Annotated in this window: 149 protein-coding genes, 1 tRNA gene and 4 pseudogenes (2 of these 154 cut by a window edge); 101 read left to right on the top strand and 53 right to left on the bottom strand. The window is 45.6% G+C overall.

From position 1 onward, the window contains the following. Positions 1–129: the 5' portion of a hybrid sensor histidine kinase/response regulator transcription factor gene (locus tag L6475_RS03870; protein WP_237822681.1), read on the bottom strand. 3,846 nt of this gene lie to the left of the window's left edge; only the first 129 of its 3,975 coding nucleotides appear in the window; the start codon lies at positions 127–129; the stop codon falls past the left edge of the window. Between the two features lie 169 nt (positions 130–298). On the opposite strand from L6475_RS03870, the gene L6475_RS03875 reads away from it, so the two are divergent. The 38 genes and pseudogenes from L6475_RS03875 (at position 299) to L6475_RS04060 (ending at position 79,229) form a co-directional block, all read left to right on the top strand. Further along, positions 299–1,435, top strand: a complete 1,137-nt coding sequence (locus tag L6475_RS03875) for a family 43 glycosylhydrolase (RefSeq protein ID WP_237823995.1) — start codon at positions 299–301, stop codon at positions 1,433–1,435. Between the two features lie 140 nt (positions 1,436–1,575). Then, positions 1,576–4,530 (top strand): T9SS type A sorting domain-containing protein, encoded by a 2,955-nt coding sequence (locus tag L6475_RS03880; protein ID WP_237822684.1) that lies wholly within the window; start codon positions 1,576–1,578, stop codon positions 4,528–4,530. A 194-nt stretch (positions 4,531–4,724) separates the two neighbouring features. Beyond that, entirely contained in the window at positions 4,725–9,200 is a 4,476-nt protein-coding gene (locus tag L6475_RS03885; protein WP_237822686.1) for a glutaminase domain-containing protein, read from the top strand. Positions 9,201–9,330: 130 nt separating this feature from the next. Further along, positions 9,331–10,710 carry a glycoside hydrolase family 125 protein gene (locus L6475_RS03890; protein ID WP_237823998.1) on the top strand — a complete coding sequence of 460 codons (1,380 nt, stop codon included), beginning with the start codon at positions 9,331–9,333 and terminating at the stop codon, positions 10,708–10,710. Between the two features lie 660 nt (positions 10,711–11,370). Then, positions 11,371–12,321 (top strand): annotated as a pseudogene (locus L6475_RS03895) (glycoside hydrolase family 76 protein); the annotation flags it as partial. Further along, on the top strand, positions 12,322–13,317 hold the full coding sequence (locus L6475_RS03900; protein WP_370641675.1) for a glycoside hydrolase family 43 protein: 996 nt from the start codon (positions 12,322–12,324) through the stop codon (positions 13,315–13,317). 320 nt (positions 13,318–13,637) lie between these two features. Next, positions 13,638–17,024, top strand: coding sequence for a SusC/RagA family TonB-linked outer membrane protein (locus L6475_RS03905; protein ID WP_370641676.1), 3,387 nt, complete (start codon positions 13,638–13,640; stop codon positions 17,022–17,024). 27 nt (positions 17,025–17,051) lie between these two features. Further along, complete coding sequence (locus L6475_RS03910) at positions 17,052–19,067, top strand: RagB/SusD family nutrient uptake outer membrane protein (RefSeq protein ID WP_237822689.1); 2,016 nt, start codon at positions 17,052–17,054, stop codon at positions 19,065–19,067. Positions 19,068–19,106: 39 nt separating this feature from the next. Then, on the top strand, positions 19,107–20,267 hold the full coding sequence (locus tag L6475_RS03915; protein WP_237822691.1) for a SusE domain-containing protein: 1,161 nt from the start codon (positions 19,107–19,109) through the stop codon (positions 20,265–20,267). 20 nt (positions 20,268–20,287) lie between these two features. Then, positions 20,288–21,544 (top strand): family 43 glycosylhydrolase, encoded by a 1,257-nt coding sequence (locus L6475_RS03920; RefSeq protein ID WP_237822693.1) that lies wholly within the window; start codon positions 20,288–20,290, stop codon positions 21,542–21,544. 168 nt (positions 21,545–21,712) lie between these two features. Continuing rightward, a complete protein-coding gene (locus L6475_RS03925) occupies positions 21,713–23,308 on the top strand; it encodes a DUF6377 domain-containing protein (RefSeq protein WP_237822695.1) in 1,596 nt (531 codons plus the stop codon). Positions 23,309–23,510: 202 nt separating this feature from the next. After that, entirely contained in the window at positions 23,511–25,760 is a 2,250-nt protein-coding gene (locus L6475_RS03930; protein ID WP_237822697.1) for a glycoside hydrolase family 31 protein, read from the top strand. Positions 25,761–25,796: 36 nt separating this feature from the next. Continuing rightward, entirely contained in the window at positions 25,797–26,525 is a 729-nt protein-coding gene (locus tag L6475_RS03935; protein ID WP_237822699.1) for a hypothetical protein, read from the top strand. 36 nt (positions 26,526–26,561) lie between these two features. Next, positions 26,562–29,600 carry a hypothetical protein gene (locus tag L6475_RS03940; protein ID WP_237822701.1) on the top strand — a complete coding sequence of 1,013 codons (3,039 nt, stop codon included), beginning with the start codon at positions 26,562–26,564 and terminating at the stop codon, positions 29,598–29,600. Positions 29,601–29,624: 24 nt separating this feature from the next. Beyond that, positions 29,625–31,775 carry a TIM-barrel domain-containing protein gene (locus L6475_RS03945; protein ID WP_237822704.1) on the top strand — a complete coding sequence of 717 codons (2,151 nt, stop codon included), beginning with the start codon at positions 29,625–29,627 and terminating at the stop codon, positions 31,773–31,775. Positions 31,776–31,818: 43 nt separating this feature from the next. Continuing rightward, complete coding sequence (locus L6475_RS03950) at positions 31,819–34,785, top strand: hypothetical protein (protein ID WP_237822705.1); 2,967 nt, start codon at positions 31,819–31,821, stop codon at positions 34,783–34,785. A gap of 151 nt (positions 34,786–34,936) precedes the next feature. Beyond that, positions 34,937–36,667 (top strand): carbohydrate-binding protein, encoded by a 1,731-nt coding sequence (locus L6475_RS03955; protein WP_237822707.1) that lies wholly within the window; start codon positions 34,937–34,939, stop codon positions 36,665–36,667. 254 nt (positions 36,668–36,921) lie between these two features. Continuing rightward, entirely contained in the window at positions 36,922–39,873 is a 2,952-nt protein-coding gene (locus L6475_RS03960; protein WP_237822710.1) for a hypothetical protein, read from the top strand. 337 nt (positions 39,874–40,210) lie between these two features. Beyond that, a complete protein-coding gene (locus tag L6475_RS03965) occupies positions 40,211–43,372 on the top strand; it encodes a hypothetical protein (RefSeq protein ID WP_237822712.1) in 3,162 nt (1,053 codons plus the stop codon). 54 nt (positions 43,373–43,426) lie between these two features. After that, positions 43,427–43,588 carry a hypothetical protein gene (locus tag L6475_RS03970; RefSeq protein ID WP_237822714.1) on the top strand — a complete coding sequence of 54 codons (162 nt, stop codon included), beginning with the start codon at positions 43,427–43,429 and terminating at the stop codon, positions 43,586–43,588. 597 nt (positions 43,589–44,185) lie between these two features. Then, positions 44,186–48,058 (top strand): hypothetical protein, encoded by a 3,873-nt coding sequence (locus L6475_RS03975; RefSeq protein WP_237822716.1) that lies wholly within the window; start codon positions 44,186–44,188, stop codon positions 48,056–48,058. 33 nt (positions 48,059–48,091) lie between these two features. Further along, positions 48,092–48,265 (top strand): hypothetical protein, encoded by a 174-nt coding sequence (locus tag L6475_RS03980; RefSeq protein ID WP_237822718.1) that lies wholly within the window; start codon positions 48,092–48,094, stop codon positions 48,263–48,265. Between the two features lie 365 nt (positions 48,266–48,630). Beyond that, positions 48,631–51,051 (top strand): glycoside hydrolase family 31 protein, encoded by a 2,421-nt coding sequence (locus L6475_RS03985; protein ID WP_237822720.1) that lies wholly within the window; start codon positions 48,631–48,633, stop codon positions 51,049–51,051. 4 nt (positions 51,052–51,055) lie between these two features. After that, positions 51,056–51,970 (top strand): SusF/SusE family outer membrane protein, encoded by a 915-nt coding sequence (locus L6475_RS03990; protein WP_237822722.1) that lies wholly within the window; start codon positions 51,056–51,058, stop codon positions 51,968–51,970. 124 nt (positions 51,971–52,094) lie between these two features. Next, positions 52,095–53,363 (top strand): hypothetical protein, encoded by a 1,269-nt coding sequence (locus L6475_RS03995; protein WP_237822723.1) that lies wholly within the window; start codon positions 52,095–52,097, stop codon positions 53,361–53,363. Positions 53,364–53,380: 17 nt separating this feature from the next. Next, positions 53,381–56,449 (top strand): C10 family peptidase, encoded by a 3,069-nt coding sequence (locus L6475_RS04000; RefSeq protein WP_237822725.1) that lies wholly within the window; start codon positions 53,381–53,383, stop codon positions 56,447–56,449. Between the two features lie 2 nt (positions 56,450–56,451). Further along, on the top strand, positions 56,452–58,395 hold the full coding sequence (locus tag L6475_RS04005; RefSeq protein ID WP_237822727.1) for a glycoside hydrolase family 97 protein: 1,944 nt from the start codon (positions 56,452–56,454) through the stop codon (positions 58,393–58,395). Between the two features lie 41 nt (positions 58,396–58,436). Then, the gene (locus L6475_RS04010; RefSeq protein ID WP_237824001.1) at positions 58,437–62,039 is read left to right on the top strand and encodes a glycoside hydrolase family 38 C-terminal domain-containing protein; all 3,603 of its coding nucleotides are present in this window, start codon (positions 58,437–58,439) and stop codon (positions 62,037–62,039) included. 16 nt (positions 62,040–62,055) lie between these two features. Continuing rightward, positions 62,056–63,783 (top strand): class I mannose-6-phosphate isomerase, encoded by a 1,728-nt coding sequence (locus L6475_RS04015; protein ID WP_237822729.1) that lies wholly within the window; start codon positions 62,056–62,058, stop codon positions 63,781–63,783. Between the two features lie 48 nt (positions 63,784–63,831). Further along, positions 63,832–64,929, top strand: a complete 1,098-nt coding sequence (locus L6475_RS04020) for an ROK family protein (protein WP_237822730.1) — start codon at positions 63,832–63,834, stop codon at positions 64,927–64,929. A gap of 14 nt (positions 64,930–64,943) precedes the next feature. Further along, complete coding sequence (locus tag L6475_RS04025) at positions 64,944–67,286, top strand: GH92 family glycosyl hydrolase (protein ID WP_237822732.1); 2,343 nt, start codon at positions 64,944–64,946, stop codon at positions 67,284–67,286. An 83-nt stretch (positions 67,287–67,369) separates the two neighbouring features. After that, entirely contained in the window at positions 67,370–69,604 is a 2,235-nt protein-coding gene (locus tag L6475_RS04030; RefSeq protein ID WP_237822734.1) for a GH92 family glycosyl hydrolase, read from the top strand. An 11-nt stretch (positions 69,605–69,615) separates the two neighbouring features. After that, complete coding sequence (locus L6475_RS04035; protein WP_237822736.1) at positions 69,616–71,754, top strand: GH92 family glycosyl hydrolase; 2,139 nt, start codon at positions 69,616–69,618, stop codon at positions 71,752–71,754. A gap of 31 nt (positions 71,755–71,785) precedes the next feature. After that, complete coding sequence (locus L6475_RS04040; protein WP_237822738.1) at positions 71,786–72,889, top strand: glycoside hydrolase family 130 protein; 1,104 nt, start codon at positions 71,786–71,788, stop codon at positions 72,887–72,889. 38 nt (positions 72,890–72,927) lie between these two features. Continuing rightward, positions 72,928–75,051 (top strand): TIM-barrel domain-containing protein, encoded by a 2,124-nt coding sequence (locus L6475_RS04045; protein WP_237822740.1) that lies wholly within the window; start codon positions 72,928–72,930, stop codon positions 75,049–75,051. Positions 75,052–75,197: 146 nt separating this feature from the next. Then, positions 75,198–75,695, top strand: coding sequence for an RNA polymerase sigma-70 factor (locus L6475_RS04050; RefSeq protein WP_237822742.1), 498 nt, complete (start codon positions 75,198–75,200; stop codon positions 75,693–75,695). A 61-nt stretch (positions 75,696–75,756) separates the two neighbouring features. Next, positions 75,757–77,142 carry an SGNH/GDSL hydrolase family protein gene (locus tag L6475_RS04055; protein WP_237822744.1) on the top strand — a complete coding sequence of 462 codons (1,386 nt, stop codon included), beginning with the start codon at positions 75,757–75,759 and terminating at the stop codon, positions 77,140–77,142. Between the two features lie 11 nt (positions 77,143–77,153). Then, entirely contained in the window at positions 77,154–79,229 is a 2,076-nt protein-coding gene (locus tag L6475_RS04060; RefSeq protein ID WP_237822746.1) for a DUF5005 domain-containing protein, read from the top strand. Between the two features lie 7 nt (positions 79,230–79,236). Here the strand turns inward: L6475_RS04060 and L6475_RS04065 are convergent, their stop codons facing one another. The 7 genes from L6475_RS04065 to trpB form a co-directional block, all read right to left on the bottom strand. Next, complete coding sequence (locus L6475_RS04065; RefSeq protein WP_237822748.1) at positions 79,237–79,890, bottom strand: phosphoribosylanthranilate isomerase; 654 nt, start codon at positions 79,888–79,890, stop codon at positions 79,237–79,239. Positions 79,891–80,039: 149 nt separating this feature from the next. Further along, positions 80,040–80,816, bottom strand: a complete 777-nt coding sequence (trpA, locus tag L6475_RS04070; protein ID WP_237822750.1) for a tryptophan synthase subunit alpha — start codon at positions 80,814–80,816, stop codon at positions 80,040–80,042. A gap of 41 nt (positions 80,817–80,857) precedes the next feature. Further along, positions 80,858–81,601 (bottom strand): indole-3-glycerol phosphate synthase TrpC, encoded by a 744-nt coding sequence (trpC, locus tag L6475_RS04075; RefSeq protein ID WP_237822752.1) that lies wholly within the window; start codon positions 81,599–81,601, stop codon positions 80,858–80,860. Between the two features lie 23 nt (positions 81,602–81,624). Then, positions 81,625–82,623, bottom strand: a complete 999-nt coding sequence (gene trpD / locus L6475_RS04080) for an anthranilate phosphoribosyltransferase (protein WP_237824003.1) — start codon at positions 82,621–82,623, stop codon at positions 81,625–81,627. A gap of 65 nt (positions 82,624–82,688) precedes the next feature. Beyond that, complete coding sequence (locus L6475_RS04085) at positions 82,689–83,252, bottom strand: aminodeoxychorismate/anthranilate synthase component II (protein WP_237822754.1); 564 nt, start codon at positions 83,250–83,252, stop codon at positions 82,689–82,691. Positions 83,253–83,288: 36 nt separating this feature from the next. Continuing rightward, complete coding sequence (locus tag L6475_RS04090) at positions 83,289–84,710, bottom strand: anthranilate synthase component I family protein (RefSeq protein ID WP_237822756.1); 1,422 nt, start codon at positions 84,708–84,710, stop codon at positions 83,289–83,291. Between the two features lie 16 nt (positions 84,711–84,726). Further along, positions 84,727–85,929, bottom strand: a complete 1,203-nt coding sequence (gene trpB, locus L6475_RS04095; RefSeq protein ID WP_237822758.1) for a tryptophan synthase subunit beta — start codon at positions 85,927–85,929, stop codon at positions 84,727–84,729. A 345-nt stretch (positions 85,930–86,274) separates the two neighbouring features. On the opposite strand from trpB, the gene L6475_RS04100 reads away from it, so the two are divergent. Beyond that, the gene (locus L6475_RS04100) at positions 86,275–90,012 is read left to right on the top strand and encodes a glycosyl hydrolase (RefSeq protein WP_237822760.1); all 3,738 of its coding nucleotides are present in this window, start codon (positions 86,275–86,277) and stop codon (positions 90,010–90,012) included. A 43-nt stretch (positions 90,013–90,055) separates the two neighbouring features. Then, a complete protein-coding gene (locus L6475_RS04105) occupies positions 90,056–92,770 on the top strand; it encodes a LamG-like jellyroll fold domain-containing protein (RefSeq protein ID WP_237822763.1) in 2,715 nt (904 codons plus the stop codon). Between the two features lie 521 nt (positions 92,771–93,291). On the opposite strand, the pseudogene L6475_RS04110 reads toward L6475_RS04105, so the two are convergent. The 3 genes and pseudogenes from L6475_RS04110 to L6475_RS04120 form a co-directional block, all read right to left on the bottom strand. Next, positions 93,292–94,074, bottom strand: a pseudogene (locus L6475_RS04110) (ABC transporter ATP-binding protein); the annotation flags it as partial. Positions 94,075–94,083: 9 nt separating this feature from the next. Next, entirely contained in the window at positions 94,084–94,713 is a 630-nt protein-coding gene (locus tag L6475_RS04115) for a deoxynucleoside kinase (protein ID WP_237822767.1), read from the bottom strand. A 4-nt stretch (positions 94,714–94,717) separates the two neighbouring features. Continuing rightward, entirely contained in the window at positions 94,718–95,347 is a 630-nt protein-coding gene (locus tag L6475_RS04120; RefSeq protein WP_237822769.1) for a deoxynucleoside kinase, read from the bottom strand. 183 nt (positions 95,348–95,530) lie between these two features. Here L6475_RS04120 and coaW point away from each other — a divergent pair, with 183 nt between their 5' ends. The 4 genes from coaW to L6475_RS04140 are packed head-to-tail and all read left to right on the top strand — an operon-like array spanning position 95,531 to position 102,461. Continuing rightward, complete coding sequence (gene coaW / locus L6475_RS04125; protein ID WP_237822771.1) at positions 95,531–96,361, top strand: type II pantothenate kinase; 831 nt, start codon at positions 95,531–95,533, stop codon at positions 96,359–96,361. Between the two features lie 35 nt (positions 96,362–96,396). Then, positions 96,397–98,889 (top strand): zinc-dependent metalloprotease, encoded by a 2,493-nt coding sequence (locus L6475_RS04130; RefSeq protein ID WP_237822773.1) that lies wholly within the window; start codon positions 96,397–96,399, stop codon positions 98,887–98,889. Positions 98,890–98,932: 43 nt separating this feature from the next. Further along, positions 98,933–102,070 carry a beta-L-arabinofuranosidase domain-containing protein gene (locus tag L6475_RS04135; protein WP_237822775.1) on the top strand — a complete coding sequence of 1,046 codons (3,138 nt, stop codon included), beginning with the start codon at positions 98,933–98,935 and terminating at the stop codon, positions 102,068–102,070. Between the two features lie 10 nt (positions 102,071–102,080). Further along, positions 102,081–102,461 (top strand): hypothetical protein, encoded by a 381-nt coding sequence (locus L6475_RS04140; protein ID WP_237822776.1) that lies wholly within the window; start codon positions 102,081–102,083, stop codon positions 102,459–102,461. Positions 102,462–102,522: 61 nt separating this feature from the next. On the opposite strand, the gene L6475_RS04145 is transcribed toward L6475_RS04140, so the two are convergent. Genes L6475_RS04145 through L6475_RS04155 form a run of 3 tightly spaced genes read right to left on the bottom strand, consistent with a single transcriptional unit; the run spans position 102,523 to position 106,273 of the window. Next, entirely contained in the window at positions 102,523–103,386 is an 864-nt protein-coding gene (locus L6475_RS04145) for a S1 RNA-binding domain-containing protein (protein WP_237822777.1), read from the bottom strand. After that, positions 103,380–104,114, bottom strand: coding sequence for an ABC transporter ATP-binding protein (locus L6475_RS04150; RefSeq protein ID WP_237822778.1), 735 nt, complete (start codon positions 104,112–104,114; stop codon positions 103,380–103,382). Before L6475_RS04150 ends, L6475_RS04145 begins: the two co-directional genes overlap by 7 nt. 29 nt (positions 104,115–104,143) lie before the next feature. After that, entirely contained in the window at positions 104,144–106,273 is a 2,130-nt protein-coding gene (locus L6475_RS04155) for a cation:proton antiporter (RefSeq protein WP_237822780.1), read from the bottom strand. A gap of 137 nt (positions 106,274–106,410) precedes the next feature. Here L6475_RS04155 and L6475_RS04160 point away from each other — a divergent pair, with 137 nt between their 5' ends. The 10 genes from L6475_RS04160 to L6475_RS04205 all read left to right on the top strand — a co-directional run bounded on the left by L6475_RS04160 (position 106,411) and on the right by L6475_RS04205 (position 116,299). Then, entirely contained in the window at positions 106,411–107,424 is a 1,014-nt protein-coding gene (locus tag L6475_RS04160; RefSeq protein ID WP_237822782.1) for an aspartate-semialdehyde dehydrogenase, read from the top strand. Positions 107,425–107,516: 92 nt separating this feature from the next. Further along, positions 107,517–108,581, top strand: a complete 1,065-nt coding sequence (locus L6475_RS04165; protein WP_237822784.1) for a glycoside hydrolase family 43 protein — start codon at positions 107,517–107,519, stop codon at positions 108,579–108,581. A 180-nt stretch (positions 108,582–108,761) separates the two neighbouring features. Then, positions 108,762–110,552, top strand: a complete 1,791-nt coding sequence (locus L6475_RS04170) for a DNA polymerase III subunit gamma/tau (protein ID WP_237822786.1) — start codon at positions 108,762–108,764, stop codon at positions 110,550–110,552. Positions 110,553–110,596: 44 nt separating this feature from the next. Next, the gene (locus L6475_RS04175) at positions 110,597–110,962 is read left to right on the top strand and encodes a septum formation initiator family protein (protein WP_237822788.1); all 366 of its coding nucleotides are present in this window, start codon (positions 110,597–110,599) and stop codon (positions 110,960–110,962) included. Further along, positions 110,946–111,347, top strand: a complete 402-nt coding sequence (locus L6475_RS04180) for a hypothetical protein (RefSeq protein WP_237822790.1) — start codon at positions 110,946–110,948, stop codon at positions 111,345–111,347. The genes L6475_RS04175 and L6475_RS04180 overlap by 17 nt, the downstream gene beginning before the upstream one ends. A gap of 98 nt (positions 111,348–111,445) precedes the next feature. Beyond that, complete coding sequence (locus tag L6475_RS04185) at positions 111,446–112,213, top strand: DUF4369 domain-containing protein (RefSeq protein WP_237822792.1); 768 nt, start codon at positions 111,446–111,448, stop codon at positions 112,211–112,213. After that, on the top strand, positions 112,214–113,557 hold the full coding sequence (locus L6475_RS04190) for a dihydroorotase (protein ID WP_237822794.1): 1,344 nt from the start codon (positions 112,214–112,216) through the stop codon (positions 113,555–113,557). After that, positions 113,554–114,339: a vitamin B12 dependent-methionine synthase activation domain-containing protein gene (locus tag L6475_RS04195; RefSeq protein WP_237822796.1), complete on the top strand. Its 786-nt coding sequence runs from the start codon at positions 113,554–113,556 to the stop codon at positions 114,337–114,339. Before L6475_RS04190 ends, L6475_RS04195 begins: the two co-directional genes overlap by 4 nt. 15 nt (positions 114,340–114,354) lie before the next feature. Next, positions 114,355–115,488 (top strand): metallophosphoesterase, encoded by a 1,134-nt coding sequence (locus tag L6475_RS04200; RefSeq protein ID WP_237822798.1) that lies wholly within the window; start codon positions 114,355–114,357, stop codon positions 115,486–115,488. Positions 115,489–115,540: 52 nt separating this feature from the next. Further along, positions 115,541–116,299 carry a 1-acyl-sn-glycerol-3-phosphate acyltransferase gene (locus L6475_RS04205; protein WP_237822800.1) on the top strand — a complete coding sequence of 253 codons (759 nt, stop codon included), beginning with the start codon at positions 115,541–115,543 and terminating at the stop codon, positions 116,297–116,299. A 69-nt stretch (positions 116,300–116,368) separates the two neighbouring features. Here the strand turns inward: L6475_RS04205 and L6475_RS04210 are convergent. Then, positions 116,369–118,318, bottom strand: a pseudogene (locus tag L6475_RS04210) (glycoside hydrolase family 127 protein); the annotation flags it as partial. A 125-nt stretch (positions 118,319–118,443) separates the two neighbouring features. Between L6475_RS04210 and L6475_RS04215 the strand changes: the two are divergent. After that, positions 118,444–120,873 carry a glycoside hydrolase family 127 protein gene (locus L6475_RS04215; protein ID WP_370641652.1) on the top strand — a complete coding sequence of 810 codons (2,430 nt, stop codon included), beginning with the start codon at positions 118,444–118,446 and terminating at the stop codon, positions 120,871–120,873. Here the strand turns inward: L6475_RS04215 and L6475_RS04220 are convergent. From L6475_RS04220 to L6475_RS04235, 4 genes are all read right to left on the bottom strand, one after another. Then, positions 120,870–121,613: a polyprenol monophosphomannose synthase gene (locus L6475_RS04220; protein ID WP_237822802.1), complete on the bottom strand. Its 744-nt coding sequence runs from the start codon at positions 121,611–121,613 to the stop codon at positions 120,870–120,872. The two genes, L6475_RS04215 and L6475_RS04220, sit on opposite strands and share 4 nt — an antisense overlap. Positions 121,614–121,675: 62 nt before the next feature. Next, positions 121,676–123,187, bottom strand: coding sequence for an alkaline phosphatase family protein (locus tag L6475_RS04225; protein ID WP_237822803.1), 1,512 nt, complete (start codon positions 123,185–123,187; stop codon positions 121,676–121,678). A gap of 53 nt (positions 123,188–123,240) precedes the next feature. Continuing rightward, the gene (locus L6475_RS04230; protein WP_237822805.1) at positions 123,241–123,630 is read right to left on the bottom strand and encodes a DUF1573 domain-containing protein; all 390 of its coding nucleotides are present in this window, start codon (positions 123,628–123,630) and stop codon (positions 123,241–123,243) included. Between the two features lie 77 nt (positions 123,631–123,707). Beyond that, positions 123,708–124,901: a glycoside hydrolase family 88 protein gene (locus L6475_RS04235; protein WP_237822807.1), complete on the bottom strand. Its 1,194-nt coding sequence runs from the start codon at positions 124,899–124,901 to the stop codon at positions 123,708–123,710. A 94-nt stretch (positions 124,902–124,995) separates the two neighbouring features. Between L6475_RS04235 and L6475_RS04240 the strand changes: the two genes are divergently transcribed. The 14 genes from L6475_RS04240 (at position 124,996) to L6475_RS04305 (ending at position 147,404) form a co-directional block, all read left to right on the top strand. Beyond that, positions 124,996–126,681, top strand: a complete 1,686-nt coding sequence (locus L6475_RS04240; RefSeq protein WP_237822809.1) for an NAD(P)/FAD-dependent oxidoreductase — start codon at positions 124,996–124,998, stop codon at positions 126,679–126,681. A 62-nt stretch (positions 126,682–126,743) separates the two neighbouring features. Next, positions 126,744–127,409, top strand: a complete 666-nt coding sequence (locus tag L6475_RS04245) for a LysE family translocator (protein ID WP_237822811.1) — start codon at positions 126,744–126,746, stop codon at positions 127,407–127,409. 18 nt (positions 127,410–127,427) lie between these two features. After that, positions 127,428–127,973 (top strand): DUF4924 family protein, encoded by a 546-nt coding sequence (locus L6475_RS04250; protein ID WP_237822813.1) that lies wholly within the window; start codon positions 127,428–127,430, stop codon positions 127,971–127,973. Position 127,974: 1 nt separating this feature from the next. Then, positions 127,975–128,826: a dTDP-4-dehydrorhamnose reductase gene (gene rfbD / locus L6475_RS04255; protein ID WP_237822815.1), complete on the top strand. Its 852-nt coding sequence runs from the start codon at positions 127,975–127,977 to the stop codon at positions 128,824–128,826. Then, a complete protein-coding gene (locus L6475_RS04260) occupies positions 128,823–129,593 on the top strand; it encodes an EFR1 family ferrodoxin (protein ID WP_237822817.1) in 771 nt (256 codons plus the stop codon). Before rfbD ends, L6475_RS04260 begins: the two co-directional genes overlap by 4 nt. Positions 129,594–129,689: 96 nt before the next feature. After that, on the top strand, positions 129,690–130,493 hold the full coding sequence (locus L6475_RS04265; RefSeq protein WP_237822819.1) for a M15 family metallopeptidase: 804 nt from the start codon (positions 129,690–129,692) through the stop codon (positions 130,491–130,493). A gap of 99 nt (positions 130,494–130,592) precedes the next feature. Continuing rightward, a complete protein-coding gene (locus L6475_RS04270) occupies positions 130,593–132,182 on the top strand; it encodes a peptide chain release factor 3 (RefSeq protein ID WP_237822821.1) in 1,590 nt (529 codons plus the stop codon). 184 nt (positions 132,183–132,366) lie between these two features. Then, positions 132,367–142,248 (top strand): LamG-like jellyroll fold domain-containing protein, encoded by a 9,882-nt coding sequence (locus L6475_RS04275; protein ID WP_237822823.1) that lies wholly within the window; start codon positions 132,367–132,369, stop codon positions 142,246–142,248. A gap of 28 nt (positions 142,249–142,276) precedes the next feature. Then, positions 142,277–142,804: a hypothetical protein gene (locus L6475_RS04280; protein ID WP_237822825.1), complete on the top strand. Its 528-nt coding sequence runs from the start codon at positions 142,277–142,279 to the stop codon at positions 142,802–142,804. 17 nt (positions 142,805–142,821) lie between these two features. Then, the gene (locus L6475_RS04285) at positions 142,822–144,504 is read left to right on the top strand and encodes a DUF4842 domain-containing protein (protein ID WP_237822827.1); all 1,683 of its coding nucleotides are present in this window, start codon (positions 142,822–142,824) and stop codon (positions 144,502–144,504) included. Between the two features lie 21 nt (positions 144,505–144,525). Further along, positions 144,526–145,209 (top strand): SGNH/GDSL hydrolase family protein, encoded by a 684-nt coding sequence (locus L6475_RS04290; RefSeq protein ID WP_237822829.1) that lies wholly within the window; start codon positions 144,526–144,528, stop codon positions 145,207–145,209. Between the two features lie 116 nt (positions 145,210–145,325). Continuing rightward, entirely contained in the window at positions 145,326–145,898 is a 573-nt protein-coding gene (locus L6475_RS04295) for an L-threonylcarbamoyladenylate synthase (RefSeq protein ID WP_237822831.1), read from the top strand. A 39-nt stretch (positions 145,899–145,937) separates the two neighbouring features. Continuing rightward, positions 145,938–146,723 carry a Cof-type HAD-IIB family hydrolase gene (locus L6475_RS04300; protein ID WP_237822833.1) on the top strand — a complete coding sequence of 262 codons (786 nt, stop codon included), beginning with the start codon at positions 145,938–145,940 and terminating at the stop codon, positions 146,721–146,723. 120 nt (positions 146,724–146,843) lie between these two features. Continuing rightward, positions 146,844–147,404 (top strand): hypothetical protein, encoded by a 561-nt coding sequence (locus L6475_RS04305; RefSeq protein WP_237822835.1) that lies wholly within the window; start codon positions 146,844–146,846, stop codon positions 147,402–147,404. Between the two features lie 143 nt (positions 147,405–147,547). Here L6475_RS04305 and L6475_RS04310 read toward each other — a convergent pair whose 3' ends face one another. The 4 genes from L6475_RS04310 to L6475_RS04325 form a co-directional block, all read right to left on the bottom strand. Continuing rightward, complete coding sequence (locus tag L6475_RS04310) at positions 147,548–147,709, bottom strand: hypothetical protein (protein WP_237822837.1); 162 nt, start codon at positions 147,707–147,709, stop codon at positions 147,548–147,550. Between the two features lie 20 nt (positions 147,710–147,729). Further along, entirely contained in the window at positions 147,730–149,817 is a 2,088-nt protein-coding gene (locus tag L6475_RS04315) for a hypothetical protein (protein WP_237822838.1), read from the bottom strand. Between the two features lie 419 nt (positions 149,818–150,236). After that, entirely contained in the window at positions 150,237–152,387 is a 2,151-nt protein-coding gene (locus L6475_RS04320) for a discoidin domain-containing protein (RefSeq protein ID WP_237822840.1), read from the bottom strand. A 33-nt stretch (positions 152,388–152,420) separates the two neighbouring features. Further along, the gene (locus tag L6475_RS04325; protein ID WP_237822842.1) at positions 152,421–152,978 is read right to left on the bottom strand and encodes a hypothetical protein; all 558 of its coding nucleotides are present in this window, start codon (positions 152,976–152,978) and stop codon (positions 152,421–152,423) included. A 291-nt stretch (positions 152,979–153,269) separates the two neighbouring features. Here L6475_RS04325 and L6475_RS04330 point away from each other — a divergent pair, with 291 nt between their 5' ends. The 3 genes from L6475_RS04330 to rpe all read left to right on the top strand — a co-directional run bounded on the left by L6475_RS04330 (position 153,270) and on the right by rpe (position 157,103). Then, positions 153,270–155,075, top strand: coding sequence for a chloride channel protein (locus L6475_RS04330; protein ID WP_237822844.1), 1,806 nt, complete (start codon positions 153,270–153,272; stop codon positions 155,073–155,075). Positions 155,076–155,084: 9 nt separating this feature from the next. Next, positions 155,085–156,146, top strand: a complete 1,062-nt coding sequence (locus L6475_RS04335) for a methionyl-tRNA formyltransferase (RefSeq protein WP_237822846.1) — start codon at positions 155,085–155,087, stop codon at positions 156,144–156,146. Positions 156,147–156,455: 309 nt separating this feature from the next. Continuing rightward, positions 156,456–157,103: a ribulose-phosphate 3-epimerase gene (rpe, locus tag L6475_RS04340; RefSeq protein ID WP_237822848.1), complete on the top strand. Its 648-nt coding sequence runs from the start codon at positions 156,456–156,458 to the stop codon at positions 157,101–157,103. Between the two features lie 72 nt (positions 157,104–157,175). Here the strand turns inward: rpe and L6475_RS04345 are convergent, their stop codons facing one another. After that, the gene (locus L6475_RS04345; protein ID WP_237822850.1) at positions 157,176–157,775 is read right to left on the bottom strand and encodes an RNA polymerase sigma factor; all 600 of its coding nucleotides are present in this window, start codon (positions 157,773–157,775) and stop codon (positions 157,176–157,178) included. Positions 157,776–157,975: 200 nt separating this feature from the next. On the opposite strand from L6475_RS04345, the gene thrS reads away from it, so the two are divergent. The 6 genes from thrS to rplT all read left to right on the top strand — a co-directional run bounded on the left by thrS (position 157,976) and on the right by rplT (position 163,049). After that, entirely contained in the window at positions 157,976–159,922 is a 1,947-nt protein-coding gene (thrS, locus tag L6475_RS04350) for a threonine--tRNA ligase (protein ID WP_237822852.1), read from the top strand. A 153-nt stretch (positions 159,923–160,075) separates the two neighbouring features. Continuing rightward, positions 160,076–160,654, top strand: coding sequence for a manganese efflux pump MntP family protein (locus L6475_RS04355; protein WP_237824008.1), 579 nt, complete (start codon positions 160,076–160,078; stop codon positions 160,652–160,654). Positions 160,655–160,746: 92 nt separating this feature from the next. Then, positions 160,747–161,562: an alpha/beta hydrolase gene (locus L6475_RS04360; RefSeq protein WP_237822854.1), complete on the top strand. Its 816-nt coding sequence runs from the start codon at positions 160,747–160,749 to the stop codon at positions 161,560–161,562. An 88-nt stretch (positions 161,563–161,650) separates the two neighbouring features. Beyond that, on the top strand, positions 161,651–162,361 hold the full coding sequence (gene infC / locus L6475_RS04365; RefSeq protein WP_237822856.1) for a translation initiation factor IF-3: 711 nt from the start codon (positions 161,651–161,653) through the stop codon (positions 162,359–162,361). Positions 162,362–162,471: 110 nt separating this feature from the next. After that, positions 162,472–162,669 (top strand): 50S ribosomal protein L35, encoded by a 198-nt coding sequence (gene rpmI, locus L6475_RS04370; protein WP_237822858.1) that lies wholly within the window; start codon positions 162,472–162,474, stop codon positions 162,667–162,669. Between the two features lie 35 nt (positions 162,670–162,704). Continuing rightward, entirely contained in the window at positions 162,705–163,049 is a 345-nt protein-coding gene (rplT, locus tag L6475_RS04375; RefSeq protein ID WP_237822860.1) for a 50S ribosomal protein L20, read from the top strand. 208 nt (positions 163,050–163,257) lie between these two features. Here rplT and L6475_RS04380 read toward each other — a convergent pair whose 3' ends face one another. Genes L6475_RS04380 through rfbA form a run of 3 tightly spaced genes read right to left on the bottom strand, consistent with a single transcriptional unit; the run spans position 163,258 to position 167,226 of the window. After that, the gene (locus tag L6475_RS04380) at positions 163,258–163,698 is read right to left on the bottom strand and encodes a BT0820 family HAD-type phosphatase (RefSeq protein WP_237822862.1); all 441 of its coding nucleotides are present in this window, start codon (positions 163,696–163,698) and stop codon (positions 163,258–163,260) included. 35 nt (positions 163,699–163,733) lie between these two features. Continuing rightward, positions 163,734–166,295 carry a polysaccharide biosynthesis tyrosine autokinase gene (locus L6475_RS04385; protein WP_237822864.1) on the bottom strand — a complete coding sequence of 854 codons (2,562 nt, stop codon included), beginning with the start codon at positions 166,293–166,295 and terminating at the stop codon, positions 163,734–163,736. 49 nt (positions 166,296–166,344) lie between these two features. Next, on the bottom strand, positions 166,345–167,226 hold the full coding sequence (gene rfbA, locus L6475_RS04390; RefSeq protein WP_237822866.1) for a glucose-1-phosphate thymidylyltransferase RfbA: 882 nt from the start codon (positions 167,224–167,226) through the stop codon (positions 166,345–166,347). 177 nt (positions 167,227–167,403) lie between these two features. Between rfbA and L6475_RS04395 the strand changes: the two genes are divergently transcribed. From L6475_RS04395 to rny, 4 genes are all read left to right on the top strand, one after another. Next, positions 167,404–168,033, top strand: coding sequence for a hypothetical protein (locus L6475_RS04395; RefSeq protein WP_237822868.1), 630 nt, complete (start codon positions 167,404–167,406; stop codon positions 168,031–168,033). Between the two features lie 240 nt (positions 168,034–168,273). Then, positions 168,274–168,570: a hypothetical protein gene (locus L6475_RS04400; protein ID WP_237822870.1), complete on the top strand. Its 297-nt coding sequence runs from the start codon at positions 168,274–168,276 to the stop codon at positions 168,568–168,570. Between the two features lie 12 nt (positions 168,571–168,582). Next, complete coding sequence (locus L6475_RS04405) at positions 168,583–168,894, top strand: cell division protein ZapA (RefSeq protein ID WP_237822872.1); 312 nt, start codon at positions 168,583–168,585, stop codon at positions 168,892–168,894. 49 nt (positions 168,895–168,943) lie between these two features. Beyond that, the gene (gene rny, locus L6475_RS04410; RefSeq protein ID WP_237822874.1) at positions 168,944–170,485 is read left to right on the top strand and encodes a ribonuclease Y; all 1,542 of its coding nucleotides are present in this window, start codon (positions 168,944–168,946) and stop codon (positions 170,483–170,485) included. 108 nt (positions 170,486–170,593) lie between these two features. On the opposite strand, the gene L6475_RS04415 is transcribed toward rny, so the two are convergent. The 6 genes and pseudogenes from L6475_RS04415 to L6475_RS04440 form a co-directional block, all read right to left on the bottom strand. Next, positions 170,594–171,814, bottom strand: a complete 1,221-nt coding sequence (locus tag L6475_RS04415; protein WP_237822876.1) for an ABC transporter permease — start codon at positions 171,812–171,814, stop codon at positions 170,594–170,596. A gap of 6 nt (positions 171,815–171,820) precedes the next feature. Further along, positions 171,821–172,573, bottom strand: a complete 753-nt coding sequence (locus L6475_RS04420) for an ABC transporter ATP-binding protein (RefSeq protein ID WP_237822878.1) — start codon at positions 172,571–172,573, stop codon at positions 171,821–171,823. Positions 172,574–172,579: 6 nt separating this feature from the next. Beyond that, positions 172,580–173,734 (bottom strand): efflux RND transporter periplasmic adaptor subunit, encoded by a 1,155-nt coding sequence (locus tag L6475_RS04425; protein WP_237822879.1) that lies wholly within the window; start codon positions 173,732–173,734, stop codon positions 172,580–172,582. A 28-nt stretch (positions 173,735–173,762) separates the two neighbouring features. After that, complete coding sequence (locus tag L6475_RS04430) at positions 173,763–175,106, bottom strand: TolC family protein (protein WP_237822882.1); 1,344 nt, start codon at positions 175,104–175,106, stop codon at positions 173,763–173,765. A gap of 48 nt (positions 175,107–175,154) precedes the next feature. Further along, positions 175,155–176,540 (bottom strand): glycoside hydrolase family 28 protein, encoded by a 1,386-nt coding sequence (locus tag L6475_RS04435; protein ID WP_237822884.1) that lies wholly within the window; start codon positions 176,538–176,540, stop codon positions 175,155–175,157. Between the two features lie 188 nt (positions 176,541–176,728). Next, positions 176,729–177,131, bottom strand: a pseudogene (locus L6475_RS04440) (hypothetical protein); the annotation flags it as partial. Positions 177,132–177,319: 188 nt separating this feature from the next. Between L6475_RS04440 and L6475_RS04445 the strand changes: the two are divergent. The 3 genes from L6475_RS04445 (at position 177,320) to L6475_RS04455 (ending at position 185,946) form a co-directional block, all read left to right on the top strand. Beyond that, entirely contained in the window at positions 177,320–181,483 is a 4,164-nt protein-coding gene (locus tag L6475_RS04445; protein ID WP_237822886.1) for an RICIN domain-containing protein, read from the top strand. 739 nt (positions 181,484–182,222) lie between these two features. After that, positions 182,223–185,735, top strand: a complete 3,513-nt coding sequence (locus L6475_RS04450) for an InlB B-repeat-containing protein (protein ID WP_237822888.1) — start codon at positions 182,223–182,225, stop codon at positions 185,733–185,735. Between the two features lie 43 nt (positions 185,736–185,778). Then, positions 185,779–185,946 (top strand): hypothetical protein, encoded by a 168-nt coding sequence (locus L6475_RS04455; RefSeq protein WP_237822889.1) that lies wholly within the window; start codon positions 185,779–185,781, stop codon positions 185,944–185,946. 144 nt (positions 185,947–186,090) lie between these two features. Here the strand turns inward: L6475_RS04455 and L6475_RS04460 are convergent. Next, positions 186,091–186,164 (bottom strand) — tRNA-Thr (locus tag L6475_RS04460). A 290-nt stretch (positions 186,165–186,454) separates the two neighbouring features. Between L6475_RS04460 and L6475_RS04465 the strand changes: the two genes are divergently transcribed. The 8 genes from L6475_RS04465 to udk all read left to right on the top strand — a co-directional run bounded on the left by L6475_RS04465 (position 186,455) and on the right by udk (position 192,738). Next, on the top strand, positions 186,455–186,985 hold the full coding sequence (locus L6475_RS04465) for a DUF4199 domain-containing protein (protein ID WP_237822891.1): 531 nt from the start codon (positions 186,455–186,457) through the stop codon (positions 186,983–186,985). Positions 186,986–186,991: 6 nt separating this feature from the next. Further along, a complete protein-coding gene (locus L6475_RS04470; protein ID WP_237822893.1) occupies positions 186,992–187,945 on the top strand; it encodes a glycosyltransferase family 2 protein in 954 nt (317 codons plus the stop codon). Then, entirely contained in the window at positions 187,942–188,445 is a 504-nt protein-coding gene (locus tag L6475_RS04475; protein WP_237822895.1) for a DUF6452 family protein, read from the top strand. The genes L6475_RS04470 and L6475_RS04475 overlap by 4 nt, the downstream gene beginning before the upstream one ends. Beyond that, positions 188,396–189,088, top strand: coding sequence for a DUF6048 family protein (locus L6475_RS04480; protein WP_237822897.1), 693 nt, complete (start codon positions 188,396–188,398; stop codon positions 189,086–189,088). The genes L6475_RS04475 and L6475_RS04480 overlap by 50 nt, the downstream gene beginning before the upstream one ends. Positions 189,089–189,118: 30 nt before the next feature. Then, the gene (locus L6475_RS04485) at positions 189,119–190,207 is read left to right on the top strand and encodes an FAD:protein FMN transferase (RefSeq protein ID WP_237822899.1); all 1,089 of its coding nucleotides are present in this window, start codon (positions 189,119–189,121) and stop codon (positions 190,205–190,207) included. Next, entirely contained in the window at positions 190,200–190,907 is a 708-nt protein-coding gene (locus tag L6475_RS04490) for a Crp/Fnr family transcriptional regulator (protein ID WP_237822901.1), read from the top strand. Before L6475_RS04485 ends, L6475_RS04490 begins: the two co-directional genes overlap by 8 nt. Positions 190,908–191,077: 170 nt before the next feature. Beyond that, on the top strand, positions 191,078–192,127 hold the full coding sequence (locus L6475_RS04495) for an endonuclease/exonuclease/phosphatase family protein (protein WP_237822903.1): 1,050 nt from the start codon (positions 191,078–191,080) through the stop codon (positions 192,125–192,127). After that, on the top strand, positions 192,124–192,738 hold the full coding sequence (gene udk, locus L6475_RS04500) for a uridine kinase (RefSeq protein WP_237822905.1): 615 nt from the start codon (positions 192,124–192,126) through the stop codon (positions 192,736–192,738). The genes L6475_RS04495 and udk overlap by 4 nt, the downstream gene beginning before the upstream one ends. Positions 192,739–192,796: 58 nt before the next feature. Here udk and L6475_RS04505 read toward each other — a convergent pair whose 3' ends face one another. After that, positions 192,797–193,444 carry a DUF308 domain-containing protein gene (locus tag L6475_RS04505; protein WP_237822907.1) on the bottom strand — a complete coding sequence of 216 codons (648 nt, stop codon included), beginning with the start codon at positions 193,442–193,444 and terminating at the stop codon, positions 192,797–192,799. Positions 193,445–193,528: 84 nt separating this feature from the next. Here L6475_RS04505 and L6475_RS04510 point away from each other — a divergent pair, with 84 nt between their 5' ends. After that, positions 193,529–194,035: a histidine phosphatase family protein gene (locus L6475_RS04510; protein ID WP_237822909.1), complete on the top strand. Its 507-nt coding sequence runs from the start codon at positions 193,529–193,531 to the stop codon at positions 194,033–194,035. Positions 194,036–194,044: 9 nt separating this feature from the next. On the opposite strand, the gene trxB is transcribed toward L6475_RS04510, so the two are convergent. The 5 genes from trxB to L6475_RS04535 form a co-directional block, all read right to left on the bottom strand. Further along, positions 194,045–194,974 carry a thioredoxin-disulfide reductase gene (gene trxB, locus L6475_RS04515; protein ID WP_237822911.1) on the bottom strand — a complete coding sequence of 310 codons (930 nt, stop codon included), beginning with the start codon at positions 194,972–194,974 and terminating at the stop codon, positions 194,045–194,047. A 20-nt stretch (positions 194,975–194,994) separates the two neighbouring features. Beyond that, entirely contained in the window at positions 194,995–195,546 is a 552-nt protein-coding gene (locus L6475_RS04520; protein WP_237822913.1) for a glutathione peroxidase, read from the bottom strand. 148 nt (positions 195,547–195,694) lie between these two features. Further along, complete coding sequence (locus tag L6475_RS04525) at positions 195,695–196,621, bottom strand: DNA/RNA non-specific endonuclease (RefSeq protein ID WP_237822916.1); 927 nt, start codon at positions 196,619–196,621, stop codon at positions 195,695–195,697. Positions 196,622–196,709: 88 nt separating this feature from the next. Further along, complete coding sequence (locus L6475_RS04530; protein WP_237822918.1) at positions 196,710–196,964, bottom strand: type B 50S ribosomal protein L31; 255 nt, start codon at positions 196,962–196,964, stop codon at positions 196,710–196,712. Between the two features lie 157 nt (positions 196,965–197,121). After that, positions 197,122–198,426 (bottom strand): DNA/RNA non-specific endonuclease, encoded by a 1,305-nt coding sequence (locus L6475_RS04535; protein WP_237822920.1) that lies wholly within the window; start codon positions 198,424–198,426, stop codon positions 197,122–197,124. An 802-nt stretch (positions 198,427–199,228) separates the two neighbouring features. Between L6475_RS04535 and L6475_RS04540 the strand changes: the two genes are divergently transcribed. Further along, positions 199,229–201,052: an Eco57I restriction-modification methylase domain-containing protein gene (locus L6475_RS04540; RefSeq protein WP_237822922.1), complete on the top strand. Its 1,824-nt coding sequence runs from the start codon at positions 199,229–199,231 to the stop codon at positions 201,050–201,052. Positions 201,053–201,060: 8 nt separating this feature from the next. Here L6475_RS04540 and L6475_RS04545 read toward each other — a convergent pair whose 3' ends face one another. Continuing rightward, the gene (locus tag L6475_RS04545; RefSeq protein ID WP_237822924.1) at positions 201,061–201,333 is read right to left on the bottom strand and encodes a Txe/YoeB family addiction module toxin; all 273 of its coding nucleotides are present in this window, start codon (positions 201,331–201,333) and stop codon (positions 201,061–201,063) included. Positions 201,334–201,338: 5 nt separating this feature from the next. Beyond that, positions 201,339–201,587, bottom strand: a complete 249-nt coding sequence (locus L6475_RS04550; RefSeq protein WP_237822927.1) for a hypothetical protein — start codon at positions 201,585–201,587, stop codon at positions 201,339–201,341. 81 nt (positions 201,588–201,668) lie between these two features. Between L6475_RS04550 and L6475_RS04555 the strand changes: the two genes are divergently transcribed. The 3 genes from L6475_RS04555 to L6475_RS04565 all read left to right on the top strand — a co-directional run bounded on the left by L6475_RS04555 (position 201,669) and on the right by L6475_RS04565 (position 212,589). Continuing rightward, on the top strand, positions 201,669–204,968 hold the full coding sequence (locus tag L6475_RS04555) for a DEAD/DEAH box helicase family protein (protein ID WP_237822929.1): 3,300 nt from the start codon (positions 201,669–201,671) through the stop codon (positions 204,966–204,968). 289 nt (positions 204,969–205,257) lie between these two features. After that, positions 205,258–209,583 (top strand): CotH kinase family protein, encoded by a 4,326-nt coding sequence (locus L6475_RS04560; RefSeq protein ID WP_237822931.1) that lies wholly within the window; start codon positions 205,258–205,260, stop codon positions 209,581–209,583. A gap of 111 nt (positions 209,584–209,694) precedes the next feature. Beyond that, the gene (locus L6475_RS04565) at positions 209,695–212,589 is read left to right on the top strand and encodes a TonB-dependent receptor (RefSeq protein WP_237822934.1); all 2,895 of its coding nucleotides are present in this window, start codon (positions 209,695–209,697) and stop codon (positions 212,587–212,589) included. A 97-nt stretch (positions 212,590–212,686) separates the two neighbouring features. Here the strand turns inward: L6475_RS04565 and L6475_RS04570 are convergent, their stop codons facing one another. The 9 genes from L6475_RS04570 to L6475_RS04610 form a co-directional block, all read right to left on the bottom strand. After that, positions 212,687–214,477: a hypothetical protein gene (locus tag L6475_RS04570; RefSeq protein ID WP_237822936.1), complete on the bottom strand. Its 1,791-nt coding sequence runs from the start codon at positions 214,475–214,477 to the stop codon at positions 212,687–212,689. Between the two features lie 121 nt (positions 214,478–214,598). Next, positions 214,599–215,462 (bottom strand): DUF5689 domain-containing protein, encoded by an 864-nt coding sequence (locus L6475_RS04575; protein WP_237822938.1) that lies wholly within the window; start codon positions 215,460–215,462, stop codon positions 214,599–214,601. A gap of 15 nt (positions 215,463–215,477) precedes the next feature. Next, the gene (locus tag L6475_RS04580) at positions 215,478–218,009 is read right to left on the bottom strand and encodes a TonB-dependent receptor (protein WP_237822940.1); all 2,532 of its coding nucleotides are present in this window, start codon (positions 218,007–218,009) and stop codon (positions 215,478–215,480) included. A 165-nt stretch (positions 218,010–218,174) separates the two neighbouring features. Beyond that, positions 218,175–218,612 (bottom strand): lipocalin-like domain-containing protein, encoded by a 438-nt coding sequence (locus L6475_RS04585; protein WP_237822942.1) that lies wholly within the window; start codon positions 218,610–218,612, stop codon positions 218,175–218,177. Beyond that, entirely contained in the window at positions 218,609–220,183 is a 1,575-nt protein-coding gene (locus L6475_RS04590) for a capsule assembly Wzi family protein (RefSeq protein ID WP_237822945.1), read from the bottom strand. Before L6475_RS04590 ends, L6475_RS04585 begins: the two co-directional genes overlap by 4 nt. 1 nt (position 220,184) lies before the next feature. Continuing rightward, a complete protein-coding gene (locus L6475_RS04595) occupies positions 220,185–221,108 on the bottom strand; it encodes a phosphatase PAP2 family protein (RefSeq protein ID WP_237822946.1) in 924 nt (307 codons plus the stop codon). A gap of 33 nt (positions 221,109–221,141) precedes the next feature. Beyond that, positions 221,142–221,780, bottom strand: coding sequence for a CDP-alcohol phosphatidyltransferase family protein (locus tag L6475_RS04600; RefSeq protein ID WP_237822949.1), 639 nt, complete (start codon positions 221,778–221,780; stop codon positions 221,142–221,144). Between the two features lie 42 nt (positions 221,781–221,822). After that, positions 221,823–222,215, bottom strand: coding sequence for a GtrA family protein (locus L6475_RS04605; protein WP_237822951.1), 393 nt, complete (start codon positions 222,213–222,215; stop codon positions 221,823–221,825). Continuing rightward, on the bottom strand, positions 222,203–222,673 hold the full coding sequence (locus tag L6475_RS04610; protein ID WP_237822953.1) for a phosphatidylglycerophosphatase A: 471 nt from the start codon (positions 222,671–222,673) through the stop codon (positions 222,203–222,205). Before L6475_RS04610 ends, L6475_RS04605 begins: the two co-directional genes overlap by 13 nt. Before the next feature lie 170 nt (positions 222,674–222,843). Here L6475_RS04610 and L6475_RS04615 point away from each other — a divergent pair, with 170 nt between their 5' ends. The 3 genes from L6475_RS04615 (at position 222,844) to L6475_RS04625 (ending at position 228,607) form a co-directional block, all read left to right on the top strand. Continuing rightward, positions 222,844–224,175, top strand: a complete 1,332-nt coding sequence (locus tag L6475_RS04615; protein WP_237822955.1) for an inositol-3-phosphate synthase — start codon at positions 222,844–222,846, stop codon at positions 224,173–224,175. Beyond that, on the top strand, positions 224,176–226,767 hold the full coding sequence (locus tag L6475_RS04620; RefSeq protein WP_237822958.1) for a DUF5686 and carboxypeptidase-like regulatory domain-containing protein: 2,592 nt from the start codon (positions 224,176–224,178) through the stop codon (positions 226,765–226,767). It abuts the gene before it with no gap. Positions 226,768–227,590: 823 nt separating this feature from the next. Continuing rightward, positions 227,591–228,607 (top strand): LacI family DNA-binding transcriptional regulator, encoded by a 1,017-nt coding sequence (locus L6475_RS04625; protein ID WP_237822960.1) that lies wholly within the window; start codon positions 227,591–227,593, stop codon positions 228,605–228,607. A gap of 41 nt (positions 228,608–228,648) precedes the next feature. Here the strand turns inward: L6475_RS04625 and L6475_RS04630 are convergent, their stop codons facing one another. Both L6475_RS04630 and L6475_RS04635 read right to left on the bottom strand, forming a co-directional pair. Further along, positions 228,649–229,593 (bottom strand): hypothetical protein, encoded by a 945-nt coding sequence (locus tag L6475_RS04630; protein ID WP_237822962.1) that lies wholly within the window; start codon positions 229,591–229,593, stop codon positions 228,649–228,651. Between the two features lie 112 nt (positions 229,594–229,705). After that, positions 229,706–230,686 carry the 3' portion of a nucleoside-diphosphate sugar epimerase/dehydratase gene (locus L6475_RS04635; protein ID WP_237822964.1) on the bottom strand. It continues 972 nt past the right edge of the window, so the window shows 981 of its 1,953 coding nt (coding positions 973–1,953); its start codon lies off the right edge, out of view — the gene reads right to left on this strand; the stop codon is at positions 229,706–229,708.

Below are 230,686 nucleotides of genomic sequence, written 5' to 3' on the forward strand. Positions count from 1 at the left end.
GCAGAGAACGTCGTTGTCACTGAGTCCATCGGCTGCTGTGTATTGATAAAAAGCAACAGATTGTGCTTTCAGCATGCCAATGACCATTACATATATATATAATAATGTAAAGAAACGTTGTTTTTTCATGCCGTCAAAGTTAAGCATTTCGTTTTATTCGACAATTCTAGCTTCTGTTAAAATTTACTTCAAAATGGCTGTTTTATCAGTTTTTTCTCATTTTCGAACGATTATTATCCCTTTTTTGCCTGTTTATGATGTAATTTTGCAGATAACTAAACACCTTATTATGCATAAAATGATATCAAAAGTCTTTGGACTGTCCTTATTTTTTGCTGCCTGCACTGTCAATGCGCAGACACAATATAGCAATCCTGTCATAGATGAGAGTCTTCCTGATCCTACTATTATCAAGGCGCCAGATGGATATTTCTATCTGTATGCTACTGAGAATATTCGGAATGTGCCCATCTATCGTTCGAACGATTTGGTGACCTGGCGCTATATGGGAACAGCTTTTACCAATCAGACACGCCCGCAGATGGTGCCAAATGGTAATATCTGGGCACCTGACATCAATATGATTGGTGATAAGTATGTGATGTACTACTCTAAGTCTGCTTGGGGCGGTGAATGGGAATGTGGCATTGGCGTTGCTACTGCCACTAAGCCTCAGGGACCTTTTACTGATGAAGGAAAATTGTTTATTTCGAGCGAGATTGGCGTGCAGAACAGTATCGATCCTTTCTATATTGAAGAAGAGGACGGAAGCAAGTATCTGTTCTGGGGCAGTTTCCGCGGAATCTATGGTATTCAGCTGAGTGATGACGGCTTGAGCGTGAAACAAGGAGCCGAGAAAGTGCAGATAGCAGGAACACTGACCGAGGGCACTTACATCTACAAGCGCAATGGTTATTATTACCTGATAGGTTCGGCCGGAACCTGTTGTGATGGTTTGAACAGTACTTACCGTCTGGTGGTGGCCCGTAGTGAGAATCTGTTGGGCCCTTATGTTGACAAGCAAGGAAAACCTGCTCTTGAAAATAACTTCTCGCCTTTGTTGCAGAAAAGTAATAAAGTGGTGGGCCCAGGCCATAATTCTGAGATTGTTCAAGACGATGCCGGACAGTACTGGGTGCTCTATCACGGTTTTGATGCTGCTGATCCTGATGGCGGCCGTAAGGTTTATATGGATAAGATTACCTGGGGTAATGATGGATGGCCTCAGATTCGTAATCGTATTCCTTCAGTAATCTCGGATGTACCCTTGTTTGGTGAGGCTGCAGATGTGAAGAAGGTAAGCGGTGTGAACCAGTCGGCAGAGGTAAAGGCTGTTTACAACCTGATGGGAATTACTACCTCCGAACAGAAAGGTCAGTGCCTGTCAATTGTGCAGTTTATGGATGGAACGGCGCGAAAAATAGCCCAAAAATAGTGAATTGGTTAGATTTTATCCTTTTCTGAAAAGTTTTTGCTATTATTTTTAGTCAATAAAATGTACTTTTGTGCCGTAAAAACCATTTCTATTAATTAGAATTCAATCAATTTTACAACTATTTTAATAACTAAAAGCTTATGAAAAAGAAACTTTTACTTTTTGCAGGACTTCTGTTGTCTGCCGGTTTGCAGGCCCAGGAGTGGCAAAACAATGAGCTGCCTACAGTGGCAACTGACTTCTATTTCTACAATGTAGCTACTGGTAAGTGGCTGCAGAACAACAACTTCGTGGCTGAGGACTGGACAACTCGTGCTCAGGTAGGCCCTTACGGATTGGATATTGAAGTGATTCCCCTTCCCGAAGGTGGCTATCAGCTGAATCCAAAGTTTGGTCACAACCATAGTATTAATGGTGCGGATGATTTGTTTTATTTGGATACAAACCGTGAGGTGACTTCATGGACAATTCAGAAAAAGGAGAACGGAAACTATAGGATTTTTAGTGGTACTGAGGAATCTGGTAATTTCTTAAATACTAATGATGAAGGTTACCTTGATAGCTTCGGTTTTGACGAAGACTGGATTCTCGTTACCAAAGAGCAGCGTCTGGCCGACCTGGCAACTGCTACCAAGCAGAATCCTAAGGATGCAACATGGCTGATTGGCGGTCACGACTTTGCCAACCAGGACGAGCGTAACAACTGGGATATGATTCAGGAAGGTGATGGTAATGCTGTACAGGGCGGTGACGGAATTGTTCATGCAAACCGCTGCTGGGAATGCTGGAAGAAGACAAACTTCAAACTGTCTAAAACCATTACAGGTATCCCCAATGGTACCTATCAGTTCCAACTTCAGGGATTCTATCGTGACGGCAGCGAGAGCGGTATTGCTGCAAAGCGTGATGCCGGTGAAGAGGAAATACGCGCCACCTATTATATTAATGACGTGACCCGTAAGTTCAAGTCAATCCTTGATAGTGAGGTTACAGAATATGATGAGCAGTCGTATGCTATTCCTTATAATGGCATTTACTATCCTGGCAACTCTGATGGCCACCAGGGTGAATGGTGGGGTAATGCCCACAACCGTGCCTCTAACTGCTTCTTCAAGGGTGGTTACTGGAACGATCCTGTAGAGGTTATCGTAAGTGATGGAACACTGACCATCGGTATGCAGAAGGTAGGCGGTGGCGACGATGACTGGTTGCTGTTCGACTCTTTCAAGCTGACTTATCTTGGTCCGGAGATTGACCTCGGCCCAGTGTTGGCTAACCTGAAAGAGGCTGTTGAGACTGCTGAGGCTTACCAAGGTTTAGAGGTGAAAGCTCTCACCGATGCTATCGCTACTGCAAAGGGTCTGCTGGAAGGTACGGATGCTGCTGCTATCAAGAATGCTACCATGGCATTGCGTGATGCTCTTTCTGCTGCACAGCTCTACACCAATCTGATGAAGGAGGTTGAGGAATTTGATGGTGTATCTACCGACTTCTTTACTACTGCTGTTAATGATGCAAAGACTGCTGCTGAGACCCTGACTGACGTAGCCGAATTTAACGAGGTTCTGAAGGCTCTTCGTAAGGCTATCGATGACGTTCGTAGCGTTCAGGATCCATTGAAGTTTATTGCCGCTACTATCAAGTTTGCTGAGTGGGATAATGTAGATGCTGAGATTATCAACAATGCAAAGGCAGTGTTGGAACACGCTGACTCTGCTGTTGTAATCCGTAACGCTCTGAACGCTCTGCGCGTTGCTCGTAAGATTCAGAATGCTGACAAGCATGCTGACGTATTTGCTGGTGCTGAACCTGCTGATGGTGACTTCTATATTTACAACGTTGGTCAGAAGCGCTTCCTCTGCGGTGGCGGTGACTGGGGCGCACACGCTTTTGTTGGCTTCCCCGGTGTGAAAGTAACCCTGATTGCTGGTACTGAATATCCTGAAGGTCAAGATCCATTCAATGGCTTCAAGATTGATACACACCTGAACAATGGTGGTGAAAACGAATATCTGAACTATGGTGGCTATATGGATACCGGCGCCCAGAACCTCTGGGAGTTTGTTCCCGTAGAAGGAAAAACTGGTGTGTATGTAATTGCACGTGCTAATGGTGAGTCAAATGCTGAAACTGGCGAGCGTATGCTGCTGGGCTATCGTCCTGGAACCTATGGTAATATTGATACCGATATGTATGGTGTTGCTGATGCAAACAACCAGTGGAAACTCGTTACCGAGGAAGAGCGTGACGAACTGCTGAAGAAGGCAACCGTAGAGAATCCTCAGGATGCTACTTATAAGATCGCTTCACCAAACTTCAGCCAGCGTGAAGATATCTCTGGATGGGTTAGCCAGTATGGTACAGGTTCTGTATGGGGCCGTGGCGAGAATCGCTCTGATTTTGCTTTCGAGTGCTGGAATGCTGAATCATTTGACTTGAGTCAGTCTCTCTTTGATTTGTTGCCAGGTTGGTATAGCGTTACTGTTCAGGGCTACTATCGTGATGGTGACCACTGGGATCAGATTCGTCATGAGGCTGCTGGTGATGAACGTGCACAGGCTGCTGTCTTGGTCGATTTTGCAACTGAAACTGAAGTTGCTCTGCCAAATATCCTTGATGAAGCAGATAAGGCTCCTGGTCTGGGAGACCGTCGTACAACTCGCAATCTGATTGAAAAGATTGATCCTGAAACCGGCGAACCTGTTCTTGATGAGAATTTGAATCCTGTGATGATTGAGGATCCAGAGGGTGAACAACTCTATGCAGGCGAGTTCCCCTATGATATTCCACAGGCTTGTGAATACTTCCAGAATGGTCTCTACAAAACTCACCTGCTGACAGAAGTTGGTGCAGGCGGTGACCTGATGATTCTCGTTCAGAAGTTACGTGCTCAAGACCGCGACTGGGTGGTTCTCGATAACTTCCGTCTGACATACTACGGTACTGAGAAACCTTCTGATGACCAAGTTGGCGTAAAGGATGTGAAGAATGCTGTGGCTAACACCATCAAGATTTATAACCTCCAGGGCCAGCAGGTGAAGAACGCCGCTAAGGGCTTCTATATCATCAATGGTAAGAAGTATATCAAGAAATAAACTTAACTTAACTTAGTATCAATTGCCTCCGGCGCTCTTCAATAGAACGTCGGGGGCGTTTTTTATGTTTAAAATACGTGCTTGAACGTATTTTGTTGTTTTTTGCATAATTTCTACTACCTTTTTTTTCTTAATTGTCGTAATTTTGCAATGTATTTATACGATTACTAAAAACCAATTAATCAATAGGAATTATGAAAGTAAGAAAATTGTTTGCCCTCGCAGTGGCTGTTTTCGTTTCAGGAACGATGGCTGCTCAGACAACAGAATTTTTTGTGCCCTACAAGACAAGCGACTTGCGCTTGCCTTCGGTGCCTCTGCTTGTGAATGACCCGTATTTTTCATTCTGGTCACCCTTTGATAAGCTGACTGATGGTACAACCCGTCACTGGACTGACCAGGAGAAACCTATCGACGGTCTGCTACGCGTAGATGGAAAAAGCTATCGATGGATGGGGAATGGTCAGAGTTTTCTGTTGGACCCTATCGCACCTATGTCTGATGCTGGCGATTCATGGACTGGTAGAGTAAATTATACCACGCAAAGCAACGAGAACTGGACTGCCCGCACTTTCAACGATAGCAGTTGGAAACAAGAAAAGGCCGCTTGGGGTACACCGGGGGAATATCCTAATGTGAACAATTCGTGGACTGCTGAGAATAGTGACATTTATGTTCGTCGTAAGGTGACACTTACTGCCGATGATTTACAGAAAGATCTGTGGATTCAGTTCTCACACGATGATATCTTCGACCTATATATTAATGGAACGAAGATTATCGGAACGCCCGAAACTTGGATTCAGGGTGAAACTCATCAATTGACAACTGAGGAAAAGAGTAAGTTGATTGTTGGCGAAAATGTGATTGCTGCTCACTGTCACAATACCTCGGGTGGCGCTTATGTTGACTTTGGACTGTTCGAGAATGTATATCAGTCGAGCGGAAATGTGACCTTTGCTACTCAGAAGAGTGTTGACGTGATGGCCACTTCTACCTATTATACTTTCACTTGTGGTCCTGTGGAACTTGATGTGGTATTTACTGCACCAATGATTATCACTGATCTCGATTTGCTCTCTACACCTATTAACTATATCTCTTATCAGGTGCGTTCAACCGATGGTCAGGAGCATGATGTACAGTTCTATGTGGCTACTACTCCACGTCTCACCGTCAACGAACCTGCTCAGGCTGTTGATGCCAGCATCGTAACAGAGAAAGGCGTGAAATATGCCAAGGCTGGTTCAACAGCTCAGAATATCTTGGGTAGAGCTGGTGACTTGATTTCAATTGACTGGGGCTATCTCTACCTATCGTCAAAGAATGGTGAGGTGAGCGTTGCACCTACGGCTTATACAGAGTCAACGTTCGTCTCAACAGGTTCACTGCCTGCTTATGCAGGTGAAGTGAAGGGTGAGACTCCCTGCTACATGACAACGCTGTCGTATGTACACAACTTCGGTTCTACCTCTCAGGCTTCAAGCTATATGATGGTGGGGTATGATGAAATTCAGGATATCCAGTATTTCAAGAAAAACTATAAGGGTTATTGGGCTCGCAATGGAAAGACGATCTTCCAGGCTTTCGACGAACTGAGCAATGACTACACTACTATCATGGAGCGTTGCCGTGAGCAGGATAAGACCATCTACGATGACGGTTTGGCTGCTGGTAATGTGAAGTATGCCGAATTGCTTGCTGGTTCTTATCGCCAGGTGATGGCTGCTCACAAACTGTTCCAGGATGATGGTGGCCGACTTCTCTACTTCTCTAAAGAGAACAACTCTAACGGTTGCGTGAATACCGTTGACCTTACTTATCCTTCTGCTCCGCTTTTCCTGCTCTATAATACTGATTTGCAGAAAGGCATGATGACTTCTATCTTTGAATATCAGCGTACCGGTAAGTGGAATAAAGACTGGGCAGCACATGACCTGGGTACATATCCCCATGCCAACGGACAGGTGTATGGCGGTGATATGCCTCTTGAGGAAAGTGGTAATATGATTACCTTGGCATACATGATTACAAAGATTGATGGAAATACAGATTGGGTGAAACCCTATTGGAGCATTATTACCCGTTGGGTGAACTACTTGGTGAATAATGGTCAGGATCCTGACACTCAGCTTTGTACCGATGACTTCGCTGGTCACTGGGCACACAATGCCAACCTCTCAATCAAGGCTATCATGGGCGTGGCTGCTTATGCTGAACTGGCCAAGCTGATGGGGCGCAGTGATATGTACACCCGATATATGGATATTGCCAAAAAGATGGCTCAGATATGGGAAATTGACGCCCGTGATGGTGATCACTACAAACTTGCCTTTGACCGTGGAGGCAGCTGGAGCCAGAAGTATAATCTGGTATGGGACAAGATGTGGGGTATCAACATCTTCCCCAAGCAGGTTCGCGAACGTGAAATGAAGTTCTATCTCACTAAACAGAATACTTGGGGATTGCCACTTGACAACCGTGAGCAATATACTAAGAGCGACTGGCTCATCTGGACAGCTTCAATGGCTGACGATACTGACACATTCCTGAAATTTAGCGACCGCCTGTGGAAGTGGGTGAATGAGACTACCGACCGTGTACCTCTCTGTGACTGGTATTGGACAGACAGCAAGCACATGCGCGGATTCCGTGCACGTTCAGTGATTGGAGGACATTGGATGAAAGTGCTGATGGATAAGTATGCTCCAAAGCCTTCTGCCGAAACAAGTTGGGCTCCTCAGGGTTACAAGATTAAGACTAAGTGGGCTGCTGAGGTGAATCCACAGAACCCACTTCCTGAATATCCCCGTCCGCAATTAGTTCGCAGTGATTGGCAGAACCTGAATGGCTTGTGGGATTATGCAATCACACCTCAGACTCAGCGTAGCATTCCTACTTCGTTTGAAGGAAAGATTTTGGTTCCATTCCCTGTTGAGTCAAGTCTCTCTGGCGTTGGACGTATGCTCGATAAGAACAACTATCTTTGGTACCAGCGCGAGTTTACTATTCCCGAAGGATGGGCTGGCCGTAATATTAAGCTGAACTTTGGTGCTGTTGACTATACTGCCCGTGTTTATGTGAATGGTACACTGGTGGGTACACACACAGGTGGCTTCGGTTCTTTCTCATTCGATATCACCAAATATCTGACAGAAGGAAGCAATACGTTGACTGTGATGGCGATTGACAATACTGATGAGGCTACTCAACCTCTCGGTAAGCAGCGTTTCAATCCCGGAGGTGCCGGCAGCATCTGGTACAATCAGGTGTCTGGTATCTGGCAGACTGTTTGGCTTGAGCCTGTGAATGCTCAGTCTATCAGCGATGTGGTTACTACTTCTGATGTTGACAAGAAACAACTTACTGTCAATGTGAAAGCAACCGATACTGGTGCTCAGGCTAAGGTGGTTTTGAAACTTGCAGGTGAGACCGTTGCTGAAGGCAGCGCTGCTGCTGGCGAGAATATCACACTTGATGTGCCTAACGCTAAACTTTGGAGCCCCGCTAATCCTACACTATATGATTTGGAAGTTAGTCTGTTGAGTGGCGGTCAGGAAGTTGACCATGTGAAGAGCTATGCTGCTATGCGCAAGATCTCTAAGCGGCAGCTGCCTAATGGCGAATGGCGCCTGCAGCTGAACAACCGTGATTTGTTCCAGTTCGGTCCTCTTGATCAGGGATATTGGCCTGACGGACTGTACACCGCTCCTACTGACGAGGCTCTTCTCTACGATGTTCAGAAGACAAAGGATTGGGGCTTCAACATGATTCGTAAGCACATGAAGGTTGAACCGGCACGCTGGTACTACCACTGTGACCGTCTGGGTATCCTCGTATGGCAGGATATGCCCGCACTGGGTCGTAGCGATGAAGGCTGGGCTCCCCGTGACTGGAGCACCAAGAATGGTTCTCAGCCTACTGCTGTGGTGAATGCTTTCAAGAACCAGTGGAAGGAAATTATGGAACAGCACTTGAGCGCTCCCTGTATCGTGGTTTGGACTCCGTTCAACGAGAGCTGGGGACAGTTCAAGACTGCCGAGATCGTTGACTATACACGCAGTATCGACAATACTCGCCTGATTAATCCTGCCAGTGGCGGTAACCACTATCAGGGCGTAGGCGATTTCATTGACCTGCACGATTATGACCGTCCTCCCCACATCTATCTCTACGAAGCTAACCGTCCTGTTGTGTTGGGCGAATATGGTGGTCTTGGCCGTCATATTGAAGGCCACCGCTGGTATGAGGCAGGTGCTACCACTTATGTGAATTATAGCACTGAGAAGGAACTCACCGATGCCTATATCTCTACTACTGAAGCTGTTATCTCTATGGCTAAGGACGCTAAGGCTAATGACGATGGTAACGCAGCCTTCTGTGCTGCTGTTTACACTCAGACAACCGATGTTGAAACTGAGGTGAATGGTCTGATGACATACGACCGTGAGGTGATTAAGGTTACTGAAGATCGTGTTCGTGAGGTGAACACACGTTTGAGCAATATCTATGGCGATGAGTCGGCAATCCATGACCAGCGCTATTCAGCTCAGCAAGTTCAGCCTGTTATCTATAATGTATCTGGTATGCAGATAGATAGTATCTCGCGTGGTTTGAACATCGTTCACAACAGCGATGGTAGCGTCAGCAAGATTTACTGTAAGAAATAATAATCTTTTAGATATGAAATCAAGCATATTAATGATCACCACGGCTGCCTTCATGGCAGCCTGTGGCGTTAAAAACACTCAGCAAGTCGAAGCCCAAAAAGAGGAAGGTTTCGGTCAGGCGTACATTCAGATGACGGCCGATACAACTATTCATGTGGGACAGTCGAAACGTCCTGCTGTAGAAGACCGTCTGTTCCGTTCGCAGGTCATCGACCAGCAGATCGAGAAAGTGAAACAGACGCTCAGTGGAAATCCATATCTGGCATGGATGTTTGAGAACTGTTTCCCCAACACGCTTGAAACGACAGTTCACTACAGCGTGATTGATGGTGACGATGACACCTTCGTATATACCGGAGATATCGCTGCTATGTGGCTACGTGATTCAGGCGCACAGGTATGGCCTTATGTGCAATTTGCTAATGATGACCCTGAACTGGCTAAGGTTATCCGTGGCGTTATCTTGCGTCAGCTGAAGAGCATCAATCTCGATCCTTATGCAAATGCGTTCTATCAGGATCCTGAGAAAGTGGGAGAGTGGAAAAGCGATCAGACTGATATGAAGCCTGGTGTGCACGAGCGTAAATACGAGATTGACTCTGAGTGTTATCCTATTCGTTTGGCTTATGAATATTGGAAGGTAACCGGCGATGCTACAATCTTTGGTGAGCAGTGGCTGAAGGCTGTTGATAATATTCTTTCTGTGTTCCGTGAACAGCAGCATAAGGAAGGAACGGGCAGTTACCATTTCAAGCGTAATACCGACCGACAGTTTGATACTGTAGGATGGGACGGTAAGGGTCATCCTGTGAAGCCTGTCGGTTTGATTGCCTCTTTCTTCCGTCCCAGCGATGACGCTACGGTGTTCCCATTCCTGGTTCCTTCAAACTTCATGGCAGTGACAGCACTTCGCAAGGCTGCTGAGATTCTCACAACAGTCAATCACGATGCCAATCGTGCTAATCAGTGCTCTTCTTTGGCTGCCGAGGTGGAGCAGGCCTTAAAGCAATATGCTGTAGTGAACCATCCTAAGTATGGAAAAATCTATGCCTATGAGGTTGATGGATTCGGCAGTGCTCTATTGATGGATGATGCCAACGTGCCTTCATTGTTGGCTATGGGTTATCTGGGTGATGTTCCTATGAATGATCCTATCTATCAGAATACTCGTCGTTTCGTGTGGTCTGAAGATAATCCTGCTTTCTTCCGCGGTAAGGCCGGCGAGGGTATTGGCGGTCCTCATGTTGGTCAGGATATGCCTTGGCCTATGAGTATCATGATGCTCGCCTTCACCAGTCAGGATGATGCTGAGATTAAACACTGCATTGAAATGTTGATGAGTACTGATGCTGGTACTGGCTTTATTCATGAGTCGTTCCATAAGGACGACGCAAAGAACTATACACGTCCTTGGTTTGCTTGGCAGAACACACTCTTTGGCGAGCTGATCCTGAAGCTTATTGCTGACGGAAAGGCTGATTTGCTGAACAGCTGCCAGCGCAAGATTTAAGAATCAATAGTTTATTCATATACCGGCGCCGACTTACATTCCTATGTATGTCGGCGTTTTTTACGTCAAAAAGTGTTTTTTCCTTTGAGATACTCTCGATTTTTCGTACCTTTGCCAAACCTAAAATTAAACAATCATTGACACCTATTAAATAAGTAAGTAATATTAAGGAAAGTAATGAAAAAATTATTCTTAATGCTTTTGTCGGTTGTTGCCGTTTGGGATGGCTTTGCCAAAGTTGTACCTGGCAAGACCTATCGCATTGTGCCTGACACCAATCAGACAAAATCTCTCTTCGTAAAGGATGCTTCTTTCAAATTGAATGCTCCTGTTGTGTTGTGGACAGAAACATGTGTGCCTGCTCAGCAATGGGATGTCGTAGCTGGAACTAATGGAAGTGTTATATTGAGGAATGTTTATACTGGTGGCTGTTTGACAGCTTCTGATCATGGTGACCTCATTGTGACAGACCAGCAGGCACAATGGACGTTGGAAGCTATTGATGCGGCAGAAAACCTATATCGCATCAAACAGCAGAATGGTTATCTGCGTAGTGCTGATACTGCTGATGGAAGTCAGCCGGCTTTAGGAAGTGCTCAAGCATGGCATTTTATAGAGGTAACAGCTGAACGTGAGTTTACTGCGGTGTCGCGTCAGCGTATGATTGACGGTTTCCTTTCACACTTCTTGTTGAACCGAGGTTCGGGCCGCAGCACTTTCAATAATGGTGAATGGGGTGAAGCTGAAACGATGGAGACAATTCTCGATGCTTACGAGGGTACTGGCGAACGCCGACTGCTGGATGTGTTTGAGGATTGTTATGCTAATCTGAAATATAATGTAGGTGATGTTTGGACTGGTGGCGCCAAAACCGGCGACTATAAATGGTATGGCTATAATTACAATGACGATGTGATGTGGATGATTATAGCTGCCGTGAGAGGTTACCGCTTGACAGGAAAACAATTCTACCTGGACGATGCCAAAAGAAATTTCGACCTTATCTGGAAGCGTGCTTATCACGGATTTGTTGGAATGCTGCGTTGGGCTGAGCAGGAAGGCGATCATAATGGAACCAACTCGTGCATCAACGGTCCGGCTGAAGTGGCTGCCTGCTATATAGCCGAAGCAACTGGTGATGAAAGCTATTATGAGAGAGCCCGTGAATTGTATGAGAATCAGCGTAAGTATCTTTTTGTGCCAGAAACTGGTAAGGTGTTCGACTGTGTGGTATTTAATCCTGAAGACCTGACCATAAAATGGCGTAACGACTGGTCGTCAACTTATAATCAGGGAACAATGTTGGGCGCTGCTGTGCTGCTGTATAATCACTATAAAACGCCGCAGTATAAGACAGATGCCGATCGTATCGTTGATTTTGCACGACGTGAATTGTGCGATAGCCGTGGCGTAGTGAAAGTTTGTCAGAATGCCGATGGTGACTTCCAGGGATTCAAGGGAATCTTGATGCGTTATTTAGGCCTGTACGCGCGTGTATATAATAATAAGGTGTGTGAAGAACTGTTGAAAGCAAATGCTTTCCATGCCTATAATAACATGAATAGCCAGTCGTTCGGTCATTCAGCCTGGCAAACAAAAGCCGCTGAAGATATGCATTTCGGAAAAGTGGATTATTCTCGTCCTTCTTCAGCCTTTGGCGCTTCAACTGCTCTTTCAGCAGCATGTGCCGTAAAACTTGAGGCTAAGAAAAGTGGAAATCCTATTGCTGAAGGCTGGTATGCCGACCCAGAGGCTGCTGTCTTTGGAGATAAGTGTTGGGTGTTCCCTACGTATTCAGCGCCTTATGATGAACAATTACACTTCGATGCTTTTTCGTCATCTGATCTTGTAAACTGGCAGAAACATGAGAATATCCTTACCAATAAGGAAGTGAAATGGGCGCGTCGCGCTATGTGGGCACCTGCCATTATTGAAAAGGATGGCCGCTATTATTTCTTCTTCGCTGCCAATGATGTACATGAAGGAGAAGTTGGTGGTATTGGCGTAGCGGTGAGCGATCGTCCTGAAGGACCTTACAAGGATTTGCTGGGTAAACCCCTCATTCAGAAAATTGTGAATGGTGCCCAGCCTATTGACCAGTTTGTATTTCGTGACGATGATGGTCAATACTATATGTATTATGGCGGTTGGGGACACTGCAATATGGTAAAGTTAAATAATGATTTTACTGCTCTGGTTCCGTTTGAAGATGGTACCATCTATAAAGAGGTTACTCCTGAACGATATGTGGAAGGTCCTTTCATGCTGAAACGTCAGGGTAAGTACTACTTCATGTGGAGTGAAGGAGGGTGGGGCGGTCCTGACTATAGTGTCAGCTATGCCATCAGCGATTCTCCTTTCGGCCCATTCAAGCGCATTGGCAAAATTCTGCAGCAGGATGCTTCAGTTGCTACCGGAGCAGGACATCATTCAGTGATGTGTGCAGGCAATGACGAATGGTATATTGTATATCATCGCCGCCCGCTCACAGAGACAGATGCAAACCATCGGGTAACTTGTATCGACCGTTTGCAGTTTGACAAAAATGGTTTCATTCGCCCCGTGAGAATTACGAAGGAAGGCGTGCTGCCAACATCTTTTAAGTAAGTGAAAAAGTACTATAGATATCTTTTTTAACTCCAAATAATGCCTTTTTAGGTACTTTTTTTGATAAACGACCCCAATATTTTTGTTATACAACGATATTGGGGTTGATTTTGTAAATGCTTAATAATCAGTAGTCTAAGTTGTTGTATAAAATAATAGTTGTTATACAATCACGATTTAAATACCAAGTTGAAGATAAAAGCTATAATTTTGCATGCAGATAATATTCATAACTATTAGCTTAAAATCAACTTTAAAAAATGAAAAAACATTTATCAAAAATCTGCCATTGTTTGTTACCGGCAAGTGCTACACTTTTGATGTTAGCTGCTATGTTGGTCGCTTCACCGGCATTGCCCAGAGCAAGTGCTGCTGAGCAACAGTCTACAAAAGAAGCTCAGATTACGGGTATTGTTACAGACCAAGTGACTAAGGAACCGTTGATTGGTGCAACGGTAACTGTTGTTGGTACGAAGACAATGGCCGTAACCGATTTCGACGGAATGTTCCGTATCACCGTACCTAACCGTACATCTTCTGAATTGGAAGTTTCATACCTGTCATATAAGAAAAAGGTGGTGAAGGTGAATGGTGCTAAACTGTTGACCATTGAAATGGAAGAAGAAACCACAGAGTTCAGCGAAGTTGTGGTAACTGGTTATAGCAGCCAGAAGAAAGCATCTATTATTGGATCTATCGAGACCATTAAGCCTGCTGAACTGCAATTCGGTACTACACGTACATTATCTAATAACCTGGCTGGTAAGCTGAGCGGTGTGATTGGTATTCAGCGTTCAGGTGAGCCTGGTTATGATGATTCAAACTTCTGGATTCGTGGTATTTCTACCTTCTCAGGAAGCAACAACCCTCTGATTCTGATTGATGGTGTTGAACGTGACCTGAACAATGTTGATGTAGCTGAAATAGAGTCGTTCTCTGTGCTGAAAGATGCTTCTGCATCTGCCATGTATGGTGTTCGTGGTGCTAATGGTGTTATTGTTATTACCACCAAGCGTGGTAAGATTGGTGCTCCTCAGGTTCGTTTCCATGTAGAGCATTCTATCAATGAACCTACAAAATTGCCCGAATTCCTGAACGCTCCTGACTATATGACACTATTGAATGAGCTGGCTGCCCAGGACGGTATTGCACAGCCTTTCACTCAGCAGCAGATTGACCGCACTCGTTCGGGCTATGATCCTGATCTCTATCCAAATGTGAACTGGGTTGACGAAATCACCAAGGATTATGCTTATACAACCCGTGGCAATGTGGATATCAGTGGCGGTTCTGACTTCCTGCGATATTCAGTTGTGGCTTCATATTTCAATGAGACGGGTATCTTGGCTCAAGACAAGAACCTGATTTTTGATAACGCAACTGATAACCAGCAGTATAACTTGCGTACCAATATTGATATGGATGTAACAAAGACCACTCAGTTGCGTGTGAACATCGGTGGTTATCTGAACCGTTTCAAAAAGCAGCGTTGTAACACTGACGATGCATTCGGTGAAGCTTTCCGTACACTGCCTTTCGTTCATCCCGCTCGTTATAGCGATGGTTCTATTCCTAAGATTTCTAACCGTGCCAACCCTTGGGCTACCGTTACCCAGCAAGGTTATGATTTCATCACTTCTTCAAAACTGCAGACTCTGTTCAGTGTTGAGCAGGACCTGAAACAACTTGTTCCTGGTTTGAAAGTGAAAGGATTGTTCAGCTTTGACCGCTGGAACCGTAGCTCACGTGGCCGTACTGCTAATCCCGGTTCTGTATTCCCTGCTACGGGGCGTGATCCCGAAGGTAACCTGATTTATACTCAGTTTGAGACGGGTGACGAATCTCTGGGAAGCTATAACAATGGTGAATATGGTAACCCTAAGATTTCTAACCGTGCCAACCCTTGGGCTACCGTTACCCAGCAAGGTTATGATTTCATCACTTCTTCAAAACTGCAGACTCTGTTCAGTGTTGAGCAGGACCTGAAACAACTTGTTCCTGGTTTGAAAGTGAAAGGATTGTTCAGCTTTGACCGCTGGAACCGTAGCTCACGTGGCCGTACTGCTAATCCCGGTTCTGTATTCCCTGCTACGGGGCGTGATCCCGAAGGTAACCTGATTTATACTCAGTTTGAGACGGGTGACGAATCTCTGGGAAGCTATAACAATGGTGAATATGGTAACTCACGCGTTTATTTCGAGACCGACGTGATGTACAATCAGCGTTTCGGAAAGATGGATGTTGACGCTTTGTTCCTTTACAACCAGCAGGCTTACGACGATGGTAGTTATCAGGACTATCGTAAGCAAGGTATTGCCGGTCGTCTGTCTGGTACTTGGGACAACCGCTATGTGGCTGAGTTCAACTTCGGTTACAACGGTTCAGAAAACTTCGCTAAAGGCAAGCGCTTCGGTTTCTTCCCCTCGTTTGCCATCGGTTGGCTGCTGAGCGAGGAGCACTTCATGGAGCCTCTGAAGGACACCTTCAGCAAAATCAAGTTCCGTGCCAGCATCGGTCAGGCCGGTGACGACAATATCGGCGGCCGCCGCTTCGCCTACCTCGGCACCCTTCTGACCAAATATCCGGACGATGGTGTAGAAAACTATCGCTGGGGTACCACCGGGCAGCGCTACTATACCGGCATCACCGAGGGTGATATCGGCGTGGAGAATCTGACATGGGAGACCGTGACGAAGAAGAACTTCGGCGTGGAACTGGGCCTGTGGTCGATGCTCGACATCAACTTCGACCTGTTCCAGGAGAAACGTAAAGACATTTTCATGGAGCGTCGCATCATTCCTACTCAGAGCGGTTTCGTAAAGGCTCCTTGGGCTAACTTCGGTAAAGTAACCAATAAGGGTTTTGAGGTAACACTCAACTTCCACAAGCAGTGGAACAAGGACTGGTTCACTTCAGCTTACGGAAACTATACCTATGCTAAGAACCGTGTAGATGAGCGTGACGAGCCAGAAGCTCTGAAAGGCACACACCGTGCTATGACTGGCCGTTCTATGAACGAGCTTTGGGGTCTTACCGCTGAGCGTCTGTTCATGCCTTCTGATTTCAATGAAGACGGAACTTTAAAGGATGGTATTCCTTCTCAGGAAGGCGTTGGTGGTCTTACTCTCCATCCTGGTGATATTAAGTATGTTGACGTGAATGGTGACGGTGTTATCACTGAGGAAGACGAAGGCTATATCGGTGGCACTGAAGATCCTCGTATCGTATATGGTTTCGGTGGCGTAGTTAGCTATAAGAACATCGACGTGAACTTCTTCTTCCAGGGATCAGCTGATATGTATCGTATCATTGGTCAGCAGCCTTACTTCCTCCCTGGTGGCGGTACTACAACCGAAGGTAATGCTTACTCTTATAATATTGATGACCGCTGGACAGAGCAGAACCAGGATCCTTACGCTTTCTGGCCTCGTCTGAGCTATGGTCCTAATGTGAACAACTACCGTCGTTCTACTTGGTGGAAGAAGGATATGAGCTTCCTGCGTCTGAAGACTGTTGAAGTTGGCTACACCCTGCCAAAGGATTGGCTCTCATCTCTCTATGTGAAGAGCTGCCGTGTATTCGTGAGCGGAAACAACTTGGTTTGCTTCTCTAAGTTCAAACTGTGGGATCCTGAGCTTGGTACCAATGATGGTCTGAAGTACCCGATGAACCGTTCAGTAATGTTCGGCATTGATGTGAATTTCTAATATTGATAACTGAATATTATAAGCATTATGAAACATATTAAAATTTCAACATATATGGCGGCCGCTCTGATGAGCGTATCTGTTGCCACCACATCGTGCTCAGACTACCTTGACAAAGAGCCCGATACCGAGCTCACCACCGATATGGTGTTTGAGAACCGCGATAAGGTTTATTCATGGCTGAGCTATGTCTATAACATTATTCATAAGCCCGATAAGTGGTCGCTCACTGCCGATGGCTATGAAATCTTTGCCGACGATATCACTGCTTCTAAACGTTGGGAACAGTGGGACTGGAGTGGAGTGATTCCTAAGATTCACGGTCAGTGGACTATCAACTCTACATGGGGTGGTAATCTTTGGCACATGATGCCTCGTTATATCCGTCATGCCTATATCTTCCGTGATAAAGTCAAGGCTATGCCCGATCATGATCTTCCTCAGTCGGAAATCGACAATATGAAGAACGAAATCAAGTTCCTCTGTGCGTATGCCTGGTGGCAGATGGCCGAGAACTATGGCGGTATTCCCTTTACTCCCGACTATATTGCTCCTACTGATTTCGAAATCGACGATTTGATGGTAGGACAGGCAAAATTCGACGATGTGGTAAACTATTGTGATAAGGAGATGTACGATGCTGCCATGGCTCTTCCCGCAGTCTATGACGATCCTTCAAAGTATGGTCGTATTAACCGTATCATGGCTCTCACCGTTCGTGCTCGCATGTTGCTTTTTGCTGCCAGTCCGCTGGTGAATGGCAATACCATGTATGCTGATTATAAGAATAACAAGGGCGAGCAGATTTTCAATCAGGTCTATGATCACAATAAGTGGATTAAGGCTGCTGAAGCTTGCAAACTTTGTATTGATGAAGCAGAAAATGCTGGTTATGAGCTCTACGTTGAAAAGAATGCTGCCGGTGGCATCGATCCTTTCATGTCAACCTACAATGTTCACATCAAGCGTTGGAGCGAGGGCAACCGTGAGATTACCTTCCCTGTAACCAAAGATAACGACTACCGTGGCACTTTCCTGCGCACTACTTCCGTACGTGAATATGGTGGCGGTAATGGTTTGGGTGTTTATCAGGGATTGGTTGATGCTTTCTTCATGAGCAATGGTCTGCCTATCAGCGATCCGAACTCTGGATATCCTTCAAACCTGTTGAATAAAGCTGATAAGAATCCTGGTCTCCCGGCAACCTATACCTATTCTACATCCGATGCTTCCAACAACATTGATGATCGCTCTGCTATTACTTCTTGGGAATATGGAACTGGTAAACCCGGTGAGATTACTCCTAAGGGAACCTTCAAGATGTACTGCGACCGTGAGCCTCGTTTCTATAATGCTGTTTCTTTTCATGGCTCTTGGTTGGCTGTTGGCAAGCGTAAGTACAACTTCTTTAAGAACGGTCAAGATAATATCCAGACTTCATCACCCCACGATGCTCCTCAGAACGGCTATCTGGCACGTAAGAGTCTGAATGTACTTGACGACTACAAGACAGGTGCTGTTACCGAACGTCAGGGCTTTACCTATCGCCTTGCTTTTACCTATCTGGACTATGCTGAGGCTGTAAATAAGGCTTATGATGATGCTTCAAAGCGTCTCGATGCACTGAAATATCTGAATCGTATTCGTGAGCGTGCCGGTGTTCGTAAATATACTTTCGATGCAGTTCCTGTAAACGATCCTGACTATATTACAATTCCTAATACACAGGCTGATTTGCATAAATACATTATGATGGAGCGTCGTGTAGAGCTCTGCTGCGAGAACAACCGCTGGTATGATATCCGCCGTTATATGCTGGCTGAGAGTATTCCCGAAATGACAGGCGAGTGCTACAGTATGAACTTCCAGGGTGCCAATGCAGCCAATTTCTATAAGGCTACCGTTGCCGACACTCGTGTGTGGAGAAAGCAGTACTATTGGATGCCAATTTACATTGACGAGTACGAGAAGAATCCTAACCTGCGTGAGGCTCCTTTCTGGGTGCTTGAAACTGCTGAAGAAGAATCAGAAGGTGAAGAATAAATTAAAGTATAAGGTAAATAACTAAAGAGTATTATTGTTATGAAAGCAATACAATATATTTTGCGTGCCGGTGTAGCTTGCTTCTGTGCGGCTGTAGCACTCACTTCTTGCAACAAAGATCCAGAGTACTACGAACCAGTCAGCTATCCTGATGAGATGCATGTGGCTTGTTCTGTGACAGATATTACGCTTAACAAAGCTCAGGCTAAAGAAAATGCTATCACCTTGACATGGAGCAGTATCCATAGTCCACTTTCAGCTGATGATTCCATTTCTTATATGGTATGCTTCTATTCAGCTTCCGATAAAGAACAGAAGTCTGACTATATTGAGACAACTGAGACCACTCTCACCTTGACACATGATGAATTGAACTCTATTGTGGCTCGTTGGGTGTTGCCTGGAAATGAAATAAAGGTTACCGCTCAGGTTTTGGGCGTTGTGCACAACGAATACACTTATGTAAAACCCGAAATCTCAACAGTCGATTTCACTGTTGTTGGTTACGAGAAATATCCTCCTTACCTCTATCTTCACATTGTTGAGGATGGTACTGCTAAGCCTGAACTGAAGATGGAACAGCGTCAGCTGGGTACCGGTATCTACGAGGTAACAGTTCCTAACCTCACTATCTGTGACTATTACTTTACCACTGTTTCTCAGGCTGCTTATCCTTCTTATGAGAAGGCTGAGGACGGATCGCTGAAGTATGTTGAATCAGGTGATGCAACCAATCCTAACTATTCTATGTTCACAAATGAAGAGATTGGTAGCCGTACTTTCATTGTTGATGTGAATACTGAATACAATGACTGTCGCGTGCTCGATTTCATTCAATTGCCCACTCCCGGACAAATCTGGATTGTTGGCGATGGTACTTCTGTAGGCTGGAATCCCAACAATGCCAACGGTAAGATGGAAATGGTGGGCTCTGCCCGTGAGCCTTACATCTATGCATGGACAGGCGAATTCGTTGCTGGAAAGGAATTTAAGATTGGTTTGGGTACCGACTATAGTGGTTTGTTCTTCTTCGCTCCTGAGGCAAATCTCGATCCTCTTACTGATCACCGATTGGCTGAGCCACGTCTCCAAGATCAGGGAGGTGATATGAAGTGGGTTCCTTCTGTGTCGGGTAAATATACACTGAAGCTCTATCTGCTACGCAGCGATCTGCACACCTCATTTGAGCCTGCTGAATAAGTGAAACCAAAAAGTTATTTATGAATATTTTCAATAGAATTAGTTTGAGTATAGTCCTTGGCGTATGCACCCTTATGGGTGTGTACGCTCAAGGCGTTACTTATTCCAACCCTGTTATTAAGAAAAGCTTGCCCGATCCTTCTGTCGTTCAGGCTCCAGATGGTTATTTTTATCTGTATGCAACTGAGGATACCCATAATGTACCCATTTACAAGTCTAAAGATTTGGTAAAGTGGCGTTATGCCGGTACTGCATTTACAGATGCTACTCGTCCAATGGATTTTGTGCCAAATGGTGCAATTTGGGCTCCAGACATTAACTATGTAGATGGTAAATATATACTCTATTACTCTAAGTCAGAGTGGGGTAAGACATGGGAGTGCGGCATTGGTGTCGCAGTTTCTGATCGTCCCAATGGCGGCTTTCACGATGCAAAGAAACTGTTCATCTCTTCTGAGATGGATTTGGAAAACTGTATCGACCCCTTCTATATTGAAGATGGTGACAAGAAATATCTTTTCTTTGGTTCATTCCATGATATCTATGGTATTGAGCTTACAGAAGACGGATTGGGTATCAAAGAAGGTGCAACAAAGTTCAAGATTGCCGGAGGACTTATTGAGGCTACTATGATTGTAAAGCACGATAACTGGTTCTATCTCATCGGTTCTGCCGGTTCTTGTTGCGAAGGTGCAAATAGTACTTATCGTCTGGTAGTGGCCCGTTCACGTCGTGTTACAGGTCCTTATCTTGATCGTAATGGAAAAACAGCTATTGGTGATAATATGTCATTGATGCTTGATAAAAGCGATAAAGTATATGGTCCTGGTCACTGTTCTGAGTTTGTTACCGATGAGGCTGGACAGACCTGGGTTCTCTATCATGGCTTCCAAGCCGACAATGTTGATGCAGGTCGAGTAACTTATCTGGATCGTATTATCTGGGATGATAAAGGATGGCCTACTATTAAGAATGGCAAGCCCTCTGTATCTGCTGAGGCTCCTATCTTTGATGGCCGCTCAGGAATTAATGATCAGCGTCAGACAAAAGATAATAGCTATATGATTCTGCCTATTGATGGCAGTAACATGTATCGCATAGATAGTCCCGATGATTCACCTTTTTCATGGTCAGTTTATTCATTGAAAGGCGTGAAGCTGTCCAGCGGCCGATCTAAGGGAACTGCAATCGTTGATGCTTCATCACAAGGAAAAGGTATTTGCATAATAAAGGTAAACGGAGTTTCAGGTTCAATTAGCGAAAAGGTTGTCATGTAATAGATGGCAACCTTTTTACTATCTTTCTGTAAATGTTAAATTTGAATAATATAAAAGGTCTTTTTGTTTCAGAATCGTTTTTTCTTCGTAATTTTGGCCAACCGTAAAACAAAAAGAAACTACATGATACGGCCCTTTCGGGGCTTTTTTCTATTTAACGATATTGATATGAAAGACCTCATATATTTGTTTGTGATGTCTGTATTCTTGTTGCCAATGCAGGTACAGGCAGCTTCTTATGATGTATGGCTTGACAAATTGGATGCAAGTCTTGACAAACGAGATTATTACGATAAACAAAAACAAGAGCGTATTGCCCGTTTAAAAGATGAGATGGAACGGGCAAAAACGGAAGGGCGTCAGTTTGAACAGCTTTACCGGCTCTATGATGAATACAAAAGCTATTGTTTTGATTCAGCCAATCATTATGCCTATGAATGTCTGCATGTTGCCGAGCTTGGGCATAACGAAGAACATCTTTTGAAAGCAAAATTTGCCATTGCTTTCTCTCTTATTTCCGCAGGTATCTTTAATGCTGCTCAAGAAGTGTTAGGGTCTATAGACCGTTCTAAGTTACGTGGAGAGTTACTAACCGAGTATTATGAACGTTATGTATTACTATGGCGTTCCATGGCCGATTTTGTTGGTAGCGAGCCTTATTATACTACTTATATAACCCGTAGTAATGCCTATTTGGATTCACTCATCCATATTACGCCCGAACATACCATTCAGCTCTTGTCTTATAAAGAATCGCTCCTGATGCGTAAAAAAGAGTATCAGGATGTGATGGAGAACTACAATGAACTCCTTGAGATGTCTAGGGATTCAATGGATCTTCACCTTCGGGCAATGACAGCTGCCGAGATGGCCTGGGCAAACCTCTTCCTGGACAATGAAGACAAGGCAATAGAGTATTTCGCACAATCGGCTATTGCTGATAATGAATCGGCAACTCGTGAAATCACAGCCCTTTATCATTTGGCTCGTCTCATTTATAAACGAGGAGATTATGAACGTGCCAGTCGTTATGTGCATCAGGCTTTGGAGGATGTAAATTTCTATAATACTCGTTTGCGTAAGTTGGAAATTAATGGAATTTTGCCTATTATTGAGCAGGATCGATACGATATGATGCGTAGTCAGCGCAACTGGTTTATTGCTGCTTCTGCCTTGTTCGTCATTCTTGTTCTTGTTATCCTTAAAACATACCATTCTGTTCATAAGCGCAACTTAAAACTTACTGAAGCACGAAATACTATTGCAGGACAGTTGGAACAGTTGAAAAAAGCCAATGAACGTTTGGAGGAAGCAGATACAATTAAGAATGCATATATAGGTCGTTCGTTCTCTACGAATGCCGATTACATCGCAAAAGTCGAGAAGATACTGATTTCTATTGAGCGAAAAATAGCCACCCGTCAGTATGACGACTTGCGCAATATGATGCAACTGTCGAAAGTTAATGCTGAACGTGAGGATATGTATGCTTCTTTCGATATGACGTTCCTTAAACTGTTCCCAAATTTTGTTGACCGTTACAACGAACTGTTTGACGAGAAAGACCGCAAGACACCTCCTGAACATTCGCTCACTTCCGAGATGCGTATCTTTGCTTTGATTCGCTTGGGTGTTACTGACCCGGAGCGTATAGCCACTTTCTTAAACTACTCTGTTCATACAGTCAATACTTATAAGACAAGGATAAAAAATCGGTCAATTGTGGATAATGACCAGTTTGAACAGCTTATAATGGAGATTTAAATAGCTCACAGACGGAATATTTTCGTTATACATTGCTATATTTTTATTTAACGCAAACTCTTGATTAGTAAGAGTTTGCGTTTTGTATTATATAAATATTGCTTATACATTCACTTACTTTCTTTAATGTACGTGTAGAATGTGTTAATTTTGCAACAACTAAAAACTCAAAAGTAGTAATGATATGAAACAACTTAACGATATGAAACAACTATTCAAATTCATTTTTCTCTTTGTGGGATTGATGCCAGCTGTTGCTCAGGAATATAATCCAGTGGCAAATCCCCAGGCGATTGTTCAGGAGGGTAGGGCACGTTTTACAGTGCTGACTCCCGAAATGATTCGTATTCAGTATAGCGAAAAGCAAAAGTTTGAAGACCGTGCCACTTTTGCTGTTGTAAACCGCCGCTTGCCGGTTCCTCAGTTCACTACCGAGCGTGAGGACGGCTATCTGGTTTTAAAAACATCTGCTCTCACACTTAAATATAAATTAGGTAGTGAGATCAAAGCCGGTCGTCCAGATGATTCTGTTCTAACCATTTGTTTCAATCTGAATGGACGCAACGTGACGTGGTATCCCGGAAAGGATGATGCACTCAACCTGAAGGGTACTACGCGCACGCTGGATGGTCAGATTGGTGACAACAAACGCGCAGAATTAGAAAATGGTCTGTTGTCACGTGCTGGTTGGAGCATCATCGACGAGTCTCCTAAAACTCGTCGCGGTGATGGTTCAACAACTTTTGCTTTCGACAAGAGCGTTGATGGTATCGAGTGGGTGGCTCAGCCAGTTGACAAGAATGCTATCGACTGGTATTTCCTTGGTTATGGTCATCAGTACAAGAAAGCTCTTGGCGATTACATCAAGGTAGCTGGACGTCAGCCCATGCCTCCTCTCTATGTGCTCGGTTATTGGTATAGTAAGTATCAGCGCTATACCAGCGATGAGTTCATGGAGATTGTAAACGATGTGAAGCGCAACCAGATTCCTATGGATGTGATGATTTTTGATATGGACTGGCATACGCAAGGATGGACAGGTTGGACTTGGGATCGTACGGCTATTCCCGATCCAGAGGGTTTGATAGATTGGATGCATCAGAATGGATTAAAGGTTTCATTGAACCTGCATCCAGCCGATGGCGTTGACGAAGATGAAGACTTCTTTACTGACTTACGTGATGATATGGGTATGGCTGCCGATACAAAGGTTGTTCCTTGGAACCTCAGCGACGGTAAGTTCTATCACAATATGTTCAACCGTATCATCCGTGCCCGTGAAAAGCAGGGCGTTGATTTCTGGTGGCTCGACTGGCAGCAGAATCTTACCAGTAAGTATGTCGATGGTCTGAGTGAGACTTTCTGGTGCAATCATGTGTTCTATAACGATATGCGTTTGAATCGTCCCGATCATCGTCCTTTGATTTTCCATCGTTGGGGTGGACTTGGTAGTCATCGTTATCCTATTGGTTTCTCTGGCGACTCATTCACCACTTATGGAACCCTTGCATGGCAACCCTATTTCACTGCAACTGCTTCAAATGTATGCTTTGGTTATTGGGGACACGATTTGGGTGGACACCAACAGACTGGTCCTAACGATCCTGAAATCTACCTGCGTTGGATGCAGTATGGTGTGTTTACTCCCGTTTTCCGTACCCATGCTACCAACTGGGATGGAATTGAGCGTCGCATCTGGAAGTACGAAAACTTCCCCTTGCTTCTTGAAACCGTAAAACTGCGCTATGCCCTGATGCCATACATCTATACAGCAGCACGTCAGGCTTACGATACAGGCGTTTCGCTCTGTCGTCCTCTCTACTACGAGTGGCCTGAAGAAGGAAAAGCCTATCAGTTTGAAGATGAGTATATGTTCGGTGACGACATTCTTGTAGCTCCTGTCGTAACACCTTCTGGTGCTGATGGAAAAGCTTCACGTCTCACTTGGCTTCCCGAAGGCAAATGGTTCGATGTATGTCGCAATGCTGTAGTTGAAGGAAATCGTACTTTCACCGATAACTATACACAGGAAGAAATTCCTTACTTCTATCGTGCAGGATCTGTTATCGTAAACTATCCTCCTGTAATGAATCTTAACACCCGTCCCGACCGCCTTATCCTGAAGGTGGTGCCTGGTGCCGATGGAACCTCTTCTCTGTATGAGGATGAAGGCGATACTGAAGGTTATAAGAAAGGTGCTTATACCACAACACGTCTTCGTCATGAAGGAAATCAGCTCACCATTGAGCCACGTGTAGGTTCATTCCCTGGAATGCCTGCCACCCGTGCTTATACGGTTGAGTTCCTGGCCACTGAACGTCCTGCTTCTGTACTCGTTAATGGCAAGCAGCAAGCCAGTGGCGTATGGAACTATAATGAGCAGACTAAGGTGACCACAGTCTATGTGCCCATCACTTTATGCGATAAGAAAATTTCTGTCGAGATTCAATAATTATCATTCCCAGACACGCTAAAAAAGCAATTGATTATGAAGAGATTATTATTTCTTTCAATAGCCATTCTGGCCTGCATCGGCCTCTCAGCCCAGCAGTATAAAGAACTTTGGATTTCAGGTTCTGCCGTTCCTGGTGGTGTGCAGAAACTGGAGAAAGTCAGTGACACCGATTTTAAGTACGCTGGTGCCTTGAAGGCAGGCGAACTGTTTGTGACAACTACTAAGAAAGTTGGCAAGGCCACTCGCTTTCTGGCTGCTGGCGTTGCTGATGCCAATATCGTAAACCGTGGAATCGGTTATCGTGAAAAGACAGATAAAGATGGTGCAGCTTGGCAAGTTGTTGTTGCCGACGATCATTATCGCTTTCATGTCTTAGTCTATGAGAAGCGCCTTCAGGGCGAAATCTTCCAACCTTGGGGTGAGCTTTTTATCGCAGGTGGCGCAACTGGTACCAAGTGGCAGAAGGCCGAAGGCCATATGCTTTTGATGAAACAGAATGTTGAGAATCCTTATATTTGGTCATGGGAAGGCGTCCTCAGTCGTCACGATGATGTAGAGGAACCTGCCAGTTTTAAGTTTGAAGGACAGGACCGTTGGCGTCCGAAAGAACTGCATCCTTATGCTGCCGATACCGATATCTTAGTTGATCAGCGTCTGCGCACTTTCGGAAGCGACACCAAGTGGACCATTAGCAAGGAAGGTCGTTACCGTATCGTGGTCGATCTTTTCAAGGAAACGGTGAAGGCTGAACTTTTGAAATAATCATTATACAACCAATATTACTAATTAACTATAAGTATGAAAAAGAATTTACTCATTTCTATGCTGTTGTCCTTCATGGGATGTTGGACCGGCATGTCTGAGGCCAATGCCTTAGAGAAAGTTAATGATGTTTACCAGATCACAAACGGACAGGATTTGGCAGACTTCTCAAATGTGGTTGCCAGTGGCAATGGTAGTGCTAATGCCGTTCTGACTGCCGATATTGACATGACTGGTATTGATTTTGCTCCTATTGGTAGCTTGAGCAGCCCCTATAGTGGAACTTTTGATGGTCAGCAACACTATATCCAGAGTCTTACCTTGGAACTTCCCGAGCAGGAGTATGTTGGTTTGTTCGGTGTTTTGAGCAATGGCGCCTATATTAAGAATGTTATTGTCGATTGGTCTTGCGTAATTTCTGGCTCTGCTTTCGTTGGAGGTATTGCCGGTGGAACTTCAGGCCAGGGTACAGTTACTTTCGAAAATTGTGGTAACGAGGCTGCTGTAGGTGCTACGAATCAAAATGCAGCTGGTATTTGTGGCGTGAGCATGGGCAGTGGTTGCGGTATCGTTATGTTGAACTGTTTCAATACTGGTGGTATTGCCGGTGATCGTGAATGTGCTGCTCTTTGTGGTTGGGTTGGCGATAATGGTAGTTTGATACAGAACTGCTATAATGCTGGTTTTATTGTCGGTATGGATGGTTCCTTCTCTCTCTTTAGAAATCAGAGAGGTAAGGGTACAGGCAACTTCGACACTTATGGAAATCAGGGAACTCTGATCAGCAGTGATGAGTATGATCTTGGTTCTGGTTCTGTTTGCTATCAGATGAACGCTAACAAGACAGAGAATGTTACATGGTATCAGAAGATAGGTGAGGATGCTCATCCCGTACCTTTTGCTTCTCATGGCGTTGTATATGCTGTAGGTGAACTCAACTGTGACGGTACTTCTAAAGGCGGCGATTTGTCTTTCTCAAATACTGATGAGTCTATTCGTGATGCTCACACCTTCGAGAATGGTGTTTGTACCAAATGTGGTGATGTAGATCACAACTTTAAGCAGCCTGTTGATGGTTATTATGAACTGGCTAACGCTATCGACCTGAACTGGTTTGCTGGTATGGTGAATCATGGCGTTAAGAAAATCAATGCCCGCTTGACTGCCGATATCGATTTCACTGAATATACCAAGAAAGACATTATGATTGGCGGTTTCTCAGCAGATGGCAATAAAGAAGATGCTGAAGAGTCAGGATTTGTAGGCATTTTCGATGGTCAGAACCATAAGATCACTATCGACTACAAAGCAACTTATGATGCAGTGGCTCTGTTCAAGGTCGTTTCTGATGCTACTATCCGCAATCTTATTGTTGAAGGAACCATTGAGAGTGACATGCGTTTCATGGGTGGCTTGGGCTTCGTAAGCCGTGGTACCAGTCTCTTTGAAAATATCATCGTTAATGTAAATATTACCGGTAGCTACCCTGGTGATGCAACCGACGGTGGTATCTTTGCCGTATGTCATGAGTATCCTACTTTCCGTAACTGTGCTTTCGTTGGTTCGATGAATATTCCTTCAAGTGAGGGTAGTGCTGCCATTATCGGTTATGCACACGGTCAGGTTGAAACTATCATCGAGAACTGCTATGTTGCTCCTACTTTGCTCAGTTTCACTGGCAACTCAACCGTCATTGCCCGTCACGTAGGCAATATTGACAACTGCTATTATACTGAGAATATTGATATGATCATTGATGAGGCTACTTCTGTACCTGAAACAGCTCTCGCTACTGGCGAACTCTGCTATCTGTTGAACGAAGGTGGTGCCAAGGACGCTTGGCGTCAGAATCTGCCTGGTGATGCTTATCCTGTACCTTTCGCTGACCACAAAATGGTTTATGCTAATGGTTCTTTGAAGTGTGACGGTACCCTTACCGATGATATTCACTATTCTAATGAAGAGAGTGAGGCTCAGCGTCCCGACCATACCTATGTTAATGATATCTGCACTGTTTGTGGCGCCCGTATCATCCGCACTGTTGAGCAGCTGCAGCAGTTGGCTGCTGATGTAAACGACGGAACTATTGACAAGAGCATCATTGTTGACCTCGTAGAGGATTTGGATTTGACTGGTGTAGATTACGTTGCTATTGGTAGCCGCACTAAGAAAATGGTTGATACTGGCGAAGTAGATGATGACCAGCAGCCTATCATGCGTGAAGAAGACATTAAGTGTCCATTCAATGGTACTTTCGATGGCCATGGTCACCGTATCAGTAATATGGTGATTGAGGCTGAATCAAGCAATCAGGGTCTCTTCGGTCTGGTTCAGGCAGGTTCAACCATTAAGAATGTAGTTGTTTCTGGTGAAATTTATTCTATTGGCCATTCTGCCGGTATCGTTGGTACATCTGTTGGCAAGGGTGTTCTTACCATTGAAAACTGCGGTAGTGAAGTGTTGGTTAATGTAGGTGCTGACGGCCCTAATGGTGCAGGTATTCTCGGCGTAAACGATTTGAGTGCTGCTTATGTTCGCATCATTAACTGCTATAGCACTGGTGATATTGTTGGTTCTCGCGAGTGTGGTAATATCTCTGGTTGGCTTGGTGACCGTGCTGAGGTTATCAATACCTGGGCAAGTGGTATTGTAAGCGCCGAAGCTATTGACGGTACTAAATCATTTGCACGTTTCAATGCCAATGGTGCTACCTTCACTAACTGCTATGAGGTGTTGGGTACTCAGGATAACGTTGGTTTTATTGAGTATGATGATCTGGCCAGTGGTAAGCTCTGCTATCTGATTAATAAAGGTTCTGACGAGCCTGTGTTCTATCAGAAACTCGGTACCGATTTGTTCCCTGTATTCGATGCAAGCCATGGTCTTGTTTACTACGATGGCAAGGATACTTACTCAAACGATCCTTCAGTTGACGTGAAGTCTGTAGTTGCAACACAGTCTGGTACTCCTGCCGTTATCTATTCACTCTCTGGTGCTCGTCAGCAGCAGATGCAGCGTGGTATGAACATCGTTCGTATGACTAATGGAACAGTAAAGAAAGTGTTAGTAAAGTAATATTAATAGTAAAGTAGTAATTGTATGACTTTAAGAGTCAGTATGTTTCTTAGTAGTCTGGCCATCACCCAATGGGTGATGGCTCAGGCTTCTTTTGTTACCGACGATCGCGTCGCAGTTTTTTATCCGGCCCAGTATGATGCAAGCCTTCATCAACCTTCGCCCATTTTCGAGCGTGAGCCGGCAGCCATTAACCCTTTACCTTCTGATTGGCAAGTTCGGCCAAAGTTCAGTGAACATGACGGGAAGACTGTCGCAACGATTAATATTGAGGAAGGAACAGACTTGTATGGGACCGGTGAAGTCACGGGTCCCTTGCGTCGTAATGGACGTACCGTTGGCTTGTGGAATATCGATACTCCCGCCTATGGTGTTGATAATGGTACGCATTTGTATCAGAGCCATCCTTGGGTGATGGGTGTCCGTAAAGATGGTAGTGCCTTTGGTATCATTGCCGACAATACCTGGAAGCAGAGTATCAAGACTGCCGACCGTGAGGTAACTTTCGAGAGTGAAGGCCCTGCTTTCCGTGTTGTAGTCATTGAACGTAATGATCCCAAAGAGCTGATGCAGGCCCTTGTTGATCTTACCGGAACTATGGAACTTCCACCGTTGTGGTCACTTGGCTATCAGCAGTGCCGTTTCAGCTATCATCCTGACACCCGTGTTAAGGAGATTGCCGACACCCTTCGCTATCACAAGATTCCTACCGATGTAATCTGGATGGACATCCACTATATGGATAGCTATAAGATTTTTACTTTCCATCCACAGGAATTCCCCAATCCCAAAGAGCTCAACGATTATCTGCATCAGAAAAATCTGAAGGCTGTTTATATGATCGACCCCGGTGTAAAGGTTGAACCTGGCTATTTCGTTGACGATCAGGGTACAGCTGGTGATTTCTGGGTGAAAGATAAGGATGGAAAGCCCTTTGTAGGCAATGTTTGGCCTGGTCCTTGTCATTTCCCCGATTTCACTCGTCCTGAGGTACGCACCTGGTGGGCAACTCTTTACAAGGATTATATGGCCACAGGTATTGATGGCGTATGGAACGATATGAACGAGCCTTCAGTATTTGGTGGACCCGATGGAACTATGCCTGTTGACAACTGGCATAAGGGTGGTGATGGTGTTGCTGCCGGTCCTCACGCACGTTTCCACAATGTGTTTGGCCTGAATATGGTGCGCGCCAGTCGTCAGGGCCTTTTGCTGGCCAATCCACAGAAGCGTCCTTTCATTCTTTCGCGTTCAAACTTCCTGGGTGGTCATCGCTATGCAGCCACTTGGACAGGCGATAACCTGTCTTCTGTCGAGCAGATGAAGCTCAGTGTTCCCATGACGTTAACCCTCGGACTTTCTGGTCAGCCTTTCAACGGTCCTGATATCGGTGGTTTCTGTGAAAGCGCTACTGGCGACTTGGTGGCTCAGTGGACAGCTATGGGTGTATTTTTCCCCTTCGTACGCAACCACACCATTGATGGAAGTGTTAATCAGGAGCCTTGGGCTTTCACTCCCGAAGTGCTTAATGCTTGTCGCACGGCTATTGAGCGCCGCTATATCCTGATGCCCTATATCTATACAGCCTTCCGTGAGGCCAGTGTTGATGGTATGCCTGTGATGCGCCCCTTGTTTATGGCCGATGCCAAAGACCTCTCTCTTCGTGGTGAGGATCAGGCATTCCTGTTGGGTGGCGATCTGATGATTACTCCTCGTTGGGCCGAGAATGTTGCTCAGCCTAATGGCGGAACTTGGCAGATTGTTGATTTGTCCACTCTCAACTCTAAACTTTCAACTCCCAAGTCGGATAAGTATCAGGCAGAGCTCCGTCAGCGTCCCGGTTCAGTGATTCCTGTGGCCAACCTTGCTCAGAGCACCACAGAGATGACTACCGATTCACTCACACTCTTCGTTTGTCTTGATGCTGAGGCCAAAGCCCAAGGTCAGCTTTACGAAGATGAAGGCGATGGATTCTCATACAGAGAAGGCAACTATGCGCTCTCTACACTCAAAGCTTCACTTGATAAGAAGATACTCACCGTATCAGTTTGTCAGACTGAAGGAACGATGTCCAAGCCTGAACGCTCTCTGCGTATTGCCTATGTGAAGAACGGTAAAGTGCAGTACTCTGCATGGCAGAAAGGCAATCAGGCATCCATGAAAGTTAAGAAATAACTTAATAACTATTCATTAATTATTAACCTATAAGAATGTGATTATGAAAACAAACCTGAAACTAATGTTTGCCTTAGCTGCATGTTGGCTAACAGGCGCAAGTGCATGGGCCATTGAACCCGTAAATGGTGTTTATCAAATTGGTACCGCACAAGATTGGGCCGATTTCTGTACTTTGCACAATGAAGGAACAGACCAAAAGCTCAATGCTGAACTGACAGCCGATATTACGGTAGTAGGCAATACCATGATTGGTATCAACGGAAGTGGTAAGCCCTATCGTGGTGTGTTTGACGGTAAGGGACACAAACTGACTATCAGCTATAATCTGAACGAGGCACGAGTAGCACCTTTCCGTCGTATTAATGGCGCTACCATTAAGAACCTGATTGTAGAAGGTACTATCTCTACTACAGCGCAGCTTGCTGCTGGTCTGGTTGGTGGATTGTGGCAGAGCGGTTCTACGATTCAGAACTGTGTAAGCTATGTCGTTATCAACGACGACCAGGGTGGCGATGCTACTCATGGTGGTATCTGTGGTAGCTTTGAGGATGTGAATGGCGCAAATACTATTGAGAACTGTGCCTTCTTGGGTGAAATCAATGCCCCCAATCGCGAAGGATGTGGCGGTATTGTTGGTTGGACAAACAACAACAATAACAACAACATCATCCGTAATTGCCTAGTCAAGGCTGCTGGTTTCAAAGTTAAGACTGGTAGCAACAATGATATTATCTGCCGCAACAACGGTAATGTAGTGAACTGTTATTATATAGGTAGTATAACAGGTATGACAAATATCAAGAATGCTACTGCAGCTACAGATGCTCAGGCAGCGAGTGGTGAAATTTGCTTCTTGCTCAATGGCAGTCAGAGCGTTACGTCCGAATGGTTCCAGTCCATCGGCACCGATGCTGTTCCTTTGCCTCTTGGTACAGCAGTTGTCTATGCCAATGGTTCACTCAATTGCGATGGCACTCCTAAAGGTAATGTAACTTTCAGCAATACTGAGAGTCAGCCTCAACGCGACAACCACCAGTGGAATGAGTGGGGTTTCTGCTCAAATTGTGATGAAATTCAGCCCGACTTCCTGAAGGCTGACGAACAAGGTTTCTATCCTATTGCCGATAAGAAAGGCTACAACTGGTTCATGATGATGATCAATAAGTATGGTGAGCCCAATATGAATGCTAAACTGACACAGGATCTTGATCTGAGCGATTATACCTTCGTTCCCATTGGTGTTGACGGCCGTAACTTTGCCGGTATCTTTGATGGCCAGGGTCACCGTATCAAGAATATGACAATCGACGGCACCAAGAAAGAGCAGGGCTTCTTCAGCACTTGTCAGGGTGGTGCTGTTATCAAGAACCTCATCATCGACAGCAGCTGTAAGATAGTAGGAACTGGCGGTGCAAATGTGGCAGCCCTTATTGGTTGTGTCAACCACAACAATTTCAACAACGATGTGGTTCTTATCCAGAATGTCGGCAATGAGATGTCTTTTAATGTGACAACTACCAACAATGCCGGTTTCATCGCACGTGACTTCAGTAATTTCCTGAAGGTGCAAATAGAGAATTGCTACAACATCGGTAACATTATGGGTGGTATCGAGAACGGTGCTTTCACTGCTTGGACTCCAAATGTTACACTGACCAATTGCTGGAATACCGGTCGTATTGAGAAGACAGGTGGCTATAATGGAAGTAAGTCTCTGGCTCGTGGCAACCAGCCTAAATTCATTAACTCATACGATTTGAATAGTGAAAATACCGACAATGCCGGTGCTCCTGAAGGCTATGCTGCTGAATGGCTTACCAGTGGTAAGTTCGCTTATCTGCTCAATGGCAATCAGAGTGCTGATGTAAACTGGTATCAGGTACTTGGCGAAAACGCCGATGCCTATCCTTATCCTTTTGGTACAGCAGTTGTCTATGCCAATGGTTCATTGCATTGTGATGGCATCACTCCTAAAGAGGGAACTCAAGTGACCTTCTCTAACACTGAGGGCAGCAACATCGATCCTCATCAGTTTGTCAATGGGCTCTGCTCTGTTTGTAAGGGTGTTCAGCCCGATTATCTCACTCCTGTTGAAGGTATATTTGCTATTGCCGATGCCAATCAGCTGAACTGGTTCGCTCATTATACAGGTAAGGTCAATGCAGCCGTTGATGCTATGCTGACTGCCGATATTGATATGAAAGATATCAGTGACTATCCCGGAATAGGTAGCGAGTCAAAGCGTTTCACTGGTGTGTTCGATGGTCAGGGCCATCTGATTAAGAACCTCGTGGTTGATACTCCAAATGATCGTGCTGCTGGTCTTATCCGCTTTGCAAATGCTCCTCTTACTGTACAGAACCTGACAATGGACGCTTCTTGCAGCTTCAAAGCAAAGAACTATGCTGGTGGTATCATTGGCGATCTCAATGGTAGTGGAGCCGTAACCTTGAGCCAGTTAGGTAATGAAGCCACCGTAACTACTGTTGATCAGAATGCCGGTGCTATCGTGGCTTGTAACTTCAGTGGTGAAGCTAAGATTACCCTGACCAACAGCTACAATGCAGGTGCTATCTCTTCTGGATGGGAAGCTGGTGGCATGTCAGGTTGGTTTGGCAATGATGCCGTATTGACAAACTGCTACAACATGGGTACTGTCACCAATGGCGAGTCTTTCGCTCGTGGTAACAACATCCAGCTTACCAATTGCTTCGATTCTGTTTCAGATTGGCCTGCATTGAACAAGGTAGATTTTGCAGCTTTCACCGATGGTACCGTTTATGCTCTGTTGGCTGAAGCTGCAGGTGATGGCATCTGGTTCCTCAGTGCTGAAGAAAATGGTCACCCTGTAGTTTACAATACTGGTATCGTTACCGCTATCCGTGAACATGTTGAAGCCAAGAGCGCTGTTCCTTCAGCTGTTTACAACCTGAATGGTCAGCGTGTGAATGCTCAGCAGGCAAAGGGAATCTTCATCGTGAATGGCAAAAAAGTTGTTATGAAGTAACTCCATTTTGTGAATAAAAATTAAATTTTAAGGAATAGTCATTCTTGAATGGATGGCTATTCCTTTTTTTTGTCTTTTAAAGGTCGCTTATAATAAATAATTTGTACCTTTGTAGCTCCTAAACCTAATTATTCATTACTAATAAACAATTATGAAAACCAAATTTTTAATGGCTGCCTTAATGGCATGCTCATGTTGTGTGTCTAATGCTCAGAGTTTTAATCCGCCAACCATGGGCTGGAGTTCATGGAACACTTTTGCGTTGAACATTAGTGAAGACATCATCAAAAGTCAGGCCGATGCGATGGTAAACACAGGATTGGCCGACGCTGGCTACAAGTACATCAATATCGATGATGGTTTCTGGGATGGTCGTGGCCGTGACGGTAAACTGATTCTGAACACTAAATTGTTTCCCAATGGCATGCGTTTTCTAACCGACTACATTCATGGTAAGGGACTGATGGCTGGTATTTATTCGGATGCAGGCGATAACACCTGTGGCTCTGGAAATACTAAAGCTGATGGACTGAACGTGGGTTTTTACGATCATGAGGATGAAGACTGTCAGTTATATTTCGGTGATTGGAACTTTGATTTCATCAAGGTTGACTATTGTGGTGCTGCCCATTTGAACCTGAATGAGCAAATCCAGTACACCCGTATCAGCGATGCTATCAAGCGTCAGGAACAGGTACTTGGCAAAGATATTGTTTTCAATGTATGCCGTTGGGCTTATCCAGGAACTTGGATAAGTGACATTGCTGATTCATGGCGTACTACCGGCGACATCTGGTGCGACTGGTCGTCGGTTCGTGACCTTGTGAAACAGAATCTTTACATTCAGGCTTATACAGGTGGTGGTCACTATAATGATATTGATATGCTTGAGATCGGTCGTACACTGAGTCATGATGAGGAAGTTACCCATATGGCTTATTGGTGTATCACCAGCTCACCTCTGCTCATTGGTTGCGACATGACAAAGATTCCTGAAGCTTCGCTGAAATTGCTGAAGAACAAAGACCTCATTGCCATGAACCAGGACCATCTTGGTCTCGGCGCACCCGTTGTTCAGCGTCTGGCCGATGTATATGTAGTGGCAAAGGATATGGAGCAGCTTCATGGCAACAAGCGAGCTGTGGTAGTGATGAACTTGAGTGATACTCAGCGCGCAATTCAGTTGGATATCAATGCTCTTGAAATTGGGGGCAATTTCAGACTTCATGACTGTCTGACCGATACCGACACAGAATATGCCGAGGGTCAGAGAGTGACAGTCACCATACCTGCCCACGGCTCGCAGGCCTACTTCATCACAGGTACACGTTTGGATCGTACTCGCTATCAGGGTGAGGAAGCTTGGGCCAATAAGTATCAGGAAATAAATGGCTTCCCCAATGCCCGTCCTATGGAGTCGGCTTCTGCCAATCTTGGCGCTTATATGGGATGGTTGGGCAATCTTACTGGCAACTATATGGAATGGCGTAATGTCTATAGCACCACCGGTGGTCGCTACAAACTGTCTATCCGTTATGGTTCTGCCGAAGACCGTGCACTCCAGATTCATGTGAATGGTGAGGATAAAGGTTTCTACGACAAATTGAACACTGGCGGTTGGGACGATAAGTGGAAGACCCTCGATGTAGAGGTGACACTGAAGCCTGGTTTCAATACCATCCGTTTGGGCCATCCTGTAGTATTCTGTCCAAACATCGACTACATGGATGTTACCCTCATTGAACCTGATCAGTCTCAGGCTGTCAACGCACTAAACATTCAGCCTACTGATTCACGTGTCTATGATTTGAACGGTCGTCAGCGTACTGACAATTTCTCAGGCATCGCTATCGTTGATCACAAAAAGGTGGTGCGCAACTAACCCCTCGCACCTCCTGAGATAACATCACTTAAAACGCCCAAATCTGTTTCGGATTTGGGCGTTTTTCTGTTTTATAATTGTTATACAAAATTAATTGTTGATTTCTTCTAAATGTTTGTATATTAGTTGATTGTGATTGTTTTGTTTCAAAATGGTCTTATACATTTTATATGTATTGTACGCGTGTACGTGAAAAGCCTTAACTTTGTCCGAAGAAAACCTAAACAATTTTTTTTATTACTAATTTCAATCACATGAAAAATTTTACCTCATTACTCATGACGACTGCCCTGTTCTTTATGGGGACAGTATCGTCGCAGCAAGCTTTAGCCATTGAACCCGTTGATGGTGTTTATCAAATTGGTTCTAAGCAAGATTTCAAGGAGTTTGCAGAGATTGTAAACCATGACGGACGTGCCCACCAGTTTCATGCAGTGGTCACTGCAGATTTTACGGTCGATGAACTCGTGATGGTAGGAGCACCGAGCAATGCTTTTGCCGGTTCGTTCGATGGTCAGGGCCATACCATTACCGTTAACTACGACCAGCAGACCGGTGGCTATGATGGAGAGTGCGGACTGTTCCGTCGCATCAACGGCTGTACCATCAGAAATCTTCATGTTACAGGTCAGATTACTACCAAGGGTCTGTGTGCCGGTGGTATGGTTTCTGGCATCTGGCAGAAAGCCCTCATTGAAAACTGTGTTGTGTCAACCACGATTAACGATACCCAGAGTGGCGACGGTACCCATGGCGGTATAGTGGCACGTATCAGCGATAAGAGCGATATTGTGATTCGCAACTGTGTGTTCGATGGCTCAATCCAGGCCCCTCAGCGTGAAGGCAGTGGCGGTATTCTCGGATGGCCCGACAATGCCAGCACTCAGGTGAAGATTGAGAACTGTTTGATGATAGGCCAACTGAACCTCAAGAAGGGTAGTGACAACGACCTGATTGTCCGTAACTCAGCCACTGTCACCAACTGCTATTATGTGGATGCCCAAGGCCTGAACAATTCTAAGAATGCCAATAAAGTTCTTGATGGTCAAATGGCCAGCGGTGAGTTGTGCTTCCTGCTGAACGGTCGTCAGAGTGATACCCCCGCTTGGTTCCAGACCATTGGTACCGATGCTATGCCATCTCCTCTGGCAGAGGGTATTGTCTATGCCAACGGTCAGTTGAAGTGCGACGGTACGCCCAAGGAAGGCAGCACCGTCACCTATAGCAATACCGATGGTGCCGAGCGTGATGACCACAATTTTGAGCATGGTATTTGCACCGTATGCCAATTCGTTGACCGTACCTATCTTACTCCTGCTACAGACGGCTATTATGAGTTGGCTACTCCCACAGACCTGCGTTGGTTTGCCTGTTTTATCAACAGCAGCGACAATCGTGCCGTCAATGCCCGCCTTACTGCCGATATCGACTTCACCGACTATCAGCTAATGATTGGTGATGGCGATGAAGACTATAGTTATCAGGGTATCTTTGACGGTCAGGGACATCGTGTAAAAGTGGCCTATACAGTGAGTCAGAAGAATGTAGCCCTTTTCCGCTATCTGCGTGCAGCAACCATCAAGAATCTCATTACAGAGGGAACCATTCAGAACGAAAGCAACCCATGTTCTGGCGGTATTTTTGCAGGTTCTCGTTCAAATACTGTTGTAGAAAACTGTGTCAGCTACATCATTTTCAACCGCACCACTGACGGTGATGCTACCATCGGTGGTATCGGTGCCTATATGCACGACCACGGAATCATTCGCAACTGTGCTTTCCTTGGTGCCGTCAATGCTCCTTCAGCTACAGGCAATGGCGGTCTGCTCGGCTATGCCAATGGTGCTAATGATGTGCGTATAGAAAACTGTCTGGTCAATGCTTCTCAGTTCATGTTTAGTGGCAACTCCGTTTCTTTGGTACGCAACTGCAGCAATGTTGTCAACTGCTATGTTGCCAGCTGCGGTTCAGCCACTCAGGCTGAGGCCCTTCCTGTTACTGCTTCTCAGCTGGCTTCTGGCGAGCTCTGCTTCCTGCTCAATGGAAAGGTGAGCGGTGGTACTCCTTGGTATCAGCTCATTGGCACCGATGCTACTCCGTTGCCTATTGTGAAGGATGGTGCGTTGGTTTATGCTGTTGGTGATGCTAAGTGCGATGGTACTTTCAAAGGCGATGTGACTTTCTCAAATACTGAGGGTGCAGGATCAACAGATCCTCATACCTTCACCGATGGCATTTGCGAAGTATGCGGTGCTCCTGATACAGAGTATATTCAGGCTGATGGAGAAGGTTTCTATCCACTCGATGAAGCCAAGGACTTGGTATGGTTTGCTGCTATCGTAGGTCAGGTAGATGGTTCTGTGAAAGGCATGCTGACCGCCGATATCGATTTCAAGGACGTTGACTTCACTGGCATTGGTACTCCTGACTCTCCCTATACAGGCACTTTCGATGGTCAGAACCATGTGGTGAGCAACTTGATGCTCGACAATCAGGCAACCGAACAGCCTGCCGGTTTCTTTAATAATGCAAAGGCTGGTGCGGTGATAAAGGGCTTCACCATCGACAACACTTGCTATATCGTGGGTCATCACTATGTGGCAGCCTTTGTAGGTCAGATTTCCGGACCTGGCGAAATCACACTCGAGCGTCTGGGCAATGAGAGCGATGTAACCGCATGGAATCAGAATGCCGGTGGTATTCTGGGCTGCAACACCGATGGAAGTCTGAAAGTGCGGATGATCAACTGCTACAACACGGGTCTCATCAGTTCAAACAATGAGAGCGGCGGCGTCAGTGGCTGGCTGGGCGATAATGCTGTGCTGACCAACTGCTACAACATGGGTACAGTGATGGGTGAGAATAGCAAGTCGTTTGCCCGTGGCAACAATATCACTGTCAACAACTGCTTCGATCCTGTCTCCACTCTGACAGGCCAGTCTTTGCTTACACCTATCGAGGACTTTACCAATGGAAACGTCTATACCAAATTGGCTGAGGCCGCTCCTGGAGTATGGTTCCTCAGTGCCAAGGAAAATGGCTATCCTGTGCTGCGCAACACTGGTATCACCACTGGTATCGAGAGTGTTCAGTCGGCCCGTAATATGAAAAGCGAAGTCTTTGATTTGCAAGGACGCCGCATTGCACCTTCGCAAATGAAGAGCGGACTGTATATCATGAATGGTAAGAAGGTGGTGCTGAAATAGCATCACACCAGCATTGTTCACCTTCCTGTTTTGGAAGGTGAATAATGTTTTCTTATTTTTTTTGAGTGTTTTCTTACTTGATTATTGTTATACAATTGTGCAAACGAAATTTTTATAATTAGCTAAAAATCAATAGATTTGCATTCTGTTGCATTGATTTTTGATTATACAATCTATAATATCTGATTTCTCTATGCACAAAATGCACTATTTTTGTATCTCGAATAGCACTTAAAACTAAAACCTATAAATATAACTAATATGAAAAGACTAAAACAATTACTCATTTCATCCCTAATACTTGGGGGGGGGCATTTTTGGTAATCAGGCCTGGGCGTTGGAACAGGTAAATGGTGTCTATCAGATTGGAACGGCCGATGAACTCATCGAGTTTGCGGGTATTGTCAATGGTGGTGCAACTGGTGCCAATGCCGTACTTACGGTAGACATTGACATGACCGATAAGTCATGGACACCGATAGGTAGTATTTCAAAAGTCTATGAAGGAACTTTTGATGGTCAAGGCTATCGTATCAGTCATCTGACTATTAATACTAGTGATTCATATCAAGGACTTTTTGGCGTAGTTACTGACGGCGTCTATATCAAGAATGTTTTCATTGATAATACCTGTTCAATATCAGGTGGTGATTATACCGCCGGTATTGTTGGTGGCTCAAATGGTGGCAGTAGCAATACAAAGAAGTTAAGAATTGAAAATTGTGGAAATGAGGCTAATATAAACAGTAATGGTGCTAATGCTGCAGGTATTTTCGGATGTAACATAAACGGATCCTCATCTGTTAAAATAAAAAATTGCTACAATACAGGAAATATTTCTGGAGGTCGCGAATGTGGAGCCATTTCTGGCTGGCTTGGTGGTGGCTGGAGTGAAGTTTCTAACACATACAATACTGGAACTGTTAAAAATAATTCAGTAGAATCTAATGAATTTGGAAGGAATAATGGATGTAATTTCGTACGTTGTTATTCGACAGGAACCCCTAATCAAGGGACTTCCGTTACAAGCGATCAAATCGCCAATGGCACACTCTGTGGCAATCTGAATAGTGACCAACCCTATTTTTTTCAGAAAGACGGGAGACCCTTACCTTTGCTTTTTTGTAAGAAAAAGGCAGCTGATGGCTATTATGAGTTAGCGAATGCTGATGACGTGAAGTGGTTCTCTGAACGCGTATGGACTTATCGTTACAATGAACTGGGTGGTAGTGATGTTGGAAATGTTGACTGTAATGCGCCTCTGAATGCACGTCTTACTGCTGATATTGATTTCACCGATGTCAATGACTACCGTCCTATTGGCGGTTTATGGGGGAGTTCTGCAACTCGGTACACAGGCACCTTCGATGGTCAAGGACATAAAATCAGTAATCTTATTATCAACAATGGTTATGATAATCAAGGCTTCTTCGGCGTTATTTCAAACGGTGCCGTCATCAAAAACATGCTTTTAGACAATACGTGCAGTATCAGTGCGAAATCGGCTGTAGGATTTATTGGAAAGGTTTGGAGGTCAACAGGTGGAGATGTTTATATTCAAAACTGTGGCAATGAAGCTACCATTACCTCAAGTGGCAGTAATGCTGGTGGTATTCTTGGCGTCAATCAGAATAACGATGGCTACGTTGTTCTTCACATGGAAAACTGTTTCAATACAGGCAATGTGAGTGGAAATGAAAGTGGGGGCTTAACGGGATGGACAGGCGACAATGCTGTATTAACGAACTGCTACACTGCAGGAAGTTCGTCGGCTACTGATTTCTTTGCAAGGATTGGAAATGGCAGTACCTTGACTAATTGCTATACAACAGGTAGCAAGGATAATGTAACTACCATCACAAGTGAACAAGTGAGTAATGGCAATCTGGCTTATTTGCTAGGCAATACGGTCTGGCACCAGACTATTGGTACCGATAGGCACCCTTATCCGTTCAGCGGTGACCATATGGTGGTATCGAAAGACAACGATGATTACTATAATGGTAGTAACTTATTTTCCATAGCTTCTGGAAGTGAATTGAATACTTTCGCTACCAATTACAATAATGGTATGTATGCTGGAGCATGCAAGGTGAAGTTGACAAGTGATTTGGATATGTATGGTATCAGCTACCCTGGTATTGGTGTTGACAGCCATTATTTTGTGGGTGTCTTAGATGGTCAGGGGTACATCATTAGTAATCTTAGAATGATAGGCATCGATCACGACAATATAGGTTTTATCAATGCGGCTAATGCACCGTCAAGCATCAGAAACTTAACACTCGACAATTCTTGTAGTATCAATGTCTCAGGCATGAAATATGTGGGTGGCATAATGGGCGCTTGTTTTGGAGATGGCATCGTTTCTTTTTATAATTGTGGAAATGAGGCGGCTATAACAGCAAATAAGAATCCTGGCGGTATTTTGGGATGCAATCTTTCAGGTGGTGTTACCATACAGATGAAAAATTGTTACAATACTGGTGCAATCACGGGAGCAAACTTCAATGATAGTGAAGGTGGTGGCATTTCTGGCTGGTTGGGGAACAATTCCGTAATAACCAACTGCTATAGCACAGGTAGTGTAAGCTATGGCGAAGCTTTCGCACGAGGCAACAGTGCTACTGTCACCAATTGTTATGCTCTCGAAGCCAGTGGCGGCGGAAATTGTGTTAATGCAAATTATACCAAGACTGCCGATGAATTTGCAGACGGAACTGTGTTTGCGAAACTCTTTGACTACACCAACGATGATCTTGCTGTAAACGGTAACGTTTGGCGTATGGACTATGATGCTGCTACTCCTCACCCAGTGCTTTATGGTGATGCAATAGCTATGCGTGAGGACTGCACAAACAGAATGATTGAAGGAACATACGATTTGACTCTCTATCGCATCATCAAGCAAGGTGGCTGGAACACGTTCTGCGTGCCATTCGACATGACCAGTGCTCAGATTACCGCCTACTTCGGCGCAGGTACAGAAGTAGCAGTGCTGGATGAAAGCAAGAATGGTCTCAATGATGATGTACTCCACTTCAAGCAGGTTAACGAAATCGAGGCAGGACAGGCCTATCTGGTTTATCCTGGAGTCGCTGCAGACTTTAGCTCCAAGGCAATTGAAGGCGTGACAATCAGCGCAACTTCACCTCAAGATGGTATCACTCAGGCAGGCTTTACCTTCAAGGGCGTTTACGAGCCTACTGCATTGGATGCAGCTGTTGACCGTATTGTTGTTTCTGGCAACAAGATTGTGAAGACAACGGGTGGTAAATTGAATGGCTTCCGTGCTTACTTTAAGCCAACAGGTGCCAATGCTCGTGCTACTCGTTTTGTGATTGACGATGACGATGTGGTAACAGGCATCATCACTGCTGAGGGCGAGGTGATTATGGATCAGCCGGTCTATAACCTTCGCGGACAAAGAGTGCAGGAGGGTAACAGCTCTTCACGCGGACTGCTGATTAAGGGCGGAAAGAAATACGTGAAGATGTAAACCTCGTGTGCGCGTATATATTAATAAGGTATATGTAACAAAAAATGTACAATTATGAAAACAAAGAAACAATATATTTGTCCGGAGCTCCTCGTTGTGAATGTCAAAGCGCAGCTCCTAACCAATGTATCCATTCAGGATACTAAACAAAGACGAATTGATTGGGAAGAGAAATACGAAGAGCAAGAGGACTACGATGCTGGCAATGGCTGGTAGGTCAACATTTTAGAGTCTATAACTGCATTTCTTTAGATTCTATCTACATACTGTTATTTTGAATTTTGGCCATTATTTCTAAAATTTTGGCCAAAATTCTTTTAATAATGGCCAAAATTTATTTTAGTCTTTATTCTGTTGACTCTCGAAAGGCTATCAGTTACTGCGTAAAGTAATATACCTTTCACTTCAATAGAGCAACGGGTAAAATAAATTATAGCTATAATTTTCGGAATTATAGCCATAATCTTCAAAATTATAGCTATAATTTGTTTTAATGGTTTTGCGGAATGGATGAAACAGACGTACTATTAGCATGTAGTTTTTGTTCTTTTGCTTACCTATTCTATCGGTTTTTAAACCTATTTAGTTGTTTTATACTGCGTTTTTACTAATTTTTGAATAAATATTTGTGTTATACAACAAAGATTTTAGTAATATGTTAAGTATTTGATTTATAGATTATTATGTTTTGTATAATACTTTTTTTTATTATACAATTATTTATTTATGTGCGCGTATGAATAATACTCTTTAAATTTGCAGGAGAAAATAATATAACTAAGCTTAAACCAAAATTTATTACAACTATTAATTATGAAGCAGAATCTAAAAACTTTTTTTCTTACTGCCTTGCTAAGTCTAGCAGTAGGAAGTGCGTGGGCCATTGAACCCGTTGATGGTGTTTATAAGATTGGTTCGGCTCAAGATTGGTCTGAGTTCTGTACTTTGCACAATGAAGGTGCGAACCAAAATCTCAATGCTGAACTTACTGCCGATGTTACTGTTGAAGGCAATGCCATGGTTGGTATCAACGGAGGTGGTAAGCCCTATCGTGGCGTGTTTGACGGTAAGGGACACAAACTGACTATCAGCTACAATCTGAACGAAGAGCGTGTTGCACCTTTCCGTCGTATTAATGGCGCTACCATTAAGAACCTGATTGTAGAGGGAACCATCACCACTACTTCGAAACTTGCATCTGGATTGGTCGGTGGATTGTGGCAGAATGGTACCACAATTCAAAATTGTATAAGCTATGTTGTTATCACCGACGATCAGGGTGGTGATGCTACTCATGGTGGTATCTGCGGTAGCTTTGAGGATGTGAATGGCGCAAATACTATTGAGAACTGTGCCTTTTTAGGTGAAATCAATGCCCCCAATCGCGAAGGATGTGGCGGTATTGTTGGTTGGACAAACAACAACAATAGCAACAACATCATTCGTAATTGTCTTGTCAATGCTGCTGGCTTCAATGTGAAGACTGGTAGCAACAATGACATTATCTGCCGCAACAACGGTAATGTTGTAAACTGCTATTACATTGGCAGCATTGATGGGATGCGTAACGACAAAGGTGCTACGGCTGCTACAACCGAACAGGCAGAGAGCGGTGAGCTGTGCTATATTCTGAATGGCAAAACGAGTACTAATGTTGGATGGTTTCAGACAATAGGTGTCGATAATATTCCTTTGCCTATTGGAACAGCCGTTGTCTATGCTAATGGAGAACTAAGATGTGATGGCATAACACCAAAGCCAGGCTCTGAACTGACTTTCTCCAATGTAGATGGCAGTACAATAGATCCTCATGATTATGTTGATGGAATCTGTTCTTTTTGTCATGACTTACAATTAGTAGCAGGTGTATATCAGATTGGTTGCGCAGACGCGCTTATTCGCTTTGCTGAGATTGTTAACAGTGGTAATGGTACTGCCAATGCTGTTCTCACTAAGAATATAGATATGACTGATAAGTCGTGGACTCCTATTGGACAAGATGGTAAAGACTTCGCCGGACATTTTGATGGACAGAACTTCCGTATCCAAAATCTTGTTGTAAATAATCTTGGCGCCTATGATAACCAGGCTCTTTTCGGACAGGTTGTTGGAACAGCTGTGATTGAAAATGTGATAATGGATGCATCGTGCTCTATAAAAGGAAAGGAGCATGTCGCAGGCATTCTTGGACATGTCTGGGGACATGGTGCTATCATCAGAAATTGTGTGAATGAGGCATATGTGGAATCATCAGGTAGTCAAGCTGCAGGTATTGTGGCAACTGCTGAAAGAAAAGTGTTTATCCAGAATTGTGTAAATAAGGGTGCTGTTAAGAGCAACTCCAATTCTGCTGCGGGTATTTTGGCACGTGTCTGGGGCGATGGTACGGATACGGAAGTGACTAATTGTACTAATGAAGGAACTATCACTGGAACCGGTGGGGAAATAGGAGGAATTGTCGCTTCCCTCAATAAAGCTATAACAGTCAGCAATTGTCGTAATACAGGTTCTGTAAACGGAACTGGCAGTTTTACTGGAGGTGTTGTAGGTCGTATTTGGAGTGATAACGTGATTGTCCAAAACTGTGGCAATGAAGGTGCTGTAACAGGTGGTGGTGCCAATGCCGCAGGTATCGTTGGCTGTTCTGGTAATATTGTTAAGATTTTGAATTGTTATAATCTTGGAAATATTATCGGTGGAAATGAAAGTGCTGCCATTTGCGGATGGATGGGTGCAGGTTCGTCTGAGTTAAAAAACTGTTATAGTACTGGAACTGTTACAGGTATTGATGGTACAAACTACTTGATTCGCAAAACGGATATTATTAGAAACAACAACTATCAGCTTGCTGGAATGCCAGGTGATCAAGGAACATCTTTTGCAGCTGCAGACTTAGCAAGTGGCAAACTGGCATATCTGTTGAATGGTAGCAAGAGTACAGACGTGGCTTGGTATCAGAATCTTGGTGCTGAAGCCGATGATTATCCTCTGCCTTGGGGCACTGCTATAGTTTATAAGAATGGTGACCTCTATTGTGATGGAAGTTCAAAAGGTAGCGAATCTTATTCAAATATTGAAGGCTCAAATCGTGATGAGCACCATTTTGTTAATGGCTTCTGCGATAATGTGAATGGTAGTAGTGTTGTTTGCGACGAGTTAGATCTTTCTTTCATGACACCTTCTGAAGGCTATTATCAAGTTTCTACCGCCCGTCAACTTCGTTGGACTGCTGCTGTCTCTCAGGAGTCAGCAAATGCAGGTATCAAAGTTAAACTGTTGAATAATATTGATATGGCTGGTGAGAAGTTTGATGGCTTTGGTTCTAACGATTCAGAGGCAAATCGCTTTAAGGGTGAGATTGATGGCCAGCGTCATATTATTTCTAATCTGAAGATGGACTTTGATCGCAATGGCGTTGGACTCGTGAATACAGCTACAGTTGGTGCTATTATTTCTAATCTGACTATAGCAAGTTCTTGCGAGTTTAAGGGACAGAGTGCAGTTGCAGCCTTTATTGGAGCTGTACGTGGTACTAGTGGTGACCTGTATATTCGCAATTGTGGAAATGAAGGCTTGGTAACAGCGACAGGAGCTAATGGAGCAGGCTTCGTGGGTTGTAAATACGATGATGATGTAATTCCAAACCTCACAAATTGCTATAATGTTGGCGAAATTCATAGCTCAAATGATGGAGGTAGCTTCTCGGGATGGATGCCAAAGGCTGTGTTGACAAACTGCTATAGTATAGTATCACCCGATAATGGCTATGGTTTCCAAGAGGGAAATCAGTTCGGACGAGGATGGAGTCAAGCTATTAATCATTGCTACGATTACGGTACTGGTGATTGGGGACAAAATAATGGTACATGGGGCGCAGCCTTTATTGATGGACGTAAAATCACTGTGGTGGACGAGTCTTCTATGACTACAATGTTTGCTGGCTTGCTTGCTTACAACGAAGGCGGTGTTGATGGTAGCGTTTGGCGTATGGGTGATGATCATCCTGTACTCTATGGTAATCAGATTGCTATGCGTGAGGACTGCACCAATAGAATTGTGGAAGGTAACTTCGACGTGAAACTCTATCGCACACTGAAAGCTGATAAGTGGAACACCTTCGTGGTTCCCTTCGATTTGAGCACTGATGAGCTGAAGGCTGCCTTCGGTGATGGTGTAGAAGTGGCTGAATATAGTGAAACTGCTGATGCTCAGAATGCTGAGAACTCTATTGTGACCTTCAGTTCTATGGCTACTCCTGAAATCACAGCAAATGTGCCTGTAATGCTGAAGAGTGCCAATAGTGGCGTGTTCAGCTTCACTGGACGTACTGTTAAGGCTGGTGATGCTATCGTAGCTGGAAACGCAAACTTCGACTTCGTAGGTTCTTACAACAAGGAGACTGTGGTTGCTGAAAACGACTACTACCTGAGCGATAATAAGATCTTCAAGTCATTGGGTAATGGTTCTACCATTTCTGCTACCCGTGCTTATATCAAGACCAAGGATGGTTCAAATGCCCGTATCGCTTCGTTCTTTATCGATGGCGAAGGACAGACTACTGGTATTGTAAATGCTAAGAAGGTTGATACAAAAGACTATTACAACCTGAACGGTCAGCGTGTGGATAAAGCTCAGATGAGAAAGGGCCTCTACATTCGCGACGGTCGTAAAATGGTGGTGAAGTAAATAATGAATGTTTATCTTTAATAGTTTGAAGTTATGAAAAAGAAATATATTTCTCCAGCACTGTCTTTTGAAGATACCCTGGATTTAGCTGACATAATGACCGCCTCTATTGTTAGTGTAGGAGGTGAAACAGGCATCGAAAAAGGCGGCGATGAAGTTGAACCGAACCAAGGTGATGCTCGTCCCTTCGATGTATGGGATGACTGATATGACGATTAGTTAGTTGTAGTTTTTATATATAGTTTTGATAGATTTGTTAGTTATTTTGTAGTTGTTAGTAAGAATGTTTTACCATTCTGTAAAATGAAATACTGAAGGCTGCGTGATGCAGCTACCAGTCGGAACATATCTCTTTTTGTACAGTCAGGGCAGCACACGGATGCTGCCCTGATTGTATTTTTGATATACATACTTCTGTTATACAAACGGGTGATTGACGAGATGGCTAAGTGGTTGATAGTCAATAAGTATATTATTTTGATAGTATAAATATCGTAATACATTTATTATTATATAATAGGTATAGGAGAAAAATGAGTAATTTTGCAGCAGAATATCACTAACTTATAAACATGAAGAAAATTATTTCATTACTGATGGCTTGGCTGTCGTGCTGTTGTATGGAAACAGCACTTGCAGCTGACACCATGAATCCGCAGGCTGACCCTGCGGCTGTTATCGTTTCAGGAAAGGTCCGATTTACGGTACTCACCCCTGAAATGATTCGTATTCAGTACAGTTCAACCTCGAAGTTTGAGGATCGTGCAACCTTTGCAGTCGTTAACCGCCGACTTCCCGTTCCTGCTTTTACCACCAAAGAGGAAGGCGGCTATCTGTATATTGAGACTGCAGCCCTGAAACTGCGCTATAAGGTGGGAGCGTCTATCAATCCGCAGCTGAAAACACCCTCAGCGCTGAGCATCACTATGAAGGTGAACGATCATGAGGTGGTGTGGTATCCCGGAAAGGAAGATGCCATGAACCTGAAAGGCACTAAACGCACACTGGATACCGGAAGCGGTGACAACCAGCGCCCCGATTTGGAAAATGGCATTATATCACGTGGCGGATGGGCCATCATCGACGAGTCGCCAAAGACCAAACGTGGCGACGGCTCAACAACCTTTGCTTTCGACAAGGTGGTAGATGGTATCGACTGGGTGGCTCAGCCTGTAGATAAGAATGCCTACGACTGGTATTTCATGGGCTATGGCCATAACTACAAGAAGGCCATTGGCGATTATATCAAGATAGCAGGTCGCCAGCCCATGCCTCCACTCTATGTGCTGGGTTATTGGTACAGTAAGTATCAGCGTTACTCACAGCAGGACTTCCTGAACCTGGCTACCGAGATGAAGCGAAACAATATTCCGCTCGATGTGATGATCTTCGACATGGACTGGCATCTGGACGGATGGACGGGCTGGACATGGAACAAAGACCTGATTCCCAATCCTGAAGCATTGATTAAGTGGATGCACGGGCAGGGTATCAAAGTGAGTCTGAACCTGCATCCTGCCGATGGCGTGGCCAGTTATGAGGATCATTTCGCCGAGATAAAGGCCGATATGCATGCCACAGGCGACCGTGTGCCCTGGCAGTTGGAAGACTCTACTTTCTATCGCTCAATGTTCAAACACATTATCCGCGACCGTGAAAAACAGGGAGTCGATTTCTGGTGGCTGGACTGGCAGCAGAATCTGACAAGTGCCTATATCGAAGGACTGAGTGAGACATTCTGGTGCAACCACGTGTTCTTCAACGATATGAAGCAGAACCGTACCGACCGTCGTCCGTTTATCTTCCATCGCTGGGGCGGACTAGGTAGTCACCGCTATCCCATCGGTTTCTCTGGCGATACCTACGGTACTTACGGTTCATTGGCATTCCAGCCCTATTTCACAGCTACCGCTTCGAATGTGTGCTTCGGTTATTGGGGACACGATATTGGCGGACACCTGCAGATTGGTGATCCCAACCCGCAACTGATGTTGCGCTGGTTGCAGTTTGGCGTGTTCTCGCCCATCTTCCGTACTCACGGTGCCAGTCAATGGGGCAATGAGCGCCGCATCTGGAAATACGAGAACTTCCCCACCATGCTCGAGGCTGTTAACCTGCGCTATGAGCTGATGCCCTATATCTATACAGCGGTGCGTCAGGCCTACGACACAGGTATCAGCATCTGTCGCCCGCTCTACTATGAATGGCCCGAAGAGAATGAAGCCTATCGTCAGGAAGGAGAGTATATGTTTGGCGATGATATCCTGGTTTCGCCGGTGGTGACTGAGGCCGAGATGGACGATAAGGCTTTCCATAAGACCTGGTTGCCCAAAGGACAGTGGTATGACGTGTGCCGTAACCAATTGGTAGAGGGCGAACAGACACTGGCCGACTGGTACGGCCAGGAAGAGATACCTTATTTTATAAAGGCCGGAGCTGTCATTCCCTGCAATCCGCATCTGATGAACCTGAAAAAGCGTCCCGACCAGTTGGTACTGAAAGTGGTGCCCGGTGCAAGCGGAAGCACAAACCTCTATGAGGATGAAGGCGATACACAGGGCTATGAAGAGGGAGCCTATGCCACAACGACCATCAGTCAGGCACGCCGTTCGGCAACTGTTACCCTGAAAATAGGTGCCATCAAAGGACAGTTTGAGGGTATGCCCACCGAGCGTTCCTATGAGGTGCAGTTCTTAGGTGAGGACAAGCCACAGTCGGTATGTATCAACGGGCAGGTGGTGACTGACTGGAAATATGACGACATAAAGAAAATGGTCACTGTCAATGTGCCTAAGACTTCTTGTCAGCAGGTGATTGAAGTGCTGGTGAACCGTTCGGCCACGGCTGTTGAGCATGTTGAGGCCAACACACTGAAGCATGAAAGTCACTACGACCTGCAAGGCCGTACCGAAGAGAATGGTAAGCGCGGTGTTCACATCGTGCGCCGCACCTGGGCCGATGGTTCCGTAACAACTCATAAAATAATGAAGTAAAGTCATGAAAAAGATACTATTGATATATGTGACGGCCATTGCTTGGGCTGCACAGCCACTTATGGCACAAGATAATCTCTGGGCAACAGGTAGCGCTGTGCCAGGAGGAATACAACAGTTGGTGAAGCGTCCTGACGGACAGTTCCGCTTTTCAGGTCCGCTGAATGCCGGTGAAGTGAAAATTAGAACTACGGAAGAATACCAGCAAGGTACCACCCGTTATCTGATGCCTCAGCTCACAGACTCCTATCTCATCAACTACGGATTGAAGTATTCGCTGACCTCCGATTCTGCCAAGGCAGGATGGCAGGTGCTGTTTCAGGAAGATACCTACCGCTTCATAGTGAATACCAGCAGTCAGACCGTTACGGGCGAGGTGATGCTGCCCTGGAATGAGGTGCTCATTGCCGGCAGTGCCTTCATAGGCGGTTCGGATAATATCGAATGGAAACGCGACAATATGCTTCCCTTTGTCCGTGATCATGAGAATCCATACGTGTTCACATGGATAGGAGAATTAGGCATTTATGATAATGTGATAGAACCAGGTCACTTCAAGCTGGAAGGACAGATGACCTGGGGACCACGCGAACTGCATCCCTATACAGACGATGAAGACCCGCTGAACAGTACTCAGGTGTGTCTGGGAGGCCCCGACAGGAAGTGGTTCATTAGGACACCCGGAAAGTATAAGATTACGGTAGATCTGTTTGCTGAGACTTTCCATGCCGAATTGCTGAATGGGGTGAACCGTGAGGAAACTTCCGGTATAGAACAGGTAGAAAAATCGGCTGAGAAAGGAACCGAAGTGAAGGCGGTCTATGATTTGCAAGGCCGTAGCCAACAGAAACTGCAGCGCGGACTGAACATTGTGCGCAATGCCGATGGGACTGTAAAAAAAGTGCTGAAAGGATATTAAAATATAATTTCTGGTCAGATTATGACGATATATGAATAATATCGGTCATTTTCTGACCAGAAATTATCATTTTCTCCTATTATTATTTTCTAACTTTGCACAGAAATCAACTATAACTATAAATATGAAACATCTAATAGCTGCAGCTTTGCTGGCATTGTGTGTTGCTTCCGACCTGATGGCTCAGGCGGGAAGTGGTGTTTATGTGGGTGGACATATCCGTAGAGCGCGTCCAAACACAGTTACAAATCTGAAAAATTCCGGGTTTACTTATGTGATCCTGTTCAATGTGGATGTACAGGAAGACGGAACGCTGAAAACCGATGGAGAAACCATCTGTAAGGATGGCGAGTATGTGTTTGCCAACGAACAGCCCCACTATGTGGAGGATGTGAAGGCACTGAAAACATGGCCCACAGGTATTGAGCGTATTGAAATATGCATTGGCGGATGGGGCAACCAGTCGTATAGGCGCATCAAAGCCTTAATTGATGCACAGGGAACGGGCGAGAATTCTATTCTGTACCGTAATTTCAAGGCTTTGAAAGAGGCTATCCCGGAAATTGATGCCGTGAACAATGATGAGGAAGACCTCTATGACTATACATCGGCAGTGAAATTCCACACTATGATGTATGACCTGGGCTATAAGACGACTGTGGCACCATATACGTATAAGCAATATTGGCAGAATCTGGTGAACAATCTGAACAGAGCTCGTTCAGGAGCATGCGACCGCGTACTTATTCAGTGCTACGACGGTGGAGCAAACAATAATCCTAGTGACTGGAAACTGGGTAATTTGCCTGTTCATGCCGGTCGTACCAACTACCAGAGTACAATGGAGGAGTCGATCAACCAGATGGAGTCTTGGAGAGACCATAACGGTGTGGTTGGCGGTTTTGTTTGGGTATATAATGATGAGACCTGGAACCTGAATCAGTGGGCTTCGGCCATGAACCGGGTGTTCCCTTCGCATAAAGTGGAAAATCCTGTAGTAACGCTCTATAGCGAATCAAATTTTCAAGGCTATGCAGTACAACTGCCGGAGGGACGCTACAGCATGGGTGAACTGGCAAGCTATGGTATTACCGATAAGGACATTGCTTCATATAAAATGGAACCAGGCTATAAGCTGACGGCTTATGTCAATGCCGATCTTACAGGATTCCAAAAGGAATATACCGATGCCGAGATGGTACGTCTGGGTACGATGTCAAACCGTGCCTCTTCATTTCTGATTGAGAAAGTGGATGAAGAGGCGGGCATCAACGAACTTCAGAACACGACAAATAAAGCAACAGTCTGCTATGACCTTCAAGGCCGACTGTTGAATGGTCGTCCAGAGAAAGGACTCTATATTACAAGACAAGGAAAATACCTGATAAAATAACAAAAACCTAATATCAAATGACTAAAAAGACTATTCTTACATCATTGGCTTTGCTCTTCACAATGGGTGTGACGGCAAACCCGATTTCGCGTCAGCAGGCGCGTCAGCAGGCTGCTCAGTTCGTGACTGAACGTGGCAAGGTGCTGGCCGAACAGTCGTTCCACCGCGCAGCAAAAAGAGCGGCTGCCACGGAACAGGAGAATGACTACTATTATGTGTTTAATACAGAGAATAATCGCGGATATGTAATCGTTTCGGGCGATGACCGTACTGCCTCAGTTTTGGGATATGTGGACCAAGGCTCGTTCGACGAAAACACAATTCCCGACGGACTGCGCTGGATGCTGCAATGTTATCGTGAGCAGATGGATCAGTTGGATGGCGTTTTTTCTGCTCATGCAGCCAAAAGAGCCGCCGCCGCTAATGAGCAGAAACTGTACAGCCGTCCCACACGTCACAATATTGAACCACTGTTGCCCATGCTGTGGAATCAGGGCGATCCCTATAACTTGCTCTGCCCCCGTTATTACAATGAGGATGGTACCCTTGGCGGACTTAGTGCCACAGGCTGTGTGGCTACGGCATTGGCTCAGGTAGTTGGCTATTACCGCTGGCCTGAGAAACTGAAGCGCACTATTCCCGGATATGTTCAGAAATACAGCACCTCACAGGGTGAAAAGTCGGTACGTATCAATAGCATTCCTGCCGGTTCGGTGATTGACTGGGACAACATCCTGAATAACTATTACGGTTCAGAGACAGAGGCACAGAAAACGGCTATTGCCCAGCTGATGTACTGGGTGGGCGTTGACTGCAAGATGAGTTATGGCGCCTCTTCGGCATCTGGCTATTCAGAAGGCGTTGACGGACTGATTAACTATTTCGATTTCGATGACGGTACCCATGTGGAGAAACGTGGTAACTATACGCTGCAAGGTTGGACTGACCTCGTGTATAATGAGATAGCAACGGGACATCCTGTACCTTTTGGCGGTCAGAACTCTGGCGGCGGTCATGCTTTTGTACTTGACGGCTATGATGTGTCGGGATTGTACCATGTGAACTGGGGATGGGGAGGAATGGCCAATGGCTATTTCCGTATTGATATTCTCGATCCAGACAATACCAGTGGTATCGGTGCCAGTCAGACTCCTGGCGGATATAACATGGGACAGGACTGTATTATCGGTATGAAGCGCCCTGACGGAGTGAAAGATACGCCTCCTTCAAGATATAAACTGAGTGCTAACGACTGGCAGATACGTGGTACTGACAGATTCTTTGCCAACTACGTGAACTGGTCGGGTATATCGGCTTCCTGGAACTACGGTATCGGCTATAAAGATGAGAATGGCGAACTGAAAGTGGTGGGCAACTATAGCACATCGCAAATCAGTCCCAACTACTATGTGGGAATGGAGTTTGCCGTTCGCGGACTGTCAAAGGGTGTCTATAGGATTGTACCTATCAGCAAACGCTCGACTGACGCCAAATGGAATACTGACGTATGTCCTGATCTGAACTATATTTATACTGAAGTGAATGAAGCCGGACAGGTAGTGAAGATGGAAATCCGTCCCACAGATAATATAGAAATGACTACTATCAGCTTCCCCGGTAATCATAAGCGTGGAGACAACCAGACTGTTTCAGCCACCTTCCACAATAACGGTGAAGACGAATTTTTCAAGGAAATACATCTGTTTGCAAGTCAGACCAATGACAAAGGCTCGGCTATCTGCCGTACAGCTATTGCGGTGAGACCAGGGTCTGAGGAAACAATAGGACTGGTGTTCAAACCAGAACAGAATGGCACCTGGAATATATGGCTGGCTACTGATAACAGAGGTGATAATGTGGTAGGACAGGGAACCCTGGAGGTAACAGAGACAGGCGTGGCTCCGAACCAGAACCTGCGCTATCTGAGTCATACCGTGACTAACAAGTCAAACAATATGATCTATGGCAACCGTATGCAAGGTGTCGTAACTGTGCAGAACCAAGGCACTGAACCTTATAACGGAACATTGAAGCTGACTATCTGGAAACTGAATGGCGGCTACTATTGGAGCGATAAGAGCGCAACGGTTTCTATCAGCGTAGAGCCGAATAAAACAGGAAAGGCTACCTACAATTTCGAAAACCTTGAACTGAATGCTACATACGCAGTAAATTTCAGCTACGGACAAGGTGGAGAGATTAATAATGGCGGATTGAAAGATATGGGACGTACACAGGCCGGCATCGTTTACTGGCAGTCAAACCAAACCTTGATGGGGATGGGCGCATCGGCTACAGTAACTACTCCTTCTGGTGCTGTGGCTATCGATATGACGGGACTGACAAATACCATAAAGACGGTTCGTCCGAACTCAAACAAGAATACTCTCTATATCTTTGGCGTCAACGACCAGATTCCTGAAGGACTGGAAGAATGTAACGTGGTGAAAGGCAGCAAGGCTGAACATATCACCATGAAGGACTCGGCGAATTTCTTCTCACCAGTGGCATTTACTGCAGGTGAAGTGAACTATATCCGTACGTTTGCAAAGGACTCATGGGAGACGATAGCCTTGCCGTTTGCTCCACAGCAGTTGCCTGAGAATACTGTTGTGAAATCGTTCTCAGCACTGGAGAGTGACGATACCGCAGTGTTTACCGCTGTTGAGGAGATGGAACGTAACGTTCCTTATCTGATAAAGGTGAAAGACGGCGGACAGCAGCAACTCAAGGCATCGGATGTACTGATAGCATCAACCACGGCAGCTCCAATCAAGATTGGAGTTGATGACTTCTGGTTCTGTGGCAACACGTTGTTTACTTCTTTGACCAAGGTGCTGAAAATGAACGATGATGCTACGGCATTCGAACCTGTCAGCTCGTTGCGCCTGACTCCTTTCCGCGCTTATTTCCTCGCACCTGAGAATGTAGAGAAAATAGAAATTGGTGGCGGGGATATTGACGGTATCGAAATGGTGAAGCACAATCAGATGGAGAACGGTATCGTTTACGACCTGCAGGGCCATCAGGTGAAGAATCCGAAGAGAGGTCTTTATATTATGAATGGTAAGAAAATTGTTAAGTAATAATGAAGAAAATATATAGCATTCTATTTTTGTTCCTTTGTATGGGAACTCTGGTTCAGGCTGCATCAACCACCGAACGCATAACATCACCCAATGGTAAGGTGAGCGTAGAAATAACAATTGACAGCGATATCCGTTTCAATGTGCTGAAGGAAGATGAGTTGCTGTTGAAAGACTGTGCAATCAACGCCCAAGTAGGTAATCAGACATTGGGACAGAACCCGAAACTGCGCAGTAAGAAACGTTCGGTAATTGATGAGACTATTCAGAACGTTGTGCCTCTGAAACAGGCTGTGACCGTGAATAAGGCCAATGTGCTGACCTTGAAGTTTGCTGGCAAATACGGACTGGAATTCCGAGCCTATGACAATGGTTATGCCTATCGTTTCCTTTTGGAACAGAAAGGAAAGGTCGAAGTGATGAACGAGGAGATGACGCTGAATTTCCCAGAGTCGTTTACTGCTCATATTTCAAAGACACGCGACTTCTGGACTTCGTACGAGAATCCTTATACGCATGTGGCCACCACTCAGTATGGGGAAAACGACGAGATGAGTTATCTGCCTATCCTGCTGGAGTCGAAGAAAGGAACAAAGGTGCTGCTTTCCGAAAGCGATGTACGTGACTATCCTCACATGTTCGTAAAAGGAACAGGAAAGAATGGAATGACTTCCATTTTCCCCAAATCGCCATTAGACTGGAAAATGGTGGGTGACCGTGGCTTCGGTATTACAAAAGAGGCTCCCTATATAGCACGTACCGACGGCAGCCGTACTCTGCCTTGGCGTTTCGGCGTTATCGGCAATGACGCTGATATCGCATTGAATGAGATGGAACGTGTGTTGGGAGGAACCTGCGAACTGGACGATACCTCATGGATAAAGCCCGGTAAGGTGAGCTGGGACTGGTGGAACCACTGGACCATCTGGAATGTGGACTTTGAAACGGGTATCAACAATCGTACCTATAAGTATTTTATTGACTTCGCTGCACAATATGGTCTGGACTACATTCTTCTTGATGAGGGATGGAATAAGGATGTGAACCGTCCTTTCGAGATTATTGATGAGATTGACGTGAAGGAGCTGGTGGAGTATGGCAAAAAGAAGAACGTAGGTGTGATATTGTGGATGACCTGGTTGGCTGTTGAGAATAACTTCGATGTGATTAAGCACTATGCCGAAATGGGCGTGAAGGGCTTGAAGATAGACTTCATGGACCATAGCGATCAGTGGATGGTGAACTTCTATGAGCGTGTGGCTAAAGAATGTGCTAAGTACAAGCTGATGGTCGATTTTCACGGCTCGTTCAAACCGGCTGGATTGGAAATCCGATATCCGAACCTGATTACCTATGAAGGCGTACTGGGTATGGAACAGGGCGGAAACTGTACTCCTAAGAATTCTGTATATTATCCGTTCATGCGTAATGCCTTGGGTGGTATGGACTTTACCCCTGGCTCGATGGAATCAGCACAACCGGAAGATCTCCGTGGAACGAATTCATTGCCAATGGGCGAAGGAACACGTGCCTTCCAGATGGCACTCTATGTTTGTTTTGAGAGCGCTCTCCAGATGTTAGCCGACAGCCCCACTCGCTACATGCGTGAAGATGAGTGTACAAAGTTCATCGCATCGGTTCCTACTACCTGGGATGAGACACGGGTGCTCAGCGCTAAAGCCGGTGACCATTATGTGGTGGCTAAGAGAAAAGGTGATACATGGTTTATAGGTGCCATGACGGGAGATCATCCACAAGAGTTGACAGTATCGCTCGATTTCCTGAGCAAAGAAAGCGCATTGACTTATTATGAGGATGGAAAGAATGCACACCGTATTGCCGTTGATTATCGTCGCGGACAGAAGAAAGTGGTTCCGAACGAGAAGTTAACCCTTCGTCTGGCCCGTAACGGCGGTTGGTGTGGCGTGATTTTTCCGCGTCCATGATTCGGTATGAATTAACCCTAATAAATTAAATAGTAGTAATGATGACAAAAAAACTATCAGTAGTCGCAATGGCATGTATGCTGTCATTAGGAACCATGGCCCAGGAAAAGACCATGAAAGCCTATATGGTGGCTGATGCCCATTTGGACACACAATGGAACTGGGATGTACAGACCACCATTCGTGATCATGTGCGTAATACCCTGACGAAGAACCTCTCTTTATTCAAGAAGTATCCTCACTATATCTTCAATTTTGAAGGTGCAGTGAAATATGCTTGGATGAAAGAGTACTATCCGGAGATGTATGAAGAACTCAAGAAATACGTGGCTAACGGCCGTTGGCATATTGCTGGCAGTAGCTGGGATGCCAATGAGGTGATTATCGGGTCGCCCGAGTCTTGGATTCGCAATGTTACACTCGGACAGGTGTTTTATCGTCAAGAATTCCAGAAAGAGGGTACGGATATCTTCCTGCCAGACTGTTTCGGCTTTGGCTATACCTTGCCAACGCTGGCTGCCCATTGTGGACTGATAGGATTCTCGTCGCAGAAACTGGCTTGGAGAGTAAAGCCTTTCTATGAGGATAACAAGAAATATCCTTTCACTGTTGGACTGTGGCAGGGAATAGATGGCAGTAGGGTGATGATGACTCATGGCTTTGGCTATGGGGAACGTTGGCCGGATGCCGACCTGTCGAAGAATGAAAAACTGATTGGCGAGATAAAAGAGAGTCCGCTCAATATGGTCTATCGCTATTATGGCACTGGCGATATAGGCGGTTCGCCAAACCTGCCTTCAGTACGTGCCGTGGAAAAAGGTATCAAGGGAGATGGACCGGTACAGATTATCAGTGCCACGAGCGATCAAATGTATAAGGATTTCCTGCCTTTCGACAAGCATCCTGAATTGCCGGTGTTTGACGGCGAACTGACCATGGATCTGCATGGAAACGGATGTTATACTTCACAGGCCGCCATGAAACTGTATAACCGTCAGAATGAACATCTTGGTGATGCAGCAGAACGTTCGGCTGTTATTGCCGACTGGTTGGGACAGGCTAAATATCCACAGAGAATGATGACGGAAACATGGCAGCGTGTAATCTGGCATCAGTTCCATGACGACTTGACTGGTACGAGTATTCCACGTGCCTATGAGTTCTCATGGAATGACGAATTGCTCTCGTTGGAGAAATTCTCGGATATTCTTACCCATAGCGTGAGTGCCATTGCCAGTAAGATGAATACCAACGTGGGCGGAACTCCTGTAGTGGTATATAACAACGAGACTTTCCCCGTTGAGGCTGTTGCCGAGGTAGAACTTGCTACTAAGGGACAGAACTACCAGGTGAGTGGTCCTGACGGAAAGCGTGTTGCCTCGCAAGTGATAGAGCGTAACGGAAAGCAGGTGCTGCTGTTTGATGCAAAGGTGCCGGCAACTGGTCTTGCTGTCTATAGCATGAAAGCTGCTGGCAAGCTGAAAAACGTGAAGGCTGGTTCTCAAAAAGAGATTGAGAACAGTGCCTATAGAGTGCGTGTTGATCAATATGGTGACATCGTTTCACTCTTTGATAAGCGTGCGCAGAAAGAACTCGTGGCTCAAGGAAAGAGTATCCGTCTGGTGGTACTGGATCATTGTCCTTCTTTCCAGTGGCCTGCCTGGGAAATTGTGAAAGCTACGGTTGACAAGGAACCTGTTCCTGTACATGACGGCGCAGAGGTTACGGTAGAACGTGGCCCTCTCCGTCAGACTATTGTGGTGAAAAAACGCTATGGACAGTCGGACATCGTTCAGCGTATTCATCTCTATGAAGGTGGTCAGGCTGAACGTGTGGACTTCGAAAATGAGGTGGAGTGGCATTCCAGCAATGCACTACTGAAAGCTGAGTTCCCCCTGTCGGTGAGCAACGAAAAAGCTACCTATGACATCGGTCTGGGCAGCGTGAAGCGTGGTAATAACCAGGAGAATATGTTTGAGGTCTATTCACACCGTTGGACAGACCTGACTGACCGCTCCGGCGACTATGGCGTAACTGTGATGAATGACTCTCGCTATGGTTGGGATAAGCCTTCTGACAATACGATTCGCCTGTCGCTGCTATATACTCCGAATACCAACACAAATTATACATATCAATCTCAACAAGATCAGGGACATCATGTGTTTACCTATAGTCTTGTTGGCCATAAGGGACAGGTGAACGAGGTTAAGGCCAATCAGCAGTCAACGGTATTGAACAGTCAGCCGAAGACATTCTTTGCCACTAAGCATAGAGGTAATTTAGGACGTCAGTTCTCATTCCTGAGTTCAGACAATGAGAATGTGATGGTACGTGCATTGAAGAGTGCTGAGGTGGGTGATGAATATGTGGTTCGCGTCTATGAACTCAGTGGTAAGCAGGCTCAGAAAGCACACCTTACCTTTGCCGGTGAGATTGTTAAAGCTGCTGAGGCTGATGGAACAGAACAGACCATTGGCGCTGCTTCCTATGAAAAGAATACCCTTACTGTGGATATCAAACCTTACAGCGTGAAGACCTTTAAGGTGAAATTGCGTGGCGAACGGAAGACGGTAGTTGATGCACAGCCTGTACAATTGGCTTATGACCGCAATTGCTTTAGTTACAATGAATTCCGTCAGGCAGCCAACTTTGAAGGTGGCTTTAGCTATGCTGCCGAGCTGTTGCCCGATGAAGGCATTACTGCCGATGACATTCCTTTCCGCTTTGGTGAAAAGGATGCTGCCAGTGGTATGAGTTGTAAAGGACAGACCATAGCTATCCCTGCAGAAAAGACTTATCGTCACCTGTACCTACTGGTGGCCAGTGACAAGGATGACCGTCAGGCCACATTCCAGTTTGTGACAAAGAGCAAAGATGAAAAGGCTACAGCCAAGCAGACGGTAAATGTTCCTTTCTATACTGGCTTCATCGGACAGTGGGGACACGACGGTCATACGAAAGGCTTCTTAAAACAGGCTAATGTAGCATATGTGGGTACACACCGTCACTCATCAAACGGTGATGAGCCTTACGAATATACTTATATGTATAAGGTCCGTCTTGATATTCCAAAAGGCGTGAAAGAAGTGGTGATGCCTTATGATGAGCATGTTGTGGTCTTTGCAGCCACATTTGCTAATGATGAGGCCGATCTGGTTCCTGCTGCTCCATTGTTCAAGAGTTCTTTGAAAGAGGATCAACAGACAGGTGAAATCCTGCTGAAAGAAGAACTGCCTAACTTGCTGAAGAATGCTACTGTTCTTTCTGTTTCTGGCGAGTGCAATGCGGATGAGCGTGCTAAAAACCTGGTGGATGATAACGAGGAAACAAAATGGTGCGACGTGTCTGCTGCTCCTAACTATGTAGTATTTGATCTTGGCGAACCTACAAAGGTGAGTCGTTGGAATATGGTAAACGCTGCCTGCGAAGACCACAGTTACGTGACACGCACCTGTCTGCTGCAAGGACGAAATAGTGATTCAGAAGAGTGGAAGACTCTGGACTTGTTGGATGGCAATCGTGATAATGTGGTGAACCGTGGATTCGCTCCCGTAGAGGTTCGCTATATCCGACTGATGGTTATCAGTCCTTCACAGTCTGTAGGAGGCGTAACTCGAATCTATGAACTTGGCGTATATTAAAAATAGTTTTTAAGAAATGCGTAAATCTAATTACGATAAGTATCCATCAACGGCTGTCAGTGGGACAGCCGTTGTTGGGTGGAACAATATAGTTGACGCATTATCCTCTTCGTTCAGTTCAGAGCCTGTATGGGCGATTGACCTGTATGTGGGAAGTTATGAAACCGATTTCTTTGATGCTTTTCAGAAAACGGGCAGACAATTGGTGGACGTCCGTACGCTGATGCGTCCAGAGAATGAGATCGAAGAACTGACAAAACGGTTTCTGACTGACGATGTGCTGTTCGGCTATATCTCAAATATCCGACTTAGCGAGTATTTTGATAAAGAAAAAATCGAAAAGTTGCATCAACGTATCAGCGAGGGTGGCCAATATATAATAATAGGTACAGGCGCTGGTTATGTGACTTCAAGTGATGTGCCAGTAGTTTATGCCGACCTGGCCCGTTGGGAAATCCAACAACGTTTCCGTCGCCACGAGGTGAAAGCGCTGGGAATAGACCGGCATGAGGAAGCTCCATCGCTTCAATATAAACGTGGCTATTTCAACGATTGGAATATCTGTGATGCCCATAAGGATGAACTGTTTTATTCAGGACGTATCCGCTTTTGGCTGGACCACAACGACCGAAAACAACCGAAACTGATTACGCACAGTCAACTGACGGAAGGATTAAAGCAGACGGTGGCTCGTCCATTTCGTGTGGTTCCTTTCTTTGATCCGGCTCCTTGGGGCGGTCAGTGGATGAAAGAGGTGTGCGACTTGAACCGTGAGGAACAGAACTATGGATGGTGCTTTGACTGTGTGCCTGAAGAGAATAGCTTGTTGCTGCAGACGGAAAATGCAACTCTTGAGTTCCCGTCACAGGACCTCGTTTTATGGCAGTCAAAGTCTTTGTTGGGTGAACGAGTATGGTCGCGCTTTGGCCGAAGTTTCCCCATTCGTTTTGATTTCCTTGATACGATGGGAGGAGGTAACCTTAGTCTGCAGGTGCATCCCACGAATGAATTTGCTCATCGTGAATTCGGATTGGCTTATACACAGGATGAAAGCTATTATCTGCTGGATGCGGCTGATGATGCTGTGGTCTATTTAGGCCTGAAAGAAGGGATTGACTCCGTACAGATGATAGAGGATTTAAGGGCGGCTCAGCGAGGAGAAATATCTTTCCCCGCAGAAAAATATGTCAATAAGTTTCATGCTCGCAAGCATGATCACTATCTGATTCCCAATGGAACGATCCATTGTTCAGGACAAAACAGTATGGTACTGGAAATTAGTTCTACCCCCAATATCTTTACATTCAAGTTGTGGGACTGGAATCGCTTAGGCTTGGATGGAAAACCACGTCCGATCAATGTGGAGAGAGGTAAGGATGTTATTCAGTGGGAACGTACTACTCCTTTTGTGATGGAGCAACTGTATAACCATTTTGAAGTGTTGAGTCAAGAGGAGGGCATTCAGGAAGAACGTACCGGATTGCATGCCAATGAGTTTATAGAAACTCGTAGGCATACATTCTCTAAAACTGTTGAACACGACACCCAAGGTGGAGTGAATGTGTTGAACCTCTGTGAAGGTGAAGAGGTCTCGGTGGAAAGTCCTACTGGAGCCTTTGAACCTTTTATCGTGCACTATGCTGAAACATTCATCGTACCTGCCGCTGTTGGTGCATATACAATAACTCCGAGCGGGATTTCTGCAGGTAAGGCCTGCATGACCATCAAGGCAATTGTAAGATAGAAATAAGTACATAAAAATCAATATAAATATTCCTTAAACTCCTAAATCATGTACACGACTGATAATAGAATTGTGATGACCTTAGATGCCGGCGGCACAAACTTCGTTTTTTCTGCTATCAAAGGCTATAAGGAAATAGTTGAACCCGTCCGTCTGGATGCTGTTGTGGATAATATCGATGGCTGCCTTCAGACTATTGTGGAGGGATTCAAACTGGTAAAGAATCAACTGACTGAAACTCCTGTAGCCATTAGTTTTGCATTTCCCGGACCTGCAGACTATGAACGTGGCGTAATAGGCGATTTGGGTAATCTGCCTGCTTTCCGAGGTGGTATTGCCTTAGGCCCATATTTGAATCTTGTATTTGGCATTCCAGTATTCATCAATAACGATGGTAACTTGTTTGCCTATGGCGAAGCACTTGCCGGTTTCCTTCCTGAAGTAAATGACGAACTGCAGAAGGCCGGTCAATCACGTCAATATAGTAATCTGATAGGTATCACACTTGGAACAGGCTTTGGCTGTGGTGTGGTTATTGATGGCGTGTTGTTGCGTGGAGATAATGGTTGCGGAGGCGATTTGTGGTGCACTCGTAACGCAAAGTATCCAAAGATGATTGCTGAGGAGAGCGTGAGCATTCGTGCCGTACGTCGTGTCTATGCTGAAGAAAGCGGACAGTCTGCCGATGCATTAACTCCCTATGATATCTTCCTGATAGCTGAAGGACAGAAAGAGGGTAATGCTGATGCTGCAAAGGCTTCTTTCCGACAGTTAGGACAGGTGGCTGGTGAGGCAATTGCGAACGCACTGAACATTGTTGATGGACTGGTGGTGATTGGCGGCGGACTGGCCGGTGCAGGAAAATATATACTCCCAGGAGTGATGGACGCTCTACGTGGCGAGGCCGGAACCTTTGGCGGAAATAGTTTCCCTGTACTGCAGTCGAAAGTCTATAATTGGGAAGATGATGCTGAGCGTGAGTCATTCCTGAAAGTAGGACTTACCACAGTAAAAGTTCCCCAAAGTATGACCACTGTTCCTTATTTGAAAGAGCGTTCTGTGTGCGTAGGTCTATCGAAGAACAGTACCAGTAGCAGTATCATGTATGGTGCATATGCTTATGCACTCAGTCAATTATTATATTAATTCATTTTCTAACAATGAAAAAAACATTATCACTATTCTTACTCATTTCCATTTTATCGCTACCCACAGTGGTGGTTGGCGCAGAAAAAAGCAAGTCACTAACTAAGTATGTAGAGCCAAGAATCGGTACGGCTCATTGTCGCTATTTCCATTTTGCACCAGGGGCATTACCCTTTGGAATGGCAAAACCAGGCCCTTCAACCAATGGCCATTTAGGCAATAAAGATGGTTGGGAGGCTACAGGATATGATTATCGTGATACTTCCATTGAGGGATTTCCATGTGTGCATGAGTTTCAGGTTGGTGGTATCACACTGATGGCCACTCGTGGCGGTGAACAACCTGTTGTCGTACCGGGGCATCCTAACGATACTGAACGAAATGGTTATCGTTCAGCTTTCAGTCATGACGAAGAAATAGTTCGTCCTGGCTACTATTCAGTATTACTGAAAGACTATAATATTCGTGCAGAGGTTACCGCTACAGAGCGTGTCGCTTTCCAACGTTTCACCTTCCCAGCCGACTCACATAGCAGAATCTTGTTTAATATAGGTAGCCGCATGGGTGAGAGTGGCGCTGTAAAGGATGCAAGTGTTGAATTGTGTTCTGACGGTACTATCGAGGGATGGGTAATCACTTTGCCTGAATATGTGAAGAAATATCAGCCAGGTGCCGAGGTTCCTATCTATTTCTCGGCCACACTTGATAAGAAACCCGCAAAGGTGGGAACCTTTAACGGAGAAAGAATAAATGCAAGAGCAACTAAGACAACTGGCGTGGGAGCTGGTCTATATTTGGAATTTTCAACCACCGATGGTGAAGCGGTTACTGCAAAGGTAGGCGTTTCCTATACCTCTGTAGATAATGCCAGACAAAACCGTTTGGCAGAAGCCCGCACGCTATCGTTTGATAAAGCAAAGGTAAAGGCCTTGAAAACATGGGAAGACTATTTGGGGCGTATCTGTGTTGAGACTGATGTTGAGGCCGACAAAGTGAAATTCTATACGGGTTTGTATCATGCCTTGTTGGGAAGAGGCGTGTGCAGTGATGTGAATGGTGCATATCCTAAGCACGACGGAACGGTTGGACAGTTGCCTATGAAGAAGGGACGTCCAGCTTTTGATTTATACAATACTGATGCAATGTGGGGCGGACAATGGAATCTGACTCAATTGTGGGCATTGGCTTATCCTGAACATCTGTCACAGTTTATCAGTTCTCATCTGCAAGTATATAAAGACTGTGGATGGTTGGGGGATGGATTGGCCAACTCTCGCTTCGTTTCTGGTGTGGGTACAAACCAATTGTCGCTGATGATTGCTGCTGCCTATCAGTGCGGCATTCAGGATTTTGATGTTGATTTGGCTTATGAAGCCTGTAGAAAGAATGAACTGGAAGGACAGAACCGTCCGATGGGAGCAGGTAAGTCAGATACTGACCAGTTTGTAGAATATGGCTATGTGCCTCATGCTGAAGAGGGTAGTGGACCGCAAGAAGCATTTATGTTCTCGGCCTCTCACACTCTTGAGTATGCCTATCAGGCTTATGCAGTAGCTCAGTTTGCAAAGAAACTGGGAAAGGAAAAGGACTATCTGAAGCTCAGCAATCTGTCAAGAGGATGGGAGCGCCTTTATGATGATAGTCAGAATTTTGTGCGTCCGAAACTGAAGAATGGACAGTTCATCAATAATTTTGATCCCTTGCAGGTGTGGAGAGGTTTCCAAGAAGGTAATGCCTGGCAGTACACTTTTTATGTTCCTCACGATGCGCGCCGATTGGCAGAACGTGTAGGACTTGACCGCTTTAACGCCCGTTTAGACAGTATCTTCACTCTTTCTCAGCCAAAGATTTTCAGTGGCGGAACAGAAGTTGGCGCCTTTGCAGGGCTTCGTACTCTCTATAATCAGGGCAACCAGCCTTGTCTGCATATCTCTTGGCTGTTTAATGAAGCCAGTCGTCCTTCACTTACTCAGAAATGGGTGCGGGCTATACTTAATGAGTTCTATGGAACAGATGGCGTTCATGGCTATGGATATGGTCAAGATGAAGACCAAGGTCAATTGGGAGCTTGGTATGTCATTTCATCTATAGGCCTTTTCGATGTCAAAGGACTTACCGACAGTAATCCCTCGTTCTCTGTTGGTTCTCCTTTGTTCAGAAAAGTAACAGTCAAGTTGGATAGAAAATATTATAAAGGAAAGCAATTCGTGATTTCGACAAATGGTGCAGGTACTTATGTGAATAAACTCCTGTTGAATGGACAACGCATGTATGATACCCATATTCTGTTTCAGAATGTAGTTGACGGTGGACGTTTGGATCTTACTCTGTCGGCTATTCCTACAGATAACTATTAACAACTGTGCTTGGATTTTTTTTGATTCTTAAATAGTGGAAAACTAAATGTGAGTCGTTCTTAAAGAAACAATAGTAATGTTTCATGAGAAGAATTAGAATATATCAAGTCCTGCTGATGCTATCTGTTGCGATGGTTAGTTATGCTCGGGACCTAACAGAATTGGTTGATACCCGACAGGGTACGGACTCACATTTTGGATTCAGTAACGGAAATACGTTCCCGGCCACAGGCATGCCATTTGGCATGCATCTGTGGTCGCCACAGACAGGACGTAATGGTGATGGCTGGAAATATCAATGGGCTGCCGAAACAATGCGCGGCCTTTGTCAGTCGCATCAGTGTAGTCCGTGGGTAGGAGACTATGCTGTTTATGCGTTGATGCCTGTCAGTGGTACATTACGTACAGATGGAGATGAACGTGCAGTGGCATTTAGCCATAACGATGAAGTGGCACGCCCTCATTATTACAGTGTAAAACTGGAGAATGGTACTAAAGCGGAAGTTGCTCCTACAACCCGAGGGGCTCATTTCCGTTTTAGTTATCCGAAGGGAAAAGCATCATGGTTGGTGATTGACGGCTATACTGGAGAAAAGTCTTTCAAAGTAGATGCTGATAAAAAGCAGATCACAGGATGGGTGAATAATCAGCGTTTTGTGAACAAGGCTGAGACATTCCGTTGTTATATAGTGATGCAGTTTGATAGCCCAATTCTTGAAAGTGGTGAATGGGAAGATGGAGTGTATGTACGTTTTGCTTCAGGAAAGCATGTACAAGTGAAAGCTGCGTCCTCATACATTAGTGAAGAGCAGGCACTACAGACATTGAATACAGAATTAGGTAAAGACCGTACGATAGAGAAGACTGCTAAGCGTGGACAAGAAACTTGGAATAAGTTGTTGGGCCGTATGCTGGTTGAGGGTGGTACTTTGGAACAACAGTGTACTTTCTATAGTTGTCTGTTCCGTGCTAACCTGTTCTCTCGTAAGTTCTACGAACGCAAGGCTGATGGTACACCTTATTATTATAGCCCTTATGACGGAGCTGTTCACGATGGCTATATGTTTACCGACAATGGCTTTTGGGATACTTTCCGTTCACAATTCCCACTGACAAACCTGTTGCATCCAACCCAGCAGGGACGCTATCAGCAAGCATTACTGCAGGCATGGCATGAGTGCGGATGGTTGCCATCATGGTCGTTTCCGGGCGAGACTGGCGGAATGGTGGGAAATCATGCCATTTCACTTATAGCTGATATGTGGGCAAAAGGAATACGTACGGTTGAGGCTGATACAATTTTGAAAGCCTATGCTCACGAGGCAATGAACAAAGGACCATGGGGTGGGGCCAATGGACGTGCCGGTTGGAAAGAGTATTTTACATTGGGGTATGTTCCTTTCCCCGAATCGCATGGTTGTGTTACCCAAACTTTAGAATATGCCTACGATGATTTCTGTGCTTATCAGTTGGCACGAGAGAGTAATCAGGAACTTTACAAGCGCATATTCGGGACTACGATGTTTAATTACCGGAATCTTTGGGATAAAAAGACTGGTTTTATGCGTGCCCGTTCATCTGAAGGACGATGGTACGAACCGTTTGATCCGTTGGAGTGGGGTGGACCTTACACTGAAGGGAATGCATGGCATTACATCTGGTCAGTATTTCATGACGTACAGGGACTTATCAATTTGTTTGGAAGTGACGAAGCATTTGTTGAGAAAATTGACAGCGTATTCATGATGCCTAATACGGTAAAGCCTGGATGGTATGGCGGAATGATTCATGAAATGATTGAGATGCAGGCTGCCAATATGGGACAGTATGCGCATGGTAATCAGCCTATCCAACATCTTCCATATTTGTACAGTTATGCCGGACAACCCTGGAAAACACAATACTGGGTACGGCAGATTATGGATAGACTCTATAATAGTACTCCACAGGGATTTCCTGGAGATGAGGATCAAGGCGGTATGTCGGCTTGGTATGTGCTAAGTGCGCTTGGACTTTATGCCGTAACTCCCGGCACAGATCAATATGTAATAGGAAGTCCGCTGTTTTCACGTATTACTCTAACTACAGAAAGTGGTAAGAAATTTGTGATTGAAGCCCGTGACAATTCTTCTGAGAATGTGTACATTCAGCAAGGAACACTTAATGGAGTTCCTTTAGAACGTAACTATTTGACGTATGGTGAAATAGTTAATGGAGGATACTTGCAGTTTACAATGGGACCTCAGCCAAACAAGCAGAGGAATATCTCAAAATCAGCTTCACCATTCTCACAATCCAAACCAATAGTACATAATTAAAAGTAACAGATATGAGCAACCGTATATTCTCTTTCCTGCTGACAATAACAATCTTCTTTAGCGCACAGGCTTCCAATCGTTCATCTTTGGTGAACCCTTTTATCGGAACACAAGGCGTTGGATTAACTTCTGGCTATTTGTTTCCTGGTGCAACCTATCCACATGGTATGGTGCAATTTACTCCCACCTATTTTGCAAAGAATGCAGGATTCGTTGTCAATCAGAATAGTGGTGGCGGATGTGAACATATGGGAAACTTTCCGACTTTTCCAGTGAAAGGGGCATTAATTGTTTCGCCCGATCAAATTCGCAATGCGCGCTTTCAGGTGACTGACGAGCAGGGCCATGCCGGATATTATGAAGCAAAGGTGAATGAGGATGTGAAAGCATCGCTGACTGTAACCGAACATACGGGAATGGCCCGTTATGATTTCCCTGATACGTGTACTCGTGGTACTGTAATAATTGGTGCTGGCATCGCTGCTACACGTATTAGTGAGGCGGCACTTGTGATAACAACCCCTAACCGTGTGGAAGGTTATGCTGATGGTGGCTATTTCTGTGGCATTCGTACACCTTATAAAATATATATGGTGGCAGAATTTGATGTGCCTGCTGTGGCTACAGGCACATGGAAAGGTGAATCGCTTCATCCATCGGCAACCTTCGCTGAGGGTATGAGTTCAGGTGTTTTCTTCACTTTTGATGTGAGCAAACAGAAAACTGTTCATTACAAAGTGGGAATCAGTTATGTTTCAGTAGAGAATGCACGTCAGAATCTTCATACAGAAAATTCAGATTGGAATTTTGAGTTGGTTCGTAAGCAGGCTGAACAGGCATGGGATGAGAAATTGGGACTTATCGATGTGGAAGGCGGTACTCAGACTCGTACCATTCAGTTCTATACCCATCTGTACCGTTCGTTCATTCATCCCAGTGTGTCAAGTGACGTGAATGGTGAATACATGGGGGCTGATTATAAGGTGCATCGCACCAATTCTCGTCAGTATTCCCAATTTAGTAACTGGGACACCTATCGTACACAGATACAATTGCTTTCTATTTTGGAACCCGATGTGGCCAGTGATATTGTATTGTCTCATCAGGATTTTGCCCTGCAGTCGGGCGGCTCATTTCCCCGTTGGGTGCTTGCCAATATTGAGACGGGCATCATGCAGGGAGATCCCTCGGCTATTTTGGTAAGCAATGCTTGGGCTTTTGGTGCGCGTAACTATGACCCGAAACCACTGTTCGAAATCATGCGACGAGGAGCTGAGGTGCCTGGTGCAAAATCACAGCAGGAAGAAACAAGACCACACCTGAAACAGTATCTAGAGAAAGGTTATTGTCCGGCAAGTATTCAGCTGGAATACACTTCAGCCGATTTTGCTATTGGTCAATATGCACTCAGGGCTGTAGGCGATGAATTTGCCTCTTGGCGATATTTTGGTATGGCTCGTTCTTGGAAGAATCTTTATAATCCGGAAACTGGATGGTTGCAGTCGCGTAACGAAGATGGCTCATGGAAACCTCTTTCAGAAGATTTTCGTGAGGCTACCTATAAGGACTATTTTTGGATGGTGCCCTACAATCTGAAAGGACTCATTGAACTGATTGGTGGAAAAGAAAATGCTGAAAAACGTTTGGATGAGTATTTCACTCGTTTGGATGCTGGATACGGTGATCAGTGGTTCGCTTCGGGTAACGAACCCAGTTTTTGCGCTCCATGGATTTATAACTGGGTGGGCAGTCCTTGGAAAACATCAAAAGTGTTGAGGCGTACAATCAATGAACAGTATTCTGACCGTCCCAATGGATTGCCTGGCAATGACGACCTTGGGTCAATGGGAGCTTGGTATGTTTGGACCTGCTTAGGGCTCTATCCTGAGATTCCTGGCGTGGGGGGCTTTGCATTGAATACCCCAGTGTTTCCTAAAGCCATTATTCATTTACCCCGTCATGAAGTGTGTATCATAGGTGGTTCGGAGAAAGAGATATATACGCGCCGACTGTTGGTCAATGGAAAGGAGCATCTTTCAACATGGATTGACTGGCAAGTTCTGGCAGAAGGAGCAAAACTAGAGTATAAGACCTCTGCTCAGCCAGACAAGAAATGGGGTACGCAGGTTGCACCGCCTTCATTTGAGTAGAGATTTAGTATGTAAATAGAATAGTTCATTTATGAAAGGATATTGTTTGTTTTTTCTTTCTGTTTTCCTTACTGTAAGTAGTGCTGTAGCTCAGCAGAGTTGGGCTTGGGGACCATTTGTGCGCCCTGTAGGAGTAAACCCGATTGTGCGTCCCGATACGAACAGCGTGTTTTATTGTCCAATGCGTCAGCATTCTGTAGCATGGGAAGGTAGCGATACTTTCAATCCTGCAGCCACAGTGATGAACGAAAAAGTGGTTTTGTTGTATAGGGCAGAAGATAATTCTGCTGTAGGCATCGGTTCCAGAACATCACGAATCGGTTACGCTTCATCTGCTGATGGTCTTCACTTCGTTAGGCATGGAGCTCCAGTATTATTTCCTTCAAAGGAAGATAATCAGGCAGAGAATGAATGTCCTGGCGGTTGTGAAGACCCACGTGTGGTAATGACTGATGATGGACTCTACGTGATGATGTACACCCAATGGAATCGAAAACAGGCTCGTTTGGCTGTAGCCACTTCACGTGATTTGGTTACCTGGGAGAAGCATGGACCAGCATTTGCCAAAGCCTATGGAGGTCGTTTCAAGGATGACTTCTCGAAGTCTGCTTCTATTGTAACCGAGGTTAAGGATGGATGTCAGGTTGTGGCTCGTGTCAACGGAAAGTATTGGATGTACTGGGGGGAGAGCTTTGTTAATGTGGCAACTTCAGACAATCTTGTTGATTGGACTCCTTTGCTTGATGATCAGGGCGATTTACTTAAAGTAATGTTGCCAAGAAAAGGGCATTTTGATAGTCAGTTGACAGAATGTGGACCTCCTGCAATTCTTACTGATAAAGGCATATTACTCATTTATAATGGCAAGAATCTTGCTACTGAAGATGGAGATAAACGTTATACTCCCAATTCATACTGTGCAGGACAGGCATTGTTTAGTGCCAGTAATCCCACGCAACTTATTGACCGGTTGGATAAGCCGTTCTTCCTTCCTGAAGAAGATTTTGAACGTAGCGGACAGTATCCTGCAGGAACCGTTTTTGTTGAAGGAATGGCCTTCCATGGCGGGAAATGGCTGCTATATTATGGCTGTGCCGACTCACGTGTGAGTGTGGCTATTTATCAGCCCCAATAAAAGAAATACCAATTACTATGATAATTATCAACTAGAAAATGAAAAGAATTTATTTATTGTTTTTAACTTTGACTACCGCCGTGGTGGCGATAGCTCAACAGTCGTTTTTAATCGACAATCGTGTAGCTGTGTTCTATCCTGCTAATTATGATGCAGCCCAACATCAGCCTTCACCTATTTTTTTACGCGAGTTGGCTCCCATCAGTCAGAACCTTCCAGATGATTGGCAGTTACGTCCTCGATTTACAAAAGAGAACGGACATAGTGTAGCAACTTTTGAAGTAGGAGATGCTGACCTTTACGGTTGTGGTGAGGTATATGGTGACCTAAAACGCAATGGTGAGACGGTAGGTCTTTGGAACAAGGATAATGGCTTGTATATGACCGAAGGTGGAAAACGTTTGTACCAGAGTCACCCTTGGGTGCTGGGTGTTCGTAAGAATGGAACAGCTTTTGGCCTGATAGCTGACAATACATGGAAATCAAAACTTACTACTGACCATCAGGTGCGTTTTGATAGTGAAGGCCCCGCTTTCCGCGTTGTAGTGATAGAGCGTAACTCTCCTGTTGAGGTGCTACAGGAACTGGCCAAACTCAGTGGTACTATTGAAATGCCGCCCTTGTGGTCGTTGGGCTTCCACCAGTGTCGTCATAGTTATGTGCCCGATACGTGGGCAATGCAGATTGCCGACACGTTCCGTGATAAGCAGATTCCCTGTGATGTCATTTGGATGGATATTATCTATATGGATGGTTTCCGTATCTTCACTTTCTCACCGAAAGAGATGCCCAATCCGAAGGCGTTCAACGATTATCTGCACAGCAAAAAATTCAAGTCTGTGTTTATGATTGACCCAGGTGTGAAAGTTGACCCTAATTATTTTGTTGATCAGCAAGGAATGGCCAACGACTACTATGTAAAGACAAAAGACGGAAAACCGTTCGTTGGACAGGTTTGGCCAGGCGATACTCATTTCCCCGACTTTACACGTCCTGAAGTGCGTCGTTGGTGGAGTACACTTTATCCTGACTTTATGGCTACTGGCATTGACGGTATTTGGAATGATATGAACGAACCTGCTGTATTTGATGGCCCTGATAGTTCGATGCCTGAAGATAATGTCCACTTAGGTGGAGAGGGACTGGCTGAAGGACCTCATTTGCGTTATCATAATGTGTATGGATATAATATGGTAAAAGCGACTCGTGAAGGTATGCTTTTGGCCAATCCACAGAAACGTCCTTTCGTTCTTTCACGTTCAAATTTTCTTGGCGGTCAGCGCTATGCAGCAACATGGACGGGCGATAATGCTTCGACTTGGGAGCATATGAAAGCAAGTATTCCAATGACCTTGAACATGGGACTCACCGGACAACCTTTCAATGGTCCTGATATTGGTGGCTTTGCTCGTGATTGTAATGGGGAATTGCTGGCTCATTGGACTGCTATTGGCGTTTACTTCCCATTTGTCCGCAATCATTGTAGCTTGGAAGAAGTTCAACAAGAGCCATGGGCATTTGGGCAGCAAGTAGAGGACGTATGTCGTACAGCTATCAATCGTCGCTATCGTCTGCTGCCTTATGTATATACATTGTTCCGTGAAACCTCTCAAACAGGTATTCCTGTAATGCGTCCAGTATTCATGGCCGATGTGAATGATGAAACGCTCCGTTCAGAGCAACAGGCATTCCTTCTTGGTGGCGATTTGTTGATTGTACCTCGTTGGGCTGAGAAACCAGCGCTGCCGAAAGGAAACTGGGCAACCTTCAGTATGGAGAATGGAGATGACGGATATCAGGCTCGTTTGGCTCTTCGTCCCGGTTCTGTGCTTCCTTTGGCTAACCTGTATCAGAATACAGTTGATTATTGTACTGACTCATTGACATTGGTGGTAAATCTCGATGAGAAAGGCCTGGCACAAGGAAGACTTTATGAGGATGATGGTGATGGATTCAACTATCGCTCTGGCGATTATTCTGACTATCAGTTGAAGGCAAATACAGATGGCAAAACCCTGACAGTAAGTCTTCAGAAAATTGATGGAAAACGTAAAGCATCAAATAAGCGTTGGCTACGTATTGCTCAGATTGTTAAAGGTCGATTGGTGTATTCCAATTGGCAGGAAGGTAATCAAGCTGTTGTTAAGTTGCGAAAGAAATAAAATTGTCGCATAGCGTGAAAATTGAGCCAAACTACTCTAAAAAGGGCAGTTTGGTTCAATTTTTATTATAATTGGGTTCGATTTTTATGTAGTCTCTATAGGTTAATGGTTAATTTTGCCCACAGAAACAATCAGTACCTAAAACTATGATAATGGATTACTCCGAATTATACAAGACCTACTTTCCTCAACTTGTAATGGTGGCAAGTCGTTGGCTTTCGAAAGAAGATGCTGAAGACTTGGTACAGGATGTAATGGTACGTTTGTGGGTACGCCGCGATACTGTGAAATATCTAACCGATTTCTTTCCTTATGCGCTAACAGCTGTAAGAAATCGATGCCTTGATCATATAAAACATCTTACTTACGTTCGCGAATATGAGCATACTGCATCGGCAAATTTGCGAATGGCTATCGATATGGAGAATCCAATGACTCGTATGGAATACTGTGAATTTGAGAAAAAAGTAAATATGGCTGTTTCTTCGTTGCCTACACGTTGTAGAACGGTATTTATGATGAGTCGTTATGAAGATAAGAAATATGACGAGATTGCTACAGAACTTGGCATTTCTCTGAATACAGTCGAGAATCATATGACATCGGCTCTTTGTAAATTGCGTAACGTATTACTTGTTTCTTAAAATGAACAATAAATACATGAATTAATAGTTTGTAATTATATAGTTATAATATTAAGCAATAATGAATAAAAAAGCAATCTTTTCCCTGCTTCTCACTTTGTTTCTCTGTTTGGGAGTGCAGGCACAGCAGGTGGCTCCTTTTAAAAAAGGTGACCGGGTAACGTTCGTGGGTAATAGTATTACCGACGGAGGACATTATCATTCTTACATCTGGCTTTATTATATGACTCACTTCCCCTTCGATGAGATGTGGATGGCCAACTGTGGTGTTGGTGGTGATACCAGCTTGGAAATTCTCAACCGATTGGACGGAGATGTTTTTGCAAAGCGTCCAACAGTGCTGACGCTTACTTTCGGAATGAATGATAGTGGATATTTTGAGTATAATGGTGATGAGCCCGAGAAGTTCGCTGCCGAAAAGTTGGCTACTGCCAAGAAATACTATTATGAGATTGAGAAACGCCTGAAGGCCCGTCCTGAAACGCGTATGATCATGATTGGTACTTCACCCTATGATCAGACATCGACCTTTAATGATAATGTGTTTAAGAATAAGAACAATACTATCGGTAAGATTGTAGCTTTCCAAGATTCTGCAGCTAAGGCCAATAATTGGGAGTTTGTTGACTTCTGGGCTCCTATGAACAGAATCAATGAGGAACAGCAGAAAGTTGACCCAGCATTCACTATTTGTGGAAACGATCGCATTCATCCTGACAATGACGGTCATCTGGTGATGGCCTATCTCTTTTTGAAAGCACAGGGTATGGCTGGTAAAAAGATTGCCGATGTTCAGGTGAATGCCAAACAGAAAAAAGTTCTACGTAGTGAGAACTGTGAGATATCAAATGTTGAAAACCGTAGCGGTGTGGTGACTTTCGATTACTTGGCTCATTCACTACCTTTCCCGCTTGACACTATTCCACGTGGCTGGGAGTATCGCCGTCAGCAGGCTGCTGCTTTGAAAGTAATTCCTCAGTTTATGGAAGAAATGGACAACGAAGCCTTCAGCGTAACAGGTCTGAAAGGTAACTATCAGTTGTTGATTGACAATGAGCCTATTGATACTCTTACTGCCACTCAGCTGGCAAAAGGCATCAATCTGGCAAGTTATAGAAATACGCCTCAGTATCAGCAGGCAAAGGTAATTATGGAACTGAATGAAAACCGTTGGGAAATTGAGCGCCAGTTCCGCGACTATTCTTGGCTTCAGTATAACTTCTTCATGAAGAAAGGAATGCTTGAACAGAATGATGAACAGGCAGCACGTGTGTTCCGTGCCGGTCAGAACGATGGGTGGGTAGCTGCTAAACGCGGTCTTTACGATAAGATGATTCATAAGGAGGTTCGCGATATGTACATCAAGCAGATGGATATGATTGTAGAGCGTATTTACGAGATAAACAAACCGCAGACACGCAAGGTGAAGCTGCTTCCAGTAAAGTGATTTTATAGGTTATGACGAAAAAGCGTAAGATATTCTGTCTCCATCTATTAGGCTGTATGGCCTTCATGGCAGTCTTGATGGTATCTTGTTACAAGATAACACTTGTTCAGCAGGCTCATACTGTTGTAAAAGGAAATGTGTTCAATGGCAAATTGGTCGTAAAAAGTACCGATAATACTGCCGGTGGCGTTTATCATGTTTATGGCCTTTTCGGTATCCGAGTTCCTCAGGGGTGGGAGGTTGATGGTGATCTGGTGATGACACAGGTGGCCAAACCAACTACTGATGTCGGCGATCCTGATTATAATAAAACGATTACTCGTAAACTGGTAGTGAGTGAGCAATATACTAATATTCTCAATGAAAACTATCCTCGTAAAGGATATACCTGGTTGGGCTTTATAACAGATAAAGACTTTAAATCACTACTTAGCGGAGATGATCCCGACAAGCGTGTGGATAGTATCTATGTCACATTTACTATTGCTACTCCTTATGACCATACTGGTGTTTACTATCTGGATTATGTGGCTGGACATGTTGATAACGGAAAACGAAATGATCTTTCACAGGCCGACAAGGATTGGATGACACGTGTGGCAACTTTCTCTGGCGATCACATCAGTAGCGTGGTCTATACAAATACGAGTATTAAAGTAACCAATAGTGATGGTTCTGTTGACGAAGCGGGTGATGAAGAATGGGCAACTCCTGCCGAATGGAATCTGGAAGCTATGCCCAATGCAACACAGGCTGGAACTGCTCGCGCTTATAGAGATTTGAAATACAATAAACTGTTCACTCGTACCCGTGGATGGAATGGTGGCGACGGCGTTCTAACTGTTGGGTTGCCTAATGGCGATGTGTTTTGGACTTTCAACGATAGTTTCTATGGTCTTGTTGATGCCCGTACCCGTGCCCGTGGTAATTGTAATTTTCCACGTAATAGCGTGATGGTCCAGAAAGCACATGATGGTGTATTGGGCGAGACGGAAAGTGATTTTGTTTGGTTGGCCGATTATGTGAATTGGAACAACCGCAATGCTGGCCGTTATTTCCACTGCCGTACTCACTTGCGTCATCCACTTGGTGAGAAGACTGATGCCGAGATAGCTGCAGGTGATATTGACCAGGGAAAAGTTTATTGGTCAGGTGATGGTACTATCTATGATGGAAAACTTCAGATGATTTGGGTTGGAGTAGAGTCTGCTGAATTACTGAATCTTGATGCTGCAATTGCCACCTATAGTCTTGAGGGTAACGAGCCGCAGGGGTACTATCTAAATACAATCCCTGACTATCTGCCTCATGAGGGTGACTATCTGTATCGTGAGAGTGTGCAGACCGATAAACTTGTTGGACCATGTGCCTATGGCTCTACTCTTTGGGAAGATGAAGATGGTCATGTATATCTTTATGCTGTTGAAAATATGGGAACTGTTGTGGCCCGTTCTCAAACACGCGACCTTTACAGCCCATGGCAATATTACGTCAAAGATAGTAATGGTGATTGGAATTGGCAGGATGAATATCCCACTGAGGAAGAGCGTCGCCGTTCAAACATTATGACGGGCAATGCTTCCATTATGTTACCTTGGGTGTTCAAGGAGGGTGATTGGTATTTTATGACTTCACAGGCACCAATCTTTAGTCCAGATGTTTATATCTATCGTTCTAAGAGTCCTTATGGTCCTTTTGGCGAACGCAAATTGTTGTTCCGTTTGCCCGACCACTTGGATAAACAGGGGCCCCAGGCCTATCACTGGCTCTATATGGTCAATCTGCATCCTGCATTATCGCGTGAGGGTGAACTGGTTTTCTCTACCAATAGCGATCCAGATGATTTCTGGATGAACTTCAACGATACTGGTTCGGCCGACTATTATCGACCTTTCTTCTATCGTGTGTTTGATTGGAAGAATGTTTACGACGATCTTTATGAGAAACCTGAAAAGGATAAAATTGACAATCCTTCAGTGAATAAAATGCATAAAGAGAGTACCTATTATAACCTTCAAGGACAACGAGTAAAGAATCCGCAGCATGGCATATTTATCCGTGACGGACGCAAAGTTATGCTGAAGTAGTTATTTATTATAGTTGAGTTATGAATCTTTTCAGAGCCTGGACATCTTTGATGCCAGGCTCTATTTCAAATCTGGAGTTTAAGTCAATGCCGGCAAACATGGGGTGATGGAATGATTTTACCCTTTCATAATCATCGGGGCCGATGCCACCGCTTAATAGGAATGGTTTGGACCCGTCATAACTGTCCAAGACACTCCAATCAAACTGCTGACCACTTCCCCCTACAGTTTTGCAACGTGTGTCAAACAGAAAATAATCCACGCACGTTTCATATTGCTTATAAGATGCGATGTCCTCAACGGAACTCACGCTGATAGCTTTGATGAACTTGATACCAGGACGGAGATCGGGATCGAGCGTCGCCCTAAGATTGCGGATAAGGGTAGGGGTCTCGTTTCCGTGAAGCTGGATGAAGTCTAAGTTGAAGTTGACAGCACGTGTGATGATGTTCTGTGCCATCTCGTCAACGAATACACCTACACGTTTAGACTTCTTTTTTATCTCAGGTGCACGGTCGGGAATGATTCCTGCATGAGTGGGAATCATGGATACATAGCGAGGAGACTTTGGCCAGAAAATCAGACCAATCCAATCAACTCCAAGAGCCTCCACATCGTAGATGTTCTGACCATCACGCATACCGCAAACTTTTATAATCATTGCCTTCGTCTTTTTTTTGAATGCTGCAAATGTACAAAAAAAAGAGGGCATTTCAAAAGAATACCCTAAGTATTTCAATGAAATGCCCTAAGTGTTTCAAAGGAATACCTTATGTATTTCAATGAAATACCATTTCAGTGGCTTTGGTCTTATGCGTTGAGAGCTTCAAACAGACGGTCCAAAGCGCGGTCGGCGTCGCCTTCTTCATCAAGGAGAGTAACAAACTTTGAACCAATGATTGCACCGGCAGCATTTTGCTGGGCGGCCTGTAGCGTCTGTTTGTTACTGATACCAAAGCCTATCATTCGTGCATTACGTAAAGTCATGTCATTGATGCGGCGGAAGTATTCCTGTTTTTGTTCGTCAAATGATTTCTGTGCACCAGTAATTGCAGCACTTGAAACCATATAGATAAATCCGTCTGTGTTTTCATCGATGAACCGAATACGTTCTTCTGAAGTCTCAGGCGTGATGAGCATGATGACTCGTAGGTCGTAGCGATCGGCCACAGGCTTCACTTGTTCCATATAGTCTTTGAAGGGTAGGTCTGGAATAATCATTCCACTAACGCCAGACTCAACGCAACTTTTACAGAATTCTTCAATTCCGTAATGGAGTATTGGGTTTAGATAACCCATGAGGATAAGAGGAATCTCAACTTGGTCCTTAATACTGGTTAGCTGACTGAATAGCGTATGGAGGTTCATTCCGTTTTTTAGCGCTTTTGTGGCAGCACTTTGAATGACGGGACCATCTGCCAGGGGGTCGCTGAAGGGAATGCCCACTTCAATCATGTCAATGCCTCGGCGTTGCATGGCAAGAATTGTACTTGTCGTGCTATCGAGTGTTGGAGTACCAGCACAGAAATAGAGAGAGAGAAGTTTGCGATTGCCCCGTTGGGCAAAGAGGGTATTAATCTTGTTCATATTCCTTTCTTTTTTATTCAAGTCGTTTTTGTCCTAACTAATCAGGCATGAATCTGTTTCAGAAAATCTTTCAGTGCCATACCTGGATTATCTGCCTTCATGAAGGTCTCGCCAATCAAGAATCCGCGGAAGCCAACTTCACGCAATTGTCGTATCGTCTCCGGTTGTGAAATACCACTTTCGCTAACCTTTACAGCTGTCTTAGGCAATTTTTCAATCAGTCGGAAAGAATTGTCAACATCAGTAACGAACGATCCTAAATTGCGATTGTTTATACCGCAAAGGTCTGGTTCCAGTTCAGCATATTCCAGTTCACTTTCAGAATGCATTTCAAGTAGCACTTCCAATCCTAGCGAATGAGCCATATTTATCAGATGACTGCATTCCTTCTTGGTGAGACAGGCGGCAATCAGCAGAACGGTTGATGCCCCACAGAGCAATGCCTGGTATAATTGCAGTTCACTGACCACGAAATTTTTGTAGAGGATGGGGATAGTGACTCCCGATTGTCGAGCGGTTCGGATGAAATCATCGTGACCGCCAAAGTAATGTTCATCGGTGAGGATGGAGAGGGCTGCGGCACCATTCTGCTGATAGGAGAGAGGAATGATGTCGGCACGACCTTCTTCTTTAATCCAGCCTTTTGAGGGTGAGCGGCGTTTAAACTCAGCGATGATGCCCGTTTTGGAAGCAAGCAGAGCCTCGCGCATGGATGGCTTCTTGGCCTTGAGAAAAGTTAGTTCCTCATGCTTGTGGGCGATTATTTCTTGGAGAATATCTTTCATAAAGGAATGGATACAAATGATACTTATGAGTTGAGCTCGACGAACTTCTTAAAGGTGCGAAGAGCGTTTCCGCTGTCAATGCTCTCGCGGGCAATGGCGATGCACTCTTCAATACTCTTCTCACCCTTCTCGAGAACCTGGATGCCGAAGGCGGCGTTGGCCAGTACGATGTTTTTCTGGGCGGGCAGGGCACGGTTTTCAAGTACGGAGTCGAAGATCTTGGCGGCTTCTTCCTCAGTGGCACCACCAACGAGCTCTTCAGGCTTTGCTATGTCGAAACCGAGATCCTGAGGACTGAAGATGCGTTCGTACTGTTTAGTGGTCACTTTGAAGTCTCCGGTGAGCGAAATCTCGTCGTAGCCGTCGATGGAGTTAACGATTCCGTAGTCGATGCCGATCTTTTGGTACACCTGATTGTAGAGGCGCATCTGGTCAAGGTTGGCCACACCGAGCAGTTGACATTTGGGTTGTGAAGGATTGACAATAGGACCAAGAAGATTAAAGATGGTTGGGAACTGCAATGCCTTGCGGATTGGACCGACAAACTTCATAGCCTTGGCGAAGAGCTGGGCGTGTAGATAGACGATGCCAGCCTCGTTGAGCGAGCGGTTCAGACGGTCGATGTCGTCGGTAAACTTGATACCGTGGTGCTGAATGACGTTGGAGGCGCCGCTGACAGAGGTGGCGGCATAGTTGCCGTGCTTGGCCACTTTGTATCCTGCGCCGGCAATGACGAAGCAGGATGTAGTAGAGATGTTAAAAGTATTTTTGCGGTCACCGCCAGTGCCTACCACATCGATGTAGCGGTCGGCATCAAGAATGGCGGGTACACCGGTCTCTAATATCCCGTCGCGGAAGCCTAACAGTTCGTCAACGGTCACGCCTCGCATTTGCAGACAGGTCAGCAGGGCTGTAATCTGCTCGTTGGGGTATTCGCTTTGAGTGATACCTATCAGGATGGTCTTCATCTCCTCACGGGAGAGCTCTTCGTGATTCAGCAGGCGGAAGAGATAGCCTTTCATTGTCTGTTCCATAGTTTTTATGTATTATTTTATTATTATTTATCTGTTTGGTGGGGTATAGCGATTTATAAATACATCCAGTTCTGTAGCATTTTCTTTCCGTCTGGAGTAAGTACACTCTCGGGATGGAACTGAATGCCGCGTACGTTTAGCTTGCGATGGCGCATGGCCATGATCTGTCCCTCGTCTGAGACCGCTGTTACCTCGAGACAGTCTGGCAAACCCTCTCGTGATACTACCCATGAGTGGTAACGGCCGATGGTGATGTCGCGCTCGATACCAAAAAACAACGGGTCGTCAGCTACGATATGACAGGGGGTGGCGACACCGTGGAATACCTCTGAGAGGTTTTCCAGCTTTCCGCCGAATGCCTCACCGATGGCTTGATGACCGAGACAGACACCTAAGATTGGCTTCCGGTCGGCATAGGTGCGGATAACGTCGAGCAAAAGACCTGCCTCGCTGGGAATGCCAGGTCCTGGTGAGAGAATGATTTTACTGAACTGCTCCAACTGCGGGAGTTCGAACTGGTCGTTGCGTAATACGGTAACTTCGGCGCCCAGCTCCTTCACTAAATGACTCAAATTGTAGGTGAACGAGTCATAGTTGTCGATAATGACTATTTTCATAATTCGTAAATCCGTTTGATCTTTGAAATCCGTTTTTCAAATCTTCTCTGCAGTTTCAATCGCCCTGCGCAGCGCGCCCAGTTTGTTGTTCACTTCTTGCAGTTCATATTCCTCATCGCTCTTGGCCACAATGCCGCCGCCAGCCTGGAACCATAACTCGCCGTTGCGACTCACGAAGGTGCGAATGGTGATGGCTTGATTCAGCGAACCGTCCAACCCGATAAGTCCGATGCATCCACCATAGGCACCACGGTTGTGTGGCTCGTACTCAGAGATGAGTTGCATGGCGCGAACCTTTGGCGCACCCGACAAGGTGCCGGCAGGAAAAGTGTCGATGAAAGCCTTGATAGGATCTGCACCCTCATCGAGCTCGCCACTGACACGGCTTACGAGATGAATTACGTGAGAATAGTATTGAACGTCTTTATAGTAATCAACTTTTACATTGTGGCAGTTACGGCTCAAATCATTGCGAGCCAAATCGACAAGCATTACGTGCTCGGCATTCTCTTTCGGATCGTTACGTAGAAATTCTGCTCCCTTTCGGTCGGCCTCGGCATTGCCCGTTCGCTTTGTTGTTCCGGCAATAGGATCGATATAGGCACGTATTTTTTTTGTAGATGAGACAGTATCATCCACTGCTTCTATCCGGCAATGTGTTTCAGGTGAAGAACCAAAAATGCGGAAACCTCCGAAATCGAAATAGAACAAATATGGAGAGGGGTTGATACTACGCAAGGCACGGTAGAGCTTGAAGTCATCACCCTCATATTTCTGAACGAATCGGCGTGACAGCACAATCTGGAATACATCGCCACGCAGACAGTGCTGAATACCTTTTCGGATATTGGCCTTGTGCTCTTCATCAGTAAGAGGAGAAGTGAACGGTCCCACGGGGTGGAAGTCGTATGCCTTAACGTTGGCTTTGTTCATCGCCTTGAGGATATTGTCAATGTCTGCCGCATCGCCCAGCGTGATTACTTTCAGCATGTTGTTGTGATGGTCGAATACGATTACCACCTTATATAGTATATACAATACGTCGGGAGCATCATTCTTTGCCTGTGTCTCGTCTTTTACGTCAATATTCTCAAAATATCTGACCGCATTGAACGATGTGTAACCAAACAGTCCGATATTTGAGGCCTCTTCACCCTCCACATGAATATGGTCTATGAGTGCATGAATAGCATCGGCGGTTCCGAAACTTTTGTTAATCTCATGTTTTTGTGTAGTCCCGTCAGGGAAGGTAATAGAGGCCATGCCGTGACTAACGGCTATACTGGCTATGGGATTGATACCAATAAACGAGCGTGAGTTGCTCTGGTCGTGGTAGTCGGAACTCTCCATCAGCGCACTCTGTGCATAGAGATCTCTTAGTCTCATATATACACCCACAGGGGTATAGAAGTCGGCCAGTATGTTTTTGCTTGTAGTATGATAATTGTATGTTGTCATTATTTATGATTCTTGATTAAAAATTACCGTATTCTCCTGCCATTTCCTTGTTCTTGAGGTAGGTCTCTACATCCTTGTCTCCACGTCCGGAAACAGTCAGAACCACCACGTCGTCCTTCTTGAACTTCATTTTTTCAAGAGCAGCAATGGCGTGCGCACTCTCAATGGCGGGAATGATACCTTCCATACGAGTCAGTTCGTAACCTCCACGTATGGCCTCGTCATCGTTGATGGCAAGTATCTGGGTACGACCTTGTTTAGCCATATTGCAATGCATAGGACCAACACCTGGATAGTCGAGACCCGCAGAAATGGTAAAGGCCTCCTCAATCTGCCCGTCCTCGTTCTGCATCACCAGCATCTTTGCACCATGCAGAATACCCGTTGTACCCTTGTGAATTGTAGCTGCCGTGTGGTCGGTTTGCCATCCGTGGCCACCTGCCTCGGCGAGTACTATCTTCACCCGTTCATCATCCATATAGTGATAGATGGTTCCGGCTGCGTTCGAACCGCCACCTATGCAAGCTATCAAGTAGTCAGGATAGTCACGGCCAATTTTTTCTTCCAATTGCCATTTTATTTCTTCCGAGATAACGCTCTGCATGCGAGCTACCAGGTCGGGATAGGGATGTGGCCCCATCGTAGAACCTACAATATAGAATGTGTCTGAAGGATGACAGCACCAGTCGCGTATAGCCTCCGAGCAGGCATCGCTCAGCGTCATATTGCCCGTACGAACAGGGTGTACCTCTGCGCCCAGCATCTTCATGCGCTCTACATTCGTGTGCTGACGCTCTACATCAGTGGCGCCCATAAACACTTCACACTTCATGCCCATCAACGCGCATACTGTTGCCGTAGCCACACCATGTTGCCCAGCGCCCGTCTCGGCAATGATGCGTGTCTTGCCCATCTTTTTAGCCAATAGGATCTGTCCGATGGTGTTGTTGATTTTGTGAGCTCCCGTGTGGTTAAGATCCTCGCGCTTCAGATACAGCTGGCAGCCGTACTTCTCACTCATGCGGCTAGCAAAGTAAAGAGGAGATGGACGACCTACGTAGTCCTTGAGCAATTGGTGGTATTCCTGCTTGAATTCTTCTGTTTCAATGATACCCAAATACTGCTCTTGCAGGTTCTTCACTGTTGCATAGAGAATCTCGGGTACGTATGCACCGCCGAACTCTCCGTAAAAGCCATTCTTGTCAACTTGGTACTTCATTTCTATATAATTGTTTTTATGTTGTTATTCGTTTTTTTCCCCATTTAAGGGAAAAGGCCTGTCGCAAGAACGACAGGCCTTTTTCTTTGTATCTTATGCTCCACCTTTATGGGCAAACGGCTTGCTTCTCACGACTGTTTCAATCTTGAGCTGCGCCACCACCATAAATTTGCATAAATATTCATATATTGGCTTTGTTTTTATGTTTCGGTTGCAAAGATATGCATATTTCTTCTTTTCTCCAAATATTTTTCCACTTTTTTTAGTGCTGTATGAGTTTTTTTTGTATATTTGCAAACTGAATATCAAGACTATAATTAAGAATATACTAACTATACAAAAAACATGAATAGATTTTTCTATAACTTGCGAAAAGTGATAACTGTTGTTGTGTTGCTATCACTTACAACAATTTCTGTATGGGCTGCAAATTCAAAAACCACAGTCGATCAGGTGTCTTCAACTGTAACCCTTGCTGATGATGTTGACTATATTGTAAGCAGTAGTACGCCTTTTACGGATGCTGGCGTCGTAAACTTTACCAATACTGAGCATGCCGTACTCATTCTTGAGGGGGTACGTCCTTCTGTCGTTATCTCCAAATGGTTAGGCCATATTCAGATAAATGGTGAGAAAGCTGTTGAAAACTCCAACTGTATGGTGAGAATGTACAATTTGGGTGCTATCGTCTTTCCTTATAAGGGCGGCGACAAATTTAAAGCGCTGACGGTTTATTCCGAACCTAATTTTGAAGGCTCTTCAAGCAATGACTTCGGTTTGGAGCATTCTGGCGGTTATATGAATACCCTTACCACAAAGCAGTTGAACAACAAGATTCGTTCTTTCAAACTGAAACGCGGTTATATGGTTACTTTCTCGCTTCGTGCCGGTGGTCGTGGCTATAGCCGTTGTTTTATTGCGGCTGACAAGGATATTGAAATGGCTTCACTCCCGGCGCTGATGGATAATTCTATCTCATCTTATCGCGTATTCAAATGGTACGATGCTGGCAAACGCCAATTAGGTAATCAGGTGGATGCGACGGCCATGAAAGCCCTGAATGTACAGAGTAGTTATGATTGGGGAACTGGTAATGCTACGATGCTCCCTGATTTTGAGTGGGTTCCCAATCATATTTATGAAGACTATCCGTCTTCATCTTCTATTGGAAAATGTACTTGGTCTCCTCACACCAAGAATAATAATGAGCCACGAAACAATTCTGATGATCATCCTCAGGATTTGACCACTATTCTTAATAACTGGGAAAACATGATGCGTACGGGCCTTCGTCTTTGTTCGCCGGCCTCATGGGATGGTAGTGACTATTGGAATGCTACTGGCTTCTTGGCTGATTTCCTCGATTCTATTGATGCTCGCGGATGGCGTTGCGATATAATCGATTTGCATTGCTATTGGGCTGAAGGCAGTTTCGGCAATATGCATTATTGGAGTGATAAGTATAAACGTCCTATTTGGATTTCGGAATGGTGCTGGGGCGCTTCTTGGAACAATAATGGCGCCTTTGCCGATGGCGTTACTGAAAATCAGGTGCGTGACGCTTTGCAGCGTATCTGTACTAATCTGAATAATTGGGACTATGTGGAGCGTTACTATTATTGGAATGGTGAGCGCGATCCATCCCGCCTTTATAAGAATGGTTCTCTAACTCCTGCTGGTCAGATGTATTCTAAACTGAATTCGGGATTGGGCTATAATGGCAAGTACGACTTCGTTCCTACTACTCCTCGCCAGTATGCACCCACAAATCTGGATGTTACTTACGATAAAGCCACAAATACAGCTACGTTGAAATTCCATGAGTATAATGGTGAGATGAATAAAGCCATCTATCTGGAGCGCTCAGTACAAAGTAGCGGAAATACCAACTTCGAAGTTATTGATACACTTGATATTCAGGAGAACGAGGCCGACTATACCTGTCAGGATCCTAATGCTGCCAGTGGTTATCGTTATCGTATCCAGATTGTTGACGGTAAGGAGAAAAAGCAATATTCAAACATTGTGATGGCTGTGAGCGACAATATGGAGGCCGGCGATCCCTATACCGTAGGCGACGAGGTAATGTTTATGGGTGGTAATGTCTTTGCCAATGGCGATTTCGCTCTTGGTACCTATGGATGGGTTAGCGGTACTGGCGACCCCATTGATGCACCTTATTTCCAGGCTGTTCCTGTAGGTGGAAAAGATAATGATGCCTATTTGCAATGCTATGGGCATGGTGATCAGAATTCTGCAGCCTCTCTCATTACTGCTTTCAACGCTACTCCCAGTGTCTATTATTATTTCTCAGGCTCTTCAGCCAATACCAACCTCTATACCCGATTGGAACAAACCAATCCAGGTAAGAGCGGCTCTTATATCGTAGCTAGTATGAGGAACGAAACTGCTGCATGGAAGACTATTTTGAAAGTGTTTAATACCGGTAATAAATATGAACAACTGACAATGGTAGTTCGTAGTGCACAAGCGAAGGCCCAAGTTGGTCAGCTGATGTTAGCACGTCTTTTTGCCACTCAGGACTCAGCCTTTGCAGACGGTTTGGAGAAAATTCGTCTGCGTGCCGAGGCTTTCAAGAGTTATAATACCCAGTATCCTTTCCTCAATGAAGACCTTAGCGCTCAGCTTGCCCTCATTACCGAGGCCAATCGTGAGTCGTTGGCAGAAGCAAAGATAATGGTTGATAATGCTATCAAGGCTTACGATGTAATGAAGACTTCTGCTCCGTATGTTGCTTACGTTGAAAAGCTTGTTGCCCTGAATCTTCATGGTAAGGAGAAACTTTCAAAGCTTCTGACTGATTTCCAGAATGTCAAGACTGTTGATGCTGTGTTTGCCGTAGGTGCCGAACTGACTGAAACCGTTGATGAATATCTTCCCCTTACTACTCTTACCGGCAAGATAAAACAGCCAAAGTTTGCAACTGCTTCTGGGTGGACAACAAAGTGCGGAACCTTTACCGATGGTGACCAGACTACCAAGAAAGTGGACAATGTATCCTTCTGGAATGCATGGTGGTCAGGTATTCCCGCTACCGACCTCACCAAAACGATGGCGGTAAAACAGGACATCAGTGGATTAGACCATGGTCTCTACTCATTGGAGTGCAAGGCTTCTACCGAGCATTTCTGCCTGAGCGACCAGCACGGATTCATTGCTGCTGATGGCAATCAAGAGAACAGTCCTGTGCTGACTGCCGATTATATGGACCTGCCCACTGTAGCAAAGGCTGATCGTTGGCAAGTGTTGCTCACGGCTCCTGTCTATGTAGGCGACAATGGTAGTCTGACTGTCGGCTTTGAAAGTTCTAAGCAAGGTGCTCAGGATAATATGTGGCATGAATTGGGCAATACCAGTAGCCAGGGAGATTTGCGTGAAGGCTGGTGGGGTGCTACCGATTTCTCATTGAAGTTTACTCCGCTCTATAAGGCAACCGTTGAACCCAATCAGTGGGGCACTATCTGTCTTCCTTATGCAGTTCGTCCTTGTGAGGGTATGGAATTCTATAAGATTGTTGCTATCAACGATACTTATACCCAGTTGTGCCTTGAGAAAATTGATGAATCACAGGCAGGTGTTCCTTGTCTTTATCGTTCTGAAAAGGCTGATGCCATCTTCCTTGAATATGGAAAGGCAATGAGCTATACTATTGATGGAATGTGCAACCTTCGCGGTTTCCTGAAGGTCTCTAATGCCAAGGCTCCTTTGAATCATTATGTTCTGGTGAACGGTGCATGGGAAAAAGTTACCGATAATGAAAACCGTCCAGTACTTCAGGACTATTCAGCAGTTATCCGTCCTCTGAACGATGCAGCAAGTGTGCCCCTCCATGTTACCGATCATTGGACTGGTGTTACCATGCCTATTCATGGTATTACTGAAGCCGAGATTCAACATAATACACTTGGCATCAGTAATCCTACAGTTGCAACCGTAGCTCTGCCCGATGGCTTCTATACACTCGATGGCCGCATGACTATCGGTATGGACCAGCAGAACCTTCGTCCCGGCTTATATATTAAAGTGGTGGACGGACGTGCATTTAAAACAGTAGTTAAATAGTAAAACTATTTTTAATCATCTATAAAAGAAAGTCAATAGACTTATGAAACCAACACTTCGTATGACTCTTCTCGCAGTGACCGCCTTTAGTGCGGCCACTGCGTTCTCACAAGACCAGCCACGCTCGTCGTCCAGTATGAATCTGCCTCTCAACAGCATCTCTGATGTAACCGTGTCCTATGGCATCTCCGCTGAAGGCAAACGCTATTCTCCTACATGGGGCGTGGATTTGGCATGGATCAATGAGCAGAATATCATGAAGGGCGTAAACCATATGGGCAGTCAGAACGTAGGTATTGGCCGCACATCATTCCGTGTGCTCAATCCGCTAGTTAATGATGTGTCGCTCACAACCGACCAGATTGAAGGTCTTCGCACCCGTTCAAATCTGTTCAATAAGATTCGCCGAGACCTCCCTCTCATCATGAACTGCGACAATGGTTATCGTCCAGATGGACATACCGGTCCGAATATCAATGCCTATTATACGACCAATCACAATGCCAATGTTGACCGTTGGGCTGCAATGATTGATGCTCATGTGAACTGGATGAAGGCCAATACTCAACATCCCATTGTCGGCGTCTCACCATTCAACGAGCCCGACTATGATGCCGATAAGAATCTGGTGCAGGGCTATCCTAATGATGAGGCTTCTATCGCACGTAAACTGCGCAAAGATTATGCTTCTGATATGGAAGGAATTGTGATGGCAGGCGGTAATACCCTAAACGATGACAAGGCACTGGAATGGTATAATCCAGGCAAAGATGTCTATGATTGGGGAAATACTCACCAGTTGGCCGGTTCTATGGACAACTATATTGCCTTCTACGACCGTTTGCAGAGTGATGGCAAGGTAGGCTATAACGACGAGATGCACAATGTGGTTGAGGCCATGACTGGTCTTGAACATGGAATGAGCGTGGGCATTTGGTGGGGATTTGATAGTCGTGTGCGTGGAGAGTTCTGCGATATCAGCCGTAATGGTGTTCGCCTGGCCTATGGCGAGCATCGCAACAACTGGACTGCTGCATCTGTCTATCGTCACGATGATGGTCGCGTGAAGGCTTTCATCGGTTCCAGTGAGCGTCAGGCTTATACTACCAACTATCAGTTGGTTTCTACCGAGCGTGAGGTTTATTACGATGGTCATGGCCCATCCTATGAGTTCTTTATGCAGATTCCTGGTGGAACGGGCTATCAGAAAGGTCAGACCAATGCCGAACGAGTTATTGACGTCACATGGGGACCTGATGTGGCACCTAGCATCATCAATGGCAAATACAAGATCTACAATGCCATGACGGGAGGTGTTATCACATGTCCAAGCAATGGAACTGCTATTGCACAGGCTAGGTTTACTGGTGCCAATAATCAGTATTGGAATGTTGCTCCTTGTAAGCCTACCACTGGTGGCGATTATAGTTTCCTTGATATAGAGTCGGCAAATGCTACTAACGTGCGTATGAACGTGCGTAATTTCTCATTGAGCGGAGGAGCCGAAATCATAGCATGGACACAGTCTGCTCCTTCAAGCAATGAGCAGTGGTATGCCGAATATGCAGGTAATGGCTATTATTTTCTACGCAATCGTGAGAGTGCTCTTTATCTGACCTCCAATGGTACGGCTCTTACGGCCAAAGTGGTTCAAGATAAACTCAAGACCGGTAATAGTTTGAAACGTCAGATGTGGCGCTTTGTTCCTGTTGATGTGGAATATGAAACCACTGCACCGGCCCAGCCTCAGGGACTCACTGCCAAGGAGAACTCAGCCAGTGTGCTACTGGAGTGGACGCTTGGTGAAGAGGAAGACCTTGATGGCTATATGATTCTGCGTGCCGAAAAGGACACCTACGCATGGAATACCATTGCCCGTAAGGTGAAAACTCCATACTATGTAGATAATACATGTCAGCGGGGTAAGACCTATTTTTATAGTGTGCGTGCCATCGACCGTGCAGAGAATCTGTCTGTACTCTCCGATTCTGTACTTATTGGCCCGTCAGGTCGTAATGGTCTGGTGGCTCAGTGGCTCATGAATGGCAATACGAATGATGAGACTGCCAATATGATGGATGCTGTAACTCAGTCAACCAATTTTGTTAGCGGACATACTGAAGGAACTCAAGCTTTGAGTATTGTTGGCAAGAACAACCAGTATGTGCAGTTGCCTTACGAGGTGGCTAACAGTGAAGAACTGACAATTGCCCTGTGGGTGAACTGGCGTGGTACAACCAACTGGCAGCGTATCTTCGATTTCGGCTATGATACCAACCACTATATGTTCCTTTCCCCTGGCAATGGTTCAAACAACAAGATGCGTTTCGCTATTAAGAATGGTGGCGATGAACAGTCAATTGATTGTCCTGCCAGACTCGATGTGTTGAAATGGAAACACGTTGCAGTGGTTATCGGACGTGAGAAAACTTCTATCTATGTGGATGGTAGTGAGGTGGCCAGCAGCACAGGCATTACTATTCGTCCAAATGAGTTGCATCCGATACTCAACTATTTAGGACGCAGTCAGTTTGCTTCCGATCCACTCTTTACAGGCTATCTTCAGGATGTTCGTATCTATAGTCATGCGCTAACGGCTGATGAAGTAACAACGGTGATGAATGGTGGTGAGGTGTCGTCTGTTGATATGCCTGCTGCCGAACCGCAGCCCACGGTGATTCATGGTCTCGATGGAATTCGTCGTTCCTCACTTCGTCCGGGCCTGAACATTGTCAATGGAAAGAAAGTTCTGAAGTAGTGAGCAACTTGTGTATATACATGCGCTCTTCGGATGCATATTTATACCGTTAAAACGCGTGAGAATCGCACGAAATTCACCAACTCCTACTTTGGACTTCTATACGCAAATTATGAGCATGTTGTGAATTATTTGCAACATGCTCATAATGAATACTTTACGATATTGGTCCTTAAAAAAGAGCCATTTCGTCGATAATACCCCTTTACTTTAGGCTGCAATAGAACGGTAGTTATACCTCAACTGAATAAAAACTGTACTGCAGCTGCCATTCAGTTGTACTGCGATTACCATTCAGTTGAGGTATAAGAGTTAAAGAATTGCGGTATAGGATTCTTTCAGTTGCGGTATAACGAGCGTTTAAATTACAATTTAGGCGAATTTTCTTAGCTTCTCCGTTCTAGTTTGCAATTTTTGTTTGTCTTGATTTTCGAAAAAAGAACGGTATGAATATGCAATTTTTCGATGTAATAAGCGGAAACGTATTAGCGCTCCACCTTAATTCTGAAATCAGAGGGAGAAAAGGAAATTCCTTGGCGGTTGATAAAACTTGATAGGATTCCTTCATTGGCAAGTTCACGAGGCGAACCCACTTTGAGTGAGCAGTCCTCAGTCATCGAGCCAGTGCTGTTATCTGTTGTTTGCATCAGCCATAGCGTGTCGGCCATTTGTAGAGCCAGTTCTAAATCGTGGGTTGACATGAAGATTGTTTTCCCCAGCGTAGCAGCCAGTCGGCGCAGTAGTTGCATTACTTCAACTTTTGACGGGAAGTCTAAAAATGCTGTGGGTTCGTCCAAGAAGATGATATCTGTCTGTTGGGCAAGGGCCTTGGCTATCATTGCCTTTTGCCGTTCACCATCGCTGAGGGTAGAGATGGTGCGCGAGCTGAGTGCTTCAATTCCCACCAGATGTATGCTTTCTTCCACAATCGAGTGGTCATCGGCATTCAGAGTACCCCAAAAACCTGTATATGGCGAACGGCCCAGGCTTACGAGTTCGCGAACGGTCATGTGGCGCGCATCTGGTTTCTCGGTAAGCACTACACCAATAAGCTGACTGAGTTGGCGTGGAGAATAATCGTTGATAGACTTTCCAAGTAGTAACACTTCGCCAGAAAGTGCCGGTTGAAAAGCCGAGAGCGTACGCAGCAGGGTTGACTTACCCACGCCATTGGAACCTAACAGACACGTGAGCTGACCGCTCTGTAAGGTGGCGTTAATACCACTGGCTACCACCTTAGAGCCATGTTTTAGCGGATAACCTATCTGTAGGTTCCGAAGAATGATTGTTTCGTCTTTCTCCATCGTGGTTCTTTACTCACCCTCTTCCATCGGGAACAGACCAAACAGTTTGGCGTCAATCATATCGGTAACTTGCTTGAAGTCTTCAGGACGATCGCCAAACTTGCAGTGGTCACCATCGATAATAATGAGCTGTCCTTTATAAGAGCCAATCCACTCTTCGTAACGTTGTTCAAGACCTTTCAGATAGTCGAGTCGCATGGTTTGCTCATACTCACGACCTCGTTTCTGAATCTGGGCTACAAGGGTAGGGATGCTGCTTCGGATATAAATCATGAGGTCGGGCAATTTCACAAGCGACATCATCAGGTCGAACAGGTCACAATAGTTCTGGAAATCGCGATCGCTCATCAGTCCCTGACTGTGCAGGTTGGGCGCAAAGATGCGGGCATCCTCAAAGATGGTTCGGTCCTGAATGATGGTTTCTTTGGAACGCGAAATCTCTACCACCTCCTTGAATCGTTTGTTAAGAAAATATATCTGTAGGTTGAACGACCATCGTTTCATGTCGGCATAGAAGTCGCTCAAATAGGGATTGTTGTCAACGGGTTCGAAACGTGGCGTCCATTCATATCGATGGGCCAGCATCTTGGTGAGGGTGGTCTTGCCACTTCCAATGTTTCCAGCTACTGCGATGTGCATATTATTATGGTTTTAGGGGGCTAAATAATCCGAAGAGAGTCTGGTCGATACGGTCAATGATCTGGGCGAAATCCTTTGGTTCGTGCTCAAAGTCAAGTTCGTCTTTGTCAATGATCATAACTGGTCCTTTATATTTATTGGTAATGAAGTCATCATACCTGCGGTTCAGATTTTCAATGTATTCCAACTGCATTTGCTGTTCATAGTCACGTCCACGCTTCTGGATATTGCCCACCAAATGGGGTACCGAACAGCGCAGGTAGATCATTAGGTCGGGAAATTTCACTACGTCCATTATCTGTTCGAACAGTTCCATGTAGGTCTCATAGTCGCGGTCGCTGAGATTGCCCATCGCCTTATTGTTCTCCATAAACACATAAACGCCCTCGTAAATAGAGCGATCCTGGATAATAGTGTTGGAGGATTGCTGTATTTCGATGACGTCGCGGAAGCGTTCTTTCAAGAAATAAACTTCCATGTTGAACGACCAGCGGTGAATATCTTTATAGTAGTCTTCCAGGTAGGGGTTATGTTCTACCGCCTCGAATCGTGGCTCCCATCCGTAATGGCGAGCCAGCATGCGGGTGAGGGTTGACTTTCCACTGCCTATATTACCAGCTATGGCTATATGCATCTTGTATGAATTGCGTTTTTTTGTTTTTGCAAAAGTACAGAATTAAGATGAATTTATGCATAAATTAGTCTGTTTTTTGCATAAATTTGTTCAAATTGCATATAAATTGTTCGAAGTATTACTAAGAATTGCCTACTGTCAATATTTTTCTTTATCTTTGCATGCGCTAAACTGTAAATAGAAATGGGAATGATTATTGGAATAGACGTGGGCATCTCGACCACAAAGATTGTCGGACTGCGTGAAGGCAAGCCCACAGCTCCTATACGCATTACTGCTGCCGATCCTATCACTTCGCTTTATGGAGCCTTCGGAAAGTACTTGCATGATAATAATATAGGACTTGAAGAGGTTGATCATGTGATGCTCACCGGTGTAGGTGCCGGTTATGTGAAGAGTGATGTATATGGCGTGAAGACCAGCCGTTGTGACGAGTTCATAGCCGATGCCTTGGGTGCTCGCTATGAGTCGAAGCTTGATCATGCCATCGTTGTGTCTATGGGCACGGGAACTTCATTCGTAATGTGTCGTGGCGAAGAGATGAGTCACATAGGCGGTATTGGTATTGGTGGAGGCACCTTGATGGGACTGTCACGCATTTGTCTGGGTACCAGCGATATCAAACAGGTTTCGGCTTTGGCCATGCAGGGCACACTCAGAAATGTAAACTTGCTCATAGGCGATATCTCTACCAATCCGTTGCCAGGACTTCCTATGGATGCTACGGCCAGTATTTTTGCTAAAGCCAAGAGCGATGCTCCGAAAGAAGATATCGCAGCCGGCATTATCGGAATGGTGTTGCAGACCATCGGCTCGGCATCGGTACTGGCAGCGCAAGGTACGGGATGCCGTGATATGGTGCTCATAGGCAATCTGACCTTGTTGCCCCAGTGTAAGGAGATATTCCCCTCACTGGAGAAACTCTACAAGGTACGCTTCCATATTCCAAAATATTCTGAGTTCTGTACGGCTATTGGTGCTGCTTTGGCTTTTGGAAAGAAAATAGATAAATAATCAGTAATATCAACCACTAACAAAAATCTTAAACAATGATGAAATCTAAACTGCTTCTTTTGTTGGCCTGCATGACAATGAGTCTTGGCGTACAGGCCGGGCGTCTGCATCTTGTACTTGCCGCCGATACCTTGAAAACGGATTCTGTGAAAACAGATACTTTGGCTGCCGATACAGTAAAAACTGAAAAAGAAAAAAAGAAAAAAGAAGAGTCAGAATACGAGAAACTGCTGAAAAAAGGCGGTTCAACCCGTACGGGCATGTTTACCGTAAGGAAGATTGAGGGCAAGCACTATTTTGAGGTCCCCGATTCAATGCTGGGGCGCCTGTTCCTCTGCGTCACCCGTTTCAATGCTGTGCCACAAGGTTTCGGACAGTTTGCCGGTGAAGAAATCAATCATTGCACGGTGTACATGGAGAAACGCGACAGTGCCACCATGCTGATGCGTCAATATGTGCTGAGTTATCTGGCCGACGAGAAAGATAATATAGCCCGCACACTGGAAAAATCGACGGTTGACCCTATTGTGATGGCCTTTAAGATTATTGGTCAGAACAAGGAAAAGGATGCAAGTCTTGTGGAAGTCACAAATCTGTTCAAGACCGATAATAACTTGTTCAGCTTCTCATCAAATGCAAAGACAAACCTGAAAGTAGGTGGTTTGCAGGCTGACCGTACTTTTATTGACACCATGAAGGTGTTCCCGACAAATATAGAAATTCTCTCTACCCGTACCTATGGCAGTCAGCCAGCTGCTTCGGCTGCCTCACATACAGGCAGTGTGACGATGGGCTTCAACACCTCAATGGTGCTGCTTCCCAAGACACCGATGCGTAAACGTATCTGGGATAGTCGTGTGGGATATTTCGTAAACACTTTCCGTCAGTTCAGTGACAATCAGACAAAGGCACAGCATGAGGCTTTCATCTCACGCTATCGTCTGGTGCCTAAGAATAAGCAGGCCTATCTGGCCGGAAAACTCTCTGAACCTGAAAAACAGATTGTTTACTATATTGATCCCGCTACACCAAAGAAGTGGATACCATACCTGATGAAGGGTATCAACGACTGGAACGTGGCTTTCGAGGCTGCCGGCTTCAAGAATGCAATCGTGGCTAAGGAATGGCCCGAGAATGATTCAACCATGAGTCTTGACGATGCACGTTTCTCGGTGTTGCGCTATCTGCCTTCTGAAACTGAGAACGCCTATGGCCCTCGCATCGTTGACCCTCGCTCGGGCGAAATTATCGAAGCCCATATCTGCTGGTTTCATAATGTAATGAACCTGCTCACAAAATGGTATATGGTTCAGTGTGGACCGTTGGATAAGCGCGCACAGAAGATGAAGTTTGATGATAAACTGATGGGCGAACTGATTCGTTTTGTTTCTTCTCATGAAGTGGGCCATACCCTTGGCCTGCGCCATAATATGTGTGCTTCGAATGCTACGCCTGTAGAGCTTTTGCGTGACAAGGCTTGGGTGGAGAAACATGGTCATACCGCCAGTATTATGGACTATGCCCGCTTTAATTATGTGGCACAGCCAGAGGATGGCATTTCGGAAAAAGGTCTCTTCCCTCGTGTCAACGACTATGATAAATGGGCCATTAAGTGGGGCTATCAGTGGCGTCCAGAGTTCAAAGATGAGTTCGTTGAAAAAGAGAAGCTGATGAAAGAAACCAGTAAGGTGCTGAATGGCAACCGCCGACTGTGGTGGTTGGGCGGAGAAGGTGGCGGTGACGATCCGCGCTCACAGACCGAGGACCTTGGCGATAACAGCATGAAGGCATCAGAATATGGCATAAAGAACCTGAAGCGTATCATGGAGAATCTGGAGAAGTGGACCCAGCAGGACAATGATCAATATGATGACTTGAGTGAAATGTGGAATGAAGTGAGAGGGCAGTTCTGGCGCTATACTAACCATGTGTTGCGTAACATCGGCGGCGCCTATCTCAATACTCCTGGTAAAGAACCACGTTCTTTTGTGCCTAAAGAAATACAGAGGGAGGCTGTTCAATATCTGGGACGTAATATCTTTGATGCACCCGAGTGGTTGGTTTCAAAGAATATCAGCAACAAGGTAAGATTCAATCCTACCTATGCACAGGATAACATGCAGGAAAGGGTGATTGGTAGAATGCTGGACGGATACACGCTCATTACGCTCAACACCAATGCTGTTGCTTGTGAAGATGGCTATACAGTGCCGGAGTATCTTGACGACCTGTTCGTTGAAGTATGGAAACCGCTCAACAATAGTAACGAATGGAAAAATGAGATGCGTCGAAACTTGGAACGTATATATATCAGCCAGATTAATGCACTCATTAATCCTGACGACAAGGTTAAAAGTTCCTCGCGCATCAGCAACTACGATGTGACACTTTATGTGATGCAACATTTGGACAAAATAGAGCAGTATCTGAAACAACAGCAGGCCGAAGGCATTAATGCACTGCACTATCAGGACTTGCTGGAACGTATTACTCAAATTAGAGAGCGCAGGAATTCACCCCTGCGCTAATTCTCTTTTCCGTTCAACTGAATAAAACTATTACTACTACATTATGAAATTAAGACATTCAATGATTGGCCTGCTGACGATAATGGTGGCTACTACTGCGCAGGCACAGAGCGAACTTTACCCGAAACATTTTGACCTGGAGCAGGTGACACTGACCGATGGACCAATGAAAACGGCAATGGAGTTGAACTTCAAGGTGCTGTTGGCTTATGATGTGGACAGGTTGTTGACACCCTATGTCCGACAGGCCGGTCTTGCCTCTACTACCGATAGCAGTAGCAAATACTATCAGTGGCTGACCAAACATCCGAATTTTAAAAACTGGGGCGACTCTTCTTTCGACCTCAGCGGACATGTCGGGGGACACTATCTTACGGCTCTTGCCCTGGCTTATGCTGCTTGTCATGATGAGGCTGTGAAGGCGCAGTTGAAAGAACGCATGGACTATATGCTCAGCGTGATGAAAGACTGTCAGGACAAGTTCGATAATAATACACAGGGGCTCTACGGTTTTATTGGAGGTCAGCCTATCAATAGCGATTGGACTTCCCTCTATCAGGGAAATATACAGCCCTATAAGAGTCATGGCGGATGGGTACCATTCTACTGTCAGCATAAGATACTTGCCGGTTTGCGCGATGCTTATCTTTATGGAAACAGTGAAGTTGCCAAAGAACTGTTTCGAAAACTGGCAGACTGGAGTGTGAATGTTGTTGCAAAAGTTTCCGATAGTGATATGGAAAATCTTCTCAATACCGAACATGGAGGTATGAACGAATCGATGCTCGATGCCTATCAGTTGTTTGGTGATGAGAAATACTTGACTGCTGCTAAGAAGTACACGCATAAAACGATGCTCAACGGCATGCAGACAATGAATAAGACGTTCCTTGATGGAAAGCACGCCAATACACAGGTGCCAAAGTACATCGGTATGGAACGAATCGGAGAGACAGAGCTGGAAAAATCTTCTGCTTCTCAGTATATTAAAGCGGCTGAAAACTTCTGGACCGATGTGGCAGAAAACCGAACCGTATGTATTGGCGGTAATTCGGTGAACGAGCATTTCCTGGCAGCAGGCAATTCTAATCGCTATATCGACCAGTTAGACGGACCCGAGTCGTGCAATACAAACAACATGCTGAAAATGTCGGAAATGATGGCCGACCGTACCAATGATGCGAAATATGCCGACTTCTATGAGTATGCCATGTGGAACCATATTCTCTCTACTCAAGACCCGACAACAGGTGGATACGTCTATTTCACCACCTTGCGTCCACAGGGCTATCGTATCTATTCACAAGTGAACCAAGGCATGTGGTGTTGTGTGGGAACAGGTATGGAGAACCATTCAAAATATGGTCATTTTATCTATACCCACGATGGGACGAATACGCTGTACGTAAACCTTTTTACTGCTTCCAGTCTTGTGAGCGATGATTTCTCAGTTACTCAAGAAACAGCATTCCCCTTTGAACCAAAGACTAAGATTACTGTAGGTAAAGCCGGCAGTTATACGATTGCTGTTCGTCATCCAGCATGGGTAGGCAAGGATTTCGAAGTGTCTGTCAATGCAGAGAAGATACAAGCTGTGACAACGGTAGGTGTAGCCAGCTATGTTGAACTGAACCGCAACTGGCAGGCAGGTGATGTGATTACTGTAGAACTGCCTATGTTGCTCAGTTATGTGGAATGTCCTAACTATACTGACTATGTGGCTTTCAGATATGGACCGATTCTCTTAGGTGCTAATACTACCAATGGTAGCGAACAACTGCAGAATGAATATGGTGGCGAAGGTAGAATGGACCATGCGCCCGGTTCGATGGCTGCGTCGAAAAACTTACTTTCTGCTCCGTTGTTGATAGGTGAACGCGCAGAGGTGTTGAAACGTATTGAAGCACAAGACTTGTCGAAACTCACTTTCACTATTGATGCCAGCAGACCGGAAGTGCAGTCATATACTTGGCAGAAGTTGAACCTTCAGCCTTTCTACCAGATTCATCACGACCGTTATATGTGCTACTGGTATCAGCAAACTGCAGAGAACTTTGCTAACAGTTCGATGGCTCAGACAGAAGCAGCCAACGAAGCATTACTGGCACGTACGCTCGACTTTGTGGCTCCTGGTGAGCAGCAGAGTGAAGCAGGACATGAGTATAACTATTCATCAGACTCAAATATCGGCAGTTACAATGGTGAAAGCTATCGTGATGCTAAGAGTGGCGGATATGTGCAGTACACCTTATTTAATAATGAAGGAGTAGGCGAGCGTCTTTCCATTATGTGCAGATTCACTACGGCTGATAACGGACGTAAGGCTGAACTGCTGGTGGATGGCGTGAAGATTGCTGATGTGTCAGTAACCTCAACAGCTAAATGGGTTGAGGCGAATGGATTCTATAATATCGAATATCCTATTCCTGACGAATTGATAAAAGATGCTGAAGGAAAAGTGAAGACAAAGTTCGTGGTGAGACTTGCTGCAACAAAGGGAACGCTCAATCCTGGATTGTACTATCTTCGACTAATGAAAGATTTCAGTGTTGAGGCACATGCCTACCAGTTTCGTGCTGCTGACTGGACAACGGGTGATCCGGGACGTATTCCTGCTGGCAATATCACCTATGATACCGAACATAATGTTCTGAAGGCAAAGGCCACTGGCAATAACAACATAGCATTGTTGCTGAAGTATCAAGATTGTGACTATGATATTGATGCAGCTCAGAAATATCTTGTGGTTCGCGGGAAAGGTCTGAAAACGACGAGCACCGCTTCCTATCTGTGGTGGCTCAATGGCGCTAACAAGGGGAGTCAGGTGGTTCCAGTAACTAAGAAAAATATTACCGTAGGCAATGAAGAGCAGCAGCTGATTGCTTGGAATATGTCAACAAGTGGTCTTTATGAGAACTTCTATGGGGAGCGTCCATGTGTCACATTGGGACAGACAATTTTCGGACTAACCTCGTCAAATGACGATGGTACTTGTGAAATATACGATATCAACTTTGCTAAAAGTGTTGATGACTATTTGGTGACTACTCAGGTGGAACCTCTGCGCCTCTCGTCAATAAAGGAAATGGAAAAAGCCTATACCTTAAAGGGAATGGAACCTTCCGCTAATACAGCCAAGCATGAAGTGGTAGTTAGGAACGGAAAGAAATTTATTAAATAGTTTAAGTAGTATGTTAAGAAGAGGATGTGCTTTATTGATTGTATTGTTCGTCGCGCTATTGATGGCGATGGTAGTAACCTGTCCGAAGGCTTCTGATCATAAGGAAGTTCTGAAAACAGTGCTGAAAGATGCTACCGATGAGAAAATTGGAAAAGCGTTGGGCGAAGACCTTTTCAGTTCGGTGATGAAGGTGGCTGGACAGATGACAGTTGGCACTACTACTGATATGGTAGTGGATCGTTTATTAAGAGTGGATGACTACTATCTGTTTTCTGTGGGCCGAGTGTTTATAGCTGGGAGGGAGTACACTGTATCGGTGGGCGTACTGAACCATGTGTTCGCTCCCGACAAGGAAGATGTACTTAAACTTGTAGAAAGATACGGTATTTAGGAAATACCCATATAGATATAAAACAACGGAATCAAGTTGAATGAACTTGATTCCGTTGTTTTTATACGAGTTTGATTCCTTCGTCTGAAATAGTGATGAGTCTTCGACGGTACAAATCGCCAATGGCTTTTTTATAGGCCTTTTTCGATACTTTAAAACGATCGGCAATCAGTTCAGCCGGACTCTTGTCGCCCAAATCGCAGTGACCATCATTCTCGTAAAGGTAGCGAAGAAGCACCTCGGCAAAGTCGAGCGTATGCTGATGTCCTGTAGGTTGTAGGGTGAGGTCAACCTTACCGTCTTGGCGAACATGATCTACATAGGCGGTAAGCCGGTTGCCTGTGAATAGTGGCTGGAATATCTGGTTGTCATAAAGCTGACCCTGGAACTTGTTGTTGATAATGACTTTAAAGCCCAAATCAGTTTTCTGCCATACAAGACAATCAACGCTGTCGCCATGCTTCAGTGTATGAACTTCTGATTCGTTCTGTTCTCCTTCTGTTGACTCTGAAGTAAAAAGATACTTCTCGACCTTGGCGGTTGCCATCAAACGATGAGTCTCTTCGTCTTCTTTTACATAGACAATGTAGTGTTTGCCTGTCTGCATTCGTTGCTTCTGTTCGCGGAACGGGCAGAAAAGGTCTTTCATGGGGCCCCATTTCAGAAAAGCACCATACTGGTTGGTCCATGCTACTTCCAAATAGGCAAAGTCGCCTACTTTGGCTAACGGTGCTTCTGTGGTTGCTACGATGCGCTCGTCCTGATCCAGATAGATGAATACGGTCAGTTCATCACCGATGTGCATCTGTGGGGTAGTGTAACGCTTCGGCAGTAGTACTTCGCCTTCATCGCCGCCGTCAAGATAGAGTCCGAAGTCAACGCGCTTAACAATTTTCAGTGTATTATAATCTCCTAATTTTAACATGTCTTCCTCCCTTCTTCTTCTGAAACTACATTTGCTACGTCTTCTATAGAAGTCCCATCAAGGACCGTATGAGGGGGCACTTGCAGTAGTCCGTCTTTCATGTGGATAGTGCGGTCGGTTAGTGTAGCAAGTTCTTCATCATGGGTCACAATAATGAACGTCTGTCCAAACTTGTCTCTAAGGTCAAAAAACAACTGGTGCAGTTCCTGCTTGTTTTTTGTGTCAAGAGAGCCACTGGGTTCATCGGCAAGAATTACGGCAGGATTGTTAACTAATGCACGAGCAACTGCTACACGCTGTTTCTCACCGCCTGAAAGTTCAGCAGGTTTGTGGTGGGCGCGGTCAGATAGTCCCATGAACTGCAACAACTCCTCGGCCCGTTCTTTTGCTTCCTTTTTGGAACGACCAGCTATATAAGCAGGAATCATAATATTCTCAAGAGCTGTAAACTCAGGTAACAACTGATGAAACTGGAACACAAAGCCCAAATGACGGTTGCGGAAATCGCTGAGCTGTTTTTGTGAAAGGGTCGTTACATCAATGGAGTCAATATATACTGAGCCGCTGTCAGGTCGGTCAAGGGTACCAATGATTTGTAAAAGTGTTGTCTTACCAGCACCACTGGGGCCAACGATGCTCACCACTTCTCCTTTTTGGATAGTGAGATCGATGCCTTTCAATACCTGCAGTGAACCAAAGCTTTTGGTGATATTTTTTATTTCTATCATGATGACTTCTCAAAAAATATAGGTCTATTTTACATTGCTTTTTTGTGAATCCAATGAGAAATAGTATCGTAGATACTGTTTTCTTCATGGTGTTGAGCCTCAGTGAAACTCATCCTGTCTTCCTTCTGATCGCCATATTGGTCAGGGAACACTATCATGAGGTTTGTACCAGAGAAATATTCTGTCAGCTCGTCAGGAAGACGATCAATAGCATTCTTGTAACTGATTGTGCCTTTACGGGCTGTCACCACTACAAACAGATGGTCCTTTTCTATTCCAGCAGCCAATTTAGGCAGCTCGTTCCAATGTCCCATCAATTTGTATTCGCCTCTAACACTTGGATGTCCGTTGTTGATAAATTGTCTGATGGGGTCGAGTGATTCTTGTCTGCCATGGAAAAGAATGCGGCAATCCAGTTGCTCGGCAAAACGGCAGAGGCGCTCTAGCCAGCGATGGAAGCCAGGCTCAAACTCTGCCCTCGATGGTACTGCAACTTGAATGAGCCGTAGCGTAGAAAGGGGCTGCTCAAAACGAACTAAGAATATCTGTCGGTTTAAACCATTGTACAAACTTTGGATGAACTCACCCCAGAATTTCTGTGACACATCCTTATGTACGTGCATACCCATTACAACTTCTGAACATCCGTATTCACGGAAAGCGTGCTTGATGCCGTTGGCAATGTTGGATGCCAAACGCACCTGAGTCTGCATTTGTATTTCAGAAGCACTGGCCTGTTGCTGAAGACTCTCCAAAAGTCGGAGACCTTCTTCGCGTGCCTTCAGACTGTCTTGGTCGTCATATACAACATTGAGCGCCACTAACTCGCGGTTCAACTTCTGGTTGCGAATTAGTGTGGCCAAATAGACCAACTGAGGAGCAATCTCAGGGTATTTTACACAGAGAAGTATTTTCTCGTCGTCTTTCTCCTGAGTGTGGTTTGACTGCAAATTAACCCGTTCACGGAACACAATTTGAAGAGCTGCTTTCTGTGTCATCATTGTTGATATCAGGCATGTCACTAATATCATAATGATAACGCCGTTCAACATCTGATTATCGACCAACATTAATCCAGGTTCTACTTCCAGACGCATACCTACCATTACCATTGCAATGGCACCGGCAGCATGGGCCGAAGTAAGTCCGAACATCATGTGGCCTTCAGCTTTAGGTAAACGAAACAATAGGCTCGACAGATAGGCTGCTACAGCTTTTCCAAATGTTCCGAAAAAAACAATGAGTAAAACAATCCACCACATCTCTGGACCGTCCATCAGCGTTTTGAGGTTGATGAGCATTCCTACACCAATCAGAAAATAAGGAATAAAGATTGCGTTGCCAATGAACTCGATGCGGTTCATAAGCGGAGAAACATGGGGGATGTATCTGTTCAAAATCAATCCGGAGAAGAAAGCACCGAAAATGCCTTCCAAACCGATGGCTGCTGAAAGGGCTGCGCTAAGGAACATGACCGACATGACAAAGATATACTGCATGACAGCATCACTGTATCGGCGCAGGAAATAGCGTGCCAATCGTGGTATTATTAATAGACTTCCAACTATGAAAATAGCCAGTTTCGTTGCAAAAAATACCCAAAATAGAATACCGCTGTTCTCACTGAACGTTGCCGCCAGCCCCGCCAGCATCACCAACGACATGAATAGTGAGATCATGGATGACCCTACACTTAGCATTACACTTGAATTGCGATGCAAACCGTAACGACCCACCAATGGATAGGCTATCAGTGTATTTGAGGCCATGATGCAACCTAAGAGAAATGAAGCCTTACTACTATACCCCAATAAGGTGATAGACATGATATAAGTGAGGGTAAGAGGTACCAAGCAAGTGAGCAGACCGAAAATGATAAACTGTCGGGAATTTTTCTTTACACTCTCCATATCCATCTCCAGTCCGGCCAAGAACATAATGTAATATAGACCTACGCGACCGAATAGCTCGAAAGATTCGTCACGATCCAAAATGTTTAGGCCGTGCTGACCCACCAACACGCCTGCCAATACCATACCGATGATGTGAGGAATACGCAGCTTGCTCATGATGATAGGAGCAAACAGGATAATCAAAAGCACCACGAAAAAGATAAGCGTGGGGTCGCTAATATGAAGATATGAGGATAAATCGGTCATTTCAGGTGCAAAGTTATTAAAAAGTTCATAAATATTGGCTTGTTTTGTTAGTAATTTTTGTTTTTCCTTATGTTATGTCATTTTTTCTTTGTAATTTTGCACCCTAAAGTTAGTAAAACCCCTAAAAAAGTAACAAAATGAAAGTAGCAATCGTAGGTGCGAGCGGAGCCGTAGGACAAGAATTCCTGCGCATTCTCGCTGAGAGAAATTTCCCCATGGATGAACTTCTGTTGTTTGGATCAGAGCGTAGTGCTGGTCGAAAATACAACTTCAAGGGTAAGGACATCGAGGTGAAACTGCTGAAGCATGGCGATGATTTCAAGGATGTCGATATAGTGTTCACAAGTGCTGGAGCAGGAACTTCAAAAGAGTTCGCTGAGGATATCACAAAATTCGGCGCTGTGATGATTGACAACTCGAGTGCTTTCCGTATGGACGATGATGTGCCCTTGGTGGTGCCTGAATGCAATGCTGAGGATGCTTTGAAACGTCCCCGTGGCATTATTGCCAACCCTAACTGTACCACCATTATGATGGTAGTCGTACTGCAGCCTTTGGAGAATATTTCACATATCAAGCGTATCCATGTTTCAAGCTATCAAAGTGCCAGCGGAGCTGGTGCTGCTGCTATGGCTGAACTGGAGCAGCAGTATAAGGAAATTGTTGAGACTGGCGAGGTGAAGACTGTAAAGAAGTTCCCCCACCAGCTGGCTTATAACGTGATTCCTCAAATCGATGTGTTCCAGCCTAATGGCTATACAAAGGAAGAAATGAAGATGTACAATGAAACGCGTAAGATTATGCATACCGATGCACGCTGTTCGGCAATGTGTGTACGTGTAAGTTCATTGCGCAGCCATTCAGAGAGTGTATGGATTGAAACTGAAAAGCCGATCTCTGTTGAGGAGGCTCAGAAGGCCATAGCAGCTGCACCTGGCTGTACGCTCGTGGATGACCCTGCCACTCTTACATATCCTATGCCAAAGGACACAGCGGGTAAGGATGATGTGTTCGTTGGTCGTGTACGTAAGGATTTGGCCGATGATAACGGACTGACTTTCTGGCTTTCGGGTGATCAGATTCGTAAGGGCGCTGCCTTGAATGCTGTTCAGATTGCAGAATATCTGATTAAGGTCGGAAATGTAGGATAAAGCAACAAGGAAAGAAAAATATTTTTAAAAAGGCTGACTAGTTCAGCCTTTTTTTGTATCTTTGCACCACTTATCTATTTTATTACTACAAAATGACAAAAAAACTGTTTTTAATGGCCGTGCTGTTTTCGCTTCTTGGCCCCTTAGCCACTTATGCGCAGAACTATACAAAGTATCTGTTCGTGTATTTTCCGTCTAACGACAATGAGAATATCTACTACGCCTTGAGTGATATTAGTGATCCTTTCAAGTTTGTTCCCATGAACAATGGAAAAATGGTTGTTAGTGCCGATACCATTGCTCTGAAGAAAGGTGTTCGCGATCCTCATGTGCTTCGTGGCAAGGATGGGTGGTTCTATATGGTAAACACCGATATGCGTTGCGCTGAAGGATGGGCTAGTAATCGTGGTATGGTGCTAATGCGCTCGAAAGACTTGGTGAACTGGCAGCATTCAACTGTTCATTTCCCTGAGAAGTATAAAGGAACAAATTTTGCTAATGTAACCCGTGTGTGGGCTCCGGAAACGATCTGGGATCCAAAAGCAAAGAAATATCTTGTGTATTTCTCTCTGCTGACCAATGATGGTACAATTCCTTATGATAAAGTGTACTATTGCTATGCCAATAAGGACTTTACTGATTTGGAAGGTGAACCTACTTATTTTTATGATCGCGGTTCGGCTACCATCGATATGGACATCGTGTTCAATGAGAAAGATAAGTTGTACCATGCTTTCTATAAGAACGAAGGCGAAGGTGGAATCTGTAAGGTTACTGCAAAATCGCTGACCCCAAAGAAGAATGCTGCTCCAGGTTCGCAGTGGAGTGCTCCTAGCGGTAAGTTGCAGCAGACACGTGTAGCCGTTGAAGGTGCTGGCGTTTGGCCGCTGATTAACGCTGACGGATCCTGCAAGAATCCTGAAAAATGGATTTTGATGTACGATTGCTACGGTTCTGGTTACTATCAGTTCTGTGAGACTACTGATTTGACTAGCTTTACACTTCGAGCACAGACCAATACCAGTGGTATGTTTACTCCTCGTCACGGTACGGTATTGCCTGTTACCGATGAAGAAGTGGCTACCATTGAGAAACTGTTGAAAGAACGTAATTGCTGTGGACAATATTGCGGCGGTAAATGTTGCAGTGACAAATAAATTACTCGAGATATACTTAGACTAAGTGTAACTTTCATTAAATGGTCTTCTTCCCATATGGATGAAGGCCATTTTTTGTTGTAGAAAATTTATTCTGTTTTGTGACAAAAAAGGAAATAAAACTTTCGTTTTTGAGCGCGACTTTTCGTACCTTTGTGCCATAAAACTAAAAACAAGAAAATGGAATATATTGTATCGGCACGTAAATACCGTCCAATGTCTTTCGATACAGTAGTGGGACAACAGGCACTTACCACCACACTGAAGAATGCTGTGAAGAGTGGAAAACTGGCTCATGCCTATCTGTTCTGCGGACCAAGGGGAGTTGGTAAAACAACTTGTGCTCGTATCTTTGCTAAGGCTATTAACTGTCAGAATCCAACTGCTGATGGTGAGGCTTGCAACGAGTGTGAAAGTTGTCAGTCTTTCAACGAGCAGCGTTCGCTGAATATTTTTGAGCTTGACGCCGCATCAAACAATTCGGTTGAGCACATAAAGACACTGATGGAGCAAACACGTATTCCACCTCAGTTGGGAAAATATAAAGTCTTCATCATTGACGAGGTTCATATGTTGTCAACAGCAGCCTTTAATGCTTTTCTTAAAACATTGGAGGAACCGCCTGCACATGTTATCTTTATTCTGGCTACTACAGAGAAGCATAAGATTCTTCCTACTATTTTAAGTCGTTGTCAGATTTATGACTTCGAACGCATGACTGTCCAGAATACGATTGCTCACTTGAAAGGCGTAGCTGAGAAAGAGGGCATAAAATACGAAGAAGAAGCATTGGCGGTGATTGCTGAAAAAGCAGATGGCGGTATGCGCGATGCTCTTTCCATTTTCGATCAGGCTGCATCGTTCTGTCAGGGAAATATCACCTATCAGAAAGTAATTGAAGACCTGAATGTACTTGATTCTGAATATTATTTCCGCTTGGTTGACCTGTCGCTTGCCAATAAAGTGAGCGACGTGATGGTGCTTCTGAACGATGTTATTAATAAAGGCTTCGATGGCGGTCTGCTTGTACAGGGACTCGCCAAACATGTGCGTAACGTGATGATGGCCAAAGATCCACAAACTTTGTCATTGTTGGAAGTTAGTGAACAGGCTCGTGAACGCTATCAGCAACAGGCACAAAAGGCTCCGCTTAGTTTCCTGTATGATGCCTTGAAAGTGATGAACCAATGTGATATTAATTACAGACAATCCTCAAACAAGCGATTGCTCGTTGAACTCACATTGATTGAGCTGGCCCAACTGACGCAGCCAGCAGAAGGGGAGGGTAGTGGGCGTAAGCCCAGAAGACTGAAATCCCTGTTTAAAAATTTGATCCAGCAATCTCAGTCCACAATGAAGTCGGCTCCGCAGGTAGCCGCGGCTGAGAAGACGGATAATGTTACTAAGAATTATCAGAATACCCATAGTTCTCAGAATACTCAGATTTCCTCTGATGGTCAGAACTCTCAAACATCTTCTCCATCCCGACCTGCCCTTAAGGCAACAGCGTTAGGAATGACCTTTGGTCGGATGCGCCAGCAGCAAAACTCGAAGATGAATGTTCTGCTTGGTACACAAGGTACGGAAGATAATAATAGTCGCGAGACTTCTTCCTTTTCGCAAGAAGAACTGGAATTGCAGTGGATGTCTATGTGTAACCGAATGCCTCTCCGACTTAGTGGAATTGCTGCCCGTATGAAGAATATGAATCCACAGATTCTGGAATTTCCAGGCGTTGAATTGGTGGTACCAAACGAAATTATTAAGACTGAGGTTGAAACTATTCGAGGGAGCATTCTTTCTACCCTGAAAATGTATCTGCACAATTCGGATATCACATTGACGATTAGGGTTGCTGAGCAACTAGAGCAGACTAAGGTGTTGACACGTCGCGAACAGTTTGAAGAGATGGTGCAGAAGAATCCTTCTGTTGAGAAACTGCGATTGTTGTTTGAGTTGGAATTGGCTTAGCTGTTCCTCATTTTATGAAAAAGCCTAATTATATATAATAAGGTATGAAAAAGATCATCGCAAAAGTGAAGCAAGTGCTTCTTGATGTTTGGCATACATGGTATGTGAAGTATGTTATTGTTTGTGTCGTTGGTGTCTTAATCGTTGTTTTCTTTGACGAGAATAGTGTGTTGGCCCATATAAGCAATAAACAGCGTATCAGCGAACTGAAAAGTGAAATAGAATATTACGAAGGAATCCATCAGGCCAACAAAGATAGAATCCGTGAATTGGAGAAAAATCCGAAAGCAATAGAGAAAATAGCTCGTGAGCGTTATTTTATGAAAACAGATGATGAAGATATCTTTGTACTGAGTGATGATGAACAGAATGTAAACCCGAATCCGACTATCAATGAAACAGCTCAATAAAGTTCAAGCCATGATTTATATGATTGGCGGACTCCTAATGGTTGCCGGTGCAGGCATCAGTCTTATGGGATGGACAGGTGCTCCTTATCTGTATGCTATTGGCGTGTTGGGATTTGCTCCTATGCAGATGCTTCAGCGCTATGAAGGTCAGAATGTAACGATACGTCGTCTACGCAGAATACTTGTTACGAGCGATGTACTTTTTCTGTTGACTGCTGTTCTGATGTTTGCTTCACAAAGTAATGCATTTGGAATACCACAGGTGGAATATGTATTATATGTGCATAATAAATGGATTGGAACCTTACTTCTAGCTGCTATTATTCAATTGTATGCCATAAATCGCTTGGATAGTGAGGTCGAAAAAGAGGCAAAAAAACGCTAAAAGTATGTGCATTCTTTTAAAATGCGCAAATTTATTTTCATACTTCAATATATCGTCGTACTTTTGCAAAAGATCAGAAGAATATGTTGAAGTTTTTTATGAGAAAACTATTATATCTTTTTGTTGTCTTGACAGGATTTTCATCGTGTTGCTCCGAATGCTATTCCATTCAGGGAACTTCGTCGGTATCATCACTTGATGGAAGCAAATTGTATTTAAAAGCTGTACAAGACAAGGAAGTTAAGAATATAGATTCCTGTGAAGTTGTTCATGGAAAATTTGAGTTCAGTGGCGCATTGGACACTACGATGATGGTCAATCTCTTTATGGACGACCGTCCGTTGATGATGCCTTTGGTCTTGGAAAAAGGTGAAATTATAGTGAGAATAGATGATACTTCTCGTAAGGTGAGTGGTACTCCATTGAACGAAATTCTTTATGAGTTTATAGATCAGCATACTCAACTGAGCAACCGTATGAACGAACTGAGCCATCGTGAGAGTCAGATGTTGCTTGATGGTATTGATGAGCATGATATATCCAATGTGTTGTCGGTTGAAGCAGATCGAATTGCAGAGGAAGAAGACAGTCTCGTAACGAACTTCATTGTAGACAACTTCGATAATGTTCTTGGCCCTGGTGTGTTTATGATGCTTACTGCTGGATATCAGTATCCAATTCTAACTCCACAGATAGAGCATTTAATGAGTATCGCTACTGAAAAGTTCAAAAATGATTCATATGTAAAAGAATACTATAAGGTAGCCAATGAGATACAGGCAAAGTTGCAAGGAATTGAACAGCCGGCTGCTCCATCGGGTGAACCCTCTGATTCGTTGATACAAAGCATTCTGAACGGACAGTAAATGAAAACAATCATCAAAGGTGGTACAATCGTCAACGAGGGTAAACAGTTCGTAGGCGATATTGTCATTGAGAATGAGATAATTGAAAGTATTGGCAGCCTCACCTCTGGATTTACTGGAGATGAGGCTGTTGTTGATGCTACAGGCTGTTATATATTGCCCGGAGTTATTGACGACCATGTACACTTCCGTGAGCCCGGACTAACAGAAAAGGCGGATATGGAAAGTGAGAGTAGGGCAGCGGCAGCTGGAGGAGTTACTTGTTTCTTTGACATGCCCAACACAGTGCCGCAGACAACCAATGTTGAGGCCTTAGAGGAAAAATTCCGCTTGGCTGCTACCAAAAGTCACGTGAACTATTCTTTCTTTTTTGGAGCCACAAACTCTAACACAGATCTTTTTACTCAGCTTGATGAGCATTCCATACCTGGTATTAAACTCTTTATGGGCTCTAGTACAGGAAATATGCTGGTAGATCGTGATGAAACTCTCGATAGAATCTTCAGTGAGGCCCGCTTGCCCATTATGGCTCATTGTGAGGATACTGGCATTATCAATCGAAATATGGCGGAGTTTAAGGAACGTTATGGTGATGATCCTCCAGTTTCAGCACATCCTCTAATTCGAAGTTTGGAAGCATGCTTGGCATCTACAACGAAGGCCATTGAATTGGCTGTTCGTCATCAGGCCCGTTTACATATTGCGCATATTACTACGGCTGAAGAACTGAAACTGATAACAGCCTCCAATTTTGTAAGGGATGGAAAGTTTCCATTAGTGACAGCTGAAGCTACAGTAGGTCATCTGTTCTTTTCGATGACAGACTATGAGAAGCTTGGAGCTAAGATAAAAGTGAATCCTGCTATCAAGGATATTCTTGACCGTGAGGCCCTTCGAAGTGGACTTATGGATGGGCGTATTAGTGTAATTGGTACCGATCATGCTCCCCATTTACTCTCTCAGAAAGAAGGTGGGGCTTCACGTGCCACCAGTGGTATGCCCATGATACAATTCTCGTTGGTCACCATGTTGGAACTTGTAGATGAAGGAGTGCTCACCCTCGAGCAATTGGTAGAATTGATGGCCCACAACCCAGCACGGCTCTTTGAGGTCCGCCAGCGTGGATTTATACGTCCGGGTTATCAGGCAGATCTGGTGATTGTTCGTCCAGACAGTCCATGGACAGTCACTCCTCAGTATATAGAAAGTAAGTGTGGTTGGAGTCCGATGGAAGGTCATACCTATCAGTGGAAAGTCCAACACACCTTCTGTAACGGACACCATATATATAATGATGGAGTAGTTGATACTGACTATATCGGTCAGCCCATACAATTCCGATGATTATACATTACGACATACCAGAACTGGAACCATATATTAATTGGGTTTACTTCTTTTTTGCCTGGCAGCTGAAGGGAGAAGAAGAACAGAAACGTATGCGTGCCGAAGCTGAGGATTTTCTACATCAGCATGTGGGGCATTATCGTGCGCATGCTTTATTTCTCATTGAAGATACACATTCAATTGGCGATAATATTGTTCTTGAACGTACAGGGACATTGATACCTCTCTTGCGTCAACAACAAGGAACCCCCTGTTTGTGTCTCTCTGACTTTCTGAATCCTGAACATGACAAATTGGGCCTTTTTGCTACGAGTGTTGATGCCGGACTGGAGACAGACTTTAATCATGATCCATATTCTAAGATGTTGGCTCAGTTATTGGCTGATCGCTTGGCTGAAGCTGCTGCCGAACGAATGCATGAGGAAGTTCGGAAAAACTACTGGGGGTATGCTCATGACGAACACTTGTCAATCAGCGACTTGCATGTTGAAAAATTTCAAGGCATACGTCCAGCTGTAGGCTATCCATCGTTACCAGACGGAAGCGTGAATTTCCTGTTGGATGAAGTGTTAGATATGAAACAGATTGGAATCCGCCTAACCGAAAATGGCGCCATGCGTCCTCATGCAAGTGTATCAGGATTAATGATATCCCATCCGCAGGCACGGTATTTCAGCGTGGGAAAGATTGGAGACGACCAGTTGGCCGACTATGCACGACGGCGTAGTATTCCTTTAGAGTTAGCCCGAAAATTTCTGGCTTCAAATTTATCTTCTTAAAAACTGATTCTAAAAATGGTACTGAAATCACTTATCTTCCATTTACTCCTTATCATAGTGCCTGACTTCTATCTGTACTGGCGTTATTTCAGAGCCCGTGCTTGGTGGCAGCAATTGCTTTGGTTCTTTCCAAGTTTTTGTTTGGCAGTGGCAGCCATTTGGTTGACCTCTCTTGGTGACTTTGTGCCCGACAACATGATCTGGCTTAACCTGTACTTACTTTTCTTCGCACTTGTTGCTGGAGGGAAATTATCATTCTCTCTGGGAACATTCTGTGGAAAGCGAGGAAAACAAATAGGTTTTTTCTTAGTACTGTTAGAATGGGCTTTAGTGTTTTGGGGCGCTTTTGTTGGCGTTCGTCAATTGGAGGTTAGACATTTGGATATAGCGTTTAACGACCTTCCTGCAGCGTTCGATGGCTATCGGATAGTGCACTTTACTGACTTGCATTTAGGTAGTAGTGACAAAGATTATGTATGTGAAATTGTTGATAGTATCAATGCTCAGCATCCTGATGTGGTAGTTTTTACGGGTGATATACAGAATAAACAACCTTCTGAGATTCAACCTTATCGAGGGATACTCTCTGGTATTAAGGCTCTCGATGGCGTTTTTTCTGTTCAGGGCAATCATGATTATGCTATGTATATTGATGCCCCTTATTATCAGAAAGCTATGAACGAGGAGTTGACCGTTGGCGCCCAACAGGATATGGGATGGACAGTTTTGGCCAACTATCATCAGTTTGTTTATCGTGGTGGCGACTCAATTGTTATAGCCGGAATGGAGAACGATGGTAACGGCCGTTTCCCTCACAGAGGCAATATCAATAATGCATTGTGGGGCGTTTCGCGCAGTCAGTTTGTCGTGATGCTTGAGCACGATCCTGTGTCATGGCGAAATAAGATACTAACCCATAGTCATTGCCAGCTAACTTTGAGTGGTCATACACATGGTATGCAGTTCTCACTCTTCGGTTGGTGTCCGCTTAGTCTTTTAAAGACAGAGTGCAATGGCCTTTATCATATGGGGGAGCGAATGCTTTTTGTTTCAAAAGGTGCTGGCGCTTTGGTTCCTTTCCGCTTCGGTTGCAATCCAGAGGTCGTGGTTATTACACTTCGGAAGAAACAGAGTTCAGCAGTCAAATAAACTAAAATTTAATATAAATAACAGGCAAAACAATAAAAATACAAATATTTCCATGAAATACCTTTATCGAATCTACCAACTGTTTATAGCCCTTCCATTAGGGCTTCTGGCTACGTTGCTCACAGTTATTTCTGTTTCTATTGGCTGCACCCTTGGCAATGGTCATTACTGGGGCTACATGCCCGGCCATTTGTGGGGGCGCGCTTTATTGAAAATCCTTCTTCTTCCTGTCAAGGTCGAAGGACGTGAGAATTTGGAGACAGGTCAGTCATATGTTTTTGTGGCTAATCATCAGGGAGCTTTTGATATATTCCTTATATATGGCTATCTAAATCGAAATTTTAAATGGATGATGAAGCATCAGTTACGAAAGATGCCATTCATCGGTTTCGCCTGTGAGAAGTCGCACCAGATATTTGTTGACAAGCGTGGCCCCAAAGCGATAAAGGCTACCTATGATAAAGCACGTGAAACACTTCAGAATGGTACTAGTCTTACAGTGTTCCCTGAAGGTGCACGTTCGTTTACTGGTCATATGGGACAGTTCCGTCGGGGTGCCTTCGCATTGGCAGATGAGTTGCAGTTGCCTGTAGTCCCCCTGACTATCAATGGTTCTTTTGATGTGATGCCTCGTATGCGTGATGGACATTTTGTAAACTGGCATCCACTCTCGCTTACCATTCATCAGGCTATTTATCCTATAGGTAAAGGTGATGAGAATATTGCAGCCACCATGAATCAGGCTTATGATTCAGTGATGTCATCGCTCGTTCCAGAGTATCAGGGATATGTAGAGAACCCCGATCAGTAGTTTTTTACCAAATCAGTCAATGTCTATGCATTGTAATGTGTCTATTAGATATCATTTCTTTGTAAGTATTATGTCTTGAGGTAGCCATACCCGCATCTTTCCTGATCCACGTTGACACCAAGCGTAATATGGAATGAGTGTGATTCGCTGATCCTTTGTGGTGAGTTTCCCTTGCTCATCGTAGTTCAGTGATTGTGCATCAGTAGTTAGTGCTATTATGGAGGCTCCGGCAATTACTTTCTTGTTAAGGTTGAACTTTGGTTTCTGATTCATCAAAACCTCCGTGATATCAAAACTGTTGTCTGGGTGCTCGGCGCAATAGACCAATGGGCCACGTTCAATGGCAATCATACCACGATCAGCCTCTACCTTTTTATTTGCACGGATGGTACGGGGGTCCATGTCAAAATGAATCTGCACTTTATCCCCTTTCTTCCATTTTCGGCTGATGGTGAAATAGCCATCCTCTTCTAATGGCTTATTTACTGCCTGTCCATTGACACTTATTGTGTAGTTGGGTTGCTTTCCATCGGAATACTGATACAAATCTGAGGGAACAACCTGATTCTTTACCCATCCAGGAATTCGGATCTTCATGGAAAACTGTCCTGCTGCATTCTGATCAATATTAATTGTGATGTCGCCATCCCAGGGATAATTCGTTTGCTGACTTAAACAGACTTTCTTTCCATCCACCTTCAATTGGCTCTTGTTAGACAAGAAAAGGTTTACATACAGATTCTTATCCTTTACTGCGTAGATATAGCCGGGTAGTGATGGAATGAATCTGCAAATATTGCTTGGGCAGCAGGCACAACCGAACCAAGGCTGACGCTGATGCTGGCCATTAGATTCCAATGGGTTGGGGTAGAAGAAACCGTTTCCTTCCAGAGATACACCACTGATTAAACCATTGTAGAGTGTCCGTTCCAGCACATCGTAATATTTCGACTCGCCATGAAGAAGAAACAATCGATAGTTCACATATACATTTCCGATAGCGGCACATGTCTCGCAATATGCACTCATATTTGGTAATTCGTAGTTCTTTCCGAAAGCCTCACCGTTGGAAGTTGCCCCAATGCCGCCAGTAATATATAGTTTCTTGCCAACGATGTTTTCCCAGATTGCATCTATTGCTTTGATATAGTCTTTATCACCGGTAAGTGCTGCCACATCAGCCATACCTGCATACATATAGGCTGCACGAACAGCGTGGCCTACTGCTTCGTCTTGCTCAATAACCGGTTTGTGCGCCTGAGAATAATCGTGAACGATAGTCGTTTTTCCACGGTAGTCAAGGAAAAACTTTGCTTCGTCAAGATATTTCTTGTTTCCTGTGACAAGATATAGTTTGGCCAATGCCATCTCAGCTATCTGATGGCCAGGAACCACACAGACTTGTCCAGGATTTGGTCCAACTTCTTTGCATACTACATCAGCATAGCGAATCGCAATGTCAAGAAACTTTCTGCTTCCAGTCGCTTGAAAATGAGCGATAGCACCTTCCACCATGTGACCAAGGTTGTAAAGTTCATGACTCAAATCTTCTTCCTTAATCCAGCGTTGTTCACCTGACCATTCATGAGGCGTTTTAGGATTCTGCGTGCGAGCTGTATAAAGATAACCGTCAGGCTCTTGTGCTGAAGCAATCACATCAAGTACTGAATCAATGTAAGCAACCATCTTTTTGTCGTGATAGGTTTGCAGCATATAGCTGGCACCTTCGATGGTTTTATAGGGGTCTGTATCGTCGAAAGAATATCCACTAACTTTGAACACCTTTGTCGAATCTTTTAGATGTTGGGCAGCATTCGAGAAGTTTGTATATCGTCCAGATTCCTCACATTTCGAAAAGGCGAGGGGAATCGTCACCTTCCTACTTGTTTCAAGTCGCTGTCCCCAGAACGATTCAGACGTTACTTTAACGCTGGTAAATGGTACAGGGCTAATAGGGTAGCCATTGGGCTGATGTTCGCTGTTCACTGATTTCTTTGCAACTACGGGCTGCGCCATCATGGCAGCGAGTAACAAAATACTGATTTTCATGTAATGATGTCTTGATTTAGTAATGCAAAGGTAATAATAATCTTTTTAGTTTCATATTTAATTTGTATTTTTGCATTCGAAAAACTAAAAAGTATATGTTCAGAAGGTCTTTATTCACAATATTACTTGTTGGAGTGGAATTCATTAGCATTGATGCCCAGCAAACAATGACTCCGATTCAGGAAGTGAGTTTCACTCAAGTTCACCTTGAGGATGATTTTTGGTTGCCACGTATTGAAGTCAATCGGAAAGTTAGTATTCCCTCCGCTTTCCGAGAGTGTGAAAAGAATGGACGTTTCGATAATTTTGCTCTGGCAGCTCAGTACAACGGACGTTTAACTACTACGGTCAAAGAGCATCAAGGTGATTTCTCATTCGATGATACTGACCCATACAAAATAATTGAAGGTGCCAGTTATTCATTGGCAGTCCATTATGACCCACAGCTTGATCATTATCTCGATTCAGTAATCAGTCTTATAGCATTGGCTCAGGAAGACGATGGCTATCTTACTACTTGTGTTACTAATAAATGCTATCGCCTTTCAGGTTGGTGGGGACATTCTAAATGGGAAAAAATCAATTCGCATGAACTCTATAACAGCGGTCATCTTATTGAGAGTGCAGTGGCTCATTATCGTGTTACCGGCAAAAAGAACTTCCTGAATGTAGCTATCAAAAATGCCGATTTAGTATGCAAAACCTTTGGTCCTGGCGATGGTCAGATTCATCGCCCTGGTGGTCATCCGATTATTGAAATGGCTCTGTGCAAACTTTATAAAGTTACTGGTAATAAGAAATATCTGGAAGGAGCCAAGTATTTTGTTGAAGAGACAGGACGTTGTACAGATGGTCACAAGCCCAGCATGTACTCGCAGGATCATATGCCGATTCTTCAGCAACAGGAAATTGTGGGGCATGCTGTACGTGCCGGTTATCTGTATAGTGGCGTAGCCGATGTGGCAGCTCTAACTGGCGATAAGGCTTATTTTAATGCCTTGGAACGTATTTGGGAGAATATGTCTGTCAAAAAACTCTTTATCACGGGGGGAATTGGTAGTAGGGCTCAGGGGGAAGGTTTTGGGCCCAACTATGAATTGAACAATCATACCGCTTACTGTGAAACCTGTGCTGCTATAGCCAATGTATATTGGAATTATCGTATGTTCCTAGCTACAGGCCAATCAAAATATATAGATGTATGTGAGCGCGCATTATATAATAATGTATTGAGTGGCGTTTCATTGAGTGGAGATAAGTTCTTCTATGATAATCCGTTGGAGAGTGATGGTGAGCATGAGCGTCAGAAATGGTTCGGTTGTGCCTGTTGTCCAGGCAATATTACACGTTTTGTTGCTTCTATACCTGGCTATATTTATGCTCAACAGGGGAAAGATATTTATGTCAATCTCTATGTTCAGGGGAAAACGAAGATAGGTAATGTTGAATTGGAGCAAATCACCAATTATCCATGGGATGGTAAGATTATACTGAAGGTAAACAAGGGGAGTGGCAAGTTTGCCATCAAACTTCGTTTGCTGTCATGGCTCAAGTCGTCGCCAACCAGCAACAGTCTTTATACTTATAAAGACAAAGCGAAGGCATATAGCGTGAGTGTGAACGGTCAGGCACTTTATCCTGAAAATCATGACTATGTTACAATTAATCGCCGTTGGAAAAAAGGTGATGTGATTGAACTGAATCTTCCTATGGAGGTGCGCCGTATTATGGCTAATGACAACGTAGAGGATGATAGAGAAAGAATGGCTTTGGAACGTGGTCCTATTGTGTATTGTCTTGAAGGCAACGACCAGGCAGATGGAAAGGTGTTCAATAAGTATATCCTTGATTCTGCTGCCATCACTTCTCGTTTTGAGAATAATTTGCTGAATGGTGTAGTGGTACTTGAAGGTACTGCCAAAGAATTGCAACAGGATGGAGAAATAAAAGATGTAATGTTCCGTGCCATTCCTTATAGTACCTGGAACAATCGTGGACCACAACAGATGGAGGTGTGGATTGCCAATACTCCTATATCGGCTGTCGCAACACCACTTCCCAGTATCGCATCAATAGCCCAGACTTTTGCCAATCGTGGCCCGATTCAGAATGATGCTCCTGAATCGGCACCTGTTGATTCTTGGGCTGGTGGTACCAACAACCAATGGGAACCCAAACGTTCCAGCGATATCTCAAAGCCTTATCATTACTGGTGGTTGAAATATGGTACTCAGGAAGCCATTAGTTATTGTTGGAAACAGCCTCAAATGGTGAGCAACGTACAGGTTTATTGGCTTGATCTTGACCATTATGATGGTAGTTTCCGTGTTCCTGAGTCATGGACGCTCTATTATGAGACAGCCGATGGAAACTGGATGGAAGTAGAAGACCATGAACCATATACGGTAAGGAAAGATTGTTATAATAGCATATCTTTCCGACCTGTTAAGACGAAAGCATTAAAAATAGTTGTCAAACTGCAGAAAGGACAGTCTGGCGGGATTTTGGAATGGAAAGTGAACTAACCTTGAATCTTTGGATATTTTCGGGTCCACCCATCCCAGCGGAGGCGCATGACACCGAAGAATGCTTCTGAGAAAATGCCACCAGACATTTTGCTGGTTCCTTCACGACGGTTCACAAAGATGACGGGGACTTCCTTGATCTTAAAACCAATCTTATAGGCTGTAAACTTCATTTCTATCTGGAATGCATAGCCCTTGAAACGAATCTTGTCTAGTTCGATGGTCTCCAATACTTGGCGACGATAGCATTTGAATCCAGCTGTGGTGTCATGTACTTGGAAACCGGTTACGATACGTACATATTTCGATGCGAAATAAGACATGAGCACACGACCAATAGGCCAGTTGACAACATTGACACCACTGATGTAACGCGAACCAATGGCCACATCATACCCTTCGTCGGCACAGGCAGCATAAAGACGTGGTAAATCATTTGGATCATGACTGAAGTCAGCGTCCATTTCAAAGATGTATTCATAGTCACGTTCCAAAGCCCACTTGAATCCTGTGATATAGGCGGTTCCAAGTCCAAGTTTGCCGCTGCGTTCAACAAGGAACAGACAGTCGGCAAACTCCTTGTTCATGAGCTCCTTCACAATGGCGGCTGTACCATCGGGGGATCCGTCATCAATAATAAGAATGTGAAAACTCTTCTCCAAGCCGAATACAGCACGGATTATTTTCTCTATATTTTCTTTTTCGTTATAAGTGGGAATGATAACGATGCTGTCGCTCATGATTCTATTTCTTTGTGATGATTCTTTACGATCTTATCTTGTTAAAAATGCAAGCGTTATGGCTATTTTGTTATTTCAGTAATGGCTTCACCTACACAGGCATTTGGCTGTTGGATGTGTAGTAGTTGGCAGATGGTGGGGGCAATGTCGGTGATATGAACCTCGCGCGAAGTAGCTCCGTGAGGAATCTTCCATCCCATGAACAGTAAAGGTATGTGTGCATCGTAGGGATTCCATTCACCATGAGTGGTACCAACAGGCGATGATAATTTACTGAACTCGTAGTAACCAGGCTCAGGTATGAAAATAATGTCGCCAGAACGACGGGGATGATAGCCCATGAGGATGCGGTCGCGCAGGATTGGTGGGATGCTGGCATTCATCACATTCTGAAAGTCAATGGCAAAATTGACATTGGGCGATGAAATCAAGTAGTCGATAATAACTTGTTTCACCTCCTGAAGATTCAGACCCTGTTCCTTGATGGTGTTGTGATTCAGAAATAAACGGTAGTCATAGATAGCAGCAATAACTGGCTTCAGTTCTTTTCCGAAGTGTTTGCTGATGGCCTTCTCTATATTTTCTCGTCCTTCTTCATATAACCAAGGACCACCATGCAACTTGTTTTCTTGCATGAACTTCCAGTTGTGAGCGGCCCCATGGTCGGCTGTGAGGAAAGCAACATAGTTGCCTTTTCCCACCTGTTTGTCAAGAGCAGCAAACAGACGGGCCAAATCCTTGTCCAATTGAATGTAGGCATCGTCAGTATGCTGACCGCGTGTGCTCCACTCATGGCCAATAATGTCGGTTTGTGAATAGCTCACACATAGCATATCTGTTGTTTCTCCTTTACCTAACTGCTCGCCTTCCAATGCGGCAATAGCCATGTCGGTGATGATTGTACCGCATATTGGAGTTTTGCTAATGCGGTCGCCCAATTCTTTTATTTCCTTGTTCTTGCCAAATATAGCATTCTGATTTTTTGCCCATTTAGGTAGCTCTTTCATGTAGTAGGTACTGCTAACGAAACATGCATTCTTGTCGTCAAACCAATAGGCGGCATTCGCAGAGTGACCGGCCGGTAGAATGGCAGCACGGTCTTTATAGCTCACCCCGATTACCTTTGAACGGAAATCTGTGTGCAGTCGCAATTGATCGCCAATAGTTGTAGCCAGCAGATTTTTAGGCGATGCCTTACCTTTTGAACTTGAACTGCCAACTGTTTCCATGGACTTGTCTGTCACACAATACACCTTCTCTCCATCAATCATGAAATTGTTTCCACAGATGCCGTGAAGGGCTGGAGTAGAACCGGTGTATGCTGAGGTGTGACCAATAGATGTAATGGTGGGAAGGTAGTTTATTAGGCAGTTGTTGCAAGAGTAACCCTCGCTAATCATTCGACGGAAACCATCTTCAGTAAATCGGTTATAGTAGCGGTCGAGATAGTCCCAACGCATTTGGTCAACAACTATACCTACAACTATTTTTGGCTTTTCGTCAAAAAAAGCCTGCGCATAAGTGTTCATTGCACAGGCTAATATAAATAAGTGGATAAGAATGTTTTTTCTCATGAAAATAACTGTTTTAGCGAATTATTAATAGTCATTTTTGATGAAATGATACATTATTCAGCAGCCTCCATGTCGCCCTCAATATAGAGACGAGTCATTTCAATCTCTCCATTCGTGCGAACGGTGATGCTCTTCTTGAAATGGCCAGGAAATTTACCTGTTCCGTTGTAAGTAACTTTTATCTCACCTTTTTCACCTGGTTGGATAGGAGTTTTGGTATATTCAGGAACAGTACATCCGCATGAAGCTACAGCCTGATTGACGATGAGAGGCTGTTCGCCTACATTCATAAAAGAGAATGTGCAGGTTACAACGGGGTTCTTCTCTGAGAACTTACCGAAATTGTGAGTCACCTTGTCAAACTTAATCTCGGCAGCTTTCTGTGCCATCGCCATAGTCATGCAGCCAATCAGCATGACGGTAAGCAGTATAATCTTCTTCATAAATATAGTAATTGTGTATTGATTTGCTGACAAAAGTAATAAATAAACCTCATATACAACTTATAATAGGATTTATTTTAATATTTTTTCAATTTATAGTATTCGGCAGCTCCCAAAAGAAAGCAACCAGTGCCATAGTCTTCGAAATCCGGGATTTTTGTATAGGATAGTGGCTGTCCGGCTGAGGGATCCTTTCCTGTACCTTGCATCCATCCCAAAAAACCATCGTGGTGAACTGCGTCTTTCACCATCGCCTCCCATGCACGATCGCACACTGGACCATATACTTTCTCTTTCAGATAACCTTGTTGGATGCCCCATGCCATACCATAAAGGAAAAGGGCTGTACCTGAGGTTTCTTTCATCTCATAGTTGGTGGATACAAGGCTTGGGTTCCAAAAACCGTCTTCGCGCTGACATTTGCGTAAGGCTTCACTCATCATCAGGAAGTCTTTCTTCAGTTCTTTGTATTCTTTCGACTTCTTGGGCAGGAGATTCATGCAACGCACCAGTGCTGCATATACCCATCCGTTGCCTCTGCTCCAATAGCATTGCTTTCCGTCTGGTTCTTTGTAGGGAGGCACATAGTCGGCGTCACGCCACCAAAGTCCTTCGTCAGTATTGAAAAGTCCTTTCTTTGGATTGCCCTCCGTACGTCCGCATTCATTGCGGCTCCAACGGTACATCTGCATGCCATGCTCCAGATAGCGCTTGTCGCCTGTCAATTTGTAAACCTGTACATAGAGTGGCATGGCCATCTGAATAGCGTCTATCCATGTCCACCAACCATATAAAGAGTTCACGCTCGTTTTTGCTTTTGGGGTTGTTGTCTGCGCTTTTGTATTGGGCGTTACTATCTGATGTTCCAAATTTACTATGACATTCTTGAGCTGTTCCTTGTAGTCCTTGTTAATGTATGGCAACAGTTCAACGTAAGTCTGTGCGCAGCATTGGTCATCAGCATCACAGGTGGTAACCCCATTACGTGGAGTCCACTGATGGAAATTAGCCCATGTCAGTGCATAGTCCAAGTATCGTTGTTGCGGATCTATCTCTTGAAGGGCCATCAATCCTTCGTAATAAACGGCACGAGTCCACAGACTTGACGGACGAATTTTATTTACATTAGTGGGAATGGTAGGATCGGCATATTTTTCCATGAAATAGTTGTTCACTATTCTTGCGGTGCTGAGTACCTCATCGGCAGTGGCCTGTGCATAGATTTGAATCGAGAAAAAGGCCACAGAACAAAGGGTGATTAGTTTTTTCATTATTGGAAGGTTCATTTTAATTTGGCCGCAAAAATAATAATAAAAGGTGAAATAGGCAAGAAAAATAAATATTTTTGCTACCTTTGCGCCAATTATGACGAACGAATATCAGATTAGAGTATTACCTGAAGTGGCTGCTCAGCAAGAACGACTGAAACATTTTCTCGCTGATGAATATGGTTTACGCTTTCAGAATATTACGAGCTTACGGATTCTTAAAAGGAGTATTGATGCCCGTCAGCGTACAATCTTCGTGAATCTGAAGGTACGTGTCTATGTAAATGAGTTACCTACAGATGATGAATACCAGCATGTTGACTATCCCGATGTGAGTGATCGTCCTCAAGTGATAGTGGTCGGAGCCGGTCCTGGCGGATTGTTTGCTGCCTTGCGACTTATAGAATTGGGTGTACGTCCTGTTGTGTTGGAGCGCGGAAAAGATGTGCATGAACGTAAAAAAGATCTTGCTGCTATTGGTCGTACCCAGCAGGTTGATGGTGAAAGCAACTATTGCTTTGGTGAGGGCGGGGCAGGCGCCTACAGTGATGGTAAACTTTATACCCGTTCTAAGAAACGCGGTAATATCGAGAAAATCCTGAATGTATTTTGTCAGCATGGTGCTTCTACTGCAATTCTGGCCGATGCTCATCCCCATATTGGTACCGACAGATTGCCTAAAGTTATCGAAGCTATGCGCAATACCATCATTCGTTGTGGTGGTGAGGTCCATTTTCAAACAAAGATGACAAGGCTCATTCTCGAGGGCAATAAGGTGGTCGGTGTTGAAGCCGAGTCGAAGAACACTCAACTCTCATCTCCTGTTGCTCATGAGTTCAAAGGACCGGTTATCCTCGCCACAGGTCATAGTGCCCGTGATGTCTATAGATACCTTGCCGAATCTAATATTGAGATTGAAGCTAAGGGTATTGCAGTGGGTGTACGTTTGGAACATCCCTCTCACTTGATTGATCAAATTCAGTATCACCGACGCGAGGGTAGGGGACGGTGGCTGCCTGCAGCCGAATATTCTTTCGTGACTCAGGTTAATGGCCGTGGTGTGTATTCCTTCTGTATGTGTCCGGGTGGATTCGTTATTCCTGCTGCAACAGGTCCTGAACAGATTGTTGTTAACGGTATGAGTCCCGCCAATCGCGGTACCCAGTGGTCTAATTCAGGTATGGTAGTTGAGGTAAGACCAGAAGACGTTCTCACTTCTGAGTTGAGAACTGAGAATTCAGAGCTGAGAGGTATGATTAGCTCTGTTAATGATAAACTTCTTAGCGAGGCGTCTAATCATACCTCTCAATTCTCAAATCTCAAATCTCAATTAAAAGTTCTTGCTTTTCAGGAACAATTGGAACGTGACTGCTGGTTACAGGGCAATCGCCAGCAGACGGCTCCGTCTCAGCGTATGGCCGACTTTGTCAATGGCCGACTGAGTTCTGACTTACCTAAAAGTAGTTATGCTCCCGGCCTGATAGCTTCACCGTTGCATTTTTGGATGCCAAAGTTTATTTCTTCTCGTTTAAAGGACGGCTTCCTGGCTTTTGGCCGTCAGGCACATGGCTTCTTGACCAACGAAGCGGTGATGATTGGCGTAGAAACCCGTACTTCATCGCCTGTTCGCATTGTGCGTCAAAATGAGACTCTTCAACATGTACGACTGCAAGGGCTTTTTCCATGTGGCGAAGGGGCTGGTTATGCCGGAGGAATCGTTTCGGCAGGTGTCGATGGCGAGCGTTGTGCAGAAATGTGTGCTGCCTATTTGAATGGGATTTAAATGCGTTAATGTTCTAAAAAATAGTTCCATTGTCAACATTTTTGTTTACTTTTGCACACGTTATGCCGTTTCACATGCCAATTAACATATTGGATTTTATCTTCAAAGGTATTCTCATTGGAATGATAGCCTCAGCACCAATGGGTCCTGTGGGAGTTTTGTGCGTTCAACGAACGTTGAAGAAAGGACGTGGTTTTGGATTAGCTACAGGTATAGGCGCTGCTGTCAGCGATATTATTTATGCTGCCATCACAGGTTACGGTATGGCTTTTGTAATGGATTTTGTTGAGGATCCCCAGAATAAATTTTATTTGCAGATTATCGGTTCATTGATGCTGATGGGCTTTGGTTGGTACACTTATCGTACCGACCCAACGCGAAATATGCATCAATCGAGTACAGAACGGGGAACCTTGTGGTATAACACATGGACAGCCTTTCTGGTTACCCTGAGCAATCCTCTCATTGTTTTTCTGTTTATGGCCCTTTATGCCCAGTTTGCTTTCGTGTTGCCAAATCATCCGTTTGAGATGGTGGTGGGCTTCCTCAGCATTGTAGGAGGAGCTTTGCTGTGGTGGTGGGGCTTGACTTGGCTCATTGACAAAATACGTATGAAGTTTGATGACTTTGGCATCAAACTCATTAATCAGATTATTGGTGTGGCAGTGATTATTGGTAGTATCATCATGTTGCTGGGTACAACTACTAATCTGGTGCGTTTTTTCTAATTTTTGGAATCCCTAAAGATGTTTATAGCACAAGAATTACGCAAAAAGAATATTGCTGAATACCTGTTGTATATGTGGCAGGTGGAGGATACCATTCGTGCTTTCGACTGTTCCCTTCCTCGCATCAAGCGTGAGTATGTTGACCGTTTTGATTATACAGACGAGCAGAAGGAAGACGAAATTGACTGGTTTGGCAATCTGATTAGAATGATGAATGAAGAAGGGTGTCGCGAACAAGGTCATCTTCAAATTAATAAGGTGACCATGCAGACGCTTATTGAACTGCACGAACAGCTCCTTTCTTCTCCCAAATATCCTTTCTACAATACAGCCTACTATAAGGTGTTGCCGTTTATTGTTGAATTACGCAATAGGGGCGTGAACAAAGAGGAAAACGAAATTGAAACCTGCTTTAACTCTCTCTATGGCGTGATGATGCTACGCTTGCAGAAGAAAGAGATAACTCCGAATACTCAACATGCGGTCAAAGAAATCTCAACTTTTGTGGGGATGCTCTCAGACTACTATCATAAAGATAAAAACGAAGGACTGAAATTCGACTAAGATGAATATTTTGATTACAGGCTGCAATGGCCAGTTAGGGAACGAAATGCAGTTGTTAGAGAAACTGCATCCTGAACACACTTATTTTAATACAGATGTTCAGGAATTGGATATTACAAATCAAGTGGCTATCGATCAGTTTGTTACTGAACATAAAATAGACGGCATCGTGAACTGTGCTGCCTATACCGCTGTTGACAAAGCAGAGGAAAATCAGAATCTTTGTGAGAAACTGAATGCACTTGCTCCCGCCTATCTTGCTGCGGCTGTTGAAAAACAGGGTGGATGGTTCGTCCAGATTTCTACCGATTATGTGTTTGACGGCACCAAGCATACACCTTATGTTGAGACCGATCCTACTTGTCCGAACAGCGTGTATGGCACAACCAAACTTGCTGGTGAACAGGCTGCAATGACTCATTGTAAGCGCACCATGATTATACGTACTGCATGGCTTTACAGTACTTTTGGCAATAATTTTGTAAAGACGATGATTCGTTTGGGCAAAGAGAAACAGGAATTAGGCGTTATCTTCGATCAGATAGGCACACCTACTTATGCCCGTGATTTGGCCGTTGCCATTTTTGCTGCTATTGAAAAAGGTATTCAGCCCGGCGTTTATCATTTCTCTAACGAGGGCGTAATCTCTTGGTATGATTTTACAAAAGCCATTCATCGTATAGCTGGTATCTCAACTTGTAAAGTTCGCCCTTTGCACACGGCTGAATATCCCACTCCTGCTAATCGTCCGCATTTTTCTGTGCTTGATAAAACTAAGATCAAGCAGACCTACGGCATTGAAGTGCCCTATTGGGAGGAGTCACTCCGTGAATGCATTGACCAACTAGTATGATTTTCTATTTCTCAGGAACAGGCAACACTCGTTGGGCCGCCGAGCAGTTGGCAACCCTCACCGGGGAACAGCTGTTCTTCATCCCCGAAGAACTTAAAAAGGAACATGTCCATTATGAATTAGCAGAAGACGAACGTATCGGCTTCTGCTTTCCTGTACATGGTTGGCAACCTCCTCACATCGTTCGTCAGTTTATCCGTCAGTTGGTAATTGAACAGTCTCAAAACCACTATTGCTATGCATTAGTAACCTGTGGCGATAGCATTGGTCGGACAATGGAAATTCTGAATAAGGAGTTGGCGGCCATCGGACTGCATGCTGACAGTCTTTTCTCGCTCGTCATGCCTGAGAGTTATGTGTGCCTGCCCTTCATGTACACCGATACCCCTGAGCGAGAAAAAGAGAAAATCGACAAAGCTGCGGCCGACCTTCAACGGTATGGATTCATGATTGTGAACCGCCAGAGTGGTGAGGTATATACCAAGAAAGGTGCTATCCCTTGGACGTTTTCACATGTGATAGGTGCATACTTCAATGCTCATATGATTACCGATAGCAAATTCACTGTCGATGCTGACGTATGTATCCATTGCGGAAAATGTGAAAAAGTTTGTCCTACAGGCGATGTACGTTTGGTAGATGGACTGCCTCGATGGCAGCACGATGATTCGTGTACCTGCTGTCTGGCCTGCTATCACCATTGTCCTAAGCATGCTATAAACTACGGAACAATCACCCGTAAGCGTGGACAGTACTATTTCAAATAATTCATAATTCATAATGCATAATTCATAATTATTTATCTTATCTGTTTTTTTCAATAATTTCATTTTGTCTCTCTTTATTTTAAACCCCATTCATTTATGAAACAGAGAAAATGGTGGATGCTTGCCGTCCTTTTTGCCTTCGTAAGCAGTACCTGTTCTTTAACAAGCTGCTCTAACAATGCTAACCGAAAAGAATCTCTCGACTCTACTTATGACAGTAGTCAGTTTGTAACTCTTACCGATGTTGTGCCCGATGCCATTCTGGAAATACGCTATTATGGTACCTACAATTTCGTGGGTAAGCGTGTTGATGGCTATTTGGAACCTACAGCCCTGCTTTCTAAACAGGCCGCCGAGGCACTGAAAAAGGTGAGCGATGAAGTTGTTTCTCAAGGCTATCGACTGAAAATCTATGATGCCTATCGTCCACAGGTGGCTGTCGATCACTTCGTTCGCTGGGCTGCCGACCTTTCAGCTACTGAGATGAAAACTTATTTCTATCCCGATCTCGATAAAAGTGTACTCTTCGAACAGGAGTACATCTATGAACGAAGTGGCCATACCCGAGGCAGTACTGTTGATTTGACGCTCTTTGATATGCAAACGGAGAAAGAGTTAGATATGGGTGGAACCTTCGATTGGTTCGGCCCCGAGAGTCATCCCGACTTTTGCGGTAATCCTGAAACAGGAGAATATACCGGTGATAACAGCAAGTCGCCCAGCGGTCGTAGTATCACACCCGAACAGTTCGAGAATCGTATGATACTTCGCCGTGCTATGCTCAATCATGGTTTCAAGGCTTTGGACTCTGAGTGGTGGCACTTCACACTGAAGGATGAGCCATTCCCTGAAACCTATTTCAATTTCCCTGTGAAGCAGTTGCAAAGCGGTAATCAATAGGATAGCACTCAGCAATCGGCTGTATAAAAATAGTTTTTTCTTTTGTGTTGCTCTCGATTTTTTGTACCTTTGCACCCGCAAAACAAATAATAGATTATTGTGAATCAAGAGATTGAGCGTAGAAGAACGTTTGCGATTATATCGCACCCCGATGCCGGTAAGACCACGCTGACTGAGAAATTCCTGCTTTTTGGCGGACAGATTCAGGTGGCTGGCGCAGTGAAGAATAATAAAATCAAGAAAACTGCAACGTCCGACTGGATGGAGATTGAGAAACAGCGTGGTATTTCAGTCAGTACTTCTGTGATGGAGTTCGACTACACCCCTGACGGAAAGGATATTGAATACAAGGTGAATATCCTCGATACTCCCGGTCACCAGGACTTTGCTGAAGATACTTTCCGCACGCTGACAGCTGTCGATTCTGCCATTATTGTGGTTGATGGAGCAAAAGGTGTTGAGACACAGACTCGCAAACTGATGACTGTCTGCCGCATGCGCAAAACCCCAGTTATCATCTTTATCAACAAGATGGACCGTGAAGGCCGTGATCCATTCGATTTGTTGGATGAACTTGAGCAAGAACTCGAAATCAAGGTACGTCCTCTTTCATGGCCAATCAATCAGGGCGCAAAGTTCAAAGGCGTGTATAATATCTACGAACAGAAGCTCGATCTCTTCACTCCCGATAAGCAACGCGTCACGGAAAAAGTAAGTGTAGAACTCGATTCTGCTGAACTCGACAATAGAGTCGGTGAGCAGGATGCTGCCAAGTTGCGTGACGATCTTGAGCTTATCAATGGCGTTTATCCCGAATTTGATGTAGAGACCTATCGCGAGGCTGAAGTTGCTCCTGTGTTTTTCGGCTCGGCTTTGAACAATTTTGGTGTGCAGGAACTTTTGAACTGTTTCGTCGAAATTGCGCCAAGTCCCCGTCCTACAAAGGCTGAAGAACGTGAGGTACAGCCTGAGGAACAGAAATTCACAGGCTTTATCTTTAAGATTACGGCCAATATCGACCCCAATCACCGTTCATGTATTGCTTTCTGTAAGGTCTGCTCTGGCAAGTTCCAGCGCAACCAGCCCTATTTGCATGTGCGTCAGGGTAAAACCATTCGTTTCACTTCGCCCACACAGTTCATGGCTCAGCGCAAGTCAACCATCGATGAAGCCTGGCCTGGTGACATCGTCGGTTTGCCTGATACTGGTGGCATGTTCAAGATTGGCGACACTATTACCGAGGGCGAACAGCTTCATTTCCGTGGCCTTCCTTCTTTCTCACCAGAATTGTTCAAGTATATTGAGAATGATGATCCCATGAAGGCAAAACAACTTCAGAAAGGTATCGACCAGTTGATGGACGAGGGTGTAGCCCAGTTGTTTGTCAATCAGTTCAATGGTCGCAAAATTATTGGTACCGTTGGTCAGTTGCAGTTTGAAGTTATTCAGTATCGTTTGGAGAACGAATACAATGCCAAGTGTCGTTGGGAACCCGTTCATCTTTATAAGGCTTGTTGGATTTCCAGCGATAACGAGCAGGAACTTGAAGCCTTTAAGAAGCGTAAATATCAGTATATGGCAAAGGATAAAGAGGGTAGGGATGTGTTTCTTGCCGACTCTGGCTACGTGCTTAGTATGGCTCAACAGGATTTCGAACATATTCAGTTCCACTTCACCAGCGAGTTCTAAAAATATTGTTTTTCATCATAAAATCTGCGTTGTCCAAAAAGATAACGCAGATTTTTTTGTACAGAATGTCCATTTTTTCTAATATTTATTTGTTTCGTTTAAGATTTTTTATTATTTTTGCAAATTGATACAACTGAACTAAAACAATTCTTCATAACAGCGAACTACTAAAACTTGTATTTTTATGGAACACGAGGGTCAAAGAATTACCGTTATTGACAGACTATTCAGCTTCATAACACTTTTTCTGTTATCATTTTCTGTACAATCTGTCTTGGCCAAAGACTATGTGGGAAATGTAACCAGTTACCAATTTCAGTATGATGGAGTGGACAAAATTTCGTTCAGGATTCCAACCTACGATCAGAATAGTGATGATAGTTGGGTGTATGACGGCAACGTATATTACCGGGTGGAAGGTACTGACGCTCAAGTGTGCATACTGAACTGGTGGGTGGCTGAAACAGACATTGACGATGATGACACCTACGTATGGACAAACATGCGTACATTCGCACCTGGCACTGTGCAGTTTATGTGCTCAAAAGTAAAGAAGGATGCCGATAATCCTGTACTTTCGCAGGACATCATCAAACGAGGTGTCTATGAGGTAGATGGTCTGATGATAATCGACCTGGACTGGCACTTGCCAAGGGAACTGCGTGGTAAAAACCTCATCATCTCTTGGAAGGTACATAAAACAGGTAATAATAGCATCAAAAACAGATGGGTGGACATTCCTGATCAAACCATACAGGTGAATGCCGCTCCTGCAGAAGTGAATCCCATAATTTTGGAGCCAGTATTGAGCTATGAGACATCGCATACTGGGCAGATTTCTGTTCCATGGATGATTGCCGCCACCAATTTGCAGCATGCTCAGGCAGAATATTTCGACCGCACCGTCAATCAGCAAGTGACTCAGGTCTTGGAGACCGACAGCAGCACCGTAATGGGCTATGTTTATGTGCCTGCCGACCACCTCATTGATAACTTTACCGTGGTTGTGGATTATAAGGACACCGAGGGCGCTCTGCTCACTGGTCGCAGGAGCAATCCGCCGCTCTCCATTCCTTTGCTTCACCATGCCAAGAATTTTGCTGCGCAGTTGCAGCCTGACGGAAAAACACTCCTGACGTGGAGTATCACCGATACGCAGTGGGGCGACATTATGAACACAGACCAATGGGAAATTCAGCGCAACCTGACAGGTACCACTGGTATGGGCGATAGCAACTGGCAGACGGTTGGCATGGTAGCCTTTGACGAAGCAACGGCCGACTATGAGTTTACCGACGAAGCCTTGCCTCAGGTTTATAACAACCAGCCCGTGAGCTACCGCATTCGTCGAATGGCCACCGCCAGTTGGGGATGGTCAACACAGGCTGGTGTTGCGATGCTGGTTATAACACAACCCTTGGCACTTCCCTATGTTCAGAGTGCCACCGTACAGCGTGCACCCAATTGGGGAGAGAATGATGTGCGTGATATTATGCTCAGTTGGGATTTCCCTCCAAGTGCGTTCGGAATGAAAACCGTTTCTTCTGAAAAGTCTGTATCCGGTGAGGTCGTTGAGATTGCCACCGCTGACGACTGGAAAGCCTTTGCCGACCGTGTGAACAATGGCGAACAATTGCTGACGGCCAAGATGACGGCTGATGTGGAACTGCCAGTTGATGCTCCGATGGTGGGCTCAGGTGTGACGAACCATCCTTTTTCAGGAATATTCGATGGACAAGGACACACGCTGACAGTTAATTATTATATGGGTGAAAATACTCCCAATATTCTTTCTATTTATGCACCCTTTGAATATATTTCAGATGCTTCCATACTCAATCTGCATGTGGATGGGTCTATAACTTGCGCCCAAAATTGTCTTGCCGGTATTGTCGGAAAAACCAATAATAACTGTGACATACAAAATTGTCGTTCTTCTGTCACCCTGAAGTCAACATTCATAGGCAGCATTCTGGTTGCAGGCTTGGTTGGAGCTGCTGGAGGTAATAACTCGGAACTTCTCATCCAAGACTGCCGTTTCGATGGTAAGATTTTAGGAGAATCAGCAACGTCGGGCTTTGTGGGTGACTATTATATGGATGCGAAGGTGACTTTGAAGAATTGTTATTTCAATCCGTCGACAGTATCTTCGCCTTCGAGTGACTGGAAAAACTTTGTAGCACGTTATTCGGGTGTCGGGAATAGTGTCATTGATCTCCAAAACTGCTTGTACCGCAAGACATTTGGCGAGGAGCCGCAAGGAACATCCGTGGAAAACAAGACGGCCAAACAGATTAAGAATATGCTGGGTGACCGGTGGATATTGACCTCAAACAGTCTTGTATTGCCGATTATGAGCAGTATCATCTATGTCTGGGATGAGAAGGCAAAGCTGACACTTTGCATCGATAAGTATGTAAAGGGAAAACTGAACAGTACGGTGCAGCGCCAGTTGGATAAAGACGAGATTAAACAGCATAAAGCCACGGTGTCACTGACTAGTCCTTGCGTGGACTATGGGTTCCGTTTGGTCATTGACCGTGGTGGTTCGCAGTTGCGTATCAATGATTCACCAGATAGTGTGAAGACAGTATCGTTTGACATACCCACTGATAGTGCTACTCAGTTCACATTCAATAGCAATGTCAAGCTCGACTCGCTCCAGTTTGAAGAACAGCAGACCAGTGTAGTACTTTCATGGACTATAAAAGAGGGATTAGCCGACTTCTACCGTATCACTCGTCGTGACTTGACGAAAGATACTACCATTGTGTTGGAAGCCGAGTACGACCAGACTTCTTATGTGGACAAAACTGTACGCCCACAGCACAACTATGAATATACGGTGGAAGGTGTCACTCAATGTGAGGGCGAACAGATCAGTAAACTGACCATCGTTGGCCATTGTAAGCCTACAGGTATGGTGCAGGGTTATGTGCGACTGTTTGATGGAACAGCACTTGCCAACCGTAAGGTAGTAGTGAATACCTCCGACAAAACGAAATATTCAACAACTACTGATGAGAATGGATACTTTGAAATAGCAGGTATCGTCTATACTGGTGAAGAGACCGTTACCATCACTGTTGAGACAACGGGTGAGGAAAAACCTTTCCCCACACTCTACGCAACTTTCAACGATGCTTCAAACCTTACTTCCAATCTCGTTTTCACTCAGGATGATTATTATTTACTGTCTGGACAAGTAATGTACGATGGAACTTCTGTTCCTGTGGTAGGAGCAATGTTTGAGCGTGATGGCGTGATCGTCCGCAATGGTTCTGGTATGCCTGTCACCACTAATTCGCAAGGTAGTTTCAGTGTGAGCATTCCACAAGGCACTCACACCATCCGTGTGGTGAAAGAAGGACACGTATTTGCCAACGATGGCTTCTACCTGTCGCCCGATGCTGCAGGCAATGACAAGACACAGGTGAACTGGCAGAAAAGTGTTCCCAGACATTTGTTCTGGGATCAGACTCGGGTTATGATGCAAGGTCGCGTGGTTGGTGGCAATGTACAGGGCAATCTGCCCCTTGGACAGTCACTCTCTAAGAACAATCTTGGCGACTCCCTTACTATTGTGATGCAATTGGAGGGCGACAATACCTCATGGCTGGTTCGCGACCAGCTAGATGCTACCGTTACAGAACGCCATAATCCATATACCTTCGGCGTTACTGATACCTGTTCGGTAGATGTATATCGTCACCGTATGGTGATTCATCCAGACCCCTTGACAGGTGAATACTGTGTTCCTGTGTTGCCCGTGAAGTATAAGGTAACGGAAGTGTCGGCAAATGGTTATTCCACACTTTTCCAGCCGGGACAGGTGGGTGAGACTGTTGATTTTACCAAGAATGTGGAGGGTGATACCGTAACATGGAAACGCATCTATCATTCCAGTCCGATGCTTCAGGTCAAGCAGTTCAATATGGGAGGAAAAGAATATATGGGTATTGAGTCCTATAAATCACTCGATGTTACCGGCAAGGACGTAACCATCTCGTTGTGGAACGATTCTACCGGCTATGCTTTCGGTCATCCGGTGTTTATGGCAGGCAGCTCTATCATTATGAACCTCTCTGCCCAAGAACGTTATTATTTCAACAACGATACAAAGAGTAACGTGCCTGATATCGTACTCTTAGACGGTGGCAGCGTAATTATCAACAACGGACTGATCAGTACCACTGAGACTGCTACCATCCAGTTGGATAGTATTGGTGAAGGCAACTATATCTTCACACCACAGAATCTGACCTTTACTGAAGAGGGCGACAGGGCGTTGAAAAACATGAATATGACACTCCTTTATGACGGTACCTATTACGATGTTGAACCTGTGAAAGGCTTCGTGATGGCTGCAAAAGCTAAGAGCGAGGGACGCCGCATAGTCAATGATGGTGGTACCTATCTTATCGATATCCTGCGTGATCCTCCTGGTTCTGGTTCAAGTGCCTACATTGAGAGCGGTTCAAAGATATCTTACAGCTTCACCAACGACATCAAGGCTATGGCAGGCGTTCAGATGTCACTGGGCGCCGGTGGCGGTACAACCTATTACTCTGGTTTGTGGGCCGGCATGGGTGGTGGCGCAGCGGCTGGTCTTGTGAACAGTTTCTCTTCAAAGAGTTTTGTGAACATGACACTCTCAACCACCTATTATAATAATTGGCAGCACAGCTATACCTTTGAGACGGCCGACCGAATCAGTACCAGCGGTGATATCTTCAATGTTGGGCGCGATGCCGATGTGTATATCGGTGTGACTCACAATGCCGTAGTAGAGGATGCCATTGCTGTGCGTGTCATTGACGAAGATACCTATCAACTGCTTACTACCCACGAAGGTGGCTCGTTTAGTGTTGATGGCAACAAGTTCGATGTACGCCAAGGGGCTTTGAAAGTGATGGCAGAAGGTACCAGCAATGGTCAGAAAATCTATCTGGTGCGCGATGAGGTTCTGCAATGTTATACTACCTTGAAGAATACCTTTGTCCACTCACAAGCGTTCATAGAGCAGGAACTCATTCCCAACATGCTGAAGGTACGCAACACGCTTCTTTTGCCTAAGGGTACAACCAAGGAGACAGCACAGTTGGTAGCTACTCAGCTGAAGTGTGCAGTCTATATCAGTGAGGTAGATCAGGATGATGAGCGGTTTGGCTGGCAATATGAAATGGTTGAACCTGATGGCATGGAAGGTCAGTGCAGTGACTCTATAGCTGTGATCAACCGTAACATACAAACCTGGATTCGTTTTATGGCCGAGAATGAATATGAGAAGCTGAATGCCAGCGAGCTTGTTCAAAGCTATGACTTTGACGGTCGTAGCAGCATCACCCATAGCGAGTCGTTCACACTGGGTGGAAGTGAGAGCCGCTACTGGCTGTTCCCGGGGCTGGATCCTGGAAATATTGCCTTTGGCGCTATTCCTGGATACAAAAAATCCACTACATCTACTGAAGAGGAGTCAGTAGGAAGTATAGCTGTTCAGGTAGAAGTGACTGGTGTAAGTCTGCAGTTTGATATTGCGCCAATCATTGGATTTGACTATAATTACACTTATGGCAAGTCTGAAGGCGAGTCAAAGAAAGTCGGCTATACACTGTCCACTTCCAGCAAGTCAAACCTCGTGGTAGATGTTTATCGTACAAAGGTTGACCTAGACGAACTGAAGAGACGTGCCGAGGAAGGCGATTTGGACGAACTGTTCCAGGTAACGACCGAAGATAAGATTGATGATGTGAAAGGCCTGTCGGGTTTGGGCTTCCTTTCTTACTTCGACAGTGACAGGGCTCAGCGCTATCGTAGTCTGGTCTATCGCACTCGTGGCGGCGCTACCGTGAATCCTTACGAGGATGCTCGTTATACGAAGTACTACAGTGCTGGCACATTGCTCGATGCCAAGACTATAGAGATTGACAAACTTCGTATATGGACTGATCAGGCCTCTGTGGCTAATGTTCCTTATGGCGAGCCTGCCCGTTTCACTATCCACATGGCCAATGAGAGTGAAGCCCCTGCACTGGCCTCTATCAACTTTGCTTATTTCCTGGAAGACCGTACCAATGTGAAGGGTGCAAAGGTGACCGTTGATGGTGCTTCGCTCTCAGGTGAGGGCCATAGTATCTATATCCCCGTGGGCGAGGTGGTGACCAAACAGATAGAAATCTATGCAGGAGCAGAGTTCGACTATGATAATATTGCTATCGGACTCTATAATCCCAGCGACCCCTCGCGCAAACAGCTTTGCTATCTCTCTGCTCATTATGTTCCCACTGCTGGAAATGTTGATATCACGTTGCCTGGCGATAAGTGGGTGATGAACACAGAGTCGGCTTACGATCATGAACAGCAACAGTACTTCATGCCAGTGCAGATTGACGGCTTTGATGTGAATTTCCGCAATTTCGATCATATCGAACTGCAGTATAAGCTCTCTACGCAAGGCGATAAAGACTGGGTATCAGTTTGTTCGTTCTATAATGACTCTACGCTTATGGCAAAGGCAAGCGGTGTGTGTGAGATGATAAAGAATGACGGACATATCATAGCTAACTTCTATGGAGAGAAAGATCCTATTGAGCAGAACTATGACCTGCGTGCTGTGAACTACTGCCGCTATGGCAACGGCTTCCTGACCAATCCGTCTCAAATTATCACTGGTATCAAAGATACTCGCCGTCCGCAACTCTTCGGCACTCCGCAACCTGTAAATGGTATTCTGGACATTGGTTCCGATGTGGTGTTGAGATTCTCCGAGCCTATAGCCGGCAACTATCTGAGTGAACTGAACAACTTCCAGATTGTGGGTACTACCAATCAAACAAATATCACACAGTCCACCAATCTCCGTTTCGACGAAGGCAGTAAGGCATATTCTGAAAGTCGCCGCAACTTGAACAACCGTTCGTTTACCATCGATGTGATGATCAATCCCGATCAGAACGACAAGTCCATGACTTTCTTCAGTCATGGTACTGGAAGCAACTCGCTGGAACTTGGCGTGACTGCCGATCGCCATTTGGCAGTGGCTTTCAACGATACCACTTTCCTGTCCGACAAAGCAATTGATTTCAATGGTTTGCGACAAGTGGCCTTTGTGTTTGACCAAAATCTTACAGATAAGGTAGTTGATGTAACCATCTATGATGGCACCACTTCTTTGGGCTCGTTCCGTTACAATAAACTCTATTCGGGTGTAGGCAACCTTATTTTAGGTTCCGCTCAGAAAGGAAATCTGTTAAATAGTATCGATTATCAGGGACAAATGCTTGAGTTCCGTCTATGGAATCAGGCACTGAACTCAGCCCAGATAGGAGCTTATGCTCAGAAGAAACTCACCGGTTATGAACTTGGACTACTCGATAACTACCCACTGAGCGAGGGTAAGGGAAAGTACAGTTACAACAAGTCGCCTAACGGTAACGATTTGCAGCTGAGCGGCACTAATTGGAAAATGCCGGCAGGCCTGAGTATGAAACTCGATGGCAAGAAAGGCTTCAAACTCAACGACAATCTGTTCAACCGTGACTGGTATCAGGACTACACGCTGTCGTTCTGGTTCCGCACGCCCGATAGTGAGGGAACGCTCCTGGCCAATGGTCTGGGCGAGAACGAGGATGGCTGCAAGAATCATTTCAACTTCGGTGTACATGCAGGAAAACTGGGATTGAAACTCAATGGCCTTAATCTTCAGACTGATGTCGATGTCGATAATGACGAGTGGCACAATGTTGCACTCACTGTCAACCGTTCGCGCAATGTGGGCAACCTCTATGTGGATAATAGTCTGAAGAAGACCTTCGCCGTCGATACCTTAGGCGGTATCCTTGGAACAAACTTGGCTGCAGGTGCCACTTATACCACCGATGGCATTGTGAATCCTATCAATGGTAATATTGATGAAATCAAGATGTACGAGATGGTACTCCCCGAGTCGTCTCTTATTGATAATTCTAATCTTACCGAAACCGGTTTTGAAATGGGACTCATGTGCTATCTCAGCTTCAGCCAGTACGAACTTCAGATGGACGGCTCGCAGCGCCTCATGCCCACCGGACTCAGCCTGCGTCGCTATACCGACAAGACTACCGGTCAGGTGTCTGAACGTCGCGATACTATCGTGGCTCCCGATGTTGTCAATTCTCTTTGCGACCGTACCAACTATGCTCCAATGAGTGAGATGGACGTATTGGAGAATATTAAGTTCTCGTACGTTTGTGATGGTACTGACCTCCTTATCAATTTTGATATGCCCGATGTCAGTCTTGAGAAGTGTAATGTCAAGGTGACGGTTATGGAAGTGGCCGACTTGAATGGCAATACAATGGCTTCGCCAGCCACGATGGACCTCTATGTCTATAAGAGTCCGTTGCGCTGGGGCGAGAAACATATTGACTATGATGCAAAGTATGGCGATGAACATTCGTTCACGGTCGATGTTGCCAACCTGAGTGGAAAAATCAAGAACTATACCATTGGTGGTCTTCCTTTGTGGATCACCGCATCAAAGACGCAGGGTCGTCTCTCTGCCTTGGACACTGAAACGATTACCTTCACCATTTCACCTTTTATTAATGTAGGCGATTATGATGAAGTGATCTATCTGATTACCGAAGACGGAATGGTAGAGCCGCTGCCTATTAACGTCACTGTGCGCAGTGAGGCTCCAGTGTGGGAGGTCGATGAAGACCTTCGCAACAAGAATATCACGATGCACATGATAGCCCGTGTGATGGTGGAAGGCGAAGTGTCCCACGATCCTGACGATATGCTGGCAGTGTTTGGCACCAACCACAAGTTGCTGGGCGTCACCCGTTTGGATGTTGACAATAGCAACAATGCCAACGAGGCCCTTGCTTTCCTCACTGTCTATAACAGCAATTACGATGAGATTCCATTGAAATTCGAACTCTGGGATGCATCGCATGGCCGCATCTATAGTGTTGCCCCGAAAGTGAACTATATCAGTTTCAAGGCCGACAAGATTATGGGTTCTACCGACAATCCTGTCATGCTCTACAACACTTCTGAAGAAATGCAGCGCCTTTCTCTGGAAAAAGGCTGGAACTGGGTGTCGCTCTATGTACAGCCTGAGAAGTGCAAGCCTTCCGAACTGCTCAATGCCAGCACCTTGTGGATGCCTGGCGATGCTGTAGAGATTGTCTATGAAAAAGGCACTACCAAACTGATGACCTATAAAACCCTGATGGCTGGTGATTCCTGCTATTGGGATGGCGGCGACGAGCAAGTGGTCATCAATCCTCGTTTGATGTATCGCTTCTATTCAAATAATAAGAAGGATGCCTATATTAAGGGTAGCCCAACCACAGCACGTATCAAGGTGAAGAAAGGTTGGAACCGCATTGGTTATGTATCACCCATCAACTTGCCTGTGGCCATTGCCTTGGGCGACTATACCGACCATGGTTCCGATGGCGATATCATCAAGTCGCAGAGTGAATTTGCTGTACTCTCTGTCGATGCAAAGGGCAATCGTACCTGGAAGGGAACATTGAAGTTCCTGAAGACCGGTGAGGGTTATATGCTGCGTCGTATGGCCGCCGACGAGGCATCTTTCGATTATCCCACCTATAATGATGCGTCACGCTACAGTTCTGGTGGTTCTTCCCACGCTCCGCAGGCTCCGCTCTTTATGAATGTATCGGGCGTGTCTATGAATGTGGTAGCCACAGTCGATGGCGTTGAACCGCAGGAGGGCGATCGCTTAGTAGCTTATTCCGCTGGCGACATCTGTGGCATGTCCGAACTGGATTCAGAAAACCGCTTCTTCCTAAGTATTGGAAAGGCTGCCGACCACACCGTTCTCTTCGCTCTTGAGCGCGATGGTGAGATAGTGGCTACAACCCAACAAACCATTCCTTATCAGGAGAATGCCGTACTGGGAACGCTCCAGGTTCCTACCGTTATCAGCTTCCTTCCTATGACCGATGCTGCCCAAAGCGGTTGGTACACCTTGCAGGGCATGAAACTACAGAAGCGTCCTACTCGCGCAGGCATCTATCTGCTCGATGGCAAGACTGTGATAATCAAATAACATAATAACCAGTAATCGAATGAATACAATGATGAAAACAATCAATAAACTGGCATCATTAGGAACCCTCATCCTGTTCCTGATGCTGACGCTGATGGCTTGTTCTTCCAGTGACGAAGACACTACTGGCGAGTCTCCTGTCAATCCTCCTGCCAATTTTGACTATTCAGAATATCTGCAGCCAGGCACTGATGAGATTCCCGATTGGATGACGGCAGACGACCTTTATCATAGTTATGAACAGACTATGAGTGTTCAGGTCACGTTGCAGAATGCCTTACAGCCCTATCTCTCGGCCGACGACAAGATGTGCGTTACTGTCAATGACGAGATTCGTGCGGTGTGTCTTTCGCCCCGTTATACACATGGTGAATGGATTTACTCGTTGGTCATCGCTGGTAGTGGCAATGACAAGTTCTTGTCGTTAAGCTATTACTGCAGTAAACTCAAGCGTACCTATACGATGGAACGCTGGATGGTATTCAGTCAGTCCGCCATGCCTACTGAAGTGAATGGCCGTCCCTATGTGGTCTCCTTTTTTAGAGAAAAGAATTAACAACTAAATTGATGAATATGATGAAACAGTTTTTGTATTTTGGTCTCTTGGCAGTCGCTCTTTGCGGATGTACCAAAGATAAAGATTTATTTACGCCGAAGGAAGTGATGACCGACGATCAGCGTGTGTCTTATGCAGAGCTTATGCTGGGCATCAGTATCGATAAGAACCAGAACTGGGCGCTGACTGAGAAATATCAGGTTGTGGTTACTGCAGATGCACAGCTCGATGATATCTCTAAGGTGTGCATCCTGAGTGACGACCCCTTCCTCTCGTCTGCTCATGTGCTGGCTTCTGTGCCTGCCACTTCGGGTAAGGATGTTCGGTTGGAGTTTCGTACACCATTGGCTGATAAGTTGCTTCATGCAGCTTGTATCAATAATAAGGGCGATATACAAACCGTAGCGTTTGTTGCCGGTACCGATAGTGTGCGCTTTGTCAAACAGCCCACTGTTACCGTCAGCGACAGTCGTGCTATGCGGCGCAGTCAGCGAGTTGACGAAGTGGTTACAGTCAACGACGATCTGTTGTATATTCCCTGGAATCGTCCCGATTATCCAGAACTGCAACAGGAGGCCTTGCTCTTCGTACCTAAGCAGTTTCCAGAGGGACAAACCAGCAATCTTCCACAGGTTGCGGCTCTGAACAATCATTCACTCCAGACCGACTGGGTGGGTGGTCAGGTCACCATGACTTTCTTGGGCGGACGTGCTAATAATACCACTACCCATATAGGATATCATATTTATCCCATCGACGATCCTTCCAATGTTCAGACCTATATCATCGATGACCGTTTCAATGCCGGAAGCGACGACCCGTTGGAAAACTATATGTTCGATGAGACAAAGAATCCTACCAACTACTCCGGACAGAAAGTGGCACTGGTATGGCGCGATCATACCGGAAATCTGAAGAATGCTCTTCCTCCCGACATGCAAGTTGATTTCTTCGTGGTGGTTGACGGTAAGAACCTGAGCAACGCCCCCCTGCGTGTCACAGTCTATTCCGTGAACGGCCGCACCTACCTTTCGTGCGAGGATGGAAGCGACAATTCTTTCAACGACAAGATGTTCTATATCGAAGAAGGCATCAATATCGCTCCAGAGGCTCCTGAAGTCACGTCTCATCCCGTTCAGTCTCAGGTGTGGACATACGCTTGGGAAGACAAGGATAGGGGCGATTACGATATGAACGACTGTGTGATCAGGGTGGAAGAGAATCCTGTCGATCCATCTAAACTCATTGTTACCCTTCTCGCGGTAGGAGCTCATCGCGATTTGCAACTTTGCTTTGCTGCCGACAATTCCGATGTCTTTGGCTATGAACTGCACGATGTGCTCGGCGCTCAGCGTAGTACCCTCGTCAATACCTCACAACAGGATACTGCCCCAGTCACCGTTTCTTGTGTGAAACCGGCCGGCTTCGATTTCCAGACCAATGCGTTCGTGCTGGTGGTAAAATATCCTGCCGATGAGGCTGAAGACTATGGTAAGGAAACCTACACCGTTTCTCTCCCCACCACCGGACAGGATCCGCACGCAGTAGCTATTCCCGGCAACTGGGCTTGGCCAAAGGAAAAGGTGTCTATCATCTCTGCCTATCCTAAGTTCCGTGAATGGGCGCAGGATGTTACCAATCAGGACGCTTTCGACTGGTATCTCCATCCCGCCGAAGGAAAAACCATTCGTATAGAATAAAGAATCAAAATATTTCATTACATGAGACCTTTTGCTTTTTTTGTAGCAGCCCTGCTTGCTATTGCTCCTGTTCCGATGTCGGCTCAGTCGGGTGCTTCCGCAGTTAAGAAAATCGGATTCATTGGCGATAGCTATGTGCGCAATCATCGTGAACCTGTTGAGAATACCTGGCACTATAAGTTTGCCAAGAAGCACGGTATGGAGTATTATAACTATGGTCGTAATGGCAACTGCATTGCCCTCGACCTGAAACAGTGGGGAACGGGAATGTATCAGCGCTATAAGGACATGCGCGATGACTTAGACTATATCGTGGTGATTGCAGGCCATAACGATGCCTCTCGTGGCCGTCTCGACTCCATCGGCATCGACACTTTCAAGCAGCGCTTGTCCGTTCTCTGCGAAGGTCTCATTGAGAAATATCCTCATGGAAAGATTTTCTTTTTCACCCCTTGGGCATGCGATGATTTTGTGGGCAGTCCACGTCAGCGTGTTGTCGATGCGATGATTGAAGTGGTGGGCAGCTATGGCATTCCTGTTTTCGATGCTGCCCGCCATAGCAATATCTTTGTAAGGAGCGAGCAGTTCCGAAAAATCTACTTTCAGGGAGGCAAAGGCACCGATACCGCCCATCTGAACAGTCGCGGCCACGATCGCTTCCTGCCCGTAGCCGAACACTTCCTGATGCAGTATATCGGACAATAGGCCTTATCCTTACTTTATAGAAGTCAATGTTCAGCGTTAAACTTATGAAAAACGTTGTTCCTTATGTCCATTTTCCGTAATTTTGCACTTCAAAATCGATTAAACGAGCAAATATTATGACTCAACAACAGGATATCCAGAATGCTATTGAAGTGATGCGAAAGGGTGGGGTGATCCTTTATCCTACCGACACCGTGTGGGGAATTGGCTGTGATGCCACCAATGCCGAGGCTGTGAAGCGAGTGTATGAAATCAAACAGCGTGACGACTCGAAGGCACTCATTTGTCTGGTAGATAGCGATGCCCGTTTGCAACGCTATGTACGTAATGTTCCCGAAGTGGCCTGGCAACTCATCGACTGTCAGCCTGAGCGCCCTACCACCCTGATTCTTGATGGGGCTGTCAATCTGGCTCCCAACCTCATTGCCGAAGATGGTAGCATTGGTATCCGTATCACCAACGAGTCTTTCTCTAAAGAACTCTGCTATCGCTTCCAGAAAGCCATTGTCTCTACATCTGCCAATATCAGTGGCGAGCCTGCTGCTCAGAACTATCGTGATATTGACCAGCGTATTCTCGATGCAGTTGATTATGTTTGCTGGACCCGTCGTCAGGAGCATCAGCCCCATCAGCCATCCAGCATTATCCGTCTGCGCCCTGATGGTCAGGTAGAGATTATCAGAAAGTAAGAAGCTTTTTTTTGTAGAGCAAGTGAGATATTAGGAGTTTTGAAGTACGCACTTTTTTTCGATATCGACGGCACACTGGTGAGTTTTGATACCCATCAGATTCCCGCTTCTACTATTTTTGCTCTTACACAAGCCAAAGCCAACGGCCATCGTGTGTTCATTGCCACGGGCCGTCCTATCCAGATTCTTACCAATATTGGTGCCATCGAACATTTGGTCGATGGCTATATCACCACCAACGGCGCCCACTGTTTTGTGGGCGATGAAGTGGTGTGTACCAATGCTATTGCCCAGCAGGATGTGGATATCATGCTCGACGATGCCCGCCGCTACGACTATTCGTGTGTAGTGGCCAGCACCACCCAGTTCGCCGTGTATAATCCCCATCCCGATTTCGATCAGATTTTTATTCAGCAGTTGGCCGTTGAAGGATTGAATGCCGACTGCATGAACCTCGAAAAGGCACTCACCGAACCCATTCTTCAGTTCTCTCCCTTTTTCGATATTGAGCACGAACAGCAGCTGATGCCTCGCTTGTCGGGTTGCATCTCCGGTCGCTGGCATCCCGCCTTTACCGATATTACAGCCCGTGGTACCGACAAAGGCAGCGCCCTTCACAAAATGGCCCGTCACTTAGGAATAGACATGGCCCATACCATAGCCTTTGGCGATGGTGGTAACGACCTTACCATGATTCGTGAGGCTGGCATAGGCGTAGCCATGGGCAATGCCAACGATCTCCTTAAACAGCATGCCGACCACATCACCACCTCCGTCGATGACAACGGCATTCTGCAAGCCTTCCGTCATTTCGGAATTATTTAACGACCTGCTGAAGCCTTCCGTCATCTCGGGAATATTTTAGGTCTGCTGAAGCTTTCCGTCATTTCGGAAGCGTTAAACCACTCTTACTGTAATGAACTATCCTTAACACCATTTAAAGTCATGACTGAAGACCAACTTTCTGCAAAGAGGAAATTTGCCGGGGAGAAGAAAGCCTCGATGAAGCGTCGTGATGAGCAACACGACTATAAGGAACGGCGTATGTATATGATCACCCTGGAAGTGGAAGGGCGCCGCCCGCTCTTTGGCCGTCTTGTAGGCAATCCTTTTGCTGAACGGGGAAGCAAGGACGCTCCCCGCATAGAGCTGACAGAATTGGGCAAGGCCGTTCGAGTATCGCGGCGGCTCACCGACAGTGAGATAGCAGCCGAGGTAGGCCGATACATGGCGATGGCTAAAGAGGGAACGGTGCTGGTGTCGCCTGCTGTCTCTCCTGGCGAGAAGCGTGTGATGCGTACGGCTTTCGATGCCGGATTGCCTACCATCGTAATTGTTGAGAATGGTTTTACCCCGTTGTCGAAACCACATGGGGAGCAGTTTGAAGCCTGTGCGAAAGGCAGGTTGTTGATGCTTTCGCCTTGGGAGCACCATAATGAGAAACGGAAGCTTACTGCCGAGCAATGCAGGCAGATGAACCTGATGGCTTTGGAATTGTGTGAATAAAAATGTGGCGACCTATCCTCGCGGACGGGTCGCCACTTTATTTAATCAATTAACATTATTCTTTTTTTTTGCACCATCCTCTCTCGGATGTTTGTGTAATTCAATTTGAAAACTAATTGATGTAAGAGCAGTATCAAAGATACTTATTCTTCTGCGTCATCCCAAATGTCGAAATGACGGCTTTCGGCCTCACCGGCATCAGTTGTTGTTTCCTCTTGACTGATGGTCAGCGTTGATGTAGCCATTAAATTATCCAACTCACCATTGCAGATACTTGATGTTGGTGTGATATATTCTTTTTTCATATTAGTATCCTCCTTTCAAATTACTTAATAATAACTTTTTTGCCACTTACAATGTACAGGCCCTTCTGAGGAGCAGCCACGCGGCGTCCCTGCAAGTCAAAGAAGTCGCTGTTCAGCATCTTCTCTGCGTTCACGTTAGAAATGCCCGTTGTGGTATCATCATTGAATACGAATGTCATTTCGCGAGCACCGGCAGGAATGTCACTTGCCAGCAGATAGGCCTTACCGGCAGGAACGGTGCTTGCTGCTGTTACCTTAATGAACTTGCCCTCCTTCAGGATGTATGCTTCGTCAGCTGCTACGGGAGTAGCCTCCACGGCAGCCTTAAGATAGTTGGTACCTGTGTAAGCGGCATCTAACTTCACGGGGATGGTATAGGTGGCGTTAGCAATACCTTTCAGAACTACGCCCTGATTGCCAGGCATCTCGTCAACACTTGTCATCACCACTTTATCCTGCTGAATTTCTGTTACAGCATAAGCCACCAGTTCACCTTCAGTTACGGTAGCTTTTGTGAAGTCCAGACCGTAGGCACTTGAAAGGGTAGAGTAGCCAGAAGAGGCGATTGTTCCAGAGAGAGATTCGGGCACTTTCTTGATTAATACATAGTCAAAGTCCTCAGACTGGTTAGTCTTTACTTCACCACTATTTGCGCCGTTGATATATAAGTCGGATGTTTCTTTGTCTAATGTAAAGAAAGCAGACTTAACACCTGTTGTCTTGTCATCATTGCTTGTTCCAACAGAAACAATTTGATCATTGGTTGACTGACGGATACCAAGAGAACGCCTGTTTGCTGCAGTAATGTTGACAGTAAACTGATACGTACCTGCAGGTAATTTCCCTACTGAAATACCACGGTCTCTTGCATTTTGTGCAGCTACATAGCCAGAACCTCCGTTAGAATATGAGTAGTTTGTTCCTGCTGCAGCTTCTGCTTCCTGGAAGAAAACAACATCTTCGGCAATAGTGCTATAGGTTACAGACTTCTCTATCACCTGTCCGTCTGTAAATTCTCCACCTTCACCAAATGTTGTAGTATTGTCAGCTTTATAATACTTTCCACCATCCAACACATACATAGGATAAGCATAACTCCAAGCATGCACTTTCGCATCGGTTTCTACGAGAGGAGTTGTAACCAATACGGGGGCGTTTGTTCCTATGGTAGTAGTTACTTTCAGAGTTGCTGTGAGAGGAGCACGAACAGGAACGTTCAATACGTTGCTTGCAGCTTCTGCAACCAATGTCATAGTTGGTGCCTCTGCGGCAGTAATAAGATAGTGCTTGTCCTCATAACCAGCCTCTGTACCGTCAACAGCGATATCAGCGGTGATTTCCTGGCCAACCACACCTTCACCTTCAACAGACTTAACCAGATTTTCGCCAAGTTTGTAGTTGATGGTATAGCCAACATTAGTAACATCTTGAGCAGTCTGGGTGATTTTTACTGACTTCAACTGCTCTTTATTGGTTGTTTTAACACCGCCACCTTTTTTATATCCAAATGCTACGGTGGTATAGTCAGCGCTAGTTAAAGTTACATTAGAAGCACTTGCATAGGTTTTAGTACCATCCTCAGACTTAATGGTAAATGTAGTGAGTTTGTTTTCTGCAGTATTAATCTCAGCCTCAATCTTCAACCATGTTGAAATTGTAACATCAACACGATAGCTACCTGCTGTAAATGTAGTTACGGAACCAAGATTGCTCAATCCAGTAAAAACATATCCATGCGTTTTGTCTTGGTCGTTCTGAGCAACTACAATATTTCCGAATCGGAAATAGCTACCATTACCATCAGAAAAATAACGTCCAGTACTCGAAGCTGCTCTCCATACAGCAGTAACATTAATGATAGCATTAGCTATTGGTGAAATGGTTTTTGATGTTTCATAACCGCCATTGCCACCAGATATTGTAACTATACCATCGGCAAGAGTTGGAGAACCACCAGCTGTCCATTCTTCAACCTTCTCTGCTGTCCATGCTACATCTCCTGTACCATACTCAAGAAGTGTTGTGGTGGTTTGTGCAAAAGCATTTTGCCCACAAAGTAATACCACTACGGCAAGGAGCGTTTTAGTCAATAGTTTTTTAATTTCCATAATTGCTTTGTTTAAATTAGTATATTATTATATGTAGTTTCTTTTTGGAAAGGTGAGAACACAAGATTGTGTATCTCAATCATATAAATATAGGTTCGCATACCTATGTTTTAAACATTTGTTCGTTTTGGCAAAAGTACATATTATTGGTATAATTACCAAAATAAAATGGAGAAAAATGCTCTTTCTTGCCGTTTTTGGGGTCCTAAATATCAAAAAACATAGTTATAGACATTCAATTATTATCCATTTTCTGAACTTTTTAAATGCAGGGTTAGAGTGGCTGAAACAAATTATAGCTATAATTACAAAAATTATAGCCATAATTGCGAGAATTATAGCTATAATTTGTTGTAGCAGTGAAACTACTGACTTCCTTTTAACGAAGAATTGCTATGTAGTTTGATGTCCTTTCAAGATTAATGGGCGCCATATACCTCGATGTCGCCGATGCGAACATAACCGTCGCTGCCGCCATTGGTGACATTCACTCTAACGAAACGGGCTTCGACAGGAGTGATACTGGCGTCGGTGACGGGAGAAATGTTCTGTGTGTGGGAGCCAACAGTAGTCCAGGTTTCGCCGTCGAGACTAACCTCGACTGTGAAATCGCGGGTGTTGAGCTCGGCATCCAAACCGGAAGCCTCGGCATGGCGCACCACATAACGGCTAATCTGGTAGGGCTCCTTGAAGTCTAACTGTACCCAACCGGTGCCGTCGGTAGTGCTTGAAATCCAAATATAACCCTCAGAGGGAGAACCGTCGGCAGCGAGTCTGGCATTCGACTTGGCTGGCGATGTGGTAATCGCCATATCCTGTAGCATGGTGAGGTTGAACGGCAAGTGGTGTGCCTCGTTGTAGTAGCTGAACCAGTGGTCGGCACGTACGATTTTTACATTGCCGGGAGCTTGAGCGTCCAGCTTATTGGGCAATTCAACAAGTTTGTCGGGTCCTACATCCCACACCGAGACCTGACCAGTTACGAACACTGGTGCACTACCGTCGTAGTTCTGGATATCACGGCCAAACAGTCCGGCAACCTCGTCAACAGTACCCTTGTAACAGGGATAGAGTGGGGTGATGGTAAGCCAATTGTTCAATACCTTGGTGGATAGTCGGCTGCCTTGCTCATAGTCGTTGATAGTAAGTCCGTAGAGATAAGGACAGTTTTCGGCATACGACTTGCGTTGGGCATCGCTAAGATTATCCCAGATGGTGATGATACGCAGACCGCTCTTCTCCAAATAGCGCTGAGTGAGCTGAGCATACGGTGTAAGCAGTTTGGCATTGTACGAAGGGGCATAATAGACTCGGCCAAGAGCATCATAGGGCATGGCATAGCCCAAACCTGATGGACCACTGACAAAACAGTCGTTGGTAGAAGCCTTGCGATAATAGTAGTTCAGCATCATAGGTGAGAAATCGGCCAGTGCCGGACTCACGGTCCAGTTCATGGCCATTCTGCCACGGCCCGACTGTTCAAAAATCTTGGCCATAGCATGCTGAATATACTGGATGTTGTCACCGTCGCTGATATAGACCGATGCATATACCTTGTTTTCCAACTTAGGACGCTTGGGTACAGGAGCTATCTTTACAGGCTTGTTTACTGCCGAATAAACGGTGGTGTTCTCAAAGAAATCGGCAGGAACGGTGGAAAGACCGTACCTGGTGGCTTCGCCCACACCAGAGCGCTCCTCGGCATACCAGCCTAATACGATGTCACGACCAGGTGTCAAGTCTTTGAGCATCTTGTCGAGCACCTGCCGTTCGCTGGCGTTGCGGGGGTCGAGCCATACGCAGGCAGAACCGCAGGCAGCACCGATGTCATGAACATAGGGGATAGTGGGGCGCTCGCTGATGAGCAGACGGTGGTTGCAGCGGCTCCAATAGTTGTTGTAAAGATAGTTGTAAACACCTTGCGCATTGGTATAGGTGAGCTGGGTGAGATCCTCTACAACAGGAAATTCCAGACCATTGGCCTCCAGTTTTGACTTAATGGCAGCCGTTACAGGCAGCAGACGGTCCAGTCCGGCAATGGTGACGGCAAGGTTGGCGTAGTGCTCGCTGCGCTCATTGCTGTATAGCACCAGACCCTTGATCTCTTCCTGAAACAGTTTCACCAGATTGTAAGGCGTGGAAGAAGGAATGGGCGAGGTGCGGATGCTATGGGCCGAAGGCCAGGTGGTTTGTGGCTCCTCGTTGTGATTATATAGAAGAATACGCGGCTGTGAGCGGTTTACAATGCCCTGTAGGGTGCAGAACATCACACGTTCCTCATCGCTCAGCGCGGCAGCGCTCATATCCAATGATCTGACCACTGAGGCTGGGGGAAGGAGGTGGGGCAGCAGACGGTCTTCGGGCCAGCAGAGCTCGTCGGCCTCAAGAATACGAATACCTTTACTGTTGAGATTGAAGGTAGAGTCGGCAAATACAATCTTTTCCACCTCGTTAACCTCAGTACGTACTACAGCACCGTTGGTAAGTTTGGTAATCATCGTGGCGGGTTGCTGAGCCATGAGTTGTGTGGCTCCAAGGAGTGCAACGGCTGATAGGATAATTTTTTTCATTTTGAAAAAGTATAATGTTAGGAGAGTGGAAAACTATAGTTTGATTTTTGTGGAGAAATTGCCTATCTTAACGATAAAGATGCCTGAGCCTAAGGTAGCGCGGTTCAAACGCAGTTCGCCATTCTGAATGGGAGGAACAGGCAGACTACGGCCATCGAGGGAGTACACAGAGACCTTTGCACCCTGCGGAATGCCTTGAAGGAGTGCACCGCGGTCCTGTAGGATGAAGGTGAAGCCTTTCACCTCGTTGATGCTTGCCTGGTCGGAAGCATCACCAAACAGAATTTCGGCAATATCGCTGATTTCGAACTCTATAGCATCCGACGAGCTGGGCTTGATGATCAGTTTGCCGTCGGAAATGGTGACAACGGGTTTTGTCTCAAAGCGTACGGCTGAGGTACCGCCATTCAGCGTTTTCACCAACAGACCCTGACCGCCTTCTTCAATAGTAAGAAACTGGATTTGCTTTAAGTCGGCCACACGGGTTGGGGTGGTCGTTCCGTCCTTCTTCAGTACCTTGATGACCTTCTCTTGAGCCTGGCCCGACAAGATACCGAGGAATAGGGTTACAATAACAAAAATTTTTCTCATATACAGTTTTTAGATTTAGTTGCGTAATATGAAATAAGGTGAATCTTGGGATTCTTTTATCATCGTTTTGCAAGCAAAAATACATAATTAATCTCAAACGGGATGCAAGAAACTGGTAAAAACAAAGTGGCAGGAAGCAGTTTGAACAGATTTTTTCCTTGTTTGGTCAGAATGAGTTATTATTGAACAGTCAGGATGCCTTGATTTATGTCTTTTGTTTGTTGATAATGGATTAAAAACTTTATTCTTCATTCTTCAATTATCGATTTTTTTTGTATCTTTGCCCCATTCATGGATACAACGGTTGACACAGGGTATAGTTCTTGGTTTGTAAGGTTGAACCAATGGCGAAAGAAGAATATCAGCGAGAAAATGTTTGTGCTGATATTGGCATTCTTTGTAGGATTATTTTCTGCTGTAGCCGCTTTCATCCTTCACTGGATTATCAATCAGATTGTTTCTCTGCTGACCAGTCAGTTTAATGCCGACTCGTACAACTGGCTCTATCTGGTATATCCTGTGGTGGGTATCTATCTTACCTCCCTCTTCATCCGCTTTGTGGTGAAGGACGATATCTCTCACGGTATCACCCGTATTCTTTATGCAATTTCATCGAACAAGTCGAGACTGAAGACGCACAACACGTGGTCGTCGGTCATTGCATCGGCCATCACTATCGGCTTTGGCGGTTCGGTGGGTGCCGAGGCGCCTATCGTGCTGACAGGATCGGCCATAGGCTCGAACTTGGGCCAACTGTTCAGAATGGACAGTCGTACGCTGATGCTGTTGGTGGGCTGTGGCGCTGCGGGTGCCATAGCCGGTATCTTCAAGGCGCCGATAGCAGGACTGGTGTTTACGCTCGAGGTGCTGATGATTGATATGACGATGACCTCGCTGCTGCCTATCCTGGTGAGTTGTGTGACGGCGACATGCATCACCTATATATTTAGTGGTGACGCAGCCCTGTTCACGTTCCATCTGGACAACGACTGGACGGTGGAGCGCGTGCCCGCCTGTATTCTGTTGGGAATGTTCTGCGGTATGGTGAGCCTGTACTTTATCCGTACCATGAGCTTTGCCGAAGGCATCTTTGCCCGGTTCAGAGACAAACCCTACGTGAAACTCGCCATTGGTGGCGCCGTGCTGAGTCTGCTGATATTCCTGTTTCCGTCGCTGTATGGTGAGGGCTATAGTTCCATCAACCTGTTGTTGAACGGAAAAACCGAGGCCGACTGGTATCAGATACTGAACAACTCGCCATTCTCAGGTCATCCCAATGTGTTTATCTCCTATATAGCCTTTGTGCTGCTGCTGAAAGTGTTTGCCACTTCGGCAACGAATGGCGGCGGCGGTTGTGGCGGTACATTTGCTCCGTCACTGTTCATAGGCTGTTTTGCCGGATTCCTTTTCTCCCACTTGTGGAACGTCTATGACGTGGGCGTATATGTGCCAGAGAAGAATTTCGCGTTGATGGGAATGGCTGGTGTGATGTCGGGCGTGATGCACGCTCCGCTCACGGGTATCTTCCTGATAGCCGAACTTACGGGCGGTTATAATCTGTTCCTGCCGCTGATGATTGTATCGGTGAGCAGTTATCTGACCATCAACCTGTTTGAACCTCACAGTATCTATAGTTCGCGACTGGCCAAGGAGGGTAAACTGATTACGCACCATACTGACCATGCTGTGCTGACGCTGATGCAGTTGGACTCGGTGATTGAACGCGACTTTGAGGCTGTGGCTCCAGATGTGGAACTGGGAAAGATAGTACATGTAATCAGTCGTTCGCGCAGTAGCGTGTTGCCGGTATTGGATGCTGGTGGAACGCTGTTGGGCGAGATAGACATAACGAAGATAAGACATGTGGTGTTCAGAATCGAACTGTATCATCATTTCAAGGCATCGCAACTGATGCAGGCACCGGCAGCGATGCTGACAAACAATTCGACGATGACCGACGTGATGCGCACATTTGACCGCACCCATGCCGACTGGCTGCCCGTGGTGGATATTGAGCATCGGCTGCAGGGGTATATATCACGTCAGCGTCTGTATATGCAATACAGAAAGATGGTGGCCGACATGAGTGAAGAGTAAAAAGGAAGTATGAAGAAAGAAGACTTGAGAATCATATTCATGGGTACGCCCGAGTTTGCTGTGGAAACCCTGAAAGCTCTTGTAGAGAATCAATATAATGTGGTGGCTGTGGTGACCCAGCCCGACAAGCCTGTTGGCCGTCATCAGAATGAAGTGCAGGCATCGGAAGTAAAGAAATATGCTTTGCAGCAAGGACTCCCTGTGCTGCAGCCGGAGAAGATGAAGGACCCGCAGTTTGTTGAGCAATTGCGTTCCTATCAGGCCAATCTGCAAGTGGTGGTGGCTTTCCGCATGTTGCCAGAGGTAGTATGGGCCATGCCTGAGTATGGTACTTTCAATGTACATGCTGCCCTGTTGCCTCAATATCGTGGCGCGGCTCCCATCAACTGGGCCGTTATTAATGGTGAGACCATGACCGGCGTCACAACCTTCTTCCTTGATCATGATATTGACACGGGGCGTATCATCATGCAATTGCCTTTCGCCATTCCTGACGATGCGAATGTGGAATATGTCTATGACGGACTGATGCATCTTGGCGCAGAAATCTGTTTGCAGACCCTCGACAGAATCATCGCCGCCAACGGACACCCCGAGAGCTATGAACAACTAGGAGATGAGAGTTCAGAGTTGAGAGGTATGATTGGTTCTGCTAATGATAAGCTTCTCAACGAAGAGTCTAATCATACCTCTCATCTCTCATCTCTCACCTCTCAATTCTTAAAGCCTGCTCCAAAACTTTTCAAGGAGACCTGTCAGATCAACTGGAACCAGCCGGCCAAGAAGGTGTACGACTTTGTGCGCGGATTGAGCCCATATCCCGGTGCATGGACCAACATAAAGATGGCGGATGGCAAGACCACGGTGCTGAAGGTGTTCAAGACAACAAAGACCGAGCGCCAAACCACAGGACCAGTAGGGCAGGTGATAGCAGAAAAGAAACACCTCTATATAGCTTGCGCCGACAGACTGCTTGAGATTAACGAGTTGCAATTGTCTGGCAAAAAACGTATGGATGCACAGGCTTTCCTGAACGGAATGAAAGAATTTGAAAATATTTCTGTTGAATAGTATAATAATTTGTAGGCAAGAGCGTTTTAAAAACAGAAGTAAACAATTAAATGCTTATGCCTATGCAAATATTTACTCACGAAGAAAGAAACCCAAGTGAAAAGGTGTTGAAGTTTATTAAAGAATTAGCTTATACCTACAGAGTGTCTAACGGTCAGGCGTACTGCTTGAACTAGTGGGTAGTGTAGAGTGTAGAGTGGATAGTGTAGAGTTTGCTACCGCTATATGAACTCTCACCTCTCAGTTCTCACCTCTCAGTTCTGAATTATCAATTGTCAATTATCAATTATCAATTGTCAATTCCCTAAAATGGCAATAGTATCTCCTTCCTTGCTTGCTGCCGACTTCCTGCATCTCGACCGCGAGATAGAAATGATTAATCGCAGTGAGGCCGATTGGCTTCACCTTGATGTGATGGACGGCTCGTTTGTTCCCAACATCTCTTTCGGATTCCCCGTGATGGAAGCCGTGGCTTCGGCTTGTAAAAAACCACTCGACGTGCATTATATGATTGTAGGTCCCGAACGCTATATTCAGCAGACCGCTCGTTTGGGCGCTATGATGATGAATGTGCACTATGAGGCGTGCACCCATCTGCATCGCACCATACAGGAAATTCATGATGCAGGGATGAAAGCCGGCGTTACCTTGAATCCGGCTACTCCGGTTTGTTTGCTGGAGGATATTATTGATGATGTGGACATGGTACTGCTGATGAGCGTGAATCCTGGCTTTGGCGGACAGAAATTTATTGATACGATTCTGAAAAAGACCCGCCAGTTGCGCCAGATGATAGATGTTCATGGAAGTAAGGCGCTGATAGAAATTGACGGTGGGGTGCAACAACAAACGGCACCGCTGTTGGTACAGGCCGGTGCCGATGTGCTGGTGGCTGGAAGTTATGTGTTCAGAAGTTCTAGACCCGAAGATACAATTCAGGAACTGAAGAGACTCTGAACATCCTACACCTTATTAATTATATATATGCGAATTACACAACTCGTTAGGTTCGTGTAATTCGTGGTCGTATTACAGTTGTAGGGCCAATTCGATATTGTGTTCTTTTGCCATGCGGCGAAGGTTAAACAACGCATAGCGCATACGTCCCAATGAGGTGTTGATGCTGACACCTGTGAGTTCAGCTATCTCCTTGAACGACAGCTGCTGGTAGAAACGCATATAGACAACCTCGCGCTGAGGGGCGGGGAGAGCGTTCATCATCTTCTTGACGTCACAGAGTACCTGCTCGTTGACCAACTCGGTTTCACGATAAGTATCTAAAATGTCTGAACAGCGAAGATTGTTTAAGTCGTTCTCGGCATTTGGTTCTACGATATGCTCATTGCGCTGCGCTCTGTACCAGTCCATAATCACATTGTGGGCAATGCGAGTTACCCAGAACTGGAACTTGCCGCTATCGGTGTACTGCTGCTGCTGAAGTTTGGTAATCACCTTTACGAAGGTCTCCTGGAATATATCGTCAGCAGTATCGTGATCGCGAACCACGAACATAATATAAGTAAACAATTTCTCTTGAGTGCGAACTAATAGCTCGTCGAATGCTTTATTGTCACCTCCGGCATAGAGTAATGCCAACTGCTCGTCGGTCACTCCTTCAAATTTCTTCATATTATTCTTTAAGTTTTGTTATGAAGTAAATTTCTTTCGATAGGCAATAAAGATTTAAAAATTGAGTTATTAATACATTTATCGGCTGCAAAAATAGGTAAATTTCATCTAACTTCCAAACTTTTCAATAAAAAAATGTCTTTTTGTCAATAATATGTACTAATTTTGCATTCGCTTAAACAAAAACATATATTGTAGATATGGAAATCAAAATTACCTTTCCCGACGGATCTGTTCGCTCGTATGAGCAGGGCGTAACGGGACTTGAGATTGCCGAAAGCATTTCACCGGCTTTGGCACGCAGCGTATTGGCCTGTGGCGTAAATGGTGAAACTGTGGAATTGAACCGTCCTATCAATGAGGACGCCAAAATCGAACTTTACAAGTGGGATGACGAGCAGGGTAAGCACACATTCTGGCATACCAGTGCCCACCTCTTGGCTGAAGCATTGCAGGAGTTGTATCCTGGCATTCAGTTCGGTTTCGGTCCTGCCGTTGAAAGCGGTTTCTTCTATGATGTGCTGCTGCCAGGTGGCGAGAGCATCAAAGAGAGCGACTTCCCCAAGATTGAACAGAAGATGAAGGAACTGGCTTCCAAGAAAGAGCCCGTTGTTCGCAAAGAGGTGGCTAAGGCCGATGCTCTGAAAGAGTTTGCCGCCGATGGTCAGACCTATAAGTGCGAGCATATTGAGCAGGATTTGGAAGACGGTACCATCACTACCTATACACAGGGTAACTTTACCGACCTGTGCCGTGGCCCGCACCTCGTTGATACAGGCGAGATCAAGGCTGTGAAGCTGACCAGCGTGGCTGGTGCTTTCTGGCGTGGCGATGCTACCCGTGAGCAGATGCAGCGCCTGTATGGTATCTCCTTCCCCAAGAAGAAGATGCTCGATGAGTATCTGGTGATGCTGGAAGAGGCTAAGAAGCGCGACCATCGCAAGATTGGTAAGGAGATGGAACTCTTCATGTTCTCTGATAAAGTTGGTAAGGGTCTGCCCATCTGGTTGCCAAAGGGTACCGAACTTCGTCTGCGCTTGCAGGATCACCTGCGTAAGGTGCAGAAGCGTTTCGGATATCAGGAGGTAATCACTCCACATATCGGTTCGAAGAACCTTTACGTGACCTCTGGCCACTATGCTCACTATGGCAAGGATTCGTTCCAGCCTATTCATACTCCTGAAGAGGATGAAGAGTACATGCTGAAACCAATGAACTGTCCTCACCACTGCGAGATTTTCGCTTGGAAACCCCGTTCATATCGTGACCTGCCTCTGCGTATTGCAGAATTTGGCACTGTTTACCGTTATGAGCAGAGCGGTGAGCTGCACGGTCTCACACGCGTGCGTTCATTTACTCAAGATGATGCCCACCTGTTCTGTCGTCCTGACCAGGTGAAGCAGGAGTTCCTGAACGTGATGGATATTATCAATATCGTGCTCAGCGCTTTCGGCTTCGACTTTGAAGCACAGATTTCATTGCGCGATCCTAACGACCACGACAAGTATGTAGGTACCGACGAAGACTGGGCTCTGGCTGAGAAGGCTATTGTGGAGGCTTGTCAGGAGAAGGGCCTGCCCGCAAAGGTTGAGTATGGTGAGGCCGCTTTTTATGGTCCTAAGCTCGACTTCATGATTAAGGATGCTATCGGTCGTCGCTGGCAGTTGGGTACTATCCAGGTTGACTACAACCTGCCTAAGCGCTTCCAGTTGGAATATACCGACGAGGACAACCAGAAGAAGACACCTGTGATGATTCACCGTGCTCCCTTCGGTTCGATGGAACGCTTCACGGCTGTGCTTATCGAGCATACCAGCGGTCATTTCCCACTCTGGCTCACACCCGATCAGGTGGCTATCCTTCCTCTGTCGGAGAAATACAACGACTATGCGAAGAAAGTGCTGAAGCAATTTGATCTGCAGGGTGTTCGTGGTTCTATCGACCTGCGTAATGAGAAACTGGGCCGTAAGATTCGCGACAATGAGTTGAAACGTATTCCTTATATGGTTATCGTAGGTGAGAAAGAAGAGGCTGAAGGACTTGTTTCTATGCGTCAGCAGGGTGGCGGCGAACAGGCTACCATGACCATTCAGGAATTCATCGATAAGGTGAATGCTGAGGTTAAAGAGCAGACGAAGAACTTCTAAGCAATATTTATATTAGTGACGGAAAGGCTGAATATGGAAGCCTTTCCGTCTTTTTATTAGATACACTCAGCCTTTCGTATAGATTACTTCCTCCTTTCGTATAGATTGATTCCTTCTTTTAAATAGGGCTCCTTTCCACACTGATTTAATATGATGAGTATTGTTGATATATTGTTCCTCTCAGTGGCATTGGCTATGGACTGTTTCACAGTCTCTATTGTCAGTGGTGTGTTGCTGAAGCAGAAAGTTTGGGCAGTGATGATGCGCACGGCTTTCCTCTTCGGACTCTTCCAGGCGGTAATGCCACTGATAGGGTGGGCTGCCACGAGCGGTTTCCAACGCTATATAGAAGCATACGATCATTGGATAGCCTTCGGACTGTTGGCTTTTCTCGGTATTGGAATGATATGTGAGGCGGGCAAGCCGGAAGAAGAGCATCACTTTAATCCACGAAGTCTGAAAACTCAACTGATGCAGGCGGTGGCTACGAGTATTGATGCTTTGGCTGTAGGCATATCGATGGCGGTGACTGGCTACGAAGAGATGGAGCAGCTTGTGCTGCCTCTGTTCATCATTGGTTTAGGCTCGCTGGTACTGAGTATTGTGGGTTTTCTGTTGGGCATTCGCTTCGGAGCCAGCATCCGTAGAAGACTGAAGCCGGAGTTGCTGGGTGGCACTATCCTGCTCTTTATCGGATGTAAGATTCTCTTCACCCATTTATTGGGAATGTAAACTACCTATTTACCTTGATTATCATTTACCTGTTTTTTTAAAACAGAAACTACTTGTTTGTCTTGAATATAAATTACTAACGACTTATAATAATGAAAAAGTTATTTCTCTTATTGATGCTCTTGCTGCCTCTTAGCGTCGTGGCGCAGAAGGAGACAGTTTGGAAGAATACTAACATGTGGATAGAAAAGGGAGGACGGAAAATTTTCGGTGTGCTACATCATCCTGAAAATGTAAAAGAGAAACTTCCTCTGGTCATCATCTCACATGGCTTTAATGGAACTCATCATTTCGGAAAGAATTATTTTGAACCGTTGGCAGAGATGGGCTATCAGACATTCTCGTTCGATTTCCCCTGTGGCTCTGTGAACAGTCGGAGTGATAATAACACCATGAATATGTCGGTTTTCGATGAGAAGAACGATTTGAAAGTATTGGTGGATCATTTCAGACACATGGATTATGTGGATGCCTCGAAAATCGTACTCATAGGCGAAAGTCAGGGCGGTCTCGTTACGGCTCTGGCGGCTGCTGAACTGCCAAAGGCTGTCAATAAGGTAGTACTTGTCTATCCAGCCCTCTGTATTCCAGATAACTGGAACGAACGCTATCCGAAGGATGAGATGATTCCAGATACCACCTTGGTGTGGAATGTGCCATTGGGAAAACGCTTCTTTCAGGAAGTACGTCCGTTGAAGGTCTTCGACAAGATAGGAAAATACAAGAAACCCGTGCTCATTGTACAGGGTGATAAAGACCCGGTGGTGTCGATGAAGGACTCCGAACATGCAGTAAAACTTTATAAAAAAGCACGCTTGTATGTGATACCAGGAGCAGGTCATGGATTTAACCCCGAGGAACTGAAACAGTCGATAGAACAGATACGGATATTCCTAAATGAAAAATAATTGTAAATAAGATAAAAATAATTGGCCAAAAAGTTTGCTAATTAGCTGAAAAAGCGTAACTTTGCAGCCGATTTTCTTAAAATAGTTAATGAAACCCGACAAAAAACAGAATCAGTACCGCGTAAATGAACAGATACGCGTGCGTGAAGTCCGCATCGTAGGTGAAAGCGGATCTTCAGTAATGCCTACAAAGCAAGCATTGGATATGGCACGCCAGCAAGGCGTTGATCTTGTTGAGATTTCACCAAATGCCAATCCACCAGTATGTCGTCTCATTGACTATTCAAAATTCCTCTACCAGCAGAAGAAACGTGCTAAAGAAATGAAAGCCAAGCAGGTGAAGGTGGAAGTGAAGGAAATTCGCTTCGGACCTCAGACCGATGAGCACGATTATCAGTTCAAACTGAAACATGCAAAGGAATTCCTGGAGGAAGGAAACAAAGTACGTGCATACGTATTCTTCCGTGGACGTTCTATCCTTTTCAAAGAACAGGGTGAAGTCCTGCTGCTCCGCTTCGCAAATGATTTGGAAGAGTTTGGAAAGGTAGAGTCAATGCCTTCTCTCGAAGGAAAGAAAATGTTCCTCTATCTGGCACCTAAAAAGGCCGGTGTGGCAAAGAAGAGTCAGCAGGCTCGTGACCGTGAAGCCAATGAGGCAGAACTCAAAGGAAATACTAAGGCTACAGCTTCAAAGGCTGAGATAGATGTCGAAGACGAGACACCAGCCAATGGCGGTCTTTTCGCAAATGCAAAGATTAGTGCTGATGCACTGAAGAAATTGACAGAAAGCGAAGATTAAGCAGTTTGATGGTTAATACAACCGTTGATTAAGAAGAAAGAAAAAAAGGCGTCGCGCCCGGTATATGCGTAGTCGCCGCTTATTAATAACAATTTTAAATTTTAAAAACAATGCCAAAAGTAAAGACAAACTCCGGTGCTAAGAAGAGATTCTCTTTCACCGGTACAGGTAAGGTTAAGAGACATCACGCTTACCACAGCCACATTCTGACAAAGAAGACCAAGAAGCAGAAGCGTAACTTGGTTGGCTACACCATCGTTGACAACAGCAACATGAAGCAGGTTCGCGACCTGTTGTGTCTCCGTTAATTAACCTATTGTCTAACATTTAAAGTAAAGAAACTATGCCAAGATCAGTAAATCACGTAGCATCACGTGCAAAACGTAAGAGTATTCTGAAACTTACTCGCGGTTACTTTGGAGCCCGCAAGAATGTTTGGACAGTAGCCAAGAACACATGGGAAAAGGGTCTGACCTATGCCTATCGTGATCGCCGCAATAAGAAGCGCAACTTCCGTGCTCTGTGGATTCAGCGTATCAACGCTGCCGCTCGTCTGGAGGGTATGAGCTATTCTAAGCTGATGGGTGCTTTGGCTAAGGCCGACATCGAGATCAACCGCAAGGTGCTCGCCGACCTGGCTCTGAACAATCCCGAAGCATTCAAGGCTATCGTTGCTAAGGTGAAGTAAACAGCTAAGATTCAGATTATCTGAAGTATCAGAATACCTGAGAAATCAGAAAAGCTGAAAGAACAAAAAATGCGAACCAAACGGTTCGCATTTTTTGTTGATGATTATGATTGTTTATGATTCTCGCTTTTCGTTTCTTGTTCCTCGTTTTTTATTTGAGTGATAGTCTAATCATACCTCCCAGTTCTCAGTTCTCAACTCTCAATTCTCAGAACTTCCACCATGGTTTTTTCTTTGGGTGCATTTCCTCGTAGGGAGTGAGAGTAGCACTCTGTACCTCTTCGATAATGAGGTCGTGCCAGGTTTTGTGACGAGTAATCATTCGATAAATGGTGCCCCAGTCGGGGAGACCGCCTAAGTTGCGGTCATCAATCCACATATCTACTTTAAGTTTTCTACTAAAATGCTGGTTGTTCTCCGGTCTTTCTTCAGGGTAGTCGTTGTTGACTGCGTAAAACTCTACGCCATGCTCTCTGCACCAGTTTACAGCAGCTTCCAATAGCTCACCTTCACGTACTGTCCACAAGATAAGCCGATGATGCTCTTTGATGAGCATCTTCAGCGTATCTGTGGCAAATGGTATTTCTGGTCCAATTTCAGGATAGCGATGTTCGACGATTGTACCGTCGAAATCAACTGCAATTGTCATATCTTACTATCTTCAGTTTAGCTTGCAATATTAGCTTAGTGCTTGATGGACTCGTCGTTCTTGTTGCTATAGTGGCTCTCGCTATAGTTGCCATACGAACCATAAGAGCCGTAAGTACCATAGCCGTATTTACCATATCCATAACGTCCGTATCCATATCTTCCGTACTTGCCGTACTTGCCGTAGCCATAGTAGTAGCCGTACTTCTTCTTCGACATGTCGATACCGTTGATGACAATACACATGTTTGGCATCTTCGAATCTTTAACCAATGCGTTGGCCATTCCGATATTTGACTTCGGTGTGTAGTCGGCACGACAAACGAAGGCTGTAACATCGGCGTACTTGCCCAACTGGAGGGTATCGGTAACCAATCCGACAGGAGCAGTATCAAGGATGATATAGTCGTAGTTGTCACGCAGCAGCTGCATAATCTGCTTCAATGACTCGCGAGACAGCAACTCGGTTGGGTTTGGAGGTGTAGGACCGGCAAGCAGCAGATCCAGATTCTCATTCACACCAGAAGGAACAATCTGAGACTTCAGCAAGTCATTGGTAACATTGTCGTGAACCAACAGGCTGCTAAGACCCTTCTGATGGTCGTAAATCTCAAACAGACGACCGAGGGCAGGCTTACGGATATCGGCACCTACCAGGATGGTCTTCTTGCCCAGCAGGCAGAAGCTGACAGCAAGGTTGGCTGCGTTGAACGTCTTACCTTCGCCCGATGTTGATGATGTGAACAGAATAACTTTCTGACTGTCGCTCAGCATGAACTGAAGGTTCGTACGCATAGAGCGGAATATCTCATCAGTCTGGTTGTTCGTATTTGCATGTACTACGATACCAGCAGTTGTCTTCACTGCTTCGCTAGCTATTGCTACGTCGGCGATGATAGGAATATTGGTCAGACGGGCAACATCATCATGGCCTTCAATCTTATAGCGCAGCAACTGGATCAGGTAAACAATCAGCAGAGGAAGGGCAAAACCGATGACAAAAGAAACCAGCATGATGATAGAGTTCTTAGGACTAACCTTTCCGTTGAACACAGGATCATCAATCAGTTTTCCTTTATCGGCAGTAGCTGCCAGGGCAATAGAGTTCTCCTCGCGCTTCTGCAACAGCATCAGGTACAGACCAGATTTTACTTCCTGCTGACGACCAATCTGAGTCAGAATACGTTCCTGCTCAGGAGTGTTAGACACCCTGTCCTGATACATATTATACTGCTTTTGCACACCTTGACGCTGGATATCAGTCGTTTTACGTGCTTGCAACAGTGCCTCGTTGATGGTTGTCTGCAGACGGTCCAGTGTGTTAGTCATTGTCATCACCTGTGGAGAGTGCTGAGAAGCAGATTCCAGCATACGGTTGCGGTCTTGCACCGTCTGGTTGTAAGAGTTGATCAATGATGAGGAGATAGGGTCGCTCAAACCAACGTTTGAAGGAATCAGCTGATATTTGTTTGAAGGACTTGTTACGTATTCACGCAGATAGTCCAGCAACTGCATCTGAGTATTAGCCTGAGCCAACTGTTCTGTATATTGGTTGGCCTGACTAACCAACTGTGAGGCATCCAAACGGAGCTGAGTCAGATTGTTGCGTTTCTTATAGTTCTCCAGCTCGCTTTCTGTGAGGCCTAGTTCTGCATTAATCTTTTCCAGACGACTGTTAACGAACTCCTCGGTCTTAACGGCAATCTCGTTCTTGTCGGCATTAGCCTGACGGTTATAACAAAGAGCCAGCTGAGTCAGGTAGTCCTGTGCACGAACGGGGTGCTTGTCTTTCAGTGTCAGCTGTGCGATAGATGTCATCTTTGAAGTTGGGGCCACCGTCATAGCGGCGGTATAGCGAACAGCAACGTTCTCAGGTGAGGAAATCTTTACGAACAGCACGTCGCCTTCCTTCATCAATTCACCATTGAAGTTTTTGTCTTTAGAGTGCTTGACATATTGTTCAATAGCGAAAGTGTTCTTTGTGAAAGTGAGGCTTCCCACAGGTGTACTTACTGTTGCGGGAAGGTTGCTGAACACCGTGTCGATATCTTCACTCTTGTCTCGGCTGCTCACGTTGTATTTGCCGTTCTTGTATTCAATCTTCAGGTTGATAAAAGGCTTGCTGCTCTTACTCAGTTCGTCCAGAGCTTCAGGATCCAAGTCAACAGTGACAGGCTGTGTCTTGTAAACTAATTGTTCCTTGATACGTCCCTTAGCCGAATACTCAGTATAGAGCTTCAGGTCTTTTACTGCCTCCAATGCCAATCTTCTGGATTGAAGGATCTCAATCTCGTTGTCGATACCGGTTGAGTTTGAGATAAAACCGAGATCCTGCATGTTAGCCAGCATCTGGTTGCCACCTCTACGATTGTTTGCTTCGTCTTTGATCAGCATCTTTACTGATACCTGATAAATGGAATCAGTATAGCGCAGATACAATAACGAACCGCACATGAAAATAAACATTGACAGTACGAACCACTGCCAGTTAAGAATCACTAAGGTAAAGATCGTCCTAATGTCAAATGACGATTCCTCTTCCATAGGTGATAGAGAGTCCATTGACTCAATAGATTCTGTTTTTTTGATATCTTCCATATTATAATGATATATTAGTCTAATTAGTATTTATCATTAACCTTTTCGGTTACTCCTGACTGTTTGCAAGTTGCTGCAGATACTGTCCGTAGCCGTTTTTCAGCATGGGCTTGGCCAATTCAGAAAGCTGTTCCTTGGAAATCCATCCTTTCTTGAATGCGATCTCTTCCAGACAGGCTACTTTCAGACCTTGTCTTTTCTCAATCACTTCAATAAAGGTGCTGGCTTCTGACAGCGAATCGTGTGTACCAGTATCCAACCATGCGAAGCCTCTTTGCAGAGTCTTTACTTTTAATGCTTTCTGATTAAGATATTCTTGATTAACAGTTGTGATTTCCAATTCGCCTCGTGCACTTGGCTTGATATTCTTTGCAATTTCAACAACACTGTTTGGATAGAAATACAAACCAACTACAGCATAATTAGATTTGGGCTTTGACGGTTTTTCCTCAATGCTAAGGCAGTTGCCGTCTTTGTCAAATTCTGCAACACCGTAGCGTTCGGGGTCGTTGACATAGTAGCCAAACACTGTTGCCTGATTGTGTTTCTCGGCATTCTCTACACTTTCTCGTAGTAGTCCGCTGAATCCGGAACCATAGAATATATTATCACCTAATACCAGGCAGGCACAGTCATTGCCAATAAATTTCTCTCCAATGATAAATGCCTGTGCCAGTCCGTCGGGCGATGGCTGCTCAGCGTATTCAAATCTTACGCCCAGTTCACTGCCGTCGCCCAACAGTCTTTTGAAACCAGGAAGGTCGTATGGAGTCGAGATGATCAGTATCTCCCGAATCCCTGCCAACATGAGGGCTGATATTGGGTAGTAGATCATCGGCTTGTCAAAAATCGGAATCAACTGCTTGCTGATTCCTTTCGTGATAGGGTAGAGGCGTGTACCACTTCCCCCCGCTAAAACAATGCCTTTCATTCTTTGTTTTCGTTGTTATTAGATTGCAAAGTTAAAGAAAAGTTGTCATTTCGTAAGGAGTAAGCCGAATTCAAGTCGTTTATTTAACTTTTTTTTGCTGTATTTCTTTTAAAAACTTGTAACTCTGCGTGAAAAACTCACAACTCTTTTGTACCTTTGCAAAAATTTTAACACAATATGGGATTTTTTGCAAAATTGTTCGGTCGTAAAGGAACCGGAGAAAATGAAATGAAAACTGGGGGCATGGAAGATTTTATGACCCTCATCCGTGTATATTTCCAAGCAGTATTGGCTTCAGAGCTGAATATTACGAATCTGGCTTCACTGCCAGACCTTCGCACGTTCAAAGTTACATTACGCGTACCCACACAGGGAGGAAAGCTTGGTGTTGGTGAAAAAGCACGTTGCAAGAAGATGCTGAAGGAGATGTATGAAATGGACGATGAGTTCTTTAAGGAAATTGACTCCAGTGTTCGTCGTCGTTGTAAGAAACTGCAGGATGTACAGCCCTACCTCCTCCAGTTCCAGGGACTCGTTCAGGATGTGATGATGCTTACGGGCAATCTGTTGAAATTCAAACTGCGTTTGCCAGGTTTCTTTAAGAAGGCACTTTATCAGATGACCGAAAAGACGGTGAACGATATCTTTAATAAGAATGATTATACCGATCCAAGCGTGATGAAAACCATCGTGGCTGTGCGTGAATATAACAAGCGACTTGGTTTTTCTCAGAAATGGATTACCGATTTTGTTTATCGTGTGGTTATGCTGGCTAAGAAGGAAAAGCAGCCACAGGCTGAGAATTAAAAAAAATGAAGTTCTGGGAACTCTAAACTACAGGTTCCTTAACAGTTTTATAAACTTCAGTAAAACTGCAATTATCATTAAATTGCCGTTAAACGGTTGAAGAATGAAAAAAGAGAGTTAAGATTTAATAACGGGAAGTTCTCAATGGTTAAAACCCGTTAACTTGTTTGCGCTTTCTTTTTTCATTTTTCATTTTTTAATATTATTTGTTTACCTTTGTGACACAAATAAATTGTAATCATGACCGAAAGCGAGAAAGCTTTATCAACGTTTCAAACCCGAGTGAGGCAGATGCTCCTCCGTTTTCAAGAGTTGAAAAAGGAGAATGCAGAGTTGTATGACCTCATTGGTAAGAATGAGCAGGATATTAAACATCTGCAGGAAAAGTTGACTCAAAGCGATCGTGACTACCAGTCGCTGAAGATGGCGAAGATGATTGAGATTACCGATGGTGACCTTCAGGGAGCCAAAGACCGATTGTCCAAGCTGATTCGCGATGTGAACAAGTGCATTGCAATCCTGAGTAACGAAAAGTAAGGAAGACAGGCGATGGCAGAGAAATCAGACAAGGAGACCCTAAATATCACGCTGCACGTTTACGACGAAGATATAAGGACCGTTCTTCATAATCGTGAAGACGAGCAATATTTCCGTCAGGCAGCCAAGCTCATTTCAGAGCGCTATGGTGCGTACGCCCAAGTCTATAAAGGACGCAAGAGCGATCACACGATAGCCTTGATGACGCTGATTGAGATTGCGTTCCGTTTAGAGCGTGAACGCGCAAAGAATGATACCGCTCCCTATGATAATACTCTCGCTGAATTGACTGCTGAAATTGAGGCGGCACTCAAGGAAAAATGACATTTGTAATAGAGCTGAGAGTATTAACATTAATATAATAACCTAAATTATGGATATAATCTTTGTGATTTTAATTGCCGTCGCAGCACTCGTTTTAGGTACTGTAGGCGGATATTTTGTATTTCTCAAAGTAGTCAACGGGAAATACCAGGAGCGTATTGAGGCTGCTGAGAAAGAGGCTGAAGTTATTAAGGAAAAGAAACTCCTTGAGGTGAAAGAAAAGTTCATCAATAAGAAGAGTGAGCTGGAGAAAGAAGTTCAGCAGCGCAATCAGCACATTCAGCAGAGTGAGAACCGCCTGAAGCAGCGTGAACTGTCATTGAATCAGCGCCAGGAAGAGCTGGGCCGTCGCAAGAACGAGCTTGACAATCAGCAGCAGCGCATTGACAATGAGAAGAAAGCGCTGGCCCTTAAGCAGGAAGAACTGGGCAAGATGCAGCAGAAAGAGCGTGAGAAGTTGGAAGAACTCTCTGGCTTGAGTGCTGAAGAGGCTCGCAACCGCCTGGTTGAATCGCTGAAAGACGAAGCCAAGACTCAGGCTGCCAGCTATATCAACGAGATTATGGACGAGGCCAAGCTCAATGCCAATGCTCAGGCCAAGAAGATTGTGATTCAGACCATTCAGCGAGTGGCCACTGAAACAGCTGTTGAAAACAGCGTGAGCGTGTTCCATATTGAGAATGATGAAGTGAAAGGACGTATCATCGGTCGTGAAGGCCGTAACATCCGTGCCCTTGAAGCCGCTTGCGGCGTTGAGATTGTGGTGGACGATACTCCCGAGGCCATTGTTATTTCTGCTTTCGATCCCGTTCGTCGTGAGGTGTGCCGTCTGGCCCTCCACCAGTTGGTCAGCGACGGTCGTATTCACCCCGCCCGTATTGAAGAGGTTGTTCAGAAAGTGAAGAAACAACTTGACAATGAGATTATCGAAACCGGTAAGCGTACAACTATCGACCTGGGTATTCATGGCCTGCATCCTGAGTTGGTGCGTATCATCGGTAAGATGAAATACCGTTCTTCTTACGGTCAGAACCTGTTGCAGCATGCTCGCGAAACAGCAAACCTCTGTGCGGTAATGGCCTCTGAATTAGGTCTGAATCCTAAAAAGGCAAAGCGTGCCGGTCTGTTGCACGATATTGGTAAGGTGCCCGATGAGGAGAGCGAACTGCCACACGCACTCTATGGTGCTAAGATTGCTGAGAAATACAAGGAGAAACCCGATATCTGCAATGCTATTGGTGCTCACCATGATGAAATGGAGATGCAGACTCTTCTGGCTCCTATCGTACAGGTGTGCGATGCCATCAGTGGTGCACGTCCCGGTGCGCGTCGTGAAATTGTCGAGGCTTATATCAAGCGTCTGAACGATCTTGAGGCAATTGCCATGAGCTATCCCGGTGTTACCAAGACTTATGCCATCCAGGCAGGTCGTGAGTTGCGTGTTATCGTTGGTGCCGATAAGATGGACGATGCCGAGACCGAAGCACTCAGCGGTGAGATTGCTACCAAGATTCAGAACGAGATGACCTATCCCGGACAGGTGAAGATCACCGTGATTCGCGAAACCCGTTCTGTGGCATACGCAAAATAATTGTACGTTAGTATAACTACTATAAAAAAATAGTTCTTCGCCATCGCGGAGAACTATTTTCATTCTTCATTCTTCATTCTTCATTCTTCATTCTTCATTCTTCACTCTTCACTCATGCCTGATGGCTTCGATAGGATCCATGTTGGCCGCTTTCTGTGCGGGTATATAACCAAACAGGATGCCGATGGCCACACACACCAGGAAGGAAACATAGATGCTCCATGCAGGCACACTCGATGGCATGCCGGCCAGTGGAATAATCAGCTCGCTCACTCCGCATCCCACAATGATGCCCAGCAGTCCGCCAGTCACCGATATGAGTACCGATTCAATGAGAAACTGGAACGAGATTACAGGACCTGTAGCGCCCACGGCCATACGCAGACCAATTTCCTTTGTGCGCTCCGTTACCGAAACCAGCATGATGTTCATGATGCCGATACCGGCTACTAATAGCGAGAAAGCGGCCGCCACCACCAGAATCAGCGTCACGGTGTCCATCGTACTCGACATTGTTTCCATCATCTCTGCTTGCGAACGGATAGTGAAGTCGTCGGCTGCGTCGCCTTTCAGTTTGTGGTTGTCGCGCAGTATCTGGGTCAGCTCTTCAATGGCAGCGTCGCTCAGTTCCTCAGTGAGCGCCGAGCATACGATGCTTGAGAACCAAGTCTGGGCGGCAATACGTTTCATCACCGTGGTGTAGGGGGCTATCATCACATTGTCCTGGTCCATTCCCCACGAGTTGTAGCCTTTTGATTTCAGTACTCCGATGATGGTCATCGGTATAGACTTGAATCGAATGGTCTTGCCGATAGGATCCACCCCTTCGCCAAACAGTTCGGTGACAATCGTTTTTCCTACCACCACTTTCTTCGATGCCTTTTTGATGTCTTCCTCCGTGAAGCACTCGCCTTCCTCGATGTCCCACAGTTTGATGTCCAGGTATTCAGGGCTTTCTCCATAAAGCGAGGTGTTGGTGTTGTTATTGCCGTAGATCACCTGTCCGCTGGCAGTCACCTCTGGCGACACCTTTGTCACGAATTTCTTTTCACGCAAGATGCGTTCGTAGTCGGCCATCTTCAGCGTCTGCATGGCTGACGGGTCCTGACGCACACCGCCACGCATGTCGGCTCCAGGTCTGATGGTCAGCAGGTTCGTGCCCATTGTTGAGAGTTCCTTGCGAATACTCTCTTTCGACCCTTGTCCGATGCTCATCATGATAATCACGGCAGCCACGCCGATGATGATGCCCAGCATAGACAGGAACGAGCGCATCTTATTGTTTGCTACAGCCCTGAGGCTGACTTTAAATAGGTTCAGTATGTTCATATTGCATTAATCATCTTGAGGTTTCGGCAACAGTGCCAGTGCTTCAGCAGCCGATTTGATGTTAGTGTTAATGGTGTCTTCCCGAATCTTACCGTCGCGCAGGTTGATGTTCCGGCTCGAGTATTCCGCTATTTCAGGATTGTGAGTCACGAAGATGATGGTGTGCCCTTGACGGTGCAGTTCTTGGAAGAGTACCAGCATTTCAAACGAAGTGCGTGTGTCCAGATTACCCGTAGCCTCGTCGGCCAGCAGTACAGCCGGATCGTTCACCAGTGCGCGGGCTATGGCCACACGTTGCATCTGTCCGCCCGACATCTGGTTCGACTTATGGTCCAGCCGGTCGCCCAGTCCTACAGCCTTCAGAGCTTTTACGGCAGCCTCTCGTCGCTGTTGAGCATTATATTTCGAGTTGTACATCAGTGGCAGTTCCACGTTCTCCACGGCAGTAGTCTTGGCCAGTAGGTTGTAGTTCTGGAACACGAAACCAATCTTCTGGTTTCTCAGGTGGGCGCGCTGCGTCTTCGACATGGTGCGCACCGACACACCGTCCAGGAAATACTCTCCGCTGGTGGGCGTGTCCAGGCATCCCAGCTGGTTCAGCAGCGTCGATTTTCCCGAGCCCGAAGTGCCCTGAATAGTAACGAACTCCCCCTCGTATATCTTGAACGATACGCCCCGCAGTGCCTTCACCGTTTCCGAGCCCACCTGGAAATATCGCTTCACGTTCTGCAGTTCTATGACTACCTTTCTATCCTCCATACTTTTTTACTTCTTCTTGTTGTTCTTTGGTCTTGGCATGAATGGGTTGGCAGCCTGTTCTTCCTCTTTCTGTTCGCCACCGCTGATGCTGAAGTCAACCAGAACTTCCGTACCCTCGCTGATGCCGCTAACTATTTCAGTCGTTATGCCGTTGGAGGTGCCTGTCTCCACTGCGTGAGCCTTGAAGATGTTGCCTTCGCGGGTCCATAGTTTCTGCGGAGCCTCTACGTCGTCGATGGTCTGCCCTTCACTGAGCAGAGCCTCGTTGGGCATAAAACGGAGCGCTTTTGCCGGCACCGTCAGCACATCGTTCTTCTCCAGAGTGAAAATCGTTACGTTGGCCGTCAGTCCCGGCTTTAGTTTCAAGTCGTTGTTCGGTGCCGAGATCACTACTTCGTATGTCACCACATTGCTCTCCGTTGTGGCCTGCTGGCGCACCTGGGTTACTTGACCTTCGAAATGGTCTTCGGGGAAAGCATCCACGGTAAACGAAACGCGTTGTCCTTCCTTCACACCGCCTATGTCAGCCTCGTCGATGTCGGCAATCACGCGCATGTTTGTCAGATCTTGTGCTATCGAAAACAGTTCAGGCGTTGAGAACGATGCCGCTACTGTCTGTCCCTCTTCCACGCTCTTTGACAGTACCACTCCGTCTATAGGACTGGTGATGGTGGCATAGCCCAAGTTGGTCTGCGCTTTTTGAACATTCTGCGAGGCAGTGGTCACCTGATCCTTCGCTTTCAGGTACTGCAGTCGGGCCGTCTCATACTCGTCGGCGCTCACCAGTCCCTTGTCGTAGAGCGTTTTGTATCTGTTGTGGTTAGCCTCTTCATAGGCCAGTGTGCTCTGAGCGCTGTTCAGGTTGGCCTTTGCCGTGTTCAGTTCACTGGTCAGGTTGGTCTTGTCCAGTTCGGCAATCACCTGTCCTTTCTTCACTTCCGAGTTGTAGTCAACATACAGTTTGCTCACTATACCGCTCACCTGTGTGCCCACGGTCACACTCGTTACCGGTTCGATGGTGCCCGTAGCCGTGATAGTAGTCTGAATATTTCCTTTCTCCACCTTTGCTGTCTGGAAGTCAACGGTGGCTTTCTTGTCACAACTGGCCGTCAGTGTGAGCACTGTCAGGGCAATCATCCCTGCTTTGCAAAGTCTTTTCATATCTTTGTTTTTCCTTTTTTTGTTTTTACTATTTGAGAGCCTCTCCTCTGTAGAACTTCAGCATTTGCAGCGCCAGCAGCGTCTGATACTTACTCTGTAGCCGGTTCTGTTGGGCCGAGAGCAGGCGGTCCTTTCCCGTCATCAGTTCCACGATATTCTTCAGTCCCAGGTTGAACTGTTCCTGCAGCAGGTCGAAACTGTGCTGTTCGCTCTGTTCTGTCTCCATGGCAGCCCGCAGTTTCTGCTGATTCGTTTCTGCATCGAGCCAGTAGCTTTCGAGTGTCTGGTACAGGTCGTCCTTAGCCTCTTCCAAGTCCAATTGGGCCTGCATCTGCTGTATTCGGGCTTTGCGCACAGCGGTCTTTGTCTGTCGCTGGTCAAAGATGGGGATGTTCAGCGTCAGGCCGGCCGATGCGTCGAAGTTTGTTTTCATCTGTTTGCCCCATTCATTGTCAGACTGCGAGTTGGTGCTTGTGCCCACCCCTCCTGTCAGACTGAGGGTGGGGGAGTATCCGGCCTTTGCCATCTTCACGCTCAGTTCGCTGCTTTTCACGCTCAGTTCGCTGTTGGCTATCTCTGGTCGGATGCCCAGTGCCTGTTCGAACACCGTCTGCAGACTTGGAATCTCTTCCAGTGCCTGTTCGTCGGAAGTGTTGGGAATAGCAATGCTGAACGGGTCGGTAGTGTCCAGTTCGAGCAGCTGCTTCAGTTGCAGTAAATATAAAGAAATGTTTGCGCGCGCCTGTACTATATTATATTCGTCGGTGGCACGTTGGGCAGACAGCTGTGCCACATCGGCCTTCGACATCTTTCCCACCTCCAGCATCTGCTGTCCGCGCTCTTCGTTCTTCTTACTCGTTTCCAGTGTTTGCTCGTTCACTTTCACCGCTTCTGTGAGGTAGAGTATCTGTACATACAACTGGGCTATCTGTTCCTGAATACTATTGGCGGCGGTTTGCGTCTGCAGCTGACTCTGTTCGACGGTCAGTTTGTTCTGTCGCAGAGTGTTGCGGTTACGGTTGCCGTTCCACAGTGTCCACGAAGCGTTCAGTCCGTACGAGCCGTTGTAGTAGCCTTTCTTTACCTCTGTCTCTACGATGCCGTTGGCCACTGTCGATAATCCCGTTTCCTGCCAGGGACGGTAGCCCAGGCTCTGGTTGGTAGATGCCGATAGCGATGGCATCAGTGCAGCCCGTGCCCCCTTCACATCCTCTTCGGCCGATTGTGTGGTGAGGCGGGCTTTTTGCAGCGTGATGTTATGCTCCATGGCGTGGGCAATACACTGTTCCAGTGTCCATTCATCCTGTTGGGCCCATGCGGTTTGCGCCATAGTCAGCCATCCGGCTGCCAAGATAATAATTCCTTTGTTCATTGTTAGTTATAAGATATTTTCTCTGTTTTTGTGCTCCAGCGCTGGGGGCTATTTCTTCACATCCTCCAGTATGATGTCTGGTCGCTCATCAGGGCGCATCAGCTCAAATTCCACGTTGTGCATGTACAGTCCATCAACGTGGCGCGCAAAGAGGCCGTATGCCGGTGTGGGACCTGCCCAGCGGGGCTCCGGGTAGTTGGTGCCCTGCTCGCGGTAAGGCTTGTCCACCTTCTTGCCTCCGCCGCGATACTGTATGCGTATGTTGCTCAGTGAGACATTGCGTATTGGCTCACCTTCCATGCCCGTGATTATAATGCCTGCAAGCGAATCGCAATCGTTGGCGATGACATTATTTATATATATGTCACGTGCTGATGAAGGTTGTGTCACCTCCTTCGGGCCGCGATTACGGCAACCCGTAGTGATGTAGATGGGGTAGTGGTGCACATGGTTCAGCGAGATATTGTTGACCACGATGTTCTCCATCTTTCCCTGATCCACTTCCTCAAAGGCCAGGCCGCTGCTCCACATGCAGGTGCAGTTAGATATCGTGATGTTGCGATAGCCGCCGTTAGACTCCGTACCCAGCTTGATACGCCCGCATACCCAGTTCACCTTCTCCGGCACGTATGTGCCATCGAGGAACGTGCCGAGCTTATAACCCGTAACGATGCAGTTAGTCACAAGGATATGCTCACACGCCACAGCCTTTTTCAAGGCGTATGAGCTCTTCAGCACTATAGCGTCATCGTTGGGCGTATTCACCTTCGTATTGCTCACGGTGAAATACTTGCAGCAGTCTATGTCTATGCCGTCGCGGTTAGTGTCAATGGTCACATTGTCTATCGTGCCGATCTCGCAGCCTGTGATGATGATGGCAAAGTGTCCGCCACGATAAATGGTTATGTCGCGTATGGTCACATTGCGGCACAACTTCAGCGCTATCGCCTTATCGCCGGTGCCTATGCTGCCGCCCTGCACGTTGCCGCCCTTCTCTGTGTCGCGCTTTGTCAGGCCCTCACCGTCTATCATACCCCTGCCGGTAATGCTGACATTCTGCTGTCCCTCAGCCCATATCAGGGAGTTGTGAAAATAGGTATGGCCACCGTCTTGATACTCCGGGAACCCACCGAATGACTCGCTTTCATCGTAGGCCTTCATGCTGGCAGGCGCAGCCAGAATCTTAGCTCCCGCCATCAGGTGCAGGTCTATGTTGCTCTTCAGGCGGATACTGCCGCACAGGTAAGTACCGGCAGGCACCACCACCTGTCCGCCACCCTCAGACGTAGCGGTCTCAATAGCTTTGTTGATAGCCACATGGTCCAACGTCTTGCCATCGCCCTTGGCCCCAAAATCCTTCACGTCGTAAACCCTTGCCTGGCAAACCAATGCCACCAAAGCCAGCAATACGCTGCATAACATCCTTCGGGTCATAATATGTATCCTTTTGGATTAGTTATTCAAGTTTCGCCTGCAAATTTATAAATAATCTCTGAAATACTAAACTTCTATCGCCATATATTTAACCTAAATAATTCAGTAGAGGTACAAAAAAAGAAGCGTTTTTCTTTATTATCCTAAAATCCGCAACTAATAATCTTTCGTTTAGAGATTCACGTTATGGTGTCAATGCAGCGGTAGGTGTATTCTCCCTCCCACAGGTCCCGCTCCCCATCCGTGCGTCGCTCTCGCTGTATGACAAGGCGGTATGCCTTCCCCTCCAATTTTTCCACGGTGATGGAGTTCAGCTCATACTCGATGCCGTTGATCTCCTCCTTCTTCCATCCCCGCAGTGCCAGCAAGCTGTCATAAGTGGCTGGTCACATCCTCCACACAGTCGCCACCACAGAAGTAGACGCTTGCCAGTGAACCTACAATCTCACTATACTGATAGCCGAATGATGTGCACCGGATGCCCAGCACTTTGTCTATAATCGGAGCCACAAAACGGGAAAAAAGCTCTCTCACATGAAATATTCCTCCAAAAGGAGTGCTTTTTTCAGATTTCATTTGTACCTTTGGCACGTCATTGATGATTTTGCTTGTCGTTAAACGCAGCACTAAGGTAAGTGAAAAATCTGACATGGCAAAATCCTGGACTGCTCGGCTCTGCGCTTCGCTAGTCGAAAAACTTTTTGTTTCTCAAGAACTTATAATGAATATTAAACCAAAGTGCTGCGGAATTTGGGGTTAACAAAAAAATATATTCAAATATGACATACAATAAATCTCCGCTCTTCATGATTCTTTTCCTGCTGTGTTGCAGGATGTCAGCTCAGCAGTCATGCTGTAGCAACATCGTAAAAGTGCCGTTCAGCGTCTCGGATACAGGAAAGCCGACACCCATCAAGTGGGGCATGGACACAGCCTGGGATGACGAGGGCAATGTGTTGCGTGGCATCAATTTCATCGGTGCCGACCGTCTCACTTACGGCCGTGTCTCCTTCCAGGTGATGGACCCTGTTAATGCCGATGGCACATTGTCTGCACGGCAGCAGAGGTTTTTGCGGTCGCGATTGCAGCATATCGCACTGAGCAAGCCCGCGGGCATTCTACTCAACAGCGACCCAGTGGACATTAACGTGGACATCTTCACCCACCACCCCGAACAGTGGTACAAGGTCATCAAGGCAACTGTAAAATATGTACAAGACTACGGGCTGAACGTGGTCTCTATCGCTCCCTTCAACGAGCCGGACGTGACTGCCAGCAATCAAGGAACGAAGGACGATTTCAAGGCTGTGGCCAAACTGCTGAAGGAAGATCCCGAACTTGCCGGCATTCGCATCTGCGCCGGCAACACCTGCAACAACGATGGCGCCATGGAATGGTATCAGCACATGAAACCATACGTCGATGAAGGGAACACGCACCAGCTGGCCGGCGATTTCGACCACTATGCCGATTTCTATACTACTGTGAAAGCCGACGGCAAGGTGGCTACGAACGACGAGCTGCACAACGTGATGGAAGGCATCGTGGGCGCACAATACGGTTTGGAGAATGGCATCTGGTGGGGAACGGTAGGACCTACACGAGGCGACTTCTGTCTGGCCACCAGCACTGGCGGGATGCGTCTGGGCTATGCCGAGAATCGTGCTGCATGGACTGGGGCTGCTGTCTATAGGATGCCCGACGGTCGCATCAAGGCATTTGCAGGAACCAGTGAGCGACAGGCCTCACCATGCACTTATGAACTGGTAAGTACAGACAAAGCTGTGTATTTCGACGGCTATGGCCCCGCCTACACCTATCCTGTCTTCCTGCCCGGCGGTTACCGTTACGGCGACAAGTACCAGCAAAGTGCCGAGCGCAGCATACAGATATGCCAAGGCGAGGACGTGCCTCTCTGTCCGCTGACATGCAGCAACTACATCATAGTCAACAAGAAAAGCCAGAAGGTGCTGACAATCCTGTCCGGCTCCACAGTCAATTCGGCAGCCGTTGGCCAGTACGAAGACAAGGACTACCCCTACCAGCAATGGACACTGGAGGCTCTGAAGGACAACGGAGGCGACCTCACGGGGTTCTATATCCACAGCCTGCGCAATGAGAACATGAACTTGGAAACTGCGGGCTTTCAAGTGAAACCCGGAGCCACGGTGAGCGTCTATCCCGTGACAAAGGCAGAGAACCAGCGCTGGGCCTTTGAGTATGCCAGCGACGGATACTACAAGATTCGCAACTACCAGTCGGGACTCTATCTTGAGGTGGCTGGTGGAAGTTCGGCCAACAACGCCACCGTGCGCCTGTGCGCCGAGGCTACCGACGATCACCAACTGTGGAAACTCCTACCCATCGATGCGCCCTGCGAACAAGAAGCTCCCACCGTTCCGTCGGGACTGAAAGCTAAGTCGGGTATAAGCACTATCGAACTCAGCTGGGAAGCCAACACCCAGGACAAGGACTTCAACGGGTATATGGTGCTCCGTGGTGAAAAGAACGCGGCTGGAACAATTGAATACGACGTCATAGGACGCCAAGTCATGGATACCTGTTTCATCGACAACGACTGTCGCCAGAACACCATCTACTACTATGCCCTGCAAAGTGTGGACTATTCCCAGAACCGCTCCGACAAATCGGAACCCGTGGAGGCGGCCCTGAGTGGACAGCGTGGACTGGTGGCGAAGTATGATGGCAGCTCGGCGAATGATATTCGCATCCCACCCTCTGCTGTATGTCTGGCACAAGCCACCATCGCTGCATGGGTGTATAATCCAGGCTACTTGGCCGAGAACTGCCGCCTCTTTGACTTCGCTGCTAACGACACAAGCCAAGCCGTCCTTTCCCTGAACCAAGGGGGAAACCTCGTGCTGACGCTACAAGACGGCGAGCGTATGCAGACCATCAGTGGCGGAAAGCTGCCCGGAGGCTGGCATCATGTAGCCGTGACCATCGGCGAGAGCATGACAAAGGTCTATCTCGATGGTGAGCCGAGTGGAACTGGCGCGGCGTCCTCTGTGAGACTCGCAGACATCCGGCCCGTGTGCAACTACATCGGTCGTGGACAAGACGCGAGCGTGCCGTCTATGGATGGACGAATTGACGACCTGCGCATCTACAACTATGCGCTGAGTCCCGCAGAACTCCAGTCCGTGATGGACGAGACATCTTCACACGGCGATGAGAATGCATGGTCCAAGCCTGTACTGCCATCCAAGTCCTTAGCGGAAATCAGCGCCACAGAAGTCCTCTACCTCTACAACGTGGATGCCGACGCCTTCGTCACTTATGGAATGAGCTGGAACACCCAATCGGTGGCACAGCGTCTGGCAAAAGGCGACCGCAGCTTGGACAACCGATTCCGAGTCAAAGTCACGAAATTGGCTGGAGGCAAAGTCAGACTCTCGATGGCGGACAAGTCCAACGTGTACATTGGATGTCTCCCGGATGCCTGTAACGTGTGGAGCGACCGTTCGGCTGAGGAAGCCACTTTCACGTGCCAAGAGGCATCCACAGCCGCTGGTAGCACGTATGCCTTGATATCAGATGCACAAAAGGACTACCTCGACGTGTCCTATGCCTATGGTGGTCCCCTGACCACACGCCACGGACGCGGTTTCACGCACTGGGCTTTTATTGCGCCGAAAGAGATTTCCTCCCAGTCATACGCTAAATACAAGGAAAGGCAGAAGCTTTTTGCCCTCCACCAAGCCATTGCTGACTCAAGAAAAGAAGATGTTTATGCCGCAGACATCCAGGCTGCGGCCCAAGTTTACCTGAATGCCGATGCAACGGTGGCAGAACTGCGTGCGGCCACTCGCAAACTGATTGTGGCCGTAGCGGAAGGTCTCACTAGCAGCATAGACGTTTCAGACCTGTTCGACAACGCTGACATGCTTGGAAATGCGACAACGACCGACTGGACAACCGCTTCAACTACCATTAAGGACGGCAACATCGAGATTTTCCACAAGCCGTTCACCCTCACACAAACGCAAACTGACCTACCGCTGGGCATCTACGACATTGTTTTACACGCATTCTATCGTAACGACAATACAGACAAGGCGCCTGTTGTGGCTGCCAAGGCCACGAACACCGTGACGGGAATGGTGGTTGAGAGGCAGACGGTGGCAGACAACGAAGTGATGATGACAGCCGCCGAGACGACTGCCGGTGCGGCACAGACGTTAACCAGCGACTTGGCACAGACAGAACTGAAAGACGTGATCGTGGATAATCACCAAATGACTCTGTCCGCAACAATCTCCAGCAGCACACAATGGGTCAATTTTCAAGGCTTCGAAATCAAATTCCGCCATCCGTTTGTCACTGTGGAGATTCCACAGTCGGGCTACACCACGTTCTACTATAGCGACCAGAGCTTCCTGCTGCCCGAAGGCATGGAGGCCTACACATTCCGCGAGACGAGCGAAGGCTTTGACGTCAGCCAACACTACACGACAGCTGGTACCGTACTGCCCGCAGGACAAGCCGTTGTACTTGGTGCTCAACCAGGGAGATATACCATGCTACCTACTACGAAGAAGAAAAGCCTGGACTCAAGAAACCAGCTCCGAGGCTCCGACGAGGACCAACTGACCCACGGCGGCACATTCTACTACACTTTATGTGAGAACGAAAACTACCAGATGGAATGGAACTGGACTGCAACAGATGGAGCTGTCTTCAAGAATCCGGCACACAAGGCCTACCTCATCTCAACACGCTCCACTAAGCAGTCATCTATCCTTGCAGAGCTGCCATCTGCCGTGCAGGCTATACAGGCTGTGCAGACAGACAGCTGCTCCAACTCCAAGGCAATCTACAATTTGGCTGGCCAGCAAATAAAATCCCAATCCTCGACAACCTTATATGGGCTTCCGCGCGGCATTTACATCGTGGATGGCAAGAAAGTAGTAGTACGCTGACCCTTTTTATTATGTAGTCTGTTTTTCGGCTCTTACCTTATATATTTATAGGATTGAACCTTTTTTTGTATCTTTGCAGTCGTTTTAATTCTTGGTTACTATGGGTGGTCTTGCATATCTATTCATTTCGATTTTCGAAAATCAAGACAAATAAAAATCGCAAACTAGAACGGAGAAGCTAACAAAATTCGCCTAAATTGTAATAAAAAGCCCGTTATACATCAACTGAATGAATCCTATATCGCAATTCTTTAACTCTTATACTGCAACTGAACGGCAATTGCAGTACAACTGAATGGCAGTTGCAGTATAGTTTTCATTCAGTTGCGGTATAACTACCGTTCTATTGTAGCCAGTTTTCGGGGCGTATTAAGGAAAAGTGGATGCCTTTTTGGAGTTTTAAATTGTACTTTGTTGATTTTCAGTAGGTTGTGAAAAATTCGCAACATGCTCATAATTCGCGTGTAGAAGTCCGAAGGAGGAGTTGGTGAATTCCGTGCGATTCTCGCGCGCTTTAGTGTAATAAATATACATTCTTTGAGTGCATATATATTCTTTTTATGGTGAAAATAGGTTAAACATTTTGAATGTATTACTATTTTTATTATATTTGTGCGTCAAAATAATTATTACATTACAAACTACATATTTTATTTCACGAAGAGCAAATTATTAACTATAATTTATATATATCATGAACAAAAAAACTTTACTTAATTTCTGGGTTCTACTACTGTGTATGGTAGTAGGAGGAGCAAGTACTGCGTGGGCACAGAGTGATTTTTCTGCCCTCTACACAAGTAATGTTACGCTTCCTTCAAGTGGTACTGGAACCGTTTCTTCTTGCATAGTTAATGTTAATACTACGCAATATAATGGTACCAAATTGGGAAAGAATGGTGCAGGCGCTTCTGCAACATTTCAGGCTCCTGCTGGTACGAAATATATTCATTTACATGTCGCTGCTTGGAATGGGCAAAGTACTGGATTCACTTATAAAGTAGGAGATGGTACAGCGCAATCGATATCTGGCATTACCTCTAACTCAGGTATTAAAGGTAATCCTCCTTTCACTTTCGATGGTGACGCAAGTAGTTCGAATTATTACAAGGTCATAACTTTAGATAATCCTTTAGCAAGTGATACAGATATTACTTTTTCAAGTACGTCTGAACGAGCTGTTTTTTGGGGAGTAAATACTGAATCTGTAGCAACTCCTTCATACGTTATTACTGCTCAATCCAATAACAATTCTTATGGAACAGTTGCTCTTGAAGGTAGCTTTATTACCGCTACTCCTGCAGATGGCTATCGCGTAAGCACCTCTGAGCCTTATACCGTTTCTCCAGCTAATTCAGCAACCGTTTCTCAAAGTGGAAATGTGTTTACTGTAACTCCTTCTGAAAATACAACGGTGACCATCAATTTTGAGGCTATACCTACTCATACTGTTACCTTCTCAGTTAATGGAGATGTTAGCCGAAAAGTTAGTGTAGCTGAAGGTGGAGCAATTGTATTCCCTACTGCTAAAGATACACCAGCTGATGAAACTGAGTTTAATAAGACCATCAGCGGAAAAACTTTTGTGGGTTGGTACACAGACGAGTATTCAGATGCATCTGTTGCACCTTCTTATGTTAACACGTCAACTGCTACTATGAGCACAAGTGATATTACTTATTATGCTGTATATGCAGATGTGGAAGAAGAAGAGTCGGATGATGTCGCACATGCTAAATTGGACCAAACTTTGCAGTATGATACTTGGACCTATAGTGGTTCTACAACGGACAAATCGGGCTATCGCTTATTCCATACAGACAGCTACATTGAGTCTGAAGCTTTTGACTTAAGCACCTTAAAGAAGGTTATTATTTATGCTGGTACTTACGGTGGTCCCTCATATAATAGTTTGACAATCGGTGATGGCACAAATACATGGAAAGATGTTACTGTATCTGGGTCAAGCCAAACAGGAGTCAATGAATTTGTTGATGGAACGGCTTTGTCTGGTACTAAAGCTCTACGTATTACAAGTAACTCAGGAACTGATAGTGGAAATGGAACTGGCGTTCGTATCTCTAAGGTTGAAATTTTTGTCAAAGGCAGTATAAGGACTGAAAGTGACTATACCACTTCTGTGCGTATGGATGCTGGTATTTCATTTGCTGACGCAGAAGTAAACGTTAAGTTGACAAGTGGATATGCTGGTCAGGAACTGACAAATCCTAATGCGGTAACTGTTGCCTATAGCTCTTCTGATGAGACGGTGGCTACTGTTAATAGCTCAACAGGCGCTTTAAGTATGCTGAAAGCCGGAACAACAACTATCACAGCTTCTTTCGCAGGTGATGCCAATTATTTGCCAGCCGAAGTAAGTTATGAGTTGATTGTTACTGAAAAGAATCCTCATGATCTGGCTTATGCAGTAACAGAAATTGAAAAGTTGACAACTGATGCAGTATTTACAAATGCTTTGACCAACGAACATTCACTTGCAGTGACTTATACATCAAGTGTTACGAGCGTGGCAACCGTTAATGCCACAACAGGCGAAGTAACTGTTACAGGTGCAGGTACTACAGTTATTACGGCAACTTTTGCGGGCGATAAGTCATACGAGGAAGGTGAGGCCAGTTATACACTGACCGTTAGCAAGGATGTTCCTACATTGAGCTTCGCTTCCGAGAACGCTATTGGACGTGAAGGTGAAGCTTTTGAAGGAAATGAGCTGACCAACCCTGCAGGCTTGACAGTAAGCTACGAATCAAGCGATGAGACGGTCGCTACTGTTGACGAGAATACTGGCGCAGTTACTATCGTAGCAGCCGGTACTACTACAATTACTGCTACTTTTGCTGGAAATGATACTTATGTTCCTGGTGAAACAAGCTACACTTTAAAGGTGCTTGCAACTCCTACAATTACTGTAGCTGATGACGCCATTGAATTTGGTGAAATCTTTAACATTGATGATTCTTCCATCACCGGTGGTCCAATCACTGTGACTTCTGATAATGCAAATATTGTAGCCATCGATGGTCTTGTGATTACTCCAATTGCATGTGGTAGCGTTGAGATTACTGTTAGTACCGCCGAGGATGAAACCTATAAGGCCGGAAGCGAAACGTTTACACTGACGGTGACTGCCCCAGAGGGTAAGACTGCTGCACCAAGTGGTGATGTTGTGTTGTTTGGTGAGTCGTTTGGTAATAATACCGGTAGTGCACGAGATTGGAATGATTCTTATAGCGTGAAAAGTGGAGTACTGGCTGTGTATTCTGGAATTACAGGCTATACTGTTTCAAATGCAAAACAGGGCAAAAATTCAACTGGTAGTACACAGTCTGGTTTGAATCAAAGCACATCTGGTTCAGACGCGTCTATTATTCTTGGTCCGCTAAATGTTGAAGGTTATAGTGATATGACATTAAGCTATCAATGGAAAGCTGCCTCTGTTAAAGGAACATATACAACTTCTGCTTACTATGCGACGAGTTCTGAAGGTGAATTTACTGAGATGGAAGGTTCGGGAGATGGTGCAACAACTTTCGTAGAACGTTCATATACTATTCCTGAAGCAGCACAAGTGTCTTCACTTTATCTTAAGATAGTATGGAATACTTCCAATACACAAGGCATAATTGATGAAGTACGATTGACTATTCCTGAGAAATCTTCTGCCACTGTTACTCTGAACAAGAATGGTCTTGCTACCTATTGCTCTCAGTATCCTATGGACTTCTCTTCTGCTCAGGGCTATACTGCATGGCGTGTAACTGGTGTTTCTAATGAAGGAGTGGTTTCTCTTGAGAAGATTACTGAGGCTATTAAGGGCGGTCAGGGCGTTCTGCTATACAACAAGAATGCCGATGGCGTGAACACCAGCGAGGTTACTGTCAACTTTGCTGATGGTGCCACTGAGTATAGTGATGCACAAAATAAATTCTTCGGCACCACCGCTCCTACCTATGTTGATAATGAAGAATACCTTGGTCTTAGCGGCAACAAGTTTGTAAAGGTGAATGCCGGAACTATTCCTGCTGGAAAGGCTCTGCTGCCTGTAAGTGTTCTTCCTGCTGGTGCACGTCAGCTGACCTTCCAGTTCGAGGATGATGGACAGACTACTGGAATCAGTGATCAGATCACTGTGAATGGTGAAAAGTCAGTCTATGACCTGCAGGGTCGTAAGGTGGAAAAGACCACAAAGGGACTCTACATCGTAAACGGCCGCAAAGTGGTGGTTAAATAAGTGAGTGAAATTGTTCTAATTCGTATTCAAAATCTGACAAGATATGAAAAAGATATATGAAATACCTGAATTGGCAGTGGTAAAGCTAGAATTGGTAAATATTGTTGCCGCTTCTAATCCTGAGATTATTGTTGACACTACTGAAGATGTTAATGCCGAAGTAGTAGAGTCTCGTAGAAATAATATTTGGGATGATGAAGAAGACTGGTAACTAAGAGGCTGAATCCGGATCGTTTAAAGTCTGCAAGCACATCGCTTGCAGACTTTAAACGACCCGTTTGCAGGCTGCAAACATAATGATATAAAGAAGAAAGCCGGAACGCACTTGCGTTCCGGCTTTCTTTCGCTTATCTTGAGCCTCTTGTCGGATTCGAACCAACGACCCCGAGATTACAAATCACGTGCTCTGGCCAACTGAGCTAAAGAGGCGGGTGGGCAAGCGGTCTGTATCGCGCCGCTACAACCAAGTACCTTTGCTACGTTCCCGTCCTGGAGGATTCCGAGGGAGCTGGCCGTACAGGACTTGCCCATGTTTCGCGTTAAGCGGGTGCAAAGGTAATAAAAAGTTAGGAGTTTGTAATTAGACGTTAGAAGATATTTCTTATTGTTTAACATTTTTTAGAGTGATACCTCTAAAACCTTCCGTTAATTGTATATAATAATATGTTATATTCTGAATTTTTTCGTACTTTTGCAGCAGATTTCTATTAAGGAAGAATATGATAACCCCTGAAGAAACAATACAACTGCGCGCTTTTGTACGTTATGACGGTCTTCTTTTGGCCATTCTTTGGACCGTGAGCTTTGCTTGCTACATCATCGGACTAAGCAATCCTGCGGTGTCGATGCTGGCTGTAGGTCTCGTCCTGTCGTCGCCCTTTTTTGTGGCTCAGCGCCTGAAAGTGTTTCGTGACTATGGTCGTGGGGGCGTCATCTCGTTCCTTCGTGGATGGGCCTATGTGGCACTAACCTTTTTTCATGCCTCCTTGTTGTTGGCTGTAGTGTACTATGTGTATTTCGCCTTTCTTGACCACGGCTATTTCCTGCAGTCCATCCACCAGTTGTTGAACAGTCCTGAAAACCAGCAAGTGCTGAGCCAGTATGCCACAGTAGAGGAGTTCAACCAGATGTTGAACGACATGCAGAGCGTTCGTCCTATCGACTTGGCGCTGAGCATGCTGCAGGCCAACACCATAGTGGGCATTCTGCTGGGTATGCCCATCGCTGCATTATTGAAGAAGAAAGTTTGAAAAACAATGGATATATCAGTAATTATACCTCTTTATAACGAGGAAGAGTCAATAGGCGAGCTGTTTGCCTGGATAGAGCGCGTGATGGATGAACATCACTATACGTATGAAGTGATTTTTGTGAGTGATGGCTCTACTGACCGTTCATGGCAGATTATCACCGAACTGAAACAGCGTTCGCAGCATGTTCACGGTATTAAGTTCCGTCGCAACTATGGTAAGAGTCCTGCCCTGTACTGTGGCTTTGCCAAGGCCGAGGGCGATGTGGTCATTACCATGGATGCAGACCTTCAGGACTCGCCCGACGAGATTCCCGAACTGTACCGCATGATTAAGGAAGAGGGATTAGACCTGGTGTCGGGCTATAAACAGAAACGCTACGACCCGCTGTCGAAAACACTGCCCACAAAACTGTTCAATGCCACCGCCCGTAAGGTGAGCGGCATCAAGAATCTGCACGATTTCAACTGCGGACTGAAGGCCTATCGCCGTGATGTGGTGAAGAATATTGAGGTCTATGGTGAGATGCATCGCTATATTCCTTATCTGGCCAAGCAGGCCGGTTTTTCAAAAATAGGCGAGAAAGTGGTGCAGCATCAGGCTCGTAAATATGGCGAATCGAAGTTCATGGGATGGAACCGTTTTGTCAATGGCTATCTTGATTTGATTACACTCTGGTTTCTCAGCACCTTTGGCAAAAAGCCCATGCACGTGTTTGGCTTCCTGGGAACGGTGATGTTCTTCATCGGATTCCTGGCTGCTTTCTTCATCGGTGCCGACAAACTGTGGTGCCTGGCCAATGGCATTCCTCAGCGACTGGTCACTGACTCGCCCTATTTCTATCTGGCCCTGACCATGATGATTATCGGAACGCAACTGTTCCTTACCGGATTCGTGGCCGATTTGGTGAGCCGTTCTTCGACCAATCGTAATGACTATCAGATAGAAACCACTATATGATGAGTCAGAAGAAAGGTATAGCCAAGAGGGTAGTAGGGGCAATCGGCATGTTGCTCCTGGTGCTGCATGTGGTGATGGGTATTGCTTCGTGCTCGTCAATAGAGTGCCCGGTGCAGAATAAAGTGGAACTGGTGTGCCAACTGGCCGACACCTTGCACGACACACTCTCTGTGACCAGCCAGCGCAGAAATGGTACAGACACTCTTTTGCTGAACAGGGGAGTGAACCTTACTTCGATGAAACTGCCTCTGAGCTATCAGAATCCTGTGGATACACTGGTACTGAAAACCGTAAGGATGGCTGTGACCGATACCGTGTGGGTGGAGAAAGAAGACATCCCGCACTTCGAATCGGTTGACTGTGGCCTGTCCTATTTCCATAAGATAAAGTCAGTGAGAAGTACCCATTTAGGTATTGACACTGTGATCATCAATAAAGTCCTTGTAGATTATGACCCTTCAACAGCCCATTTACAATTCCATTTCAAGGCTCGTCCTTAGTCTGCTGCTCCTGCTGGTCTGCAGTGTTGAGGCTGGGGCACAGCGCTTCTTGAAACTGGAACAGGACACCATTCCTCTGTTCCGGGGCTTTGCCGTGTCGTTCGATCTGGCTGGTGCCGCCCAGATGCAGCTATCTGACTACGGACAGTATGAGGGTGCACTCCGGCTAAACCTGCACGATCAGTATTTCCCTATTGTGGAAATGGGTATCGGCAGGGCTAATCATGGCGAGGATGTTGTGACCAAACTGAGCTACAAGACCACTGCGCCTTATTTCCGTATTGGTGCCGATGTGAACATCATGAACAAGAAGCATACAGGCAACCGTGTGTTTGCAGGACTGCGCTATGCCTTCACCAGCTATAAGGTGGATGTGAACCACCCTGGTCTGCAGGATCCTGTTTGGGGATGGGATGCTACATTCGGTATGAGCGATGTTCAGTGTAGTATGCACTGGGCTGAAGTGGTGTTTGGCCTTGATGCTAAAGTGTATGGTCCGCTGCACCTGGGATGGAGCGGACGTTACCGCATGCGCATCAGTCACAACGATGGCGATTTAGGCAAAACCTGGTATGTGCCGGGCTTTGGCATACAAGACAGCTCGGCACTGGGCTATACATTCTACGTGTCGGTAGATATCTAATTAAGAACTAATCACTGAAAATATTCAATCATGATAGGAAGTGACGGATTACCAGGCTTGAACGATAAGCGTCGTAAACAACTGTGGTGGCAGGTGCCCTTCCTGCTGTTTTTGGTGGCAGGTACAGTCTTTGTGGCACGAATGCAGCGTGATATTCCCTATCAGACAGAGCACGGCTTTGTGTTTGGCACCGTCTATAACATCAGTTATCAGAGCAATGAGAGCCTGAAAACCGAGATAGAAAAAGTACTCAGTGAGGTGGATGGCGAGTTCTCCATGTTCAACGAGAAATCGACAGTGAGCCGTATTAACCGTGGTGAGGAACCCGAGCTGAGCGAAATGTTTCAGGAGGTATATAAGAAAGCGGTGGCTGTAAATGCCGATACAAAGGGGGCTTTCGATGTTACGGTGGCTCCTCTGGTGAATGCCTGGGGCTTCGGGTTCAAAGGAAAGAAAACGGGGGCGGAGGCTGATTCAACTTCCAGTCTGCCCACTGCCCAACAAGTAGATAGTCTGCTGAAGATTGTTGGCATGGATATGCTGACTTATGATGCTGAACACAATCTGATTCATAAGAAAGACCGTCGCACCATGCTCGACTTCAGTGCCATTGCAAAAGGCTATGGTTCCGATTGTGTGGCCAGATTGCTGAGACGACACAACGTGAAGAACTTCATGGTAGAGATAGGTGGCGAGGTGGTGACACAGGGTATCAGTCCGAAACGATTGCCGTGGCGCATCGGAGTGACCAAACCAACGGAAGATAGTCTGCAGACCTCACAGGAGTTGCAAACAGTGCTGAATGTTACTGATCGAGCCATGGCTACCAGTGGCAACTATCGCAATTTCTACTATCAGGGTGGTCGCCGCTATGCTCATACCATCGATCCGATGAACGGCTATCCCGTTCAGCATAATATCCTTTCGGCCACGGTCATTGCTGCCGATTGTGCAACAGCCGATGCCTATGCCACCTCATTCATGGTGATGGGACTGGACCGCGTGAAGGCTTTGCTGGCCCAGCATCCCGAACTGATGGCCTATATTATTTATGATGGTGATGACGGGCAGTTTGCTGTATGGTACTCGCCTTCGTTGAAGGATAAAATCAATGAGTGAACGTCTTATTCTTCCCACTGACTCAAAAATAGGATTGACCCCTTTCTATGAGCAACTGTTGCAGTTTTCTCTGTTTCAAGGATTGAGCAGAACAGAGTTGCAGCAGATGGTTGGTAATACACGTTTCGGATTCCAGAAGCTGCCTGCCGGTCGTCAGATTGTAAGGGAGGGTGATACTTGTACGCAACTCTATTTTCTGGTGAAAGGTACACTTGAGGTTGAAACAGTAGGAGATGATCATACCTATAGGATGATAGAACAGTTGCAAGCCCCCTTGCAGTTGCAGCCAGAAGCACTGTTCGGTATGTCCCCAAGATATTCACACACGTTTCGCACTCGTACCGACTGTCAGTTTATCGTTCTGTCTAAGGATGAGGTGCTCAGGTTGTTTGACGAGATATTCATCTTCCGACTCAATTATATCAACATCTTGGCCGCACAAAGTCAGCAGCAGGGACACAGGGCATGGCGGCGTGCACCGCAAACGCTCGATGAGCGTGTGGCGCGTTTCTTCATAGACCATTGTATGTATCCCGCTGGCCATAAGGAGTTGCATATCTTGATGCGACAGTTGGCCATTGAGGTGGGTGACAGCCGACTGGATGTGAGTCGGGTGCTGAACAGTTTGGAACAGCGTGGACTGTTGGAACTGCATCGCGGATTGATCGTTATTCCCTCGCTGGAACAATTGTTTATGTAGCCTTCTTCTTTTTTTCCATTTTTTCTTTTGTATTGCATTCGTTTTTTCGTATCTCTGGCTTCGCCGAAGATACTGGCACTCAGCAATAAAAAGAAAAAATATCCTTTTTCTTTTGTATTGCATTCGTTTTTTCGTATCTTTGCAACAACTATACTTATCTTATATCTGATATGAAAAAACTTATGACCTTTCTGGTGCTGTTTCTGTTAGGAACAGTCAGTATGCAGGCACAGGGGAAGAAGTTCAATGTCTATGCCGTTGGCTTCTACAACCTTGAGAACTTGTTTGATACTTGTCATGATGCTGGCAAGAACGACTATGAATACTTGCCCGATGGGCGCAATCGCTGGAATGGATTGAAATATTCTCATAAACTGAAAAATATGTCGCGCGTGCTCGCTGAGATGGGAAGCGATATGTTGCCCAATATCGGTTGTGCAGTGATTGGTGTGAGTGAAGTTGAGAATGCCAAGTGTCTTACCGACCTGTGCAATCAGCCTTCTCTGAAAAAAAGAAACTATAAGTTCTGTCATATCGAAGGCCCTGACAAGCGTGGCGTGGATTGTGCGCTGCTCTATAACCCGAAGTTCTTCAGCGTGAGGAATGTGAAACTGGTGCCTTATGTCTATGACTTGCCACAGGATAAGGACCGCGCCACTCGTGGATTCCTCACCGTGAGTGGAACTTTGGCCGGCGAACATGTGACGGTCGTAGTGTGCCACTGGCCCAGTAGAGGTGCCACTTCTTATTATCGTGAGTTGGCCGGCCGTCAGGTTCGTGTGTTGAAAGACTCGTTGGTGAAGGATGATCCGAATGTGAAGGTCATAGTGATGGGTGATATGAACGACGACCCTACCAACAAGAGTATGATGAAGGAACTGGGCTGTAAGGCAGAAATAAAAGAAGTGGGACCGAAGGAACTATACAATCCGTGGTATAACACCCTGGTGAAGAAAGGTACCGGAACACTGCAGTATCAGGGAGCATGGAACCTTTTTGACCAGATAGTGATGACCCCTAACCTGTTGCATAAGGAAGGTGCCAACGACTATAATACACTGAAATTCCGTAAGCATGAGATTTTCCGTCGCGACTATCTGTTCCAGAAAGAAGGCAAGTACAAAGGAAATACTCTCCGTACACATGCTGGTGGAGCATGGCTCGACGGTTATAGCGACCACTTACCAACATTAATCTATTTAATGAAAGAAGCAAAATGACAATCATTGGAATAGCTGGCGGAACAGGTTCTGGTAAGACCACCGTTGTAAAGAAAATTGCTGATGCGCTGCCTCCTCATTGTGCAGCTGTAGTACCCCTCGATTCGTATTATAATGATACAACAGGATTGACCGATGAAGAGCGTAAGGCTATCAACTTCGACCATCCTGATGCGTTCGACTGGAAACTGCTCACCGAGCATATTAAGAAGCTGAAAGCTGGCGAGGCAGTGGAACAGCCCACTTACTCATACGTGCTCAGCAACCGTCTGCCAGAAACAATTCATGTGGAACCCAAGCCGGTGATTATCCTGGAAGGTATTATGACGCTCCACTATAAGAAACTGCGCGACATGATGGATCTGAAAATATTTGTGGATACAGATGCCGATGTGCGACTGATACGCAATATTCGTCGAGATGTGGTGGAACGCGGCCGTACTGTCGAAATGGTACTCGACCGTTATGAGAAGGTGTTGAAACCTATGCACGAGCAGTTTATCGAGCCTACCAAGAAGTTTGCCGACCTCATTATCCCCTCGGGAGGAGAAAACAAGACCGGCATCCATATCGTCAAGACTTATATAGAAGGAATTGTTACTGGTGTCTAAATAGAGCTATTAGAAATAAGAACAACAAAAAAAGGAACGAAGCGTGAAGGAACTCCCTTCACGCTTCGCTTGTATTGGTGAGTGGCTCTGTAAGAACCTCTTCTGCTTCAGGTGTGTTAGCATTCAGTTGGGCTTTCTCCCATCGGCGGCGACTAATAAAGAACAGCATGGAGTTGGCTGCTTCGATGATACCATAAAACAATGTGATCCATCCCAATACCTGCATGGCTGTGCTGAGTGGAGACATGGGACGTACGATGACGTACAACCCTGCCAATAGAATGAGCGAAGGACAAATCCAGTAGAAAAGTGAGACAGCCCCGAAACGGCGGGCAGCAACAATGGCTCCATACTGATTGATAGCGCCCAGAATAAGGATTCCTCCCACAATATACATGAGGAAATGGATGAATGTTTCGGGCATTAAAGCCAGAATACCGCCTAAGATGATGCTGCCTATGCCCACAATCGGAAACATCGGCATCTGCCCAGCAATGATACGGCCTTCAGCATCGTAAATCTGATAATCACCTGCATGGCGACGGGCGTTCAGGTAAATGAGCACAGAAACAATTCCCGAAAGCAAAAACAATAGTCCAATGGCAATAACCATACCGGTCACAGTGTTGTCGGGGTACTTGATGAGCAACACGCCCACAGCAATAGCCGTAAGGGCACGAAAGAAAGAACTTTGTAGGATTTTCATACTAAGTAATTGTTTTTTCTGAATGCAAATGTACGAATATTCCATGAAAAAGATGTAATTTTGCACCCAAAATTATTGTACAGAATGACCATTTTATATTTGGTGAGGCACGGCGAGACGATTGATAATGCCAATCACATTATGCAGGGACAGGTGCAGGGACAGCTCAATGAGGTGGGTATCCGGCAGGCAGAGGAGTTGGCCGAACAGTTGAAGGATGAACAGATAGACACTTTCGTGGCCAGCGATTTGAAACGTTCTATCGATACTTGCACTATTCTAGCCAAGCCGCATTGTAAGGAAGTGAACACAACACCGTTGCTGAGAGAACGCGACTGGGGTAGTTTTACGGGAAAGTATATCCCTGATCTGAAAAATGTGGAATGGCCCGACGATGTTGAACCGCTCGATGTGCTGCAAGCACGTGCCCGACAGTTTCTTGACTATATAAAAACAACGTACCCCAACCAGCACGTGTTGGCGGTGGGGCACGGTATTGTCAATAAGGCCATTCAGGCCGTTCACTATGGAAAGACAATGAAAGAGGTGGAACGTATGACCAACTGCGAAGTGCGCATAATGGAACTGTAGGAAACGTTCTTATCCCAACAGGAAACGCTCGGCCTCGATGGCAGCCTGACAACCAGTTCCGGCAGCAGAGATGGCCTGGCGGTAGGTTGGGTCGGCGCAGTCGCCAGCCACAAAAATGCCGGGCAACTTGGTGCGTGGCGTTCCGTCTATCTTCTTCAGATAGCCCACCTCGTCGGTGTCAAGCCATTCCTTGAAGATATCGGTGTTGGGCTTGTGACCGATAGCTAGGAAGAATCCGTCGATGGCAATATCAACCTGCTCTTCGTCGGGCTCACCCTTGCGCTTCACCAGATGAGCACCTTCCACACCGTCCTTTCCATAGAGACCAAGGGTGTTGTGCTCAAACAGAATCTCGATGTTCTCGCGTTCCATCACACGCTGCTGCATCACTTTCGAAGCACGCAGGAAAGGCTTGCGCACAATCATATATACTTTCTTGCAGAGACCAGCCAGATAGAGGGCATCCTCGCAGGCTGTGTCGCCACCGCCCACAACGGCAACCGTTTTTTTGCGATAGAAGAAACCGTCGCAAGTGGCGCAGGCCGATACTCCCATGCCGTTATACTTGCGCTCATCGTCCAGACCCAGGTATTTTGCCGAGGCACCAGTGGCAATGATAACGGTGTCGGCCTCCAGTTCGCGACCGTTATCGTCCCACAACTTATAGGGGCGTGACGAGAAATCAACTTTGGTGATCTCACCATCGCGAATATCGGCACCGAAGCGCTCGGCCTGTTCGCGCAGGTCCATCATCATCTGATTGCCATCCACACCTTGAGGATAGCCGGGGAAATTTTCTACTTCTGTGGTCTGCGTGAGCTGACCGCCGGGCTGCATACCGCTATATTCCACGGGCTGCAGATTGGCGCGACTGGCATAGATGGCTGCTGTATAGCCGGCAGGACCACTGCCAATGATAAGACATTTTACATGTTCCATAGTCTTTGTGTGGGGGATTTTTAGTGAAGCAGAGCTTCAATCTGTTTCTCAATATTCTCAATCTTCTCGGTAGGCTCAAAACGGGCCACTACCATACCTTTCTTGTCGATGAGAAATTTAGTGAAGTTCCATTTAATATCTGATTTCTCTTTATAATCGGGGTCGGCCTTTGACAGCATGTCGTCGAGGATCGGAGCTATGGGGTGCTCCATGTCCCAGCCGGCAAAGCCTTTCTGTTCCTGTAAAAACTTGAACAAAGGATCGGCATCGGGACCGTTCACCTTTACCTTCTTGAACTGGGGGAACTCAGTACCGAAGTTCAGTTTGCAGAACTCGTGGATAGACTCGTCGGTGCCGGGAGCCTGGTGGCCAAACTGGTTGCAGGGGAAGTCAAGAATAGTAAAATCGGCAGAACGGAATTTCTCGTACAGCTTCTCAAGTTCTTCATACTGAGGGGTGAAGCCACACTTAGTGGCTGTGTTGACAATCAGTACAACCTCGTTAGCATACTCGCGGAGCGATACGTCCTTTCCTTTTCTGTCTTTGACAGTATAATCATAAATAGTTCTCATTGGAGTTTTTTGAATATAATAAAATATGTGTAATAGTCTTTTTTGATTTATTTGCAAAAATACGGAAAAACTTTATCTTTGCCAAACATATTGTTGAAAAAATACTTGTTGTGTTGGAAAAAGGGGGAATAGGAAAAGAGCACAGGGATTATAGTCCCCAGGCTCTTTTCACATTCTCTATAGGAAGTGTCTCTACATGTTCCTCAGTGTCATCGGGCAGGTTGCAGAAAAAGTCTATGCCCGTGAGGCGCTCCAGCTGGCGGATGTTCACGGCATAGTTGGCCAGTGGCAACTTCTCGGCATAACTGTCCACATGCTCCATCCAGAAGCCCACGGCTTTATAGCCCTGCTCGTTTTTCAGCAGCAGTGCCACAAAGAAATACTTGGGCACAATGAGTTTGCCGCCAATCCGTTTGATGATCTGATGGTCTTCTATGGTGCCTCCCTTTACCACATAGAGCATTTCGGTGGTGGTAGAGTTGGCCCACGAACGCACTTGTCCTTCCAGCCGGTACCAAGGGCTACGCTCGTTTACCGAGGCATTCTTGTTGCTGCCGTTGAAGTTGGAATACTGCGGCTGCATATTGGTGAGAAAGAAAGTTTGATAGTTGGCCATGTATGAATACAGGCGGTCGGCCGAAGGGCAGAGGTGTCCATGGTCAAAGCCACTGCCGTATATGTAGTCCTCGCTCAGGCGGTCGGCCGTATGAATCAACGGGTCGTTGGGATATTGGTTGTCATCGCTCTTATAGCGCGTCGTGTTGTGGGCGCAGAGCGCACTGTTCAGCTGATAGGCCGACCATCGTTGTGCCTTCTTGTCTTTATCCCATTCCACGCAGTAGTTCACGTCATAGCTGTCGTTGGTCTTATGCACCAGCACCACAGAATTGCCCCCTTTCACTCGTGGCATTTCCAGTCGGCCCAATGCCGGTTCCTCATTCGTGTCGTTTGAATTGCTGCTATACGTGTCGGCAGTGTCGTTGTCATCATCCTTGCTGCACGAATAGAGTAGGGATATGCAGAGGGCATAGCCGACCAGGAGCAGCAGGAAGCGGTAGTTAAATAATCTCTTCATGTGTTGGAACGAAACAAAAAGGTGCGCTCCGAGGCATATGCAACTACCCTGAACGCACCTTTATGACTTTTTAAAGTATTGGTCTCTCTTATTTCTTCGAAGCCTTACCGTAGCGGCTCATGAACTTGTCAACACGACCAGCGGTGTCAACGAGCTTGCTCTTACCAGTGTAGAAGGGGTGAGAGCTGCTTGAGATTTCAACTTTTACCACGGGGTAAGTTTCGCCTTCGAATTCCACTGTGTCGGTGGTTTTTGCTGTGGACTTCGTAAGGAACATATCGCCGTTAGACATGTCCTTGAACACGACGGGGCGATAGTTTTCGGGATGAATACCTTTTTTCATTTCTGTTTAAAATATTGAATTATACAAATGTTTTGCTATGAATGATTCTTATCAACTTCATGCTTTTGGGCTGCAAAGGTACAATTTTTTTTGTGAACCCCCAAATATTTATCCGAAAAATTGAATAAAGATAGGCTCTTGATTCTTTTTCCCCTTTTTATCGGGTTTGTGCCCTGAACCATTGCTCTTTCACTTGCTCAACTGTTTGGGTCTCAACGCTCTGTTCAACATTATCCGGCAGATTGTGGAAGAAATTGATGCTGGTGAGCTGTTCCAGTTGACTGATGTTGACCACAAAGTCCGTCAAGGGCGTCTTTGTACCTATGCTTGCATGCTCCACCCAGAAGCCTAAAGCCGAATAACTGTTGCCGCTTTTCCCCAGCAGGGCCATAAAGAAGTATTTGGGCACCGGGATGGTCTCCTCGTCGTTGGAGATATAGCTGATGATCATATCCTCACTGTCTATGGTTCCGCCCTTGCACACGTAGAGCGTGTCGAACGCTTCTGCCCAGGTGCGCACCTGATCCTCCATTCTCGACCATATACCGGCGTTGAACGAGTGCGTTTGCGGCTGCATGTTGGTGAGGAAAAACGTCTGTGCATTGCACTCCTCAGCGCTCAGTCGGTCGGCCGAAGGGCAAATATGCCCATGGTCGTAGCCGTTGCCTTTGTAAGGATCGGCAGCGAACTGCAGGTTGTCCGGCAAGAAAAAGTCGTTGGGATAGGTGCTGCCCGAGCGGCTGGTGTTGGACTGCAGCACACTCTCGTACAGCTGGTAGCAGCTCCATCGCTGCGCCTTCTTTGACGTGTCCCATTCCACGGCGTAGTTGATGCCCGTTTCCATAGACACATCGTTCAGCTGTGCTTTGTGTATGATAATTCGGGAGTTGCCATTCTCTTTGCTCTGAGGAAACTCCAAGCGTGATAACGCAGCCTGAAGCTCGGCAGGCGGAAGGATGGGGTTGAAGGCCTTGCGTATGGTGAGATAATTGCCAGTTTCGTATTCAAGCGTACTTCCCTTATAGTTGACCACCTTTCCGCAAACCACCACCGTGTCGCCGATATGCAGGTCGGATACAGAAGTGGCTCTGGCGCCATTGAGCAGTTTGCCGCGATATACATACATCTGTTTGCTGCCCATGGCCGTGTCGGAGATGTAGTAAGTGATATTACCATACTGAGAACTGGCTTCTTTTATCTTGCTTACTACACCTTGTGTATATACTTCAGCCCCCTCGGCCAGATAGGCGTCGGCCCCCAAACTGGCGCACGCATCCAGAAGCTCGGTCACAGTAAAGGGTGCATCCTTGCTCCCTTTGTTATGATGCAAAAAGTCGATGCTGCTGATCTCACTGGTCTTGAACAGATACTTCTCGCCATTGGAGAGGTTGATTTGCAAGGCAGTCTGGGCCTGAACTACTAAAGATGCAATAAGAGTGAGTGTTAGTAGAATCTTTTTCATAACGGATATCTTTTTGTTTTTGCAAAGATAGATATTTTTTCTGAAATATTCGTCATTCATCATTCATAATTTATATTTTACATTTTTTGTTATTATCATATTGATTCATAAGATGATAAGTGTTGGCAAGAAATAGAATAAATTCTATACTTTAATAGTTGAATGGCTGGAACAAATTATAGCTATAATTTTTTGAATTTTAGCTATAATTCCAGCAATTATAGCTATAATTTATTTCAGCGCGCTTCATTTTAACCTCCCAAATAATAAGAACTGTTGTTCAATAAGATTCAAAAAAGACCTGTTTCTTTTGGTTTTTCAATTGGTTTGCACTACCTTTGCAAATGCTATCTGCCCATATATGCTGTGATGCACATTGAGGTGTGCGGAGTAATAGGGTGGGGCACTACATATTAGAAGGCGTTACTGACGCTTTGTTTTTGGATCCATCGAAACTTCCACAAATCGAATTAGTAATCCAAGACAAATGCAAGGGTAACTCCACGGGGTGTAGTATATACTCTCCGTAGTGTGCTGCGAGGGCTAATCATGTCCTCACAAGCACACTTTACGGTGTCTATATACTTCAACGTGGGTGTTTACTCTGTTTGTTCTTATTACTAAGGCTGTGGAAGGCCTCGATGGATGGAACAAGCAGATGTTAAGCACCCACACTTTTATTATGTAGTACCCAATTGAAAATTTAACCAATCTGACTTTGGGTGTTTGTCAGACCATTGACTGCTGACTGATGCCTGAAAAAGCGGTAGATATACTTGAAAACGATTTCTCGCCAGAGATTTTGGCTCAAATACTTCGCGACCATACAACGGGAAGGAATATTCTTTGGTGTACCCACGATTATGAATCGAAAGGAGATGGCTATCAATATTCCGACGAAATACGACGCGAGTTGATTACGGGAGAGCATGGAACCATCATCCGTCCACGTGTTCTGAAGTCGAAAGAGGAACAGTCGGACAGGGTCAAAGATATGGCTGAGGTGTTTACGCCGTCTTGGGTAGTAAAGATGATGGTGGACTATGTCAGCATTGAAGTCAATACACTCTCTCTGGAGCTTACTTGCGGCGAAGCCCCCTTCCTTGTTTCCCGCTACGATGCTACTACGGGCGAACCGATTGACATTAATGAGCGCGTTGGCTTACTCGATAACAAGCTTCGAATGGTGAACGAGCAGCAACTTAGCAATGACGAATGGCTTACACAGGTTCGACAGGCCTTCCGAACAACCTACGGATACGAGTGGCAGGGTGATAGTCTGCTGTTGGCTCGTGAAAATTTGTTCTGCACCTTTGTTGACTATTACGAGGCACGTTTCGGTTCCGCACCTGAGAACACGCTATTGCAGGAGTTTGCTGAAATTATTTCCTGGAACATTTGGCAGATGGACGGACTGACTTATTGCATACCGCGGGAGAAAAAGGAAGAGGCACCGCAGACTCAACTTTCTCTTTTTGATGAAACGCCCTCAGAAGCGCCTGCTTCTCTGTGCATTATTAAGGACTGGCAGACGGGAAAAACCATAAAAGTAATCGATATTAAAAGAAAACAAACTAAAAACCAAGATATTATGAAGTTCGATGTAATAATTGGGAATCCTCCGTATCAGGAGGAAACCGTGGGTGAACAGGAATCAATGCAACCACCCGTTTATCATTATTTCATAGACGAGGCATATAAGCTTTCTTATATCGTTGAGCTTATTCATCCTGCAAGATTCCTTTTTGATGCAGGTGCTACACCACATACATGGAATATGAAAATGCTTAATGATACACATTTAAAAACATTATGGTATGAAGAAAATGGTAAAAATGTATTCCCCAATCAAGACATAAAGGCAGGTGTTGTATGCACATATCATAATGCAAAAGTCGAGTTTGGTGCAATTGAAATTTTTACCAAATATCCTGAGTTAAACACTATCATCCATAAAGTTAAAAGCAAGGATGGTTTTAGTAGCATGTCTTCAATTGTGGTTACGCGCACAGCATACAGATTCACCGATGTAATGCATAAAGAACATCCTGAAGCAGAGTCTCAGTTAAGTAAAGGGCATGCATATGATGTGTCAACCAATATTTTCGAGAGATTACCACAAGTATTCTATTCAAGTAAGCCAGCTGATGGTAAAGATTATATAGGTATATATGGTAGAACAGAAAATGAAAGAGCAATAATGTATGTAAGGAGAGACTATATAAAGCATGTATCTAACTTAGATAGTTACAAGATATTTCTTCCCAAAGCCAGTGGCACTGGCATCTTTGGCGAAGCAATAACTGTTCCTGTAATAGGCGATAAAGCAGTTGGCAACACGGAGACGTTTATAAGTATAGGCAATTTTGAGGATAGGGCTCAGGCTGAGAATTGCAAACATTATGTTTGCTCCAAATTTGCAAGGACACTTTTAAATGTACTGAAAACGACTCAAGATATAACACCTCAAAAGTGGAAGTATGTCCCTCTCCAAGACTTCACCCCTTCTTCCGACATCGACTGGAGCAAGAGTATTGCGGAGATAGACGAGCAACTGTTCGACAAATACGGCTTGGACGAGCAGGAGCGAAACTTTATAAGGACAAAAGTAAAGGAAATGGTATGATGGGGGAACTATTTGTCATCGTAATGCCCGTAGGCCCTAAGTACCAGCACCAATATGGCATCGTCGAAGATTCGGTACACCAAGCGGTGCTTCTTAGTGATGTGCCTGCTCCAACGTCCTTGCGGCTCACCCTTCAGAGGCTCTGGGTGGCCGGTTCCCGTTTGGGGATGCTCCATAAGTTCAAGAAGCATTTTTGTCATCTTTTGAAATGCTTTTGGCTCATGGCGCTTCAGTTGCTGCATTTCCAACTTTGCCTCATCGGTGTATTCAAGCTTATACATGGAGGTCAGAGGCTGTTAAGGAAACTGTGCAATTCTTCTGCAGAGTTTATACGATGTGTTTTTCCCTGCTTATATTCCTCTTCTCCACGCTTAAGGCTTTCAAAAAACTCATCACGGGAAACAAGCGTCGGGTCAGCCTGCTTCTCTGCAACAAGTTTGCGCAGATATTTAGCGGTTCGCTTCAGCAGATTCTCGTCTTCGGCAATAATGCTCATGTTGCGGAGAATCTCGGCATTCATTTGTATTGCAGTCATACCAATATTATAATTGTTTGCTGCAAAATTAGGTAAATTCCCCGAAACCACAAACAAAAATGAAAAAAAACTTATCATTATATGATGGACGCAACGAGGATTCATAGCTTCAATAGCTTCGTCAGGATGATGTATGCCTACAGCACGCCTGAAATAGCACGCCATAATGGGTGGCTGAAAATCGGTGACACGGAGCAGGGTGTGCACAAGCGCATCAAGCAGCAGACGCATACTGCTGACGTCAAGTTTAAACTGGAATGGAAGGACATCGCCATGTATCGTGATGACTGCACCTATTTCCGCGACCATGACTTCCACGACTACCTGACGGAATACAAAGGTATTGAGCGCAACGACCATACCGAATGGTTCCGTATAGATGGTCAGGAACTGAGACGGTGTTTCGAGGAGTTTGTAAGCCGTGATTATCAACAAAAGGGGCTGCACTACAGCTATAAATTGCGTGATGAACAGCAGCAGGCCGTAGAGAAAACACTTGGTTATCTGGAGTCCAATAATGGCGAAGGCAAGTTCTTGTGGAATGCTAAGCCGCGCTTTGGCAAGACCCTCACTGCATACGAATTAATAAAGCAGATGAAGGCTAAGAACGTTCTAATAGTTACTAATCGCCCGTCAATAGCCAACTCATGGTGCGATGACTATGAGAAATACTTGGCCGGACAGTCTGGCTACCGCTTTGTGAGTGACAACGAATCGTTACAAGGTCGGCAAGGTGTGATGACCAGAGATATGTTATTAAAGTGGCTCCCCAAACGCGATGAGAACTTCGCAGGTCAGATAAGTTTTGAAAGTCTTCAAGGTCTGAAAGGCTCCGTCTATTTCGGTGGCAACTATGACAAACTGAAATGGGTCAAGGAATTGAAATGGGACATGTTGATTGTGGACGAGAGCCATGAGGGAGTGGACACCATGCGTACTGATCGTGCCTTCAACAGTATCCAGCGCAAGTTTACACTATATCTCAGCGGCACGCCCTTCAAGGCCATCGCATCGGGAGAGTTTAGCGACCACCAGATATTCAACTGGAGTTATGCCGATGAGCAGGAGGCCAAGGAAAATTGGGTAAGCGATAACCATAATCCGTATGAAAACATGCCTCGACTGAACCTTTTCACCTATCGTATGAGCGACATCGTGCGCGAACAGGTGAAGCAAGGTATGAACTTGGATGAGGAAGGGACAATTGACTATGCTTTCGACTTGAACGAATTTTTCAGAACCAAAGAAGACGGCACGTTTGAGCATGAGGCAGACGTGCGCAAATTTCTCCGTGCGTTGACTACACAAGAAAAATTTCCTTTTTCAACGGAAGAACTTAAAAAAGAGATGGCTCATACCTTCTGGTTGTTTAACCGCGTTGCCAGTGCCAAAGCGATGGCTCGCCTGCTTAAGGAAAACGACTCTCCTTTTGCGGACTACGAAGTGGTGATTGCAGCAGGCGACGGTTCGATAGATGATAACACAGAGACCGTAAGAGCCTACAACCGGGTGAAAGAAGCCATTAGGACCCACGAAAAGACTATCACGCTGAGTGTAACCCAACTGACCACAGGTGTTACCATTCCTGAGTGGAGCGGCGTGCTGATGCTATGCAATATGCAGAGTGCCCAGCTATATATGCAGGCTGCTTTCAGAGCGCAGAACCCATACGAATACTCAGACGAAGGAAAAATCGTGAGAAAGGACAATGCCTATGTATTCGACTTCGACCCAGCAAGAACGCTGATGCTTTACGACGAGTTTGCCAATAATCTCAAGAAGGGTACAGCCGGAGGCAATGGCACAACAGAGGAACGACAGCAGAACATCAAACAGCTGCTAAACTTCTTCCCCGTCATAGCTGAAGACGATGAGGGAAGAATGATGCAGATTGATGAACGTCAGGTGCTAAGCATCCCGAGGAAAATAAAATGTGAAGAGGTGGTAAAGCGTGGCTTTATGAGTAATCTGCTATTTAGGAACATTGCCAATATCTTCAGCGCCCCGTTAATAGTGGGTGAGATTCTGAAGAAGTTGGATAAAGCACATGAAGAGCGGGGACATAACACAAATACAGACCTTGACGAAGCATGTGATGTGAGTGTTGACGATAATGGTGAAGTTGCTATCCCGACAGAGGTCATCATTGGCCAGGAACAACAGATTTTTGGCGACAAGCTCTATCAAACCTTCGAAGATATAGAAGCTGAGATACCAGTGGCGGCTGAAAGTGCCGACCAAGTGCTGACGGCCATTGATCAGGTTAGCAATAGCCTGAAGACTGCCGTTGAACAGAGCATCATCAGGCCTGCATCAGAAGAATACGAACTTTCGCAAGCCCAGACGAAGCGTATAGTCAGAGATTCACAGAAAGAACTGGAAATTAAGATAGAGAAGATAAAGGGTGATTTTGAACAGCAACGTAAGATAGCAGAAGTTAAGCATGAAGAGGCTCGCAGACTGGCAACCACTGAACAAGAGTTGGAGGCTGCTGACAAGACCTTGCGTCAAGAAATGGAACAGGTCATGAAAGTTGTGAACGATGCCATCAAAGAGACCACCAATGACATCATCAACAACAAACCCAAAGAAGTCATAGAACGTATTGAGAAGGACAAGGAGGAACGGAAGAAAGCCAGTGTGGAGGATGAAGTCCGAGCACATTTGCGTGGCTTTGCCCGTACCATTCCCAGTTTCATCATGGCTTATGATGAGGGAGACCTGACACTCAACAACTTTGACAAGGACATTGAGGACGATGTGTTCAAAGAGGTAACCAGTATTACCCTTGACGAATTCCGCTTCCTGCGCGATGGCGGTGATTATGATGAGAATGGAATAACGAAACATTTCAACGGGCATCTGTTCGATGAAGTGGTGTTTGACGATGCAATTGCGGAGTTCCGTAAGAAAAGACAGGAACTTGCTAACTATTTCGATGAGTCGCAGAAAGAGGATATCTTCGATTACATTCCACCACAGAAGACAAATCAGATTTATACGCCCAAATGGGTAGTAAAAAAGATGGTTGACTTATTAGAACAGGAGAATCCACATATCTTCGAAGAACCTCAGAAGACTTTTGCTGACTTATATATGAAGTCTGGACTGTATATTACGGAGATTGTACGCAGATTATATAATAATGAAGTAATGCAACGCCAAATTCCAGATGATCATGAGCGTATTCAGCATATATTAAAGCATCAGGTTTATGGTTTTGCACCAACACGTATAATTTTTCTTATTGCAACTCGCTATATTCTCGGCTTTGATCCATCGTTTGAGCAAGAAAAAAGTAATTTTCGACAGGTCGATACCGTCCCCTATGCCAAAGAAGGGCGGATAAAGGAACTCATAGAGAAGGAATTCGGAACGTGATTGTGAGGGTGACTTCGACTAGAAAAAGTCAGTGTTACCATTCCTGTCAGAGACAGACAATTGCTTCAGGAACTTGTGCGCAAGTTCGGTTGGGCATGTGTTCTTTAAACAGAGCACAACAGCAATGGGCCACAATGAAAAGGGGGGATAGGTGTTTATCTCACCGCAAATTTGATATTTTTTTTGTAAAAGAGTGTGTTCCAAACAATTTTTTATTACCTTTGCAGCGAGATTATTACTAATAATTACTAACACTTACCTAACCAAACCGTTTCTCAGAAGAATAAATATGAATTTACGACGCATAGTTTTGGGGTGCCTCCAATGCCTGTTTGTTGGTGCGGCAAATGCCCAATGGGTGGATATTACTGACGAATTTCTGCAGAATGCAGGATTTGACAATAATAGTACGACAGGGTGGACATGGACCAGTGATGCCAGTTCGCAGAAAGCGGATTATGACTGTATGGAGTTCTGGAACGGAACGTTCGACTTCAAACAGCAGATTGACGGTCTTCCTGTAGGAAAATATCGCCTTTCTGTGCAAGCTTTCTATAGGACAGGTAGCAGGGAGCAGGCTTATGCAGACTATGCCGGCAACACGGCCGAAGTGACCACCGTGCTGTATGCAGGAAACAAGGAAACCGCAATAGCCAATATCTTCAGTTATGACTTTGGCGAGCAGGTGAGTGGTTGCTGGAGTTATTCTCCAAACGGATGGATGGACCCGCATTATTATTTCCCGGACAATATGTACTCGGCATCGGTGGCCTTCGGTAATGGTGCCTACTGGAATTCCCTTGAATTTGAATCGGACGGCAATCCCCTGACCATAGGAATGAAAAATGCCACATGGATCAACTCCAACTGGTGTATCTTTGATAATTTCCAATTGGAATATTTCGGTACTCCGGTAAAGGTGAGCTCTCTTTCGCTGACAGTAGGCAAAACCGAACTGTTGGTGGGCGAGACCATTCAGTGTACTGCTGAGGTTCTGCCAGCCAATGCACTGATAAAGCGACTGACGTGGACATCGGGCAATGAGAGTGTGGCGACGGTGGATGCCAACGGACTGATAACGGCCGTAGGAGTGGGAACTGCCAGCGTGAAGGCTGCAACCAACGACGGGTCGGGAATCTATAAAACTGTTGAGGTTAAAGTGAACGACAGTCAGGTGAGTAGTAATACGCTGGTTATCAATGAAATAATGGTATCGAATGTGGATGAGTTTGTAAGCCCTGCCTACAACTTTGACGGATGGGTGGAGTTCTACAATCCCACCACAAAGAGTGTTTCGCTGGCTGGCCTGTACCTGAGTGACGATGGCGAGAATCTGAAGAAATGGCGCATGCCGGCCAAGGTGGGCATCATTCCAATGAAGGGACGTAAGGTGGTGTGGTTCGACAGCAATAATATCTATGCACAGAATGCACCGTTCAAACTGGATGTAGATGGAGGAACTCTCTATGTGACCAACTCAAAGGGCGAACTGCTGACCAGTATGACCTATCCGGCAGGAATAGAGCGTGTGAGCTATGCTCGCACTACCGACGGGGGAAACACTTGGGGATTTACGGGACAGCCCACCTTGGGCACACCCAATGATCAGACGACCTATGCGTCTGTGCAATTGGACGCACCGCAGATAGACCAGCCCTCGAGGCTGTTCACTGGAGTATTCACGGCTACGGCCACCATTCCTGCCGGTGCGACGCTCCGCTATACACTCGACGGATCGCTGCCCACGCTCACTAATGGCTATACCTCAGCAGACGGAATCTTTCAGATTTCATCTACCACCAGTCTCCGACTGCGCCTTTTTGCCGACGGGAAACTGCCTTCAACGGTGACCACCCGTTCCTATATCCTGAACGATTATGACTATCCGTTGCCAGTGGTATCGGTGATAGGCGACAGTGCCCATTTCTACAGTGACGAGATGGGAGTGATGGTTCAAGGCACCAACGGTATTCCCGGACACGGCGATCCCAATCCTTGGAACACCTTTATGGACTGGCAGCGACCTGTGAATTTCTCGTATATGGAGAATGGTGAGATGGTGTTCAATCAGGACGTGAACCTTGAGATGTGTGGCGGATGGAGCAGAAAATGGACTCCTAAGGCCTTTAAATTGAAAGGAAACAAGGAGTTCGGCGGGTCGAAGAATCTGCTGTATCCTTTCTTCCAGCAAAAACCCTATATCAGGAACAGGACACTGCAGATACGCAATGGTGGCAATGACAATACCTGTCGTTTCCGTGATCCTGCTCTTCAGATGATTGCGCTATCAACGGGCATCAATCTCGACATGCAGAGCTATCGGCCTATACACGAGTTTGTAAATGGTAAGTATATGGGTGTGCTCAACATGCGTGAGGCCAACAACAAGGACTATGTGTATGCCAACTATGGATGGGATGACGACGAGATAGACCTGTTTGAAATGGATCCCGACTCAGGCTACGTGCAGAAATGCGGTACTGCCGACAGCTTTAACGAACTGGTGGAACTATCGGAAGATGCCGCCAACGATGAAACCTATGAAGAGATTCGCCGACTGCTCGATGTGGATGCCTATGCCAACTATATGGCGTTGCAGTTCTATCTGAGAAACTGGGACTGGCCGCAGAACAATGTGAAGGGATTCCGCTATAAGGATGGAGGAAAGTTCCGCTTTACGGTTTTCGACCTTGACGGTGTGTTCAGTGTCAACGATGCCATCAATCAGTTCATGTGGAAAGAGTGGTACACCTTCGACCAACTGTATCCCACCTCATTGGGGCGTAGGTCAGACTATATCCGCTTTGTGACGCTGTTCAAGAACATGCTGAACAACACCACCTTCCGCAGACAGTTTGTGGATGCCTACTGCATGATGGGCGGCAGCGTATATGAGGAGAACAGGGCGGGGGAGATTATCAACGAGATGGCCAGTTTCGTTGAACCCGCCATGCAGATACAGCGCTGGGAGTCGCCCTGGAAAACAGCCAACCAGCTGATGGACAATCTGAGTAGTCGCAGGTCGTCTATTCTCTCAGATGTGGTAAACTATGCCCCGATGGACCTCTCGGCCTCTGACGCTTATTATACCGTTCTCTCAAGCAATGTGAAAGATGCGCAGATACTGGTGAATGGAACCAAAGTGCCTACCGGTCAGTTCGTCGGCTATCTCTTCCATCCGGCCAAACTCACGGCCGTAGCTCCCGCAGGCTATGTGTTCCAGGGATGGGCCACTTCAACCACCAACGGACAGGTGATAAAAGAAAGAGCCAGCCAGTGGAGCTACTACGACCAGGGATCGCTCGACGACAAGAGCTGGACCTCTGTCAACTATAGTGAAAGCGGATGGGGGAAAGGCCTTGCCCCGCTGGGCTATAACAACCCTAACGTGCTGATTAATACCTCGGTGGACTATTTCACTCAGAAATATACTTTCTATTTCCGTACCTCAATAAACCTTTCTGACAAACCGGCTGCGGGCACTGAATTCTGGCTCGACTATCTGGCCGACGACGGCTTTGTGGTCTATGTGAACGGTGTGGAAGCAGGAAGATATAACATGCCTGAGGGAAACATCAACTACTACACTTTTGCCAATCACTATGCTCACAACAATCCCGACGAGGGCTCAATGCTGCTTTCGGCCGATTTGTTCCGCAAGGGCAAGAATGTGATAGCCGTAGAGGTGCACAACGAGTCGCTGCGCTCTTCAGACATACTGTGGGAAGCCAGTCTGCGTATGCTTACAAATTCAGCTTCCGGACAGAACTACTACTCTACAGAGCCAACCATCAGTCTGCCGCAAGGCGGGGCAACACTGGTGGCCACCTATCGCCCCATGACTCAGCAGGAACTGGCAGAAGAGAAGGTGACACCCGTTCGCATCAATGAGGTAAGCGGTTCTAACAGCATCTTCATCAATGAATATGCCAAGAAGAACGACTGGGTGGAACTGTACAACACTACCGATCAAGATATTGATGTGGAAGGGATGTACCTCACAGACAATCTTGATCAGCCCACCAAGTGTAAGATAACCAAAGGAAACACCCAGGCTAATACGGTGATTCCGGCTCATGGCTATCTGCTGGTGTGGTGTGACAAGTTGGAAACAACCGATCAGGCCTTGCATGCCACCTTCAAGATTGACGGCGATGGCGGCTATTTGGCACTGACAGCAGCAGACCGTAGTTGGACCGACCAGCTGAAATACGGCGCTCATGACGGAAACAGTACTGTCGGAAGATATCCTGACGGAGGACAGACCGTCTATACCTTTGATGTGCCCACCATCGCTTCGGCAAATGTGATGAGCACCTATGCTACAGAGTTTGACGAGAATGGCAATGTGTCAGGTGGCATAGCTTCAGAGATTGCTGCAGCCGGAACCTTCCGCGTTCGCTATGGTGCCCAGCAACTTTATGTGAAGAGTGAAGACGGAAAGCAGGTCGTTGTGGATATCTACACCACCGACGGGCGACTGGTAGAGCAACTCTCACAGACACTCCGTCACGGCAGTGCCGTTGTCAGCGTGGCCCATCTGCCCGCAGGCTTCTACGTGGCTCGTGTTTCCGACGAGCAAGGCAACAGAGTGGGATGTAAGTTTATGAAATAACCGTTTAATAAGTTGTAACAGCTATTTAGATTATATTAAGGGTAGTCGCTTCGTGAATATATATATTAATGTGTAATTTTGCAGGTTCAAAATCAACACAGAATTATTTTCATGAGGCGATTACTCTTTTTTCTATTATTATCATTCTCATTATTTAATGCAATAGCCCAAGAAAACCGTGGCAGCCTGAACATCAGCGGACAACTGGTTGATGCTGACGAGAAGGAGCCATTGGTGCAAGCCACGGTGCAGTTGTTCTGGGCAAAGGACAGTACCTTTGTGGGCGGAACAGTGACCGATGTGCGTGGCAACTTCTCGGTACAGGCACCATCCAATGGTATCTATAAGCTTCGTGTTTCATCCATAGGTTTTCAAACCATTGAGCGTGAGGTGACGATTCGCCGCAACCAAGACCAACAGTTGGGCCGACTGATGATGAATCCTGAATCGGTGGTACTGAAAGAGGCCGTGGTGACTGGGCGTGCTGCACAGGTGGTGGTGCGTAAGGATACTCTTGTATATAATCCCGAGGCCTACCGGGCACCCGAAGGTTCGGCAGTAGAAGAACTGATAAAGCGTATGCCGGGGGCTGATGTGGATGAAGAGGGTAATATCACCATCAACGGAAAGGCTGTGAAAAAGATTCTCCTCGACGGAAAGGAATTTATGCTGGGCGATACGGAGACAGCCTTGAAGAACCTGCCCATCTCGATTATTCAGAATGTGAAGTTCTATGATCAGCAGAGTGACCAGGCACGTATCACAGGCATAGAGGACGGCAATAAGGAAACGGTGCTGGACTTTACCATTAAGCGTGGAATGAACCGTGGATATATGACCAATATGGACTTGGCGAAAGGTACTTCCGACCGTTATGCTTCACGCATCATGGGGAGCAGCTTTACTGACAAGACTCGATTGGTGATAATGGGAAATGCCAACAACAAGGAGGAGAATGCAGGCTGGTGGAACCGTCGCGGACTGAATGCCAATAAGATGGTTGGTACGAACTTCAATTATGACGATGGAAAGAAACTGAAGAGTGATTTCAGTATTCGTTGGAATCATCGTGACGGTGATAACTGGAATCAGAATGCAAGCGAGAATTTCTATAGTGCCGACTATCGTACTTTCTCGAATAGTCGTTCGGTAAATTACACAAGGAGTAATAGCTGGAATGGTAATCTGCGAGTGGAATGGAAACCCGATACACTGACCAATGTGTTGCTGCGTGCTAACGGAAGTATGAACTCAAATGATGGAACGAATACACAATTAGCCGCCACATTTACAGACGATCCCTATCTGTATGCTGCCGATCCTTTAGCCGCATCGGCATTATTGGCACCATACATGGTGAATAGGAATGAGCAGAACGGTATGAACTATGGCGAGAATAAAAACGGGTGGGGTATGTTGCAGCTATACCGACGTTTGAATCCCAAAGGCAGGAATATCACCTTGCGTGTGGAAGGTAGTGTAGGTGACGGTAAACAGAAGAGTGTGTCTAACAACGATGTCTATCTGTATAAAAAGAAAACATACGACGGGCAGGACTCTGTCTATTTTACCTCACGCTACAATACTACTCCTTCCGACAACTGGGGCTATGTGGTGAGTGCATCCTATAGTGAACCGGTGTGGAAAGGTGGTCATCTGCAGGCCAGCTATGAACTGAGGTATAATCAGAATAAGAGTCATCGCCAGACATTTGATTTCAGTAAGCTGCAACAGAATGCGTTTTCAGGGATAGTTCCACGGTATCGCGACTTTGACAGCTGGATAGGTGATGATTCTCAATTCGCTGGTTTAGGACTGCCAATAGATTCTTTCCTCAACCGTTCGCTAAGTCGCTACTCAGAGTATAAGAACTATACCCACAATATCCGTCTGACGCTTCGTCATTGGCAAGAGAATCTGGACTATAATCTGGGTGTCCTGATACAGCCGCAGCAGTCTAACTTTATTCAGGACTATCGGGGGCGCTATGTTGACACGGTGCGTACGGTGGTGAACCTGACACCTACTATTGACTTCCATTTTAAGTTCAGCGACCAGGAGAATATTTGGGTGCACTATCGTGGAGATACCCGTCAGCCTGATATGACGCAATTGCTCGATATTAGAGACGACTCCAATCCACTTTATATTACCGAAGGAAATCCTGGATTGAAACCGCAGTTCACAAACTCGCTGAATGTGTATTATAATCATTATATCGTAAAGCATAAGCGTAGTGTTGTGCTCTATGGAAACTATCGCCATATTCGCAATTCTATTTCTAACAAGGTGACTTATGATGCCGAGACCGGTGGTAGTGTTTCGCGACCAGAGAATATCAATGGCAACTGGAATGCCGATGGTGGCTTTACGTTCAATACTGCACTGGACTCCGCAGCCCATTGGAATATAGGTGCCGACAGCAGAGTGCGTTATAATCACTATATGAGTTACGTTGCGCAGCAGGAATCTGATTCAAAGAAGAATACTACACGCAGCACCAACCTCAGTGAACGTCTGAATGGTAGCTATCGTAACGACTGGCTGGAACTGATGATTGACGGTAATGTGAACTATCAGCATACAAGAAACGAGCTTCAGCCCACTGCAAATCTTGATACATGGCAGTTCAGCTATGGTGGTCAGGTGTTGTTGCGCCTGCCTTATGGGGTAGAGTTGAGCTCGAACCTTCACGAAAATAGTCGCCGAGGCTATAACGATCCCTCTATGAATACAAATGAGTTGATTTGGAATGGTCAGGTGTCGAAGGCGTTCCTGAAAAGCAAAACGCTAATAGTTGCTTTGAATTTCTATGATCTGCTTGGGCAGCAGAGCAACTATGAGCGTTGGGTGAGTGCCACAGGGCGTAGCGATACTCAATACAACAGTGTAAATAGCTATGCGATGCTCCATGTGCGTTATCGCCTGAATATGTTTGGCGGAAAAGTTGACACAGAAGGACGATACGACAAGAAATGGGGAAACCGTGATCGCCGTGGATGGTAGAAGAGTGAAAAAATACAGCTGCAACACAAAACGTTCTGTGTTGCAGCTGTATTTTTTTTATTGATAGATTACTTCGTGTCTGTAATCGTATTATCAATTACTCAGCATAAGTGATAGTCACTGTCTTCGGACGGAACTGTGAGCCACCGCTATTTGTTGACCATTCATTGACAATGGTCATCGTCTTACCGGTTACACTGGCATAGAGCTCATCATTACCAACGTTGGCACCCTGATAATTATCACATTCAATCACCACCTTGGCAATAGTCTTGAAACCTTCAATACCCATTACGTTCTTAGCATAGAGACGCATACCCTTTGTGGCATCATAATACTTAGGAGCATTCTTACCGTCACCCTGGGAGAAGGTAATCTTTGTGCCATCCGTAAGAGTAAGCTCTGTTACTTCCTGAGCGTTGCTCCAGCCCTGCTCGCCTAAGTTGACGGTGATGGAATTAGAAGATGGAGTTGCATCATTATAGGTAAGGGTCATCGTAGTACCGCTAATTTCCTTGGTAACATTGGTCTGTGTGCCAGGACCAGGAGTAGGATCGTCACCACCGCCGGCACCAGGAGTCAGCGAAACAAGGTAGGACTTGTTCTGAACGGTCTCAGGGGTATTGCCTTTGTAGTTGACAACCTTACCGCAAACAACCACTTCATCTCCAACCTTCAACAGGTCGCCCTGAGTATATTTCTCGTTATTCAGATAAAGGGTACGGAAGCAGTAGAACTCATTGCTGGTGGTTCCGTCTTCTGAAATATAGAAGGTGGCATTGCCGTATTGGTCGGCTACATAGTTGAACTTGATCTGTGACACCTTTCCTTTGATATAGATATCCTTATCTGACTCCTGATCGGCAGGAAGGGCAGAGGTGTAGTTAATGGCTGCCATGGGATTGAAGGGATCTGCAGCAGTACCTGTTCCCTTGGGTTCAGCGGGCTGGGGCGTATCGCCACCTGTTACGCCATTCAAAGAATAGAGGTATGCCTTGCCAGTAACAGTTTCTGGGGTGTTGCCCTTGAAATTAGTAACCTTTCCGCATACAATTACCTCATCGCCTTCAGCCAGTAAATCGCCACTGGTATATTTCTTGTTGCCAAGATAAAGGGCACGGTAGATGGTGAATGTGGTCGTTGCTGATGTGCCATCATCGGAAATGCTGAATGTGGCATTACCATAATTGGTGCTGTACTGCTCAGTGATCTTTGCTACCTTACCCTTGATGTAAACATTCTTGGGAGATTCAGCATCACCAACTTCCTCAGCATATTTAATAGCTGCTACAGCATTGAAAGGATTCTCCAATGTACCATCGCCTGAAGGTTCGCCTTCAGGGTCATCGGAAGGAAGAATCTCACCGCCGCGGTTCACACCATTCAGCTCATAGACAAAGCCTTCGCCCTGATTGGTCTCAATAGTACCATTATAGTTGGTAATCTTTGCACAGATAATCACATTGTCGCCTACTGCAACAGGCGTATCGCCAGAAGCAAATTTTTTGTTGCCAAGGTAGTTCACACGGTAAACATAAAACTCATTGCCATGACCGCCATCGGTTGAGATATAGAAAGTTCCATTGCCATAGCTGTTGTTCTCAAATCGGTCTTTCTCGGCAGGAGCCAGCTTTGATACGACACCTTTTATATACATATAGTTCTTAGAGGTCTCGCCAATGGCAAGCTTGCTGCCGAAGTTAAGGGCAGCGATCGTATTGAACGGAACGGCAAAGGTGCCTTCACCTTCACCACCAGGAATTTCTACTGCTCCTGGAACATTGCTTCCTGTGCCAGGTACATCGTAAGGACTGGGCACATCTTCGCAGGCAGTGAATGCAGTGACCATCAGCGCCACAAGCATCAGTTTGCTAAATAGGTTCTTCATATTATTATATTTTTTGTTTTTTTTCTTATTGACTATTTACTTCCTAAAAAAGTGTTCTGATAACTTCTTAGAATAAATGTTCTGATAACTTCCTATAGAAAGTGTTCTGATAAGTAGAATATTATTCAAGAATTTCAATATCGCTCTCCTTACGGATGAGAATCTGCCAGGTGTCATTGCTACCGCTCACGTAGCGGGTGGCAATTCCAGTGATGTTGCATTTCAAAGCCTTACCCGTTTCTGGGTCGAATGGAAGTTTCTTTGCTGCAAACTTGGCGTAGGTACTGGTATGGATAACCACGTCGGCAATAGAGTATTCGTTGAGGCCTCTGTTGACGCAGCCACCATACAGTTTGACAGTTTTGTCAGTGAGAGTGTCGGGGGCAAAAGTGCCTAAACCTGCTACTGGAGCAAAAGAGACATTCTTCAAGGTGACAAGCTTGCCGCAGTTCTCGTTCTTGTCCATGTTGACATCGAAGTCAATAGGGGCAATCGCTTTAGGGTCAATATTGCCGGTGTACTTGAAATGCTGCATGAACAGGTCTTTGTTCATTCGGCCGATTGAACTGCCATTATAAGGCTGACCAATCTCGGGCTGTTTGCGATAGCCACCGATGTAGAGGTCCTTTAAGCCAATGACGATTTCCTGCCCTTCGGCCAGATAACCATGAATACCACTCTGGTTCACAGCTACGATGATAGCTCCTGTTTCATCCTGCAAGGCAAACTGCTTGTAGAGGTTTGAGCCAATATCGTTGCCTGTCACACGGCCTTTGATCTTTATGTCTTCCTCAATTTTCGTGTTCTTGTCGTTGTCTGCAAAAATATCGGGATATTTTGCCTTCAGTTGAGCAATGGTGATGATGTTCTCATCATTGATGCTGTTGTTGCCATAAGGTACCACATTGGGATCGTCCCAATCGCCCTGACAAGCAGTCATGCATATAGCAACAAAGGCCATTGATAAATATTTAAATGCTTTCATAACGGTGTCTGATGTTTAGAAATAGTAGTTAATCATGAACATGCCGTTAATGCCATTGGCATAGAACTTATAAGGGCTGTTCTGGAATGAGTAGGTGCGGATACTCTCACCATTTTCATCCACATCGGTACGGCTCTGTTCGCGTCCGCCTGTCACGAGCTTCGTGTTGTTCAGGATATTGGTGAGCATCAGATTGAAACCGATGCGGCGTCCATGACGTAGGAAGAAACTCTTGCCGATAGAGGCATCGAGCATAAATCCGCCTTTTCCCTTTGCCTGATCAGGCAGGTTGTACATCACCTCATTGCCATCGTTGTCGTAGGTCACACTCTGGTGGCTCTTATAACGGGTAACAGGCGTGTAGTAAAGGTAGATACGGTCGTAGTAGTTGCCGATGAGGTCGATGAACCAACCGCTGGTATGGATACTCAGATCCAGACTGGCTGCTGAGAGTGGTGTACATCCTTCGCGCATACCTTTATTCAGCACTACATCGTCATAGGTCTTGCCATCTTCCGAAAGCATATAGGTCACGTTGGCGTTGTTTACGTATTGTGCATCGCTGATGGTACCCAAGGCTTTGAGATTCAGCCATTCAGTCATCTTGAAATTCAAGCCTAATTCCAATCCATAGTATTCTTTTTCAATACCGTTCAGAGATACATAGGTAAAGGAGTGACGGTCATCCATATAGTACATGGACTGCTCGGTAACATCATACAGGTGGCTATAGAAGGCATTCAGGTTAGCCTGCAACCATGAGTTCTGCAAACGATAGCCAATTTCGGTTGAGAATATCTTCTCCTGTTTCAAGTCTTTTACGAAGTCGTTGTTCACTTGGGCAGCAATAAAAGCTGTGTTTGGAGCCGGAGTCTTCACCTCATAGCCAAGACCAAACAGCATGGCATTTCCCTGACCTAAGTTGACATGAGCACCAGCCTTGAAGCCTCCGTCAACGAATTTGGCTGTTCCACTCTTTCCGTACGAGTTGTTGGGAGCCAAGCCATTGCGCATCTTACCATCGCGCTGCATGGTGGTTCCACCGATACGTCCATTGAGGAACAGGTGAGTTACCTCAAAGTCTGAAGAGATGCCAGCCCAGGCTTGGGCTTTGTTCACAAGAATATTGTAGTCATAGCCGAAACGGTCGCCCTTGCCAATCTCTTGATTAGGATTGTTCAGGTCGTACTGTGCTTCAGTACTGCCTTCACCATAGTTCTTGATAACATAGGTGTTGGCATTATGGAAAGAGGTGGCTCCCAGCAGGTCGTCCATCGTCTGATAGTGCATGCCTTTGTTGGTAGAGAGTTGCACACCAGCATGGAACTTTGTGAGCTGAGAGAGCGATTTCTCCAGATGTGAAGCAAGGGAGAGTGCCAACTGGTCGTCATGATAACGCTGCAGATAGTACATAGCATCTCCGCCTTGTAGTGACACCATTCGGTTGGCAAAATACATACGATCCCAGCCAATCTGACGATTGGCTTTCGAAGCACTCAGATAATCATAGGCTGTCTGCCAATTGGCCATTGCCATATCGTCGCGATCACCATCATAGGGTGCATATACGTCGAAGAAATAGCTGGGCATGTTTGAATAATAGTCAGGAGCCGGATTGGTGCTGTTGTTGTAGTTCAATCGACTGGAACTGTACATCGAATACTTGCCCAAAAGGGTAGTGGTCAGCTTAGTGTTGTCATCGATGGTGAAATCCCATGTGAATAAGGCTGCAGGAGCGAAATCCTTTACAATACGTGAGTTACGCTTCTTGCCATCCTGATAACCCCAGGCAGGGTTGTACTGACGGTCGTTGGCAATCCAGTACATCTCGTCGGTAGCAGCAGTCTGTGTGCCGCGTTCGGTAGGATTACCCCATGTGACGAGTGACAGAGAGTGGCGGTCGTTGAGAATCTTCTCGATGCCTAAGAAATAGCTTAAAGAATTGTAGCTTGTTCCTTCTACAAATCCGGTGCCGTTACCCCAACGATAGGTGAGACTGCCTGTGAATGCCCATCCTTTCTCAGTGACACCTGTGTTGTAAGTGTACATAGCACGTGTGTTATAGTTTCTGTTGGCGCCTGCTATGGAAGCACGCTGACCGGTAGCAAAACTTGATGGGCGGAAATTGTAGTTAGACGCACCTCCCATTCCTGCCATCATAAAGTTGTTGTCCTCGAAGGGAAGGGTTGTCTCGCTGCCACGCGTCTGATTGTTCAGACCGCCAACAAACGAATAACGGAATTCGCCACGCTCAGCATCGTTTACTGGGTTACCGTTGATGTACATGTCTGTGTACTTAGAGTTAAAAGCGCGGTATTTAAACCTTGCCGGACTGAATCGGTAGCCCACCTCGCTGGCATAGACATTGCGGTTCGACGATATCACCGTGATATTTTGGGTCACGTCATCGTCTTCGCTCAACTGTGCCTCGGTGAAGGTGAAAGCCTGTTCGCTTTGCATGTCTCGTGCAAGTGAGTCCACTTCCTGAGCCATCAAAACGGGCGACAAGCTTAATGCCATCACCAGTAGTTTCAGCTTTTTGATCATAGTGTTGTATTTTATTTACGGTTAATGATATAATATTATTGCAAAGGTAGATAAAAAAGGATTATCAAGCAAATAAATATTCAATTATTTTGATTGTGTTATCAAGCAAATAATCAATTATTTTGATAGTGTTTACTGAAAAGAAATGATAGGCCTTCTGACTGCTCAGTACTTGCGGAAGTGGTAACGATAGCATGCGTTTTCAAGTACCATCTTGTCGCTATTGAGCTCTATAATGTCAAATGTCTCGTCAATATCCTGTAAACCGTAAGGCTCGAGCGTGGCAGGACTTACGATGAGGCTGTCAGAGATGTTACGGTTGTCGGCTATAGGATTGTAAAGCCGTAGCTTGCTGTCTTTATGCTCAAAACGGAATAGGACATTAAGCTGGTGTGCTTGAACATCCCTGATTTCCAAAAGGTTTACTTGTATGGCCCAGTAATAGCCGGAGTTGCGCATGTCGGTTGTTCCACCGGTTGCCAACGTGTCTTGCTGTTTCAGTTGCCAGTAACCGTCGAGGTCACCATTGTCTGAGACTTCGAAATCGCAGGCCGTCAGCATAAAGATGACTGCAAGTAAGGTATAGATATATTTGTTGTTCATGGCTTCTTGATATTAAAACGATGACTGATAGTGAACTGTATGCCAGTGTTGTTGCCTAACAGGCCACCTTGATCTAAACCGAAAGCGCCTTTGACGGCCCAACCACGGAGAGAGGATTGATTGCCAAATCTGTATTCTGCTTCAGCCAGCAGACTCATGTTGCGTTCAGGATCCATAAAAGGAATGTCGTAGGTACCCCATCCGCGTTGCCATGTGGCAAGTAAACGATAATGCAGCTGCTCAATAGGGTCGCCGCTAAGACCGAAATGCCAGGCCCAGAACCTATTGTTGGCTACTATGATTTCATGAGTTCCGTAATGCTCGTTGATTTCATTATAAAGGGGTGAACGGAAGAGGGGATTTCCCATCACCTGTCCCCAATGCTGCCAGCCGGTTTGCATGTAGTTGTTATAGTAGTTGTCACGTCCGGCAATGTGGTCTGACAGATAGTAGGTACGGTCGTGATAGATAGGGCCGCTTTGGTATTTAGTGTAAATGTATTCAACGACAATATTATTCAGCCACGACTGGTTCTTCAGTTTAAGTTCAGCACCTAACATGATGTCTTTCAGGTCATAGACAAGCCAGCGGCTATGCTTCCATTCGTTAAACTCTTCACCCTCGCCGTATCCGTCGTAATCGAGGAAGAACATCTGAGAGTGGTCGTCAAAATAGTGGTCGGCATAGAGTCCAAGGTACCACTTGTCAAAGTTCATGTTGACACGCAGTAGGTAACTGCCTAAGTGATTGCCCGATGCGTTTTCGTAGGTGCCTTCTTTCACCTCGCCGCCACTGGGTATTAACGCTTTGAACATGCCATTCAGACCATCTTGGTTCTTGATGGATATGTATTCAGGGTTATCAGGCGTTTCGGAATAGGGGTTGAGGGTATAGGTGGTTCCTCCATACTGGCAGGCCATTTCCAATCCCAGTTCCACGCTAATAGGCTTGTCTGCCTTTCCAATGTGAAGATATCCTGCTTTTGTGTGAAGCTTTGCATGTTCAGTACGCTTGTATGGTTCGGCCGTGAACTCTTTCTGCCATTTGTCGTCAGTCTGCATTCCATAGGATATGTGTCCCTTTATGCCTAACCAACCATGTGTGTAGGGAACGGTCCAATAATCGGGCAGACTAATTCGGACAGCAGGTACAGGACGCGCGTTCTTTCCCAGCGACATGGCACCACTGCTCAGTTCCTGACTTTTTAGTTCTATGGGCTGCTCCTTGCTGCCAATCGTGAGCAATCCTTTCAACCAACGCACATCGGCGTACGCCTGCTGAACTACGAATGTGCTTGTAAACCCCTTGGCTACAGCCACATCGGCACCATAGCCAATGGCCCATCGGCTGAGCGTGTCGTTCTCGTGATGGTGGAAAACGCCAGCTCTTAGATATCCGTTCGTCTTGTCGAGCGAACTGAGACCGTATTTGTTAGCGTTCAGCCAAAGAGGGGCATGGTCGCCCGACGAGGTGGTGAGCTGCGCTTCTGTTCTCACCTCCGTTTGAGCCATAATGGGGTGGGGGGCATAGAACAAAAGGATAGAATAAAGTAGTTGTTTGACAGATATCATATCAAGAGATGTAGTTTGTATAACGTTGGAAGAAATGATTGATGGCAGGGATTCTAAGAATGCCTTTCTCGAAAATAGCCACTCCGATGAGCGCTGTGGCAATACCAAGGATTACATCGATGATATAGTGGTGGCAAGAATAAACGGCGGTGAACCAAATGCCAATAGTGATCCATAGGCTTACTAAGAGTAAATGATAGGATTGCTTGGAGTAAACCACATAAATAGTCGCCACGGTCATATAGGCAGAGTGAAGCGAGGGAATAGCTGCAAAGATGTTGGAATTGTTTACATAGATACTTGTGAAAACCGGAAAGCCAACAAGTTCGTCAAACCTTCCCAATCCTGCCACATTACCAGGTGTCGTGAAATCGGGCTCAAAGCCGTACTCTATGGCATACCAAGGGGGAGCTGTAGGGTGAATATAATAGCCAATGAAGCCTACAAGATTGACAAACAGGAATGCCCAGGTGAAACGCAGGCAGTAGTCACGTTGGCCTTTGAAAAACAACCAGATAGCTATCGCAATAGGGCCAGGTACCCAACACAGGTAGAAAAGTCCGGTGACAAAATCTGCCACGGCATTATTATGTAGGTTGAAATACTCGCAAGGAATGAGTGTGCCGTTTTCGGTGGTGATGCCAAACAAGGCTTTCTCGGTTTCATAAACGCCTTGAATGTCTATTGGGTTTACTAAATAGTTAGGGTAAAGACGCATCCAGTCGTAACTCATTTCAAAAAACACGAAAGGAAGTAGTGCCATTGCCAGTTTGCGCGAAATGGGGTGGAGGAAAAACAACAAGTTGAACAGCACCACCATGAGTATCTGTGCTGGAATGAGTCCTACTACCAACCATTGAAAGAGAAGGAAGAGGATGGAGGCTGCGATGACGATGAAAGTCTCTTTTGGGGAAACCGAGTTCATTCTTCTATTCGTTTCATTTTAATGCTTTCAGCGCTATCTCAGTTCTTTATAGCAATGGAGAATACGCCAGCAGGCTGTAATATTGGCAAGAATAGCAATAAGAATCATGCCGCCAGCCATCCACCAGAGTTCTGCCGTTATTCCACTGACAATGGCTGTGACGGCTGTTACTACCACTCGTTCGGGTCGCTGCATGAACCCTACCTTGCATTCAATTCCCAGTCCTTCGGCCCTTGCCCGGACATAACTTACCATTACTGAGCCTACCATGGCAGCAAAGGTCGTAACACTCATCCAGAACCAATCGGCTTTGACGAATATCAGACAAATGCCAAATAGGGTGACAAGCTCACTATAGCGGTCGAGCGTAGAGTCCCATAGGGCGCCAAACTTTGATGAAAGATTGCCTGTACGAGCCAGTCGGCCATCCATCATATCAAATAGTCCTGCAGCTAAGATAATAAAACCTCCCCATCCGATAAGCGTATAAGGATTGCGTGCCCCATTATTCCAGCATTGGGCTGCATCAAGAAAGAACCAGAGGGCTATCAGATTGCCCACAAAGCCGGCTGCTGTAATGCCGTTGGGGGTGATGCCCATCTTCAGCATTAAATTGATGATAGGGTCTATGAGGTGATAGATAATCTTTTGTAAGTAATCACGATAATTCATATTGTTCTAAAATAGATTCTATTCTGATAGTGGAAATATATCTCACCGATACACAAAATTCCTTTGTAGTAGATAATTCCAAAATATTCCAACCATAATGGCGGTCAGAGCCTTAGCGATGATGAAGTGGTAGCCGGTATATTCCGTTAGAATATAGGTTCCAAGGGTGTTTAGACCAAGACTGCCTGTCCATACAAGCAAGTATTTTACTGAGATGGCGGTCTTTCTTGCCCCGTGGGCATCAAACACCCATCTGTAATTGATACAACAGTTAGCCACACCTCCCGTCAGGGCTCCAAGAAACGTTGCCAATACATACCATAAACCTATGGCTTCAGCCAGTATAAGGGAGGTGATGAAGTCGATCAATGTGGCTATCTGAGCCGACATTTGCGCCTTACAGAATAACCATAGCTCGTGTCTTACCCTTCCCATATATATATAATTAGGTATAGTACAATTGCCGAATAGATGCCCGCAAGGAGGTCGTCGGCCATTACCCAAAAAGCTCCTTTTCTGCGATCAAGGCTACGGATGCCCAATGGTTTAGCTATGTCGAAGAAGCGGAACAAGACCAATGCCAGGATGGCCTGTTGCCAAGTGCTTGCCAAGAGCAAGGGCGTCCATACGCCTATCATCTCATCAACCACCACCCGGCTGGGATCGTCTCCCCAATATGGTTGCAATTTGGCTGTTGCCCAAGTACCAAGAATGGTAAATAGTATGATGGCAGTCAGGGTGAACCAGAATACTGAAATCGGTGTGAATAGTAGTGTCGCTCCCATCCACATGATTGTGGCTAGTATAGCTCCTGCTGTTCCTGGTCCCCAAGGCCAGTAGCCTGCTCCAAATCCAGTTCCAATGATAGTGGCTAAAATGGGTTCCTTCTTCATTTCAATGCAAAAGTACTATTTTTGATTTAAATGATAACCGTTTGTAATAAAAAAATAATATGTTCTTGTAAAAAGTTTTGTAAAAAGAAAGAATAATCTCAACAAAATGAGTAACTTTGCACGTTACTAACATATAATTAACCGAATCTATAAATAATAAATCCAATAAAATGGAACAAGCAAATGTAATCCCTGCTAAGGGTAAGTTGGGAATTCTGATTGTCGGCAATGGTGCCGTTGCTACAACATTTATGACCGGCGTCTTGATGGTGCGCAAAGGACTTGCTAAACCTGTCGGGTCTATGACTCAATATGATAAAATTCGCGTAGGACGTGGAACCGACAAAAAGTATATGAAATATGGTGATATCGTTTCAATTGCCAGTCTGAACGATATCGTTTTCGGAACCTGGGACGTTTATCCGCAGAATGCTTATCAGGCAGCTATGTATGCTGAGGTGCTGAAGCCAAAGGATATAGAGCCTGTTCGCGATGAGTTGGAGAAAATCGTTCCCATGAAAGCTGCTTTCGATAAGAACTATGCAAAGCGTCTGGACGGAGATAATGTGAAAACTATTAGCAATGGTGGCGACACTAAGATGCCTACCCGTTGGGAAATGGTAGAAATGCTTCGCGAGGACATCAAGAACTTTAAACAGCAGAATGACTGTGCACGTGTAGTGGTTCTCTGGGCTGCATCAACCGAAATCTATGTGCCCGTGTTCGAACCGGTTCATCATCATCTTAGCGATCTTGAGGCGGCTATGAAAGCCGACGATCGTGAGCATGTGGCTCCCTCCATGTGCTATGCCTATGCTGCTCTGAAGGAAGGGGCTCCTTTTGTGATGGGTGCGCCTAATACTACCGTAGATATTCCCGCTATGTGGGAGTTGGCCGAGCAGACAAAAATGCCTATTGCGGGCAAAGACTTCAAGACAGGTCAGACACTCGTAAAAAGTGGTTTTGCTCCTATCATCGGTACACGTTGCTTAGGACTTGACGGATGGTTCTCAACAAATATTCTTGGCAATCGTGATGGCTTAGTGCTTGACGAGCCACAGAACTTCCGTACAAAGGAAGTTTCTAAACTTTCTACACTTGAGACCATTCTCAAGGCCGATGAACAGCCCGACCTTTATACCGACTATTATCATAAAGTGCGCATCAACTATTATCCTCCTCGTAATGATAACAAAGAGTCATGGGATAATATCGATATTTTTGGATGGATGGGCTATCCTATGCAGATAAAGATTAATTTCCTTTGCCGAGATTCTATCCTTGCAGCTCCTGTCTGTCTTGACCTTTGTCTGCTCATTGATTTGGCTGCTCGCGCTGGCCGTTATGGCACCCAGCGCTTCCTTTCGTTCTTCTTGAAGAGCCCAATGCACGACTATACCGTGGGTGAGGAAGCTGTAAACCATCTCTATCGCCAGCATACTTTGTTGAAAAACGCTATCCGTGAAATGGGTGGCTATGAAGCCGACGAAGAGATTGACTAAATGATTACCAAACGCTTCGCACTATTATCATGTAGCCTTTTTTTGTCACTGCTTTCTGTCTGGGCACAAATAAGGGGTGTTGTCGTTGATGCCGACGATGGCTATCCTGTTCCCTATGCAAGTGTATTATATAAAGGAAATGATATTGGTGCGAAGTGTGATGGCGAAGGCCGTTTCACAATCAGTCGTCATAATGGATGGCGACTGACATTTAGTGCGGTAGGCTATCAGTCTCAGATAGTCAATGTGTCCTCTTCTACTCCTGTGACATTGACTATCCGACTCAAGCAAGAGCAGCAGACGCTTCAGGAAGTTACGGTGAAATCCAAACGTTCATCGCGCTATCGCAGGAAAGACAATCCGGCAGTAGAACTGATGAGAAAGGTGATTGCTCATAAGAAGCAGAACGACCTGAAGCAGCACGATTTCTATCGATATACGAACTATCAGAAACTTGGTCTTGGCTTGAACGATGTGAATCCCCTTATGCTGGATAAGGGCATTTTCAAGAAGTATCCTTGGCTGGCCAGTCAGGTAGAGGTGAGCCAGTATAATGACAAACTGGTGTTGCCGCTTACTGTCGATGAAACGGTGACCGAGCATCTCTATCGTAAGAATCCTAAAAAGGAAAAGACCATAACGATAGGACAAAAGTCGTCGGGTGTGAACGACCTCTTTCAAACGGGTAATATCCTGACGACTGTGATGCGTGATGTGTTCAGCGATGTGAACATCTACGACGACTACATCCTGCTGTTGCGCCATAAGTTCAGTAGTCCCATTGGTAGGGATGCCATTCAATTCTACCGTTTTTATATTACTGATACAGTCTATGTAGGGCATGATCGTTGCATACATCTTGATTTCGTTCCCAATAACCAGCAGGATTTTGGCTTCCGTGGACAGATTTTTATTGTTGACGATTCTACTTATCAGGTGAAGCGCTGTGAACTGTCATTACCAAAATCTACTGATGTAAACTGGATTGAAGGTTTCCAGTGTATGCAGGAATTCACCAAGCAACCTGATGGAGAGTGGTTGCTCACTATCGACGATATGATTGTTGAATTGATGGTGACAGACTTTATTACCCGTGCCATCATTACCCGAACCACTCGTCGTAGTGACTTTGATTTCTCACCAATAGCCAAGAGTGATATGAAGGGTGGAGAAGAGGAGGTGGTTCCTGGCTCTACTCATCGTGATGAGGCTTTCTGGAACCGGCATAGAATGGTTGAATTTACCAAAAGTGAGCGGCAGATGGGAAGTTTCTTGAGTCATATTGAACAATTGAAGGGCTTTAGATATGTGATCTTCGTCCTGAAGGCACTATTTGAGAATTATCTGGAAACAGGTTCGCGTGAGCATCCAAGTAAGTTTGATGTAGGTCCTGTCAACACAATGGTGTCTCAAAATTTCTATGATGGGTTAAGGTTGCGTATGAGTGGACAGACCACAGCCAATCTGAATCCACACTGGTATGCAAAGGGATACTACGCTCATGGCATGCGTCATAATGAGAATTACTATAATGCGGAAATCACCTATTCACTGAGAAAATGCGAATATCTGCCGCAAGAATTTCCCATGCGCGCTATTTCTGTCTCGTCTGGGCGCGATGTTGCTCTGCCCAGTGATAAGTATGGGCCATCCGACAAGGATAATGTCTTTAAGTCGTTCAAAGTTCATGATATAGACAAAATGTTTATGTACAATACGCAGAAACTGAACTTTGACTATGAGACTGCAGGGCATTTGCGTGTGTCGTTGGGCTTGAAGACTGAGAAACTGAATCCTATCGGAAATATTGCTTTTATACCTCTTAGTAGTATGTCTTCGAAAATGAATTCTTCGCCTTCGACGACCACCCCTGCATCCCTTTCCGATATCCGCACAACTGAGGCTACTTTCGGGCTCCGCTTAGCTCCTAAAGAAAAGTTTTTCAATACGAAGCAGCGTCGTCGTACCCTGAACAAAGATGCTTGGTTTGTGAGTATTCAGCACACTATGGGCTTGAACCATTTCATTGGCGGACAATATAAATATAACTTCTCTGAGATGGAGTTCTATCGTCGTAATTGGTTGCCGATGAGCTGGGGACGCATAGATCTAAGAATGAAGGCTGGCGCTCAATGGAATCAGGTGCCTTATCCGTTGCTCATCATGCCACAGGCAAATTTGTCTTATATTCTCGATTATTCTGCCTTCAATATGATTAATAATATGGAGTTCCTGAACGACCGCTACGCTTCGTTGATGCTTACTTGGGAAATGGGCGGAAAACTATTCAACCGCATTCCGCTTTTACGGAAACTGAAGTGGCGTGAAGTGGCAGAGTTTAAAACCTTATGGGGACGATTGTCTGATAAGAATAATCCCTTCTTACAAAATAATGCAGGTAGTGGCGTGCTGATGTATTTCCCAGAGGGAAGTTCTGTTTTGGATGGAAAACAACCATATATGGAATATGCGGTTGGTGTTCAGAATATCTTTAATTTGATTCAGATAGAATATGTTCGTCGATTAAACTATCTGAATCTGCCTACGGCCCAAAAGCATGGCATACGTATTGTGATTAATCCTACATTCTGATTTTCTGTTTTTTTCGGCAAGGTAGGAGAAATGCCATAAATGTAATTATATACGCTTTTCAGCTGCATATTTATTATGTTAAAGCGCGCGAGAATCGCACGGAAATCACCAACTCCTACTTTGGACTTCTCTGTGCGAAATATGAGCAAGTTGCGAGTGAGTTGTGTGTAATTCGCAACTTATTAAATATCAGTTAATTACAGAGTATACACTCAAAAAGTCATCCTTTTCTCCTTTACCTCCCCTGAATATAGCCTGCAATAGAACGGTAATTATACAGCAACTGAATAAAAACTATACTGCAATTGCCATTCAGTTATGTAGCAATTGCCATTCAGTTATGGTATAATTGCCATTAGGTTTCGGTATAATTGCCAGTAAGTTTCGGTATAATTGCCAGTAAGTTTCGGTAAAAGGGGCATTTTATTGAAACATGGGTCGTTTTTGGATAGGTTCGCCGTTCTAGTTTGCGATTTTTGTTTGTCTTAATTTTCGAAAATTGTTTCGTATAAATATGTATTTATATACGATCGAACATCATCCAATTATTGCCGCCATTTGTCTGTTAAGCCATGATAATCTGTTAAGCCATGATAAGTAGATAATAAAAAAAGCTGGGAGTATCTCACGACAGTCCCAGTTTTTCATTTTCTAACTAACTTATTATCAACTATTCATTACTCATTTTTTCTGCGTTTGCGTTGCAAAGATACACAATAATTGATGAATATCAAAAGAATAATTGTAAAAAAAGCACGTAAACGTTTGCGGAATCGCTTAAAATTGTGTAATTTTGTGGCATAAATCATAAAAGACTACCATTATGCCTAAGCATCGAGTATCATTGAAAGACCTGGCTCAAGAGTTAGGAGTGAGTATAGCTACCGTTAGTCGTGCCTTGCATAATAGTCCTGAGATAGGGCAGGAGATGCAGAGAAAGGTGAAGGAATTGGCGCAGAAAATGAATTACAAGCCGAATCCGTTTGCTTTAAGTTTGCGAAGTGAGGCTCCAAAAGTGATTGGAGTCGTAGTGCCCAATTTGGTAACTCATTTCTTTGCTGCGGTACTTGACGGTATAGAATCAGAAGCACGAAAAGAAGGGTATAATGTGATTAGTGCTAATAGTCATGAAAGGCAGGATGATGAAACACGAGCCATTGACAACTTTAATAGTATGCATGTGGAGGGAATCATTGCTTGCTTAGCGCAGGAAACGACCGACTATAGTCATTTTGAAGAAATATCCAGAATGGGTATTCCATTGGTGTTTTTTGTACGAACAATGCCCAATGCGCGATTCTCATGCGTTACAGCCAATGGAGCTGAGGCTGCCCAGCAAGCCACTCAGCACCTTATTGATACAGGTTCACGACGTATAGCATTTATTGGGGGGCCTAATCATCTTGATATAGTTCAGCGTAGAAAACATGGCTATTTGGAAGCCTTACGCGAGAATCGTATTCCTATTGAGCGTGAGCTGGTTTCATGCCATCGTATAGATTATGATGTGGCGCTGCAGGAGACTATCCGTCTTTTGAGTATGCCCAATCGCCCGGATGCCATTCTGGCTTTTAATGATATAGTGACATTTGCAGCTTTTACGGCTATCAAGCAGAAAGGTCTGCGTATTCCTGAAGATGTTGCGCTGATAGGTTTTACTGACGATAATCATGCTCGATATGTTACGCCTCGTCTCTCTACCATCGAAGACCAGTCGCAACTTATTGGTCAGAAAGCGTGTCAATTGCTTTTGCGTCAGATTAAAGGTGATACGAAAATATACCAGGAGGTTGTTCCATTGAAAATTGTGATTAGGGAAACATCAGCGAAGCATCAGTAACGTTTTACTGATGCTTCGCTGATGTTTGTATGTTCTATTCTTTATCTACGTCCTCCACCGGAACGATTACCTCCTCCTCCTGAACGACTTCCTCCAGCTGAACGGTTGCCACCACTTGGGCGAGTGCTAACTGCTGAGCGGTTGCCACCACTTGGACGGCTGCTAACTGCTGAGCGGTTGCCACTAGCTGAGTGAGTGCTAACAGCAGAACGGTTTGCAGAAGTACTCATCGATGAGCGGTTTGCAGTGGTGCGGGTCGATGAAACAGTTGAAGCCGTACGGTTTCCTACGTTGTTGTTATGTCCGCTTGCAGGTGAAGATATGCGGTTTGGAGTACCGTTGTCGTGCCGGTCTCTATTGTGAGTACCGTTATTGTGTCTGTCGCTGTTATGGTTACCTCTATCATATCCGTCATTACGATTCCTGCCATTATGGCTGTCGTTGTTGTGATGACGATAATCGCCTCGGTCCCAGCTGTTGCGCATACCACTATAGCGATGACGATCCACATGGGGACGATAGTAGTTGTGTCGATGTTCGTAGTAGCTGCGACCACCGTTCATTCTCCAGCTATGTCCGCCCCGATAGGTGACATAGAAGCGGGGACGACCGAAATAGTAGTAATCACGATACGGGTAGCGGGCATAGATGCCAAAATGCCAGTAGCCGGCACTCCAATAGAGTGGGCGATAGAAATAAGTGGCTGCACAGAAAGCATCCCACTGCCAGCTATATAGGATGAAACGGATATCGGCATTACGGCGATCCCAATAGGGGCCGAATACATCGGTATGACTGGTGACACCCATCAGATAGTCAAGATTTATCTCATAGGCTGCCTCATACTGCGCATCGTTCAGGTTCAGTTCATAAGCCATTTTGTCTGTTAAAAACAGCGCTTCATTACGAGCCTGTTCGTAACTCATGGCATTTGCCTGTGCTGCTATTGCCAGCATGGCTATCAGTGAAAGTATCATCTTTTTCATAATCGTATGGATTTTATGTTCAACCATCGTTTAACTATCTCTTCTGGTGCAAAGATAGATGAAAAAGATAAAGAGAAAAAGGGATTTTCCCTAAACTGATGGAGGAAAATCCCTAATTGAGAATCTGTTGGATTATTCTTGCCCCCCCCCAGTTTGGGTCGTCAAGAACACTATATACAGAATTGTTACTCTTATATTCGGGTACGATCTCTTTCATTGCTTTTACTGTCTTCATGTTGTCATACAGCATACATGTGTTCAACAACGTGTCGATAGCTTTACAAACTTCTTCGTAGTTGTACTCGCGTACAGAAGCAATACGAATCTTTTCATGGAACGACGGTTTGGTTGACTCTTTTTCGTTGAGCACCTCCTCGTATAGCTTCTCACCTGGACGCAAACCGGTATATTTAATCTCAATATCCTTGCGTCCGCTAAGCTGAATCATTCGACTTGCCAAATCAGAAATCTTCACAGGTTCGCCCATGTCGAATACGAATATCTCTCCACCATTACCCTTGGTTCCTGCTTCGAGTACCAGCTTGCAGGCTTCAGGAATCAGCATGAAATAGCGGATAATGTTTGGATCGGTCACGGTGATAGGACCTCCGTTTTTAATTTGCTCCCTGAACAATGGGATGACAGATCCATTAGAGCCCAATACATTACCAAATCTCGTAGTAACGAACTGACAGTGAGAATCCTTCGTGGCAGGATCTTGAGTCAGATATTTATTGAGCGATTGAACATATATTTCGCAAATACGCTTTGAGCATCCCATTACATTGGTCGGGTTAACAGCTTTGTCGGTAGAAATCATGACAAATTTCTTAACCCCATATTTTACAGACAAATCGGCGATGACTTTAGTGCCCAGAATGTTGTTTGTGACACTTTCTGAAGGATTGTCTTCCATCATGGGAACATGCTTATAGGCGGCAGCATGGAATACATATTGGGGGCGATGCTTTTTAAACAGATATTCCATGTGCTCTTTCTCACAGATGCTGCATACAATTATTTCTGCCTTGATGTTGGGCCATTTTTTCTCCATCATCAGGCAAATGTCATGTTGAGGTGTCTCTGCCTGGTC

Origin of the sequence: Prevotella sp. E9-3, from assembly GCF_022024015.1 — a bacterium.
GTDB lineage: Bacteria > Bacteroidota > Bacteroidia > Bacteroidales > Bacteroidaceae > Prevotella.

Excerpts from the sequence above, each read along its gene's own strand:
- L6475_RS03875 (WP_237823995.1), top strand. The coding sequence starts at position 299 with ATGATATCAAAAGTCTTTGGACTGTCCTTATTTTTTGCTGCCTGCACT.
- L6475_RS03880 (WP_237822684.1), top strand. The coding sequence starts at position 1,576 with ATGAAAAAGAAACTTTTACTTTTTGCAGGACTTCTGTTGTCTGCCGGT.
- L6475_RS03885 (WP_237822686.1), top strand. The coding sequence starts at position 4,725 with ATGAAAGTAAGAAAATTGTTTGCCCTCGCAGTGGCTGTTTTCGTTTCA.
- L6475_RS03890 (WP_237823998.1), top strand. The coding sequence starts at position 9,331 with ATGACGGCCGATACAACTATTCATGTGGGACAGTCGAAACGTCCTGCT.
- L6475_RS03900 (WP_370641675.1), top strand. The coding sequence starts at position 12,322 with ATGCATTTCGGAAAAGTGGATTATTCTCGTCCTTCTTCAGCCTTTGGC.
- L6475_RS03905 (WP_370641676.1), top strand. The coding sequence starts at position 13,638 with ATGTTAGCTGCTATGTTGGTCGCTTCACCGGCATTGCCCAGAGCAAGT.
- L6475_RS03910 (WP_237822689.1), top strand. The coding sequence starts at position 17,052 with ATGAAACATATTAAAATTTCAACATATATGGCGGCCGCTCTGATGAGC.
- L6475_RS03915 (WP_237822691.1), top strand. The coding sequence starts at position 19,107 with ATGAAAGCAATACAATATATTTTGCGTGCCGGTGTAGCTTGCTTCTGT.
- L6475_RS03920 (WP_237822693.1), top strand. The coding sequence starts at position 20,288 with ATGAATATTTTCAATAGAATTAGTTTGAGTATAGTCCTTGGCGTATGC.
- L6475_RS03925 (WP_237822695.1), top strand. The coding sequence starts at position 21,713 with ATGAAAGACCTCATATATTTGTTTGTGATGTCTGTATTCTTGTTGCCA.
- L6475_RS03930 (WP_237822697.1), top strand. The coding sequence starts at position 23,511 with ATGAAACAACTATTCAAATTCATTTTTCTCTTTGTGGGATTGATGCCA.
- L6475_RS03935 (WP_237822699.1), top strand. The coding sequence starts at position 25,797 with ATGAAGAGATTATTATTTCTTTCAATAGCCATTCTGGCCTGCATCGGC.
- L6475_RS03940 (WP_237822701.1), top strand. The coding sequence starts at position 26,562 with ATGAAAAAGAATTTACTCATTTCTATGCTGTTGTCCTTCATGGGATGT.
- L6475_RS03945 (WP_237822704.1), top strand. The coding sequence starts at position 29,625 with ATGACTTTAAGAGTCAGTATGTTTCTTAGTAGTCTGGCCATCACCCAA.
- L6475_RS03950 (WP_237822705.1), top strand. The coding sequence starts at position 31,819 with ATGAAAACAAACCTGAAACTAATGTTTGCCTTAGCTGCATGTTGGCTA.
- L6475_RS03955 (WP_237822707.1), top strand. The coding sequence starts at position 34,937 with ATGAAAACCAAATTTTTAATGGCTGCCTTAATGGCATGCTCATGTTGT.
- L6475_RS03960 (WP_237822710.1), top strand. The coding sequence starts at position 36,922 with ATGAAAAATTTTACCTCATTACTCATGACGACTGCCCTGTTCTTTATG.
- L6475_RS03970 (WP_237822714.1), top strand. The coding sequence starts at position 43,427 with ATGAAAACAAAGAAACAATATATTTGTCCGGAGCTCCTCGTTGTGAAT.
- L6475_RS03975 (WP_237822716.1), top strand. The coding sequence starts at position 44,186 with ATGAAGCAGAATCTAAAAACTTTTTTTCTTACTGCCTTGCTAAGTCTA.
- L6475_RS03980 (WP_237822718.1), top strand. The coding sequence starts at position 48,092 with ATGAAAAAGAAATATATTTCTCCAGCACTGTCTTTTGAAGATACCCTG.
- L6475_RS03985 (WP_237822720.1), top strand. The coding sequence starts at position 48,631 with ATGAAGAAAATTATTTCATTACTGATGGCTTGGCTGTCGTGCTGTTGT.
- L6475_RS03990 (WP_237822722.1), top strand. The coding sequence starts at position 51,056 with ATGAAAAAGATACTATTGATATATGTGACGGCCATTGCTTGGGCTGCA.
- L6475_RS03995 (WP_237822723.1), top strand. The coding sequence starts at position 52,095 with ATGAAACATCTAATAGCTGCAGCTTTGCTGGCATTGTGTGTTGCTTCC.
- L6475_RS04000 (WP_237822725.1), top strand. The coding sequence starts at position 53,381 with ATGACTAAAAAGACTATTCTTACATCATTGGCTTTGCTCTTCACAATG.
- L6475_RS04005 (WP_237822727.1), top strand. The coding sequence starts at position 56,452 with ATGAAGAAAATATATAGCATTCTATTTTTGTTCCTTTGTATGGGAACT.
- L6475_RS04010 (WP_237824001.1), top strand. The coding sequence starts at position 58,437 with ATGACAAAAAAACTATCAGTAGTCGCAATGGCATGTATGCTGTCATTA.
- L6475_RS04015 (WP_237822729.1), top strand. The coding sequence starts at position 62,056 with ATGCGTAAATCTAATTACGATAAGTATCCATCAACGGCTGTCAGTGGG.
- L6475_RS04020 (WP_237822730.1), top strand. The coding sequence starts at position 63,832 with ATGTACACGACTGATAATAGAATTGTGATGACCTTAGATGCCGGCGGC.
- L6475_RS04025 (WP_237822732.1), top strand. The coding sequence starts at position 64,944 with ATGAAAAAAACATTATCACTATTCTTACTCATTTCCATTTTATCGCTA.
- L6475_RS04030 (WP_237822734.1), top strand. The coding sequence starts at position 67,370 with ATGAGAAGAATTAGAATATATCAAGTCCTGCTGATGCTATCTGTTGCG.
- L6475_RS04035 (WP_237822736.1), top strand. The coding sequence starts at position 69,616 with ATGAGCAACCGTATATTCTCTTTCCTGCTGACAATAACAATCTTCTTT.
- L6475_RS04040 (WP_237822738.1), top strand. The coding sequence starts at position 71,786 with ATGAAAGGATATTGTTTGTTTTTTCTTTCTGTTTTCCTTACTGTAAGT.
- L6475_RS04045 (WP_237822740.1), top strand. The coding sequence starts at position 72,928 with ATGAAAAGAATTTATTTATTGTTTTTAACTTTGACTACCGCCGTGGTG.
- L6475_RS04050 (WP_237822742.1), top strand. The coding sequence starts at position 75,198 with ATGATAATGGATTACTCCGAATTATACAAGACCTACTTTCCTCAACTT.
- L6475_RS04055 (WP_237822744.1), top strand. The coding sequence starts at position 75,757 with ATGAATAAAAAAGCAATCTTTTCCCTGCTTCTCACTTTGTTTCTCTGT.
- L6475_RS04060 (WP_237822746.1), top strand. The coding sequence starts at position 77,154 with ATGACGAAAAAGCGTAAGATATTCTGTCTCCATCTATTAGGCTGTATG.
- L6475_RS04065 (WP_237822748.1), bottom strand. The coding sequence starts at position 79,890 with ATGATTATAAAAGTTTGCGGTATGCGTGATGGTCAGAACATCTACGAT.
- trpA (WP_237822750.1), bottom strand. The coding sequence starts at position 80,816 with ATGAACAAGATTAATACCCTCTTTGCCCAACGGGGCAATCGCAAACTT.
- trpC (WP_237822752.1), bottom strand. The coding sequence starts at position 81,601 with ATGAAAGATATTCTCCAAGAAATAATCGCCCACAAGCATGAGGAACTA.
- trpD (WP_237824003.1), bottom strand. The coding sequence starts at position 82,623 with ATGAAAGGCTATCTCTTCCGCCTGCTGAATCACGAAGAGCTCTCCCGT.
- L6475_RS04085 (WP_237822754.1), bottom strand. The coding sequence starts at position 83,252 with ATGAAAATAGTCATTATCGACAACTATGACTCGTTCACCTACAATTTG.
- L6475_RS04090 (WP_237822756.1), bottom strand. The coding sequence starts at position 84,710 with ATGACAACATACAATTATCATACTACAAGCAAAAACATACTGGCCGAC.
- trpB (WP_237822758.1), bottom strand. The coding sequence starts at position 85,929 with ATGAAGTACCAAGTTGACAAGAATGGCTTTTACGGAGAGTTCGGCGGT.
- L6475_RS04100 (WP_237822760.1), top strand. The coding sequence starts at position 86,275 with ATGAATAGATTTTTCTATAACTTGCGAAAAGTGATAACTGTTGTTGTG.
- L6475_RS04105 (WP_237822763.1), top strand. The coding sequence starts at position 90,056 with ATGAAACCAACACTTCGTATGACTCTTCTCGCAGTGACCGCCTTTAGT.
- L6475_RS04115 (WP_237822767.1), bottom strand. The coding sequence starts at position 94,713 with ATGCACATCGCAGTAGCTGGAAACATTGGAAGTGGCAAGACCACCCTC.
- L6475_RS04120 (WP_237822769.1), bottom strand. The coding sequence starts at position 95,347 with ATGCATATAGCCATAGCTGGTAATATAGGCAGTGGAAAGTCAACCCTC.
- coaW (WP_237822771.1), top strand. The coding sequence starts at position 95,531 with ATGGGAATGATTATTGGAATAGACGTGGGCATCTCGACCACAAAGATT.
- L6475_RS04130 (WP_237822773.1), top strand. The coding sequence starts at position 96,397 with ATGATGAAATCTAAACTGCTTCTTTTGTTGGCCTGCATGACAATGAGT.
- L6475_RS04135 (WP_237822775.1), top strand. The coding sequence starts at position 98,933 with ATGAAATTAAGACATTCAATGATTGGCCTGCTGACGATAATGGTGGCT.
- L6475_RS04140 (WP_237822776.1), top strand. The coding sequence starts at position 102,081 with ATGTTAAGAAGAGGATGTGCTTTATTGATTGTATTGTTCGTCGCGCTA.
- L6475_RS04145 (WP_237822777.1), bottom strand. The coding sequence starts at position 103,386 with ATGTTAAAATTAGGAGATTATAATACACTGAAAATTGTTAAGCGCGTT.
- L6475_RS04150 (WP_237822778.1), bottom strand. The coding sequence starts at position 104,114 with ATGATAGAAATAAAAAATATCACCAAAAGCTTTGGTTCACTGCAGGTA.
- L6475_RS04155 (WP_237822780.1), bottom strand. The coding sequence starts at position 106,273 with ATGACCGATTTATCCTCATATCTTCATATTAGCGACCCCACGCTTATC.
- L6475_RS04160 (WP_237822782.1), top strand. The coding sequence starts at position 106,411 with ATGAAAGTAGCAATCGTAGGTGCGAGCGGAGCCGTAGGACAAGAATTC.
- L6475_RS04165 (WP_237822784.1), top strand. The coding sequence starts at position 107,517 with ATGACAAAAAAACTGTTTTTAATGGCCGTGCTGTTTTCGCTTCTTGGC.
- L6475_RS04170 (WP_237822786.1), top strand. The coding sequence starts at position 108,762 with ATGGAATATATTGTATCGGCACGTAAATACCGTCCAATGTCTTTCGAT.
- L6475_RS04175 (WP_237822788.1), top strand. The coding sequence starts at position 110,597 with ATGAAAAAGATCATCGCAAAAGTGAAGCAAGTGCTTCTTGATGTTTGG.
- L6475_RS04180 (WP_237822790.1), top strand. The coding sequence starts at position 110,946 with ATGAAACAGCTCAATAAAGTTCAAGCCATGATTTATATGATTGGCGGA.
- L6475_RS04185 (WP_237822792.1), top strand. The coding sequence starts at position 111,446 with ATGAGAAAACTATTATATCTTTTTGTTGTCTTGACAGGATTTTCATCG.
- L6475_RS04190 (WP_237822794.1), top strand. The coding sequence starts at position 112,214 with ATGAAAACAATCATCAAAGGTGGTACAATCGTCAACGAGGGTAAACAG.
- L6475_RS04195 (WP_237822796.1), top strand. The coding sequence starts at position 113,554 with ATGATTATACATTACGACATACCAGAACTGGAACCATATATTAATTGG.
- L6475_RS04200 (WP_237822798.1), top strand. The coding sequence starts at position 114,355 with ATGGTACTGAAATCACTTATCTTCCATTTACTCCTTATCATAGTGCCT.
- L6475_RS04205 (WP_237822800.1), top strand. The coding sequence starts at position 115,541 with ATGAAATACCTTTATCGAATCTACCAACTGTTTATAGCCCTTCCATTA.
- L6475_RS04215 (WP_370641652.1), top strand. The coding sequence starts at position 118,444 with ATGTTCAGAAGGTCTTTATTCACAATATTACTTGTTGGAGTGGAATTC.
- L6475_RS04220 (WP_237822802.1), bottom strand. The coding sequence starts at position 121,613 with ATGAGCGACAGCATCGTTATCATTCCCACTTATAACGAAAAAGAAAAT.
- L6475_RS04225 (WP_237822803.1), bottom strand. The coding sequence starts at position 123,187 with ATGAGAAAAAACATTCTTATCCACTTATTTATATTAGCCTGTGCAATG.
- L6475_RS04230 (WP_237822805.1), bottom strand. The coding sequence starts at position 123,630 with ATGAAGAAGATTATACTGCTTACCGTCATGCTGATTGGCTGCATGACT.
- L6475_RS04235 (WP_237822807.1), bottom strand. The coding sequence starts at position 124,901 with ATGAAAAAACTAATCACCCTTTGTTCTGTGGCCTTTTTCTCGATTCAA.
- L6475_RS04240 (WP_237822809.1), top strand. The coding sequence starts at position 124,996 with ATGACGAACGAATATCAGATTAGAGTATTACCTGAAGTGGCTGCTCAG.
- L6475_RS04245 (WP_237822811.1), top strand. The coding sequence starts at position 126,744 with ATGCCGTTTCACATGCCAATTAACATATTGGATTTTATCTTCAAAGGT.
- L6475_RS04250 (WP_237822813.1), top strand. The coding sequence starts at position 127,428 with ATGTTTATAGCACAAGAATTACGCAAAAAGAATATTGCTGAATACCTG.
- rfbD (WP_237822815.1), top strand. The coding sequence starts at position 127,975 with ATGAATATTTTGATTACAGGCTGCAATGGCCAGTTAGGGAACGAAATG.
- L6475_RS04260 (WP_237822817.1), top strand. The coding sequence starts at position 128,823 with ATGATTTTCTATTTCTCAGGAACAGGCAACACTCGTTGGGCCGCCGAG.
- L6475_RS04265 (WP_237822819.1), top strand. The coding sequence starts at position 129,690 with ATGAAACAGAGAAAATGGTGGATGCTTGCCGTCCTTTTTGCCTTCGTA.
- L6475_RS04275 (WP_237822823.1), top strand. The coding sequence starts at position 132,367 with ATGGAACACGAGGGTCAAAGAATTACCGTTATTGACAGACTATTCAGC.
- L6475_RS04280 (WP_237822825.1), top strand. The coding sequence starts at position 142,277 with ATGATGAAAACAATCAATAAACTGGCATCATTAGGAACCCTCATCCTG.
- L6475_RS04285 (WP_237822827.1), top strand. The coding sequence starts at position 142,822 with ATGATGAAACAGTTTTTGTATTTTGGTCTCTTGGCAGTCGCTCTTTGC.
- L6475_RS04290 (WP_237822829.1), top strand. The coding sequence starts at position 144,526 with ATGAGACCTTTTGCTTTTTTTGTAGCAGCCCTGCTTGCTATTGCTCCT.
- L6475_RS04295 (WP_237822831.1), top strand. The coding sequence starts at position 145,326 with ATGACTCAACAACAGGATATCCAGAATGCTATTGAAGTGATGCGAAAG.
- L6475_RS04305 (WP_237822835.1), top strand. The coding sequence starts at position 146,844 with ATGACTGAAGACCAACTTTCTGCAAAGAGGAAATTTGCCGGGGAGAAG.
- L6475_RS04310 (WP_237822837.1), bottom strand. The coding sequence starts at position 147,709 with ATGAAAAAAGAATATATCACACCAACATCAAGTATCTGCAATGGTGAG.
- L6475_RS04315 (WP_237822838.1), bottom strand. The coding sequence starts at position 149,817 with ATGGAAATTAAAAAACTATTGACTAAAACGCTCCTTGCCGTAGTGGTA.
- L6475_RS04320 (WP_237822840.1), bottom strand. The coding sequence starts at position 152,387 with ATGAAAAAAATTATCCTATCAGCCGTTGCACTCCTTGGAGCCACACAA.
- L6475_RS04325 (WP_237822842.1), bottom strand. The coding sequence starts at position 152,978 with ATGAGAAAAATTTTTGTTATTGTAACCCTATTCCTCGGTATCTTGTCG.
- L6475_RS04330 (WP_237822844.1), top strand. The coding sequence starts at position 153,270 with ATGGATACAACGGTTGACACAGGGTATAGTTCTTGGTTTGTAAGGTTG.
- L6475_RS04335 (WP_237822846.1), top strand. The coding sequence starts at position 155,085 with ATGAAGAAAGAAGACTTGAGAATCATATTCATGGGTACGCCCGAGTTT.
- rpe (WP_237822848.1), top strand. The coding sequence starts at position 156,456 with ATGGCAATAGTATCTCCTTCCTTGCTTGCTGCCGACTTCCTGCATCTC.
- L6475_RS04345 (WP_237822850.1), bottom strand. The coding sequence starts at position 157,775 with ATGAAGAAATTTGAAGGAGTGACCGACGAGCAGTTGGCATTACTCTAT.
- thrS (WP_237822852.1), top strand. The coding sequence starts at position 157,976 with ATGGAAATCAAAATTACCTTTCCCGACGGATCTGTTCGCTCGTATGAG.
- L6475_RS04355 (WP_237824008.1), top strand. The coding sequence starts at position 160,076 with ATGAGTATTGTTGATATATTGTTCCTCTCAGTGGCATTGGCTATGGAC.
- L6475_RS04360 (WP_237822854.1), top strand. The coding sequence starts at position 160,747 with ATGAAAAAGTTATTTCTCTTATTGATGCTCTTGCTGCCTCTTAGCGTC.
- infC (WP_237822856.1), top strand. The coding sequence starts at position 161,651 with ATGAAACCCGACAAAAAACAGAATCAGTACCGCGTAAATGAACAGATA.
- rpmI (WP_237822858.1), top strand. The coding sequence starts at position 162,472 with ATGCCAAAAGTAAAGACAAACTCCGGTGCTAAGAAGAGATTCTCTTTC.
- rplT (WP_237822860.1), top strand. The coding sequence starts at position 162,705 with ATGCCAAGATCAGTAAATCACGTAGCATCACGTGCAAAACGTAAGAGT.
- L6475_RS04380 (WP_237822862.1), bottom strand. The coding sequence starts at position 163,698 with ATGACAATTGCAGTTGATTTCGACGGTACAATCGTCGAACATCGCTAT.
- L6475_RS04385 (WP_237822864.1), bottom strand. The coding sequence starts at position 166,295 with ATGGAAGATATCAAAAAAACAGAATCTATTGAGTCAATGGACTCTCTA.
- rfbA (WP_237822866.1), bottom strand. The coding sequence starts at position 167,226 with ATGAAAGGCATTGTTTTAGCGGGGGGAAGTGGTACACGCCTCTACCCT.
- L6475_RS04395 (WP_237822868.1), top strand. The coding sequence starts at position 167,404 with ATGGGATTTTTTGCAAAATTGTTCGGTCGTAAAGGAACCGGAGAAAAT.
- L6475_RS04400 (WP_237822870.1), top strand. The coding sequence starts at position 168,274 with ATGACCGAAAGCGAGAAAGCTTTATCAACGTTTCAAACCCGAGTGAGG.
- L6475_RS04405 (WP_237822872.1), top strand. The coding sequence starts at position 168,583 with ATGGCAGAGAAATCAGACAAGGAGACCCTAAATATCACGCTGCACGTT.
- rny (WP_237822874.1), top strand. The coding sequence starts at position 168,944 with ATGGATATAATCTTTGTGATTTTAATTGCCGTCGCAGCACTCGTTTTA.
- L6475_RS04415 (WP_237822876.1), bottom strand. The coding sequence starts at position 171,814 with ATGAACATACTGAACCTATTTAAAGTCAGCCTCAGGGCTGTAGCAAAC.
- L6475_RS04420 (WP_237822878.1), bottom strand. The coding sequence starts at position 172,573 with ATGGAGGATAGAAAGGTAGTCATAGAACTGCAGAACGTGAAGCGATAT.
- L6475_RS04425 (WP_237822879.1), bottom strand. The coding sequence starts at position 173,734 with ATGAAAAGACTTTGCAAAGCAGGGATGATTGCCCTGACAGTGCTCACA.
- L6475_RS04430 (WP_237822882.1), bottom strand. The coding sequence starts at position 175,106 with ATGAACAAAGGAATTATTATCTTGGCAGCCGGATGGCTGACTATGGCG.
- L6475_RS04435 (WP_237822884.1), bottom strand. The coding sequence starts at position 176,540 with ATGACCCGAAGGATGTTATGCAGCGTATTGCTGGCTTTGGTGGCATTG.
- L6475_RS04445 (WP_237822886.1), top strand. The coding sequence starts at position 177,320 with ATGACATACAATAAATCTCCGCTCTTCATGATTCTTTTCCTGCTGTGT.
- L6475_RS04450 (WP_237822888.1), top strand. The coding sequence starts at position 182,223 with ATGGTAGTAGGAGGAGCAAGTACTGCGTGGGCACAGAGTGATTTTTCT.
- L6475_RS04455 (WP_237822889.1), top strand. The coding sequence starts at position 185,779 with ATGAAAAAGATATATGAAATACCTGAATTGGCAGTGGTAAAGCTAGAA.
- L6475_RS04465 (WP_237822891.1), top strand. The coding sequence starts at position 186,455 with ATGATAACCCCTGAAGAAACAATACAACTGCGCGCTTTTGTACGTTAT.
- L6475_RS04470 (WP_237822893.1), top strand. The coding sequence starts at position 186,992 with ATGGATATATCAGTAATTATACCTCTTTATAACGAGGAAGAGTCAATA.
- L6475_RS04475 (WP_237822895.1), top strand. The coding sequence starts at position 187,942 with ATGATGAGTCAGAAGAAAGGTATAGCCAAGAGGGTAGTAGGGGCAATC.
- L6475_RS04480 (WP_237822897.1), top strand. The coding sequence starts at position 188,396 with ATGACCCTTCAACAGCCCATTTACAATTCCATTTCAAGGCTCGTCCTT.
- L6475_RS04485 (WP_237822899.1), top strand. The coding sequence starts at position 189,119 with ATGATAGGAAGTGACGGATTACCAGGCTTGAACGATAAGCGTCGTAAA.
- L6475_RS04490 (WP_237822901.1), top strand. The coding sequence starts at position 190,200 with ATGAGTGAACGTCTTATTCTTCCCACTGACTCAAAAATAGGATTGACC.
- L6475_RS04495 (WP_237822903.1), top strand. The coding sequence starts at position 191,078 with ATGAAAAAACTTATGACCTTTCTGGTGCTGTTTCTGTTAGGAACAGTC.
- udk (WP_237822905.1), top strand. The coding sequence starts at position 192,124 with ATGACAATCATTGGAATAGCTGGCGGAACAGGTTCTGGTAAGACCACC.
- L6475_RS04505 (WP_237822907.1), bottom strand. The coding sequence starts at position 193,444 with ATGAAAATCCTACAAAGTTCTTTCTTTCGTGCCCTTACGGCTATTGCT.
- L6475_RS04510 (WP_237822909.1), top strand. The coding sequence starts at position 193,529 with ATGACCATTTTATATTTGGTGAGGCACGGCGAGACGATTGATAATGCC.
- trxB (WP_237822911.1), bottom strand. The coding sequence starts at position 194,974 with ATGGAACATGTAAAATGTCTTATCATTGGCAGTGGTCCTGCCGGCTAT.
- L6475_RS04520 (WP_237822913.1), bottom strand. The coding sequence starts at position 195,546 with ATGAGAACTATTTATGATTATACTGTCAAAGACAGAAAAGGAAAGGAC.
- L6475_RS04525 (WP_237822916.1), bottom strand. The coding sequence starts at position 196,621 with ATGAAGAGATTATTTAACTACCGCTTCCTGCTGCTCCTGGTCGGCTAT.
- L6475_RS04530 (WP_237822918.1), bottom strand. The coding sequence starts at position 196,964 with ATGAAAAAAGGTATTCATCCCGAAAACTATCGCCCCGTCGTGTTCAAG.
- L6475_RS04535 (WP_237822920.1), bottom strand. The coding sequence starts at position 198,426 with ATGAAAAAGATTCTACTAACACTCACTCTTATTGCATCTTTAGTAGTT.
- L6475_RS04545 (WP_237822924.1), bottom strand. The coding sequence starts at position 201,333 with ATGTATAAGCTTGAATACACCGATGAGGCAAAGTTGGAAATGCAGCAA.
- L6475_RS04550 (WP_237822927.1), bottom strand. The coding sequence starts at position 201,587 with ATGACTGCAATACAAATGAATGCCGAGATTCTCCGCAACATGAGCATT.
- L6475_RS04555 (WP_237822929.1), top strand. The coding sequence starts at position 201,669 with ATGATGGACGCAACGAGGATTCATAGCTTCAATAGCTTCGTCAGGATG.
- L6475_RS04560 (WP_237822931.1), top strand. The coding sequence starts at position 205,258 with ATGAATTTACGACGCATAGTTTTGGGGTGCCTCCAATGCCTGTTTGTT.
- L6475_RS04565 (WP_237822934.1), top strand. The coding sequence starts at position 209,695 with ATGAGGCGATTACTCTTTTTTCTATTATTATCATTCTCATTATTTAAT.
- L6475_RS04570 (WP_237822936.1), bottom strand. The coding sequence starts at position 214,477 with ATGAAGAACCTATTTAGCAAACTGATGCTTGTGGCGCTGATGGTCACT.
- L6475_RS04575 (WP_237822938.1), bottom strand. The coding sequence starts at position 215,462 with ATGAAAGCATTTAAATATTTATCAATGGCCTTTGTTGCTATATGCATG.
- L6475_RS04580 (WP_237822940.1), bottom strand. The coding sequence starts at position 218,009 with ATGATCAAAAAGCTGAAACTACTGGTGATGGCATTAAGCTTGTCGCCC.
- L6475_RS04585 (WP_237822942.1), bottom strand. The coding sequence starts at position 218,612 with ATGAACAACAAATATATCTATACCTTACTTGCAGTCATCTTTATGCTG.
- L6475_RS04590 (WP_237822945.1), bottom strand. The coding sequence starts at position 220,183 with ATGATATCTGTCAAACAACTACTTTATTCTATCCTTTTGTTCTATGCC.
- L6475_RS04595 (WP_237822946.1), bottom strand. The coding sequence starts at position 221,108 with ATGAACTCGGTTTCCCCAAAAGAGACTTTCATCGTCATCGCAGCCTCC.
- L6475_RS04600 (WP_237822949.1), bottom strand. The coding sequence starts at position 221,780 with ATGAATTATCGTGATTACTTACAAAAGATTATCTATCACCTCATAGAC.
- L6475_RS04605 (WP_237822951.1), bottom strand. The coding sequence starts at position 222,215 with ATGGGAAGGGTAAGACACGAGCTATGGTTATTCTGTAAGGCGCAAATG.
- L6475_RS04610 (WP_237822953.1), bottom strand. The coding sequence starts at position 222,673 with ATGAAGAAGGAACCCATTTTAGCCACTATCATTGGAACTGGATTTGGA.
- L6475_RS04615 (WP_237822955.1), top strand. The coding sequence starts at position 222,844 with ATGGAACAAGCAAATGTAATCCCTGCTAAGGGTAAGTTGGGAATTCTG.
- L6475_RS04620 (WP_237822958.1), top strand. The coding sequence starts at position 224,176 with ATGATTACCAAACGCTTCGCACTATTATCATGTAGCCTTTTTTTGTCA.
- L6475_RS04625 (WP_237822960.1), top strand. The coding sequence starts at position 227,591 with ATGCCTAAGCATCGAGTATCATTGAAAGACCTGGCTCAAGAGTTAGGA.
- L6475_RS04630 (WP_237822962.1), bottom strand. The coding sequence starts at position 229,593 with ATGAAAAAGATGATACTTTCACTGATAGCCATGCTGGCAATAGCAGCA.